Annotated in this window: 189 protein-coding genes, 4 tRNA genes and 2 riboswitches (1 of these 195 only partly in view); of the genes, 97 read left to right on the top strand and 96 right to left on the bottom strand. The window is 51.5% G+C overall.

Annotated features, from left to right (window positions below; all coding sequences use genetic code 11):
- Window positions 1-53: 53 nt before the first annotated feature.
- On the bottom strand, window positions 54-572 hold the full coding sequence (locus BUB30_RS12225; RefSeq protein WP_073134017.1) for a GNAT family N-acetyltransferase: 519 nt from the start codon (window positions 570-572) through the stop codon (window positions 54-56).
- 62 nt (window positions 573-634) lie between these two features.
- A complete protein-coding gene (locus tag BUB30_RS12220) occupies window positions 635-1,750 on the bottom strand; it encodes a serine hydrolase domain-containing protein (RefSeq protein WP_073134015.1) in 1,116 nt (371 codons plus the stop codon).
- Window positions 1,751-1,848: 98 nt separating this feature from the next.
- On the opposite strand from BUB30_RS12220, the gene hemB reads away from it, so the two are divergent.
- The 3 genes from hemB (at window position 1,849) to BUB30_RS12205 (ending at window position 6,043) form a co-directional block, all read left to right on the top strand.
- The gene (gene hemB, locus BUB30_RS12215; protein ID WP_073134013.1) at window positions 1,849-2,838 is read left to right on the top strand and encodes a porphobilinogen synthase; all 990 of its coding nucleotides are present in this window, start codon (window positions 1,849-1,851) and stop codon (window positions 2,836-2,838) included.
- A 13-nt stretch (window positions 2,839-2,851) separates the two neighbouring features.
- Complete coding sequence (locus BUB30_RS12210; RefSeq protein WP_178377084.1) at window positions 2,852-4,837, top strand: sensor histidine kinase; 1,986 nt, start codon at window positions 2,852-2,854, stop codon at window positions 4,835-4,837.
- Between the two features lie 66 nt (window positions 4,838-4,903).
- Window positions 4,904-6,043 (top strand): helix-turn-helix domain-containing protein, encoded by a 1,140-nt coding sequence (locus BUB30_RS12205; protein WP_143164877.1) that lies wholly within the window; start codon window positions 4,904-4,906, stop codon window positions 6,041-6,043.
- Between the two features lie 28 nt (window positions 6,044-6,071).
- On the opposite strand, the gene ruvB is transcribed toward BUB30_RS12205, so the two are convergent.
- Window positions 6,072-7,103, bottom strand: coding sequence for a Holliday junction branch migration DNA helicase RuvB (gene ruvB, locus BUB30_RS12200; protein ID WP_073134007.1), 1,032 nt, complete (start codon window positions 7,101-7,103; stop codon window positions 6,072-6,074).
- Between the two features lie 97 nt (window positions 7,104-7,200).
- Here ruvB and BUB30_RS12195 point away from each other — a divergent pair, with 97 nt between their 5' ends.
- The 3 genes from BUB30_RS12195 to BUB30_RS12185 all read left to right on the top strand — a co-directional run bounded on the left by BUB30_RS12195 (window position 7,201) and on the right by BUB30_RS12185 (window position 10,199).
- On the top strand, window positions 7,201-8,271 hold the full coding sequence (locus BUB30_RS12195) for an FAD:protein FMN transferase (protein ID WP_143164876.1): 1,071 nt from the start codon (window positions 7,201-7,203) through the stop codon (window positions 8,269-8,271).
- A gap of 9 nt (window positions 8,272-8,280) precedes the next feature.
- Window positions 8,281-9,048, top strand: a complete 768-nt coding sequence (locus BUB30_RS12190) for a ZIP family metal transporter (protein ID WP_073134003.1) — start codon at window positions 8,281-8,283, stop codon at window positions 9,046-9,048.
- A gap of 134 nt (window positions 9,049-9,182) precedes the next feature.
- The gene (locus BUB30_RS12185) at window positions 9,183-10,199 is read left to right on the top strand and encodes a radical SAM protein (RefSeq protein WP_084138043.1); all 1,017 of its coding nucleotides are present in this window, start codon (window positions 9,183-9,185) and stop codon (window positions 10,197-10,199) included.
- An 18-nt stretch (window positions 10,200-10,217) separates the two neighbouring features.
- Here the strand turns inward: BUB30_RS12185 and BUB30_RS12180 are convergent, their stop codons facing one another.
- From BUB30_RS12180 to BUB30_RS12170, 3 genes are read right to left on the bottom strand one after another with little or no spacing between them, the layout of a single operon-like run.
- Window positions 10,218-11,399: an amidohydrolase family protein gene (locus BUB30_RS12180; protein ID WP_073134001.1), complete on the bottom strand. Its 1,182-nt coding sequence runs from the start codon at window positions 11,397-11,399 to the stop codon at window positions 10,218-10,220.
- Between the two features lie 3 nt (window positions 11,400-11,402).
- Window positions 11,403-12,062, bottom strand: coding sequence for a class I SAM-dependent methyltransferase (locus BUB30_RS12175; protein ID WP_073133999.1), 660 nt, complete (start codon window positions 12,060-12,062; stop codon window positions 11,403-11,405).
- Window positions 12,062-13,564 carry a B12-binding domain-containing radical SAM protein gene (locus BUB30_RS12170; protein ID WP_073133997.1) on the bottom strand — a complete coding sequence of 501 codons (1,503 nt, stop codon included), beginning with the start codon at window positions 13,562-13,564 and terminating at the stop codon, window positions 12,062-12,064. Before BUB30_RS12170 ends, BUB30_RS12175 begins: the two co-directional genes overlap by 1 nt.
- A gap of 412 nt (window positions 13,565-13,976) precedes the next feature.
- On the opposite strand from BUB30_RS12170, the gene BUB30_RS12165 reads away from it, so the two are divergent.
- The 4 genes from BUB30_RS12165 to BUB30_RS12150 all read left to right on the top strand — a co-directional run bounded on the left by BUB30_RS12165 (window position 13,977) and on the right by BUB30_RS12150 (window position 19,814).
- Entirely contained in the window at window positions 13,977-15,083 is a 1,107-nt protein-coding gene (locus BUB30_RS12165; protein ID WP_143164875.1) for a glycosyltransferase family 4 protein, read from the top strand.
- Window positions 15,080-16,192, top strand: coding sequence for a glycosyltransferase (locus tag BUB30_RS12160; RefSeq protein ID WP_073133993.1), 1,113 nt, complete (start codon window positions 15,080-15,082; stop codon window positions 16,190-16,192). The genes BUB30_RS12165 and BUB30_RS12160 overlap by 4 nt, the downstream gene beginning before the upstream one ends.
- A gap of 4 nt (window positions 16,193-16,196) precedes the next feature.
- The gene (locus tag BUB30_RS12155; protein ID WP_073133991.1) at window positions 16,197-17,342 is read left to right on the top strand and encodes a glycosyltransferase; all 1,146 of its coding nucleotides are present in this window, start codon (window positions 16,197-16,199) and stop codon (window positions 17,340-17,342) included.
- Between the two features lie 360 nt (window positions 17,343-17,702).
- Window positions 17,703-19,814: a tail fiber domain-containing protein gene (locus BUB30_RS12150; RefSeq protein WP_178377083.1), complete on the top strand. Its 2,112-nt coding sequence runs from the start codon at window positions 17,703-17,705 to the stop codon at window positions 19,812-19,814.
- A 78-nt stretch (window positions 19,815-19,892) separates the two neighbouring features.
- Here BUB30_RS12150 and BUB30_RS12145 read toward each other — a convergent pair whose 3' ends face one another.
- From BUB30_RS12145 to BUB30_RS12120, 6 genes are read right to left on the bottom strand one after another with little or no spacing between them, the layout of a single operon-like run.
- Window positions 19,893-20,807, bottom strand: coding sequence for a flavin reductase family protein (locus BUB30_RS12145; protein WP_073133987.1), 915 nt, complete (start codon window positions 20,805-20,807; stop codon window positions 19,893-19,895).
- Window positions 20,804-21,487: a methyltransferase domain-containing protein gene (locus BUB30_RS12140; RefSeq protein ID WP_084138042.1), complete on the bottom strand. Its 684-nt coding sequence runs from the start codon at window positions 21,485-21,487 to the stop codon at window positions 20,804-20,806. Before BUB30_RS12140 ends, BUB30_RS12145 begins: the two co-directional genes overlap by 4 nt.
- A gap of 11 nt (window positions 21,488-21,498) precedes the next feature.
- The gene (locus BUB30_RS12135) at window positions 21,499-22,926 is read right to left on the bottom strand and encodes a B12-binding domain-containing radical SAM protein (RefSeq protein WP_073133983.1); all 1,428 of its coding nucleotides are present in this window, start codon (window positions 22,924-22,926) and stop codon (window positions 21,499-21,501) included.
- Window positions 22,927-22,962: 36 nt separating this feature from the next.
- Entirely contained in the window at window positions 22,963-23,760 is a 798-nt protein-coding gene (locus BUB30_RS12130) for a class I SAM-dependent DNA methyltransferase (protein ID WP_073133981.1), read from the bottom strand.
- 1 nt (window position 23,761) lies between these two features.
- Entirely contained in the window at window positions 23,762-25,234 is a 1,473-nt protein-coding gene (locus BUB30_RS12125) for a B12-binding domain-containing radical SAM protein (RefSeq protein WP_073133979.1), read from the bottom strand.
- 13 nt (window positions 25,235-25,247) lie between these two features.
- Complete coding sequence (locus tag BUB30_RS12120) at window positions 25,248-26,210, bottom strand: nucleotidyltransferase domain-containing protein (protein ID WP_143164874.1); 963 nt, start codon at window positions 26,208-26,210, stop codon at window positions 25,248-25,250.
- 387 nt (window positions 26,211-26,597) lie between these two features.
- On the opposite strand from BUB30_RS12120, the gene BUB30_RS12115 reads away from it, so the two are divergent.
- Together BUB30_RS12115 and acs are read left to right on the top strand one after the other, a co-directional pair.
- The gene (locus tag BUB30_RS12115; protein WP_073133976.1) at window positions 26,598-27,335 is read left to right on the top strand and encodes a class I SAM-dependent methyltransferase; all 738 of its coding nucleotides are present in this window, start codon (window positions 26,598-26,600) and stop codon (window positions 27,333-27,335) included.
- Window positions 27,336-27,654: 319 nt separating this feature from the next.
- A complete protein-coding gene (gene acs, locus BUB30_RS12110) occupies window positions 27,655-29,550 on the top strand; it encodes an acetate--CoA ligase (protein WP_073133974.1) in 1,896 nt (631 codons plus the stop codon).
- A 12-nt stretch (window positions 29,551-29,562) separates the two neighbouring features.
- Here the strand turns inward: acs and BUB30_RS12105 are convergent, their stop codons facing one another.
- Complete coding sequence (locus BUB30_RS12105; protein WP_073135115.1) at window positions 29,563-30,561, bottom strand: 2-hydroxyacid dehydrogenase; 999 nt, start codon at window positions 30,559-30,561, stop codon at window positions 29,563-29,565.
- Between the two features lie 346 nt (window positions 30,562-30,907).
- On the opposite strand from BUB30_RS12105, the gene BUB30_RS12100 reads away from it, so the two are divergent.
- On the top strand, window positions 30,908-32,938 hold the full coding sequence (locus BUB30_RS12100) for an OmpA family protein (RefSeq protein WP_178377082.1): 2,031 nt from the start codon (window positions 30,908-30,910) through the stop codon (window positions 32,936-32,938).
- Window positions 32,939-33,144: 206 nt separating this feature from the next.
- Complete coding sequence (locus BUB30_RS12095; protein ID WP_073133970.1) at window positions 33,145-35,028, top strand: DUF4139 domain-containing protein; 1,884 nt, start codon at window positions 33,145-33,147, stop codon at window positions 35,026-35,028.
- Here BUB30_RS12095 and rlmB read toward each other — a convergent pair whose 3' ends face one another.
- From rlmB to BUB30_RS12055, 9 genes are all read right to left on the bottom strand, one after another.
- Entirely contained in the window at window positions 35,029-35,766 is a 738-nt protein-coding gene (gene rlmB / locus BUB30_RS12090; protein WP_073133968.1) for a 23S rRNA (guanosine(2251)-2'-O)-methyltransferase RlmB, read from the bottom strand.
- A gap of 13 nt (window positions 35,767-35,779) precedes the next feature.
- On the bottom strand, window positions 35,780-36,022 hold the full coding sequence (locus tag BUB30_RS12085) for a 4a-hydroxytetrahydrobiopterin dehydratase (RefSeq protein WP_073133967.1): 243 nt from the start codon (window positions 36,020-36,022) through the stop codon (window positions 35,780-35,782).
- Between the two features lie 69 nt (window positions 36,023-36,091).
- On the bottom strand, window positions 36,092-36,397 hold the full coding sequence (locus tag BUB30_RS12080; protein ID WP_245804072.1) for a DUF493 family protein: 306 nt from the start codon (window positions 36,395-36,397) through the stop codon (window positions 36,092-36,094).
- Window positions 36,398-36,414: 17 nt separating this feature from the next.
- Window positions 36,415-38,523 carry a peptidylprolyl isomerase gene (locus BUB30_RS12075; RefSeq protein WP_073133963.1) on the bottom strand — a complete coding sequence of 703 codons (2,109 nt, stop codon included), beginning with the start codon at window positions 38,521-38,523 and terminating at the stop codon, window positions 36,415-36,417.
- A gap of 140 nt (window positions 38,524-38,663) precedes the next feature.
- On the bottom strand, window positions 38,664-39,938 hold the full coding sequence (locus tag BUB30_RS12070) for a hemolysin family protein (protein ID WP_073133961.1): 1,275 nt from the start codon (window positions 39,936-39,938) through the stop codon (window positions 38,664-38,666).
- Window positions 39,935-40,099 carry a hypothetical protein gene (locus BUB30_RS35135; RefSeq protein ID WP_178377081.1) on the bottom strand — a complete coding sequence of 55 codons (165 nt, stop codon included), beginning with the start codon at window positions 40,097-40,099 and terminating at the stop codon, window positions 39,935-39,937. The genes BUB30_RS12070 and BUB30_RS35135 overlap by 4 nt, the downstream gene beginning before the upstream one ends.
- Before the next feature lie 76 nt (window positions 40,100-40,175).
- A complete protein-coding gene (lptC, locus tag BUB30_RS12065) occupies window positions 40,176-40,697 on the bottom strand; it encodes an LPS export ABC transporter periplasmic protein LptC (RefSeq protein ID WP_073133959.1) in 522 nt (173 codons plus the stop codon).
- A gap of 127 nt (window positions 40,698-40,824) precedes the next feature.
- Window positions 40,825-42,096 carry a BamG family beta-barrel-assembly machinery protein gene (locus BUB30_RS12060; RefSeq protein WP_073133957.1) on the bottom strand — a complete coding sequence of 424 codons (1,272 nt, stop codon included), beginning with the start codon at window positions 42,094-42,096 and terminating at the stop codon, window positions 40,825-40,827.
- The gene (locus BUB30_RS12055; protein ID WP_073133956.1) at window positions 42,083-42,817 is read right to left on the bottom strand and encodes a type III pantothenate kinase; all 735 of its coding nucleotides are present in this window, start codon (window positions 42,815-42,817) and stop codon (window positions 42,083-42,085) included. Before BUB30_RS12055 ends, BUB30_RS12060 begins: the two co-directional genes overlap by 14 nt.
- Before the next feature lie 39 nt (window positions 42,818-42,856).
- Between BUB30_RS12055 and BUB30_RS12050 the strand changes: the two genes are divergently transcribed.
- Window positions 42,857-43,933: an anhydro-N-acetylmuramic acid kinase gene (locus tag BUB30_RS12050; protein ID WP_073133954.1), complete on the top strand. Its 1,077-nt coding sequence runs from the start codon at window positions 42,857-42,859 to the stop codon at window positions 43,931-43,933.
- Window positions 43,934-44,105: 172 nt separating this feature from the next.
- On the opposite strand, the gene BUB30_RS12045 is transcribed toward BUB30_RS12050, so the two are convergent.
- The 6 genes from BUB30_RS12045 to BUB30_RS12015 form a co-directional block, all read right to left on the bottom strand.
- Window positions 44,106-45,428: an aspartate kinase gene (locus BUB30_RS12045; protein WP_073133952.1), complete on the bottom strand. Its 1,323-nt coding sequence runs from the start codon at window positions 45,426-45,428 to the stop codon at window positions 44,106-44,108.
- Window positions 45,429-45,710: 282 nt separating this feature from the next.
- Entirely contained in the window at window positions 45,711-46,511 is an 801-nt protein-coding gene (locus BUB30_RS12040; protein ID WP_073133950.1) for a hypothetical protein, read from the bottom strand.
- Window positions 46,512-46,651: 140 nt separating this feature from the next.
- A complete protein-coding gene (locus BUB30_RS12035) occupies window positions 46,652-49,495 on the bottom strand; it encodes a M16 family metallopeptidase (protein WP_084138041.1) in 2,844 nt (947 codons plus the stop codon).
- Window positions 49,496-49,632: 137 nt separating this feature from the next.
- On the bottom strand, window positions 49,633-50,430 hold the full coding sequence (locus BUB30_RS12025) for an inositol monophosphatase family protein (RefSeq protein ID WP_073133946.1): 798 nt from the start codon (window positions 50,428-50,430) through the stop codon (window positions 49,633-49,635).
- 199 nt (window positions 50,431-50,629) lie between these two features.
- Entirely contained in the window at window positions 50,630-51,313 is a 684-nt protein-coding gene (gene rsmI, locus BUB30_RS12020; protein ID WP_073133944.1) for a 16S rRNA (cytidine(1402)-2'-O)-methyltransferase, read from the bottom strand.
- A gap of 8 nt (window positions 51,314-51,321) precedes the next feature.
- Window positions 51,322-52,491, bottom strand: coding sequence for a GWxTD domain-containing protein (locus BUB30_RS12015; RefSeq protein ID WP_073133942.1), 1,170 nt, complete (start codon window positions 52,489-52,491; stop codon window positions 51,322-51,324).
- A 169-nt stretch (window positions 52,492-52,660) separates the two neighbouring features.
- On the opposite strand from BUB30_RS12015, the gene BUB30_RS12010 reads away from it, so the two are divergent.
- The 10 genes from BUB30_RS12010 to BUB30_RS11965 all read left to right on the top strand — a co-directional run bounded on the left by BUB30_RS12010 (window position 52,661) and on the right by BUB30_RS11965 (window position 64,321).
- Window positions 52,661-53,437, top strand: coding sequence for a class I SAM-dependent methyltransferase (locus tag BUB30_RS12010; protein WP_073133940.1), 777 nt, complete (start codon window positions 52,661-52,663; stop codon window positions 53,435-53,437).
- Between the two features lie 278 nt (window positions 53,438-53,715).
- The gene (locus BUB30_RS12005; RefSeq protein ID WP_245804071.1) at window positions 53,716-54,231 is read left to right on the top strand and encodes an RNA polymerase sigma factor; all 516 of its coding nucleotides are present in this window, start codon (window positions 53,716-53,718) and stop codon (window positions 54,229-54,231) included.
- Entirely contained in the window at window positions 54,228-55,034 is an 807-nt protein-coding gene (locus BUB30_RS12000) for an anti-sigma factor (RefSeq protein WP_073133936.1), read from the top strand. Before BUB30_RS12005 ends, BUB30_RS12000 begins: the two co-directional genes overlap by 4 nt.
- A gap of 339 nt (window positions 55,035-55,373) precedes the next feature.
- Window positions 55,374-58,850, top strand: coding sequence for a tetratricopeptide repeat protein (locus tag BUB30_RS11995; protein ID WP_143164873.1), 3,477 nt, complete (start codon window positions 55,374-55,376; stop codon window positions 58,848-58,850).
- Window positions 58,851-59,045: 195 nt separating this feature from the next.
- The gene (locus tag BUB30_RS11990; protein ID WP_084138040.1) at window positions 59,046-59,591 is read left to right on the top strand and encodes a thermonuclease family protein; all 546 of its coding nucleotides are present in this window, start codon (window positions 59,046-59,048) and stop codon (window positions 59,589-59,591) included.
- A 201-nt stretch (window positions 59,592-59,792) separates the two neighbouring features.
- On the top strand, window positions 59,793-60,170 hold the full coding sequence (locus tag BUB30_RS11985; RefSeq protein WP_143164872.1) for a hypothetical protein: 378 nt from the start codon (window positions 59,793-59,795) through the stop codon (window positions 60,168-60,170).
- 68 nt (window positions 60,171-60,238) lie between these two features.
- Window positions 60,239-60,904, top strand: coding sequence for a deoxyribose-phosphate aldolase (gene deoC, locus BUB30_RS11980; protein WP_073133928.1), 666 nt, complete (start codon window positions 60,239-60,241; stop codon window positions 60,902-60,904).
- Complete coding sequence (locus BUB30_RS11975; RefSeq protein ID WP_073133926.1) at window positions 60,901-62,520, top strand: NADP-dependent glyceraldehyde-3-phosphate dehydrogenase; 1,620 nt, start codon at window positions 60,901-60,903, stop codon at window positions 62,518-62,520. Before deoC ends, BUB30_RS11975 begins: the two co-directional genes overlap by 4 nt.
- Window positions 62,521-62,622: 102 nt before the next feature.
- The gene (locus BUB30_RS11970) at window positions 62,623-62,892 is read left to right on the top strand and encodes an acylphosphatase (RefSeq protein WP_073133924.1); all 270 of its coding nucleotides are present in this window, start codon (window positions 62,623-62,625) and stop codon (window positions 62,890-62,892) included.
- Window positions 62,893-62,923: 31 nt separating this feature from the next.
- Window positions 62,924-64,321: an MBL fold metallo-hydrolase RNA specificity domain-containing protein gene (locus tag BUB30_RS11965; protein WP_073133922.1), complete on the top strand. Its 1,398-nt coding sequence runs from the start codon at window positions 62,924-62,926 to the stop codon at window positions 64,319-64,321.
- On the opposite strand, the gene BUB30_RS11960 is transcribed toward BUB30_RS11965, so the two are convergent.
- From BUB30_RS11960 to BUB30_RS11935, 6 genes are all read right to left on the bottom strand, one after another.
- Window positions 64,318-64,824 (bottom strand): hypothetical protein, encoded by a 507-nt coding sequence (locus BUB30_RS11960; RefSeq protein WP_073135113.1) that lies wholly within the window; start codon window positions 64,822-64,824, stop codon window positions 64,318-64,320. The two genes, BUB30_RS11965 and BUB30_RS11960, sit on opposite strands and share 4 nt — an antisense overlap.
- A gap of 112 nt (window positions 64,825-64,936) precedes the next feature.
- Window positions 64,937-65,824, bottom strand: a complete 888-nt coding sequence (gene lipA, locus BUB30_RS11955) for a lipoyl synthase (RefSeq protein ID WP_073133920.1) — start codon at window positions 65,822-65,824, stop codon at window positions 64,937-64,939.
- Window positions 65,825-65,890: 66 nt separating this feature from the next.
- On the bottom strand, window positions 65,891-66,265 hold the full coding sequence (gcvH, locus tag BUB30_RS11950) for a glycine cleavage system protein GcvH (protein ID WP_073133918.1): 375 nt from the start codon (window positions 66,263-66,265) through the stop codon (window positions 65,891-65,893).
- Between the two features lie 147 nt (window positions 66,266-66,412).
- Window positions 66,413-73,648 (bottom strand): T9SS outer membrane translocon Sov/SprA, encoded by a 7,236-nt coding sequence (gene sov, locus BUB30_RS11945; protein ID WP_245804070.1) that lies wholly within the window; start codon window positions 73,646-73,648, stop codon window positions 66,413-66,415.
- A 5-nt stretch (window positions 73,649-73,653) separates the two neighbouring features.
- Window positions 73,654-74,247 (bottom strand): Holliday junction branch migration protein RuvA, encoded by a 594-nt coding sequence (ruvA, locus tag BUB30_RS11940; protein WP_073133916.1) that lies wholly within the window; start codon window positions 74,245-74,247, stop codon window positions 73,654-73,656.
- 185 nt (window positions 74,248-74,432) lie between these two features.
- Window positions 74,433-76,712, bottom strand: a complete 2,280-nt coding sequence (locus BUB30_RS11935) for an NADP-dependent malic enzyme (RefSeq protein WP_073133914.1) — start codon at window positions 76,710-76,712, stop codon at window positions 74,433-74,435.
- A 279-nt stretch (window positions 76,713-76,991) separates the two neighbouring features.
- Between BUB30_RS11935 and BUB30_RS11930 the strand changes: the two genes are divergently transcribed.
- The gene (locus BUB30_RS11930) at window positions 76,992-78,674 is read left to right on the top strand and encodes a sensor histidine kinase (protein ID WP_073133912.1); all 1,683 of its coding nucleotides are present in this window, start codon (window positions 76,992-76,994) and stop codon (window positions 78,672-78,674) included.
- A 33-nt stretch (window positions 78,675-78,707) separates the two neighbouring features.
- On the opposite strand, the gene BUB30_RS11925 is transcribed toward BUB30_RS11930, so the two are convergent.
- The 9 genes from BUB30_RS11925 to BUB30_RS11885 all read right to left on the bottom strand — a co-directional run bounded on the left by BUB30_RS11925 (window position 78,708) and on the right by BUB30_RS11885 (window position 89,211).
- Window positions 78,708-80,246, bottom strand: a complete 1,539-nt coding sequence (locus tag BUB30_RS11925) for a lytic transglycosylase domain-containing protein (protein ID WP_245804069.1) — start codon at window positions 80,244-80,246, stop codon at window positions 78,708-78,710.
- Window positions 80,247-80,252: 6 nt separating this feature from the next.
- Window positions 80,253-81,677 carry an Asp-tRNA(Asn)/Glu-tRNA(Gln) amidotransferase subunit GatA gene (gene gatA, locus BUB30_RS11920; RefSeq protein WP_073135107.1) on the bottom strand — a complete coding sequence of 475 codons (1,425 nt, stop codon included), beginning with the start codon at window positions 81,675-81,677 and terminating at the stop codon, window positions 80,253-80,255.
- A 3-nt stretch (window positions 81,678-81,680) separates the two neighbouring features.
- A complete protein-coding gene (locus BUB30_RS11915) occupies window positions 81,681-81,893 on the bottom strand; it encodes a Sec-independent protein translocase subunit TatA/TatB (protein WP_073133910.1) in 213 nt (70 codons plus the stop codon).
- A 251-nt stretch (window positions 81,894-82,144) separates the two neighbouring features.
- On the bottom strand, window positions 82,145-83,329 hold the full coding sequence (locus BUB30_RS11910) for a murein hydrolase activator EnvC family protein (protein ID WP_073133908.1): 1,185 nt from the start codon (window positions 83,327-83,329) through the stop codon (window positions 82,145-82,147).
- Window positions 83,316-84,080 (bottom strand): lipoprotein insertase outer membrane protein LolB1, encoded by a 765-nt coding sequence (locus BUB30_RS11905; RefSeq protein WP_073133906.1) that lies wholly within the window; start codon window positions 84,078-84,080, stop codon window positions 83,316-83,318. Before BUB30_RS11905 ends, BUB30_RS11910 begins: the two co-directional genes overlap by 14 nt.
- The gene (locus tag BUB30_RS11900) at window positions 84,073-85,842 is read right to left on the bottom strand and encodes a tetratricopeptide repeat protein (RefSeq protein WP_143164871.1); all 1,770 of its coding nucleotides are present in this window, start codon (window positions 85,840-85,842) and stop codon (window positions 84,073-84,075) included. The genes BUB30_RS11905 and BUB30_RS11900 overlap by 8 nt, the downstream gene beginning before the upstream one ends.
- A 2-nt stretch (window positions 85,843-85,844) precedes the next feature.
- Window positions 85,845-86,849 (bottom strand): sugar phosphate nucleotidyltransferase, encoded by a 1,005-nt coding sequence (locus BUB30_RS11895; protein ID WP_073133903.1) that lies wholly within the window; start codon window positions 86,847-86,849, stop codon window positions 85,845-85,847.
- A gap of 46 nt (window positions 86,850-86,895) precedes the next feature.
- Entirely contained in the window at window positions 86,896-88,338 is a 1,443-nt protein-coding gene (locus BUB30_RS11890; RefSeq protein ID WP_073133901.1) for a lipopolysaccharide biosynthesis protein, read from the bottom strand.
- A gap of 93 nt (window positions 88,339-88,431) precedes the next feature.
- Window positions 88,432-89,211, bottom strand: coding sequence for an enoyl-CoA hydratase/isomerase family protein (locus BUB30_RS11885; RefSeq protein ID WP_073133899.1), 780 nt, complete (start codon window positions 89,209-89,211; stop codon window positions 88,432-88,434).
- Between the two features lie 65 nt (window positions 89,212-89,276).
- Here BUB30_RS11885 and BUB30_RS11880 point away from each other — a divergent pair, with 65 nt between their 5' ends.
- Window positions 89,277-90,608: a T9SS type A sorting domain-containing protein gene (locus BUB30_RS11880; protein ID WP_073133897.1), complete on the top strand. Its 1,332-nt coding sequence runs from the start codon at window positions 89,277-89,279 to the stop codon at window positions 90,606-90,608.
- A gap of 13 nt (window positions 90,609-90,621) precedes the next feature.
- On the opposite strand, the gene BUB30_RS11875 is transcribed toward BUB30_RS11880, so the two are convergent.
- Window positions 90,622-91,578: an NAD-dependent epimerase/dehydratase family protein gene (locus BUB30_RS11875; protein ID WP_073133895.1), complete on the bottom strand. Its 957-nt coding sequence runs from the start codon at window positions 91,576-91,578 to the stop codon at window positions 90,622-90,624.
- 89 nt (window positions 91,579-91,667) lie between these two features.
- On the opposite strand from BUB30_RS11875, the gene BUB30_RS11870 reads away from it, so the two are divergent.
- Together BUB30_RS11870 and kbl are read left to right on the top strand one after the other, a co-directional pair.
- Entirely contained in the window at window positions 91,668-92,048 is a 381-nt protein-coding gene (locus BUB30_RS11870) for a hypothetical protein (RefSeq protein WP_084138039.1), read from the top strand.
- Between the two features lie 14 nt (window positions 92,049-92,062).
- The gene (kbl, locus tag BUB30_RS11865; RefSeq protein ID WP_073133891.1) at window positions 92,063-93,259 is read left to right on the top strand and encodes a glycine C-acetyltransferase; all 1,197 of its coding nucleotides are present in this window, start codon (window positions 92,063-92,065) and stop codon (window positions 93,257-93,259) included.
- A 101-nt stretch (window positions 93,260-93,360) separates the two neighbouring features.
- On the opposite strand, the gene BUB30_RS11860 is transcribed toward kbl, so the two are convergent.
- The 4 genes from BUB30_RS11860 to folP form a co-directional block, all read right to left on the bottom strand.
- Window positions 93,361-93,813, bottom strand: a complete 453-nt coding sequence (locus tag BUB30_RS11860) for a hypothetical protein (RefSeq protein ID WP_073133889.1) — start codon at window positions 93,811-93,813, stop codon at window positions 93,361-93,363.
- Between the two features lie 85 nt (window positions 93,814-93,898).
- Complete coding sequence (locus BUB30_RS11855) at window positions 93,899-97,111, bottom strand: caspase family protein (RefSeq protein ID WP_073133887.1); 3,213 nt, start codon at window positions 97,109-97,111, stop codon at window positions 93,899-93,901.
- A 39-nt stretch (window positions 97,112-97,150) separates the two neighbouring features.
- Complete coding sequence (cdaA, locus tag BUB30_RS11850; protein WP_073133885.1) at window positions 97,151-98,017, bottom strand: diadenylate cyclase CdaA; 867 nt, start codon at window positions 98,015-98,017, stop codon at window positions 97,151-97,153.
- A 60-nt stretch (window positions 98,018-98,077) separates the two neighbouring features.
- A complete protein-coding gene (folP, locus tag BUB30_RS11845; protein WP_073133883.1) occupies window positions 98,078-98,953 on the bottom strand; it encodes a dihydropteroate synthase in 876 nt (291 codons plus the stop codon).
- Between the two features lie 59 nt (window positions 98,954-99,012).
- On the opposite strand from folP, the gene BUB30_RS11840 reads away from it, so the two are divergent.
- From BUB30_RS11840 to BUB30_RS11830, 3 genes are read left to right on the top strand one after another with little or no spacing between them, the layout of a single operon-like run.
- Window positions 99,013-99,552 carry a DUF1599 domain-containing protein gene (locus BUB30_RS11840; protein ID WP_073133881.1) on the top strand — a complete coding sequence of 180 codons (540 nt, stop codon included), beginning with the start codon at window positions 99,013-99,015 and terminating at the stop codon, window positions 99,550-99,552.
- Between the two features lie 3 nt (window positions 99,553-99,555).
- On the top strand, window positions 99,556-100,668 hold the full coding sequence (locus tag BUB30_RS11835; protein WP_073133879.1) for a BT_3928 family protein: 1,113 nt from the start codon (window positions 99,556-99,558) through the stop codon (window positions 100,666-100,668).
- 12 nt (window positions 100,669-100,680) lie between these two features.
- Entirely contained in the window at window positions 100,681-101,181 is a 501-nt protein-coding gene (locus BUB30_RS11830; RefSeq protein ID WP_073133877.1) for a shikimate kinase, read from the top strand.
- Here BUB30_RS11830 and BUB30_RS11825 read toward each other — a convergent pair.
- Together BUB30_RS11825 and BUB30_RS11820 are read right to left on the bottom strand one after the other, a co-directional pair.
- A complete protein-coding gene (locus tag BUB30_RS11825; RefSeq protein ID WP_073133875.1) occupies window positions 101,171-102,712 on the bottom strand; it encodes a PorV/PorQ family protein in 1,542 nt (513 codons plus the stop codon). The genes BUB30_RS11830 and BUB30_RS11825 overlap by 11 nt on opposite strands.
- 27 nt (window positions 102,713-102,739) lie before the next feature.
- Window positions 102,740-103,870: a hypothetical protein gene (locus tag BUB30_RS11820; RefSeq protein ID WP_073133873.1), complete on the bottom strand. Its 1,131-nt coding sequence runs from the start codon at window positions 103,868-103,870 to the stop codon at window positions 102,740-102,742.
- A 148-nt stretch (window positions 103,871-104,018) separates the two neighbouring features.
- On the opposite strand from BUB30_RS11820, the gene proS reads away from it, so the two are divergent.
- The 4 genes from proS (at window position 104,019) to lspA (ending at window position 107,771) form a co-directional block, all read left to right on the top strand.
- Window positions 104,019-105,497 (top strand): proline--tRNA ligase, encoded by a 1,479-nt coding sequence (gene proS / locus BUB30_RS11815; protein ID WP_073133870.1) that lies wholly within the window; start codon window positions 104,019-104,021, stop codon window positions 105,495-105,497.
- A gap of 98 nt (window positions 105,498-105,595) precedes the next feature.
- Window positions 105,596-106,063 (top strand): NfeD family protein, encoded by a 468-nt coding sequence (locus tag BUB30_RS11810; protein WP_073133868.1) that lies wholly within the window; start codon window positions 105,596-105,598, stop codon window positions 106,061-106,063.
- Between the two features lie 13 nt (window positions 106,064-106,076).
- On the top strand, window positions 106,077-107,072 hold the full coding sequence (floA, locus tag BUB30_RS11805; protein WP_073133866.1) for a flotillin-like protein FloA: 996 nt from the start codon (window positions 106,077-106,079) through the stop codon (window positions 107,070-107,072).
- 198 nt (window positions 107,073-107,270) lie between these two features.
- Complete coding sequence (lspA, locus tag BUB30_RS11800; protein ID WP_073135105.1) at window positions 107,271-107,771, top strand: signal peptidase II; 501 nt, start codon at window positions 107,271-107,273, stop codon at window positions 107,769-107,771.
- 18 nt (window positions 107,772-107,789) lie between these two features.
- Here lspA and BUB30_RS11795 read toward each other — a convergent pair whose 3' ends face one another.
- Complete coding sequence (locus BUB30_RS11795) at window positions 107,790-109,694, bottom strand: adenylate/guanylate cyclase domain-containing protein (protein ID WP_073135103.1); 1,905 nt, start codon at window positions 109,692-109,694, stop codon at window positions 107,790-107,792.
- A gap of 83 nt (window positions 109,695-109,777) precedes the next feature.
- Window positions 109,778-111,901: a WG repeat-containing protein gene (locus BUB30_RS11790; protein WP_073133864.1), complete on the bottom strand. Its 2,124-nt coding sequence runs from the start codon at window positions 111,899-111,901 to the stop codon at window positions 109,778-109,780.
- A 112-nt stretch (window positions 111,902-112,013) separates the two neighbouring features.
- On the opposite strand from BUB30_RS11790, the gene BUB30_RS11785 reads away from it, so the two are divergent.
- From BUB30_RS11785 to BUB30_RS11770, 4 genes are all read left to right on the top strand, one after another.
- A complete protein-coding gene (locus BUB30_RS11785) occupies window positions 112,014-113,390 on the top strand; it encodes an MBL fold metallo-hydrolase (protein ID WP_073133862.1) in 1,377 nt (458 codons plus the stop codon).
- 171 nt (window positions 113,391-113,561) lie between these two features.
- Window positions 113,562-116,996: a transglutaminase family protein gene (locus BUB30_RS11780; protein ID WP_073133860.1), complete on the top strand. Its 3,435-nt coding sequence runs from the start codon at window positions 113,562-113,564 to the stop codon at window positions 116,994-116,996.
- Window positions 116,997-117,009: 13 nt separating this feature from the next.
- On the top strand, window positions 117,010-119,571 hold the full coding sequence (locus tag BUB30_RS11775; RefSeq protein ID WP_073133858.1) for a circularly permuted type 2 ATP-grasp protein: 2,562 nt from the start codon (window positions 117,010-117,012) through the stop codon (window positions 119,569-119,571).
- A gap of 9 nt (window positions 119,572-119,580) precedes the next feature.
- Window positions 119,581-120,459, top strand: a complete 879-nt coding sequence (locus tag BUB30_RS11770) for a transglutaminase family protein (RefSeq protein ID WP_073133856.1) — start codon at window positions 119,581-119,583, stop codon at window positions 120,457-120,459.
- A gap of 88 nt (window positions 120,460-120,547) precedes the next feature.
- On the opposite strand, the gene BUB30_RS11765 is transcribed toward BUB30_RS11770, so the two are convergent.
- The gene (locus tag BUB30_RS11765; protein WP_073133854.1) at window positions 120,548-121,684 is read right to left on the bottom strand and encodes an ABC transporter substrate-binding protein; all 1,137 of its coding nucleotides are present in this window, start codon (window positions 121,682-121,684) and stop codon (window positions 120,548-120,550) included.
- A gap of 57 nt (window positions 121,685-121,741) precedes the next feature.
- A riboswitch (cobalamin riboswitch) is annotated at window positions 121,742-121,955 on the top strand.
- Window positions 121,956-122,049: 94 nt separating this feature from the next.
- Between BUB30_RS11765 and BUB30_RS11760 the strand changes: the two genes are divergently transcribed.
- The 4 genes from BUB30_RS11760 to BUB30_RS11750 are packed head-to-tail and all read left to right on the top strand — an operon-like array spanning window position 122,050 to window position 125,879.
- Window positions 122,050-123,918, top strand: a complete 1,869-nt coding sequence (locus tag BUB30_RS11760) for a TonB-dependent receptor domain-containing protein (protein WP_073133852.1) — start codon at window positions 122,050-122,052, stop codon at window positions 123,916-123,918.
- A gap of 59 nt (window positions 123,919-123,977) precedes the next feature.
- Complete coding sequence (locus tag BUB30_RS11755; protein ID WP_143164870.1) at window positions 123,978-125,021, top strand: YncE family protein; 1,044 nt, start codon at window positions 123,978-123,980, stop codon at window positions 125,019-125,021.
- A gap of 44 nt (window positions 125,022-125,065) precedes the next feature.
- The gene (locus BUB30_RS35130; protein ID WP_236849112.1) at window positions 125,066-125,194 is read left to right on the top strand and encodes a C1orf53 family protein; all 129 of its coding nucleotides are present in this window, start codon (window positions 125,066-125,068) and stop codon (window positions 125,192-125,194) included.
- Window positions 125,151-125,879 (top strand): Dph6-related ATP pyrophosphatase, encoded by a 729-nt coding sequence (locus tag BUB30_RS11750; RefSeq protein WP_073133848.1) that lies wholly within the window; start codon window positions 125,151-125,153, stop codon window positions 125,877-125,879. Before BUB30_RS35130 ends, BUB30_RS11750 begins: the two co-directional genes overlap by 44 nt.
- Here BUB30_RS11750 and meaB read toward each other — a convergent pair.
- The gene (meaB, locus tag BUB30_RS11745) at window positions 125,852-126,868 is read right to left on the bottom strand and encodes a methylmalonyl Co-A mutase-associated GTPase MeaB (protein WP_073133846.1); all 1,017 of its coding nucleotides are present in this window, start codon (window positions 126,866-126,868) and stop codon (window positions 125,852-125,854) included. The two genes, BUB30_RS11750 and meaB, sit on opposite strands and share 28 nt — an antisense overlap.
- Before the next feature lie 56 nt (window positions 126,869-126,924).
- On the opposite strand from meaB, the gene BUB30_RS11740 reads away from it, so the two are divergent.
- The 4 genes from BUB30_RS11740 to sucD all read left to right on the top strand — a co-directional run bounded on the left by BUB30_RS11740 (window position 126,925) and on the right by sucD (window position 131,337).
- On the top strand, window positions 126,925-128,223 hold the full coding sequence (locus BUB30_RS11740) for a CHASE2 domain-containing protein (RefSeq protein WP_073133844.1): 1,299 nt from the start codon (window positions 126,925-126,927) through the stop codon (window positions 128,221-128,223).
- Window positions 128,224-128,273: 50 nt separating this feature from the next.
- A complete protein-coding gene (locus tag BUB30_RS11735) occupies window positions 128,274-129,164 on the top strand; it encodes a COG3014 family protein (RefSeq protein WP_073133842.1) in 891 nt (296 codons plus the stop codon).
- Window positions 129,165-129,434: 270 nt separating this feature from the next.
- On the top strand, window positions 129,435-130,328 hold the full coding sequence (locus tag BUB30_RS11730) for a hypothetical protein (protein WP_073133840.1): 894 nt from the start codon (window positions 129,435-129,437) through the stop codon (window positions 130,326-130,328).
- Between the two features lie 124 nt (window positions 130,329-130,452).
- On the top strand, window positions 130,453-131,337 hold the full coding sequence (gene sucD, locus BUB30_RS11725; RefSeq protein WP_073133838.1) for a succinate--CoA ligase subunit alpha: 885 nt from the start codon (window positions 130,453-130,455) through the stop codon (window positions 131,335-131,337).
- 20 nt (window positions 131,338-131,357) lie between these two features.
- Here sucD and BUB30_RS11720 read toward each other — a convergent pair whose 3' ends face one another.
- Window positions 131,358-131,609, bottom strand: a complete 252-nt coding sequence (locus tag BUB30_RS11720; protein WP_073133836.1) for a hypothetical protein — start codon at window positions 131,607-131,609, stop codon at window positions 131,358-131,360.
- Between the two features lie 140 nt (window positions 131,610-131,749).
- Window positions 131,750-132,334 (bottom strand): CAP domain-containing protein, encoded by a 585-nt coding sequence (locus tag BUB30_RS11715; RefSeq protein WP_073133834.1) that lies wholly within the window; start codon window positions 132,332-132,334, stop codon window positions 131,750-131,752.
- A gap of 125 nt (window positions 132,335-132,459) precedes the next feature.
- Here BUB30_RS11715 and icd point away from each other — a divergent pair, with 125 nt between their 5' ends.
- From icd to BUB30_RS11695, 3 genes are all read left to right on the top strand, one after another.
- Window positions 132,460-133,686 carry an NADP-dependent isocitrate dehydrogenase gene (icd, locus tag BUB30_RS11710; protein ID WP_073133832.1) on the top strand — a complete coding sequence of 409 codons (1,227 nt, stop codon included), beginning with the start codon at window positions 132,460-132,462 and terminating at the stop codon, window positions 133,684-133,686.
- A 209-nt stretch (window positions 133,687-133,895) separates the two neighbouring features.
- A complete protein-coding gene (locus BUB30_RS11700) occupies window positions 133,896-136,181 on the top strand; it encodes a T9SS type B sorting domain-containing protein (protein ID WP_084138036.1) in 2,286 nt (761 codons plus the stop codon).
- Window positions 136,181-137,272 (top strand): PorP/SprF family type IX secretion system membrane protein, encoded by a 1,092-nt coding sequence (locus tag BUB30_RS11695; protein ID WP_073133827.1) that lies wholly within the window; start codon window positions 136,181-136,183, stop codon window positions 137,270-137,272. The genes BUB30_RS11700 and BUB30_RS11695 overlap by 1 nt, the downstream gene beginning before the upstream one ends.
- 2 nt (window positions 137,273-137,274) lie before the next feature.
- Here BUB30_RS11695 and ribH read toward each other — a convergent pair whose 3' ends face one another.
- The 3 genes from ribH to pdhA form a co-directional block, all read right to left on the bottom strand.
- Window positions 137,275-137,742, bottom strand: coding sequence for a 6,7-dimethyl-8-ribityllumazine synthase (gene ribH / locus BUB30_RS11690; protein WP_073133825.1), 468 nt, complete (start codon window positions 137,740-137,742; stop codon window positions 137,275-137,277).
- Between the two features lie 88 nt (window positions 137,743-137,830).
- Window positions 137,831-138,520 carry a tetratricopeptide repeat protein gene (locus BUB30_RS11685; RefSeq protein ID WP_073133823.1) on the bottom strand — a complete coding sequence of 230 codons (690 nt, stop codon included), beginning with the start codon at window positions 138,518-138,520 and terminating at the stop codon, window positions 137,831-137,833.
- Window positions 138,521-138,642: 122 nt separating this feature from the next.
- Complete coding sequence (gene pdhA, locus BUB30_RS11680; RefSeq protein ID WP_073133821.1) at window positions 138,643-139,686, bottom strand: pyruvate dehydrogenase (acetyl-transferring) E1 component subunit alpha; 1,044 nt, start codon at window positions 139,684-139,686, stop codon at window positions 138,643-138,645.
- A 75-nt stretch (window positions 139,687-139,761) separates the two neighbouring features.
- Here pdhA and recF point away from each other — a divergent pair, with 75 nt between their 5' ends.
- Entirely contained in the window at window positions 139,762-140,871 is a 1,110-nt protein-coding gene (gene recF, locus BUB30_RS11675; RefSeq protein ID WP_073133819.1) for a DNA replication/repair protein RecF, read from the top strand.
- A complete protein-coding gene (locus BUB30_RS11670) occupies window positions 140,858-141,154 on the top strand; it encodes a DciA family protein (protein ID WP_073133817.1) in 297 nt (98 codons plus the stop codon). The genes recF and BUB30_RS11670 overlap by 14 nt, the downstream gene beginning before the upstream one ends.
- A gap of 114 nt (window positions 141,155-141,268) precedes the next feature.
- On the opposite strand, the gene BUB30_RS11665 is transcribed toward BUB30_RS11670, so the two are convergent.
- Window positions 141,269-142,885: a carboxylesterase/lipase family protein gene (locus BUB30_RS11665; protein WP_073135101.1), complete on the bottom strand. Its 1,617-nt coding sequence runs from the start codon at window positions 142,883-142,885 to the stop codon at window positions 141,269-141,271.
- Window positions 142,886-142,991: 106 nt separating this feature from the next.
- On the opposite strand from BUB30_RS11665, the gene BUB30_RS11660 reads away from it, so the two are divergent.
- The gene (locus BUB30_RS11660) at window positions 142,992-143,684 is read left to right on the top strand and encodes an NUDIX hydrolase (protein WP_073133815.1); all 693 of its coding nucleotides are present in this window, start codon (window positions 142,992-142,994) and stop codon (window positions 143,682-143,684) included.
- A gap of 108 nt (window positions 143,685-143,792) precedes the next feature.
- Here the strand turns inward: BUB30_RS11660 and BUB30_RS11655 are convergent, their stop codons facing one another.
- Window positions 143,793-144,956, bottom strand: coding sequence for a hypothetical protein (locus BUB30_RS11655; protein WP_143164869.1), 1,164 nt, complete (start codon window positions 144,954-144,956; stop codon window positions 143,793-143,795).
- A 908-nt stretch (window positions 144,957-145,864) separates the two neighbouring features.
- On the opposite strand from BUB30_RS11655, the gene BUB30_RS35795 reads away from it, so the two are divergent.
- The 20 genes from BUB30_RS35795 to rpsJ all read left to right on the top strand — a co-directional run bounded on the left by BUB30_RS35795 (window position 145,865) and on the right by rpsJ (window position 167,844).
- Window positions 145,865-148,345 (top strand): PKD domain-containing protein, encoded by a 2,481-nt coding sequence (locus BUB30_RS35795; protein WP_143164868.1) that lies wholly within the window; start codon window positions 145,865-145,867, stop codon window positions 148,343-148,345.
- 18 nt (window positions 148,346-148,363) lie between these two features.
- Window positions 148,364-149,986, top strand: a complete 1,623-nt coding sequence (locus BUB30_RS11640; RefSeq protein WP_073133808.1) for a T9SS type A sorting domain-containing protein — start codon at window positions 148,364-148,366, stop codon at window positions 149,984-149,986.
- A 488-nt stretch (window positions 149,987-150,474) separates the two neighbouring features.
- Window positions 150,475-150,557, top strand: a tRNA-Tyr gene (locus BUB30_RS11635).
- A gap of 97 nt (window positions 150,558-150,654) precedes the next feature.
- Window positions 150,655-150,727 (top strand) — tRNA-Gly (locus BUB30_RS11630).
- A 129-nt stretch (window positions 150,728-150,856) separates the two neighbouring features.
- Window positions 150,857-150,928 (top strand) — tRNA-Thr (locus tag BUB30_RS11625).
- Window positions 150,929-151,137: 209 nt separating this feature from the next.
- Window positions 151,138-152,325: an elongation factor Tu gene (gene tuf, locus BUB30_RS11620; protein WP_073133806.1), complete on the top strand. Its 1,188-nt coding sequence runs from the start codon at window positions 151,138-151,140 to the stop codon at window positions 152,323-152,325.
- A 180-nt stretch (window positions 152,326-152,505) separates the two neighbouring features.
- A tRNA-Trp gene (locus tag BUB30_RS11615) sits at window positions 152,506-152,578 on the top strand.
- A gap of 21 nt (window positions 152,579-152,599) precedes the next feature.
- A complete protein-coding gene (gene secE, locus BUB30_RS11610) occupies window positions 152,600-152,791 on the top strand; it encodes a preprotein translocase subunit SecE (RefSeq protein WP_073135099.1) in 192 nt (63 codons plus the stop codon).
- 11 nt (window positions 152,792-152,802) lie between these two features.
- Window positions 152,803-153,360 carry a transcription termination/antitermination protein NusG gene (gene nusG / locus BUB30_RS11605; protein ID WP_073135097.1) on the top strand — a complete coding sequence of 186 codons (558 nt, stop codon included), beginning with the start codon at window positions 152,803-152,805 and terminating at the stop codon, window positions 153,358-153,360.
- A 6-nt stretch (window positions 153,361-153,366) separates the two neighbouring features.
- Window positions 153,367-153,810 (top strand): 50S ribosomal protein L11, encoded by a 444-nt coding sequence (rplK, locus tag BUB30_RS11600; RefSeq protein WP_073133804.1) that lies wholly within the window; start codon window positions 153,367-153,369, stop codon window positions 153,808-153,810.
- Window positions 153,811-153,818: 8 nt separating this feature from the next.
- Entirely contained in the window at window positions 153,819-154,523 is a 705-nt protein-coding gene (gene rplA, locus BUB30_RS11595) for a 50S ribosomal protein L1 (RefSeq protein ID WP_073133802.1), read from the top strand.
- 4 nt (window positions 154,524-154,527) lie between these two features.
- Complete coding sequence (gene rplJ, locus BUB30_RS11590) at window positions 154,528-155,061, top strand: 50S ribosomal protein L10 (RefSeq protein ID WP_073133800.1); 534 nt, start codon at window positions 154,528-154,530, stop codon at window positions 155,059-155,061.
- 35 nt (window positions 155,062-155,096) lie between these two features.
- Window positions 155,097-155,477, top strand: a complete 381-nt coding sequence (gene rplL, locus BUB30_RS11585) for a 50S ribosomal protein L7/L12 (RefSeq protein ID WP_073133798.1) — start codon at window positions 155,097-155,099, stop codon at window positions 155,475-155,477.
- Between the two features lie 172 nt (window positions 155,478-155,649).
- Window positions 155,650-159,522, top strand: a complete 3,873-nt coding sequence (gene rpoB, locus BUB30_RS11580; RefSeq protein ID WP_073133796.1) for a DNA-directed RNA polymerase subunit beta — start codon at window positions 155,650-155,652, stop codon at window positions 159,520-159,522.
- 87 nt (window positions 159,523-159,609) lie between these two features.
- A complete protein-coding gene (gene rpoC / locus BUB30_RS11575; protein WP_073133794.1) occupies window positions 159,610-163,926 on the top strand; it encodes a DNA-directed RNA polymerase subunit beta' in 4,317 nt (1,438 codons plus the stop codon).
- A 68-nt stretch (window positions 163,927-163,994) separates the two neighbouring features.
- The gene (locus BUB30_RS11570; RefSeq protein ID WP_073133792.1) at window positions 163,995-164,321 is read left to right on the top strand and encodes a DUF3467 domain-containing protein; all 327 of its coding nucleotides are present in this window, start codon (window positions 163,995-163,997) and stop codon (window positions 164,319-164,321) included.
- A gap of 144 nt (window positions 164,322-164,465) precedes the next feature.
- Window positions 164,466-164,885, top strand: coding sequence for a 30S ribosomal protein S12 (rpsL, locus tag BUB30_RS11565; RefSeq protein WP_073133791.1), 420 nt, complete (start codon window positions 164,466-164,468; stop codon window positions 164,883-164,885).
- Between the two features lie 12 nt (window positions 164,886-164,897).
- Window positions 164,898-165,365, top strand: coding sequence for a 30S ribosomal protein S7 (gene rpsG / locus BUB30_RS11560; RefSeq protein ID WP_073133789.1), 468 nt, complete (start codon window positions 164,898-164,900; stop codon window positions 165,363-165,365).
- 13 nt (window positions 165,366-165,378) lie between these two features.
- Window positions 165,379-167,496: an elongation factor G gene (gene fusA / locus BUB30_RS11555; protein WP_073133787.1), complete on the top strand. Its 2,118-nt coding sequence runs from the start codon at window positions 165,379-165,381 to the stop codon at window positions 167,494-167,496.
- A 42-nt stretch (window positions 167,497-167,538) separates the two neighbouring features.
- Window positions 167,539-167,844 (top strand): 30S ribosomal protein S10, encoded by a 306-nt coding sequence (rpsJ, locus tag BUB30_RS11550; RefSeq protein ID WP_025538266.1) that lies wholly within the window; start codon window positions 167,539-167,541, stop codon window positions 167,842-167,844.
- 52 nt (window positions 167,845-167,896) lie between these two features.
- On the opposite strand, the gene BUB30_RS11545 is transcribed toward rpsJ, so the two are convergent.
- The 6 genes from BUB30_RS11545 to BUB30_RS11520 all read right to left on the bottom strand — a co-directional run bounded on the left by BUB30_RS11545 (window position 167,897) and on the right by BUB30_RS11520 (window position 175,426).
- Window positions 167,897-168,511, bottom strand: a complete 615-nt coding sequence (locus BUB30_RS11545) for a nucleotidyltransferase family protein (RefSeq protein WP_073133785.1) — start codon at window positions 168,509-168,511, stop codon at window positions 167,897-167,899.
- 31 nt (window positions 168,512-168,542) lie between these two features.
- Window positions 168,543-170,663, bottom strand: coding sequence for an outer membrane protein assembly factor BamB family protein (locus BUB30_RS11540; protein WP_073133783.1), 2,121 nt, complete (start codon window positions 170,661-170,663; stop codon window positions 168,543-168,545).
- 331 nt (window positions 170,664-170,994) lie between these two features.
- Entirely contained in the window at window positions 170,995-172,191 is a 1,197-nt protein-coding gene (locus tag BUB30_RS11535; protein WP_073133781.1) for an XdhC family protein, read from the bottom strand.
- 76 nt (window positions 172,192-172,267) lie between these two features.
- Complete coding sequence (locus BUB30_RS11530) at window positions 172,268-172,699, bottom strand: c-type cytochrome (protein WP_073133780.1); 432 nt, start codon at window positions 172,697-172,699, stop codon at window positions 172,268-172,270.
- A gap of 71 nt (window positions 172,700-172,770) precedes the next feature.
- Window positions 172,771-174,930: a molybdopterin cofactor-binding domain-containing protein gene (locus BUB30_RS11525; protein ID WP_073133778.1), complete on the bottom strand. Its 2,160-nt coding sequence runs from the start codon at window positions 174,928-174,930 to the stop codon at window positions 172,771-172,773.
- A gap of 16 nt (window positions 174,931-174,946) precedes the next feature.
- The gene (locus tag BUB30_RS11520) at window positions 174,947-175,426 is read right to left on the bottom strand and encodes a (2Fe-2S)-binding protein (protein WP_073133776.1); all 480 of its coding nucleotides are present in this window, start codon (window positions 175,424-175,426) and stop codon (window positions 174,947-174,949) included.
- A gap of 321 nt (window positions 175,427-175,747) precedes the next feature.
- Between BUB30_RS11520 and BUB30_RS11515 the strand changes: the two genes are divergently transcribed.
- Window positions 175,748-176,182 carry a DUF2141 domain-containing protein gene (locus BUB30_RS11515; protein ID WP_084138034.1) on the top strand — a complete coding sequence of 145 codons (435 nt, stop codon included), beginning with the start codon at window positions 175,748-175,750 and terminating at the stop codon, window positions 176,180-176,182.
- On the opposite strand, the gene BUB30_RS11510 is transcribed toward BUB30_RS11515, so the two are convergent.
- The 5 genes from BUB30_RS11510 to BUB30_RS11490 are packed head-to-tail and all read right to left on the bottom strand — an operon-like array spanning window position 176,179 to window position 179,180.
- Complete coding sequence (locus BUB30_RS11510; protein ID WP_073133775.1) at window positions 176,179-176,664, bottom strand: DinB family protein; 486 nt, start codon at window positions 176,662-176,664, stop codon at window positions 176,179-176,181. The two genes, BUB30_RS11515 and BUB30_RS11510, sit on opposite strands and share 4 nt — an antisense overlap.
- A complete protein-coding gene (locus tag BUB30_RS11505) occupies window positions 176,661-177,164 on the bottom strand; it encodes a c-type cytochrome (protein ID WP_084138033.1) in 504 nt (167 codons plus the stop codon). The genes BUB30_RS11510 and BUB30_RS11505 overlap by 4 nt, the downstream gene beginning before the upstream one ends.
- Window positions 177,151-177,801: an SCO family protein gene (locus BUB30_RS11500; protein ID WP_073133773.1), complete on the bottom strand. Its 651-nt coding sequence runs from the start codon at window positions 177,799-177,801 to the stop codon at window positions 177,151-177,153. Before BUB30_RS11500 ends, BUB30_RS11505 begins: the two co-directional genes overlap by 14 nt.
- Entirely contained in the window at window positions 177,794-178,330 is a 537-nt protein-coding gene (locus tag BUB30_RS11495; RefSeq protein WP_073133771.1) for a CopD family protein, read from the bottom strand. Before BUB30_RS11495 ends, BUB30_RS11500 begins: the two co-directional genes overlap by 8 nt.
- Before the next feature lie 52 nt (window positions 178,331-178,382).
- A complete protein-coding gene (locus BUB30_RS11490) occupies window positions 178,383-179,180 on the bottom strand; it encodes an MOSC domain-containing protein (RefSeq protein WP_073133769.1) in 798 nt (265 codons plus the stop codon).
- A gap of 130 nt (window positions 179,181-179,310) precedes the next feature.
- Here BUB30_RS11490 and BUB30_RS11485 point away from each other — a divergent pair, with 130 nt between their 5' ends.
- The gene (locus tag BUB30_RS11485) at window positions 179,311-179,988 is read left to right on the top strand and encodes a Crp/Fnr family transcriptional regulator (RefSeq protein WP_073133767.1); all 678 of its coding nucleotides are present in this window, start codon (window positions 179,311-179,313) and stop codon (window positions 179,986-179,988) included.
- A 53-nt stretch (window positions 179,989-180,041) separates the two neighbouring features.
- Here BUB30_RS11485 and BUB30_RS11480 read toward each other — a convergent pair whose 3' ends face one another.
- The gene (locus BUB30_RS11480; RefSeq protein ID WP_178377079.1) at window positions 180,042-180,845 is read right to left on the bottom strand and encodes a DJ-1/PfpI family protein; all 804 of its coding nucleotides are present in this window, start codon (window positions 180,843-180,845) and stop codon (window positions 180,042-180,044) included.
- A 68-nt stretch (window positions 180,846-180,913) separates the two neighbouring features.
- Entirely contained in the window at window positions 180,914-182,140 is a 1,227-nt protein-coding gene (locus BUB30_RS11475; protein ID WP_084138031.1) for a GlxA family transcriptional regulator, read from the bottom strand.
- Window positions 182,141-182,294: 154 nt separating this feature from the next.
- On the opposite strand from BUB30_RS11475, the gene BUB30_RS11470 reads away from it, so the two are divergent.
- Window positions 182,295-183,554, top strand: a complete 1,260-nt coding sequence (locus BUB30_RS11470; RefSeq protein ID WP_143164867.1) for a hypothetical protein — start codon at window positions 182,295-182,297, stop codon at window positions 183,552-183,554.
- Between the two features lie 28 nt (window positions 183,555-183,582).
- Here BUB30_RS11470 and BUB30_RS11465 read toward each other — a convergent pair whose 3' ends face one another.
- From BUB30_RS11465 to BUB30_RS11430, 8 genes are all read right to left on the bottom strand, one after another.
- Entirely contained in the window at window positions 183,583-184,029 is a 447-nt protein-coding gene (locus tag BUB30_RS11465) for a DoxX family protein (protein WP_073133764.1), read from the bottom strand.
- Between the two features lie 61 nt (window positions 184,030-184,090).
- Window positions 184,091-184,681, bottom strand: a complete 591-nt coding sequence (locus BUB30_RS11460; protein WP_073133762.1) for a Crp/Fnr family transcriptional regulator — start codon at window positions 184,679-184,681, stop codon at window positions 184,091-184,093.
- Window positions 184,678-185,103 (bottom strand): DUF2147 domain-containing protein, encoded by a 426-nt coding sequence (locus tag BUB30_RS11455; protein WP_073133760.1) that lies wholly within the window; start codon window positions 185,101-185,103, stop codon window positions 184,678-184,680. The genes BUB30_RS11460 and BUB30_RS11455 overlap by 4 nt, the downstream gene beginning before the upstream one ends.
- Window positions 185,104-185,165: 62 nt before the next feature.
- Window positions 185,166-186,428 (bottom strand): M16 family metallopeptidase, encoded by a 1,263-nt coding sequence (locus tag BUB30_RS11450; RefSeq protein ID WP_084138030.1) that lies wholly within the window; start codon window positions 186,426-186,428, stop codon window positions 185,166-185,168.
- 5 nt (window positions 186,429-186,433) lie between these two features.
- Window positions 186,434-187,603, bottom strand: a complete 1,170-nt coding sequence (gene porV / locus BUB30_RS11445) for a type IX secretion system outer membrane channel protein PorV (protein WP_245804068.1) — start codon at window positions 187,601-187,603, stop codon at window positions 186,434-186,436.
- A 14-nt stretch (window positions 187,604-187,617) separates the two neighbouring features.
- The gene (gene porU / locus BUB30_RS11440; protein WP_073133755.1) at window positions 187,618-191,031 is read right to left on the bottom strand and encodes a type IX secretion system sortase PorU; all 3,414 of its coding nucleotides are present in this window, start codon (window positions 191,029-191,031) and stop codon (window positions 187,618-187,620) included.
- A 31-nt stretch (window positions 191,032-191,062) separates the two neighbouring features.
- Window positions 191,063-191,734 carry a CDP-diacylglycerol--serine O-phosphatidyltransferase gene (pssA, locus tag BUB30_RS11435; RefSeq protein ID WP_073133752.1) on the bottom strand — a complete coding sequence of 224 codons (672 nt, stop codon included), beginning with the start codon at window positions 191,732-191,734 and terminating at the stop codon, window positions 191,063-191,065.
- 7 nt (window positions 191,735-191,741) lie between these two features.
- Window positions 191,742-192,392, bottom strand: a complete 651-nt coding sequence (locus BUB30_RS11430) for an MBL fold metallo-hydrolase (RefSeq protein ID WP_073135083.1) — start codon at window positions 192,390-192,392, stop codon at window positions 191,742-191,744.
- Window positions 192,393-192,530: 138 nt separating this feature from the next.
- Here BUB30_RS11430 and BUB30_RS11425 point away from each other — a divergent pair, with 138 nt between their 5' ends.
- The 3 genes from BUB30_RS11425 (at window position 192,531) to BUB30_RS11415 (ending at window position 198,204) form a co-directional block, all read left to right on the top strand.
- The gene (locus BUB30_RS11425) at window positions 192,531-193,601 is read left to right on the top strand and encodes an NAD(P)/FAD-dependent oxidoreductase (RefSeq protein ID WP_073133749.1); all 1,071 of its coding nucleotides are present in this window, start codon (window positions 192,531-192,533) and stop codon (window positions 193,599-193,601) included.
- Window positions 193,602-193,604: 3 nt separating this feature from the next.
- Complete coding sequence (locus BUB30_RS11420) at window positions 193,605-197,213, top strand: PD40 domain-containing protein (RefSeq protein ID WP_073133746.1); 3,609 nt, start codon at window positions 193,605-193,607, stop codon at window positions 197,211-197,213.
- 112 nt (window positions 197,214-197,325) lie between these two features.
- A complete protein-coding gene (locus BUB30_RS11415; protein WP_073133744.1) occupies window positions 197,326-198,204 on the top strand; it encodes a YicC/YloC family endoribonuclease in 879 nt (292 codons plus the stop codon).
- A 46-nt stretch (window positions 198,205-198,250) separates the two neighbouring features.
- Here the strand turns inward: BUB30_RS11415 and BUB30_RS11410 are convergent, their stop codons facing one another.
- Window positions 198,251-199,411, bottom strand: a complete 1,161-nt coding sequence (locus tag BUB30_RS11410; protein ID WP_073133742.1) for a formimidoylglutamase — start codon at window positions 199,409-199,411, stop codon at window positions 198,251-198,253.
- Window positions 199,412-199,435: 24 nt separating this feature from the next.
- On the opposite strand from BUB30_RS11410, the gene BUB30_RS35125 reads away from it, so the two are divergent.
- Window positions 199,436-199,642 carry a hypothetical protein gene (locus BUB30_RS35125; RefSeq protein WP_178377078.1) on the top strand — a complete coding sequence of 69 codons (207 nt, stop codon included), beginning with the start codon at window positions 199,436-199,438 and terminating at the stop codon, window positions 199,640-199,642.
- Complete coding sequence (locus BUB30_RS11405) at window positions 199,632-201,347, top strand: MASE1 domain-containing protein (RefSeq protein WP_178377077.1); 1,716 nt, start codon at window positions 199,632-199,634, stop codon at window positions 201,345-201,347. The genes BUB30_RS35125 and BUB30_RS11405 overlap by 11 nt, the downstream gene beginning before the upstream one ends.
- Before the next feature lie 32 nt (window positions 201,348-201,379).
- Here BUB30_RS11405 and BUB30_RS11400 read toward each other — a convergent pair whose 3' ends face one another.
- The 4 genes from BUB30_RS11400 to BUB30_RS11385 all read right to left on the bottom strand — a co-directional run bounded on the left by BUB30_RS11400 (window position 201,380) and on the right by BUB30_RS11385 (window position 206,111).
- Complete coding sequence (locus BUB30_RS11400; RefSeq protein ID WP_073133737.1) at window positions 201,380-202,642, bottom strand: homoserine dehydrogenase; 1,263 nt, start codon at window positions 202,640-202,642, stop codon at window positions 201,380-201,382.
- Between the two features lie 20 nt (window positions 202,643-202,662).
- Window positions 202,663-203,715: a homoserine O-acetyltransferase family protein gene (locus BUB30_RS11395; RefSeq protein WP_073133735.1), complete on the bottom strand. Its 1,053-nt coding sequence runs from the start codon at window positions 203,713-203,715 to the stop codon at window positions 202,663-202,665.
- A gap of 76 nt (window positions 203,716-203,791) precedes the next feature.
- Complete coding sequence (locus BUB30_RS11390) at window positions 203,792-205,114, bottom strand: O-acetylhomoserine aminocarboxypropyltransferase/cysteine synthase family protein (protein WP_073133732.1); 1,323 nt, start codon at window positions 205,112-205,114, stop codon at window positions 203,792-203,794.
- Window positions 205,115-205,393: 279 nt separating this feature from the next.
- Window positions 205,394-205,496: riboswitch (SAM riboswitch) on the bottom strand.
- A 159-nt stretch (window positions 205,497-205,655) separates the two neighbouring features.
- Complete coding sequence (locus BUB30_RS11385) at window positions 205,656-206,111, bottom strand: DinB family protein (protein WP_073133730.1); 456 nt, start codon at window positions 206,109-206,111, stop codon at window positions 205,656-205,658.
- A gap of 181 nt (window positions 206,112-206,292) precedes the next feature.
- Between BUB30_RS11385 and BUB30_RS11380 the strand changes: the two genes are divergently transcribed.
- Together BUB30_RS11380 and BUB30_RS11375 are read left to right on the top strand one after the other, a co-directional pair.
- On the top strand, window positions 206,293-206,625 hold the full coding sequence (locus BUB30_RS11380) for a type II toxin-antitoxin system HigB family toxin (RefSeq protein WP_073133728.1): 333 nt from the start codon (window positions 206,293-206,295) through the stop codon (window positions 206,623-206,625).
- A gap of 1 nt (window position 206,626) precedes the next feature.
- Window positions 206,627-207,046: a helix-turn-helix domain-containing protein gene (locus BUB30_RS11375; RefSeq protein ID WP_073133725.1), complete on the top strand. Its 420-nt coding sequence runs from the start codon at window positions 206,627-206,629 to the stop codon at window positions 207,044-207,046.
- A gap of 16 nt (window positions 207,047-207,062) precedes the next feature.
- Here BUB30_RS11375 and fabG read toward each other — a convergent pair whose 3' ends face one another.
- Entirely contained in the window at window positions 207,063-207,809 is a 747-nt protein-coding gene (gene fabG, locus BUB30_RS11370) for a 3-oxoacyl-[acyl-carrier-protein] reductase (protein WP_073133723.1), read from the bottom strand.
- A gap of 183 nt (window positions 207,810-207,992) precedes the next feature.
- Here fabG and lpdA point away from each other — a divergent pair, with 183 nt between their 5' ends.
- Both lpdA and BUB30_RS11360 read left to right on the top strand, forming a co-directional pair.
- Window positions 207,993-209,384 (top strand): dihydrolipoyl dehydrogenase, encoded by a 1,392-nt coding sequence (gene lpdA, locus BUB30_RS11365; RefSeq protein ID WP_073133721.1) that lies wholly within the window; start codon window positions 207,993-207,995, stop codon window positions 209,382-209,384.
- A 98-nt stretch (window positions 209,385-209,482) separates the two neighbouring features.
- Complete coding sequence (locus BUB30_RS11360) at window positions 209,483-210,580, top strand: acyltransferase family protein (protein ID WP_073133718.1); 1,098 nt, start codon at window positions 209,483-209,485, stop codon at window positions 210,578-210,580.
- Window positions 210,581-210,703: 123 nt separating this feature from the next.
- On the opposite strand, the gene BUB30_RS11355 is transcribed toward BUB30_RS11360, so the two are convergent.
- The gene (locus BUB30_RS11355; protein ID WP_073135081.1) at window positions 210,704-213,670 is read right to left on the bottom strand and encodes a glycosyltransferase family 117 protein; all 2,967 of its coding nucleotides are present in this window, start codon (window positions 213,668-213,670) and stop codon (window positions 210,704-210,706) included.
- A 176-nt stretch (window positions 213,671-213,846) separates the two neighbouring features.
- Here BUB30_RS11355 and BUB30_RS11350 point away from each other — a divergent pair, with 176 nt between their 5' ends.
- Entirely contained in the window at window positions 213,847-214,962 is a 1,116-nt protein-coding gene (locus BUB30_RS11350) for a DegT/DnrJ/EryC1/StrS family aminotransferase (protein ID WP_073133716.1), read from the top strand.
- Window positions 214,963-214,985: 23 nt separating this feature from the next.
- Here BUB30_RS11350 and BUB30_RS11345 read toward each other — a convergent pair whose 3' ends face one another.
- The 4 genes from BUB30_RS11345 to BUB30_RS11325 all read right to left on the bottom strand — a co-directional run bounded on the left by BUB30_RS11345 (window position 214,986) and on the right by BUB30_RS11325 (window position 218,218).
- Window positions 214,986-215,540 (bottom strand): hypothetical protein, encoded by a 555-nt coding sequence (locus BUB30_RS11345; protein WP_221408693.1) that lies wholly within the window; start codon window positions 215,538-215,540, stop codon window positions 214,986-214,988.
- Window positions 215,541-215,547: 7 nt separating this feature from the next.
- Window positions 215,548-216,243: a hypothetical protein gene (locus BUB30_RS11335; RefSeq protein ID WP_073133709.1), complete on the bottom strand. Its 696-nt coding sequence runs from the start codon at window positions 216,241-216,243 to the stop codon at window positions 215,548-215,550.
- A gap of 40 nt (window positions 216,244-216,283) precedes the next feature.
- Window positions 216,284-217,228, bottom strand: a complete 945-nt coding sequence (locus BUB30_RS11330) for a UDP-3-O-(3-hydroxymyristoyl)glucosamine N-acyltransferase (RefSeq protein ID WP_073133707.1) — start codon at window positions 217,226-217,228, stop codon at window positions 216,284-216,286.
- A gap of 357 nt (window positions 217,229-217,585) precedes the next feature.
- Window positions 217,586-218,218, bottom strand: a complete 633-nt coding sequence (locus tag BUB30_RS11325; RefSeq protein WP_073133705.1) for a hypothetical protein — start codon at window positions 218,216-218,218, stop codon at window positions 217,586-217,588.
- Between the two features lie 36 nt (window positions 218,219-218,254).
- Here BUB30_RS11325 and BUB30_RS11320 point away from each other — a divergent pair, with 36 nt between their 5' ends.
- On the top strand, window positions 218,255-219,538 hold the full coding sequence (locus BUB30_RS11320; protein ID WP_245804067.1) for a tetratricopeptide repeat protein: 1,284 nt from the start codon (window positions 218,255-218,257) through the stop codon (window positions 219,536-219,538).
- An 88-nt stretch (window positions 219,539-219,626) separates the two neighbouring features.
- Entirely contained in the window at window positions 219,627-220,961 is a 1,335-nt protein-coding gene (locus BUB30_RS11315) for a hypothetical protein (RefSeq protein WP_073133703.1), read from the top strand.
- Here BUB30_RS11315 and BUB30_RS11310 read toward each other — a convergent pair.
- Window positions 220,910-221,989: a glycosyltransferase family 4 protein gene (locus BUB30_RS11310; protein WP_073133701.1), complete on the bottom strand. Its 1,080-nt coding sequence runs from the start codon at window positions 221,987-221,989 to the stop codon at window positions 220,910-220,912. The two genes, BUB30_RS11315 and BUB30_RS11310, sit on opposite strands and share 52 nt — an antisense overlap.
- Window positions 221,990-222,176: 187 nt before the next feature.
- On the opposite strand from BUB30_RS11310, the gene BUB30_RS11305 reads away from it, so the two are divergent.
- Genes BUB30_RS11305 through BUB30_RS11275 form a run of 7 tightly spaced genes read left to right on the top strand, consistent with a single transcriptional unit; the run spans window position 222,177 to window position 228,780 of the window.
- A complete protein-coding gene (locus tag BUB30_RS11305; protein WP_073133699.1) occupies window positions 222,177-223,016 on the top strand; it encodes an ABC transporter permease in 840 nt (279 codons plus the stop codon).
- Window positions 223,013-224,212, top strand: a complete 1,200-nt coding sequence (locus BUB30_RS11300) for an ABC transporter ATP-binding protein (protein ID WP_073133697.1) — start codon at window positions 223,013-223,015, stop codon at window positions 224,210-224,212. The genes BUB30_RS11305 and BUB30_RS11300 overlap by 4 nt, the downstream gene beginning before the upstream one ends.
- Before the next feature lie 18 nt (window positions 224,213-224,230).
- The gene (locus BUB30_RS11295) at window positions 224,231-225,085 is read left to right on the top strand and encodes an FkbM family methyltransferase (RefSeq protein ID WP_073133696.1); all 855 of its coding nucleotides are present in this window, start codon (window positions 224,231-224,233) and stop codon (window positions 225,083-225,085) included.
- A 4-nt stretch (window positions 225,086-225,089) separates the two neighbouring features.
- Window positions 225,090-225,998 (top strand): glycosyltransferase family 8 protein, encoded by a 909-nt coding sequence (locus tag BUB30_RS11290; protein ID WP_073133694.1) that lies wholly within the window; start codon window positions 225,090-225,092, stop codon window positions 225,996-225,998.
- 2 nt (window positions 225,999-226,000) lie between these two features.
- Window positions 226,001-226,987, top strand: coding sequence for a hypothetical protein (locus tag BUB30_RS11285; protein ID WP_073133692.1), 987 nt, complete (start codon window positions 226,001-226,003; stop codon window positions 226,985-226,987).
- A gap of 5 nt (window positions 226,988-226,992) precedes the next feature.
- On the top strand, window positions 226,993-227,874 hold the full coding sequence (locus tag BUB30_RS11280) for a hypothetical protein (RefSeq protein ID WP_143164864.1): 882 nt from the start codon (window positions 226,993-226,995) through the stop codon (window positions 227,872-227,874).
- Between the two features lie 3 nt (window positions 227,875-227,877).
- A complete protein-coding gene (locus tag BUB30_RS11275; RefSeq protein WP_073133688.1) occupies window positions 227,878-228,780 on the top strand; it encodes a glycosyltransferase family 2 protein in 903 nt (300 codons plus the stop codon).
- Window positions 228,781-228,787: 7 nt separating this feature from the next.
- On the opposite strand, the gene BUB30_RS11270 is transcribed toward BUB30_RS11275, so the two are convergent.
- Window positions 228,788-229,798, bottom strand: a complete 1,011-nt coding sequence (locus tag BUB30_RS11270) for a glycosyltransferase family 2 protein (RefSeq protein WP_073133687.1) — start codon at window positions 229,796-229,798, stop codon at window positions 228,788-228,790.
- Between the two features lie 3 nt (window positions 229,799-229,801).
- Window positions 229,802-230,428, bottom strand: coding sequence for a class I SAM-dependent methyltransferase (locus BUB30_RS11265; RefSeq protein WP_073133685.1), 627 nt, complete (start codon window positions 230,426-230,428; stop codon window positions 229,802-229,804).
- A gap of 77 nt (window positions 230,429-230,505) precedes the next feature.
- Here BUB30_RS11265 and BUB30_RS11260 point away from each other — a divergent pair, with 77 nt between their 5' ends.
- A protein-coding gene (locus BUB30_RS11260; RefSeq protein ID WP_143164863.1) for a glycosyltransferase family 4 protein crosses the window boundary here: on the top strand, window positions 230,506-230,686 show its start. Its footprint extends 926 nt past the window's final position; 181 of the gene's 1,107 nt are visible here — the first part of the coding sequence; it begins with the start codon at window positions 230,506-230,508; the stop codon falls past the right edge of the window.

Below are 230,686 nucleotides of genomic sequence, written 5' to 3'. Positions count from 1 at the left end.
AGCTCGACGGGATCCTCAATACAAAAAATGTTTAATGGGCTATCACGCTGTCGCTACAGCTTGATCTCCAGAAGCACGATGGGCAGGTTTCTGTTATGTGCTGGTAGTTTTGGAGTGTTAGGCGTGACGTAACTGCCGATAAATGTAAATCCAAAGCTTTTGTAGTAATCAATGAGGGAGGGATTGTTGTCCCACGTATCCATCCGGACGGTGGCCAGTCCTCTTTGCCGCGCATGATCCAACGTCCAGGCTAAAATTTTCCCAAACAACTTTTGACCTTTAAAGGCCGGGTTCACCACGATCCGGTGAAGATAAACGGACGTGCCGGTTTCCATTTCCCTCCAGATCACAGCGTCGGCATAGCAAACGCTGAAGACGATGGCGATCTGCGATTGGATCACGATCTTGTATTGATGCCCGTCGTTGATGTCTTTCACCAAAGCACCCTTGTCGTAGCCTCGCCAGACCGGCGCGCCTTTTTTCTCCTGGTAGGCAATGGAGTGATCGAACAGGGAATAGACGAATTCCAGGTCGGCCGGGACCGTGTTCTCAATTTGTAGTTCCGCAGTCATACTATGCGTATGTAACGGGAGGCTTTGAAAAAAGATGATCCCAATTCGTGTGAATTTTTTTTTCAATCGAGCCAATGGCGCTTCTTCAACGCATCCAACACAAACGATGTGGTGGCGTCCATCTCATACGCTTCGCGCGGGGCGTTGCAGAGGATGACGAAAAATATTTTTTTCTCCGGCACCGTCACATAGTTTGTCAGGAAACCGCCTTGACTTCCGGGGTGCCCGATCAAGGTAACGCTATCTTGTTGTGTGATAAACCACGGCCAGCCGACAAACGGCTGATCCGCACTTTTCCATTGGGGGTAGGTTTTGATCGTGCGGGCCTCGCGAATGGTTTCGGGCTTCAGAAATTTGGATTGCTGAAAGGCTTGTTCATAACGCATCAACTCTTCGGCCGAACTCCACACCCCGCCATTACCCGCGGCAGGGAACGTGGGCTCTTCGCCATAATCATCTTCGATCCATTGTCCATGGTGGAGCACGTAGCCGTGCGACACGCCTTGCTCCGGGTGTGGGCCATCCGTGATCGTGCTGGTGGTCATGCCGGCGGGATCGAAAATATTTTCCTTCACAAACGTCTGCCATTTTTGGCCGCTCACCTGCTCCACGATCATGGCCAGACCATTATAGGCTGGGTTGGAGTATTCGAATTGTGAACCCGGCGCAAACGACAGGGAATCGAGCTGGGTTTCGGGATACCAGTTCTCGGCGTCCTTCGCCGTGAGGTAGAACACGGTGTCGCTGTTCACGCGGCGGTTGTCGGCCAGACCCGACGTGTGGGTGAGCAGGTGTTTGATCTTCACCCGGCGGGCAATGTCCTTGTTTTTGAAGGTCGGAAAATATTTCAGGAGGCTGTCCTCCACAGACAATTTTCCCCGTTCCTGTAGGATTAGGATGGCGCTTGCCACGAAGGTTTTGGAGATGGAGCCGAGGTTGAACAGGGTTTTGGTGGTGATGGGCTCCCGGGTCTTCAGGTCAGCCAGGCCATAGCCCTTGGCGAACACGATGCTGTCGCCCTTCATCACCAGGATGGCGGCGCCGGGCTCCTGGGCTGGAAATTCAACACGGAAGTGATCGTCCAACGCGGGGGCGATGGGGGATTCTGTTTTTTGTTTTGGGGAACAGGAGAGCAGGGTTACCAGAAAAAAGGCAATCGTGAATGGAAACGATTTCATTATTTTTATCCGTTAAAGCATTTGGAGTGCCCATCAAGATCCATATTTTTTTGGTTTACCGGAAGCATTAACTTGGGGGGTTTTTAATAAAAGTATCTATGTCACAAGAGTTTACCTTTCACCGGCGGCCGAGGCGAAACCGGAAAAGTGAAGCCGTACGGAGCCTGGTAGAAGAAACACGCGTCACCACCGACGACCTCATCTTCCCCCTTTTCCTGCTGGACGGCAAAAATCAAAAGACCGAAGTGGCCTCCATGCCCGGCATTTTCAGGCGGTCTGTCGATTTAATGTTGAAAGAAATAGAGGAATGTTTGAAGATTGGTATACGGGCCTTCGACGTTTTCCCCGCCGTGGAAGACCAGTGGAAAGACAAGGAAGCCACCCGAAGTTATGACCCTGATTTCTTTTATCTGAAAGCCCTCCGCGAAATAAAAAAACAATTCCCCGAAGCATGCATCATGACCGATGTGGCCATGGACCCCTATAGCTCCGATGGTCACGATGGATTGGTGCGCGATGGCAAGATCCTGAACGACGAAACCCTCGACATCCTGGGCAAGATGGCCCTGGCCCAAGCCGACACCGGCATCGACATTTTGGGTCCCTCCGATATGATGGACGGACGCGTAGGCTACATCCGGAACCTGCTGGACAAAAACGGCTACACCGATGTGTCCATCATGAGCTACACGGCAAAGTATGCCAGTGGATTCTACAATCCGTTTCGCGATGCCCTGGACTCTGCGCCCAAGTTCGGCGATAAAAAAACATACCAGATGAACCCCGCCAACCGCCGCGAGGCCCTCATCGAAGCCCGGTTGGACGAAGATGAAGGCGCCGACTTTTTGATGGTGAAGCCGGCCTTGGCCTACCTCGATATTATCAGACTGTTAAGAGACAACACGGCTTTGCCCATCACCGCCTACAACGTGAGCGGTGAGTACAGCATGGTGAAGGCTGCCGCACAGAAGGGATGGTTGGATGGAGAACGGGTGATGAAGGAAACCCTGCTGAGCATCAAACGCGCCGGCGCCGATGTGATCCTGACCTATTTCGCAAAAGAATTTGCACAATCCCTGAAACACTAAAACCCGCATGCGCATGCTGCGACGTATACTCCTGGTTCTCGGTTTTCTGACAGCGACGCTCGCCGGAAGGTCACAAGCCTTGCTGTTGACCGAAGGAGGACACGTGCCCGTGAAAAGCAACATGCTCTACTGGCGCGACGAAACAGGTCAGCTCACCCTCGGGGATATCGAGACCAAGACCTTGCAACCCGTGGCCGGAAATGAATCGCCGGGATTCGGGTTCGATCGTGCCGTGTATTGGTTTAGGATGGACGTTGAGAATGTGTCGAAGGCAGAGAACTGGCTCGTCGAAATAAACTACTCGCCACTCGACCGTGTCGATCTCTTTTCACAAACCGATTCTGCCGGCGCGTGGACACAGCGCACCGCGGGCGATTTCTTTCCCGTAACCTCCTATCGTCACCCGGTCTTCCCGGTAAAGGTACCCGCACACGAAAAGCGCTCGTTCTACCTGCGCGTGCAGACCACGTCGTCGGTGCAGGTTCCCGTGGTGTTTTGGGACCAGGGAGCTTTCGTTGAAGCTTCGAACAACATCCAGATCGTGAACGGATTGTTCTACGGCGCCATGTTCATCATGACGCTCTACCAGTTGTTCTTGTTCCTTTCCATCCGCGACCGGATCACACTCTATTATGTGCTCACCTTGGTGGCCATGACCAACGTGGTGGCGTTCTTTCAGGGCTACAACTATCTTTATATCCATCCCCATCAACCGATCTTCAACGATTACTTCGCCATCCTCACGGGACCGGTGTTCATCCTGTTTTCCACACTGCTCACGCGCGCTTTTTTGAAGCTGCGTCATTTCAGTCGCTGGCTGGACGGCCTGTTGTTGGCCAACATGACGTTGGATGTGGGTGTGGCCGTGGCAATGCTCATTTTCTTCCGGGAGATCTCCTATAAGTATCATCACTATTTTATGCTGAGCCATTGCCTGTTGGCGTTGTCTTCGGCGGGCTATTGTTTGTCGAGAAATTATCGACCCGCGCGCTACTATCTCATCGCCTGGGTGTCGCCACTGTTGGCGGCGGCGTTGTTCACACTGAGCAACCTGGGCTATATTTCCGGTAACCTCAGCACCAACTATGGCGCCCTCATGATCGGCTGTGTGCTGCAAACCCTTTTCATTTCGTTCGCCTTGGGCGACCGTTGGAGCACGCTGGAGAAAGAAAACCACGATGCCAAAGAATTGGAGCTACGACGCGAGCAAAGCGAAAAAGAACGCCTCGAAGAAGAAGTGCGTCTGCGCACCGACGAGATCCACCAACAGAACCTGCAACTCGAAGAAGTGAACAATGTGAAGGACAAACTTTTCTCCGTGGTGTCGCACGACATCCGCGGGCCGTTAAGTTCGCTGCACCTTGCCCTCACGCTTGCCAAGTCAGGAACGCTGAGCAACGACGAGTTCCAAAAGATCACGACCGGTTTGGAAACCCGCCTGGCACAAACCACGGAGTTTATCGACAACCTTCTGCAATGGGCCAAACTGCAGATGAAGGGAGAGAAATACGAACCCGATCGCCTCAACCTCACCGACCTTGCCCAGGAGACGGTGCGCCTGCTGGAGTCTGAGTGTCGCGACAAAAAAATTACCCTGAAGAACACGTTGCAAGGCGAGCTGGATGCCTACGCGGATCTGAACATGATCCGTTCGGTGCTGCGCAACCTCCTGACAAACGCCATAAAATTCACCCGCGCCGAAGGCACCGTCACCCTCAGCGCCTACCGCGTCGACACCAAGATCATCATCTCCGTGGCCGACACCGGTGTGGGCATCCCCGCCCGCAACCGCGAGCGGCTGTTCACCATCGGCAGCATTACCACGCAGGGCACGCGACAGGAGAAGGGCACCGGCCTGGGTTTGTTGTTGTGTAAGGAGTTTATCGAGAAGCACGGTGGCAAGATCTGGTTCGAGAGCGAAGACGGTAAGGGCACCACCTTCTATTTTTCGCTGTCCCAATTCGTGGAAAATTATAATGCAGCAAAAGCACAACGCTGATTTCGCGTAAACTTTTTTCATCTTTGAAAGAATAGCCCGTATTTCGTATTGCCTATTTTCATCACCATGCCCTACCGCATCGACCTGTTTGCTGTTTTTATTTTTCTCGGTATCGTGCAAGGCATCTTCCTGTCGTTCTTCTTTCTGTCGAAAGAAAACCGGCAAATACAGGCCAACCTGTTTCATGGCATGTTGCTGCTGGCCATGGTGGGTTGCACGCTTGAGATCTTCCTGATGTATACGGGCTACATCGTGCACTGTCTTTTCCTGGTCGATTTCTCGGAGCCTCTGGGCATGGCCGTCGGGCCGTTGTTCTATTTGTTGTTGTTGAGCTACGTGAAGGGTGGCGTCTCCAAAAAACAATACGGGCACCTGGTCTTCCCCGTAGTCTATTTCTTTTTGGAATTGCCCTTCCTGCTCCAACCCGACGATGTAAAGTACAACGCCTACATCTGGGCCTATCACCCCGAGCTGCCCATGCGCGATGTGACGGCCGTGTATGACGCCCGCCTGTTTTGGGTGACCGACCACGCCACCGAAACGATCTTGATCAGCCTCGCGTTGTACGCCATCTTAAGCGTGATCGTTGTGACGCGGGCTTACCGCCAGAAGAAAGAATCGTTCTGGAAACCGGTGCACCCGGTGTTGAGAAATCTGCGGGAACCCATCGTGCAAATGATCACAGCGTCGGTGATCGTACTGGTCGTGAAGCTCACCAACGTGGCCGATACGGGCGATCATCTCTTTGCCGTCTATGTGTCCATCGTCATTTATTTTACCAGCTTTCGCGTGATCCGTCGTTCCGGATTTTTCAAACACGCATCACTCGCAGAAGCGCCCAAATACAAAAGCTCAACACTTTCGCCAGACGTACAAAATGCGCTTGTCGAAAAATTAAAACTGCTGATGGCCGAACAAAAACCTTTTTTGCAAGCCGACTTTTCCCTGCCCGAACTGGCCCACCAATTGGGATCGACCGTGCATGTTGTGTCGCAGGTCATCAATGAACGATTAGGGAAAAACTTCTTCGAGATGGCCGCCGAGTACCGGGTGGAGGAAGCCAAGCGTTTGCTGCGCGAACAACCTAACATTAAAGTGGAGGAGATCGCTGAGCAAGTTGGCTACAATTCAAAATCGTCTTTCAATACCGTGTTTAAGAAATACACCGGCACGACGCCCTCAAGATTCAGGGCAGAAAAATCATAACGTAAAATTTTATAAGGCAACCCCGCACTCAATCGAATAACCCGGGAGGTTTCGTAGCCGGAGGTGCAAGCTTCAAATGTTTGTACGCCCTGTCGGCAGCTTCACGCCCGCGTGATGTGCGTTTCAAATAGCCCTCCTGGATCAGGAATGGCTCGTATACTTCTTCGATGGTTTCAGCTTCTTCACCCACCGCAGTAGCGATGGTGGTAAGTCCCACCGGACCACCTTTGAATTTTTCGATGATGGTGAGCAAAATGCGATTGTCCATTTCGTCGAGGCCGTTCTCGTCCACGTCGAGTGCTTTCAAGGCCAGTTGTGCGATGGGCATGGTGATCATGCCGTCGCCTTTGATCTGGGCGAAGTCGCGTGTGCGGCGCAAGAGGTTGTTGGCGATGCGGGGTGTGCCCCGGCTGCGGCGCGCGATCTCGAAAGCGGCATCTTCGGCAAGCGGAGTTTGGAGGATGGTGGCCGAACGTTTCACGATCGATGTGAGCAGGGTCGCATCATAATATTCTAACCGGGCATTGATACCGAAACGCGCCCTTAGCGGCGACGTGAGCAACCCGGCCCGCGTGGTGGCGCCGATGAGTGTGAATGGATTCAGTCCGATCTGTACCGACCGTGCATTGGGCCCGGAGTCCAGCATGATGTCGATGCGAAAATCTTCCATCGCCGAATACAAATATTCTTCTACGATGGGGTTGAGGCGGTGGATCTCGTCGATGAACAAAACATCGTGAGGCTCCAGGTTGGTGAGCAACCCGGCCAGGTCGCTGGGCTTATCCAGCACGGGGCCGGAGGTGATCTTGATGCTGGATTCCAACTCGTTGGCGATGATGTGCGACAACGTGGTCTTGCCCAGCCCGGGAGGGCCGTGCAACAAAACGTGGTCCAGCGATTCGCCCCGTTGTTTGGCGGCCTGCACAAAGATCTTGATGTTGTCCACCACCTTTTGCTGACCGGCAAAATCATGGAAGGAAAGCGGACGCAGCGCCTTCTCGATCTCTTTTTCGGCAGCTCCCTGCCCCTCGTTGTCGCCTTTGAGATAATCTTCCCGCATGGCTGAAAGTTAAAGAGTTATACGCGACACCCCGTCAATGTTGGAATAATTTTGTTCAAAGTGGGGTTATAGGAGGAGGGAATATCTAAATACAACAATGTTGCATTTAGATATTTTTTATACCTTGCAGCACTATTTCCTGATGGAACACCGACTTCAAAGAATACTCCCGTCTTTCCTGCTGGTCATTCTCATCGCCGGAACGGCTTTCCAACGAAAGGCCCCCGTTCCGCTCCGCATGGAAGGTGCGACGATGGGCACCACCTACCACATCACCTATTTCGACAAAAAGAAAAGGGATTTCAAAAAGTCCGTCGACTCCTTGTTGGTGGTCGTCAATCAATCCATCAACACCTACGATCCCCGCGCCGAAGTTTCCCTGTTCAACAAAAGCGCAAAGGGCGTTGCTATCCGGTTGCCCTATTTGTATCCACCCATAAAAAAAGCGCATGAGGTGTACACCGCCTCCCGGGGCGCTTTCGATCTAACGGTCATGCCATTGGTCAACGCCTGGGGCTTTGGCCCAGCAAAACCGATGCGACCCGATTCGAGCAAAATTGATTCGTTGAGAACTTTTGTGGGCTTCCAAAAGATCCGCTACACGACCGACAGTGTTGTGAAATCCGACCCACGCGTTCAACTTGATTTTGGTGGCATTGGCCAGGGGTATGGGGCCGATGTGATCGCCGGCTTCCTGGAATCGAAAGGCATTACGGATATGCTGGTTGAGTTAGGAGGAGAGGGCATGGCGGTGGGCCATAACCTGGCGAGTGGCAAGCCGTGGCAAGTGGGCATCATCGATCCGCGCTCCACCATCGATCACCAATTTTTCAAAGCCTATGTAACCGTGAAAGATCGCTCGTTCACCACCGCGGGCAACTACTTCAACTATTACGAGATCGACGGCAGAAAATATTCCCACACCATCGACCCCAAAACCGGTTTCCCTGCCCAGCGCGCGCTGCTGAGTGCCTCCGTATTTGCAGCCGACTGCATGACGGCCGACGCCTGGGACACCGCCTTCATGGTGATGGGTCACGAAAAAGCCATTGAGCTTCTGAAGCAACACCCCGAACTGGACGCCATCCTGATCTATTCACTCCCCGACGGCAAGCTGGAAACTTATGCCACGCCAGGCCTGAAGACGTCTGTTATCATCGAACCCTAAACGCATTTCATGATCTTAAAACTACTCGTCCTTTTTTTAACGCCTTTGTTGTCGGGTCTCCTCATCTACCTGGTGCCCAAAAGCAAGGGTGTGAACTATAAATTGTTGCTGGTGTTTTCGGGCTCTTACCTGTTCTCCATTACGGTCATTCACATCTTACCCGAGTTATACAAGAAGAGCGAAGCCCTGGAGCTCATTGGCTTGTTTGTGCTGGCCGGATTTTTTTTACAACATCTTTTGGAATATTTCACATCAGGAGTAGAACACGGTCACATCCACACCCCATCCCATCACTCGCATACCGGCCATCACCACCATGAGCACGAGCGCAATGTGTCGGCCCTGGTGTTGCTGACGGCCTTGTGCATCCACGCGTTTTTAGAAGGCGGCATGCTGGCACAGCCGGTGAACATGGGTCCTTTGTATGATGTGAATGCCGTTTTGTTGGGCATCGCCCTGCACCGCGCACCCGCTGCATTTGCCTTGATGACCGTGCTGGCCTTCCAACTGCGTTCTAAAAACAAGGCCCTACCACACCTCATCGGATTTTCACTTGCCGCACCCGCAGGATTGATCCTCAGCACCTACCTCGCCCGCCACGAAATTCTCAGCGCCACCGGCCTCATGTATCTCTACGCCCTGGTAAGCGGAAATTTCCTGCACATCTCCACCACCATCGTCGTAGAAAGCAGCCCCGAACACCACTTCAACGCCCGGAAAATGGCCGTAGTGATTTTAGGTGCCCTCCTCGCCATCGGCGCCGAATTCTTAATGTAAGAAACGCGAAGCGCTTTGTGCCTCGCCCGCCGAAGTTTCAGCGAAGGCGGGCGGTGCAAACTGAATTGAGGTGTAAACGGAATTTTAACGCTAACGATTTTCCTTCCTGCTCTTCCGTTCTGTAACTTGAACCCGTGATCAAAGCCATCCTCTCACGCGTAACAGACACCCTCCACGAACTCCCCGTGCTGGTCCTCATGCCCCACAGCCGCTGCAATTGCCGCTGCGTGATGTGCGACATCTGGAAAGCCAACCAACAAAAAAAAGAAATCACTACAGAAGAATTCTCCAGACACGTTGAATCGTTTCGCCAGCTGGGCGTGAAGTACATCGCGCTGTCGGGTGGCGAAGCCCTCATGCACACCAACCTCTGGCGCCTCTGCGAAATGATGCGATCCGCCGGCATGCACATCAGCCTGCTCTCCACCGGTATGACGTTGGAGCAACATGCAGTGAATGTGGTGAAGCACGTGGACGAAGTGATTGTCTCCCTGGACGGCCCGCCGCAAATTCACAATACGATTCGCAATATTTCTTCGGCGTATGAGAAGCTCTCACAAGGCGTTGCCGCATTGCAGAAATTGAAACCGGATTTTCGGATCACCGGAAGATGCGTGTTGCAAAAACTCAACTATCGTTACTTTCCCGACATCGTCCGCACGGCACAAACCCTCCAGTTACAACAAATTTCGTTTCTGGCCGCCGATGTCTCCACCTCCGCCTTCAACCGCGAGTCGCCGTGGACGGACGAGAAAGTGGTGCAGATCGAATTGAATGAAGCGGAAGCCCAGGAGTTTGAGTCGCTGCTGAAAGCATCGTTCCGAGAATTCGAGTCTGCCTATCAGAGCAAGTTTATCGCCGAAAGTCCGGCGAAGATGTTGGAGTTGGTGCAGTACTACAAAGCGATGCTGGGCAACGCATCATTTCCCGCAAGAAGATGCAACGCCCCCTGGGTGTCGGCGGTGATTGAATCGGACGGTGAGGTGCGGCCCTGTTTTTTTCATGCCTCGTATGGCAATCTCTTCACGTCTACATTTGACGCGATCCTAAATTCAGAAACCGCGAAGGCCTTTCGGCGAAAGCTGGATGTGAAGACCGACCCCATTTGCCAGCGATGTGTTTGCTCTTTGCACCGGGGTGTTTTGTCGTGATCAATTTTTTTTCTGAGATCAAACCTCAACAAGTCTCCACAATGGATTCTGTTCAAGAATTTTGGCGCCTGCCTTTTTTTCAATGCGTTTCTTTAATTCAGCAACCGGCACGTCGGTGCGCTTGACCTGGCCATCGATCGAAAAGGTGTTTTTGCAAAATTTCTGTTCGGAGGAAACGGAAGCGTCAACGCTACGGAGAACGCCATTCAGGATTGTTGCTCCAATGTCGGCAGGTGTAATGCAGAAGAGATTGTCCACATAATTTTCTTTCAGGGCCGGTGCCACGAAGAGATTTGCCGGTTGACGTGGCGCTAATAGAGGTCGTGGCATTTTTAGAATGGAGGCACCGCTGTCGGTGACCATGGCATAAATTTCGTTCCTGGTCGCTTCCGGGGTTTGTGCGGCCACCAGCATTTCATGCAGCAAGGTGGGCGACCCGGTCATCGTGGAATCTGTTCCAAGACCGATGAGGGCGAAATCTTTTAATTTTTTTATCGCAGCCGTTTTGTCGAACATGAAAAGGTTGGATGCCGGGCACCATACGATGGAAGCGTTCCGCGCTTTGATCAGGGTCAAGTCTGCATCGTGCAACGCGATGCCATGCACGAGCACCGTATTGGATTTGAGTACACCCAATGCATCCAGTTTTTTTATTTCCTCGAATGCGTCGGCGTCGGTTCCTTCGGCGGCGTGAATAATGAAAGGTGTTGAGGCGTCTTTTGGAAAATCACTTGTTATGTTTTTGCCAAACGCCAGCGAATGGGCCCACGTCATTTTTTTTACAACGTTCACTGGAAAAAGATCCTTTTCAAAAGTCCTGTCCCAGGGATTGTGATGGGCCACCGTGGTCACGCCACTGATGAGATTTTTTATTCCGCCCCACAAAAGCCGGTCTTGCTTGTCAACCTTTTCAATTTCCCTGACGGGCGACTGATCAGGTTTATAAATACTCCGCGACCAATCCACATAGCTGGCATGGGGAGGAGACCCCAGCCGTGGGTAGAGATTCATCTCCAGGTGATCGTGTGCATTGATCAACCCGGGATATACAAAGTGCCCGGAGAACTCCAGCACGATTTCACCTTTCTCGGGTGCGATCTGATCACTCACGGCATCGATCATTCCTCGTGCGATCCGAATATCGCCGGCCAGCATTTGATCGTTGATGTTCCAGCGAACGTTTTTTAGCAGGATCTCCATACGTCAATCCTTTCTCATTTTCCGGACGCGCATGCCGAAAACGACCGGCGTATTTTCGTGGTGGGGTTCTTCCAGCACATCAACGGCCATCCCATGCCGGGCAAAGCAGGAAAAATAGGATTGAAAGAGATGCAGATGATGGCGGATCTCATAGACACGGCCTGAGGATTTGTCGTGAAAGGTGCGGCGGGCGTGTTGCAGCGTGAGGAAGGGATGGAAGTCGGTGATCAGCAAGACACCCTCGGGGTGCAAGGCGTTCAATAAATTGTCCAACGCAGCATCCAGGTTTTCGATGTGACCCAACACCAGGCCGCAAACGATCACGTCGAAATGCTGCTTTCTCAATTTTACGATAGTGAGGTCATCACAAAGAAACTCCCCCGATGGACATTGCAACTGCGCCAACGTCACCATGGCCGGGGAAAGATCAATGCCCTGAACAAAAGCCGCACCCTGTTGCTGAGCCGCCACGCAAAATTTTCCGTTGCCACATCCCGCATCCAGAAATTTTTTGTCGTGGAGACCGGTCATGAATTTTCCGATGAATCGGTCGGAGGCATTTTTTATCGGGTTGGATTCTTCCGCATACGACACGGCCCACCGGTTATATCCTTCCAACGGCGAGAGTACCGCGCTCTCTTTTTTTCCGGACCACCACGCCATTACATGCCCTGGATTTCGGGTTGACGATAACGAAGCCAATATTTCATAAGCGCTTTCAATTCGTAAGGATGACTAAAGATATTCATGCGATAGCGCAAAGACGAAAATGCGTGTATCATTTTTCGTTGCAGATCCGAAAGCTTGTAGTCGCTCACCGTCGGATAGTGGGCGTGCATCACCGTTTCGAAGTCGTGAATGTAACGGATCATTTCGGGCGTGAGCCATGGCGTGAGGAACTCACGGTGGAGGTCGAAGTTGAGCCACTGGGGTTGCATCCACTCTTCCAGCGTTTCGGGAAATGTGAAACCCCGCGCCGCCGACTCGGCATACAAGGCCGATCCTTCCGTGGGCACCGGCGTGTAGACGTAGATGACGATCTCGGTTTCCGGATTGATGGTCTTGATCTCCTTAATAAAAGCTACCTCATCGTAGATCTGCTGCCAAACTTCCTGTTCGGTAGGCGCGGGCAGCCCCAGCACAAACGAATATTCCGGGATGATGCCGAATTGACTAATCCGTTTTGCAAAGGCCTTGATCTTTTCGCCGGTTTGTTTGCCACCCTTGTCCATGTCGTGCAGCAATTTGTTGTTGCCGCTCTCAGCACCAAAGAAGATCATGGTGCATCCGGAGTCGGCAATGGTGGCCAGCGACTCGTCGGTGAAGTAGTCCATCGTGTCGATCCTTCCCTCGGCCCACCACTTCATGTTTTCGGGCTTGATGAGCTTGGCAAATTCAACCGACCTTTTTTCGGAAACAAAGAAGTTGTTGTCGTGAAACTGGAAGGCGTTGCCGCCATAGGTTTCCTTGAGATGTTTCAGATCGCGATAAACCGCCTGCGCCGACTTGCCTTTCCACCGTGCGTCAAAGATGGGCACCACGCCGCAGAAAGAGCAGGTGAACGGGCACCCGATGCTGGAGTGGTAGGCGATCGTGCGCGATCCCAGGAAAGTCTTGCCCAGGTATCCCTCTATCGAATAAAAATCATTCAACCGCTCATAGGGCAATGCGGGCAGCGAATCCTGATCATAGAGTGCCGCCTTCTTGGTTTTGAACACTTCGCCATCTTTTAAATAGACCAGGTTCTCGATGTGCTCCAGTGATTGCCCGGCAGCCAGCGCGGTCAGGGCTGCGGGAAAGGCTTTGTCGCCCGGTCCATTCACCACGACATCGACCATCCCAGACCGGATCACGGTGCGGTGATGGTTCGAAGCAAAATAGCCGCCCCAGATAATGCAGATCTCCGGAAATTGGTTTCGGATGGTCTTTGTGAAGGGAATGGCTTGCTTCAACTGCGGGCCGGGCATGACAGTAGAAGCAAAAAATCCGAATTCGCCCGTCGCCAGGTAGCCGAGGATCTTTTTCAACGGATCGCGTTCCCGGTTGCCATCCACCACGGCATAGTCCACCACACCTTCCACAGCGGCGGCAATAGCCAGGATGGCGTTAGGAATGATCCTAAGCGTCTGACCTGCGCGGGGATTGAAAAACAATACTTTCTTCATAGGCAAAAAAGTGAATGAAGATAAGGATTATAAACGCATTTATGTGCTGTCCGGACCTTCCTGAAAACGTCAGGACGGTTGATTGGACGAAAAGGTTGGCTGGCTGTGAAAACAAAATGTGTAGAAAAAACCAAAACAGGTCGTTTTTTTTCAAGAGATTTTCGCTCCGTTCACTTTGATGATAAGCGTTACTTTTTTTGTGACACTGGGGCCGAGATTTGAGGGCACTAAATTGTCTGTCGCCTGGACTTATGGGAATAAAAATCCCAACGTCCCGTATAACATTCGCGCCACCATGCGCTATTCTTTTTGTGGACGTAACACCCGAAGACAACAATGTGTTACTTTATTAGTGATGCGATTATTTTAAAATTATATTTACTTTCTCCCCAGACAGAACGAGCCATTCTTTGTGAAGATCATTCATATTTCATACAACATTCCCCGGCCAAATTTCAGCGATCCGGAAGCATGGCTCAAAAGAATAAGCTTTACGACCCATGTATTGCACCACATGGCCACGTATGCCTCAACGGTTGCTATTTACAATATCCAATACAAAGGGTTCGTAGAGAAAAACAACGTATCCTATTATTTTCCAAATTTTAGTCGGTGGGCGCTGCGTTTTCCATTTCGGTTCAATCGATTTGTAAAAAACCTGCAGCCAGATGTTGTTATTGTACATGGGCTTATATTTCCCTGGCAAGTGGTTATGCTTCGAATGCAGTTGGGACAAGCCGTAAAAATCTTAGCGCAACATCATGCTGAACGCCCGTTTTGGGATGTTCTCAGAATTTTTTTTCAACGCTGGGCGGATCGGCATATCGATGCCTATCTTTTTGCTTCACAAGACCTCGCGAGCGATTGGCTGGCAAAGCAACAGATACGCAACGCGTCCAAAGTAAAAGAAGTAATGACAGCATCCTCATCATTTTATCCCATGGACAAAAAAATCGCCCGACAAGTGACAAGGGCAACCGGAAAGCATGTTTTTCTATGGGTCGGGAATCTGAATGAAAACAAAGATCCCGAAACCATGGTCAGGGCCTTTACGCGGTTTGCCCATCGCCATGAAGGAGCGTCACTTTACATGATTTATCAGTCGGTTGAATTATTGCGACAGCTAAAAAAAATCCTTTCGGAGAGCTCCACAGGTCATCGTGTTTTTCTTGTCGGCAAGGTTGAAAACGATGAGCTTCTGCATTGGTACAACAGTGCTGATTTTATAGTTTCAAGCTCCCACTACGAAAGTGCCGGCATTGCCGTATGCGAGGCACTTTCGTGCGGATGTATTCCCATCCTTACAAACATTCCCTCTTTCCGCATGATGACCCAGCGTGGTGCGATGGGTGTGCTGTTTGAGCCGGGCGATGAAGATGGTCTGGTATCCGCATTGGCAAGAGGCGTGACGTTGAACAGGGCCGAGGAGGTTGAAAAAGTATTGCAGAGATTTAACGAGGCATTGTCCTGCGATGCTATTGCACGGAGAATAATGCAAATTATCCAGGAGGAAACATGACGGCCACAAAAGAAAATAAACCAAACGTTGCGATCATTATTCCTGGAGGTATCGGAACGGGTCGCAACAACATCGGCGTTCCCGTCCTTGAGCGGATCATAAAGTTGCTGGCAGTCGATTTTAATATCACAGTATTTCAGCTTTATAAGACCAACGACGATTACACCGCTTCAGGCTTTGAGCTCATTGATGTGTACTCACCCTATCCATGGTTGAAAAGCGTGAAGGCTATAGCGGCGTTATGGAAAGCTCATCGGCAAAAGAAATTTGTAGTCATCCATGGCTTTTGGATTTTGCCGGGAGGTTTTTTGGCGGTTGTCTTGGGAAAAATATTGAACGTCAAAAGTATTGTGAGCGTATTGGGTGGCGATGCCGTTGGTCTTCGGTCGATCAACTATGGGCAGCTTTTAAATCCTTTTTATAAATGGTTAAGCCAGTATACCATCCGTCACGCCAGTGAGGTTATGGCCTTGACACAGTATCTGGTAAACAATTTGCAGAAGGCGGGCATTGCGAGAAAAGCAATACGCATTGTGCCCTGGGGTATCGATACCTCGCTTTTCAATTTTCAGGAAAGGCCTCTTCAGCTTCCGGTTCAATTTCTTCACATTGCTAATCTGCATCCAGTCAAAGATCAACCTACCCTGTTGCGCGCATTTGCCCGCATAGTCAGTGAAACACCCGCGCACCTGACCATCATTGGCGAAGGTGCAAGAGAACAACAACTGAAAATGATGGCGAATGACCTTAATATTTCTGAGTACGTCACATTTCGAGGCCTGATCCCCTATGAACAACTCCCGGAACAATATAGAAAAGCCGATATACTCTTGCATACGTCCTTGTCGGAGGGACAAAGCGAAGTGGTCACGGAAGCCATGAGCAGCGGCCTGCTGGTATGCGGTACCGCGGTTGGTTTGCTGTTCGATCTGCCGGAATGTTGTGTTGCGGTCCCCGTCGGCGACCACCAGACGTTGGCGCAGGAAACGTTGAAGATCATCCGAAACCCGGAAAGATTGGCATACATTCGACAAGCGGCCCATCAATGGACGCTGATCCACTCCATTCAGTGGACAGCCGAGAATACCAAAAATCTTTACGTGTCATAATTTTATGAATGCTTCAAATCGAAAGCCGCGAATAGCATTATTAGGAACCGGCGTCCTGGGGGGCGGGTCGCTGGGGCAGGGCGTTCCCGTCGTTGCAAACTTGTTTAAGAGATTGTCACTCCAGTATGATATTGTGTATTACTCTTACGTTCCAATTGATACAACACAGATCCCTGCGGCGATAAAAGTCAGACAACCGGTACGTTGGCGCCTGCCTGGCCGGGTAAAATATTTTTGCCTTACACTGCGATGCGCATGGGATCATCTGTTTCGACCCTTTGATATCATATTCGCCGTTTCCGTATACCCAACAGGATGGTACGCCCTCCTGTTAAGAAGACTTATTCGCAAACCACTGGTTGTTCAACTCATTGCCTGTGAGGCAGCCGCCCTACCGGATATTGGACATGGAAATTTGATCATCCCCTGGCTGGCAGAGATCACGAGAAGAGTGTGCGCACAAACCGACGAACTAGTGACGATTTCCGATTTTCAAAAAGAAGTTGCTTTGCGTAGTTTGCCCACCACGAGAAAGATCAATACCCTGATTTTAGGAATAGACAGCAAGAAATTCCCCTATCATCAAAGAGAAATTTCGTTGCCGGTTCAATTCCTTCACATCGCCTATCTCAGCCCGATCAAGGATCAGGAGACCATGTTCAAGACGTTTTCCATCATTTCGAAAAGCGTTGCCTGCCGATTGACGGTGATTGGCGATGGCTACAATATCCCCCGTGTTCGGCAATTGCTCGAAACATTGAACATTGAGAACTTGGTCGACTTTGAAGGTGCCATAGCGCAGGAAAAAATACCTGCCTGTTTTCAAAAAGCTCACATTCTCCTGCATACTTCCCGTTTTGAGGGTAGTTGTGCCGTGGTGGAAGAGGCCATGACGAGCGGAGTGGTCGTTTGTGGCACGGCTGTAGGGATGTTGGCTGATGTCGGCGAGCGATTGGCCGTTGTAGCAGCTCCCGGCGACGCTGAGGGATTAGCAGAAAGGACCCTTCAGTTAATTGCAGATCCTCTTCGCTACAATATGCTGGGCAGAGAAGCCCGCCAATATGTGCTATCCTATAACGCCGATTGGGCGGCTGAAAATTATCGTCTGTTTATCGATTCAATGATATCTAAGGGAAATGTTGGGAAATAACTCAATGTCTGTATCCCTTCCAGAGCGAACAAGAGAAAAAATGTGTAAAATAACTGTTGAAGAAAGACAGGGCCAAAATAGAGACTGGTGATGGCCTGCAACAATTTAGTATTTGTTATTTTGATCTACGTCGAACAGCGTATATGTTATTTGTAGAATGATTTACCTCTAGGGTAAGGGCTATTGGTTCAATGATTTCTGCTTTTTCAAGGCGATTTCTTAACATAGAAATAGATTTGGAATCTCGTTCAGTCAGGAAAAGGATTGTATATTAGTTATGGAAAATCCGAAGGCCTCTCAGCGCTCACGAGAGTTTCGGAAACATCGTTTTGGAAATCGTTTAACTAAACCAATATGATTATGAAAAAAATTAAAATCCTTGCCCTGTTATTACTTTGTTATGTGGGCTTGAAGGCCCAAACCACAACACCCTACGGGACCTCTTCAGGTACTTTGGGAACGAACAATAGTTTCTTTGGATATTTCACGGGAAATGCTGCGTTAGGTACGAGTGCAAACAACTCCTTTTTCGGCGAGTCGACTGGGAGATCTTTAACAACGGGTGAGCGAAACACGGCGATAGGGTCGGAAGCTCTTTTTACCACCACCACGGCGTCGTTCAATTCTGCAGTTGGATACCAATCCCTTTACTTCAATACCAGCGGAACTGACAACTCAGGAATTGGCGCATACTCGTTGTATAAAAATACGACAGGGACAGATAATAGCGGCATTGGATATACGGCACTCTATAGTAATACAACTGGAATAAACAATACGGCCTTGGGGAGTTTTTCGCTTTTCTACAACGTTTCTGGTTCAGCCAATACGGCCGCGGGAACGAATTCTTTATTGAACAATTTGGGGTCCTACAATACGGCAATTGGATTTAAATCGCTGTTTTCAAATACGACTGGCTTTTCCAATAGTGCGATCGGATACCAGGCGCTAAATTTTAACACAACTGGCGCTTTTAATACAGCCAGTGGACAAGAAGCGCTCTACTCCAACACAACAGCGTCAGGGAATACTGCAAACGGATACAGAAGTTTATATGCTAACGCGACAGGAGCCAACAACACTGCTTTTGGAACTAGTTCCCTTCAAAACAACCTAGCTTCAAATAACACGGCGAATGGATTCAATTCACTATTTTCGAACACAGTAGGAGCGGGAAATACCGCAACGGGTTATCGAAGCCTTTATGGTAGCACGATTGGAGATTTCAACACAGCAAATGGTCAAGATGCGCTCTATTCGAATACCACGGGATCGTACAATCTCGCCATCGGCGGGAGTGCATTATTTTCTAATACGGGTGGAAGTTTTAACACTGCGGTAGGCTTTGAAGCGTTATATTCAGGAGCGAATATTGGTTGGAGTACAGCGATTGGATTTAAGGCGCTTCACTCTATATCCACTGGCGAGGGGAACACCGCAGTCGGATACACGTCTCAATATCTTACAAACATAGGTTACCACAATACATCTGTAGGCCATGCTGCGCTATACACGAATGCATTGGGTTATTATAATACAGCGATGGGTTATACCGCTTTATTTTCCAATTCTGCTGGTGTTCATAACACTGCTGTTGGGAACAATGCATTGTATAACAATACAATTGGCTCCTCCAATAGCGCGTTTGGCAGTTTGTCAGGACCGACATCTACCTCTGGACTTGACAATACTACGGCTTTGGGATATAATGCAATTCCTACGGCAAACAACACGGTTGCAGTAGGGAATACTGCCGTTGTCAAAATAAGCGGGCAGGTTTCGTGGTCTACTTTTTCGGATGGGCGTTTTAAAAAGGACATCAAGGAGGATGTGGCAGGCCTTGATTTTATTAATCATCTCAGACCCGTCAGCTATTCAATTGATTTCGAGTCGCTGAATCGTTTTCTCGGCGCTACAAAATTACCGGAACAAGGTCAGTCTGCTAAAAAGGAGAAAATAGTTAGACAGACTGGTTTTGTCGCCCAAGAAGTACAAGATGCAGTAGAAAAGTTAGGCGTCGTCTTTAATGGCGTGGATTTGCCTCAAAATGACAATGACCACTACAGCATTCGGTACTCTGATTTTGTAGTGCCTTTGGTAAGAGCCGTTCAGGAACTCACTCAAAAATTAGAAGACCAACAGCAGAAAATGGATATTTTGCTGAATAAAATTGCCACAACAGACTCTAAGGCGAATGATAGTGTATCGGTTGAGGCTGTTCTATTTCAAAATGTGCCGAATCCATTTTCAGTCGACACAGAGATCAAAATGAAATTGCCGGAATCTACGCTTCGCGCGGATGTAATGATATATGCGCTGGACGGAAAGGAATTAAAAGCAATCAATGTAAAGGAGCGGGGTGACGCAACTGTGAGAATTTCAGCTAACGAACTAGGAGCAGGTATGTATATATATGCCCTTTTATTGGACGGCAAAATTCTGGACACAAAAAGAATGATTCTAACTAAATGACCTTCGAAAGAGGACCGAGTTTTTATTCGGTCCTCTTATCTGTTTTGTTGCTAACGCAAGCCCTATTACTCTAATGTGCTACTGCGCGGCGTTATGACGAATCCTAAAGGATTGTAGGAAATGAATATGATAAAGATAAGACTCCGCCGCCCACAACAACTTGGCATTGGCTATTCGGCCGATAAGCATCGTATGCGTTCCGAGATTGTGATGTGCTATTAAATCGATTTCCTTATAAGATGCTGAGAACACCGGCACGGGGAAACCAAATCGTTCACTTTTAAGCACCTCGAACGCGAGGCTGTCCTGCGGGGGAGGACTGGCGCTGTGATTTCTTCCCAAAGCATAGATCACATCCAAATCTGCTCTTGCAGTGTCTCCGATGACAACCCGTTTTGATTGGATAATTTTATCAAGCGTAACATTCGTGGTGCGTAAGCCTAGCACGTATAGATCGGTCCCGGCAATGGAACACTGAAAATCCATTGGGAAAATATTATAATATGATGCTTCCTGAAAAGAAACCGCAATAACGCGCCGTGGATAGGAATACGCGGCCGCATAGAACTTGTCTTCTTGCGGAGTATTTTTATGTCTGAAGTATCGCCGCATGAACAACTGGAACAATGCATTCTTCTGATAGCAAGAGGCCTTCTCCGCTCTCACCACGAACAGAAAGCCATTTTCTGTTTCTATTTTTTTGATAACCGACGCAGTAATCTCTGCATGGATTTTTTGTCCCGTGGCTACGGAAATCATTAGGATATTCGTTTGGACTCTAATCGATTCAGCTGCAGTAAGCCAAACCGTGAGGCAAAAGGGTGCGTGGCAAACGATGCAATGCCGTTCGCTGATATCGAGTCGATCATCGTGCCAGGACAGGAAAACTTTTTCTTCCATCTTTCCGATGGCGATCCGGATGGGGGGAAAATTTTTTGCGACACGATCCCCAAAGAGAGCACGTTTCGCGATTGACTTCAAGAAGGACTTCATTTTTTCGCAAAGATTACCAAAACAAAATCCGATGGAGGGATCGCTGTAAACGAAAGCATATCAAAATAAGGCGAAGCGGCGTTTCTGAGTTTTTGCAGGCTGTGCACGAAAGTTTTGTGAAGCACTCCGTCGCGTTGATGGTGGATGGTTAAGGAGTTGGTCACTAACATGCGGAGCGCAGAAAAAACAGAATTCTTTTTAAGAATATGGCTCACGCGCGGATCCAGCAAGGCGGCTACAACATGAGATTGCTTGGAGGTGACCAGGGCAATCTTTTCAAAAAACTTCGACGTGTCTTCTATACAATTGAGGACTGCGAAGTTGGCGAGAACGCCATCGGCCTTCTCCTGGAAAGGAAGCGCCTGCTCCGACCATTCGCTGAATTCTGTTTGCCGATCAACAAAACGCACGAGCTCCGACGATGTAACCTTTTTCCGAGCTTCTTCTCTCATATTTGACGAGGGCTCCAAAAACAGGATTGTCGAATAGTATTCCTGAAGCCACGGAAGATCGAGTCCTGTGCCACCACCAAAATCAAGCACAACGCCGCGGGGCACGGTTTCTGTGAAAACCTGTGCAATTGTTTTGCGCGCCCTTGCATCGTGGTCGGTCAGAAAAGCATCGTATTGCCCGGCGATGGCATCATAAAACGACGTGATGGTCTCCATGGGTCTTGCCATTGGTTGAGCGTTTATTCCGTTGAGTTGCTGTAGTGAAGGGCTTTTGCCAACGACCGTTGCCGGTGCCAGATCATCCCCAGCTTCGCTGCCACCGATTTCACTTTGAGGAGCATGTTCTTAACATCCAGGGCGCGTTGCGATCCTTTTGCCCACTGAACTTCATTGATCACATGCCGCACCGCAAAATCATAATACCGTCTCGAATACGACCGCTTGAAATCAATCTCCCGGTCCGTACTGGTGGTCCAATCCAAAGAAGTAGTCTGATCCGCTTCCACCTCCTGGTAAAGCTCCGTACCCCGGATAGGATAAGCTACCGTGATCGTAAAATGATCAGGGTTGGATTCTTTGAGATGGTGAATAGTTTCCTCGATGTCGGCTTCCGTTTCGCCGGGATAGCCCAGCATGATGAAGGTGCCGGTTTCGATGCCGTAATTTTTGGTGAGCCGGATCATGTCGCGCACCTGGTTCACGTCCACGCGGCGGTCCATGAGGTCGATCACTTTTTGGGAGCCGCTTTCCGCGCCGATCCACACGCGGAAACATCCCGTTTCTTTTAGCAGCCGGACCACTTCATCGTTCATGCGATCGGCGCGCGTAATGCATTCGTAGGGAATGGTCACATTTCGTTTTCGCAGCTCGTCGCGAAAAGCAGTCAGCCATTTGTGACTGATCGTAAAAACATCATCCACAAACCATAGGCTGTCGGGCCGGTAGTCGCGCTGAAGGGCTTCCAGTTCGTCAGCAACTTTTTCGGGCGATCGCCTCCGGTAACTTAATCCATAAACCGCACGACTGCACCACTTGCACGTGTAGGGACAACCACGCATGGTGCTCACCGAGATCGCATTGGTGCCATGCCGTTCTTTCCAGGCGTTGAGGTACAGATGAAGGTCTATTTTGTGACGGGCCGGTATCAGTTCGTTGATGTCCTTGATCTTGTCGCGTTCCGGGTTTTCAACAAAGAGGTCGTCTTGAAGAAAGGCAATGCCTTTTATGTCATTCAGAAATGCTCCGGGACGATAGGCGTGTTGAGAGAGGTTTGTCACCAACTCCAACGTAGTTTCTTCGCCCTCGCCGATCACGATGACATCGGCCCCGGCGCGCAGGAAATTTTCAGCGCTATGTTTCACTTCCGGGCCACCGAGGATGACGCGGGTGGCAGGGAGATTTTTTTTAACAAAGCGAACGATCTCCAATATGTTCAGCTTTGTCATCAGGTTCACATAAAGCGCCAGCAGTGGCGGACTTGTGTGCAGCAAATGGTCCTGGAAATTTTTTTTGGAGGAGAAGGTCGTGTCGTAGACTTCGTTTTTTATTGCATGTTTGTCCAGGTAGGCCGCGATATAGAGGATTCCCAGCGGCGGGTAAGGACGCATGATGCGCTGTTCCTTCACATCGTCTTCTAAAAAATATCCATGCGCAAGCAATACATCCATGGCTGTTCAGTGCTTAGGCGGCAGGGAAAATAAAGTTCATAGAAGCCGGAGGTCGATGAGGAAGTGATCGGCCATGCCGCCCAGAAAGGAGAACCGGTCCAGCGCTTGCTCCATCCGGTTGAGTTGAAGCAGCAGTCTTTTTTTGCGCGAAAAGAAATTTTCAAAATAGGAGGGGGGGATGGCAAATCCTACGGGCTTTGTCGTCACGTGACGGAAAGCGTGCTTCGACCATTTCTTTATTTGGGTGGGGGTGTAATACCAGGTTTTCATCTGTGTGCCTTGCAGATCGGCCATCACTTCTTTGTCGGTCATCCGGCGAAAGGCTCGCAGGAAACGGAGTTTCATCAGGAAATAGTTGGTCTCCCAGAGACAAAATTTGGGCATGACCACGGCAACAAAACGACCGCCGGGCGAAAGGATGGACGGAATTTTGGCCAGCAATTTCTGCATGGCTTCCGGGTTAATGCAATTCAAACCGCCGAAGTTGGAGAACACCAGGTCGAATTTTTTGTCAAACAGCGTGTCGTCAAAACTATCCAGGTCGAGGTATTGGGAGCTGATCTTGTTTTGCATGGAATATTGCTGGGCCTTTTGCATGGTCACCTTCAGCATCTCTTCCGAAACATCGGTAGCCACAATGTTGAAGCCTTTTTCGCTAAACAATAAGGCGTCTTCCCCCGTACCGCAATTCAATTCCAGGATTTCCAGCCCGTTCAATTCGGGGGTGATCTTTTCCAGGTAGGACCATACCCTTTTCCGTTGCAATTGACCAATGGCGCTCCGCGTGAACTGGGAGTCGTAGGAGGTGGCGATATGATCGAAGGGGGCTGCCATGTTACCGCTGATTTGGGATGGTAGAGTCTTTTAAGATACGAAGTCTTTTGGACAAAAGTGTGACACGGGCGCCGAAATAAAACGTACCTAGGCCTTGCTTAAGGTCCTTATACGTAAGACGCAAAGGACTGCGCATAAGTTTCTTCAAACTGGCATAACCTTTTTGTTTTCGATACACGTAGTGCACGTACCTGTGTAACGCTTTATAATACGCATTGTTAAATGTGCTTTTAAAGAGCATGGCCAAATCATCGGAATCGGACCAATTTTGCTTTTCCAGGAGCTGTCCTTTCACGTTTTCATAAAATTTTGTGCCCGGCAGGGGGTACGAAATCGAAATTCCCACTTCCTCAGGCATCAATTCCAGCACCATCCGCAGGGTTGCCTGGATGTCGGTTTCCGTTTCGCCGGGGTAGCCGAATTGCAGAAAGAAGCCTACAGCGATGCCATGTGTCTTTAAGAGGCGGGTCGCGTCATAGATTTGTCCCACCGTAGTGCCCTTGTCCATGGCATCCAAAACGGATTGTGACCCGGATTCAGCCCCCACCCAAACCGTTCGGGCTCCCGAGGCGGCCAGGGCGTCGATCACCTCGTCTTCCAGCAAAAGGTCCACGCGGGACTGGATTTTATAGATAAAAGACAACTTTCGCTCTTTTACAATCCGGTTAAATTCCTGCACCCAACCCGGCCGTAGCCCGAAAATATCGTCGCTCATCCAGAAATGGTCCGGCCGGTGGTGTTCCAATAAGAAAGCGATCTCGTCGGCAACGTGCTGTGGCGACCGTGACGTATAGCGGTTTCCGTAGATCGGTTTGGCGCACCAGTTGCATTTGAATGGGCAGCCGCGGGTAGTGGCCAGGTTCAGCGAAAAATAGCCATGATGTTTTAACCACAGCGTGCGATAGGCTTCCATATCTACAAGGTCCCACGCCGGCATGGGCAGGGCATCCAGGTCGCGGAGCACGGTCCGGGGCGGCGTTAGGATGGTCGCCCCGTTTTTCTGGAAGGCCAGCCCTTGCACAGCCGACACGTCGCCGTCTTTTTCCAGGGTGCCGATGAGTTGCTTTAATGTTTCTTCGCCTTCACCCCGGATCACGTAGTCCACGTGATGCTGAAAATATTTTTCGTAGTGATCGGTGGCGTCGGAGCTGCAGATGATCACGGTGCAGCCGTGTTTGCGGCTTTCTTCGGCCATTACAAAGGCTGCCTCGCGCATCACGGTGAGACACATTTTGGTGAGATAGTTAAAACCATCGTCATAGATCACCACATATTGGGGGCGATGTTCGGTCAATGCCGGAACGATGACGTGTGGACCATCCTTTAGATTGTTATCCACCAACGCCACATCATGCCCTTGGGTCCGCATGACGGCCGCGGCCAGTATGGTGCCCAACGGCGGGTAGGGTTGTTTGAAGCGCCACTGTTTGGGGTCGCGCTTGTAGAAATACGAATGCGTAAACAGGATCTTCATACGCCACTGTCTTTTACTTGCCTGGTTCTTCTGCACAACTGCGCAACGGCGAAAGGCCGAACGCCTTAACCTTGTCAGCATACAGATCCAGGACCTTGCGCTGATAATTGCGGGGATGATTTTTGGAAGCGTGATCTTTCGTTTTGAACGCCACCTTGAAGTCGGCGTCAGAATAATCGCGCCGGTATAATTTTTCCCAGCGTTGCAAGGTCATCTTTTTAAAATGATGGTCGAGCCTGGAAAACGGTGCGAGGTTGAAAAATGCTTCGAGTATCTTTTTTAGGCCGCGTTGTTTCGAGGGCAATACGTCTTCGGTGGTGCGCGGCCGGAAGTTGGGGAAGAAATTGGTCAGCCAGGGATTGGCCTTCAGAAGATTTTGGTATTGCTCCGGGCCATACAAGGGCAACGCCGTGGCCAACTCGGTGGCGGTGAATAGATTTTTTTCTTCAATCTCCAAATGTTGCTCGTCAACAAAATAGTTCACACAAAAATATTTGTGCGAGTTGAAAAGAAAGATGCGTTTATACATCACCAGCAACGTCCGGGCAATCCATAAGCGGCCCGGGGCGGTGACGATAAAGAAGTCCAGGTCCGACTTCTCGTCCATATATCCTTTCGATAGCGAACCGGAGGCCATCACGCCCCGCACAAACGGGAAGCTTCCAATCAAGTGCGCTTTTTTACGCGCGAGTACCGTAAGCCGTTCGGCCTCGGCATTGCCTTTCGCCCGGCGTACAGTGTCGCTCTCGCCGGGCTGAATGCCAAAAAAATCCCCGAACTGCGAAATATAGCGATGGGCGGCGAGCACCCTCAATCGCGAATAGATATAGTCTTCGTGTTCCAGCGGCGCGCCGAGGAAGCGGTGGACTTCATCCGCCTTCAGGGGATAATGAAAGATGTCATAATAGAGCAAGGTGCGAAGGATGTGTTCATCCACTGCGTTAAACACCATGCGGTCCGGCAGAGCTACAGTCATACGACGCAAAGTTTTGAGTTTCTATCCTTTCTTCCGCAGGCGAAAACAGGGTGCAAACTGGGCAGTTGCTGTCCAAGCCACGGAATAAGAATGCAAAAAAACTGAAATGGGGTAAAACGTCAGGGGAGTTGACGGACGTTTAAAGGTAGTGAAATTTATGGGATGTGGTAATCATCGATAAAAAAAACGGTATTTTTTCGGAGAATACGTTGGGCTTCAATACGGCAATCCTAAAATCATTACCCTTCATCGTGTTCCTTGTTGTGTTACGAAATCTTTACAATGGTTAAATTGAGTGTTGATCTCCTAATTTATACTTGCCAGCAAAATGACGCTCCAGGACATTCTTATTGACCAGGCTGCTTTCGTGAAGAAGATAAAGTATACGTGCAAGACGATTCGTTCGTCTCCGAAGACTTTGAGACCTGTTATATTAAAGTAAGAGATCAGGAGAAAAGGATATTGCCAATCGAGGCCATTCGTAAACTTCCTGTAGTGCCCACGACGCATCCTCACTATAAAGAATGGCAAGTGCGGCAATTTTCGTCGCGAAAACTCGTAACCTATTTAAGTCAGAAAAATAGCTTGGTCGTCTTGGAAGTGGGTTGTGGTAACGGCTGGCTCTCTGCCATGCTCGCCAGAAATTTGGATGCCCTGGTAATCGGTGTCGATGTGCAACGCACTGAACTGAGGCAGGCCACACATGCTTTTGGTGAGCAGCAGAATTTATATTTTATGTATGTGAATATTTTCCGCGATGTATTTAGAAAGCAATCCATCGATGCGATCATTCTGGCGGCCTCAGTTCAGTATTTTGAAAATTTCAATGAACTGATTTCAAAATTATTATCTCTTCTAAAAGACACCGGAGAAATACATATCATGGACAGCCCGTTTTACGGATCACAAGACGATGTCTCACTCGCCAGGCAAAGAAGCGAACGTTATTTTGTTTTGACAGCGACGCCTGAAATGTGTGGCAAGTATTTTCATCATTCGTTCCAACAACTGGCGCATTACAACCATAAGGTGTTGTACAATCCCAAGTCCGTCATTTCTCGTCTCAAGAGAAAAGTGATCAAATTATCTCAAGGCGTATTCCCATGGATTTGCATTCGGAAATAGTGGATTTTTGGCGTTAGCCTTCCATGCACTTCCTCAACTTTTACTCCAGTATGTATTCAGATTTCATACGGCAACTGCGCCCAGACATATAACCATGTCTCCGTTAATCCCCGGTGTGTGATGTGTGCGGACCTCACAGCCGCACCCTGGAGTGAACCATACACAGGCTTAAGCGACATCCCTGGGAATTGCCTGACATTAAAAAGACATAAATTTTCCCAAATGTGCTCACCACACACGAAAACAATATTTGAATTTCCAGAAAAAGGATAGAATTTTATCACCCGTGTCTCCATAACATAAATCCGGACGCAACCCTATGAACACAACCCTTTCTTCCTTCGACGCCTACGCAGAACAGTACCAGAAAAGTATCGCAAACCCTGAAGATTTTTGGAGCAACATCGCCGCCGACTTCAAGTGGCGTAAAAAATGGGACAAGGTGCTGGAGTGGGACTTTCACAAGGCCGAAGTGAAGTGGTTCGTCGGCGGCAAGCTGAACATCACCGAAAACTGCATCGACCGTCACCTGCCCCAGCGTGCAAACCAAACGGCCATTATCTGGGAGCCCAACGACCCCAAAGACGAGGCCAAACACATTACCTATAAGGAGCTGCACGAACAAGTGAGCAAAGTCGGCAACATGCTTCGCGCGCAAGGTGTGAAGAAGGGCGACCGGGTGTGTATCTACATGCCGATGATCCCGGAGCTGGCCTACGCTGTGTTAGCCTGTGCCCGCATCGGCGCCGTACACTCCGTGGTCTTTGCCGGTTTTTCGGCAGGCTCCATTGCCGACCGCATCCAGGATTCCGGTTGCAGCATGGTGATCACCTCCGACGGTTCGTTCCGCGGGGAGAAAAAACTCGACCTCAAAAGCATCGTCGACGAAGCCCTGGAGAAATGCCCCACCGTGAAGAAGGCCATAGTCCTCCAAAAGCTGAAGATCAACGTCAAAATGAAAGCCGGCCGCGATTTGTGGTGGCACGAAGAAATTGCCAAAGCTTCGGCCGATTGCCCGCCCGAGGAAATGGACGCCGAAGACATGCTGTTCATTCTCTATACTTCCGGCTCTACCGGCAAACCCAAAGGCATGGTGCATACCTGCGGTGGGTATATGGTCTATATAAACTATACGTTCAAGACAGCCTTCCAATACCGCGACGGCCAGGTGTACTGGTGCACGGCCGACCTGGGATGGATCACCGGCCACTCCTATATTCTTTACGGCCCGCTATCGGCGGGTGGCACTACCGTGATCTTTGAGGGCATCCCTTCGTGGCCCGACATGGGCCGGTTCTGGCAGGCGATCGAACGGCATAAGGTGAATATTTTTTATACAGCGCCCACCGCGATCCGCTCGCTGGAGAAAGCGCCGCTGAGTTTTGTTGAAAAGTATGACCTGTCTTCCCTGGAAGTATTGGGCACCGTGGGTGAACCCATCAACGAAGAAGCCTGGCACTGGTACAACAAAAATATCGGTAAAGAAAAATGCCCCATCATCGACACGTGGTGGCAAACCGAAACCGGTGGCTTCATGATCTCGCCCATCGCCAACGTAACAAAACTGAAACCCGCCCATGCTACGCTGCCCCTACCCGGTGTGCAACCCGCTGTGATGGACGAAAATGGAAAAGAGCTGACCACAAATGGCGTCGAAGGACGTCTCACCATAAAATTCCCCTGGCCTTCCATGGCCCGCACCATCTATGGCGACCACAAGCGTTTTTTTGAAACCTATTTCTCGACCTTCCCCGGAAAATATTTTACCGGCGACGGCTGCAAACGCGATGAAGAAGGCTACTACAGAATAACGGGACGGGTAGACGATATCATCATCGTTTCCGGTCACAACATGGGCACCGCCGAAGTGGAAAGCGCCATCGACGAACATCACGAAGTATGCGAAACCGCGGTGGTGGGCTACCCTCATGACATCAAAGGTCAGGGCATCTATGCCTTCGTCATCCTCTATCATCCGCCCAAGGACGAGGATAAACTTCGCAGCGAGATCAAGGAAACCGTGTCCAAGATCATCGGCCCCATTGCCAAGCCGGACAAGATCCAGTTCGTGAGCGGGCTCCCCAAAACACGTTCCGGGAAGATCATGCGCCGCATTTTGCGGAAGGTGGCCGAAGGCGATACGTCAAATTTAGGCGACACCACAACCCTCCTGGACCCGGCGGTAGTAGACGAGATCAAAGCCGGTGCGTTGTAGGTTTTACTGCGGTTAAGAAATAAAGCGGACCGCGTTTGTCAAAGGCTTGCCTTCGGTGAACGCTTTCAGATTGCCCAGGGTGACTTGGGCAATTTGCGTTAAGGCCTCTTGTGTGAAAAATCCCTGGTGGGCGGTGATCAACACGTTGGGGAAGCTTATGAGGCGCATGATCACGTCGTCGGTCACGATGTGGTCGGAGAGATCGCGGAAGAAGAGCGATTCTTCTTGTTCATAGACGTCCACACCCAATGCGCCGAGGTGTCCCGACTTCAGGGCCAGGATAACGCTCTGGGTGTCGATGAGGCCGCCGCGGCTGGTGTTGATGAGCATGGCGCCGGGTTTCATGCGACCCAGGGTTTTGTCGTTGACCAGGTATTTGGTGTGTTCGTTCAGCGGGCAATGCAGGGAGAGCACATCGGCTTGGGGCAACACGTCATCGAGGGGCAGGTAGGTAACGCCCGCTTGTTTCAGGGCATCCTGCTCTACCACATCATAGGCCAGCACCCGGCATCCAAAGCCCAGCATGATCCTGCAGAACACCTGCCCGATGTTGCCCGTGCCGATGACGGCCACGGTCTTTCCAAAAAGATCGAAGCCCAGGAGGCCGGCGAGTGAGAAATTTTGTTCGCGGATTCGGTTATAGGCTTTGTGTGTTTTCCGGTTCAGTGTCAGCATCATGGCCACGGCGTGTTCGGCGACGGCATGGGGCGAGTAGGCGGGCACGCGCACCACGGGCAGGCCGCGTTTGGCGGCTGCGGCCAGGTCCACGTTGTTGAAACCGGCGCAGCGCAAGGCAATGATGATCACACCCAGGGCAGCAAGCTTTTCCAGCACGGCGGCATTCACCCGGTCGTTCACAAAAACGCAGACGGCCTGGGCACCGGCGGCCAGGTTCACGGTTTGCTCCGTGAGGGCAACTTCAAAGAAATCGATTTCGAAACCGAAGTCCTTATTGTGGCTTTCGAAGAATGTTTTGTCGTAGGACTGAGTGCTGAAGAAGGTGATTTTCATAGGGATAACATTGAGATAATGCGAACCCGGCGTTCCGGATTCCAAAATGAACAGCGTTTTGGCGATCCGCTGGATTTCCCGAATAAGATAGCGGTTTCCACCCGATTTCCGGGGGCTTCGTGTTGGTTTAGGATGATTATGCAAAATTCTTTGGGATGTATGATTTTCCCCGATTCTAAATAAAAGCGATTTCAACAGATGTTGCCGACGCGTTACTTTTGAAATCGGTAAACGCATTCCCCGTCGGGCTGATTTGATTGGTTTAGGTTGGACGTTATTTCTGGCTTCCACCCCGCGCGAAAAGACATCATCGATGTGAATGAAAAAAACCGCCCTCGTCGACCTTATGAAAAAAAATATATACGCTGTCTCCCTCTTCCTCCTGCTTGCCAGCCCGGCGTGGGCGCAATCGTCGTTCATTCCGAAGAACCTCGGACCCAACATCAACTCCACGTACGATGAGATCAATCCCGTGCTTTCGGCCGACGGGAAAACGCTTTACTTCTCCCGCGTCAATCACCCCTCCAACACCTTTGGCGCCACCGACAGCCAGGATATCTGGTTCTCGAAACTCCAGGCCGATGGTAGCTGGTCCGTTGCAGAACGCCTGCCGCGCTTCAACCTCGGTCATTACAACGCCGTGCTTTCCACCTCGGCCGATGGCAACACGCTTTTGATCAACGGCATCTATAGCGCCGACGGCATGACCTGGAAGAAGAACGGTCTCTCCACGGTGTCGAAGACGGCCGATGGATGGTCGATGCCCATGCCGCTGAAAGTATCCACGCGTGGCGCGAAAAGCCCCGCGTCGATGAGCGCCGATGGGAAGTCCATCGTGTTCAGCTTTGCAAAAGGCAAAACCAGCAAGCTCTATGTGAGTGAGCTGAATGAAAAAGGAAAGTGGACCAAACCCAAAAAGATCGACGCCCTTTCGTCTGACGCCGCCAGTGAAGAAACACCTTTCCTGTTGGCCGACAACAAGACCTTGTATTTTTCCAGCAACCGCGGCACCAACGGTAGCTATAACATCTATAAAACCACCCGTACGGGATCGGACTGGATCTCCTGGTCGGCACCCGTTGCCTTGAACGACACCATCAACACCTCCGGCTATGAGTCTTATTTCAAGACCAACGCCAACGGCAGCATGGGCTACTTTTCTTCCGGCAATCAATCGCTGGGCGGCGCCGACATCTTTAAGGTAAAAATCTATGAAGACAACCCTTTCATCATCGCCACCGGCAAGATCCAGAATCAAAAGAGCAACCGCACGCTGAAAGGCAAGACGGCAAAAATCCTGGTGAACGGCCAACCTGCCGACAGCGTTTGGATGCATGCTGATTCCGGGACCTACCGGTTGAAACTGCCGATGCGCAAACGTTATGAGGTATCGGTTGTGGTGCCCGACTACAAAGAAGTGAAAGATGTCATCGATGCTTCGGAAATAAAAGAATACACCGAACTGAACAAAGACCTGAAAGCCGAACCGCTGACGTACGTGGTGGTGAAGGGTAAACTGTTTATCAAAAACACCAACAACCTGCTTCCCGCCAAATCCAACGCCAAGATCGTGATCGATGGCGAGCAGGTGGACTCTGCGCGTGTGGACAAAGATGCCGGCACGTATGAAGTGAAGTTACCCCACGGCACACTCTACTATATGCAGGTGAGCGCCAAACATTTCGAATCTTTCCCCGAACCGCTCGACCTGAACGCTGTGGACGAATACCGGAGCATCACCCTCGACCTGCTGGCCGACGCCGAAAAAATGGCGATCGTTTCCGGCAAAGTGATCAACAAAAAAACTGGTCGCCCCTGGTCAGGCAATCCCGGTCTGCGGATCATGGTAGAAGGCATCGACAATTCTGCAGCCGCTATCGACTCCTTGCTGGGTACCTACGACTTGCGTGTGCCGTTGAAGGAAGCCTATGTACTCAGTGCCACCGCCCCGGGTTTTTATCCCATCGCCGAAACCATCGACGTCACAAACGAAACGAACGAAGTAACGCTGAGCCGCGATCTTTGGGTAGTGCCCATCGAAGTAGGTCAATCCGTACGGCTCAACACCATCTCGTTTGACCCCGACAAATCCGAACTAAAAGAAAAATCGTTCGCTGAACTCGACCGCCTTGCCGCCCTCCTGGAATCCGACAAAGCCATCCGCATCGAAGTGGGCGACCACAGCGATAAAGCCGGCAAAGGAAAACTCTCCTCCGCCCGCGCCAAAGCCGTCGCCGAATACCTGGTCCAAAAAGGAATCGCCAAAGAACGCATCGTGTCCAAAGGCTACGGAGGCTCCAAACCCCTAGCCTCCGCCAAAACCGAAGAAGGCAAAGCCAAAAATCAACGCGTAGAATTCACCATCCTCCGAAAATAACCTTTCGACAAGAGTCCACTTCCGATTTTTTTCAAATACACAAACCCCGGCAGGCACCGGGGTTTACTTTTTATATCTACGCCCAAATTAGCGACTACTCACTACTGGCTACTCACACTGACTCACGGCTTCCGGCTCTTTTTTACCCCTCTTTATGGAATCTGCCCGAACCCTGCATCTTACCCATACACTTTAATCCCACGGCCATGAAAAGAATCTACACCATCGCCTTACTCCTCGCTTCCCTGACCCGCGTAGTCGCCCAGGAAGCTGAACAAACTGTTTCCTCCAAAATAAACCAGGTCGCCGTCTTTCTCCAGGGCGCCCAGATCACCCGTCACGCGTCGGTGCCTTTGAAGGCCGGTGTTTCTATTCTGACATTGACAGGAATTGCTCCGGCCGTTCAGCAACAAAGTATCCAGGTGGATGGCCCGGCGTCGGTGAAGATCCTTTCGGTTTCTTTCCGGATCAACTACATGGAAGAACACAAGAAACCCGAAAAGATCAAGCTCCTCGACGCGGAGCGTAAGCGACTCACGACCCTGATCACCCAAGAGAAATCCATCCAGGAAGTTTATCTGGAGGAAGAAAATATTCTAAAAACAAATAAGTCCATTGGCGGCACAGAGAAAGGTGTGGAAGTAGCCGAGTTGAAGGCCGCCATGGACTATTTTCGTCAACGCTTGCTGGACATCAAACAGCAATTGATGCAATCGGAGCGAACCATCCGCTCGTACCAGGAAGAGCTTGCTAAGGTGGATGCACAATTAACAGAGCTTCGCGCCATTAAGGGGCAACCCAGTGGCGAGATCGTGGTGAAGGTATCGACGAAGGCGGCCACCACCGCGGAGTTGGATGTGAACTACCTGGTGAATGAGGCACGTTGGTTTCCTTCGTATGACATCCGTGCGAAGAACGTTAAAGCACCGGTGGGCATCACCTACAAAGCCAATGTGAGCCAGCAGTCGGGTGAGGATTGGGAAAATGTGACGCTCACTATTTCTTCGGCCAATCCGTCGGAACAAGGCGTGCGGCCGATCATCAAGCCCTGGATCGTGGGCTACAACAACGCCTTGTCGCGACGAACCGTTTCAGGCTCCATGATGACGGTCACCGCCGGCAATGAGGTGCACGGAAAGGTAATGGACGATGAGGGCCAGCCTATCCCGGGCGTGAACGTCGTTGTGAAAGGAACATCCGTAGGAACCGTAACGGATGTTAACGGCAACTACTCCGTGCCGCTCACGTCCGACGCGGAAGCGGTGGTGTTCTCTTTCATCGGCTATAACGCCATCGAAAAAAGATTGGACAAGGGAAGCGAGATCAACGTCCAGTTGGCTCCGGATGTGACAGCCCTGAATGAGGTCGTAACGGTGGGATATGCTACCAGTGGCGATGATGATTCGGATGACAAATCCAGAATTTACGGATCGTCCGCACAAAAAATGAAACGCGAGATCACGGCTACCGAAGTGATCCGGCAGACTAATGTAGAATTTAAATTGGATGAGCCGTTCTCCATAAAATCAGACGGCGCGGTGCGGGCAACGGACATGGTAGAGTACGAACTGCCGGCGATCTATGAATATTACTGCGTGCCCAAACTGGAGGAGGACGCATTTCTCACGGCCAAGATCATGGACTGGGATCAATATAATTTTCTCGAAGGCGAAGCCAGTCTTTTCTTTGAAGGCAAATACATCGGCAAAAGTATCCTCGACACGCGCAACACCGCCGACACGCTCGTGGTTTCGCTGGGCCGCGATAGCAACGTGCTGGTGAAACGTGAAAAGAAAAAGGAATATTCGTCGCGCCAATTCGTCGGCTCCAATCAGAAGGTTGCGCTGGCCTATGAAATATCCATCCGGAACAAAAAGGGATTGCCCATCAGCATCGTCGTGGAAGATCAGATTCCCATTTCAAACGACAAGGAGATCACCGTCGACAAGCTGGAGGACTCGCATGGCGAATACGATCACAACACCGGTACGCTCACCTGGAAAAAAGAGATCGCGTCGGGCAAAACGGAGCTCATCACCCTGAAGTATGCCGTGCGCTATCCCAAAGGAAACCGGATGTTGCTGGAGTGATCAGTTGCCGTGTTGACGGAGCACTTCATAGATGGCCACACCCGCGGCGACGGACACATTGAGTGAACCGATCTTTCCCTTCAAAGGAATGCGTGCCAACTCGTCGGCCTCTTTCAGGAAAGCATCGCTGATGCCGTCTTCTTCCGAGCCGAGGATGAGTGCGATGGGGCCGGTGAGGGTGAGGGAGTACAAGCTCTTCTCGGTTTTCTCCGTGCACGCTACGATGCGGATACCATTGTCGCGCAACAACTGGATGGTTTTCTTCATGTCCTTTTCGCGGCAGATCGGCAGGTGGTTCAACGCCCCTGCCGATGTTTTCATGGCATCGCTGGTGATGGGCGCGCTGCCTTTTTCACCGATGATGATGCCGGTCATGCCCGCGCATTCGGCGGTGCGCACGATGGCGCCAAAATTCCGTACGTCGGTGATGCGGTCGAGGATGAGGAAGAAAGGTTCGCGTCCTTCCTGATAAGCTTTATAGATGAGATCGTCTGCGGAAGAGTAGCTCACGGCAGACAGAATACAGATCACACCCTGGTGATTCTTGGTCGAAAGTCGTTTGAGCTTTTCGGGGGGCACAAAGAGGATGGGCACGTTGTTGTTGCGCGCCACGGCGATGAGCTCCTTCACCAGGTCGTTGGTGAGGCCCGATTGGATCATTACTTTGTCAATATCTTTTCCTGCCAGGATCGCCTCGATGACGGCCCGGGTGCCATAGATCATGTCTGTTTTTTCCATTGCGAAATGTTGCTCAGCGGTTAGTGGCCAGCCGGTCGATCTCCTTGGCCAGCTTGCGGTCTTTGTCCGTCACGATGTTGCCGGCATCATGGGTGGAGAGCGCAAAGCTAACGGTGTTGTAGGTGTTCGTCCAGGTGGGATGGTGATTCATTTTTTCGGCCGTTATGGCCACTTTTGTCATAAAGGCGAAGGCCTCCGTAAAATCGGCGAAGGTGAACGTCTTCTTCAGGGTGTTGTTGTCGGTGGTCCATTCCATAAGCCTTGCATTTTTTTTGTGATACGAAATAATTTTTTGAACCGCTCGCCCGTGATGTTGGCGACGCGATCAAAGCGCCACGATCCCTTCTATTTCCGCGGCCAGCTGGTACAGTTCGATCACGGCATCGCTGGAGGGCATCATGGCCTGTATGGTAACACTGGTGTAGTTACCTTGTTTTGACAATTTTTCGGTGGCCTCGTTGTTGGGGAATAATTTCTTCACTTGTTCTTCCTTGCCGGTGGGTACGATGAATTTGAACACGTAGATCTCGGGCCAGGCATAGTGCTGGTCAAGCTTTTCCCGAAACGAATCGACCCAGTTTTGGTCCATATGAAATGGCAACGCCCCCCAATGACTCGGGAGGCGTGGCATAAAGATTTTCGTAATACCTAAAAGAACCGGTAGCGCTTGTCTACGATATCGGCGCTTTCTTTGATGGCATCGGCGATGCCCGCGCTATTGCGATTCACTGCATTTTGTTCCAGTCCGGCTTTGAACGTGGCGTAGTCTCCAACGGCGGGAGCGATGGTCTTGTTTTGCAATTCCACGATCACCACACCGTTCTCACCGGCCATGGGCTTGGAACGTTTTCCGTTCTCCAGTCCGAAGGCAACACCCACTGCTTGCGGATCGAATCCGACAGTAGGCAACGAGTTGCTGTTCAATTTTAAATCGCTGCTCGAATACACGTTGGCGTCGGTGCCAAAAGAAGCGGCGATCTCTTCCAGCGTGCCCTTGGCGGCGCTGAGTTTATCGATAATAACTTTTCCTTTCAGTTCGTTGCGAACGGCAGGCGTGATCTCGGCCGTTACCGAGGCCAGGGGCTTGTAGCCCTTCTTGATCTCGTTGGTCATCACCACCACGACGTTCTCTTCCTGCAGGTCGAACACTTGCGAGATCTTGCCCACAGAAGCTTCTCTGAAAAGCCACTGCACGATCTGGCGGGCTTCACCCAATGTGCCAATGCGACGGTCGCCGGCGGCGATGTTCTTGGCTTCCTGCAGTACAAGTCCTTGTTCTTTTGCTCTTTTTTCGAAATCAGCGATGCTGCCCAGATCCGAAACGAATTTTTCGGCTGCGCGGAAGGCTTCGTTCAGCGTAGCATCGGTCGGCACGATCTCGCGCTCGATGATGGCCAGCTTATAGGCTTTGTTGGTTTTGACGTCGGTCACAGAAATGATATGATAGCCGAATTCGGTTTCTACCACATCGTTCAACACGCCGGTCTTGGTTGCGTTGAACACAGCCGTCTGGAAAGGTTTCACCATTTGTCCGCTGCTGAACCAGCCCAGGTCGCCACCGCGGCTTGCGGTTCCGTCCGTGCCAAATTCGGCGGCTTTTGCACCGAAGTTGGCGCCGGCTTTAATGTCTTTCAAAATAGCCAGTGCTTTGTCTTTGGCTTCTTTCTTTCCTGCTGCGTCAGGAGTGTTCCATTTGATGAGAATGTGTTTGGCACGAGCGCTGTAGGTCGTATCATTAAAGACCTTGGACACCTTCACTACTTTATACACCTGGCCATCCAGGAAGGGGCCGATCACTTTGCCTTGTATGAGGCTGTCGGGCGAAAGGAACGTGGGAAGGTTTCCTGCGTTGTATGTGGCGAAAGCATTTTTGCTGTCGGAGCTTTTTGCAGCGTAAACCGAATCTTCCGAAGAGGTTTTGAATTCGTTCACGTCGCGGGCCAGGTCTTCTTTTACCGTGAGGCTATCGGAAGCCGATGCTACCACCGGGATAGACACGTACTTGATGTCGCGGCTTTCTTCGGTCTTGAATTTTTCTACGTTCTTGTTGTAGTAGGCTTTCAACGCATCTTCGGTCACGTTCACAGCCGAGTCGCTCACGGCGAAATAAGGAACGTAAACATAGCGCACTTCGGCCACGTCGGTTTGCTGGTGATATTCGCGTTCGGCCTCGGCGGCGGTGACGTATGTGCTTTTGATCAACAGGTTTTCATATTTGATGCGCTCACGACCGGGGATGAGGTCGCGTTGGAACGTTTCCCAGCGTACGCGGGGTTCCGATCCCATAGGCATGGCTTTGATTTGGTTGAGATAGGTTGTCACCTTGTTCGGATCGAACTGCCCGGTGTTCGGGTCGGTAAACGCCATCTTCACGTTGGGGTCAACATTTTTTCCGGCTACCATATCCCATTGCTCGTCGGTAGTAACCTCGACGCCCACTTTGGCAAATTCGGCCTGAATGGCATGGCGGGCAATGAGCAGGTCCCAGGCTTGCTGGCGGATGCTGGGCATCTCGCGCTCGCCGGGATCACGGCCAAAATTGAGCGCGTAGTTTTGCTCGCGTTCGCGGATCACGGACTGATATTCGTCATAGGAGATTTCTTTTCCGGCGATCTCGCCCACGGAATTTTTTCCCCAGTTGAGGATAGAAGACTTACCGCTAAAAATGTCGTTCAGAGTAAAAGCCGCGATCGCAATAAACACGAAAATTACCACCCAGGTACCCATCTTATTGCGCAACGTTCCAATAAATGCCATAATGTAAATTTTAAAGAGCCGCAAATTTAACCCGTTATCTCTATTAGAAAAATAGCGCCGGAAAAAAGACCGGTTTGGAAGGCAAAAAGTTGACAGAATGGCCCTGAATAGCAGTATTTTAACCCCTCCCCGGGGGCTTTTCAGGCCGTTTCTTCAGCTTTTTCAAGGGTCACCTTCACGGTGCCGATGCGGTTGTCTAGAGTGGACTGAATGGTAAAAGTATAGGGCGGCATGGTGAAGGTCTGGCCGGCCTTCGGAAAGTCCTCCGCCAGGGCCAGGATGAGGCCGCCCAGGGTCTCATATTCTCCTTCGGGCAGCTTCCAGCCATAGGTTTCGTTGAGGTAGTCGATCTCCAGGCGGGCACTCACCAGGTAGGTATGATCGTCCTGCTGTTGCTCCACCAATGTGTCTTCGTCGTGCTCGTCTTCAATGTCACCAAAGATCTCTTCGATCACGTCCTCCATGCTCACGATGCCCGACGTGCCGCCAAATTCGTCGACCACTACGGCCAGGCTTTTGCGTTCGTTGATGAAGCGGATCATGAGTTCGTTGGCCAGTGAGGTTTCGGCCACGATGATGATGGGAGTAAGAATGTCGCGGATGTGTTGCGGCTTTTTGAAAAGCGACGACGAGTGACAATATCCCACGACGTCGTCGATCACCTGGTTGTAGATGATCACCTTCGAGTGGCCGCTCTCCACAAAAGCTTCGCGCAACGTGTCGATGCTTTCGTTTATTTCCGTGGCGGTGATCTCTGTGCGGGGGATCATGCACTCGCGTACTTTCACCGTCTTAAATTCAAGAGCATTGTAGAAGATCTTCTTGTCCACATGAAGCACTTCGGCATCAGGCTTGACGTTGTAAATTCTTTTCAGGTATTGATTCAGGTCCGTAAAGCCAAACACGGGTCGCTGGTCATTATAAGGCAGGTGCAGCACGCGGATGGTGATCCATCGCGAAAGCGAAACCAACGGGTACGTCAGCCAGAAGAGTAAAATAAAACAAAGACCAAACAGCGGGGCCAGTGCGAAGAGGATGCGCTCGGGGCTGAGCCGGAAGATGCGGTGCGATAAAATGTCGGACGTGAAGGTGAGCAAGGCGGTGGTGATCACCGTTTGCAACAACACTTGCAGGGTCATGTACTGTGGTCCGAATTGCGCGCCAAACGCTGGTGCCATCCACAGGGCCATGCCAAAGCTGAAGCCGGCCAGGGCCAGGGTGTTGCCCACCCGCGTAGTGCCCACAAACCATGTGGGACGTTTCATGAAATAGGCAATGATGTTGTAGGGGAGCCGTGGATATTTTCCCGCGGGAACACGGTCCATGTGCACGTGGCGGAAGGCAGTCTCCATACCCGAGAAGAAAAACGAAAACGCCAAGGCGATCATACTACCCGGGAAGAGGAGAGCATTCATGGTTGTTTCTTCTTCTTTCTCAAAATATACAGAAAATAGAAAACCGTGGTGAGCATTATGGCCCAGTAGCCTTTTCCCAGGCCCAAGGTCATGATTTGGTGGATGCCGATAATAAAGAAAGCTACCGCAAGCGAAAACAGGAGAACGTCGATCAATTTCATGCTCCTGCAAAAATAGCGATTTTTCAGACGGGTCGGGAAAACAATGGATTATGCGGGTTGCCGGCGCAGGCGAAGCCTATTCCTTCACCTCAAACTCGCCGGTTGGCGTGCGGATGGTATAATCGGAAAGATCTTGTTTGGCGTCCAGCCCAACGCCATAGATCACATCGCCTTGCTGGCGGATGGTGACAAATTTTTCGGTAAATATTTTCTTTTCGGCGGGTTTCCAAAACAGTTCTTCCGTGTTGAGCTGTTCGCTTTTCTGCAGATTTTTTACTTCCACCTTGCCACGTCCGCGCCACTGGTTTTCGGCCTTGAAAAAATAGGCATGGTTGGCGCGCAACGTCGACTCGAGGCTGCCGTCTTCTTTATAAAACTCCATGTAGATGCCCTTGGGAAATTCGCGATCGCCCGTTTGGAACTCGTAGAGCACGTCGGCGAGCATTTTTATTTTCACCTTGTCGTTTTCCGTGTAGTAGAGTTCTACTTTTTCGGCCTCGCTGATGGGGCCGGTATATTCCACGGGTTTCTTCACGTCCGTTTTGCTGCAGCTACACGCCAGCGCGGCCAGGGCGATAAAAAAAATGCAGCGCATCATGCGGGGCAGATCATTAGCGTGTCGCTATCCTGTTCGAAGCCTTTCGAAAACGAGGCGATGACGGCACTCAGGATGGTCAATGATGCTGAGCAGATGCGTATCATCGTTTTCGGAAGTTTTGTCATGCTTAATCGAACTTTCGTTTAATGAACCACTGGTCGTTGAAGGTGATGCCGAAATAGATCTTGAAATAGGTCTCTTCTAAAATGTTATCGGCCTTGTTGCCGCGTTGCCCGATTTTTCCACCGAAGTCAAGACTGGATCTTCCTGCAGGTAGTGAAAACCCAAAATTGATGCCAATATCCTTCACTTCCTTGCTGTTGGCCTGGAACGGATAACGTTCATAGCTCAACCCCATGCGGTAGGTGATACGCTTCAAATAGCTTTCGAGTGCCGAAGGATCGGGTGTGACCTCACCCCCAAGGGATGCACGCCAGGCTTGCGACAGGGTCGTGTTGTCCTGGATGAGGCTCGAATAGTTCGCCCAGTTCTGATAGCTGAACTCCGTGCCTACATACCAATGCAGATCGCGGCCATAGGAAAAGCCCACCGTTAACGTGGAGGGCAGATGGACATGGCCCGTCGACTCGGCTACTTTCGAGCGCAAGATCGTGTCGTTTGCAAGCGTGGTCAGGTAGACCTGTTCTTTATTTTTTGCTTTCAGATCCGCGCGAAAGGTGTAGACACTGCCTGCGCTGAAGCGACGGTCATGCTTCCGTCCCAACGAATCTTTGCTATAGGAAAAGCCCAATCCGAAGCTGAAGCCATTCACATTCATTTTTTGCTCCACATTGCCAATGTAAGGAAGCCCTGCCTGCTGACTGGATTGCACATTCGATACGGGACCGAACAAGTAGGAGGTTTTCAAGCCCACGGAAATTTCTTTGGTGAGTCGCACGCCATTGGACCAATACACCTGGGTGAGGCCACCGGTCCCGGTTTCAATCACCGTGGTGGTATCGACCGGTGCCCCGGTCTGATCGGGTATGGCTTTGGAGTACTTGAGACCATAGTTCACATTCGTATAGGGCATGAGGCCCGCGGACGTGGTCCACTTGTTGAGCTTTACGGGGAAGGCCATCACCAGGTAGTTCAGGTTTCCACCGGTACTTCTTTCGTTGGTGGTGTCGCCTTTGATGGTGCGGCGCTCGCCGAGGATGCCCACCTGGAATACGGTAAGTGAATTATAGACCAGCAATGCCGGGTTTTGGTTGTTGAGGTACCACACCTGCGGTTGGCTCACGCCCATGCCGCCGACACCCTGGTTTTGGATGAGCGCATTGCCATAGGGCTCTCCGATACCAAACCCTGTGAACGGCGAACGAGCGGCCTGTCCCCACACGTTTGCCGCGGAAATGACCACAGCAAACACCAAAAAACACTTTTTAACGACTGACATTATAAATCAAAATGCTGTTTAATCCGCTGAGTACCAATTCAGGGACCGCAAATATGGACCCTTTCAACTGGTTTTCAAAAAATAGGGCATCACCGCCGCACAAAATCACACGCAAACCCTCAAATTTCTCCCTGTACTGCGCAATTATGCCATTCAACTCGGCCACCACACCATTTTCCACCCCGCTTTGAATGCAGGTTTCGGTGCTGTTTCCGATGAGTGGCGGATGATCCACGGGAGCTATCAACGGCAATTTTGCCGTGAACGTATGTACGGCCTGAAACCGCATCCGCAGTCCCGGGGAAATGCCGCCACCGTGATACGCACCATCCTTATCCAGGAAATCGTAGGTGATGCATGTGCCTGCGTCGATCACCAGGCAGGGAGCGCCCGGATACAAATGCAGGGCGCCACATGCGCCGGCGATACGGTCCACACCCAACGTGGCCGGCGTGGCATACCGGTTTTGGATGGGCAATGGGAGCGAGGGGGTCAGAATAAATTTTTGAGCCACCTGCCGGGCCCATTCCGCCACCATCGCCGCGTCCCGGTTCACCGAACTGATGATGAAGCCCGATGCCGAAAAGTTTTGAAGAAAGGTTTTCAATTCTTCAGGCTCCGCAAACACATGGCGCGCGGTCAGCGTGTCACCGTTAAAAATTCCTACCTTGGCAGCAGAGTTACCGTAATCTACCACCACATTGCGCGGCTCAGTGTTCATTCTGTTTCTTATAAGCGATAGTGCTCATCGATCAAAAATATGGATTCACCGCAGAACTTTAAAGTTATTGGCCTGATGTCGGGCACTTCCCTCGACGGCCTAGACATAGCCTATTGTCATTTTAAGAAAAATGAGAAAGGATGGTCGTATGCGATCAAAAAAGCGACCACGGTAAAGTATCCGGCGACCTGGATCCAGCATTTATCGACCGCCCAGAACCTGACCGGTGAAGATCTCATTGCCCTGGATGCGGCCTACGGCCAGTGGCTGGGCAAGACGTGTGCCGCTTTCATGAAGCAACACAAAGTGCGACCCGACTTCATTGCCTCCCACGGCCACACCATCTTTCACCAGCCGCGAAAGGGATTCACCTACCAGCTGGGTAACGGCAATGCCTTGCACGCAGCGTGTGGTGTACCCGTGGTGTGCGACTTTCGGACCCTGGATGTCACGCTCGGTGGCGAGGGAGCTCCCCTGGTGCCGGCCGGCGACAAGTTTCTGTTCCAGGAATACGATGTATGCCTCAATCTGGGTGGCATCGCCAACCTCTCGGTGGACGTAGACAATGCCCGCAGAGCCTATGATGTTTGCTTTAATAACATGGGCTTGAACTATCTCGCCCTCAAGACCGGCAAAACGTTCGACAAAGACGGCGCCATGGCTTCCGACGGCAAGATCAACGCCCCGATGCTCAAAGCCCTGAACACGGTGAACAATGCCTTGAAAAAGAAACGCCCCTCGCTAGGCCGCGAGATCTTCGAACAGCGCATCCAACCCATCCTCGACATGCCGGGCATTCCCACAAAAGATAAGCTCCACACCTTTGCCTTCTCCAGCGCCCAGGAAATCGCCGAAGCCATCCGCACCTCCACCCGGAATGCGCGCGTGCTCTGCAGCGGAGGGGGCGCCTTCAACGCCTTCTTCATCTCCCAACTCCTCGACGCCTGCGCCGACGACGCCCAACTCGTCATCCCCGACGACGACATCATCAAATTCAAAGAAGCCCTCGTCTTCGCCTTCCTCGGCGTCCTCCGCACCCTCAACGAAGTGAACTGTCTCCAAAGCGTAACCGGCGCCAAACGCGACTCCTCCTCCGGAATAAAAATCGGATTTTAACAGCTGCCCAAACAATCATCCACCCACACCAAACCATATCCACCACGGTTGTTGGTGTCTCACCAACAACTTCAGTCGGTGTGCCCACCCAAAAAAAAGAAAAGCTCCCTTCCGGGAGCCTCTCTACGCTGTAAACTAGTATCGTTTATCGACCAGTGCGGTCGGGTGATTGCTATTTCAATCCAAACAACTTCTCATTAAGATCATTGAGAGCCTTCTCTTTATATTGCTTATCCACCAACACCGACACATTGTTCGTGCTGCCCCCACAAGAAACCATCCGCACGGGCACTTCCGAAAGTGCATCAAAGATCTTCTTCAACACACCTTTTTGCTCCGTGATCTTCTGACCGACGATACAAATGATGGTTTGATCCTTGTCTACTTCGATGTTCCCGAACTTTCTCAGTTCCGTTTCGATCGAAGGAAGTTGCGAATTGCTATCGATCGTCAACGACACCGCCACTTCCGAGGTCGTGATCATGTCGATGGAAGTTTTATGATTCTCAAACACCTCGAATACGCGGCGTAAAAATCCATACGCCATGAGCATACGCGACGAGCGGATGTTGATGGCGGTGATGCCGTCTTTGGCGGCGATGGCTTTGAACGAGCCCTCGGTGCCTTTGCTGGTGATGATGGTGCCGGGTGCTTTTTCGTCCATCGTATTTTTCAAACGCACGGGTACATTGTATTTCTGTGCGGGCACGATGGTGGAGGGGTGCAGGATCTTTGCGCCGAAGTAAGCAAGTTCCGAGGCTTCGTCGAAGGTGAGCTCCGAGATGGGCACGGTCTTCTTCACGATGCGCGGATCGTTGTTGTGCATGCCGTCGATGTCGGTCCAGATCTGGATCTCTTCGGCGCGGATGGCGGCTCCCACCAGCGAAGCGGTATAGTCGCTTCCGCCGCGCTTCAGGTTGTCGATCTCGTTACGGTTGTTGCGGCAGATATAGCCTTGCGTGATGATGATGTCGATGTTGTTGAGCGAATTGACCAGCGGCTTGAGGCGTTCCGAAATTTTTTCCAGTTCCGGCTCGTCGTTCTCGTCGATGGACATGAAATAGAGTGCGGGCAAAAGCCGGGCGCTGATCTTGCGTTCCTGCAGGTGCTGATAAAATAATTCGGTGGAGATCAATTCGCCCTGGGCCAGCAATTCGCGATAGCTCTTGTTGTCGAACTGTCCGGCGGCCAGGAGGCGGATAAAAATAAAGAAACGGCTCACCAGTTCCTGGCCGATGGCCTGGAAGGAGTCGCTGCCATAGAGTTCTTTGATGAAAGCCTGGTAGTGTTTTTCGAGGGCGGCGATCTCTTCTTCTGCCTTTGCCTTCTGGCCCAGGAGGAGATGATCTCCGATGGCCACCAACGTGTTGGTGGTGCCCGATAGCGCGGAGAGGACCACAATCTTTTTACCCGGAGTGCCTAACACAAGTTCGGCGATCTTCTTCATGCGTTCGGGCTTGCCGACAGATGTTCCTCCAAATTTTAGTACGACCATAGCTTCTTATATTTTTTAAAACGGGCAAATATAAGTATCACAAAAAATAAATAATACTGCGCGCTCGCTTTTATCGAGGTTCTTTTGCGCCGTCGCAGCAAACTAAAGTATGTTAGCACATGCGGAGGCCGGGCTTAGGAAGGCTCTTGCTCACATGGTGGTTCTTCGAATGCAACAGCGCTGGCTTCCAAGGGAGCGTGTTGGGTTTGGATGAGCGAGCTGGATGGCTTCGTCCAAGGAGTCGTGGCATCCCCGGCAGCCACCCGTTTTTTTTGGTGGATCCTAGTATTCGAACACCACCATCATCTTTGTCTCCACATCCTGGTTGGGATATGATTTGTAGATGACGGTTTGCACGAGCGGTAGGCCATCGTCGTTGTACGTATAGTCATACGTTGTCGGCACCGAGTTGGGGAGGTTGGTGTAGTAGGCGCTTTCGGTCTTTATCTTGTTGCTTTTCGACAAATTGGAGAACAGGATGTCGGTGTAGCCCAACAAGCTATAGGGATTGATGTGGCCGTCGAATTCATTCGTGACGACGCTGGAAAGGGCATGCGAATCGTTGATCGTTTTTTCATAGCGGATGTTGCCCTGGGGCGCGTGAAACACGTAGGTAAATGAGCGGCCGTTGCTATGCTGATAGAAAGCCTGGATGGTGTCGCCGGGCAAATATTGGATGGTCACTTCCGTGGTGATGTTCTCGCCGTTGCGCACCATTTTGGTGAGCTTATCGCCCGTGTAGCTATACTGCGTGATCTGTCGCTGCACACCGCTGATGATTTCGTCCATGGTCTTCAGCTTGTTGGACGCGTAGGTGAAACGGGTGACGGAAATCAAATTGAATTTTTGGGAAAGGATGTCGTAGGTGGAGTATTCCTTCACGGACAACCGGCCGTAGTCGTCGTAAGTGTATTCATTTTTGTCGCCTGGCCGGAAGCCATTCTTTCCAAGGAAATGCGTGGTAGCCGATGTCAGCTTGGGCCCCAGAACCGGCACGGGCGTTTCCGGGACGACGTCATCATCGTTGTTGCAACCGATAAACACAACGGCCATGAACAACACAGGCAAGAAATTGAATTTCATAACAGAGGGGGGTTGGGGGGTTATTCGGGACAACGTAATGATCAGCGCCCAGGTTGCCGCCCGGCGCAAAAATGGATGATAAAAAAGAAAGCCTTCCCGGTTTGACGGGAAGGCTTTCAGAGAGATCAGAATCGTATGATCTATTTCTCAGGGTAAAGCACTACCTGAACAAAGTTACTCATGTTGAGATATTTGTTGGCGGCATCTTTCACGTCCTTGGGGGTGAGGGCCGCGATGCGTTTTTCATAGCTCAACACTTCGCCGCCGGTGCTGCCGAGTTCTGCGCTTTGCAGCAGCTGGCGTGCCCAGAAGGTGTTGTCTTTGATGTTCACTTCGTATTGTTGTTTCCAGGTTTCCTTCACCTTGTTCAGGTCGGTTTCGGAGGGACCATTCGTTTTCATCTTTTCAATTTCGGCCATGGTAGCCTTGATCAGCTTGTCTACATTCTCCGGACCACAGGGAAGCGACACGCCTGCGGAATAATAGTTATAGGGGTACTTGTTCAGGTTGCCATACATGCCGCCACCGTAAATGCCGCTCAGGTCTTCGCGCAGCGTTTCGATGAGTTTGATGTTGAGCACTTCCGTCAGGGCCTCGAGTTTCAGGTGCTCTGCTTCCGAGTAGGGTGCTTCACCGTTCCAGAACATGCGGATGAAGCTCTTGGGCTCCGTGCCTTTCCGGATCTCTTTTTTCACCGTTCCCTTCACCGGGCGCAAGCCCACATCTTTGAAGGTTGACCTCTGTTGTGTCGACGGGAGGCTGGCGAGGTAGGTGGCCAGCAAAGGTTTGATCGCGGCCAGGTCGAATTTACCTACCAGCACGAAGGTGAAGCCGTTGGCGTTGCCAAAGCGTTCTTTGTAAATATCCAGCGCACGCTGCTCGTCGATCTTTGAAAAATTCTCGGGCTTGGGCAGCTTGGGTGCCCACGGCTGATTTTTATAGAGGATGGAGATCACCGAATCCTGGAAAGTAAACTGAGGATCCGATGCCATGTTTTGATACAAGGCTTGTTGCTTGGAGACAAACGACTTGAACAGGTCGTCGTCTTTGCGCGGTTGCGTGAAGTAGAGATACGTGAGCTGCAACATCGTTTCTACATCCACGGCGCTGCATTGTCCGTTGAGCGTTTCCGAAATGGTGCCGATGCGCGGCGATACCGTCGCCGTTTTTCCGGCCAGCACTTTGCGCAGGTCGAGCGGCGAAAATTGTCCAACACCCATTTGCCCTACCACCGTGGAGGCAAACTCGGCGTTGAAGCGGTCTTTGGAGGGATCGAACAAATACTGGCCGCCAAAGCGCGACGCGTTCATGATCACCTGGTCATTCTTGAAGTCGGTTGATTTCAGAATAACTTTCACGCCGTTGCTAAGGGTGAGTTCCGTGGTGCCCAACGCTTGATTTTGTTTTTCAGAAGTGATGGTGCCGGCAGCGGGAGCTTTGTCGAGCAACGCGGCGGCTATCGCTTTTTCCTCATAAGCGCCGGGATCTTTCTTGGAAGCTTCATCGGCCATGGCCAGCAACTCGGCGTTGGTCGGAATTTTGAAATCTACTTTTTCCGGGCTGCTCAACACCACCAGGCGATGGTCGGCCGGGGGCGGAATGGTCTTGGCGGCGAACGCGTTCACTTCATCGAGCGTGATGCCGTCGAGATAGGCTTTGAAATATTTGTATTCGTTCTCGATGCCGGGGATCGGTTCTTTTTCCAGGAAGTTTCGCACATATTCCGACACGATGTTGGATGATTCGGTTTTGTCGCGTTCGTTGTAGCTGCGTTCAATTCCTTTCATCATCATTTTCTTCAGGCGGTCCAGTTCGGTGGCCGTGAAGCCATAGCGACGGGCGCGTTCGTTTTCCTGGATCAGGGCATTCATGGCTACTTCAACACCGGTTTTTCCCACATAGGCAAACAACTGGTATCCCTCAAAGCCGCGTGCAAAACCGCCGATGTTGCTGGCGCCAAAAATGAAAGGCGGCTCGGCTTTTTGTGTCAGCTCCTGCAGGCGTTGACCCATCAGCGAGGTGAACAGTGAACGCACAAGGTAGTCGCGGTAGTCGCCCACCGTGGTTTCGTCTTTGGTCTTTTTGCTGGAATAGAAGATCTCGATCACGGGGTTGGTGGCCTCGGGGTCTGTCACCACCAGCCCTTCACTTTTCGTGCGTGCGGGAACATCCGCATAGCTGCGGGCTTTGGATGAGGCGGGTGCTTTTATTTTTTCAAAATGCAGTTTCACGAGACGTTCGGCTTCCGCAGGGTCGATGTCGCCCACCACGATCACGGCCATCAGGTCGGGGCGATACCAATCTTTGTAGAAGCGTTTGATGGCATCATATTTAAAATTTTTCAGAATGTCGTCTTTCCCGATGGGGAGACGGGTGGCATACTTGGATCCTTCAAACAATTTGGGATAGACCACGCGGAACATCCGGTCTTCGGCGCCTTTGCCCAGCCGTGATTCTTCCAGGACTACGCCGCGTTCTTTGTCGATCTCACCATTCTCGAAGGCGACCGTGGTGGCCCAGTCTTCAAGGATTTGGAACCCTTTTTCAATGTTCTCCTTTTTCTCGGTGGGGGTCGGCAGAATGTAAACGGTTTCGTCAAATCCTGTGTAGGCATTCAGGTCGGCACCAAACTCTACGCCGATGGATTGCAAAAACGAAACCAGGTCGTTCTTCTTGAAATTTTTGGAACCGTTGAAGGCCATGTGCTCCGTGAAGTGTGCCAATCCTTGTTGGTCGTCCTCTTCGAGGATGGAGCCGGCGTTAACGACCAGCCGAAGCTCTACTTTCTTTTCCGGTCTTGAATTTTTCTGAATGTAGTAGGTCAGGCCGTTGGCCAGTTTGCCCACTTTCAGCCGGGGGTCGACAGGGAGTTTGTCCGTGAGCTGGTCTTGCGCGGCGCCGGTAAGCGCCAGCAGCAGGAGCATGAAAAAAGCGCCGGGCCGTTTCCATGACGATATGATTGGGTTGATGGATGTCATCCTCATACAACGAAAGGTTAGTTGTTTTGTTTACAATGAAAGGAGTGAAGGTAGATCGATTTTTTCAGAACAGAAAGCACACCACGAAGACCTTTTCGTTGGCGACAAGACGGCTTACCCCCAGTGACGTTACATTGCTGGGCTCAGTACCATTTGTTCTTGATGAGCTTCAGCATTTCGCCGTGCATATTGCCGTTGGCGGCACACAGCTCGCCCCCAAACACGAAATTGTTACCGCCTTTGAAGTCGGTCACTTTTCCACCGGCCTGCTGCACGATGAGGGTACCCGCCGCCACATCCCAGGGGTTGAGGTTGTATTCAAAAAATCCCTCCAGACGACCGGCCGCTACATAGGCCAGGTCGATGGCCGCGCTGCCCAGCCGGCGAATGCCGTGGGTGTGCTCCAGGAATTCTTTGATGATGTCCAGGTATACTTCGCCTTTGTCAAAATGATAGTAGGGAAAACCCGTGGCGAGTAAACTTTCATTCAGGGTTGGGATGGTCGACACGCGGATGATCTGGTTGTTGCAATAGGCGTCGTCGTTCTCGATGGCGTGAAAACATTCTTTGCGCACCACGTGAAAGATGGCGCCCAACACCACTTTATCGCCGCGCGACAGCCCGATGCTGATGGCATAGATGGGCAAGCCGTGCAGAAAGTTCGTGGTTCCGTCCAGGGGGTCGATGATCCAGTTGTATTCTTTGGTCTTGGATTGTTCTACCGTGCCCTCTTCGGTGATGAAGCCGGCCTGCGGCAGGATGGCGTGCAACACTTTGACAAGCCGCCGCTCCGCCTCTTTGTCCACATACGACACAAGGTTGTTGAATCCGGTCTTTTGTTCGATGCGTGAACGGTCGAAGTTGGCTCCTTCCGTATAGATAAATTCTCCTACCTCGGCACAAACTTCTCTTACGCTCTTTTGGATTTCCTTTAGATTCATGTCGCTCGTCTTATTTTAAATTTTCAGAATAACGGGGCTCCATCGTTTTCCGGTATCCTTTTCTGCAGGTGAAGATAGCGAACCGGTCTGAAACACCACATGGCCCTCTCATATTAATTCTTGTGTAGATGCCCGGGCCAAATTATTTCTGTGGCGCGAATCGGAAGGTCACGCGCATCACCCCAATTTCAACCCCTGCTCACTCCGCATAACCGGCCACCACCATCACGATCTCTCCCTTCACTTCTTTCGACTGAAAATGAATTGCGATCTCCTCCAGTGTGCCGTTCACGGTTTCCTCAAACATCTTTGAAAGCTCGCGCGAAACCGATGCCCGGCGCTGGCTCCCGAAATATTCCTTGAAGTGCTCCAATGTTTTCACCAGCCGATAGGGCGACTCATAAAAGATCATCGTGCGTTCTTCTTTGGCGAGCGCGGTCAGCAGGGTTTGTCTTCCTTTTTTCACAGGCAAAAAGCCTTCGAACACAAAACGGTCGCAAGGCAACCCCGATTTCACCAGCGCCGGCACAAAAGCCGTGGCCCCCGGCAAACATTCCACTTTCAAACCGGCTTGCAGGCAGGCACGGATGATGAGAAAGCCCGGATCGGAGATCCCCGGTGTGCCCGCATCCGAAACCAGCGCCATCACCTCGCCCTTCTCCATGCGCTGGATAAAAAGATTCACCACTTTGTGTTCGTTAAAGTTGTGAAAGCTTTGCAAGGGCTTGCTGATGGCATAATGCTTCAACAGAAAACCCGACGTGCGCGTGTCTTCTGCCAGGATAAGGTCTACTGACTTAAGAATGTCCAGTGCGCGCAGTGTAATATCGGCCAGGTTGCCGATCGGGGTGGGCACAATATAGAGTGATGTCTTTTGCTCCATGCCTCGCGTTAGTTAAAGCGGGCGTTACGCCAGAGGTCGATCACGTCGTACCACGTCTCCTGAAATTTTTTGTCGCGGATCAGCACAAAATTGTCGGGGTCGAAGAGCGTGCTCGATTTCACGAAGGTGAATTCTATCTTTTTGAACATCGAATCCTTGTATTGCCACACTTCGCGATCGTTGAAGCGGAAGATCTCGTGCGGCAATCCGAAAATAATATAGATCATACCGCGATCGGTTTTCCAGCCTTCCTTGTAAGAAGTAAAGTATTGATTGGCCAACTCCACGCGGCGAAAATAGGTGCGCATAAAATGTTTTGCGCGCTCCGTGTCGCCGGTAATCCCCAGGATCACACGGTCGAAAGCCTTCTTGTCGCCCTTGGCAGCCTTTACGCGATCAAATTCCTGGCGCGTGCACACATAGATCAACGGATCGGCCAGACTCTGAATTCTCGCCAACCGGGGATAGTCGTCCTCTACACGAAAAGCGACACCCTCTGCGCTCAGCGTATCTTTCTGAACGAGGTATAATCCTTTTCGGGGAAAAGATATTTCCTGGCCATCGATCATGGCCATGGTGGTATCGACGTGCAGACCTCGCGATACGCGGGCCATTCCTTCGGAGAAGGCCGGCACGGCGGCGGGAAAATCGTCGCCGTAGTACGATACGATGCGGGCGCCTTCGTCACCGTGGAGCGTCACGGGTGTGTTCACTTTTACATAAGACGTCGTCACGGGTTTTGCGCTGGTCGTCAGGAATCCATTGGTGGGGTAGTTGGGTTCCAGGATGCGCCAGTAGATCCATGCGTGTTTCAGGTTGTTGTTGAGCACTTTCGCGGTTAAGATGAGGGGAGCGCTGGAGAGGGGTACCTTCAACTCGCCCTCGGCGGTGAATTTGTCCAGGGTTTTGGTGATGGCCTCACCATTGATGGGAGTGCCTTCTTTGTCGCCCAGCGAGGAGCGCGTGTCCCATTGCACGAGGAACTGGTCTGCGCGCAGGGTCGTGTCGCGAAGCGTGAGGCTATAAAAGGCCGTCCAGCCAGCGGCGTTGCGCGTCACCTTCACGTCGAAGGTGAAGGGTTCGGCCGGATTGTAGAGGAAGCTATAATTAATGTCCCGCAGGGTCTGGGCCCCGGCGCTCAGGGTGAGCAGTAAAAGGACGATGAATAGGTATCGCATATGTCACTTGAAAATTAAGAAGCTTTTGTAAAAGTACGAGCGTGAAGGTGAAGGAAGTAAGGCTTTTTGAGTGTTAAACGATAAAATCCGTTGCATACGCGGGGTCATGCTTTAAAATTGTGCCAAACCGGCGATCCGGCAAGCTCAAATCCTTATTTTTGCCGCCAATATGGCCAAAGTATATACAACGGAAATCACCAGCGAAGAGATCGTCTCCGACAATCCCATCCATCAACGTCTTTTCAAGGCCTATGTTGTGGCGCAGGACTATGTTGAGGGCGATGTGCTGGAAGTAGGTTGCGGCGAAGGCCGGGGCGTGGGCACGTTGATCGAAAAGGCCAGGACCTTCACGGCCGTAGACAAGATCAAACCCCTCATCGACCAACTGCAGCAGAAGCATCCTTCCGGAAAATTCATCAGCATGAACATCCCGCCGCTGAACGGCCTGCAGGATAACGCATACGACCGCATCTTTAGTTTCCAGGTGATCGAGCATATTGAAGACGATTTTCTTTTCCTGAAAGAAATACACCGCGTGCTCAAACCCGGGGGCACGGCGCTGGTGACCACCCCAAACCGGAAGATGTCGCTGTCGCGAAATCCCTGGCACATCCGCGAGTACTTGCCGCAGGAATTGAAAGCCCTGGCGGCGAAGATCTTTTCATCGGTGGAGATGAGAGGCATCACGGGGAATGACAAGGTGATGACGTATTATGCCGAGAACAAGAAATCCGTAGAGCGCATCACGTGGTTCGATATTTTTAATTTGCAATACAGGTTGCCGGCATCGCTCTTGCGCATTCCTTATGAGATCTTGAATCGCTGGAACCGGAATAAATTACAATCCACTGACAATACATTGGTGACAAACATTCATCACTCCGATTATGTTGTTGTGAATGATGCTTCGGAGGCTTTGGATCTTTTGTTGATCGTGCGGAAATAGTTTGAATTCCCCGCCTTCGCTAAAGCTTCGGCGGGCAAAGCCCGCCCGCTTTGGCTAAAGCTTCGGCGGGCAAAGCCGCTTTGGCTAAAGCTTCAGCGGGCGGGGCCGCGCTTCCTAAAGCAAAGAAAGTGCAGCAGTGCAAAGAGAACGTTAAGGGTTTGGCGGCGTAGACCGTCCATCCCAATCTTGCTTATTCGGTTCTATTTAATTTACTTTCCTAAAATACCCTCTTAAATACCATCAGTCCTGCGCGTCAACATATCGAAGAGTCAGAACTTGTGAGCCGGTTGCGGGGGAAGGACCGCCTGGCGCTGGAATATCTCTACGACCACTATTCCGGGGCGTTGTATGGTGCCATTCTCCGCATTGTCAGGAAAGAAGACATTGCGGATGAAGTGTTGCAAGACGTTTTTCTGAAGATCTGGGACAAATTCGAGAGTTACGACAGCACCAAGGGCAAGCTTTTCACCTGGATCCTGAACGTGGCCCGCAACCAGGCCATCGACAAAACGCGGTCACGCGAAATAAGTAAGGAAAAGAAAACCACCGGTATCGACAATGTCGTAAATAGGATTGATCGCTCAGAATACCTGGAGCAGGGCATCGACGACATTGGTGTAAAGGACATCCTGAAAAACCTTCCGGAAGAACAACGTTTCGTAGTGGAACACCTTTATTTTAAGGGCTATACGCAGTCAGAACTGGCTGATGAACATAATATTCCCCTGGGAACGATAAAAACACGCCTGCGTTTGGCGATGAAACAACTGAGAACAACATTGGGAGTCACGTGAACATACACGACTACATAGCGACCGGTATCCTGGAGGCCTACGCGCTGGGAGAACTTTCTGAACGGGAACGCGAAGAGGTGGAGAAAAACCTTGCGCAATATCCCGAGCTCCGGGAAGAACTCGCCCGCGTGGAAGAAACCCAGGAAAGACTTTTGATGGATGCGGCCGTGACGCCGAAAGCATCTATCAAGACGAACCTGTTTGCCCTGATCGACAAGGCCTCTTCAACAGAAGCCAAGGTCGTGGCGATGCCATCGTCCAGCATCCGCCTCTGGAAATATGCCGCGGCGGCCTCCGTCACGATTGCGTTGATCGCTTCCCTCCAGGCCTATTATTACTGGAACAAATGGCGCGCATCCGAAACCAGCCTCACCGAACTGACCGCCCAAAACCAGCGCATGGCGCAAGACTACAACCGGGTGAACCAGCACCTCGACAAAATGGAGAACGATTTGAAGAATGTGGTGAACAACCCCGCCTTCAAACGGGTGATGATGATGGGCACGCCCAACGCGCCACAGTCCATGGCCTATGTGTATTGGAACGAATCCTCCAAAGAAGTATACCTCAGCATCCAAAGCCTGAAACAATTGTCGAAAGACAATCAATATCAACTGTGGGCCATCATCGACGGCAAGCCGGTAGACGCCGGAGTGTTCGACGGCGACGTGGCCGGACTCCTCAAAATGAAAGACATCGCCTCCGGGGCGGCGGCTTTTGCCGTGACCATCGAACCCCGCGGCGGAAAGCCCACCCCAACCCTGGAAACCATGCAGGTGATGGGCAACGTGGTGAAGGTCTAGCCAAAAAATTTCCCCAAAAAAGTTTAAAATCCATAGATCCGGCCGGCCGGTCTGCTTCGTAAGTAGGCGACAGGCCATCCTGATCTATGAAAACCTTACTACCCATCCATTCCTATTACGAAAGGGCTCAGGACTTGCTTTTGATCCTTTTTTTGGATGCGACCGTCGCCTTTTTCATGCACTGATCTATAGGTTGGAAAGACCCTCTCCAATCCTTCCCCACCACGGGAAGGATTTTTCTTTTTTCAGGGCGCACCTTACATGAAGCCGTTTTTCCAGGGCCTTGAATCATGACGGGATTTAATAACTTTGTTTCGCGTCATTTTTTCCGAAACAAACATGAGAGAAAAACTTTTAGCCGTAGGCCTGCTGTTCCTGGTTTCCACCGCATGGGCACAAAAGGCAGACTCCCTGATGCAGGTGCAATGGGAAGCCGGGCAGAAAAAATTAAAGGCCGGCAACTTCGACGATGCCGCCCTGCAATTTACCCAATTGATCAACTCCGGTTTTGGCGACAAGCAAGTGTATGTGAAACGCGGCGTGGCCTACTACAGCTTGAAACAATACGACAAAGCCAAGGCCGACCTGGACGAAGCCCTGAAGGCCCGCATCAACTCCGCCGAACTTTTCGAATACCGCGGCAACGCCAAGTATCAACTCGACGACTACCAGGGCGCAGCCACCGACCTGGACAAGGCCGTGACCATGGGCGCCACCGGCTATGAAACGTTTGCCAACCTGGGCAACGCCAAGTTTCGCATGGAGAATTATCGCGAAGCCGTCACCTACTACGACAAGGCCATCGCCTCCGGCAAAGCCGATGCCACGCTGTACAACAACCGCGGCAAAGCAAAATTCAACCTCGGCGATTTCAAGGGAGCGCTTCCCGATTTCGATAAAGCACTGGAACTGAAATCCGGCTACGACAAGGCCATTGAAAACCGCGCCGAGACCCGCTACAAACTCCAGGACTGGAAGGGCAGCGTGGCCGACTTCGAGAAACTGATGGCCAGCGGCCGCGCCGATGTGGAGTTCTATCAAAAAGTGGGCACCGCCAAATTCATGTTGAAAGACGACAAAGGCACGGCCGAGGCGTTGGACAAGGTTGCTCAAAAAGGAGTGAAGGATAAGGATGTGTTCCGAATGCTGGGATTGAGCCACACCGCCCTGGGCAACTGCACCGAGGCCGCAAAAAGTTTGTCGGCCGCCGTGTCGATGGGCGTGAACGACAAGGACGTTTTTTATGCATTGGGTTCATGCCAATATAAAAACAAAGAATATGCTCCCGCCATTGAAAGCCTGAACAAAGCCATCACGGCGGGCGTGGCGTCGAAAGAAGCGTTCCTGTACAAAGGCAATGCAGAGTTCATCCAAAAAGACAATGAGAACGCCTTGAAGGATTTGGAGAAAGCAGTTACCCTCGGTGCATCCGATGTGGAAGCCTTCAAGAACCTCGGCGATCTGAAATTTTTGAAAAGCGATTTCGCGAATGCCATCAAATACTACGACAATGCGGTGAAAGCCGGCGCCACTGATGCCGTGTTGTTCAACAACCGGGGCAAAGCGAAAATGAACCTGAACGACCTGCCCGGCGCCGTAGCCGATTTCGACAAAGCGATCCAGGCCAACGCCAGCTATGGCAAGGCATTCCTCAACCGCGGCACAGCCAAATTTGCACTAAAGGATTATGCCGGCGCAGCGACCGACCTGGAAAAAGCAAAGACCACCGAAGGCGAATCGGCCGATGTGTTGAAGATGCTCGGCATCGCCAACTATTCCCTCGCCAAAAAAGACCTTGCCCAAACCTACCTCGACAAAGCCTTAGCGGCAGGTGTGAAAGACAGTAAAGTGTCGCTCTACGCCGGCTACCTGCGCTTTGATGCTGCAAACTACAAAGGTGCAACGGAAGCCCTGAACGCCGCCGAACTCGCTGGCGAAAAAGAGGATGATATTTATTTGAAACGGGGCAAGGCATTGTATCAACAAAAAGAATACACCACTGCCATAACCGACCTGGAAAAAGCAACCCTGAAGAATAAAGCCGATCTGCCTGCCTATGAAGCGCTGGCCCTTTCCTACATGGTCGTGCAAAAAGATAAAGAGGCATTGCCCGTGATGGAAAAAGCGATGACCATGGGCAGCAAGAATAAAGAGCTGTATTATCAAATGGGTAATCTCCGCTTCAAACAAAATAATTTCAAAGGCGCTATCGAGGCCTACGACCAGGCCATCACGCTGGGCGCCAGCGACGAAGTGGTCTTTAACAACCGGGGGAAGGCCAAATTGAATGCGAACATGCCCAAGGAATCCATCGCCGACTTCGATCGCGCGCTGGGCATCAAAAAAGATTATACACAAGCCTTGAAAAACCGCGCCGCTGCCCGCTATCAGTTGAAAGACTATGCCGGTGTTATCGGCGACCTCGCCGTTTTGGCTTCGCGTGGAGAAGCGGGTGCGGAAGAGTTTGCCGTGTTGGGGATATCGAAATATTACACAAAAGATTACCAGGGCGCCGTGCCCGACCTCACCAAGGCCATAGAAGGGGCAAGCAAGGAGAATTTTGTTTTTGCCGCCCGGGGTTATTCCTTGTTCGAATTGAAGGAGTATGAAAAGTCCGTGGCCGATTTCACAAAGGCGATAGAGAAGGGCATAACAGACAACGACCTGTACTTCAAACGCGGAGCTGCGCGCTACAACCTCAAGGACTACAAAGGCGCTTTCGCGGATCTGGACAAGGCGATCACCGGTGGAACAAAAGAAGCCACTGCCTACGACATGCGCGGCTATTGCCGCTACGACAGCAAGAATTTTGACGAAGCCATCAAAGACTATGATGAAGCCATCGTCAAGGACGCCACGTTGTCGTCGGCATTTTATCACCGCGGCGATGCGAAGTTTAGTGTGAACAATTTGCCTGGGGCAGTAGAAGATTATTCGAAAGCCGTTACGTTGGGATTGAAAGATCCCGTGCTGTTCAACAACCGTGGCAAGGCCTATTTCAAACTGGAAAATTATCCGTCGGCCATTGCCGACTTCACCACGGCCATTGATAAAAAGCCGGACTATGTGAAGGCCTTCGAAAACCGCGGGCTTGCCTACTACAACACGAAGAAATACGAAGAGGCTGTGAAAGATCTCCGCGAGGTAGAGAAGCTCACCGAGAAACCCGATCCGGAACTATACCGGCTGTTGGGAAATACCTTTTACAACCTGCAAAAATTTCCTCCCGCGCGGGAATATTATGACAAGCTGATCGCAGCCGGTGTGAAAGACAAGGAAGTGTTTTACAAACGCGGCCTGATGCAGTTGGAGGAAGATGAGTTCCAAGCTGCCATAAGTGACTTTAACGATGCACAAAAGGCAGGTGAAAATACCGTGCAGCTCTATCTCAACAAAGGTCGCGCCTACATCGGGCTGGAAGACACCAAGTCGGCCGTGACCGAGCTGAACAAGGCCATCGACCTGGACCCCAAGAATGCGGACGCGCACTTTAACCGGGGGTTAGTAAAGGAGGGACTGGAAGACTACGAAGGCGCCATGCTGGACTACAACAAGGCGATCCAGTTCAATCCCAGCGATGGCCTGGCTTACTACAATCGCGCCACCTGCAAGTCGCAACTGGACGACTATGGGGCAGGCATCTCCGACATGGACGAGGCCATCCGCATCGAGCCCAAGAATGCCATGTACTATAAACAGCGCGGCAATTTTTATTATCAGATGAAAGACAAGACCAAGGCGTGCTTCGACTGGCGCAAAGCCGTGGAATTTGGCGATGCGAAATCGCGATTCCAGATCGACCAATACTGTAAGTGATCTCATTCTGATAGCAAACGCATCCCGTATTGAAACAAAAGCAGCGCTGAAAACCGGCGCTGCTTTCGTTTTTAGGGCAAAAAACCACTCTTTAGCTTTTGGTAAAGAATTTGCATTATCCCTCGCGCGCACGGCTGGGGAGTTGTAAGAAAATCTTACACGCGACAGACCCCTCCGCGAACCGCGCCACACAACATGATTTTAAAGCACAATTTTGAACAACAAAAACGCAGCGAGGCCACGTACAGTAGAAGGCTGGTAGGAGCGACGATCGTGGCGTTTATGTTCTGGGGAGTCGCCCTGGCCGAAGAGGAAGTGAAAGGGAAAGTGGTGGAGGTGATCGACGGCAACACCCTGAGCATTGTTGGTGAAGACAACGAAACGCACAAAGTGATGCTGGCCGGCATCGACAGCCCCGAACTGGAACAGGAATATGGCGACAAAGCCAAATCCGCCCTGGAAAAGATCGTATTGAAGAAAACGGTTGTGGTAAAGTTTACCGGCCGTGATCGCCTGGGCAACTATTTTGCCGAAGTGCTGGTGAATGGAAAAGAGGATCCCCGCGTAGAACTGCTCAAGCAAGGCTATGCCTGGACCGCCGAAAGGAACCCGCTGCCCGACCTGGAGTCGTATCGCACCCTGGCGCAGCAAAAGGGCAAAGGCCTCTGGAAACAGGAAAATCCCACGCCCCCGTGGACTTTCCGCCGCCAGCAGACCATGCTACAGCCCAAGAGCAGTTAAAGTTTAGAAAGTAAAGTTTAGTTAAAGTTTAGAAGTTAGGTTAGTTAAGTTTTTAGGGTTTAGTTGAACTGCCCCTGAGCTGTCGGGGGCAGTTTCATTTCGACAACGCCTGGTTTAGGTTGGGCGACAATTCCAGCCGATTGAACCCGGCCAAAACAATTTTAATAGCGCCGGATAGTTAATATATTTGATCTTACGCTTATGCGAGCACTCCTTATTATATTGTTTTTCCTGATCGGCTTTGGCACCTACGCCCAAAAGCCCAAAAAGAAAAAGCGCGACAAGGACGCGACCGAGCAATCGACCGTCGATCCCAATTCGTTGAGTCCTTACCAGGGCGCCGAATCGACGTTCCGCGAGCCCAAGAAGAAAAAATCCAAATCCAAAGGGCCCACCTACGACAGTCAGCAAGACTACTACGACCGCATGATGGCGGTGGCCAAAGAACGCGGCAAAGCCGAACGCGAAATGGCCAAGCCCCAATACTCCAACCCCATGTATTTCGGACACAAACGTCCACCCAAGAAACACAAGGCGGGCAAGTTGAAGTATTGCAAGGAGTGCGGCATCCGCCACTAATTCCCGATCCCTTTTTTGCATCGTGACAGATAACGGTGTGCGTGTGCACTTTTCTGTATCTTGTACCGATGAATCTCGCCGGCTACATCGAGCATACCAACCTCAGTCCCACGCTGACCATCCGCGACATCGACCAACTGGTGGACGATGCCAAGCAGTATGGCTTTTTGGGAATATGCGTGCCGCCGTTTTGGGTGAAGCGCGCCAGTCGTGAGATCGGCACGGCCAAGATCACCCTCGTCACCGTGGCCGGATTTCCCTTTGGCTACACCATGACCGAGACCAAAGTCGACGACGTGCGCCGCGCAATCGATAACGGCGCCAACGAGATCGACGTCGTCTGGAACATCAGCGCCTTCAAGACCGGACTTCCCTGGACAAAGATCGAGATCGCCAAATGCAGCCACCTGGTCCACGCCAGTGAGCGGCTGTTGAAAGTGATTGTCGAGACGGCGTATCTTTCTGATGAAGAGCTGGAGCAGGCCTGTAAACTCTGTGCCGATGCAGGTGCCGACTACGTTAAGACCTCGACAGGATTTGCTCCGCGGGGAGCAACCATCGAGCAGATCGCGATCATGAAAAAAAGTTTGCCAGCACACGTTGGCATAAAAGCATCGGGCGGAATTAAAACACGCGAGCAGGCGTTGGCTATGATAGATGCCGGCGCGACCCGCATCGGCACATCGTCCGGCATCTCTATGTTGCAAACAACCAACCCAAATCAAATAAAATGAGCGAACGCTTAACAAATGTTTTCCCTTCGGAGGCCGACATTCCCGAAGCCTACCGGATCTCGCAACCCATCGATCAACGGGAGTACCTCATCAACGGTGAATTGAAAACGTGGCCGGGAAGTCTCAACCCCATCCTGAGCCCCGTCTATGTGAAACAAGGAAATGAAATTGTTCCCAAGAACATCGGTAGCACACCGCTGCTCACCTCGAAAGAAGCGCTCGAAGCATTAGACGGCGCCGTAAAAGCCTATGACCTCGGCCACGGGGTGTGGCCTACCCTGAGCGTTACCGCCCGCATCGAACACGTAGAGAAATTTCTCGCCGCCATGCGCCTGAAACGCGCCGAGGTGGTGAAGCTGCTCATGTGGGAGATCGGCAAGACCTTGAAAGATTCTGAAAAAGAATTTGATCGCACGTGCGACTACATTGTCGATACCATCAAGGTGTACAAAGAGATCGATCGCAATTCTGCCAAGCTCGTGGAAGATCAAGGCTTCATGGCGCAGATCCGCCGCGTGCCTTATGGTGTAGCATTGTGTATGGGTCCTTACAACTATCCGTTGAACGAAACGTTCTCCACGCTCATCCCGGCGCTTATCATGGGCAACACCGTGGTGTTCAAACCCGCGAAGTTTGGAGTGCTGTTGATCCGTCCGCTGCTGGAAGCATTCCGCACCAGCTTCCCTCCCGGGGTGATCAACATCATTTATGGAAGAGGTCGCGAAACCGTTGGAGCGCTCATGGAGACGGGCCTCATCGATGTGTTCGCCTTCATCGGAACAAACAAAGGCGCCAACGAATTGAAAAAGCTTCACCCTAAATCGCATCGTCTCAAAGCCGTGTTAGGATTGGATGCCAAGAATCCAGCCATCGTGCTTCCGGATGCCGACATCGACAACGCGGTGAGCGAATCCATTACCGGTTCGCTGTCGTTCAACGGCCAGCGTTGCACGGCATTGAAAGTATTGTTCGTGCACAAGAGCATCGCCGACACCTTCATCGCAAAATTCAACAAAGCCGTTGCAGCGCTCAAACCCGGCATGCCCTGGGACCCTGGCGTTTCACTCACGCCCCTTCCAGAGCCCGGCAAGGTAGACTACCTGCGGAACCTCGTGGAGGATGCAAAACAACACGGCGCAAAGATTGTGAATGATGGCGGCGGAGAATATTCGCATTCCTTCTATTACCCCGCCGTGGTCTATCCCGTCAATGACAAAATGAAACTGTACACCGAGGAACAATTCGGCCCCGTCATCCCCATCGTTCCTTTTGAGAACGACAGCGAGGTGATCGACTACGTGGTGAACTCCAACTTCGGTCAGCAGATCAGCATTTTTGGCAAAGACTCAAAACGCGTGGCCAGCCTGATGGATGCTTTTGTCAACCAGGTAGGGCGCATCAACCTCAACACACAAAGCCAACGCGGACCAGATACATTCCCCTTCAACGGTAGAAAAGATTCTGCCGAAGGAACCCTCTCCGTTTCAGACGCACTGCGCGTATTTTCCATCCGCACGATCGTGGCCACGAAGACGACCGATGAGAATAAGCAAATGATCAGCAACATCATCCGGAACCACGAGTCGGCGTTTTTGAGCACGGACTATATTTTCTAATAACAGATTTTTTGAATGGAATAAAAAAGGAACCTGGGTGCTGCGAGAAGCATCCAGGTTCTTTTGTATTTTAGACAAACGGTATTATAAACAGAACAGAAAATGAAACACCTCGCCATCCAGGTCACCGGCAAAGTGCAAGGCGTTTTCTACCGGGCTTCCACCGTCGAAAAAGCCAGGGCGCTGGGGTTGAAGGGATTTGTCCAAAATGAACCCGACGGAAGTGTATACATTGAAGCCGAAGGTGACGACAGTGCGCTTCAATCGCTGTTGGATTGGTGCCGCCAGGGACCACCCCATGCCCGCGTTTCCGATGTAACGTCTACGGAAGGACCGCTCCAGAACTTTCCGGATTTCAAGCAACGGCGGTAATGGGAAAATTATTTTCCTCTATCTTTCGTACATGGATGTAAAGGCACAATTCTTAGGCGCGGCCAAAAGCGTTACCGGCTCACGCCACCTCATCGACATTGGAGGAACCTACATTTTGTTGGACTGCGGATTGTTTCAAGGCTTGAAAGAATTGCGTCTGCGCAACTGGGATAAATTTCCGGTCGACCCGAAAAAGATCCATGCCGTCGTGATCAGCCATGCTCACATTGATCACACGGGCTACCTTCCAAAATTGGTGAAGGACGGCTACAACGGCCCCATCTATTGCACGCCGCCCACAGCCGACCTCATGCAAATCATGTTGCTGGATTCTGCCAAGCTGCAACATGAAGAAGCGCAATACGCCCGGAAGAAAGGCTACTCCAAACACGCCGAACCGAGCGGCCTCTATGACGAACACGATGCACGCAATGTGTTTCCGCTTTTCAAAACGTTCGACTATAAAACCAAATTCAGAGTCCACGACCGCGTAGAAATAGTATACCACGACGCCGGCCATTTATTGGGTTCGGCCATCACGGAAGTTTTTATCCAGGGCGACACGCAAACCAAAAAGATCGTCTTCTCCGGCGATCTCGGCCGCTACCAGCAGGCCATGCTTCACCCACCCGAAACCATCACTCAGGCTGACGTACTTTTTATCGAGTCCACCTATGGTACGAAGGACAATCCCTACAACGACCCGGAACATGAATTGACCCGCGTGGTGAACGACGCCTTCCGTCGCGGAGGTGTGCTGGTGATCCCGGCATTTGCCGTGGGCCGCACCCAAAGCCTGCTCTATTATTTCAGGAAGCTGATGAAGGAAGATAAAATTCCCGATGTACCCGTCTACATCGACAGCCCCATGGCGATTTCAACGACCTATCTATTTTATAAGTATCCAAATTACCACACCTTCGAATCTGCGCGGGAGGAACTGGCGCATGCTATGGAAACCAACATGCTGGTGTTTGTGAAATCGCCCGAACATTCCAAATCGCTAAACCACCTGAAGACCAACGCCATCATCATCGCCTCCAGCGGCATGATGACAGGAGGTCGCATCCTGCACCACATGTTCAACCGGTTAAGAAATCCGCAGGATACCTTTCTCATTGCCGGATACCAGGCTGAAGGAACGCGCGGCCGCAACCTGCAGGACCACGCGCCGTCTATACGCATTTTTGGCGAGGATGTGCCGGTCCATTGCAAAGTCGAACAAATTGCGTCGATGTCGGGTCACGCCGACCGTCGCGAACTGTTTCAATGGATGGGGGGCTTCACGGAAAAACCAAAGCTCACGTTTTGTGTGCACGGCGAAGGTGAGGCCCAGGAAAAATACGCCCAAGCCATTCGCGACACATTGCAATGGAATGTGATGGTGCCCAAACCCCTGGACCAGGTAACACTGTTTACAGGAATTTAAGCGACGCTCTTTTTGATGATCCCTTTCTGGGGGTCGATCTTCACTTCAAAGAATTTCGTGATGAATGCGCTGAGGCGCATGCCGGCCATTTGCGGCGTATAGTCATCGGGATAGAACACGGTGAGCTCCAGCACGGCGCGGGTGAAATTTTCGTGCTTGCAAAACTCTTTGATCCAGCGCTTGAACATGACGCTCCATTCTTCCTGGTATTTCCGCGAGTCGTCACGGCCATCGAAAAGGAACTCCAGTTGATTGTCGCTGTAATATTTGAAGCGGAACAGGCCGGCCAGGTTCAGGTAGAACTCGTGCAGGTGTTCGAATTGGGTGGCGTGATGTGACTGGATCTTTTTGGACGTATCGTCCGCCAGGCCCAGCGGGTTGCAACGCATCAGGTACTCCACCTTCACGAAGTCAACCAGGTAGTGCAGCAAAGTGGTTTCCAGGGAAAGTTGTGCCTCTTCCAGGATATAATTCTTGTCGCGTGGGAAGAATTTTCGAAGCACAGGGTTGCGATGGGGTTTCGCAAAAGTAAAAAGAAAAAGTGAAAACCGGGAGTGGCTTTCACAACGGACCATTCAAAAACACAAAGAAAAATCGTTAACGGGAACAATAGCCCTATGAAAGGGGCACGTTCACATGGCGCTCGGCGTGATATGAAGATCGCACCAGCGGACCGGACTCCACATAGCGGAGGCCGCGTTTCAGTCCCTCTTCCTTATACATGTCGAACGTTTCGGGGTGGATGAATTCGGCCACCTCGAGGTGCATTTTGGTGGGCTGCAGGTATTGGCCCAGGGTTAGGATGAGCAGGCCGTTTTCCACCAGGTCGTCCATGGCCTTGAACACTTCCTCTTTTGTTTCGCCCACGCCCAGCATAATGCCCGACTTGGTGCGCATGCCGGCTTCGCGGATGCGCTTGATCTGTTCGAGGCTGCGCTCGTATTTAGCTTGGGGACGCACCATGCGGTAGAGCCGCCCAACGGTTTCCATATTGTGCGACACCACTTCCTGGCCGCCTTCAATCATGCGGTACAGGGCATCCCAGTTTCCTTTTGTGTCGGGGATGAGCGTTTCAATGGTGGTTTCGGGGCTTATTTTCTTGGTTTCAACAACGGTTTGATACCAGATCTCGGCGCCGCGATCTTTCAATTCGTCGCGGTTCACGGATGTGATCACGGCGTGTTTCACCTGCATCAGCTTGATGGCCTCGGCCACGCGCTTGGGTTCGTCGGCGTCATATTCGGTGGGTCTTCCGGTGGCCACAGCGCAAAAGGTGCAGCTGCGGGTACACACGTTGCCCAGGATCATAAACGTAGCCGTGCCGGCCCCCCAGCATTCGCCCATGTTAGGGCAATTGCCGCTTTCGCAGATGGTGTGCAGTTTATAGTTGTCCACCAACTTGCGCACCCGGGCATAGTCCGGTCCTACCGGCAGTTTCACGCGCAGCCAATCCGGTTTGCGTTTGCGGGTTTGTTCTGGGGATATAACAGGCAGCTCGATCATGACAGAATGTTCACGTTTGAAGAAAGGACCGGTGAATACAGCGGTTTCACTGTATCCAAACGCGCCCTACTTGCCGATAAGTTCCTTGTATTGAGCAGCCGAAAGCAGATCGTTCGTGCTTCCGTTGATCTGGATTTTGATCATCCAGCCATCGCCATAGGGGTCTTCGTTCACTTTTTCGGGGCTGCCGTCCAAAATGGCATTCAGTTCCAGCACTTTGCCGCCAACGGGCATATACAGGTCGGAAACCGTCTTTACGGCCTCTACCGTTCCGAAAATTTCGTGTGCGGCAATTTCCTGGCCCACGGAAGTAATGTCGACATACACAATGTCACCCAACTCGCCTTGTGCGAAATCGGTGATGCCTACCGTGGCCGTGTTGCCTTCGATCTTAACCCATTCGTGGTCTTTGGTGTACTTCAGTGAATCCGGGATATTCATGTTCAGGGGAAATTTTTAAGTGGTTAAGGAGATTTTCAGTGGCCCAAAAATAGGTGAAAATCGGAAGATTGGGAAATGGATAAAGTAGGGAAAACAGGCCTGGGATGGACAATTAAAGCAGGAAAAACCGCCGGAAAGGGCCGAAATCTATTGCGCCAGGCTGAACCGCACCTGCACCCCGAACCGCGTGGTGGCCCGCCGGTAGGAGTTCGAAACCTTCGGGTCGTTGATGGTCCGCTCGAAGTAGGCCTGGATATTGAGTTTCTGGTTCACCACATAGCTGATGTTAGGCCGCAACTGGATGTTGACACTGCCGTTGGTGATCATATTCAACTCGTTCACCTTCCGTTGAATGGTCCGCTGATCCGACACGGTGGTGTTCAGGCGGAAGGTCACGTCGTTCTTCAACACGATGAGCCTGCCTTCGGATTTGAACGGCAGCTTCATGTTGTTTTTTGTAAAGCCGATTTCCAGCGAAATGTCCTTGCTCAGCATCTCGGTGATCTGCGCGTTGGAGATGGTGAGCGAGACGTCGCGTTTGGTTTTGTATTGGAAGTTGGCCGTCACCCGGCTTTTTGTTCGCACGTTCACGCCGATGAGTGGCGCAAATTGTTCGGAGAGCAAGACTTGGCTGATCACATACAGGGGAACATATTTTCCCTCGGCATTGGGCTGCCCGAAATAAGTTCGGTTGTAATCTTCGATCGGCCGGTCGATGGCCAGGTAGGCTTGGTTCCCTCCCGTATTCGCCAGGGAGTCCAACGAGTTGGAGTAATTCATCACCGAATACGTCGATTGATACGCATGAGAAATGGTGATGGATTGAAACGCATTTTTAAAAAACTCTATTTTATTAAGCCCTGTATAGTCGACGCGCCAGTTTGGCATCGGTATCTTGGGGAAAGGCGACAAGCTTACGGCCTTTGCATCTTTTCCTGAATACGCTGCCAGAAAAGCCGGGATCACCACGTCCTGCATGGTGGTGTCGTATTCGGTGTTCGCCGCGCCGCGCAAACTGAAGCGTTGCTGAATGGTGACCAGGTTCTCCTCAAACTTTTGGAACACGGCCGACGTGACTTCACCGTTGCTTCGATTGAACGCCGTGCGAATGGTGTTGAACGAAATGCGATAGGAACCGCTGCGACTCGGACTGAGATCGCTAAAACTATTGATGTTTCCCTCTTCGGAGGCGCGGAAAATGGATTGATACGAGTTGGTGGTCTCTTTCCTGAAATCGACCTGTACCTTCAGGTCGGGCGAAGGCTCTATGTTTGCCCGCAGGTTTATGGTCTGGTTTCGCTGTTGCGTGAAGGGCATGGTGAGGCTCGTGTTGGTGGTGAGCCAACCCTTGGATGCGGCTTTATAGCGGATGTTGGGATCCTGGCTACCAAAAATGAAACCCCACCCCGGTGCATCCCAGGTGTCGTCCATCCCGAATAATTTAGGATCGCGGACGAACCCAGGTAGGATCGTTCCTTCCGAAAGGGTGTACGTACCGTTGATAGAACGAAGCGACATGAGCAGGCGCAGGATTCCTTTTGCCAGGCCCGGCATGGATTTTTCTTTAACGCTGTCAGCCTTCGTCGGCTTTGGTGGGAGTTTTGGGTTGGTGGGCCGGGTGCTCACCTTTGGCGCTGCATTGAGTTCCTTGAGGAACTTCACTTTGTTATACAGCTTGATCATGTCTATTCGACCAGTATAGTTCTGTTCACGCAAATTCTGGATAGTGTTTTTAAAATTTAAGTCGTCAGGCAGTCCATTCACAATGGGAGGATTGCCCGGGGTGTCAGGCGTGTCGCGTGGCCCGGCGCGCCAGTTGTAGTTCACCTGGTAGCGATAGTCGGCCCCCAGCCAGTCCGTGGCGGGAATTTTGTCGAGGGGTACCGTATAGTTCAGGGTCATGCTCTGATCGAAAAGCTTGGCACGACCAAATTTTTTCAAATTCTTTTTTATTTCGGTCGACACCGAATCCCCTTCGCCATCGGGCTCGTCGATGATGGCGTTCATGCGGGAGTTATAGTCGAACGACAGGTTCTTGGAAAAATTCCAGTGTACGGCGTATGATCGGTTGAAGGTGAAGAACTTCACATAGTTCGGATCGGAAATAAAACCGGAGTTCCGGTACACATTCTTCTGGAACGACCGGTCAAGATCCGCCCGGATACTGATGCTGGACGGCATGAGACTGAAGTTGAAATCCTTGATCACCTTCAACCAGGGCGAACTCAACCCCTTCGAATCCTTGAACGGTTCGATGCCGGTAGCTTTTGGCGAAAAGGTGTAGGCGATCGAACCCTTATATTCTTTTTGCAGGGCTTGTTGGGTGGTGAAGTTTGACCGGTTTGCCTCACTGTAGGCATAGCTGAAGGCAAAGTTCTCGATGTCCCATAGCCGTACCGGTGCATCCGCCCGGGTCTTCACCTTTCGGACGTTGATAAAGTTCAAACTTCGTCGCGTTTCCTGGTCGCGAATGATCTTGAGATAGTCGTGCCGTTCCTGGTCGGTATTGAACGACTGCAAGGCTGCGCTCAATTTCATGTCCGGGTTGGCGGGGTCGTATTGCGGATTGATCGTCGTGTTCTGATAACTCATGAACATAGGGATCTTGATGCCGGTGTTGCCGGGCAGCAGTTTATCCACATTCACGTTGGCCGAGATGTCGTAGGCTGTGGTTTCGTCGCGCGTCCGCTCGAAGATCTTGGAACTCACGGGTCCAAAACCAAAAGTGGTGTGACGGAACGCACCGGTCACCGTGGCAAAGTCAGCCAGCTTGGCGCTGATGGTAGAGTTCACCGCCCAGCCTGGCGTTCGGTTAAAATCGGTCACGCGAAGTTCGTTCGCCCAGATACAGGCCGATATCGTTTTTTTGTCGGCCGTCTTTGGGTTGCGGATCCCGATCATCATCACCTGCACACTGCTCAGGTCGGGGCGTCCGAAGATCCGGATCAGATGGCGGTCCTCCACCAGTTTGGGGCCATCGCGCGGATACAACTCCGTTAACGGAAAAGCTTCGCGGTCTCGGGCGGCTTTCAGCGCATAAAGATCATCCAAGGCCATGTCGATAGTATTCTCATCGGGCCAGACCACTTCGGGATCGGTGGAGTTGGTGGGGCGCGTGATCTTCAACGGTATCGCTACTTCATAATAGTTTTGATCGAAGTCCGTACCCAACCGCAGGAACCCTTGCAGGTCACCGTCATTGGCATCGCTGTTGGCGTGGAAATACATTTTGATACGGCCATAGTTGAACAAATCCACCGCGCCCGTCTTATAGATCGCCCGTGAATCGCCATCATTGAGATTGTCGACACACACCTGCACCGACTGCTCGTTCAACTGGCGAGGCACCGCCGATGTGTTGTCGCGGTCGCGCACCACGCCAGGAGGGATCACATAACCGGATTTATTTTCGGAAGGCGCGGCGTTTTCTTCCAGGTTCACCACGTTCACAGTAAAGTTATTCGGATCGAGTTCGGGATCTTTCACCAGGTCGCTTTCGAGCAAATTGTCGGTGTATCTTCTCCAGCGGCTACCCACCATGCGGAAGTTTGCAAAACGCAACACCACTGGATCCTTGAACCCCGTGAGCAACATCCGCGCATACTTGATGGACTTAAAACCATCGATGGCACCGACCTTGTTCTCGAATTGCCGCACGGGAATACGGAACAAATACCACGTCACCTGCTCCGGCGAATTGGTGCCTTTGGTGTTGATCTTGTCTACGATATACCCTTTGTTGATGTCAAGTTGGCCGGGGCGCAGGTCGAGGTTGTATTCGTAATATTCTTCCAGTTCGCTCAGCGTATTATCGGCGTTGATATCTTCGTTGTCAGGGATCGTGCTGCCCGAAGGCGTAACGGCGTCGCTACCCGTGATCACGGGCGAGTTTCCATCCTGGCCGTTGATCTGTTTGTAGCGTTCCAGGATCTGCGCGTTGTTGGCATCCAGATCGGAACCTAAGAAATAGTGGAAGTTATCTGCTGACGGATCCTGGATGGATTTGTCCTTTGCTGCGCCACCCAGTTGATTGATGTAATTTTGAAAGAAGCTCACTTCCTTGTCGGTCGGCAAACCGTCCAATCCCACATCCTGGTTCACCCGTGTGCTAGGGTCGTTGTTGAAGGCGTTGGTCAGGTATTGCTGCGAAGTGACATAACCCCAATTATTTTTGGTGGCCTCCGTGTCGAGGTTTCCGGTGGGAGGAAGTCCGTTCTCAAACGCATGCTTGGAATCGCGGATCACGTCTTCGGAAATACTGCCGAGTTGGAAGGTTACTTTACCACCGGTCCGGTTGGGTTGTGGGGTGTCAGTAATACCATCGTCGATATAACCGTATTGTGTGTTGATGAACGGGTCGAGCAACCAGAATTCAACGTACTCAATATTCGCCTTGTCGAAATCAACTTCGGTTCGGATGGCGTTCGTAATGGCGCCCCAGTTCTTTTCGGGGCTGTTCAGAAAACCGTCCGACGTTTGTTGCGGATTGTAGTTGTAGGGTCCCCGTTCTTTTGGATAGTAGGCAACATCGAAGATCTGTTCATAAAAAATACCCTGCGTGAGCTGGCGCAACGGGAAAATTTCTTTCGGATCCACAGGGCGCACATAGTGGTTCTTCAAATCGTTGTCGGTGATGTTGTCCGGTTTGAAGCGACCCACGTTCCGATAAAGTTGATTGTCGACCGTGTACCAGGCAATTTTGGCGCGCAAGTATCCCGCGGAAAGATCGTTACCCAGGCCATTGGCGGGATCGAACCGGTAGTCCAGCGTTTTGGGAACGGAAGAAAGTTTCCAGCCGTTCGGGCTCATCAGCGAATAAGGCGTGGCCGTGTTCTCGAAGTCGTCGATGTAGGCCGTTCCCTCGCCGTTGATTTTGTTTGATGTGCCGGGAAGCAATTGGGCAAACTCGCCCGTCATGGTCACCGATGATTGCTCTTTGGTTTCCAAAAAAGGCAATGCATCCACCAGCTTGGTGAGCATGCGGCTTTTTTTATTGACGTTGAAATCAAGACCGTATTGCAAGTTGCGCGCAGGCTCGGTGCCGATCTGGTTACGGCTGATGAGCGGCCGTTCGTTGTAATACAACGCGGTGGCGCCCAGGTTCACATCTTCACTGAGGTGGTAGTCCAACCGTGTTCCCAGCAAGCTTCGGGTTTGAAAAGCAAACGGGTCCGACTGCTCATACTTCACTTCAATATTTTTGCCCGAGTTTAAAACCGATTCGTTCAGGATGGTCACCTTGCCAAAGGTGTAGTCCACAACGAAGTCGGTTCCTTCATTCAAAGGGATGCCGCCGGCATACAACTTCACCGACCCCTGCGACACACCAAAGCCTGGTATCAATATTTCCTTCGATGAACCGGCACTGTACATACCCTTCATGTAGAACTTGTTCTTTGTGGCAAACAATTCGGCATCGGCCTTGGTGGTGTGATAGAGCGTATCGTAAGCGTATTTCTGGATGAGATAACTCTGCTGGGGATCCCCGGCAAACGCCTGTCGCAAGGCGTCACTGAAAGGATGGAGGTAGGGATAGATGATAAGACCCGTTGTGGAATTTATGGTGATGCCTTCGATATAGTCGAAGTTCCCATCCTTTTGCGGGTCGTTCACGGGGTTGAGTTTATCCAAACCCATTACTTCCACCAACTGCCGCGTTCGTACTTTCGTCCCTTCCTGCAATTGTGGGTTGTCGATACCGGATTTGTCATCGCGGTAGATCACCCGGAGCTGGAAACCATCGCGTGTGAGTTGGGTCACGTTCAGGTTGTAGATGTTCTTCATCATCAGGTCCCAGGTGGGGATGATATTTTTGTTCGCATCGCGGATGGCGATCTTACGGGGACGCAGCAGTTTCAGAAAGATCACTTCGTTGTCTTTCAAGCTCGCATAGTCGTCGGAGAGCTCACCTACACGGTAAGCTCGGCCGTTATAGGTGTACTCATACGCGACGGCGAGCGCTTCGTCATTTTGAAGTTTGCGCGTCAACGTAACATAGCCCAACTGTTGGTGGAAGGTATATTCGGTGGTTGCAAGTTTGCGGGCGCCGGTGATTTTTTCGTAGTCGGTTCCATTTACGAGCGTACCACCATACAGACCCTCGAGGAGGGCATTGATTCCGTCGGCGTCGCGGTTTAGTCCCTTGACCGATGCGAAAAGGTCGTTGGAGGTGTTGCCGTTTGGTGCATTGGGATTTCGTCCGCCAATATTGCGGTTGTAAATGCGCGTAGGCTCGGCAAGGTCCATTAAACCAATTACGTTGCGCAAGGTCTGCGTGTCGTTGTTCCGGTTCAGGATGTACACTTCCACGCGTGTAATGTTCACCCCGGAAATGATCTGGGGTGGGTTGCCGATCCATTTTTGATAGTTGTCGCGGAAAAACTGGCCCAGGAAAAAGTGACGGTTCTCGTCGTAGTTGGAGGCGATGATCTCAAACGGTCGCCCTTGCCCGGCGTTGTTACCTCCTCCCAGGTTGATGGACGCGGTCTTCCCCCGTTGTGTGGTGGCGATGGAAGTGACGTCCAGTTTGCCGAACTGCATCTTGGCTTTGATACCGAAGAGGTTTTGCGCACCCTGGATCAGGGTGTTGTTCAGGGGCAGGCTCACGTTACCGATCTCTAGCTTTTGCAAAATGTCTTCCTTGAAACCAGTGTATTCCACCTTCATGTTGTTCTGGAAGTCGAAGGAGTTGTTGTTGTCGAAGTTGGCGGTCACGGCCAGTTTTTCGCCCACTTTGCCCACCACGCTCATGTTGATCTGCTGGTCGAACTCAAAGCCGCCGTTGCGCTGCTGGCGGATGGGGATGTTGGGGTTGTTGAGGCGTTGGAAGGCGGCCCCGAAATCCAGGGTCACAAATCCGCGGGGCACCAGTTCTACATAGCTCCCCCCAAAGATGCGGTCCAGTACCGGGCTGATAAAGATCTTGGGGATGAGGCTGCGGCCGCTCACAGCGCTCTCGCCGTCCTGGGCGCGGGCACGTCCTTTCCAGTAGCTTTTCAGGATCTGGCGGTCCTGGTACTGTTTGAACTCCTCGAAGCTCATGCTCGAGGTGGGGCGGTAGTTCAGGTCGCCGATCTTTTCATAGATGGTATAGTTCAGGGCCGTGTCGATGTCCACGTCCAGTTTCATCTGGTTGGGATCTTTCAGGTAGAGGGGCGAGGCCGTGGTGGTGTTGGAGAACGGATCGCCATAACGGTCGGTGGCCCGGTATGTAGGTCGCCGAGTGGGTTTGTAACTGTCACTCTGGGTAGTGTCGGAAGGGTTTTGGCGCGTAGGTCGGACTTGCCCCGATACCGTCTGGGGTACGAGCAAAATACTCAGCCATGCTACAAACAACTGGCCAAGCGTTAGAGCAACCTGATTCTTCCGTGTAGAGACAGTCAAACGTACTATGCGTTTTTTAGGGCCTGCTTAACTAAATCTTCTAAGGTAATGGTATTTCCCGATTTTTTCAGGACGGTATCAACACTTTTCTCAGCGGCTGCTTTGGGCAGGCCAAGCGTAAGCAAAGCAGATAACGCTTCCTTCCGCAGGGTATTGTGAGGGCTTACTGAAATAGACGGCTGAGTTTCGTCCCAACTCTCCTTCTTCAGCTTGTCCTTCAATTCGATGATGACCCGTTGTGCGGTCTTGCCCCCGATCCCCTTGATGGATTGCAGGGCGGCGGCATCCTCGCGCACAATGGCGGCCTTCAACTCCTGGCTGTTCATATACGACAACATCACAATGGCCGTGCTCGGGCCCACCCCGTTCACCGACACCAGTTGTTGAAAGAGCTTCTTTTCCGTCTCGCTGCTGAAGCCGAACAACACATGCGCGTCCTCGCGAATGCTGAGGTGCGTGTGCAGCATGATGTGCTCCTGCTCTTTGATTTCGGAAAACGTCTGCAGGGAAATGTGCAACAGATATCCCACGCCGTTAACGTCCACGATCACGTGGGTCGGGTCTCGCTGCACCAGCCTGCCTTTGAGGAAAGCGATCATTTTTTGTACGCTAATTTAGGATGAAAGAACGGTAGGATAAAACGAAAAAGCACAACGCCACAAAGAACCTACCGTGATCTTTGCGTTAAACTTTTTTCACCCGCCGAAGCTTTAGCGAAGGCGGGCTCGCCCGAATTCAGCGAACGCGAGACTCCGCCCCGAACCTTCAGGCGAGCGACTAAAAATTACAAATGCCCGTTCTGCTCATGAAGCTGTGCATCCACCACGGCAATCGCCGCCATGTTCACAATCTCGCGAATGGAACTACCCAGCTGCAGCACATGCACCGGTTTTTTCATCCCCAGCAAAATGGGTCCGATGGTTTCCGCCCCGCCAATCTCCATCAACAGCTTGTAGGCAATGTTGCCCGACGCCAGGTTGGGGAAGATGAGTGTGTTCGCCCCCTCTTTCGCCAACGCGCTGAACGGGAAAGTCTCTTGCTGCAACGTGGTGTTCAAGGCCACGTTCGCCTGGATGTCGCCCTCCACCACCAGGTCGGGGTTCTTCAACTTGGCCAGCCGCACGGCCTCCTTTGCTTTCTCGGGCACGTCACCCTTGGACGACCCGAAGTTGGAATACGACAGCATGGCCACACGAGGTTCGATGTCAAAGAACTTCACGCCGTGGGCCGTCAGTTCGATGATCTCGGCCAATTGTTGGGCGTCGGGCTCGACGTTCACCGTGGTGTCGGCAAAAAAGAACGTGCCGCGCTTGGCCAGAACAATGTACATGCCCGCCACGCGATTCACTCCCTCGGCCGTGCCGATGATCTGCAGGGAGGGGAGAATGGTCTTGGGATAATCTTTGGTAAGACCGCTCACCAGGGCATCCGCATCGCCGTGCTCCACCATCATGGCAGCAAAATAATTGCGTTCGCGCATCAGGCGTTCGCAATCCTGGTAGTTCATGCCCTTGCGCTGGCGTTTTTTGTAGAACTCCTGCGCATAGCGCTTTACCGTTTCTTCTTCCAGGCGCGGATAGAGAATGGGACAATCGTACAGGTCGAGTTTGTACTCTTCCATAAGCTTCATGATCCGCTCTTTATTTCCCAGCAAGATCGGGAACGCAATACCCTCATCCTTCAGGATTTGTGCCGCCTTCAGCACCTTATGATGATCGGCCTCTGTGAACACCACGCGTTTGGGCTGTTTCTTGGCGCGGTCGATCACGCGCGACATCAATTTCTGATCGATGCCAATGCGTTTTTGCAAGATCTCGTGATAGGCGCCCCAATCCGTGATGGGATTTTTTGCCACGCCCGAGTCCATCGCCGCCTTGGCGACCGCCGGCGACACCGTTGTGATGAGGCGTGTGTCGAGGGGTTTGGGTATGAGGTAGTCGCGACCGAAACGGATCTTATCGGCGCCATAGGCTTTTACCACGATGTCGGGCACCGGCTCTTTGGCCAGCTCGGCCAGGGCTTTTACAGCGGCCAGCTTCATCGCCTCGTTGATTTCGGTTGCCCGCACATCGAGGGCGCCGCGGAAAATATAGGGAAAGCCCAGCACGTTGTTCACCTGGTTGGGGTGATCGGAACGGCCCGTGGCCATGATGATGTCGTGACGCGTTTTCATCGCCAGGTCGTAGGCAATCTCCGGATCGGGGTTGGACAGGGCAAACACGATCGGATCTTTGGCCATCGCATTCAGATCGTCGGGCGTGATGGCGTCGGCCACAGACAGGCCCACGAAAACATCCGCGCCCTTCATGGCCTCTTGCAAACTGTCGATATTCTTGCTGGTGACAAATTGTTTCTTAATGTCGTCCAACCCGGTGCGCTTGCTGTTGAGCACACCTTTGCTGTCGCACATGATAATGTTCTCCGGGCGCGCGCCCAGCGCGATGTAGAGCTTGGTGCAGCTCACGGCCGCCGCACCGGCGCCGTTCACCACGATCGAAATGTCTTCTATTTTTTTGCCTACGATCTCCAGTGCATTGAGCAAGGCGGAACACGATATGATGGCCGTGCCATGCTGGTCGTCGTGCATGATGGGAATGTTCATCTTCGCCTTCAGCTCCGTCTCAATCTTGAAACACTCCGGCGCCTTAATGTCTTCCAGGTTGATGCCACCGAATGTAGGTTCCAGCGATTTGACGATCTTGATGAACGCATCGGGATCTTCTTCGTCGATCTCGATGTCGAACACATCGATGCCGGCGAATTTTTTGAAGAGCACACCCTTGCCTTCCATCACGGGCTTGGAGGCTTCGGGGCCGATGTTGCCCAGTCCCAACACGGCCGTGCCATTGGAGATAACGGCTACCAGGTTTCCTTTGGAAGTATACTTATAAACATCTTCTTTGTTCGCGGCAATCTCCAGGCAGGGCACAGCAACGCCAGGCGAATAGGCCAGGGCCAGGTCCAGTTGCGTACTCAACGATTTCGTGGGAACAACTTCAATCTTTCCCGGTTGTCCCTGCATGTGAAAATTCAGGGCATCCTGTTTTCTGATTTTGATGGACATGTATGAATGTTAGTTAGGTGGGCAAAGATAACAAGCCACGGCAAAAATTACAGGATTATATCGCGAAGAACCCTCGCCTTACCGGCCCGAAAACAGGTTGTCCATGGCGAAGGGAGCATCTTGCCCGGGTTGCGGTTCTTCGCATCGAAGGCAGAATAGTCTGTTTGTAAAATGCAAGTCCTGATGAAATAAAGTGAACAAAGTTTGAGCGGAATAACAAAGGTTTACCTTTTTCTTCTGAACTTCATAGACAATCGAGGTTTGGTTTAAATCTGTTCTATGACGGCAGTGTCGTGGCTCAAAGGAGCTGTATTGTACGGCGTGGTTTGTCTCGTGGCGGGGCTGATGCTTATTAATGTTTACCTGATCTATCGCAACAGCCAGGTCATCGAGTTCAACAAGCGGCAGCAGGAGGAAGCCGCACGGATCAAGGTGAGTGCAACGGATGTGATTCGTGGCCTGCACTTGCTCGACATGGCCGTGAGAAGTTATGCCATCGTGGAAAAACTCTCCTTCCTGGATGCGCGCGACACGGCCATCTACGATATCAACCAAGCCTTCAACCGACTGGAAACTGCCTTGCACGAGCAACACTACGACCTCAACGAGGTGTACGTCCAACGCGACTCGGTGAACCACTACATCGACATCACCGGCGTGATGACAAGATATTTGCAACGCGGGCAACACGATAAATTCGCGGCTCTGCTCGACCTCGATCCGGGATTCCCGGTGTGGTTGCATTTCATGGAATTCAAAAAGCGCGTCGAAAATTTTGAAGATAATATTTCCGCGCAGGCCAAGGTTCGCTATGAAAACGCATTGCAAAACAGCTACATCCTGCAAATTGTCCTGTTCCTGTTCACCACGCCTTTGCTGGCCTACACCGCGTTCCAAACCAATCGCAGTCTCGGCATCTCCGAGCAACTGCGAAAATCGGAAACACAACGCGCCCTTCTGCTCTCCGAACAAAATCTCGTGCTGGAGCGCACCGTCTACGAACGAACACGCGAGATCCTTGCACAGAACGAAGAGATCAGCGCGCAGAATGAAGAAATCGTGGCGCATAACGAGCAGTTGATCTTACAACAAAAAGAGATCGAACGCCAGCGCAATGTCCTGGCCGAGCAGCATGAAAGCGTGCAACTGGCCAAAAAGATCATCGAAGAAAAAAACGACCTCATTCAGCGCAAGAACCGCGAGCTCGTCATCGAGGTAACCCGACAAACGCAAGACCTCAAGGAGGCCAACCTGGAATTGATCGAACACAACAGCCGTCTGCAGCAATTTGCGTTCATCATCTCGCACAACCTGCGGGCGCCCATGGCGCGGCTCGTCGGTCTTTCGGATATCCTGACCTATGCAAAAGACGAAAAAGAAACGGCCGAAATGGTGCAACTCATGGTGCGCTCCACCCACGATCTCGACCAGGTCATCAAGGACCTTACCCTCATCCTGGGCATCCAAAAAATGAACACACAGGTTTTCACGGATGTGAATCTTGAAGCGGTGCTGGAGAAAGTGAGACAGCTGCTCGAAGAGGAGATCAAACAGACCGATGCATGGGTGGACATTCAACTGGCCGAAGAGAAAACGATCCACTCGCTACACCCCTACATCGAAAGCATTTTCTACAACCTGCTGAGCAACGCCATCAAATACCGCAACCCGCAAAAACAACCCATCATCCGGATCCAGTCAACCGTAGATCATAACAACATGGTCATCACCATTCGCGACAACGGCCTGGGCATCGACCTGGAGCGGTACAAAGACAAGATCTTCAATTTATATAAACGCTTCCACTACCACGTGGAAGGAAAAGGCATGGGATTGTACCTGGTCAAAACACAGGTCGCAGCGTTGGGGGGACGGATCGAGGTGGAAAGTGTAGTAGGAGAGGGGACGATCTTCCGCGTATCGTTGCAACGCGAACATCCTTCTAAAAACAACGCGTGGTGACCCGCTTCACGAGTCACCACGGTTGAAATCTGCTTACATGCCGATGATCAATTTCTGACCGGGCTTCAGCTGGCTGTTGTTGAGGTTGTTCAGGCTCTTGATCTTCTCGATGGTGAGGCCTTCAAATTTTTTAGAGATCTCCCAGAGCGTGTCGCCGGGTTGAACCGTATAGGTCTTTGAATCGGGAAGCGCTACGGGCGTTACCGCTGCTTTGGTGGTACGGGCCGATGCCACCGCCGTGGAGGCGTGCGACGGCTGGTGCAGCCAAATGTTCAATCGCTGACCTGCGCGAATATTGTTGTTGTGCAGATTGTTCCACTTTTTCAGATCGGCCAGGCGAACACCGTGGCGCATGGCAATCGATCCCAACACGTCGCCACTGCGCACTTTGTAGGTAATGCGGTCACGACCATAGGTTGAGCCTTCTGAAGTCTTGGCCAGCACCTCCAGGTCTTTCTTGCCCACTTTCGATGCAGAGTCGAGGATCGAGCGACGGTCGGCCAACAACTTTTCTTTTGCACCCGTGGGAACGTATAGGGTATACGTTCTGCTGGTTTCCGGAATGGCGTTGTGCTGGATGGAAGGATTGAGCTTTTGCATGTCTTCCAGGCAAGTACCCGTCAGGTTGGCAAAGGTCTCGAAGTGGAGGAATTTGGTCACCTGCACCGTGTCATACTTGGGCAGCATCTCTTCGCCTTCGTCGAAGAAGTTGTGCTCATCCAGGTAGTTCATAGCGTAGGTAATGGCTACGAATTGCGGAACGTACGAGCGCGTTTCGCGCGGGAGGTTGGGATAGATTTCCCAGAATGTGTGTTTGTATCCTGAACGGCGAATGGCGCGCTTCACATTGCCGGGACCGGTGTTATAGGCGGCCAGGGCCAGTTCCCAGTCATGGAACATGCTGTAGAGGTCGCGCAAGTAGCGGCAAGCTGCTTCCGTGGCTTTCTCCGGATCCATGCGGTCGTCGATGTACCAGTCGTTGTTCAATCCATAATGTCTGCCGGTGGCCGACATGAATTGCCAGAGGCCCACCGCACGCGCACGGGAGATGGCGCGGGGATTCAATCCCGATTCGATGATGGAAAGATATTTCAGCTCGTCGGGCAGGCCGTATTTGGCCAGGCATTTTTCGAAGATCGGGAAGTAAAGATTTTTCCGGCGCATCATCATACGGGTATACTCGCGGTCTTTCACCGTGAAGTAGTTGATGAAGGCGTGGATGCGTTCGTTGTACACCAGGGGCATCGTCTTTTGAATACACGCGAGGCGGTCAGCAAGCGTTGCCGGGTCGTCGTTGCCGGGAATGTGCTCCAGCACGCTGGGCAGGGCATAGTAAACGAAGTCGGCTGTGTCTTCCTTATACAGCATGTCCTCTTCTGCCACGGCCACTTCCAGGGAGTCGACCACCGACAAAGAGTCGAGTGCAGGCACCGGGACTTGGCTGAAAGCCGGGAAGGCGGTCAGCGATAAAAACAACGCAGCAAGGAAGTAAGCTTTTTTGCTGACAGGGGCCGATGCCTTGATCGTTTGATCAGCAGCGGAAAAAATGGTACAGCGAAGACCGTTTTTCATGAGGGGTCATGTCAAAAGTGTGTTTGAAAAATGCAACAACTTCGATTCCTCGAAATCGTCGGCGATCACTTGCAATCCGATGGGTAAGCCTTGTTTGTCCGTACCACACGGTATGGCAATGGCCGGCACACCCACCACGTTAGCCTGAACGGAAAAAAGATCCGCCAAGTACATTTCCAAAGGATTGTCCGTATGCTCCCCCAGCTTGAAGGCCGTGGTGGGCGTTATGGGCATCACGATGAAATCATAGTGCTTCAATATTTCTTTCGTCTTGTCGCGGATGAGGCGACGGACTTTCTGAGCCTTGGTGTAATAGGCGTCGTAGTAGCTGGCGCTCAATACGAACGTGCCCAGCAAAATGCGGCGCTGCACTTCTTTCCCGAACCCTTCCGAGCGACTCTTTTTGTAGAGCGAGCTCAAGTCGGTGGCCTGCTGGCTTCTGTAGCCGTAGCGCACGCCGTCGTAACGGGACAGGTTGGAGCTGGCTTCGGCGGTAGCCAAAATGTAGTAGGTTGGTAATACGAATTCCTGTAATGGGAAATCGATCACCTCCACACTGTGGCCGTCGGCCTCGATGGCGTCCAGCTTGGCCAAAATGCTCTCCTTTATTTCGGGTTGCAGGCCTTGAGAATCATCGATCTCACGGACGTAGGCAACCTTATATTTCTTGTTATCGGACCCCTGCAGGGCCTTGGAATAGCTCGGCACGGGCAATTGCGAGACGGTGCTGTCGGCCTCGTCGGGGCCTGCAATCACTTCCAGCACCAGGGCGACGTCTTCCACCGACTTTCCGAATATGCCAATACAATCAAAAGACGAGCCATAAGCGATCAACCCAAACCGGGAGATGCGCGAATAGGTAGGTTTCAACCCCACCAGTCCGCAAAACGCTGCGGGTTGACGCACCGAACCGCCCGTATCCGACCCCAGGGAAACCTGGCACATGTCGGCCTGAACGGCAACCGCCGAGCCGCCGGATGAACCTCCAGGGACACGGGTATTGTCGGCATCGTTCAGCACGGGGCCAAAAGCGGAGTTCTCGTTGGAAGAACCCATGGCAAACTCGTCGCAGTTTTGGCGGCCGATGATGATGGCGTCTTCGTCGAGAAGGCGCTGCACGGCCGTTCCATTAAATTGTGAGATGAAGCCATCCAGCACACGGCTGCTGGCTTGCAAAGGATGGTCTTTGTAGGCGAGAACATCTTTCAGGCCCACGACGAGCCCGGCAAGTTTTCCAGCCGTCCCAAGTTTTATTTTTTTATCGATTTCAGCAGCTCGCGCGAGCGCTTCATCTTCATACACGCTCAGAAAAGCATTGAGGTGCTTTTTATCCCTAATGTTGTTCAGATGAAATCGGACAATATCCTGACAGGAGCGTTTTCCGTGCTGCAGATCGTTTTGAATTTCCCGAAATGTAGCTTTCGTCTTCAACACTTACTTTCCGTCGTCAAGTTTTGCAGAATCGCCCGCGTCTTCAAGATCCTTCTTCACGTCTTTCACGGAATCTTTGAATTCACGAACACCTTTACCCAGTCCTTTCATGAATTCGGGAATTTTCTTTGCACCGAAAAACACGAGGATGAATAAACCGATGAGCAGAATCTCCTGGAAACCAACCCCACTTAAAAACAAAAATGTAGCTTTCATGGCCTTTTAATTTTAAACGTAAAGGCAAAAGTAGGGTAAAAAAGGATAGTATCAAATGAATGGCCCCGGGGATGTTGGCGGCTGGTTACCAGCGGTTAAAGGGCTCCCTTTTCAGGTTAAATACGGGGACCGTTTTCACCCCTTTTTAGCGATACGGTACATACCCGAACAAGCGTTCATCGTCGCTTGCTGCGACCCCGCAAAATGCGCGCCGGCTTAAAGTAATTTTTAAGTAAGAAAAGGGACGAGGCTCACATGTTTTTCAACCACGAGGAAGGATCCAGTGCCGTGGTGTTCTTGAAGATCTGAAAACGCAGTTCAGACACGCCTTCATTGTTGGAAAGCACTTTGCCGATCTCCTGGTTGGTAGTCACTTTTTGTCCGCTTCGAACGAACACTTCCTTCAAACCGGCATACACCGTGAGATACTCACCGTGTTTGATGATCACCGTGCTGCCAAGTCCCTGGATGAACGCCACGCGACGCACCTCGCCCTCAAAGATGCTCTTCACTTTTTCGTTCTCCTGCGTCTGAATGTTCACGCCATTGTTCTGCACCACCACACCTTTGAGCACGGAATGATTTTGTCGCCCAAAACGCTGCGACACAAAGCCCGAAGACACCGGCCACATGAATTTGTTTCGGTTCTCCTCAAACGAATTGGACAGCGTCACGGAAACCTCGGACTTTTTGGAGCGGGCCGCGCGTTCCATTTCTTCTTTGATGAGGTCTTCGATGAGTTTGTCGAGTTTGGCGACAGCCTTCTTCGTTTCCTCCAGGTCTTTGCGCAGTTTCTTTTCTTCCTTCTCCAGCGACTTCACCAGCGAATTTTGCTTTTGCTTTAACGAGATCAGGTTCGTGCCCTCCCGCTGTTCTTCATTGAGGAGTTTATTCTTCTCCTCGCGGCGCACGCGGATCTCGGCGACATGGCCCGAAAGTTCTTCCTGCACTTTTGTGATTTGTTCGGCCTGTAGCTGGCGGGTTTCGGCATATTGATCCATGTAGCGCAGGCGCATGACCAATTGATCGAATGATTTTGCAGAGAAAAGAAACGTCAGGCGCGTGGTGCTGTTGTTGGCTTTCTGGGCGGCGAACAGCATGGCGCTGTATTCTTTTTTGAGATCGTCGAGATCTTCTTCCAGCACCACGATGATGTCGTTGTTGTCGCTGATCTCGCTGTCGAGAAAGTTGACTTCGCCTTTGATGGAGCCGACCAGTTTTTCTTGTTCGCGGACGCGCTGGTTCAGGGCCGTGAGTTCGCCCAGGGAATTTTTCTTTTGAGCAGATGTTTCTTCGATGATCTTTTCAACCTCTTTGATCTTCTCCAGGTTCTGCTGTTTTTCCTTTTGCAGCTGGGCCTTTGATTTTTGGGCCATAGCAGAAAAAGAAAGAAAACCGAAGATCAGAAAGAGCCACGCACCTTTACCGGCGTTCATATCGCTTGGGTATGTTGAATGGAAACTTCAGCTCTCTGTCGCCCACCTCGGCCTTGTTGTACTCAAAGATGATGGTGGTGTTCAGCAGTCCGCCCAGCGTCTTGTAAAATAAATTGATCGTACCATTGTAAGGAAACAACGCGGGACCTACCGGCTGAAAATTGGAATAATTGATGATGAGCGAATTGTCGCTGTTGCCTTCTTTCATCTCCACTTTTTCCAGTTTTTTGCTGGCGCTGTTAATGAAGTTGTCCACGACAACGCCGTTCGTTGCAGCCTTTTGCTTCAATACGAAGTAGGAACTTTCCTGTTGTACCTGATCCGATTCAGTACGGGGCATGATGAGGTTGCCCAACATGGCGGCCTGGATCACCTTGTAGTTGATCTCGAAATTGTAACGTTTGGAAAGCTCGGCGTAGTCGAACACATAATATTCTTTGTCGACGTTGCTCACCACGGTGATGGAATCTTTGTTGATGAGGGCTTTGCCGCCTTGCACGCCGATCACGGAAAAGGTCATCCAGATCACGCTGTCTTTGCGCACGCGGATGTTGGCCTTCACTTCGCGTTCTTTCTTGGCATCTCTCAGGATCATGCGGGCCTTGCCGTGAAAATATTCAAAATCGACTTCCTGCACATCGAGAGTAGGCTTCGGGGCAGCGATGGGAAGGGTTGTGGGAGTAACCTTTTTACTGCAGGACATTATCAGCGCGGAGAAGCCGATGAGCAAGATCCAGAGGCGTTTATTCATAGATTTTCCGGTTCGCAATTTTTTTGTTTAACAATTCACTGTTGGCATTCAATCCGCGGGCCTTCTCCCATTGTTGCACCGCGCCGGTTACATCACCCAGTTGAAAAAGTATGTCGCCATAGTGCTCAAAATGCGTGGCATTGGCGTTGCCTGTCGAAATGGCCCGCTCAATAGCCTTGCGCGCCTCTTTGTATTTCTGACGGGTGTAGAGCACCCAGGCATATGTATCCAGAAACGTTGGATTGTCCGGATTATTCTTCATGAGCGACGACGCCATTTTTTCGGCCTTCTCCAGGTTCACCTTCCGCAGCGCCAGGAAATAGCTGTAATTGTTCAGCACGGCGTCGTTGTTGGGGTTGATGGTCAGCGCGTCGTCGTAAGCCTTGTCCGACTTGTCGTAGGCCTTCATGGCGTTGTAGGCATCGCCCAGCATGCTGTTGAGTTCGCCCTGCAGGTTGGTGTTTGAGTTCGTCAGCTTTTTGGCTTGCTCCAACGAGGCGACGGCCTCGGGATATTGACGCTTGCGCAGGTAGGCGTAGCCGTTAAAATAGTGCACCATGCCCTGGTTTGGGAACATGATGAGGGCTTCATCGCTGTGTTTGATCACGTTGTCCCATTGTTCCATTTGGGTTTCGAGGAACAGCAAGTTCTCCCACACCTCGAAGTTCACGTTGCCCAGCTCGATGGCCTGCGAATATTCGCGTTGCGCATCGCGCGGTTTGCCGGTGGACAGATAAAGATCACCTCCAAGGATGTGCACGTTCGGATCGGACGGGTTGCTTTTCCCCAGCTTCTCCAGCAGGGTGAGCGCAAACTTCTCTTTTTCGGGGTCGGAAATATTCTTGGTCTTGTTTTGATTCAGTTCCGTGTTGTAGGCGCCCAGCATGATGAGCTTACTGCCGAGTTCCACGGACGGGTCGTCAAACAAGGTGAGCAGTAGGGCGCGGGCCTTGTCTTCCTGGCGGCTGTCGCGATAGAGTCCGGCCAACAGCATTTTCACGTTGCCTGAGTCGGGGTTGGCGACCAGAAATTTTTCCAAATATTTGATGGCATCGGGCCGCATGCCCTTTTGCGACAACACGTCGGCAAACCCCATCACATACCGTTCCTCGTCGGGGAAGGCATTGATGAGCTTCTCGCCTTCGGCAATGCCCTCTTTGGTCTTTCCCTGCTCCAGGTAGATGCGCAGCTTTTGGATGGACGACACCTCGCTGATGCCCAGGGCGCTTTCAGCGCGGTTATAGGTCTTTACGGCGTCGTCGAATTTGTTGGCGTATTGATATACGGCGGCCAGCTCGTATAGGTATTCTTCCGATCCCTTCACCTCTTTGATCAGGTTTTCATAGGTCTCGGCGGCCTTCTCGAACTTGGTGAGGCTGCCGTAGATGTTGGCGGCCAGCAGGTAGAAGTATTTGTTCTTTTTTTCCAGCTTCAGGGCATTTTCCATGCTCAGCGAAGCTTTTAAAAGGTCTTCCTGTTTGTTGCTTTGCGAAAGCACTTCGGCCACTTTGTAATGCACCGTGGCATTGTCGGGTGTGATTTCCAGCGTGCGCTGGTAGTAGAGCAGGGCTTTGGCGTAGTCTTCCAGGATGAAGAATTTCTCGCCTTCTGTGAAATAGAACTCCGCTTCCCGGAGCCGGATGCCGGATGCCTCCACCTCCTCCACATTTTTCTTTTTGCGTTGGGCAACTGCCGTCCCTGGTGCTGTCCAGGACAACGCCGCTAATAAGGCCAAAACCGTATATACTCTTCTTCCTCTCAATTTCACGTTATTGCATTGAAGTCGCCAAGACTCAAGTCGAGCTTAGAACCTTCAAAAATAATGAAATTCCCCAACATGCTGTTCTCCAGCATGGCGCTTCGGATGGTCGATTCCCGCTGAATAATGGAGTTTTTGATCCGGCTGTCATAAATCCGGGTGTTTTCCCCTACCGAAACATGGGGCCCGATGACGGAATTCTCGATCACAGCACCCTCCCCGACAAAACAGGGGGCGATGATCACGGAATTCACCAAAGTGGCCTTTTCCGACACCAACGGCTGGTCTTTGATAAACTCCAGGTAGCGCTGGTTGGTCTGCACGGTCACGTTTTTGTTGCCACAGTCCAGCCATTCGGTCACTTCGCCCGTCATGAATTTTGCGCCCTTCTTGGCGTAGTTCTGAAGGGCCGAGGTGAACTGAAACTCGCCTTTGTCTTTAATATTATTGTCGATCAGGTACTGCATCTCGCGCGCCAGGGCCGCGCCGTCTCTGAAAAAATAGATGCCAATGATGGCCAGGTCCGAAACGAACGTGGTGGGCTTCTCCACCAACTCTACGATTTCTTTTTTGTCGTTCAGCTTCACCACGCCAAACTGCGAGGGATCGTCCACGCGCTGCACCCAGATGATGCCATCCTGGGTGGTGTCGAGCTTGAATTCGGCCTTGAAGAGCGTGTCGGCGAACGCCACAATGACCTTGCCGGTGAACAACTCCTTGGCAAACAACAACGCGTGCGAAATGCCAAAGGCCTCCTCCTGGTAATAGATCTTTCCTTCGGCGCCCACCTTTTTGGCAATGGCCTTCAAACTCTCCTCCACTTCCTTTCCAAACGACGGGTGAATGATGAAGCCGATGTAGTCGATTTTCTCGGGCGTAACTTTGGCGATGTCCTCCACCAGGCGATGCACGATGGGTTTGCCGGCAATGGGTAAAAGTGGCTTGGGAACGGTGAGAGTGTGCGGGCGCAAGCGCTTGCCCAGTCCAGCCATCGGTATGATTATGTTCATGAAGGGAGAGTTTGTTTTTTTTGGTCCGAGTAAAGCTAAAAAAAATTTACGTCGCAGGCTTTCGGAACGCCGTCTTTTCCAGCGCATAGATGCCCAGTAAATAAATTCCGATAATCAAACCATGAAACACGGTGGCCACCCAAATGTTTTCCAGGAAAATAGAATTAACGGCATACACCAACGCCGTAGTGAAAACGATGTAGGCCATGCTTTTTCCAACATTATAGGGGATGGGATAGAATTTTTGCCCTAACAAATAACACACTACGGTCATGGAAAAATAACAGATGAGCGATGCCAGGCTGCTGCCGAGATAGCCGAGCCTGGGGATCAGCAAATAATTGGCGGCGATGGTCACCACGGCTCCACCCACGGTGATGAACGTGCCGAAATAGGTTCTGTCGGTGAGTTTGAACCACACGGTCAGGTTATAATATACGCCCAGGAACAGGTAGCTCAGCAACAGGATAGGCACCACGTACAGCCCCTCCCAATAGGTAGACTTCCCCAGGAAATATTTCAAGATATCGAGATTGATACCTGCTCCCAGCAACAACACACAACACACAATAATGAAGTAGTGATTGACGCGTGCAAAAAGCTGTGGCGAATTTTTGTCGATCGCATTCGAAAAAAAGAACGGCTCGGCGGCATAACGGAAGGCCTGTACGGTGAGCCCCATGAGCATGGCGAGTTTGTAGGACGCACTGAAGATCCCCAACGCCCGGGCTGGACTCTGATCGGGATAGAAATCCGCAGGCAGCCACCAATCCAGGGTTTGTCTTGAAAACATTTCATTGGTCATGCCGGCCAGGCCCATGAGCATCACGGGGTAGCCATACGTGAGCATGGCCAGGGAAATGCTCCGGTTGAAACGCGGTTTCCAGGAAATCAATGACCTGGAGAAATAGATGAGGTAAAACGAATTGGCCAGCAGATTGGCCAGCACCACATAGCCCACGCCCATGGAGGGCTGGTAGGCTATTCTCAGAAAATAAAAGTTCAGCAACATGAGCAAGGCAATGTTGGTGATTTTGCCGATCGCGAATTTTACCGGTTTCCGTTGCAATCGCAGCCGCGCAAACGGAATGGCCACGGTGGCATCGATGAACATAATGGCCGCCAACCACATCACCAGGTCGCCATGACCGGGAATGCCCATGACGTCGGCCAGTGGCCCGGCCGTTAGGAACAAGGTTCCCGCCAGGACAAAACTGATGGAAACGATGACGGTTTGGGCCAGGTTGAAGACTTTCTGTTCGTCGGCGCCCTCCTTGGTGGAGAACCGGAAATAGGCCGTTTCCATACCAAATGTGAAGAGCACGTTGAGGGCGGCCACATATGCCAGGAGTTTCGACAGCACGCCGTATTGTTCTGGCGAAAACGTGGCGGTGTGGAGTGGCACCAAAAGAAAATTGAGAAAACGGGGGACGATGCTTCCCATTCCGTAGAGTACGGTTTCGCCTGCCAGTCGTTTTAGTTTACTCATGCGTAGTGCTGTAACCTGCAAACATCGCCAGGGGTGGAATGGGTTCTCATTTTGTAAGCAAGTTTTTTAGTTGCCAGGCCTGAAGGGGTCGCCTCACTGGCCTGTGAAGTTGGGTTTACGTTTTTCGAGGAAAGCTGTTGTGCCTTCCTTAAAGTCCTGCGTGGTCGTGCAAGCGGCGAAATTTTCGGCTTCGGCGCGATAGCCATCGGTTTCAAAGCCATAGCCGGCGTTCACGCTTTGGATGGCGCGGGCCACAGCCAGTGGAGATTTGGTCGATACCTTACCCAGAATATTATGGGCCAGGGCCATCATTTCCTCGCGTGTCGCCACTACGTGATTCACCAGCCCGAGGTCTTTGGCTTCCTGGGCGGTGATGGTGTCGCCGGTAACAATCAGCTCCAGGGCCTTGCCGCGGCCGACCAACTGGGCCAACCGTTGCGTGCCGCCATAGCCAGGGATAATTCCCAAACTGATTTCCGGTTGTCCAAATTTGGCATTTTCGGTAGCTATTCTTACATGGCATGCCATGGCTAATTCACAACCCCCGCCCAGGGCGAAACCGTTTACGGCCGCTATAACGGGTTTGGGGCAATCGGCAATCAGCTTGAATAATTGTTGGCCTTTTTCGGCCAAAACCAAAGCTTGTTGGGCATTCAGCGATGAAAGTTCGCGAATATCCGCCCCGGCAACGAAGGCCTTCTCGCCTTCCCCCGTAATTATTATACTACGTGTTTCTACGGATTGGTAAGCTTCTTGTATAATTTCGCGCAGCCCATCCAGAGTTTCGTTATCCAAAGCATTTAGAGCGGCAGGTCTTGACATCGTCACGGTTAAAACGTGAGGGTGGTCGAAGTGTGTGCGAATATTCTTCATGGGCTTCGTGTGACTAGTTTTTGACGAATGCAACTTATTGACCTTTTGAATAAGGTACAAAGAATATGAAGAAGAGTTTTTTTATCCTCATCCTCGCGGTAACGGCCAACGTGGCGCTCGCACAGACCTATGGCTCCATTGCCGATGGCAACTGGACCACCACTACGAATTGGAGCAGCGGTTCTGTGCCTCCATTAACCGGCGGCGGTGGAACGGTGGGCGTAAATACCAACCTCACCATTTCAGGCAACTATGCCGTTCCCAACGGAACGATCAACATTGCTGCAGGGAAGACACTGACCATCAACGGCAACTTTTCAAAGGGCGTTGGTGGCGGTGGTGGTAACGTTAATGTTTACGGTACGTTGCACATTACCGGCGATGTTACCCTCAATGCCCCTTTCACGGTCCAGCCCGGTGGCTCTGTCGTTGTGGACGGAAACGTCACGGTAATCAACTCCAGCTACCTCACCATTGGAACGAACGCCGCCGCACCGCCCTATGCCGACATGGTGATACGGAAGAACCTTGTCTCTCAAAGCAGTGGTGATATTACCGTGGAAAAAAACGGACGGTTCGCCCTCTTTGGAAATTTTACCGACGATACTTCCGGTGGCACAAAACTGACCATCAAGAGCGGTGGCCAGGTCTATATCGACAAGACCATCGCCCTGGTCGGTGGTGGTGATGACGTGAGCAATGCCAACGGCACAACCCCGATCGGCCTTTATATAAATGATCCTAACCCCACCGTGAACACTTCACAAGGCGCCACGTTGACTTCCAACCGGGGCAACAAAGCTACCATGCAAACCAACGACCCGCCGTTCTATGCCTGGGTAGCTGGCATCCCGAACAGTCCACTGCCCGTGAAGCTAGTGTATTTTAAAGCGCAAACCGGGGCGTCCCTGCAGCTTACCTGGGCCACGTCGTCGGAAAAGAATTTTCATTACTTCCAGGTGGAGCGCGCTTCGGAGGATCTGATCTTCACCACGGTCGGCCGGGTGGATGCCAAAGGATCGAGCACGTTGACGACCTATGCGTTCACAGACGAGAAGCCGCTCAACGGGAAAAACTATTATCGTCTGAAAATGATCGACCTGGATGAAGCGTTTGAATATTCCCCCGTGGTAACAGCCAACGGCAAATCCTCGTCGACTGTAAACGTCTATCCCAATCCTATCACCGACAAACAATTCACCATCGAGTTGAGCGACGTGATGGACACGCCGGCGCAGGTTACGATTTTGGACGGATCGGGAACGCAGATCTTGCGGGCAGAATTAGCATCCCATACAATGGCGTTCCAGTTGCCCCAGGACATTTCTGCGGGACTCTATTATCTCCGTATCTCCTCCGGCCACGGCCAGCAGATCATCAAGGTGGCGGTAAGATAAAGGCAGATCTTCTTTAGTAGGCCGCCAAAAATTCAGGAAGATGTTTCAGGATCTCGGCTGTCATTTCGGGTAAGCCGAAACGATGTTGCCAGCCCCAGTCGGCACGTGCACGCGAGTCGTCGATGGAGCGCGGCCATGAATCAGCGATGTTCTGGCGGAAGTCGGGTGTGTAGGAGATCTGGAAATCGGGGATGTGTTTTTTGATCTCTGCTGTAATTTCCTGAGGGCAGAAGCTCATGGCGGAGATGTTGTAGCTCGATCTTACTTTGATCTTTTCGGCCGGCGCTTCCATCAGGTCGATGGTGGCTTTTACGGCGTCGTCCATGTACATCATGGGCAGGTAGGTGTCGGACTTTAGGAAGCACTCGTATTTTTTTTCCGTGAGCGCCTGGAAAAAAATGTCCACCGCATAATCCGTGGTGCCGCCGCCGGGTTTGGTTTTGTAGCCAATGAGGCCGGGATAGCGGAGGCTGCGCACATCCACACCGTGTTTTTTGTGATACCAATCGCACCAACGTTCGCCGGCTTGTTTGCTGATGCCGTACACGGTCGTGGGATCCATGATGGTATCCTGCGGTGTGTTATTTTTTGGGGTCGTGGGTCCGAAGGCGGCGATGGAGGAGGGCCAGTAAACCTTTTCTATTTTATAGGCGACCGCGGCATCGAGCACCGTGATGAGGCCGTCCATGTTCAGGTGCCAGGCAAATGCCGGATTCTTTTCACCGGTTGCCGACAGCACAGCCGCGAGGTGATAGACCTGGGTGAATTTGTTTTTGCGGACGAAGTCAATAAAGGCGTCCTGTTTCAGTACGTCCAGTATTTCAAAATTCCCTTCGCCTAAGATGCCTTCCGGTTCTTTGATGTCGGTGGCGATCACATTTTCTTTTCCGTGGAGTTTCCACAGTCCTTGCGTCAATTCCGACCCCAGTTGGCCTCCGGCGCCGATAACAAGAATTTTTTGTTTACCCATGTCCTTCCTCTAAATCCGGGGCGAAATTACCAAAATTTACCATTTGGCTACCATGTGTTAGGGCTTGCATTTTAATTAACTTAGCGCCCGTGAATTTTGAAGCCTATTTAACATCGAAAAAAATAGATTCTGCCGCTTTCCAACGCGCGGAGCCAGTCTTGTGGGGACAATGGCAAATTCAGTTTGAGCAAATGCACCCCAACAGTTTCACGGTGCAGAAACTGAACCTGATCAACCCGATCCGACGGAAATACCAGTTAAAAGAGGAAGCGGTAAAAGCCGAGCCAAAACCTCCGGTCGTAAAAACACCCGTGGTCGACCAAGCTTCGGCAGAGAAACCCGCCGCCGGGTCCGCCTCATCAGCGCCGGACGCCACCATGCCGGATGTGCCGGAAACACCTCCAGCAACACCTCGCCCTAAACCTGCAGTGCCCAGGCCTGTATTCAAGCCCAAACCAAAATTAAGCTAACGACGCCTTTTATTATGTATAAGAAACTACAACCTGTTTTGCAGAAAGAACTCGCGTCCATACGCGAAGCCGGCCTTTTCAAAAAGGAAAGGATCATCACCACGCCACAAGGCGCCGACATCAAAACCGCCGACGGACGCGAGGTCATAAATTTTTGTGCCAACAACTACCTCGGACTTTCATCGCACCCCCGCGTGGTGGCCGCCGCCAAGCGCGCCATCGACACCCACGGATTTGGCATGTCGTCGGTGCGATTTATTTGCGGCACACAGGATATTCACAAGGAGTTGGAAGAAAAGATCTCCGCCTTCCTGGGCACGGAAGACACCATCCTCTACGCAGCGGCGTTCGATGCCAATGGTGGCGTGTTCGAGCCTTTGTTTGGTGCACAGGATGCGATCATCTCCGATGAGTTGAACCACGCCTCCATCATCGACGGCGTGAGACTGTGTAAAGCCATGCGCTACCGCTACAAGCACAACGACATGGCCGATCTGAAAAAGCAACTCGAAGATGCCCGCGGCGCCGGCGCCAACCAGATCATCATCGTCACCGACGGCGCATTCTCCATGGACGGCACCATCGCGCAAATGGACAAGATCTGTGCGTTGGCCGACCAATATGAAGCACTGGTGATGACAGACGAATGTCACTCCACCGGGTTCATTGGCAAGACCGGCCGCGGTGTGCCGGAGTACAGAGGTGTGATGGATAAGGTCGATATTATCACGGGTACATTGGGGAAGGCCTTGGGTGGAGCTTCCGGTGGGTTTACGTCCGGCAAGAAGGAGATCATCGAGTTGTTGCGTCAGCGGTCGCGGCCTTATCTTTTCTCCAACACGCTGGCACCTTCCATCACGGGAGCGTCGATCGAAGTGTTCAACATGCTTTCGGAGACCACGGCATTGCGCGACAAGCTGGAGGGCAACACAAAATATTTCCGCGATCAAATGACAAAGGCCGGTTTTGATATCAAGCCGGGCGAACATCCCATTGTTCCCATCATGCTCTATGAAGCGCCGCTGGCACAGCAGTTTGCCGACAAGCTATTGGAGAAAGGCATCTATGTGATAGGATTCTTTTTCCCGGTGGTGGCAAAAGGTCAGGCCCGGATTCGCGTGCAGATCTCGGCGGGGCATGAGCGTCATCATTTGGATAAAGCGATCAAGGCTTTTACTGAGGTTGGGAAGGAGCTTGGGGTGCTCAAATAACGCGGGCTTTCGAAGAATATCTAACCGCAGAGGCGCAAAGAAGGCGCAGAGAGAGTTCTCTGCGCCTTCTTGTTTTATGAGCGATGATGAATGTTGTCGGGTTATTTCAGGCCGAGCTCTTTTTTTCGTTTTTGCACGATGTCACCCATCTTGGAGGTGTCTTTGGACAGCAGGCCGAAGGCAGGGTCGATGTTGTGCGAGGGGAAGAAATAGATGCAGCCTTTCTTGCCCTTCAGTTTTAGACGGTAGAGGTTGAAGAAGGGCACGATGGTGAGCGATTTCACCTCGGGCCATGCGAAGCGGACATTGCGATCGCCTTCAATGACCACGATCTTATTTTTGCCGACCGCCACTCTTCTCATTTTCTCCGTGAGGATCAGAAAAGCAAAGAAGGCCAGGAGACCCACCGTGATAAAGATGAGGGCAAAGAAAAAAGTCTTCGCTGAAAAAGGGTGCCGGAAGAAGATCGTACCGGCTGCGAGCCATTGCAGGAAACTGAAGGCGAGGAAAAAGTATTTCGCGAAGTAAAATTTAACGGGGTTAGCTTCTACCATGTTAGTACAGTGTAGGAAAAAAGTAATTGAATATACGACTTATTTTTGTTCAGTGTTAATTTTTGCCCTCCTTTTTGGTTTCTGCCTATTCTTCGATCACCACGGGGAAGTCCTGTCCTCGTGAGAACGTGTATGGATACTGAGGGTTGCCTTTCATTTTCCGTGTCATCTCCGGCACCTGGTCGTCGATATATGACTTCAGCTCGTAGATGGTAACCTTGCCGTCTTTCGGCGCCCCGTCGGCTTCGCCCTGCAGGCCTTTGATGAGTACGTAGGTGAACAAGCCGTGGCCCAGCTCGCGGAATTCGGTGGCAAACTGTTCGCTGCCCGCCGAGGCCATCACGTGGATGCCGGCGCTGCGCGACAATTGGGCGATGGCCTTCTCTTCGCTGGCCCCGCGCGTGGCCAGCAATTCCACCGAGCCTCCCGACTGGCAAGCGTCCATCACGATGAGTTGCTTCAGCGCTTTGATCTGCTTCAGCTTGTCCTGCAGCACACTGGCGTCGATGGCCTCCTTGGTCAGCGAGCTGGCGTCATAGAGTCGCGGGCTCTCGGTGGGCACAAAATAAAAACGATTGTCGACCATGCTTCCGTGTCCGGCATAGTAAAAAATAAAAACATCCTCCTGGCTGACTTTACCCGAGAGGTCGTCGAGCGCGGCGAGAATCTTTGGGCGGGTGGCGTCGGTGTCATAGAGGGTGACGAGCTCCATGTTTTTGAAGAGCGCGCTTTTGTCGTCCATGACCTTGCTGAACGACTCGGCGTCGGTGCGCGCGTAGTTCAGGTTGAGCTTGCTGTTCTTGTACTGATTGATGCCCACGGCGAGAATGTAGCAAGTGCTGCTTTTGGTCGCATGGTCCGAAAAGAGCTCGATGCTTTGCGGATCGGACTCTACATTGTCTTTATTGCTGGCGGTGGCCGTGAAGGTGTTTTGTCCGCCGATGAGATTCACCTCGTGCTTGTAGGTGGTCGCTTGCCCGCGGGAGGCGGGAAACGTGAGTGCATCGCGATTGAGGGGGATGTTCTTGCCGTTGTGGAACAGCTTCAGATTTTCGACGCCGTTGCCGTTGTCGACAATGCGCACATACACCTCCGCCTTGCCGGGCTGGCCTGGGATGACGGCCACTTTCACCGTGGGTGGAGGCGAGCTTTTCAGCTTGCCCTGGATGCTCTTGGATTCTTCTTTTCCGCCGCGATTCTGGAAGATCTTCGGCAGCAGGTCGGGACGATAAAATTCATTGAAGAATTGATCGACAGCGTACGTCTTCATCCCGCTCACGAAGTGAATGTATTGCCGCGCGTCGCCGGTGCTGTTGAAATAACCTTCGGGATTTTTCACCATCCAGTCTTTCTCCCCGATGTGAATGTGCTCGAAGAATTCTTTGCCGGTGGCCATGTCCCAAAACTTGGTCACCCCATCGAGGCTGAGGCTGATCAGCATCCGGTTGTCCGGGCTAAAGGCCAGGGAGGTCACTTCGGCGTTATGTCCTTCGAACGTGCGGATCACCGCTCCCGTGGTGATGTCCCACACGCGGATCGTGCGGTCGGCCCCGGCTGAGTAAATCGTTTTGCCATCCATGCCGAAAAGCGCGGTGTGGACGGCACCTTTGTGACCCTTGAATTTTTTTGTCATCAGTCCCGTACCAATGTCCCAGAGACGGATGGAGCCGTCCCAACTCGCACTGAGCAATGTCTTTTGGTCGCTGCTGAGATGAATCACCGAAATCACGTCAGTGTGTCCGGTGAAGTTGCGCACCTCTTTTTTGGTGTCGAGCTCCCACATCTGCAGGGAATTGTCGAGGCGTGCGGAAAAGAGGTATAGATCGTTGGGATGAAAGACGATGCTGTAGGCGGAATAACGCTCCAGATCAAGATACGTGAGCAGTTTTCCGCTGGCCAGGTCGTGCACTTTCATGGAGGCATCCCAACTGGAAGACACCGCTTTTGTTTCGTCGCTACTGAAATGAATGTCGAAGATGGGTTCGCGATAGGTTTGGATGGACTTTAGCGAGTCGCCGGTTTCAACATCCCACAGCATGATCTTGCCGTCGCCGCCGCCGGTGAGTAGTCGTCGGCCGTCTCGGGAAAGGTCGTAGCACAGCACGGCCTTTTTATGACCGACGTATTCCATAACGGTTTTCCCCGTGGCAATGTCCCAGCGTTTCACTTTTGTGCCAAACTTGCCTTTGATGAGTGTCTTGCCGTCGCGCGAAATGAGCACCGAATTTTTGAAGCGAACGTAGCGGGCAATGTTCGACTCCCAATAAAAATTAGGATCGTAGTTAAGACCCCCGCGGTCGCGTTGGTTTAAAAAGCCTGTCAAGGGTTCTTCCTTTTTATTCTTTACAAAATCCCAGATCAACGTGGTGTTGTTATCGCACGGCACCAGCAATTTTTTCCCATCGCGCGAAAAAGTGATCTCGTGGAATTCGCCATCCTCGGCGGGAAGTGTGGCCACCACACGGCCGCTAGCTTCATCCCAAACCTGCACTTCCTTTTCCGTGGCGCGCGCCAAAATTTTCCCGTCCGCGCTCAGGGCAATGCCGGTGACATCTTCCACTTTCTCTTCGTAAGTCTTTATCAGTTTGTAGGTAGCCAGATCATATTTGCGCAAGGGGCCGTTTTCCGAGATTTGGTAGAGGATTTTGCTGTCCGGGCTAAATACCGTGCGCGTGCCACACCCGCCGCACGAGCCTTCTTCATAGGGAAATGTGTGGACATTTTTCCAGTCTGAGCTTTGGTATACGTTGGCTACCCGGTTGTCTTCTCCGAAGGCCACCCACCGTCCATCGGGGCTAATCGCAATATCCACACCGCTGCCCGATCCCTGGTCGGCGGAGGTTGGAATTTTAGCCAGCACTTTTCGAGATGCAAAATCGTAGACGGTGGCCGAGTCGGTGCGATCATAGCCGGCCACGACAAAGTATTTCATTTTCGGATCGATGGCGATGTCGGTGATGTACTCCTCGGTAGCCAACGAAAAAACTTCGCGGCCCGTGCTCACTTCCCACAGCCGGATACTTTTGTCGTTGCTGCCGGTGAGCAAATATTTTCCGTCATGCGAAAACTCGACGCTGGTCACGGTGGCCTCATGGCCCAGGAAGCTGCGCACTTCGCGGCCGGTACTCATCTCCCAGAGCTTGGCCGATTTGTCCTTGCTGGCGGTGGCGACGTAGTTGCTGTCGGCACTCACGGCCACGGCCACCACGGCCAGTTCATGGCCCTTTTGTATAATGGTTTCCAGGGATTGTGAAAATGCAATAAAGGGAAGGAAAAAAAGTGCGATGGTGAGCCTCATGCCGGAAATGTATTTGGCACGAAGTTAAACATAAACCGCTTATGCTTTTGCAGGCGACGATTCGGTGGGCTCGGGCTCTTCGTCCTTTACTTCTTCTTCCCAACGCGCCGGCTCATCGTTGTGCAGGTACTGCAACACGCGATGCTCGACCTGCTTTAATTTCAGTGAGCGGAGGTATTTGCCGTTGCGGGCCAGGATGAGCCGGCCCGACTCTTCTGAAATGGCCATCACCAGGGTGTCGGTGTTTTCCGACATGCCCACGGCGGCGCGGTGCCGCAACCCGAAGTGTGGAGGCAGGTTGTCATTCTCGCTGACGGGCAATACGCATCGGGCGGCTTTGATCCGTCCCTTGTGGATGATCACGGCACCGTCGTGCAACGGGCTGTGTTTATTAAAGATGGAAAGCAGCAATCGCTTGTTCACCGCCGAATCCAGCGCGTCGCCGGTTTGTACATAGAATTTGAGTTCTGTATCGCGCGAAAAAACAACCAGGGCGCCGGTCTTGGTTGCTTTGAGGGCCTTGGCGGCTTCCATTACCTCGTGGATGTCGAAGTCGTCGTGATATTGATGGCGCCAGTTGGCGATCGTCTTGAAAATGTTCTCCTTGAATTCTGTTCCCCGCCCGATCACGAGCAGGAATTTCCGGATCTCCGGCTGGAAGAGGATGATCATCGCCAATACGCCCACGCCCATGAACTGGCCGAGTATGGTGGCCAGCAACTCCATCTGCGCGGCGCGCACGATGAGGTAGACCAGGTAGAGGGCAAGGATCCCCAGGAAGATGTTCACGGCGATACTTCCGCGGATGAGCTTGTAGACCTGGTAGAGCAATATGCTCACCAACGCGATGTCGACAAAATCGACCCAGGTCACATCCAGAAATCCTATTTTAAAAAGTAAGACCATTCTTACAAAGGTAAACGACGATTGATCAAGTATGAAGAACGAGGGGATATATAAAATAGGTCAACCGTTGGGGGAGGCTAGGGTTGACGTTATCAATTTTATAGTCTCGACAGCTTCTTTCACATCGTGCACCCGCAAAAGCGCGGCGCCTTTGGTGAGGGCCAGCGCGTTGAGGGCGGTGGTGCCGTTCAAAGCTTGCTCCGGTGCAATGTTCAGCGTTTTCCAGATCATCGACTTACGAGATAACCCCACCAGCAGCGGTTTGTTCAACAGATGAAGATATTCCAGCTGGTGCAACAACTCAAAATTTTGCGTGGGCCCTTTGGCAAAACCAAACCCGGGGTCGACGATCACATCCTTAATACCGCGAAGCTGCAGTTGGTAAATTTTTTCGTGAAAATAATTCAACACTTCCTGTAACAGGTTTTCATATGACGCAAGTTTGGTCATCGTTTGCGGATCGCCCTTCATGTGCATCACCACATAGGGGACTTTTGCGGCCGCCACGCAGTCGAGCATGAGGGGATCCAGTGACCCGCCGGAAATGTCGTTGATCAGGACGGCCCCCTCGTTGACGGCGGCATGGGCCACGGCGCTGCGATAGGTATCGATGGACACGAAGGCTTCCGGGAAATTTTTCAGGATCACTTTTACCGCCAGCAGGGCCCGGCTCAATTCGGCTTCCTTCGAAACGTCGGGTGCACCCGGACGGGACGAGGCGGCGCCCACGTCGATGAGGGTGGCGCCTTCCTGGAGCATTTTTTCGGCCTGGCGCACGATGGCATCTTCGGTGGTGTAACGGCCACCGTCGAAAAAACTGTCGGGGGTCACGTTCAAAATGCCCATCACTTTGGGGGTGTGGAGGTCGATGAGCCGGCCGCGGAGGTTCAGTGTTTTGTTTGTGGAAAATAATCTATTTTCAGGCGCAGATTTCATGCGGGGCGTGCTGGAATTATGAGCCAAATTAAGAAGTTTGCCACCTAAAGTATATTGCCTTGATTGAAAAAACAGCCCAGGAGTACAAAGAAATAATCGCCCGTTGCAAGGCTTTGTTCGACAAAAAGACCCGCGATTATGGCACGGCGTGGCGAATCCTTCGTTTACCGTCCATTACAGACCAGATCTTCATCAAGGCCCAACGCATCCGCAGCATCCAGGAAAAAGGCGTGCAAAAAGTGGACGACCCCATCAGCGACGAGTTCGTGGCCATTATCAACTATTGCATCATGGCCCTCATCCAGATGCAGCTCGCCGATTCTTCCTCCCTGGAAATGACCGTGGAAGAACTGGAGCCGCTCTATGACGGGGCCGTGAACGAAACGTTCAACCTGCTTCAAAACAAGAACCACGACTACGGCGAAGCCTGGCGCGATATGCGCGTCACGTCCATTACCGACATCATCCTCATGAAATTGTTGCGGGTGAAACAGATCGAAGACAACCAAGGAAAAACTTTAGTGAGCGAAGGGGTGAAGGCCAACTACCAGGACATGATCAACTACGCCGTGTTCGCCATGATATTATCGAAAGCATAACATATGATACAAAAAATCGCAGATCAGGCCAGCCGGTATTTCGTGGGGGCGCTTTTCATTTTTTCGGGGCTCATCAAGCTCAACGATCCCATCGGCACCGAGATCAAGATGGAAGAATATTTTGAAGTGTTCGCCGAAGATTTCGGGTCCTTCTTTTTATGGCTGAAGCCGTATGCGTTGGAGATCGGGCTCTTCCTCATCGTACTGGAGTTGGCCCTGGGTGTGGCCGTACTCCTTTATTACCGGATGAACCTTACTACAAAAGTGTTATTGGGACTGATGATCTTTTTCACCTTCCTCACGTTCTATTCGGCCTTTTTCAACAAAGTGACCGACTGCGGTTGCTTCGGCGATGCCATCAAGCTGACGCCCTGGCAATCGTTCAGCAAAGACGTCATCCTCATGGTGCCTGTGTTGCACTTGTTCTGGTATCGCAAGCGCTACAAACCCGTGTTGTATAGCAAGGAGGGGCACGCCGTAATCGGTGCCGTGGTGGTGATCTGTTTTGCGCTGGGCATTTACGCCATACGCCATCTCCCTTTCATCGATTTCAGAGCCTACAAAATAGGCAACAACATTCCACAACAAATGCAACCGCCGGAGCAGCCCATCTTTGAGTATACCTTTAAACAAAAGAAAGACGGCGCGCTGATCAAGTCCGCCAAATACCTGTCGGATACGCTGATCTATAAATATGAAAGCGTCGAGCAATTGAACGCCGACAAGACCCGGCCCAAGATCACCGACTATTCGGTTTCGGATGCCGACGGCAACGACATGACCCAGGAGACCTTCCAAGGCGCCAAGCTGTTTTTTATTATCTACGACGCCAATAAAGCCTCCACCAAAAACATCGAGAAGATCCGCCAGCTCATCAAGGATCTCGACGGCAAGGTGGACATGATGGTGCTCACGGCCACAGGCGCGGAGCAATTCGAAGCCTTCCGCCACGAACATCAATTGGCCGTGCCCTACTATTTCGCCGATGCCACGGTATTGAAAACCATTGTCCGCGCAAATCCGGGGATCACCCTGTGGGTAGACGGCACCGTGAAGGGCATGTGGCATGACAACGACACACCTGACGCTGCCGAGGTGATGGCACTGCTTCATTAATCCCAGATCAGCATGAAGATCTACCTCATCGGCATGCCCGGTTCGGGCAAAACCACGTTGGGCAGGCAACTGGCCGAAGAGCTGCTGTTGTTGTTTGTTGATCTGGACAAGGAAATCGAACGACAGGAAGGCAAATCGATCTCACAGATCTTTGCCGAACAGGGGGAGGACTATTTTCGCCAGGTAGAGTCGCGGCTGCTCACGGAGTGGGCTTCGTCCACAAAGGGGTTTGTGATGGCTACGGGCGGAGGAGCGCCTTGTTTTTATAACGGTATGGATACCATCCTCAAAACCGGGTTCAGTATTTTTTTGGATGTGCCGGTTTCCGAATTGCTGGCCCGCCTGGATCGCAAAACAGACCGTCCGCTACTTCATGCCGCCGACGCCGCCGAGCGACGTGAGAAGATCACCACAATGAGTCACGTCCGTCAACCCATCTATGCGACGGCTAACGTCACGATCCATAACGCTGATCTGCCGGCGCTGCTAAAAGCGATACATCTTAAAAATTGACGCCGAGGGTGACCAGACCCGTAACAATTTTGGTTTGTAACTCAACGATGGGCCCCGAGCCGTCGCTTATGAAATAAGGCGCGTAGAGACTGTTGCCCTTGCTTTGTACCCAGGCAAAATCGACGTGGAACTTTTCGAGCTTGATCCCAACGCCCGCACTGATGGTCTTGATGCTGTTGTCATAGTCGCTACCGCGATACGGATTGGCTTGAACACCATAGCCCGCGCGCAACCGGAATATCTTGTAGCGTCCTTCGAGACCTCCCCGGTAGTTCACCACCGATTTGTAGGTATCGTTGATGCCGAGGTTGGAGTCGGTAAAATCGATATAGGAATTGTAGGAGGAAGTATATTTTGCTTTTGAGTAATTCCGCATTTCTATGTCGCCTGTAATTAAACCATACTTGGAAATAAGGGCTAGCCCGGCGCTGAACTTGTGAGGAGCGCTAAGACTGTATTCTGAGATAACCTGGTCGGTAAACGAGCTTTCGTTGCCGAGCTTCTTGTTACCGTCTTGTCCGTTATAATTGGGTTTGTTTGAATAATAGTAGAAATCCTTCCAACTGGAGTTCATCGTGGCGTCGGAGGTTTCCGAGAGTTGATAGAATGTTGGCGAGGTATACGATATCCCGATTTGCATAAAGTCCACCGGCCGTACCGTGGCGCCGAAGGTTGCGTTGACGCCGGTTCCGGTGATCTTGAGATTTTCGTTCATGTCCCAGCCATTCACAAACTCATCGTCGGTAAAGGATTCTGAAAATGTCTTGGTTGTTTTGTAGCGGAGAGAGCTCACGCCAATGCTTGCACCAAAGAATAAGATGTCCTTGTAGTTCCCGCCGTATGAAAAATTCCACTGATTAATGATGCCGTCGTTCTGCACCGTTTCGCTTTGGTGGGGAAGCTTCTTCACATCCGTGAAATATTCGTCGTCGGGATAGTTCGCATCCAATAGGTAAGCGGGGCCGATCAGGTAATTAAAATAAGCCAATCCGGTTGGGCTGTTGTAGCGGTTATGGTTCGTGCTGCCGTTGGGGTCGAACTGATCGGTGGTGTAACCGTTGGCATCGTCGATAAAGCTCTGCAGTTTCGATGTGTTGGGGTTGCCATTGTAGGAGAAAGGCGCATTGAAGTCGTTGACGCGTGTCATGGTAATGGCAAAAGCGCCGCCCTGAAAGCCACTGTTGCCATGGCTCGGGATGTGCAGAACGAGGCTGAATCCCGGGACCACAAATTTGGACTTGGATTGGTCTTGCGAAACGCCGAAGTAGTGCGATTGATTGTTGTAGCTGGTAAATCCGGGTGTCAGGGTCACCTCCGAACGGTTGAACATGCCTAGCCCGGCCGGGTTGGACGCGGCCGAACTGTAGTCGCCGCCCAGCGCGATCTGGCTTCCACCCATGGCCTGGATGCGGGCGCTTCCACCGGGCGTTGTCTGGCTAAAGGTGAGCGCCGATTCCACGTAGCCTTGCGACCATGCTATGGAAATGGTGAACAATAGAATTCCCGTGAGGGCTGATATTTTCCTCCACATCGTCGTGCTTCGTTAAATGAAAATGAATTAGTCCCTGCCGCGTGATCTGCCGTTTGAGCCACTGCTGTGGAACGATCCGCCACCGGCCGTACCACCGCCGCCGCCACCGAATGAAGAACGGGAACCGCCGCCAAAGGAATCCGAACGACCGCCACTGTTATAGTGCGATTGGCCTGACGAACCACCCCAATCCGAACGGGAAGGGCTGGAGTACGTCTGTTGCATTTGTTGTTGCTGCTGTTGTTGACGGTAGCTGCGGTTATAGTAGTCTTCCTGACTCTGAATTCTGCCTTGCGTGGTCACCCGGCCGTTGGTAGTTCCGCCGTTCGAAGTAGATGGCGACACATAGTTCGGGCGTGTGCGGCCGTTCGTGGCTACGGTCGTCATGGAACCCACCCGGCCGCTGTTGCTGGTGGCACGGGGACCATAGGCGACGGAGCGTCCTTCGCCGGTACTGCCACCGTTGTTGATGACCACCACATTGCTGGGATATCCATAGTAACCACCATAATATCCACCATAACCATAAGAAGGACCCCAGAAGGAGCTATACGGGCTGTAGCCGTAGCCGCCATAGTAAGGGTTGCCATACGACAGGCTCATGCCAAAGCCGCTACCCCAACCGTAGTTCCAGTTGCTGCCCATATAGTAGCTATACGAGCTCGACCAGCCGGATTGATAGTAAGGATTCATCCAGGGATTTCCCCATTGGTCGTAATAGCTGCCATAGTAAGGGCTGTTCCACGAATAGATGGAGGGGCCGAAGTAGGTGGAGCTGTACCAGGGGTTGTTATAGGCGTTGTTGAAGTTGTTGTTCCAGCTGTTCAGCTTGGTGGCGTTGGCGTATTTGTAGTCGCTGATGAAATAGTCCTGCTCGTCGGCTTTCGCGGTTTGGGCGTTCGACCGGGCGGCATATTCGGGGTTCACGTTGCGGGCTGAATAGCTGTCGGTAGGATTGAGGGTCTCCTCATCCTGGTATTTTTGGGTTTTCTTGGCGCTGGCGGTGTAGGCCTGCTCGTCCGCCTTGGTCGTCTGGGCCTTCAGCTTCGCTCGGTCCTTGGCATTGAAATACATATCGTCGTTTTCGATGCCTTGTGCGAACGCTGTTCCGGCCAGAAGCGCGGCTGACAGACTGAGCATGATGACCTTGGTTTTCATATCCCTTCGTTTTTTTAACTCTTGTCCACTAAATAAACGTAAATACATCCTAAAAGTGCTTATAAAGCTACAAAATTTCACCTGTATTTGTTGTCGTGAAATTATATTTGCGGTCTATCTGGAATTTCAACAATAATTATACCAAGCAATGGGCAAAGAAATACCTACCCGTAGTGAAGACTACTCTTCGTGGTACAACGAATTAGTAAAAAAAGCTGACCTGGCCGAGCACTCCGACGTGCGCGGTTGTATGGTCATCAAACCCTATGGGTATAGCATTTGGGAGAAGATGCAGCAGGCGCTGGACAAAATGTTCAAGGATACCGGCCACGTGAATGCCTATTTCCCGCTTTTTGTGCCCAAAAGCATGTTTGAGGCCGAAGAGAAGAATGCCGAAGGCTTTGCCAAGGAGTGTGCCATCGTGACACACTACCGCCTGAAGAGCGATCCGAAAAACCCCGGCAAGCTCATGGTCGATCCCGATGCGAAGCTGGAAGAAGAACTGGTGGTCCGTCCCACCAGCGAGGCCATCATCTGGAGCACTTACAAGAAGTGGATCCAATCCTACCGCGACCTGCCCATCCTGGTGAACCAATGGGCCAACGTGGTGCGGTGGGAGATGCGCACACGCCTCTTTTTGCGTACCGCCGAGTTCCTGTGGCAGGAAGGGCACACCGCCCACGCCACGTCGAAAGAGGCGGTGGACGAAACGGTGCAAATGCTGAACGTCTATGCCGAGTTTGCGGAGCGTTTTATGGCGATGCCCGTCATCAAAGGAAGAAAGTCGGAAGGTGAACGTTTTCCCGGCGCCGTCGACACCTATTGCATCGAAGCGATGATGCAGGATGGCAAGGCGCTGCAGGCAGGCACGTCGCACTTCCTGGGACAGAATTTTGCGAACGCCTTCGATGTGAAGTTTGCCACCAAGGAAGGCAAGCTGGACCACGTTTGGGGAACTTCGTGGGGTGTGAGCACACGCCTGATGGGTGCTCTCATCATGGCCCACTCCGACGACGACGGGTTGGTGCTGCCACCCAAGCTGGCGCCCATCCACGTAGTGATCGTGCCCATCTTCCGCAACGAGGAAGAGTTGAGCAAAATCACCGTGGAAGTAGATAAAATGGCCAAGACCCTGCGCGATGCCGGCTACACCGTGAAATTCGACAACCGCGACACACAGAAACCGGGCTTTAAGTTTGCCGAATGGGAATTGAAAGGCGTGCCTGTACGTCTCGCCATCGGTCCCCGCGACCTGGAAAACGGCACCGTGGAAGTGGCGCGCCGCGATACCAAAACAAAAGAAGTGATGAAACTCACGGACGTGGCCACGGCCATACCGAAGTTGCTGGACGATATTCAGGAAAACATCTACAAAAAGGCGCACGCTTTCCGCGAAAGCATGATCACCCGCGTTGACACCTACGACGAGTTCAAAAAGGTGCTCGACGAAAAAGCGGGTTTTGTGCTGGCCCACTGGGATGGAACCCCAGAAACGGAAGCCGCCATCAAGGAAGAATCAAAGGCCACCATACGCTGTATTCCCCTGGATGCGCCCGAAGAAGCCGGCAAATGCATTTATTCCGGCAAACCTTCATCGCGTCGCGTGTTGTTTGCGCGGGCATATTGAGCGATTTTGAACGTGTCTTCCCGTCTAGCGGTTAATTTTTGCCGCAAAGACGGGAAGACATTTTGTTTATTTGTATTTTTGAATTTCCCCCTGCCTCTATGATGTGGATAATTGTTATAGCGCTCCTCTTAATAGGCATTGCGCTCCTCATTGCAGAGCTGATCTTTATTCCCGGCACCACGGTCGTCGGCTTGTTGGGTTTGATCTTCTCGATTGTCGGCGTCGTTATCAGTTATCAGCATTTTGGAAGCACGGTTGGATTCTACGTCCTCATGGTCACCATTGCCTCCCTGGTCGTTGCCGTTTTCTACAGTTTTCGCACCGGCGCATGGACACGCTTCTCACTAAAATCATCCATCGACAGCCGGGTAAATGAGGGTATCATGTCAACGGTGCACATAGGCGATGAAGGCGTCACGCTCTCCACCCTCCGGCCCATGGGGAAAGCGCAATTTCACGACAAGACTTTCGAGGTAAAAACCTCCGGCAATTATATCAATCAAGGCGAAAAGGTAAAGATCGTTCAGATCGAGTCACACCAAATTACAGTGGAAACTATCAACTAATCAATACATACTCATGGAAGCTGCGTCATTATTGATCCTGGTCTTTGGCGGGATCATTCTCTTTTTTGTGTTTCTTTATTTTGTTCCGGTCAACCTCTGGATCACGGCCCTGTTTTCGGGTGTGAAGGTTGGGTTGTTCGAACTTATCTTTATGCGCATCCGCAAAGTGCCGCCGCGCATTGTGGTGGACTCGCTCATTACGGCGACGAAGGCCGGTTTGAAAATTTCTTCCAACGAATTGGAAACCCACTACCTCGCTGGAGGAAATGTGCCCAATGTGATCCGTGCCCTCATTTCGGCCGATAAGGCCAACATCAGCCTGAGCTTTAAACAAGCTACCGCCATCGACCTGGCCGGCCGCGACGTGTTTCAAGCCGTTCAGATCTCGGTAAATCCCAAAGTGATCACCACCCCGAAGGTTGCGGCTGTAGCTTCGGATGGTATTCAGCTCATTGCCGTGGCCCGCGTTACGGTGCGTGCCAGCATTGCCCAGTTGGTGGGCGGTGCCGGTGAGGATACTATTTTGGCTCGTGTAGGTGAAGGTATCGTGTCGTCTATTGGTTCGGCGAAGTCGCACAAGGACGTGCTGGAAAGCCCTGATAAAATTTCGAAACTCGTGCTATCGCGCGGGCTGGACGCAGGAACTGCTTTTGAAATTCTCTCTATTGATATTGCTGACGTGGATGTTGGAGCTAACATCGGCGCAAAACTTCAAATTGACCAGGCGTCGGCCGACTTGAAAGTGGCAGAGGCGCGTGCGGAAGAGCGTCGTGCGATGGCCGTGGCGTTGGATCAGGAAATGAAAGCGAAAGCGCAGGAGGCACGTGCGAAGGTGATCGAGGCGGAGGCTGAAATTCCCAAGGCTATTGCTGCAGCGTTTGTGAATGGGAACCTCGGTATCATGGATTATTATAAAATGCAGAATGTGCAGGCGGATACGGAGATGCGTCAGGCGATTTCCGGGTCCGGAAAGGGAACGACGGGTTCGCCGAAGAAAGAGCAGCCGTAAAGGATTGAGCCGTGTTGTTGGCGGAATGCCAACAATGGTAATGGGATATTAACCGGGCCGCTTGAAAGGAATTTCGACACCGGTTTAGAGATTGCCGCGTCCTTGGGGATGCGGCAATTTTTTTTGGGTGATGGGGTGTTATTTTTTTCGAGGTAAAGTCTTTAAATTGAAATGGGTTGGTCGTTAAATGCATGCATTATGAAAGCGAAACGAATTTTTAATATCCTGTTAATCTTGGTCGTGCTCGTGTCGAATGTGGGGTGTGATCAGGTGTCGAAGGCGATTGCCAGGAATTCGTTGGGCGACCATCAGACGGTGAGTCTGGTGAATGATCACCTCAAACTCTTGAAAGTGGAGAACAAGGGAGCGTTTTTAAGTCTGGGGAGTGCTTTGCCAGTTTTTCTGAGGATCATTTTGTTAAATATCCTTCCGCTGGTCGTGCTTGGCTTGACGGGTTTTTATGTGTTCACAAGAACGAACCTTTCGCGCATGACTACCATTGGCACTTGTTTCGTTATCGGCGGAGGGCTTGGTAATATTTACGACCGTATGATCTATGGGTCGGTAACGGACTTTTTGCACATTGACTTTGTGATTTTTCAGACCGGCGTTTTCAACCTGGCCGATGTTTCCATCATGGTTGGGGCCTTTGTGATCGTGCTCGACGTTGTTCGTCAGCGCAAAATTGAAGTGGGATAACGCGGCGTTCGCATTATTTCATTTCAAGGCTTCGAGGCGGGGATCGCCCGCCAGTCCTTTGAACACGGGGTATTGTAAAAACAAATTCACCGGCACGGCCCGCTTCTCCACGCACTGGCTGATGTAATAGAAAACTTTATCCATGTTGCCAATCGCAAACCAAACGGCCACGAAATCTGCATCGAGCACTACGTCGGGTTCTTCGCGTTGGCGTTGTTCCATTTTGTGAATGCATTCCATCGCTTTTTCTGTTTGGCCTAATTTTGCATACGCATACCCGAGGCCCATGACACCTTTCAAGGGATGGTTTGTCAAACGATAGACTTCCTCAAAGAGATGGCAAGCTTCTTCCCAATCGCCTCTCATGCCCGTGGCCCAGGCTTTCAATTCCAGGTTCTGGCGGATGTGCGTATTCAGGTCCAGCAATTTATTTGCCTGGCGAATGGCGTCGTCGTAGCGCTCGGCAAACACGTACATATTTCCCAGTGCATGGTTGATGGCCGGCGATAGCGGATCGATCTTCACGGCGTCCTCCAGCGCTTTGACGGCTTGGGCTTTCTCGCCCATCAGCACATGATAGTAGCCCAGCAAGGGATAGGTCGCTGCCGCGCTGGGGTTGAGGTGAAGGGCTTTTTGCAATGCCTCATAGGTTTCTTTCCATTTCCATTCATAGAAAAGATAAGCACCTGCTTCGGCGATATAGATCTCGGCAATGGAACTGTCGAGTTGTAACGCTTTGCCGGCGTATTCGTGCACCAGCGCGAAAGCTTTGTGAGGCGTTAGCTGTCCGCTGGCGCCAAGTTGGCTGTAGGCCGTGGCGATCATGGCATAGGCTTGGGCATAGCCCGGCTCCAGTTGGATCGCTTCTTCAAAGCGTTCGATCGACTTGCGCAGATCGGCTGGGGTGGTCTTGTTGTAGAAATGAAGTCCTTGCAAGTAGGCCGTGTAGGCGGCTATATTTTGGGTGGGTGCCTTCGATGCCTGGCTCTCCCGTTGTGCGCGGATAAGGTTTTCGCGCAGCTTGTTCGCAATGATGCCGCTGATCTCGTCCTGCACCTCGAAGATGTCCGTGAGGTCGCGGTCGTAAGTTTCACTCCAGAGATGATAGCCGTCGGCGGCGTTGATCAATTGGGCGGTGATGCGCACGCGGCTGCCGGCTTTGCGCACGCTGCCTTCCAGCACTTTGTCGACGTTGAGCTTCACGGCGATGTCGCGGATGTCGTCGTTCTTGCCCTTGAAGGCATAGGCCGAGGTGCGCGACGTCACTTGCAGGCCGTCCACTTTGGTGAGGGCGTTGAGAAGTTCTTCGGTGATGCCATCGCTGAAATATTCGTTCTCCGGGTCGGCACTCATGTTCACGAACGGCAACACGGCGAGGCGGTTGGAGGGCCGCTTGGTCTTGCCGCGGATCTCGTCGCGCGATGGGATCACCAGACCGCCGCTGGCGATCGCGAAGATACGCACGGGTAGTTTCACATTCTTCAATTCGAAATAACCCAGTTCGTGGGAGGTGATGTTCTCCTGGTTGCGGATCTCGTCGTGCACTTTTTCAGAGATGAAAACGCTTCCCGGGACGGCAAGCGATTCCACACGCGAGGCGAGGTTCACGCCGTCGCCATAGATGGCTCCATCTTCGACGGTGACATCGCCGGTGTGAATGCCGATGCGGAGGTCCACCACAGGCGCTTCGCGAAGTTGTTGCTGGATCGTCACGGCGCATTGCACGGCGTTGATGGCGCTGGAAAAAATGCTGAGGGAGCCGTCGCCGTAGTATTGGATGATCTTTCCGTGATGGAGGTTCACGGCGCTTTCGAGAACGCTCTTCAGCCGGTGGCGTTTCTGCCGCGCCAATTGTTCGTTCTCCTGCATCAGGGCGGTGTAGCCCGCCATGTCGGCAAACATGATGGCTACCAGTTGACGCATATCGATTTTGTTTCGCAGTGATCCATGTGACAAACTACGGAAACAAAACGGAAAAGGTCCGTTACGGTTTGATTTTTTGAAGATTATAAGGGCACCGCCCGCCATTCGGATTTTTTCCGGGCGATGAAGGAATTGTTGTAGGGATCATAGACGATGTAGTCGTACATCAGCGGCACCGTGCTGATCCCTTGAAGGGTAATCACCCCATACAACCCGTCGCGCTCCACGATGACATAATTGTTGTTGAGGTCCTGCAGCGAATGGTATTTCGGATTGATGATGACACGGCCGGTGTTGTCGGCGAGACCCATGAGCTTGTCCTGGCGGATCAGCAGGTTGCCGTGGGGCAGGATGGTAACGGACTCATACCGTGGCGGCAAAATGACAATTCCTTTTATGTCGATAAGCCCTTGCAAGCCTTTTTGTTTCACGAGCGAAAATCCTTTTTGAAAAGGCGTCACCTCTTCGTACACGGGTTGAATGATGATTTTATCTTCGCGGCTGATGAATCCCCATTTGCCGCGGATCTTCACCGCCGCCAGCTGTTCGCTAAAGGCCTGGATGCCGTCATAGCGATTGGCAACACGCAACCTTCCCTGGGGATCCACAAAACCATATTGGCCATTCTTCTTGATGCCGCGGAGCCCCTCAGATTCCGGATACACTTTTTCGACGGCGCCTTCGGGTTGCACCTGGCGGTTCACGATCACCCCATTTAAATCCACTTCCCACGAGGTGCCGGACGGCAACCGCTCAACAATGCGCTGCTCGTTGATCTCCATCGGATTTTCAGAAAAATAGATCACGTTGTTGTCAAACGATTTGAGGTAGGTATTCTTGCCGGCGGTTTCCACATAGCGATCGGCGGAAACCAGTTTGAGTTTGGTTTGTCGTGGCGTCACCAGCCACTCTTCATGTTGATTGATGATGCCGTACTGGCTGTGAAATTTCACCACCAGGTTTTGATGCAGTTGTTGAAGTATGGAATCATACGTGCAGGCGATCACCTCTTTGCCCGAGGGATCGAGCGCTCCCCAATAATTGCGGACTACGACGGGGAACAATTGTCCGTTGAAGGGATGAATGCGTTCGTACGGCTTGGTGTGAATGGGCTTCCCCAACGAATCCAGCACGATCCAATTGTCTTTGCCGTTCTGCCGGGTGTTTGAAATGTAGTAGGGATAATTGACAACCAGGTTGTCATACTTCGCCTCGATCAGAATTTTTCCATCCTGACCGATGACGCCATATTTTTTTTCTTTTGTGAACAAGGCTTTGCCACGCACAAATTTGCCCAGGGAAGAAAAGTTGGAGGCAAAGAAAGGCTTGAGCGAATAATCTTCCAGTTGGATGAGACCGGCGGTGCACACTTTCAGCAAATTCTTTCCCAAGGCTATGATGGAATCGGCCTGAACTTTTTGTTGCAATTTGTTCTGCCCATCGAGGAACAACCACTCGTCGGTTTGCCGCGCCTTCACCGTGCCATCGTCCTCGAGGCGGATCTCACGATACGTCGGCTCCAACTTCACTTGCCCTTCGCGGTCGATAAGACCCTGCTGCATGCCCTGGTAGATGACGGCGTAATTCTTTTTGAAAAGGGAGAGGCTGTCGATGGTGAAGCCCGTCACTTGTTTTCCGCTTTCGGTGAAGAGCGCAGTCTTGTTGTCGAAATTCTCCACCGCATAGCGCAGGCTGCCGATGGAGCGGATGGCATAATATTGTTGGGGAATAATGGTCTTGTTCTCCAGGTCGATCAGGCCATAGCGATATTGATTGCCCACCTTGGTAAACACCACGGCGCGGATCCCCGACAGGGCAATGCCATCGTATTCGAAAGGAATGATTTCTTTGCCAGAGGATGCCATCAGGCAACCGGAGACAATGCGCAGCGAGATGGGAGATTTTTTGCGGGCGTAGACTAACGAAGCATCGGCAGGGAAGAGGTCTTCAAATTCGGCTTTGGTCACCAGGTGGTTTTCTAGCGAGATAAGCCCCCATTTCCCATCGAGTTTGTAGCCGGTAACAGCGGTAAGCGTCGAGAAATTTCCATCGCTCCAGCCCAGGGCCTCATAGCGCGCAGGGATCAGGATTTTGCCCTGTTCGTTGCGGAGACCTACTTTTCCGTTCTCTTCGAAGACACTAAGCCCATTGGCGGCGGCGAAAAATGTTGTCAGCACCAGCCAAAAAAAACAATACACACCCTTCATCTGCCGGTAAAGTTAGGGCCAGAAAATGAAATCAGGGGAATTTTCGTGAACTTTGTGCCCTGATTTAGGGTAGATAAACTTACATCGCCCATTCAACTTTTTATCGCGAAACATGTACATCGAACAGCTCTACACCAATTGCCTGGCCGAAGCCGCCTACTACATCGAATCCAATGGAGAAGCCGCCATTATCGACCCCCTGCGGGAGACCGAACCCTATGTGGAGCTGGCCGAAAGGAGAGGTGCCAAGATCAAATATGTTTTCGAGACCCATTTTCACGCCGATTTTGTGTCGGGTCACATCGACCTGTCGCGCAAAGTAAAGGCCCCCATCATCTACGGCCCCGGCGCCGACACGGACTATGAAGTGTACAATGCCAAAGACGGCGAGGAATTTCTCCTGGGCGAGGTAAAAATCCGCGTACTGCACACGCCAGGGCACACCCCGGAGTCATCCTGCTATTTGCTTCTTGATAAAAACGGTAAGGAATATGCCCTCTTCAGCGGCGACACGCTATTTGTCGGCGATGTGGGCCGCCCCGATTTGCTGGACGGTGTGATGAGCCAGGAAGAGTTGGCCAGCCTCATGTATGATTCGCTTACGCGGAAAATAAAGACCTTACCCGACAGCGTCATGGTATATCCGGCGCACGGACCCGGTTCGGCATGTGGAAAGAATATCGGCAAGGAAACCTTTTCCACCATTGGCGAACAAAAGAAATTCAACTACGCGCTACAGGACATGTCCCGCGAGGCTTTCATTTCGAAAGTGACCGAGGGTATCTTGCCGCCCCCCCAATATTTCTTCGAAGACGCCCGCATCAACAAAAGCGGCTACGATCCCATCGAAGACGTGATTGCGGGCAACACCACACCCCTTTCACAGCAAGCCCTCGAGAAAGCCGTCGCCGCTGGTGCCATCTTGCTCGACACCCGCCCCGCCGACATTTTTGAAAAAGGATTTATCCCCGGTGCCATCAACATCGGTCTCAATGGCCAGTTTGCCGTGTGGGTGGGGACGCTCATAGACATTCGCAAAGACCTTGTGTTGATCACCGAACCCGGAAAAGAAAGCGAAACCGTGTTGCGCCTGGCCCGGGTAGGCTACGAAAAAGTAGCGGGCTATCTCGATGGTGGCATCACCACCTACAATGGCACGCTCGACAAAGTACATTCCATCACCGCCGACGCCGTGGAGCATGAAGTGCACCAGGGCGCCCAGGTCCTCGATGTACGCAAACACGGCGAATGGGATGTCAGCCACCTCAAAGGTGCAACCTTCCTGCCGCTCGGGGATTTCCCGGCGATCACAACGACGCTGGATAAACACAAACCTTACATCGTGCATTGCGGTGGAGGCTATCGTTCCATGACCGCCATCTCGCTGATGAAGACCTATGGCTTCACCGACCTGATCAATGTCTACGGTGGTTTTGGCGCCATGCAGCAAGCCGGCCTCAAGATCGTGACCGAAGCCATCGAGGCATAGCGCCGCCCTTCGTCTTTACCATCTTTGGTCTCACGTCGGTGGGCCCGCCGGAACGTATTGAACACAATCGTTTGAAAAGAAGATCGTTTGGAAAGGCCTAAACAATCGCCGTCCACACCATGCATCTGGTTTTAAAATGAAGTATTATTAACAATAATTCACTTCATTTTTATGTCCATCAAAGTTGCTATCCGGCACCAGACCTCCTATCAATACGATCGCCCGGTAAACCTCTCGCCGCACACGTTCCGTTTGCGTCCCGCAGCCCATTGCCGCACACCCATCCTATCGTATTCGCTGAAGGTGAAACCCGGCAATCATTTCATCAACTGGCAACAGGATCCGTTTGGTAATTTTCTCGCGCGTGTGGTGTTCCCTGAAAAGACCACTGCGCTGGAATTTGAAGTGGAGGTGATCGCCGAGATCATCGTGATCAATCCTTTTGATTTTTTTATTGAAAGTTATGCGGAGGAATTCCCCTTCGTGTATACCACACAGCTGAAGAAAGAATTGCTTCCTTATTTCGAAGTCGCAGAGACCGGCCCTGCTTTTTCGCAGTGGCTAAAAAAAGTGGACCCGACCGCGAGAAAGATGCGCACCATCGACGTGCTGGTCAGCCTGAACCAGGCGGTGCAGCAACATGTGAGCTACACCATCCGCTTCGAACCCGGTGTGCAGACGTGCGAACAAACGCTGATGTTGAAAAGTGGCTCGTGCCGCGACTCCGCGTGGCTGCTCGTGCAAGCCTTTCGCCAGTTGGGTCTGGCCGCTCGTTTTGTGTCGGGCTATCTCATTCAATTGAAGGCCGACACGAAAGCCTTGGATGGACCTTCCGGCACGGAACATGATTTTACAGACCTGCATGCCTGGGCCGAAGTTTACATTCCCGGCGCAGGTTGGATCGGGCTTGATCCAACGTCTGGTCTATTTGCCGGAGAAGGACACATTCCCCTGTGCTGTACGCCCGACCCTGTGAGTGCTGCGCCCGTGACGGGCATGACCGATGTTTGTGAAGTTACCTTCGCCTACAAAAACGAAGTCTTTCGCATACACGAAGATCCGCGTGTCACCCAACCCTACAGCGAGGAACAATGGGCCAACATCATGGCACTGGGCAATAAAGTGGAGGAGGACCTCCAACGCGGTGACGTGCGCCTGACGATGGGTGGCGAACCTACCTTTGTTTCTGTGGACGACATGGAAGCAAAAGAATGGAACACGGCCGCCGACGGTGCCCACAAAAGAGCGTTGGGCGCGCAACTGATCCGGCGCTTGAAGAACACTTTTGGAAAAGGCGGCCTGGTGCACTACGGTCAGGGAAAGTGGTATCCCGGCGAACCCCTGCCGCGCTGGCAATACACTGCGCTGTGGCGAAACGATGGCCTGCCCATCTGGAAGAATGATGCGTTGCTGGACCTGGAGGACAACGCTTCTTCATTTACGATCAAGGATGTGCAGAACCTGGCCGTTGAGATCACCCGCTTTCTGAATATCCCCGCCGAGCATGTTCATCCGGCTTTGGAAGATGCATTCTTTTTTCTTTGGGAAGAAAGTAAGGTGCCGGTGAACGTTGATCCGTATAAGGCTAACCTGGACGATCCGCTGGAGCGGAGAAAGCTGGCGGAGTTGCTGGTCAACGGCATGGCGACGCCGGCCGGATATGTTATTCCACTCGAATGGAATCATTGGAACAATCAGTGGCTTTCTTGCAAATGGGAATTCAGAAGCAATCACCTGGTGCTCATTCCGGGAAATTCACCCATTGGTCTGCGCTTGCCGCTCAAGTCGTTACTCTACACCAGTCCCAAGCGAACACAGCGTCCGGTGGAGCGCAGCACGTTCGAGAGTTTGCCGGCACTGGCAAATTTTCACCAGCACGTTCAACATCGTTACTTCTACGAAATAGAACCGGGCGTACTCCCGAAGGAATTTTTTGCTACCACGGTTTTGGATGAAGAAGAGCCGAAAGACCTGAAGGAGAAATTGGAGAAAAAAGAAGTGTCAAAAGAACCCGAGACCACTTTCGACGGCTATACGGTGAAGACGGCGTTGTGTATCGAACTGCGGGACGGAAAGATTTACTTCTTCATGCCCCCGCTGCAATATGCTGAACACTACATGGACCTGCTAGCGTCCATTGAGGCCGCAACAGAAAAGTTAAACCTCAAAGTGGTGATCGAAGGCTACGAATGTCCGCGCGACAACCGCTTGACGAAACTGGGACTTTCACCTGACCCCGGTGTGCTGGAGGTGAACATTCATCCTGCGAAGAACTGGAGAGAGCTGGTTAACCATTACGATATTCTTTTTGAGGAAGCGCGTCTCAGCCGCCTGAGCAGCGAGAAGTTCATGCTGGATGGAAAACATACCGGAACGGGCGGTGGCAATCACATTACCATTGGCGGCATCACGCCATCGGATAGCCCGTTGCTGCGACGGCCCGATCTGTTGAGAAGTCTCATCACGTATTGGCAACATCACCCCGGCTTATCTTATTTATTTTCCTCTCAATTTATTGGCCCTACCAGCCAGGCACCACGTGTCGACGAGGGACGGCAGGAAATGTTATACGAGTTGGAGATTGCCTTCAGCCAGATTCCCGAACAAGGCGACGTGCCGTTCTGGTTGGTCGATCGGATCTTCCGGAACTTGCTGATCGATATCACCGGCAACACACATCGCGCAGAATTCTGCATCGACAAACTTTATTCCCCCGACAGCTCCACCGGCCGTCTCGGCATCCTGGAGTTTCGCGCCTTCGACATGCCGCCCAACAAACAGATGTGCATCGTGCAGTTGTTGTTGTTGCGAAGCCTCGTGGCCTGGTTTTGGAAGACGCCCTACAAGCGCAAGCTCGTACGTTGGGGGACGGCATTGTACGACACGTTTATGTTGCCGCATTATGTGCAACAAGATCTGGCGGAAGTAACACGCGATCTGGCAGAAGCGGGCTATCCGTTCGACCTTGCGTGGTTGGATACGTTTTTTGAATTCCGTTTTCCTCTACACGGAAAAATTACCTTACTGGACATGGAGCTGCAGTTGCGCATGGGCATAGAGCCATGGCATGTATTGGGCGAAGAAGCTGTCAGCGGCGGCACAGCGCGATTTGTGGACTCTTCTGTGGAAAGGATCGAAGTCAAAGTAAAAAACTTCAACAAAGACCGCTACATGATCACTTGCAACGGCACACCCGTACCGTTGTCGGAGACACCTGTAAAGGGCGAGTTTGTTGCCGGCGTGCGCTACCGTGCCTGGAGCCCGCCATCGGCTTTGCACCCTACGCTGGGAAAAGATGTGCCTTTGGTGTTTGACATCGTGGACACCTGGAACAACCGGGCGATTGGAGGATGCACCTATCATGTGGCGCATCCCGGTGGAAGAAATTACGACACGTTTCCCATCAACGCATTTGAAGCCGAGGGGAGAAGGATCAGTCGTTTTTGGAGCGAGGGTCATACGCAAGGGCCGGTCACACCCCGCGAAACGTTCGTGGCGGGCGTCGGTCGATATTTGGAAAAGAACGAGATTCCAAGGAAATTTGACCCGCCTGCAATAAAAGTAAGCCCCGAGTATCCACATACACTAGATTTACGGCAATTCTGACGCCCTTCACCGAATGGAAAGCACCAACCCCAACACCCCGCTGCAAACCTGGACGCGAGGCTACTTTGCAAACCGCACACAGCTGGATGAGTGCTTCGGATTTGAGGGTGAAGTAAAAGAACATTGGAAAAGATTGCTCCACAACATCGAGCAACTCGATCTACAGGAATTGAAAAGCCGCCAGCAGGAATTGCTAAAACTCCTCAAAGAGAACGGCGTTACCTACAACGTCTATGGCGACACCGATGGCCTGAACCGTCCCTGGTTGCTCGACACCATGCCCCTGCTCATCCCGGCTGCGGAGTGGCGGATCACCGAGCGCGGCATGAAGCAACGCGCCTATGTGCTCAACAAAGTGTTGGAGGATTTATATGGCGAACGCAAGTTGTTGAAAGAACGGATCATTCCCCCCGAACTCATCTATGCGCACTCCGGTTTTCTCCGACCCTGCGATAAAATAAAATTACCCGGTGCCAACCAATTGATCCTTTATGCGGCCGATCTGTCGCGCGGCCCGGATGGAAAAGTGTGGGTGTTGAAAGACAGAACGCAAGCCCCTTCGGGCATGGGCTATGCGTTGGAGAATCGAAGTGCCTTGAACCGTGTGGTCCCGGAACTTTTCCGCAACCATCAAACGACCAAGCTGGGAGGCTTCTTCAACAATATGATGCAAGCCTTCCTCGACATTGCCCCGCAAGGCAAGGAGCAACCCCGCATCGTACTGCTCACACCAGGCCCGCGCAACGAGACCTATTTCGAACATGCCTTCCTGGCATCTTACATGGGCTTCACGTTGGCGCAAGGTGAAGACCTGGTGGTGAGAAATGGATTTGTCTGGATAAAAACGGTGGAGGGCTTGGAGAAAGTAGACATCATTCTCCGTCGTGTCGACGATAACTATTGCGATCCGCTGGAGCTCCGCGAGGACTCGCACCTGGGTATTCCCGGTCTGCTGGAAGCCATCCGCAAAGGCAATGTGTCGATAGCCAACCCGTTGGGAAGCAGCATCCTGGAGAACACGGGATTGATGGCCTTCATGCACAACGTGTTCAAATATTTTCTAAACGAAGATCCCGTTTTCAAAATGGTGGCCACCTGGTGGTGTGGGCAACCCAAGGAAATGGGCTTTGTGATCGACAACATCGACAAGCTCGTCATCAAAAAAATAGATCGCACAACCGGCTCGGGAACGGTCATTGGCAGCCAGCTTTCAAAACAACAAAAAGACGATTTGATCCGGCGCATGAAAGCCCAGCCGTATTTATATGTGGGCCAGGAGGAAGTTGGGTTTTCGACCTCACCGGTTTTTACAAAAGGCAAATTGGAACCGCGCTACACCGTGCTGCGCACCTTCCTGGTGGCGGCCAAAGGCGGCTATGACATCATGCCCGGAGGCCTCACCCGTTGTTCGCCCGAGAAGGGAAGTTTCCTGGTGTCGAACCAGGATGGTGGCATTGCCAAGGATACCTGGGTGGAAACTTCGGTGAAGAGCAACACGCCGTCGTTGTTGCATCATTCTGATCTGAAGCGGAAAGCTGTTTTACCCAGTCGCGCGGCAGAGAATCTTTTTTGGGTTGGACGCTATGCACAGCGGGTGGTTCGTACGTCGCGGTTCATTCGTATCGTTCTGCGCAACCTGGGTCAAAGCGGCAGCGCCAGCAATGGTCAGGAGTCCGAAGCGCAGAATGCGTTGCTGCATACCATCACGCACATCACCGGCACCTACCCCGGCTTCCTGGAAGAAGACGAGGCGGCCACGGTGGAGGACCGGCTCAACGATATCCACAAACTGATCTGTGATCAAAACCAGCACGGCAGCATCGTGTTTACGGTGAACAATTTGTTGAAAGCTATGTACGCCGTGCGCGATCGCTGGTCCATCGACAACTGGCGCATCATCGACGACATGGAAGATACCAAGCGCAAGCTGGCCGTGCTGGAGCCACAGGGCATACGGCACGTGTTCACTTTTCTGGATCAACTAAACGGTAGCCTGCTGTCATTTCTGGAAATGAACCGTCAGAGCATGTACCGCGGCGAAGGTTGGTTGATGTATCGCATCGGCCAGCTCATCGAGGAGATCTCGTTGGAGCTCACCCAATACCGGGCGTTGCTCACGTTCCAATATGAGGAGCACATCGAGTTCCAGATCCTGGAAGCACTGCTGGTGAGCAATCAGAATCTGTCGAACTACAGGTCGGTGTATCGCACCTATTTCGATATTGCGCCCGCCATAGACTTGTTGTTCCTGAATAAACAGAACCCCATCTCTATCCTGTCGCAGTTGGAGCAACTGCTGAAATTCGTGGAGCAGCTTCCACAAAAAGAGAAGGGCGCCCACGACAGCGAGATCTCCAACATCGTGTTCGAGTGTTATAGTCTGGTGCGACTCATCAACGTGGAAGCGCTGATGGCCGTGGACAAAGAATTGGAATTCAGATTAGAGTTGGATCGTGTGTGCGAAGTGCTCAGCTCGAAAATATCGTTGCTGTCGGTGAAGCTCACGGCCTGGTATTTCAGTCACTCCACCTATCAATATCAAGGTACAAAAGATAATTTTAAACTGGAAGTATAAAACTGGCGTATGCGATACAAAATAAAACACGTCACCGAATATACTTACCAGGACCCGGTCAGTCTCTGTCACAACCGCGTTTGCCTCACGCCATTGAATCTTCCTCAACATACCTGCATCTCTTCGCAAATAAAAATCCAGCCCCCGCCGGACGACCTCACGTATCGCAAAGATTTTTTTGGCAACACCGTCTTGTTCTTTTCTTCCTATACCGACCACGATCACCTGGAGATCGTCTCCGAAAGCGAAGTAAATCTCGAGGGCCGGCCCAACGCCGACCACGCGCTGGACTCGCCCGTGTTGTGGAAGGAGATGCAACAACGCCTCGCCTCCCAGGACGACGAATTGTTTGAGATCATTCAATACACGTTGCCATCGACGTACATTCCTTACAGCGAAGAGATAAAGAAATTTTCAGAAGATTGTTTTGCGGAAGATGCCACGCTGTGGTCGGCCTGCCACGCACTGATGCAGAAAATTTATAAGAACATCGAGTTCAAGCCCGGGTTCACCACCATCAACACACCGGTGGAATTTGTAGTGAAAGCAAAGAAAGGTGTATGCCAGGACTTCGCCCACCTGATGATCAGCTGCCTGCGCAACATGGGACTCGCTGCGCGCTATGTCAGTGGCTATATCGAGACGCTGCCGCCACCCGGCAAAGAAAAACTGGTGGGCTCTGATGCATCGCACGCCTGGGTGTCGGTTTATTTTCCTTCCATCGGTTGGGTGGAGTTTGATCCCACAAACAACTTGTTGCCAACCTACAATCACATCACCGTAGCCTTTGGCCGCGACTATCACGACGTGGCCCCCATAAAAGGTATTGTCTTCAGCTCAGGCAAACAAAATCTGACCGTAAAGGTAGACGTGACACGCCTGGATTAAGGACGCAAGCGAAATCACCTTTGTGCTGACTTTGCCTGCCCGCCGAAGCTTCAGCGAAGCAGGCGTCTCGGCGCCTCTAAGATTCATCCTATTCCAACGCCCGGTAAAAAAACAACGCATACCATGGCTGCAGCTCCGGATGCGCGATCTTCACCAGGTCCTGCAAAATGATGTCCGGCCGTAAATAGCCCAACTCCAGGTACTCACTCCCTCCCTTTGCGCCTTTTCGCGCATCATAGTTATAGACCTTCTTTTGAACAAAAGACTTGAACTTCGCATACCGCCGGTCGGCTGCCGCGATCTCGCGAAGCGAAGTGTAGCTGCCCAACCCAATCCAAAGATCAGCATCATACGCCTTTTCATACACCGACTCAAAGCTCAACTGAAGCCACCCGCTGGAGGGATCGTCCTTCCACAAATAGTTACACCCCGCGTCGTTTAAGATCGTGGAAGCATAATTTTTTCCTCCCGGAAGAAACCAGGCGTCGCTATACACCACACCACTCAACACGGTAGGCCGCGACTTCGCGCTGTCGGCCATGGCCTTTGTGTCGAGATAGCTTTTCTCGATCGATCGAAACACGGAGTCGGCAAGCTTCTCCTTATTAAAGAACAGCGCCATAAATTTGATCCACTCCGCGCGCCCCAGGGGATGTCGCTCCAGGTACTCCGCATTCAACACCACTGGTACACCCAGCTCTTCCATTTTTTTAAACTGACCGTAGTCCGAATTCATGCTGTAACCCATCACCATGTCGGGCTTCAAGACAGCCAGGCGTTCCAAATTCATGCCTTGATCAACACCCAGCTCCTGTATTTTTCCGGCGTCGATCCGCTGTCGCATTTTTTCAGAGCTGATGTAGTCGGTGGTGGGAAAGCCCGTCAGCTTGTCGCTTTCATTTAGATAGTCGAGCAACGGAATATGCGTCGTAGCGGTGCATACGATCGATTGCAAGGGGATGCGGATCACTTTCTCATCGTCGGCATGCGCCGGGATGTTCTCATCGCGGGGCACGAGCAAATATTTGTAGCCCGACGTGGCGCCTTGGAACGGCTGTGTAACCTCGACATGCTTCACATTACCTTCATAACGAACCGTGAAGCCTTCAGCATAAAGCAGCGCCGTGGCCGAAGACGTGCTGGCGGGAGGAGGTGGCGCTTCTGTTTTGCGGGTTGAACAAGCAGCCAGTAGAAGAAAAGGGAGGAAGATGAAAGTCGATCGCATGCCGCAAAGATAGGAGAGGAAAGGAGAGGTTCTTTGGTTTTACAGAATTGCATAGTATGTTTGTCTCGGATTCACGGTTCTCCTGCTGCACCAGCGTCAGGAGATTAAAAGGGAATACCGGTACGACCCAAGTCAATTCCGGAGCTGTCCCCGCAACTGTAATTCACATAGTTATCGCTGACTCTCTAGTAGCCACTGTTCGCCCGCCGGCGGATGGGAAGGCGTCAGCGATGTGAAAAGCCAGGAGACCTGCCATCAATCCTTACAAACTTTAATTTTTGACTTTCGGGTGAAAGGTCAGGAGTGTTCGAAAGCCCTTGCTTCCGGCTCTGTCTGGTTTTGCATCCGTCGCAATGAAACGCGCTATGCTTTTGCGATTGGGTATTTTTTTGGGATGTATCAGCCTCGGCTTCTTTGCGAAAGCCCAGAGCGACTCCGTTGTGCTGAAGTCCGTAACGGTCTACGGCCTCCCCGACGAAAAATACCTGGCCGGTGGTCAGTTCTATGCCCTCGACTCGGCCTTGCAATCACAGCAAGCATCGCGTCACCTGGGAGAAATACTGGCATTTCAATTCCCCGTCTATTTTAGAAACTATGGCAACGGCATGTTGTCGGGCATCAGCATGCGCGGCACATCGCCATCGCACGTGGCCGTGCGATGGAATGGTATCAACATCAACAGCTTCTCGCTTGGCCAGGCCGACTTCTCCATCTTGCCCACGATCGCCTTCGACGATGTGAAAGTGCATGCCGGTGGGGGAAGCGCACGCTTTGGAAGTGGAGCCTTCGGCGGCTCGGTGTTGCTGTCGTCCGCGGGAACGACAACGAATATTTTATCCGTCAGCCAGGAGGTGGGAAGCTTTGGTCGGTACTTCAGTTCGCTGAAAGGATCGTTCCGCGTTGGAAAATTTTCTTCCTCATCGTCGCTCTATCGCGTGCAGGCCAAGAACGACTTCCCCATTCCCGGGTATGGCGAGCGACAGCCCCATGCCGCCTATTGGCAACAAGGCTTCGTACAGCATGCGCAGTATTCTTTTTCCAACGCCCGTCGCGTCACCATCGATTATTGGTTCAACGATTCCCACAAAGAAATTCAGCCCACCATCGGCAACCACAACAGCACCGACGAGCAGGATGACCGCAATCATCGCCTCAGTGTTTTTTATGAACAGAATACGACCCAGGGGCTGTCGAAGGTCGGCGGTGGTTTTGTTGACGACAAGATCATTTTCAATGGCACCCTGAGTGAGATGGTACGTTGGATTGCTTCCGCCAGCCATCAATACACCTTTAAAAATCAATGGAACATCTCTGGCAGCGCGGAGTGGAATCACATCATCGGCAAGGTAAAAGAATATGGGCCCACGTCTCCCGAGGAAGATCGTGTGGATGTGGCCGCTGCCATTCAAAAGACATTTAAGAAAGTGTCGGCGTCATTCAATGTAAGACAGCCTTTCATTACGCACGTCACCGCCCCGTTGTTGCCCTACATCGGCGCCGATGTGGTGTTGTTCGAGAATGCTGCCCAGCAATGGCTGCTGAGTGTGAACGGCTCAAAAAATTTCCGCGCACCCACCTTCAACGACCGCTATTGGCAGGAAGCCGGCAGTCGCGACCTCCTGCCCGAAACCAGCTACGCCGCCGAGGCTGGACTGGGATGGCGCTATCACAACGTGAAGGTCAATGCCCGCGGATTTTATCAACACATCGATCAATGGATCCAATGGATCCCGATGGAGCAAGGCATCTACCGTCCCCGCAACGTGAAGCAAGTACGGACCGACGGCATCGAGGCTGGCATCGAAGACCAGGCCAACATCGGAAGGGTGATGCTCCACGCCAAGCTGTCCTATCAATTCACGCAGGCGATTACGCTGGAGACCGACGACACCGATGCGGCCTCCGTGGGCAAGCAACTGATCTATACGCCCCTCCACACCGGTTCGGGTACAGTGAGCGTCGTTTATAAAACCTGGTCGGCTAATGTGTATTTGCAGTACTCCGGCAAGCGCTACACGGAGTCATCCAATTCATCGGTGTATGCCCTCGATCCTTTTGTGTTGACCGATTTGTCGCTCAACAAATCGTGGACACAGAACCAACATGATTTCATACTCTCTTTCCAGGTAAAAAACCTGTTCGATAAAACCTATCAGCTCTATGCCGGCCGGGCCATGCCGGGCCGCAACTTTAACTTGAAAATTTCCTATCACTTAAATCGTAAGAAACAATGAACATGCAGTACAAAACGGATCCGTCCGAAACCCCCTCTTTTTTTAATGTGACGAAGAACATGCGACGAATTTTCGCCGTGCTGTTCGTGGCAGCGACACTATGGGCTTGTAACAATGATGACGATAAACCTCAGGGTAAATATGAGCACGGCGCTTTTGTGTTGAACGAAGGAAAGTTTTTGTCGGGCACCGGCACCATCACCTACTACAACGAACAAGCCGATACCCTGCAGCAAAATATCTTCAGAAATGCCGCCGGCCAATATGCAGGCGACGTGGTGCAGTCCATGATCTTCCATGACGATAAGGCCTACATCGTGGTAAATGGCGACAACAAGGTCGAGATCGCCAACGCCAATACCTTCGAACGACTGGGCTCGATCTCCGATGACCAGATCGTGCAACCACGCTACATGGAGGTGGTCGACAATAAGGGCTATCTCACGGTGCAGGGACCTTACGACGACAACTATAATCTCGTGGACTCCTATGTTTTGGTGATCGACCTGTCGAATAATACCGTGACAAAAAAGATCCCCACCGACGAAGGCATTGAGAACATCGTCTATGCAGGCAATAAATTGTTTGTAGGGGCCTCGGGCTACAGCAGCATCCATAATGTGGCCGTGATCGATCCCTCGAACAATACACTCATCGACAACATAGCACTCGACGGCGTTCCCGTGGGCATGGTGGTCGACAACAATAACAAACTCTGGGTGCTCGCCAACGACGATGCCAACGCCAAGCTCTATCGCATCAATCCATCGTCGTTCGAAAAAGAACAAACCATCAACCTCGGCACTTCGGTCGACACAGACCTCGCCATTACACCTGATAAAAGCGGCTTGATCTATAGCGCCTTCGGAAGCTTCTACAAGATTTCCACCACGGCCACGACAGCGCCATCGGCGCCTTTGTTCACGACCGAGGATGTCGTAACCCAATATGGCATGAACGTGGATCCGGATAACGGCGAAATATGGATTGGCGATGCGCTCAACTACAGCTCGGAAGGAAAAGTCTATATTTACACCAGCGAAGGCAAGCTCAAGAAGACATTCACGGCCGGCATCAGCCCTACCAATTTTGTTTTTAGATGAAAGAAGGAGAACATGAGGAGAAAGACGAACCTGTATTATACTACATGGAAAATGGCTTTGTCGTGTTCACGGAAGCCTATCACCTGAAACGAGGTTATTGCTGTAAAAACGGATGCCGTCATTGCCCTTATGGATTCAAAAAGAAAAGTAACGATAAGCTGGAGCGGAGGTAAAGACTCCGCTTTCGCTTTATATAAGATCCTCACGTCGGGCGAGTACCACGTGGTGGATCTTCATACCACCCTGAACGAGGAAACCCGGCGCGTGGGTCTTCATGGCGTGCACGAGGTCCTCATCGAACAACAAGCCGCCGGCCTGGGTTTGCCACTGACGAAATTGTATCTGCCGCCCAGCGAAGATCACGATGCCTATGAGAAACTGATGATCACCTACTACAAACAGTGTGCACGACGCGGCGTCGAGCAAGTTGTTTTTGGAGATATCTTTTTGGAGGACCTTCGCCTGTTTCGCGAGAACCTGTTGCAGAACACGCCGCTGAGTTCGGTTTATCCGCTCTGGAAAATAGATACGCAAAAGCTATTGAATGATTTTATCGCGATCGGTTTTAAGACCGTGATCTGTTCGGCCGACGCCGACAAGTTTTCACAAGACCAGGTTGGTCATACGATCGATACCGCCTTCGCTGAAAGCCTCCGGCCTGGGGTGGACCCGTGTGGTGAGAACGGTGAGTATCACACGCTGGTATACGACGGCCCGATTTTTAAGAAACCACTGCCGTTCAAAACGGGCGAGGTGGTGAAGAAGCAGTACAGCTTTCAAAAGAAAAACGCACAGGGGGAGAGCGAGCGGGTGGAAAAATCGTTCTGGTTTCAGGACTTGCTTCCGCGTATCGCCTGATGGTAGGCCTCCAATAATTTTTGCGCAGCATCCTGGGCCGACAGCTTCATGGCCTCTACGTCGCGTTCCAGTGTTTTGCGCAAGGCTTTGAGCGGCGCATGCCCTTGGAGATCGGCTTGCAAAGCATCTTTGAAATATTCGCGAAACCATTCTACATTTTGTTGCTGACGGAGGCTGTCGAGAAATCCCGATGTTTTTGTCTGGCGATGATGCTCTTCGACAATATGCCAGATGCCTTCAATGCCTTCGCCCGTCAATGCCGAGGTGGTGACCACACGCGGCGTCCAGCCCGACGGGCCGGGTGGAAACAAATGAAGTGCATGTTGATACTCGGCACGGGCTTCTTGTGCGCGCGAAAAATTGTCGCCCTCCGCTTTGGTGATGGCAACGGCGTCCGCCATTTCCATGATGCCTTTCTTGATGCCCTGCAACTCGTCGCCGGCGCCCGCCAGCATAAGCAACAGGAAAAAGTCGACCATGTTTTTTACCGACACTTCCGACTGCCCCACGCCTACAGTCTCGACAATGATCACCTCAAACCCCGCAGCCTCACACAAGAGCATTGCCTCCCGCGTTTTGTGTGCCACACCGCCAAGAGCATTGCCCGATGACGACGGACGAATAAAGCTGTTCGGATTTTTTGAGAGCTCTTCCATGCGGGTCTTGTCACCCAAAATGCTTCCTCGTGTCAACGGGCTGCTGGGATCGACCGTGAGGACGCCAACCTTCTTTCCTTGCTGAATGAGATACAAGCCCAAAACCTCGATAAAGGTGCTTTTTCCAACCCCCGGAACACCTGTAATACCCAGCCGGATCGCACCACCGGTCTTGGGGCTGATGGCCGAAAGCAGTCGGGCCGCCAGGGCCTGGTCGTCGGGAAGCGTGCTTTCAATGAGCGTGATGGCCTGGCCCAGCAGCACGCGGTCGCCACGAAAGATTCCCTCCGTGTATTCGGTGAGCGTGCGCTTTGATCGGGGTCGTGGCTTCAAGGGGCTATGGTAATGCAAGGTAAATTTCTAAATTTACTTCATACATCCTTACCATCATGAGAAAATTCTGGCTCGATTGCCTCATTGCAACGAACTTCGTCTTCCTCGCCATGTGGGCCATCGTGGGAATCACCAACCTGAGAATGTTCAACGCCTTCGACTCCATCGGAGTGGCTCTGAACGATGTAGAGTTGACCGACTATGTTTTTCAGAGGCTTCGCGAAACGCCAAAGACAGACACCAGTATTGTTGTGGTGAATATTGGAAATCTTTCACGCAGGGAAATTGCAGAGCAGATCCGGATCATCAGCAAATACAAACCGAAGATCATCGGCATTGATGCGTTCTTCGATTGCCGCGGAAATACCAGGGACACCATTAATTGCGCAGCCTTGCGCGATGTTATGGGAAACTATATGCTGGGCAGTGCTATCCAGGAAGCAGGAAATGTAATTTTGGTCACCAAGACAATTCGGAAAGACACGTTGCTTCCGCAAGGTGTCTTTGATTCCTTGCGCCGTTCTGATTTTTCGGCCAATGCCTACGGCGAAGGATTCGCCAACCTAGACACAGATGCGGCTTTTCAGGAAGATTCGAAAACTTGCCGGCAGGTTAATCCTCGGCAATACGACAAGGAAGGGAAACCGCAATATGCCTTTTCAGTTGCTATGGCGATGGCCTACGATTCGGTAAAGACAAAGGAATTTCTGAAAAGAGATAATTTCAAAGAGATCATAAATTATAGAGGAACAATCATGGACACCTACGAGCAAACACAATTCAGTTTGGGGTTTTATGCGCTGGATGTCAAGCAAATATTTGAGGAAAGTTTTGAGCCCCACACGGTCAAAGATAAAATTGTCATCATGGGATTTCTGGGCAACGAGTTTGGCGACCCCTCATGGGCCGATAGATTCTATACGCCCCTGAATAAAAAAATGGCTGGAAAAGCCAATCCCGACATGTTTGGTGTCGTGGTACACGCCAACGTTGTGTCCATGATCCTGAATGAAAATTATATCAACGAAATGGCTGACTGGCAAGAGGAACTTCTGGCCTTTATCATCTGCCTCCTCAACGTGGCATTATTTTCGCTAATCAATACGCGCTGGCCCACATGGTACGATGGTATCACAAAATTGTTGCAGTTAACTCAACTCTTGGCATACACTGTATTGATGGTATTTATCTTTCATTGGTTCTCGTTCAAATTGAATGTAACCCTCACCTTGGCGGCCGTGGCCCTCGTGGGCGATATTTATGAGATTTATATGAGCGTCATCAAAAATCTCATCCAAAAAATTATACACTTTCTCCCGTTTACCCGGCACAAGGAAGAAGTATTAACACCTTAAGAGTCCCCCAAAAAACGTATCTTTAACTATTCTCCTCAATACTCAAAATCATGAAAACGCAGAAATTGACCCTTCTTTTCGCTCTGGTCGCCTCCTTTGCCTCCGCACAGGACTATGCCTTCAAGGTGTTGGCAACCAAGGGCGCGAACGAAGTAAAGTCTGGTACGGACTGGGTACCCCTGAAAACGGGCGCCAGTCTCCGCGCCAATGATGAACTGAAGATCAGCGAGAATGCTTATGTCGGCCTCGTGCACAGCAAAGGCACACCGCTGGAGTTAAAGAAGGCGGGTAACTATCCGGTGAAGAAACTGGAGGACGAAATAAAACCTTCCACAGGTGTACTCAACAAATACACCGACTTCATACTCAGCAGCAATTCGGCCGAAAATAAAAAGGACCGTCTCAGCGCAACGGGAGCCGTAGACCGCGGTGAAAACTATGCCATCAAACTTCTGCTCCCCGAAAATCAATACTCGGGTATTTTCAACAACACCGCGATCATCACCTGGGATGGAAGTAAAGCATCGGGCCCCTATGTCGTAACCTTGAAGAACATGTTCGACGACGAACTGGTGAAATTCGACACCCCCGAAACCAGCTTTAAAATAGACTTGAACGACCCGCACTACGCAAAGGAAAATGCTATTCTTGTCGAAGTGTATTCCAAAGCGGACCCGAAACAAATATCAAAGCAACACCTTATTAAACGACTGGCACCGGCAGAGCAAGCCACGGTAAAAAAGAAGCTGGAAGCCGACATGAGCAGCGCCACCGAACAAACGGCGCTTAACAAATACCTGATGGCCGGTTTCTATGAAGAGAACAAGCTGCTTATCGATGCACTGTCGGCCTACAAGGAAGCCATCCAACTGGCTCCCGACGTGCCTACCTACCAGGACGGATTGGACGAATTCCTGCTGCGCAACAACATGAAAAAATAAAAAGACACTGGTTTTAAAAATAGGAAGGGCCGTCTCCAAAGGACGGCCTTTTCATTTCGCGATGAGGCCAATTATCGCAAGGAGTTTAAACGCTTATCATTTTGGCGCGAACCCTTTCGCGAGCCTTGCGTATTACTTCCGGATAAAGCCGTCGATTTGGGCATAAATGACCGCGCCAGGAGCGAACCAGAAGCTTTTTACCGGTATATGCTATTCGTTCGGATTGTATTAGTTTTGTTTTAAATAAACCCTTAACGCTCCATCTACATCATGAAATCCACGAAGTTGGCATTGGCAGTCCTGATGCTTGTCGGTCTCGGCCGGGTCCAGGCGCAAGAGTATGCTTTTAAAGTGCTTGTCAACAAAGGCAAGAATGAATTGAAATCCGGTTCCGCCTGGCAGCCGCTCAAAGTTGGCGCCAACCTAAAGCCTGCCGACGAGTTGAAGCTTTCAGAAAACGCATACATCGGTCTGGTAACACCGGCCGGGAGACCCTTTGAAGTAAAGAAACCTGCGGGCACCTACAAAGTGATCGACTTTGCCAAGCAGGTAAAGCCTGAAGCCAGCGTATTGAACAAGTACACCGATTTCGTCCTCAGCTCCGCCACATCACCTAAGAATAGCCTGGCCGCAACGGGTGCGGTAGACCGCGGGTTTGATCGCATCGAGATCAACTTGCCTGGTGCCGATCATGCCGACGTGTTCGGCAACAAAGTGATCATCAGTTGGAACGACGAGAAGAAAGTGAAGCCCTATATTGTCACGTTCAACACCATGTTTGGTGACGAACTGGTTACACGCGAAACTTCCGACACGTGGCTGGAAATAGATCTCTCCGATCCGGTGTTTGGCCCCGAAAACAACATCGTGGTGAACGTAACATCGAAAACAGACAAGAATCAGAAATCGAAGGACTATACCCTCAAGAAAGTTTCCAAGGCAAACCGGGATAAACTAAAAGCGACCTATGCAGAGCTCGCCGCCGCCACTTCAGAGCACACGGCTATCAATAAGCTCTACCAGGCTGGCTTCTTCGAACAAAACAACCTTCTCATCGACGCCGGCACGGCGCTGCAGGAAGCGGCCAAAATTGAGCCCGCCTACCAACAGGCCTACACCGACTTCCTGGTGCGGAACAACATCAAAAAGCTGGTTAAAAAGTAAACCGACCGCCTAAAAAATAACGAAAAGCTGCCCTCACCCGGCAGCTTTTCTTGTTTCCGGCGCGTTTGGTCAAAACGTTTATTATCCTATTTTTGTGCTTCTCAAAAGCAAACGACAAACTTCCATGAGTGTACTGGTAAATAAGAATTCCCGTGTCATCGTTCAGGGTTTCACAGGTTCCGAAGGCTCCTTTCATGCGGGCCAGATGATTGAATATGGAACAAACGTAGTAGGCGGTGTAACGCCTGCGAAAGGTGGGACCGAACACTTGGGAAGACCGGTATTCAACACCGTGAAAGAAGCCGTTGAGAAAACGGGCGCCGACGTGTCCATCATCTTCGTGCCCCCCGCTTTCGCTGCCGACGCCATCATGGAGGCCGTGGACGCAGGCATCAAAGTAGTTATCACCATCACCGAAGGCATACCCGTAAAGGATATGATGACGGCAAAAAAATATCTCCAAAGCAAAGGCGGCGTAACCCTCATCGGCCCCAACTGCCCCGGTGTGATCACCCCTGGCGAAGCTAAAGTAGGCATCATGCCCGGCTTTGTGTTCAAGAAGGGAAGGATCGGCATCGTGTCCAAGTCGGGAACCCTCACCTATGAGGCAGCCGACCAGATCGTGAAAGCCGGCCTGGGCATCTCCACCGCCATCGGTATCGGCGGCGACCCCATCATTGGAACTCCCACAAAAGATGCGGTAGAATTATTGATGAACGACCCCGAAACCGACGCCATCGTCATGATCGGTGAGATCGGTGGAAACTATGAGCCCGTAGCAGCCCGTTGGATCAAAGACTCGGGAAATAAGAAACCTGTCGTTGGATTTATCGCCGGTCAGACGGCCCCTCCAGGCCGCAGAATGGGTCACGCCGGTGCCATCATTGGCGGCGCCGACGATACGGCAGCGGCGAAGATGAAGATCATGCGCGAGTGTGGCATCACCGTGGTAGAATCACCCGCCGAGATTGGCGAAACCATGGTGAAAGTATTGGCCGGCAAAAAATAGTCGCCGGCCCCCATTTCCTATTAAAAAGTAGTTCTGAATTCGTTTTCCAGGTATTCGTTCAGGTTCTTCAACCCGCGCAGCATGCTGAGCTTTTCAGCTTTCTGGTCGGCGTTGTCGTTTTGGTAGATCACCTCCACGAACAGGTCCCGTAACATGTAGATGTAGATTTTGCGGCCATCTTTCACACGCGTTCCAAGGGCCACACCTTTTTTCTTGAGGTATTTCACTTGACTCTCTAAAGAAAGCTTGCTGAAAATGAACTTGAGGATCATAAAACAATTTGTTTGTTGTGTTATGTATCCAAATGCCAATTGCAAGCCAGGAGAAAAAAACCTCAAAATATCGCTGATTCGGGCCTTTAAGAGTGGTGGATAGTCCAGGAATGGGAAACTGAATTCAAAACAGTACTCTTTTATGGACAGGTTTCGGGGGCGGCGGAATCGTCTACCTCTCCAAACCATACCAGCCCGTATTCCTTGTAAATGCCCACCCCAATTGCCTTCCATTTTGTGTTTTCCCACTTGCCGCTGTTGATGAGCAGGGGATTGTGACCGGGACTTATTTTCCAGCCGTCAAGTCCTTCCTTGGCCGTGGCGCCAATAGAACTGTAATAGGCGATCTCAAAACCATTGCCCGCATAGCTGGCAATTTCCTGTGGCTTGGTCCACATGCAGGACGCCTTCTTGTGATCGTTGGTGTAACAACACGACGTCCATTTTCCATGCGACGACCAGCTGTGGGGGTTGCATTTGTTCTTGGGATCGAAGGTGTAGTGCTCGGAGAGATCGCGTGCGTGGATCTGGGCTACCTGGGAGAGTTTGGCAGAGAGCGGAATCGATTCCAGGTGGTTTTCCTGGCGATAGACCATGATCAGGTCATATAGCTTCTTCTCTTCTGGACTAAGGCAGACCGTGGCAACAGGATAGGGCCGCTCATGGAAGCCGCCCAGGCCAAACACCACCAGGCTGCTCGCCAAAAGAAGGGAAAACGATTTCATAGAGAAATTTACCAATAAACGCCAGGCCGAGTAAAAATATCTTCATTTCTGGTTGAGATTTTTTAATTTTCCGCGCCCAAAAAAATGGGCATCTCAAAACATTCACTTTTAACGCATTACAAACAATGAGCGATCAGAAAATTAGCATCAGCAACGGTAAGCTGAACGTGCCTGATAATCCTACGATTCCCTTTATTGAAGGCGATGGAACCGGCGTAGACATTTGGCCTGCATCTCAACTGGTATTCGACAAAGCGGTAGAAAAGGCCTATAGCGGAAAGCGTAAGATCAACTGGAAGGAAGTTCTGGCAGGCGAGAAAGCGTTTAACAAAACCGGCAACTGGATGCCCGAAGAAACGCTCACCGTTTTCAGAGAATATTTGGTAGGCATCAAAGGTCCCCTCACCACACCGGTAGGCGGCGGCATTCGCTCCCTCAATGTGGCCCTCCGCCAGGAACTCGACCTCTATGCGTGCGTGCGCCCCGTACGGTGGTTCAAAGGCGTGCCTTCACCCGTGAAGGAGCCCCAAAAGACCGACATGGTCATCTTCCGCGAAAACACCGAAGACATCTATGCCGGCATCGAATTCCAGGAAGGCTCCGACGAGAACAAGAAATTCATGCAGTTGTTGAAAGACAACTTCCCGAAAAGCTATAAGAAGATCCGCTTCCCCGAAAACTCGGGCATCGGTATCAAACCCGTTTCCAAAGACGGAACGGAACGCCTGGTGCGCTCGGCACTGAAGTACGCGCTGGAACACAAGCTGCCCAGCGTTACGCTCGTACACAAAGGCAACATCATGAAGTTCACCGAAGGTGGTTTCCGCGACTGGGGATATGCCCTGGCGAAAAGCGAATTTGGAGCCGTAGACCTCGATGGTGGTCCTTGGCAAGTGATCCAAAAAGGCGATCACAAACTGATCATCAAAGACGCCATCGCCGATGCATTCCTGCAACAAATCTTGTTGCGTCCCGATGAATATTCGGTAGTCGCTACGTTGAATCTGAACGGTGATTATATCTCCGACGCATTGGCAGCCATCGTAGGCGGTATCGGCATTGCTCCCGGTGGAAACGTAAACTACGTTACCGGCCACGCCATCTTCGAAGCTACCCACGGCACGGCACCCAAATATGCCGGCCAGGACAAAGTGAACCCCGGCTCGGTGATTCTCTCCGGCGTCATGATGCTCGAATACATGGGTTGGAAAGAAGCCGCTGACCTGATCCTGAAAGGATTGGAAGGCGCCATCAACGCAAAACGTGTGACCTACGATTTCCACCGCCTCATGGAAGGTGCAACCCTGCTGAAGTGCTCGGAGTTTGCCCAGGAAGTGGTAAATAAAATGTAAGAAACAAGCGGTTCAAAACCGTGTGTCTTCAAGAAAAGGCCACCCCAAAAAGGGTGGTCTTTTTTTGTTTGGTGCCGATCCCACAGCGATAGCATTTTTCATGACGCATAGCCCTGGGGATGTTTGGTGATGCGAAAAAATCCGCTCCGGTTTTTCTACTGAAATGTGGTTGCAGTTGTGTGAAATAATTTGCGGGAAACGAATCGATTATGAAGCCGTTCCTGCAGACCTGCCTACCCGTTTTTTTTATGGTTGTGGCGCCGAATGCGCCTATGTTTGGTCAGGGGTCGTCCTGTATGGGCATGACCAACGACATCACCGAGCCTTCGCCGTTATGCGTAACAACCGCACCGTCAACGATCATCCAATCCCTGGCCACAAGCGTCCATAAAAAACCAATCACTTACGATTGGGAGATGTCAACTTCATCGGTGACCAGCGGCTACACTTCACTGGGTGTTGGCTCGCCCCATCTTCCCGTTCCCACATCACCGGGGACTTACTATTTCAGAAGGATCGCTTCCCTATCGGGCATCCCTTCGCCTCCCCATACACCGCCCTCTTTTCGGCCGTGCACGAGCAATGCGGTCCAGGTCGTGATTGTATCGCCACCATCCCTTTCGGCCAGTTCGCCTGCCAGTGCAGATGTATGTTCGGGCGCAGGCACAAGTTTTTCGTTCACCGTGTGGGCAATCGGAGGAACGGAAAGTCAGTGGCAATACGACGAGGGGACGGGCTTTGTGGACATGGCTTCCGGAAGCTCGACTTACCACGGAACAAACGCGAATACGCTCACCATTTTAAACGCTGCAGGCCTGGGCAATAAAGATTTCAGATGCATCGTGACAAGCACATTGAACGGCGACTGCCAAAGTCAATCTACAGTCTTCTCCTTGCACGAAAAACCTCTTCCGGTCGTATCGCCCCTCACGCGAACGGCTTGTGAAAGCGTTAATGCCGCCGGCGGTGGTGCCATTGTCGATCTGAACACCTTCAACAGCGCACTAACGGTATCAGACCCCAGCAATCTTTTCGTTTCGTGGTTTACTTCGTCACCCCGGGCATCCATCAGCGATCCGGCAAACTTTCAGTTTTCGGGCACGGCCTTGTTGACGGCCAATGTGAGTAACACCACTACCTTTTGTGCGGCCGATGCTACCGTCACCCTCACGACCAAGCCTTTCCCCACAGCAACTGCCGTCAGACAATCGCCAGTCAATCTCTGCAGCGGAGCGTATATAGATGTCACCTTACAAGGTGCTGCTCAATACAACTGGACAGCTACTGCACCGGCAGAAATACAAGGGGCTGCATCCGGGCAGGGAGCCGTAATACATCAGGCGTTGACAAACAAGGGATCGCAACATAAAACGGTAACCTATACGATCGTGCCCAAACAAGATGGGTGCGCCGGTCCGCCAGTTGATGTCACAACAACCGTCGAGCCTGAAGTAAAACAATTTGCCGTCACCGGTGGTGGTGAAATATGCCTCGGCAATGGTGGTGTAACGATAGGGCTGGTGAACAGCCAAACCGGCATGGACTATGAACTCGAACAGGACGGACAGTCCACGGGGATCTCCCTGACATCTCCCGGTGGCGCCTTTGTCTATCCCAATCCCATCGCCAGCAACGGCACCTTCACGATTCATGCCACCGTCGACGGACGCTGTGAAACGGATATGGAGGGAAGCGCCATCGTAACCGTCCGCAATGTCCCACGGGGAACCGGCATCATATCGGGCGACGACGCCATTTGTCAAGGATCAACGCATACCTACGAAGCATCGGGTTGGACCGACGCCACAGAGTATCAATGGATCCTCCCCCCGTCGCTGCGAAGCGTGCGCGAAGAAGAGCAGGTTGCTGAAATTATCGGGGAGCAGATCGGAGACGCCGCAGCGGTGCAGCTGCAAGCCGTAGGCGTGAACAAATGTGGCGCGGGAACGACCGCCACAAAAACCGTCAGCGTCCGCAACAATCCCATCGTTACCATCGAAGGACCTCAGATCATCATCGCCGGACAACCGTTCAAGCTGGTCTACAACACCACGGTGCCACTAGCGCAATGGCAATGGAATTTTGGTGATGGAGGCGCATCCACCGGACAATATCCCGAACACACCTATGACAAACCCGGACCCTATGTTGTATCGCTGAACGCCATCGACGAAAACAATTGCTCCGGCACAGGTACGTTGCACCTTGCAGCCACAGCGGCCATCTCCTCCAGCAACATCAAGAACGTGATCACGGCCAACGGCGATGCTCAAAACGGATATCTGATCGTGGAGAACCTGGAGAAATTTCCAGATAATGAAGTCGTGCTCCTCAGCCGTTGGGGCACCGAAGTGTTCCGGAAAAAGGCCTACGCCAACGACTGGGATGCACGCGTCGATGGCTATTTTCTGCCGGCCGGCAACTACGTCTGCATCGTCAGGCTAGCGGAAGCAAACCATGTATTTTCAAGGGTAGTAACGGTGGTAAAAGACTGATGCGCCAGCTCGCGACCATCCTGTTTCTCACAACCGCCCTGGGTGTACATGCCCAGGACGTTCCGCTGTTCACACAAAAGCTCACCAATGCAATTTTGTATAACCCATCCGTTGCGGGCAATACGCTCGGATCCATCACGCTCTCGCGCCGGCAATATTGGACAGGCATACAAGGCTCGCCAAACTCCACCTTGCTCAGTGCACATCTTCCCGTGAATGGCTATCGCTTCGGCACGGGACTCGCGGTGTATCAAGATAATGTAGGCGTATCGCAAACCCTTTCTGCCAGCGGCGCCTTTGCCTATCACCTGATCTTGCCCAGTCACCAGTCGTTCTCCCTGGGTGTAGCCGCCGAATACTACAACTACCGCGTCGTGCCTTCGCGTGTAGACGTTCAGGCGACAGGGTGGAGCGATCCTATTTTAATGTCGAAGTACACCGGTGTGAACGGCGTTGATTTTTCAGCGGGTGCCAGCTACTATTCGCGTTATCTGCGCGGGGGCGCCTCTATCAATCGCATTAGTGGTTGGTTGGGATCGGAGCAAAAAAATCTCTTCCAGCCGTTCTTCACCGGCAATGTGCACGGCATACTCCCCCTTGCCGACAAGCGACACGTGTTGGAACCAATGCTCAGCTATCGGTCGCTGAATCCGGTGAGCTCGTTGTTGGAAGGAGGGTTGTACTACACGTACGACAAAACGCTAACGCTTGGGGCAAGCTATCGCACGGGAAAGGTGATTTCCGTGGCCACGTCATTCCAGGTGTACAAAAATCTGACGATTGGATACAGCAACGAACTCTTTGCCAGTCAACGCCAGGCTGGCTTGGGGACCAGTCACGAGGTCGCCATCCGTTTCGATTTTAACGATCGCACCGATCTGCTGGCCCGCAAAAATCCGCGTTATCTCAATACCACGCCGCTGCAGATCCGCCACAAACCTCGCGTAAACTATTTCGTCCCGAAAGTCGCGGTCAGGAAATACCATAACTACGTAAGGAAGACCCGCAGAATCTCCAATCAAGCCGTGTTCGAATGGCGCGCTAAAAAGACACCCCGGAAAAAGCGGATGACCATCAAGAAAAGAAAATGATTTTAGAAGTTGAGCATGCCGATCGCCGTGAGCGCGGCTTCCTCACCCTTGTTGCCATATTTGCCACCCGCGCGATCCAGCGCTTGTTGTTTATTCAAGGTGGTGAGCACGCCAAAGATGACGGGCTTACGGGTTTTTAAAGCCGCCTCGGTAACACCGTAAGCAACGCCCTGGCAGATGTAGTCGAAATGGGGCGTCTCGCCCTGAATAACGCAACCCAGGCAGATCACAGCATCGATATCTTTTTTCTCACCCATCCACAACGCACCCAACGAAAGCTCGAACGTGCCCGGCACATTTTTGCGGATGATGTGTCCTTTTTTTACACCGTTAGCGGTCAGTCCCGCCACGGCGCCTTCATAAAGGGCTTCCGTGATCTCTTCGTTCCATTCCGCGACGATGATGGCGAATTTCTTTTTGGAGAGCGACACCTCCGATTTTACTTTTCCAGATTTCAGCGGACCGGCCATAGGGGTGTAGTTTGTTTTTCCTGGAGGAAAATTGGGTGAAATAAAAAAGGGATAGAAGATCTATCCCTTGAAATTAAATGAAATATGCTTAAGAATTGTTTTCCAAACGCGCTTTGAACTTGCGGGCACTTTGATACTCCGCCGACTCCCAATATTGGGTGATCACTTTTTCGTAGGCTTCTTTTGCCTTGTCGTTCTGGTTCAGCTTTTCGTAGGCCAGGGCTTCCTTCATCAGGTAGGCTGGTGAAAAATATTTGTTCGGCTTGTAGTTGGCCGCCTTGTTGTAATATTTGGCAGCATGCTCATACTTCTGTTCTTCCATGTAGGTGTCGCCCACCAGGCTATAGGCCCGGGCCTGCACCAGAAGATCGTTGGAGCTGAAGTCTTCCAGGTAAAGACGGGCCAGCTCATATTTACCTTGCTTCAGGTAGCAAACACCGGCATAATAGTTGGCCAGTTTGCCTGCGTCGGTAATGCCGTACTTGTCGATGATCTGGAGGAAACCAAAGCTGTTTCCGTCGCCGTCCAATGCCTTGCCCAGGCTGTCGGCTTCGAAATAATAGACGGCCTGGAACATTTCTTTCTGGGCCTCTACGTTTTGGGTGCTCTTATAATAGTGGAAAACAAAATATCCACCAACGGCTAAAAGAATAGCGGCCGCGATGCCGACAACGATCTTGGGATTGCTTTCAATCCAGTTTTCGGCGCCAATTAGACGGTCCTTGATTGCCTCGGGATTTTCGAGAAGTTCGTGCTTGTGTTCTTCCTTTTTTGCCATTGTATTCAGGTTATTTCCGCCTCAACCCGGAATGGAACGGGTTCTGCGTGACATTATTACGTTTTGCCCCGACCAGTCGGGGGCGCAAAACTACACATTAGATGCTTCTAAAAAAAGGGGTCTTAATCCATCACAAAAGGATAGTCCGTTTGCACGTAAACGTCCGTCAAAGCCTCCGAAGGATCGGGGAATTTGGACTCTTCGGCAAATTTCACGCTCTCGTCCACCTGGCCCACAATCTTGGCATCAATAGCCTCCAGCTCTTTTTCGGTGGCAAATTTGCGGTCGAGGATGGTTTTGCGCACCATTTCGATGGGATCGCGCTGTTTGTATTGCTCCACCTCATCCTTGGTCCGGTATTTTTGGGGGTCGGACATGGAGTGGCCCTTATAGCGATAGGTTCTGAATTCGAGTAGGGTAGGGCCTTCGCCTTTGCGGGCGCGGTCGGCTGCACGGGCTACAGCCTTGTGCACATCTTCAGGGTGCATGCCATCCACCGGTTCGGAAGGCATATCGTAAGCCTCACCAAGTGTATACAGGTCGGTCACGTTCGAAGTGCGTTGCACGGAAGTTCCCATGGCATAACCATTGTTCTCGATCACAAAGATCACCGGCAGCTTCCAGAGCATGGCCAGGTTCAGGGTCTCGTGGAAAGCACCCTGACGCACGGCGCCATCGCCCATGGAGCAGATGCAGAGATTGCCTGTCTTGTTATATTTTTCGGCGAAGGCCAGTCCGGCTCCCAGCGGAACCTGGGCGCCCACGATGCCGTGGCCGCCGACAAAACCTACGTTTTTATCAAAAATGTGCATGGAACCACCTTTTCCTTTGGTGGTGCCGGTTTCTTTGCCATAGAGCTCGGCCATGATGGCCTTAGGGTCGGTGCCCAAAGCCAGCGGGTGGCCGTGGTCGCGATAGGCCGTGATCCACTTGTCGCCTTTGCGGAGGGCGGTAACGGAGCCGGCGGCGCAAGCCTCCTGACCGATGTAGAGGTGGCAAAAGCCTTTGATCTTCTGCATGCCGTACAATTGACCTGCTTTCTCCTCAAATTTGCGCATCAGCTGCATGCTTTCATACCAGTAGAGATAGGTCTCCTTGGAGAACTCCTGGTTATCACTCTTCGCCGCAACAGCGGCCTCATTCTTCGCTTTGGTTGTCGTAGGCATATCCCTATTTTTGAATCCGAGCTGCGAAATTAATTCCCAAACGAACATTAGCCAAACTTTCCGTGTAATTCTCTCATGCACCTTGAAAAACTTCATTTGCTCAATTTTAAGAACTATGCGGAAGCGAACCTCACCTTTTCACCCCGGATCAATGTCCTGGTAGGCAAAAACGGCAGCGGCAAGACCAATTTGCTGGACGCGATCTTCTACCTGGCCTTCACAAAAAGCGCGTTCTCCACCACGGATCAACACTGCATTCAGCACGAGCAGCCTTATTTTATGGTAAAAGGAGGCTTTCGCACGGGAAACTCCTCCAACGAGATCGTCAGCTCCGTCCAGCAAGGCGCCAAGAAAGTTTTCCGCGAAGGCGTGAATGAGTACGAAAAGCTGAGCGACCATATCGGCAAATACCCCGTCATTCTGGTGGCGCCCGACGACGTAGACCTGGTGAAAGAAGGCAGCGAGGCCCGCCGGAAATTTTTCGATGGCATCATCTCGCAACTGGACAAGCATTATCTCGAGGACCTGATCCAATACAACCACGCCCTAAAGCAACGGAACAGCTTCCTGAAAATGGCCTACGAAAAGGGCCTCACCGACTGGCTCACCCTCGATGCCTACGACCAGGTGCTCGTGAAGCGGGGCGTGCCCATCTTCGAAAAACGGCTGGCGTTCGTGAAAGAGTTTTTGCCCGTCTTCCGAAAATATTATCGCTTCATCGTGGAGGAAAACGAGGTGACTGATCTTGCCTACGTGTCGCCCCTGCAGGAAAAAGATTTTGCCGCGGGGTTGCAAGGCACCCGCCAAAAAGACCTCGCCCTCCAGCGGACCAGCTTTGGCATCCATCGTGACGACTATATTTTCACCCTCGAACAAGGCGACTTGAAACGGCTGGGCTCGCAAGGACAACAGAAATCGTTTGTGATCGCCCTCAAGCTGGCCCAGTTCGAGATCTTGAAAACGCACAAAGGCTTCAAGCCTATCCTGCTTTTGGACGATATTTTTGATAAATTGGACGACTTTCGCATCAGCCGCCTGCTGGCGCTCATGAAGGAAGACCTCGGCCAACTCTTCATCACCGACGCCCGTCCCGACCGCACCCAAGGCTTGCTGGACCAAATCCACGTGGAGGCTACTGTATTTACCATCGAGAAAGGAAACGTGAAGCTGTATGAACGACAATAAACACAACATCAAATCCGTAGGCGACGCCATCCGCGAGATGCTGAACTCCTATCGGCTCAACAATAAATTTGATGAAGCCAATGTGTTGGCGTCGTGGGAGCGGATGGTAGGAAAGCCGATTGCGAAGCGGACGAAAAAAATATATATTAAGAATAAAGTGTTGTTTGTGGAGTTTGATTCACCGACGATGCGTCATGATTTTTCCATGCATAAGACCCATGTGATGGAAATGTTTAAGAAGGAGTTTGGTGATGGTGTGGTGACGGAGATTATCGCGATGTAGATATGCTCACGCAATACATCGTTTAGACTAACGTATATAAATCATCAAAAAGGCGCGAAGAACAAATCTCCTCCATCCGGTCGGCTTTGTTCTTCGCGCGAAATGCAACAAGACCTACGGCGCTTGCTTAGCTACTTTCGCCGCTTGGCTATCAAGGAAAAGATATCGTGCGTCGTCGTATTTTACGCTCTTCGATTCTGTGTCGAGGATCATGACGGGCGGTGTGACATCGTTTGGTTGTGCGGCCGGCCACTCCGGCAGACTGCTCTCGTTCGGGTTGCCGGTCTTGATGAAGTTGGCGAAATAATTCAACATCGTCTCCGATACTTTGTAGTCATCGGCTGTCCACTGATATTCTTTCACCAGGGGCAGGTTGCCCATGCAGTATTCGATCTCGCAGGCATGGGGTGCACCAAGAGGTTCGAATTTCATTCCGCCTTGCTGTGTGCCGCCGGCGAGTCCCGGTGTCAATCCCTTATCCACCAGTGCCGGGCGCAACTTGCTGTAGAGATAGCGGTACACGGGTTGGCTACTGTTTTTGCGATGAAGATCAAACCACTTCCAGGTGCTGTAGGAAATAAACCTGTCGGATGCGAGATTGGTAGCGGCCCACTCGATTTCTTTGGCATTGCCATGCGGATATACTTTCAGTGCAGCCTCAAAATCGTTTGGATAAGCCTCCTTTACTTTCTTGATCAGATTTTCTTCCGAATAGGGCAGTCCCTGCATGAAAGCCATTCCCGGAATTTCCGACGAGTTCCATCCCAGCAGCAGCGGTACCTGTGCTTGCTCGTGTGCCTTGAAAACGTCGGCCATGTTTTTCGTGTAGAAGTAGCCGTCGATCACCGGGGGAAAGCCAAAACGTTTGGACTCCTGGTAGGCTTCAAACAGTTCGCGGGTACTGGCTTTGCGCAGTTGGGCCAGCGAAGTATAGCCGGCTTTTGTCGCAAACTCTAAGCCTTGTTTCTCTCCTTCGGCCAAAGTAACAGCCGCCAACGCGCTGATCCCCGAGCCACTCTCGCCGATAGCGCCCGCAATCAATCCTTTAGACAACGGCGACACCATCTGCGCGCTCACCGAAATAGATCCAGCCGATTCCCCTGCAATGGTCACCTTCTTCGGATCACCGCCGAACACAGCAATATTTTTATTCACCCACTTCAAAGCAAAGGCCTGATCGAGTAAACCAAAATTACCCGATGCCTTGTAAGGAGACTCCTTGCTCAATTCCGGGTGAGAGAAAAATCCAAACAGACCCAAGCGATAGTTCACCGTCACCACCACGATACCCTTCTGCGCCATGGCAGCGCCATCATATCGCGGCTCGGATCCATCGCCTGCCACAAAACCACCACCATAGAAATACACAAGCACGGGCAAGTCCGCGGCGTTTCGTTTGGCGGGCGACCACACATTCAAGTAGAGACAATCTTCACTGATCCCTTTTGAACGAGAATTCATGTCGCCAAAAACAATACCCTGCACGGGGCGTGGACCAAAGGCTTTGGTCTCTTTCACATTGGTCCAGTTGTCGAGAGGCTGTGGTGCCTTCCAGCGAAGATCGCCCACCGGGGGTTTGGCAAACGGAACTCCGAAATAGGTTTGCAGACTTGTTTTCGTGTCATACAGTCCTTCAATCGTACCGTTCTCAATTTTTACCTGCACCGGAAAACCAAAGTTGTTTTGTGCCCGAATCCCGTGGGTCGCCGAAACGGCCATGATCATCACCATGGCGAAGGCGGTTTGTGTAATCGTTTTCATTATTGTCTCATTTTGTAACAATAATAGGTAGCGTTTCTTTAAAATACCATCTATTTTTGGACAAACTTGAAAATTCATGGCGGAAAGGGCCTTTTTGCCACATTTGGCATACGATTCGGTTGTTTTCGGATTTTCCGGCGACGAGCTGAAGATCCTCATCATGGAATATCACAACACGGGCTTGTTTGCCCTGCCTGGTGGATTTGTGGGAAGCAACGAAGACCTGGATTTGGCGGTGCGCCGTGGACTGGCGGAGCGCACGGGGCTCTCCGACATTTACCTCGAACAGTTTCACGCCTTTGGTTCGATGGCCAGATACAAACCAGAAGTGATGGCGACGATCTTGCAGGCCAACGGTCACAATCCCGAACGGGATTTTCCATGGATGCTGGACCGCTTCATCACCATAGCTTATTACGCGCTCATCAATTATAAAGACGTCGTGCCAAAGCCCGATGCGCTTTCCGACTCCTGTCGATGGTATCCGGTAAAGGAGTTGCCGAAATTGATTTTAGACCACGAAGGCATTGTAGAAAAAGCGGTGCTCACATTGCGCGAAAACCTGGACCGAAAACTCGTGGGGGGTAATTTGCTGCCGCAGCGTTTTACGATGAAAGAACTGCAACATGTCTATGAAGCTATTCTGGATACTAAGTTAAGGCGCACGACATTTCAGCGCGCCATGCTGGCCACAGGCAGATTGAAACGACACGACAAGCAGTATTCGGGCAAGGCGCATAAGGCGCCTTATCTGTATAGTTTTACATAGACAGAAATTCTATTCCCAATCTTCCCTGAAAACGAGAAGGCCGGCTAATTGCCGGCCTTCCTTGTTGTGGATCTTGACGAATGGAAAATCCTATCGTGGTCGCGCGTATTACCGACCACCATTTACTTTTGATTTCAGGGCTTCTATTTCTTTCTGTTGTTCGATGACATAGAGAGTAAGCTCTTCTACCTTTTTAAGCAGTAGCAAATTCATTTCTCCCGTGTTGATGCCGTCTTTTTCGACCTGTGCGGCAGAAGGCATCTCAGGCAAATGCTTATTTTGTTGTATGTAGGCATTCAATTCAAAGAGACTCGGCATTTTGTAATTGCTCTCGAACACGTAATCGGGCCAGTTGGCACGCAGCTTTACAACAACTTCTTCCGCAACCATCTTGCCCGCCACAGCCAGTTTATAGCCTTTTGTATCGATGATGCCAATTCCCAAATTGCCGTCCTGGTCGAGTGCCATTTTATTTTGTGTGCCCAGGCCATCCTTTTTTGTCATAAAGATCAATCTTCCTCCGGTTGCGTTTGGAATGGTCGTATAGTTGGTTCGTTCGGACCAAATACCGGCAACCTGCCGGTGCTGATCGCTTTGCCCGCCGCTGTTGGTAAAATAAATGCCGCCGACCATCGAGCCATCGCCGTAGGAATTGACATTCCGTGCCAATTCAAAGATCGGCCGGGCGGTTGAAGGAGCGGCTAATGTCGACGTCGACACCGTCACCACTTTATCGAGTCCATCATATGACGGCGCAGCAGTTTGATTTGTATTTTCCATAATTCCCGCATCGACCGGTCCCAAGGCCACGTTGCCCCTTGAATTTATCACCATGCTCAGGTTGGTATCGGCGTCACCACCGGCCGTAAATCGCATTTCGCCTTTTGACAACAGCCCCAACCCATTCACATCCGAGCCAATCAGCATGGTGCTGCTTGGTTTATAGGTGAGCGTAGAGGGCGCAATTTCGCTGAATGAGGCGCTATGATGAACGAGGATACCGTAGGCACCACTGGGATTCTGGCCTATCTTAATGATTGCTCTACCGGTAGCGTTGCTATTGATGATTTTAATCCCGGCATGCGCTTTATCTCTTGAAATCGTGACATCATCGTAGTCTGTTGAGGTCGTAGTTCCGGTTATGGTGACGTTGCCGTAGAGGGTTGCAGGAGGACTCCAGTATTGTGCCTGCGTTGTGAACAACACAATAGTGAATGCGAGTGTTAGAGTGATTCTGTTCATTTTTGTATGGATTTGGTAATGGGTTTGCATGAAACGAAAAGCCAGGAGTAATACCGGATGGGAATGACTACCTAACCAAAATAGATTTATAGTGGAGGTTCAAACAACAATCAATTTATGGGTGAGGTTATGCATCAAAATCTATAAATCCCGGCCAACTGGGTTGTCCTAACATGTGCCGCGTTGGGAATCATTTGGATGGTTCCGTCGCGGACATCGAGCTTTGAAGTAGGAAACTGTATGCCAATACCGACCTTGCCCGTAGTGTAATTGTCGGACGTAAGATTCCATTGCGCGTTAGCATGAATGGAAAAAGTTGCGAAAGCCGCAAGAAGTAGAATCGATCTCATGAAATAGAAGTGTTTAGAATGAAGTAGTCTGATTGAACAAATGATTTGTGGGAAGAACTAGAGGCTTGTCGCTCATGGTTAGTCGGCAACCAAATCTTTGGGGCCATCGGTTTCAATATTTTTGACAAGCAAATTTACAAACACTATCGATCGGGTGCAGTAAAAATCCCTGAAAACAGTAATTTTTTTAATGTTGGGACGTCCTGAGATGTAATGAAATGTTTGAATTCAGATAAAATCACTAAAAATTCTTCTTTAACGGTATGGCTATAAGTCGCTGACAATAAAGTAGTGTATGAATAATTTAATCGAACGCGAAAAGTGTCGTTTCGTTCGTAATCTTTTTCCGCATAATGAAATAAATTTCATGTAATAAATACCCTTCTTGCGACTGTCAAATTCTTTTGAGTCTTGCCAAAGTAAACCAAGTTGTGGTAGGTCGTTGTAAATATGGTAGGAAATTGTTCTGACTATGCGTGGTGGGAGCAAATATCTTATGAAATGATCTCATGATTGAATGGCAATGTACTGATTAAGGACAGTACGGATAAATTCCGTTTGTATTGCGTTGAAATTAATGTCCATATTATGTATCAAAAATTACAATCGACAGGCGTGTTCATGAAGGGGGTGATCGTGACGACTCTCCTGTTCTTTGTCTTCTCGTTGGCGCAGGCTGATCCGCTTCAAGCCAATTTTTCGCACTCCATAGACTGGAGCAATCCTTTCAAAGTCAACTTCAGGGATCTTTCGACACCGTCGTTTGTAAACCTGTGGACCTGGGAATTTGGTGATGGTTCTGTGTCCACAGAAATGAACCCCAGTCACATCTATAGTTTCGTGGGAGAGTATACTGTGAAATTGACCGTTCAAAAAGATGGCCAAACCAGTACCTACAGCAAAACGATTACGGTGAACACCCAAGTTCGTGCCATCATAAGTGCATCCACCACGAGTGGTCCTCCTCCACTTACAGTTGATCTATCGTGTGCTGCATCTACGGGTCTGGTTACGGGCCACACTTGGTCCATTTCTCCGGGCAATGGATTCACCTATGTTTCCGGCGATGCAACTAGTATCAATCCGACAGTTCAGTTCAATGTTACCGGCCAATACACGGTTACGTTGGTAGTCACAGATGGAGGTACACCTTCGGTCGCAACGCAGACGATTACCGTTAAGTCACAGCCGATCGTGGATTTCACATGGACAGCTCCGGTTTATGTGAACACGGTTGTACAATTCCAGGACCAAACGGTTTTTTCCTGTCAAACAGGAATAGCGTGGCAATGGGTTTTTCCACTATCCTCCAGTGCATCGCAGAATCCCCAGTACACATTTACCACGACTGGTGATTTTGATGTCTCTTTAAGAGTTCTTGATGGTTGTAATAATGTGGTGACTAAAACAAAACGGATAACGGTCACGAATCAACCCGACGATCTTGTCTCTAGTTTCACATCTTCAAAAATTTCAATTAGGCGAGGGGAGACGGTGGATTTTTATGATACGTCGCAGCCCCGAGCACAAATAGTAGGGTGGGGTTGGAATTTTGAATTGCCTCCAGATTACGAAGGAGTGCCTCACTCCGATCTATTTTACACTTCTTATCGTGATAAGGTTTCTCACCAATTTAATACAACTGGTGTTTTCAAGGTGAGGCTGGAAGCTTCCAAGAATTTAAGCAACATAGGCCAAGTCTCCTATCAAATCGTTGAAGTGAAGGAATCTCCCGAGCTTGGTACGGAGTATTCAAAATTGCTATCGGCAATGGATCCGAGTGCACAGTTTATTACCGGAATGACTTTGAGCGGAGATGTTCACGCGGTGGCGATCGACAATAAAGCCGTTAATGTTTACAAAAGAGTTGGCGGTACCGAGATGTGGAAATTAACGGAGCAACTGAATCAGCCCAATAGTTATGCTGTGAAAGTAAAGAACAATGCCATGATGGTTTATGTCGGCCCGACTAATGGAGGATTCTTATATTATTTTGATGCCGTTGGAAATAGCGCCAACAACGCCGTCAGCATACAAGCGACAACTCAAAACAAGTATCAGCTTCTGGCAAATTCGGGAAGTATTCGTTTTGATTTCTATGGCAATCAAGTCGTTTATCTCAATGCGGCGACCGATGGCGTTTATTTATACTTAGTTTCAAAAGGGACAACCTGGTCCAGTAGCACAACAACAAAAGTCAAGCTTACGTCCGAGGTGGGCACGGACTTGGTTACGGGAAATGTTTTTATAGACGAACGTTACATTGTTGCGCATGCCAACGGGAAGGCCTATGTCATCAGCAAGGTACCGGGTGGTAACACCTGGGACTTTGCCAATAAAAAGACGATAATCGCACCGGGTGCGGGCGGTTTCTTCAGGGATATTGCCTATGCTAATAACACGATTATTGGGTGCTATATTCCCTTTATCAATTGTGCGAAGCGAGAATGGGCTGTGGCAGTCTTATACGAGGTAGGGCCGTCGGGGTGGCAAGATAACATGGCACCCACGGCTAGTTTGAAGTTAAACATAGACCCGGAGGTGGATGATAATACAACGATTTGTGAGGTCCAGTCGACCATCGCCCCCAACGCCTTATCCATTTCTGATAAGTATGCTGCGGTTAAAGTCGGAATAAGAAATGGTAGTAGCCCCCTTGCTTATAAAGTTTATGTATTTAAGAAATTTTACGATTTCTGGGTAGACAGTTATCAAACCTACAAGATTTACTACACCTCTTCGAATTTTTCCCCAATTGTTTCCAGTTCTTATCTGATGGACCACTATGCTCCCCAGAGCTCCCCGGCCAGAATTAATATTTACAATTTCGACACCTATTGCACTTTGAATCCCTATACGGCCACAAACTTTACTATAAACAACTCGCAACCCGATGTGGTAAAGGGCATAATAACGCTGGGCGGGGGTACATCTGCCATTTATGATACCGGCGCCAAAATAAATTATGTAGGCACTTCCATTACACTAAAATCCAATCTCACTGTGAAGTCAGGATCAACGGTCATTTTCACTGCAGTGCCCTCGTGTGATGATCTTTACTATCGTTAATAGCCTAAAATCATTTCAATGAAATTAAAAATAGAAATTCATTTCGTGCTGGTGTGTTGCCTTTTGTACAGCTTTAGTGCGACTGCCCAATCGAATCCATCCGAGGTTGTTCGCTCATCTGGTGGAAAATATATTGATCACGGCATGGCCATGACTCTTGATCGGGACGGGAACATGTACGTTACCGGGGGCTTTCAATCTGAAGCACAATTTGGCAGTATGCGATTGTCTTCCGCGGGAGATACCGACGCATTTATTGCAAAGTACAATGTGGCTGGAGAACCCGTGTGGGTCAACCAGGCCGGTGGTGATACGGTGTTAACTTCCAGCCTCACCGAATATGGAAGGGATATCTTGTTTTATGATGATTTCATTTATGTGACGGGAGTTTTTTTATCGAAAGCCCGATTTTCAAATATTGAAGTCGCGTCGCAGGGAATGGACGATATATTCCTTGCTAAATACTCCTTGAATGGACAACTGATGTGGCTTAAAACTGCAGGTGGGGCAAGCCAGGATATCCCATTTGCGCTGTCGGCCGATAGCTTAGGTGGCATTTATCTGACGGGATCGTTTCAAGGCAAGGCAAAATTTGGCAATGCCCTGCTGGAGTCCAAAAATTCTACCGAAATGTTCGTCGTTAAGTATGATACACGAGGCGAACTGCTTTGGGCGAAACAATCGAGAACAGATTGGGGAGGTTCTGGAAAGAAAATAGTCTGTGGTGGCCAGGGCTGTATTGTCGCTGGCGAGTTTAAGGGGGTGATGAAGCTGGATGACCTTGCATCGGCTTCCGTAGGGAACCGAATTTGTCTCATGAAATTTAATCTTGACGGAAGGGCCTCTTGGCTAAAGGAAACGAGTGAGGATGGTCACGCCACAGTCGAAGACGTTGCGATCTATAATGGAAACCTTTATTTGACTGGCTCCTTTGCAGGGGCAATGAAATACGAAACCACCGCATTGTATTCCAAGGGCCAATGGGATGCGTATCTATTAGCCTTGGACAAGAATGGGCACCTCCTGTGGTCAAGATCATTCGGCGGAGTGGCTAACGATATCGGGAAATCCATATCAATCGACAAAAGCAATACACTGTATTTGGCCGGGAACTTTCAGCAAATGATTGACATCAAAGACGGACCCAGCTTGGAGTGCAAAGGAGCTGATGACATTTTTCTGGCTCAACTTTCCAGTGACGGATCACTTCTCACAGCGCAAGGCATCGGCGGGGTTGCCCAGGACCAGGTCAACGATGTGGATATTACAAAAGACTATATATTTTTGACGGGATTTTTTAGAGAATCGATTACAATCCGGAATATCGAACAAAAGTCAAACGGCTATTCTGACGTTCTTTTGACCAAAATCAACAAAAATGATCCTGAAAATATGTCCGATTACGATGACCTCGTGAAGGTGTATCCCATTCCATCAAAGGGGGAGTTTACGGTTGAATCAGCAACAAAAATATCTTCCCTCGAACTGATGAATGAGCTTGGTCAGGCTGTTAGCAACGTCCAGATTCACTTTAAGACAGAAAATAGTGCCGATGTAAAACTTGTGAAGACCAAGGGCCTATATTTTATTACCGGGTATTCGAATGGAAAGAAATTTTCCCGAAAAATTATTGTCGAGTGATTTAGTCCCGAGTATCCAGCCGATTCTCGGGTTTATACTCTTCGCCATTTGACTAGGGGGGCCTTTCGCAGGAGGTTGGTCCACCTTGACGGGTAGGTGGATAATTCCCGGGCAATGTCCCTTGAAAACAGAAGCTTTTGCTCTGTGCCGGTAACATCGGGGCTGCGCTTTGATGTCACCTGTTCGAACTCAATAGTAGAGGCTTTTAACTGGTGGTCACCGGGAAAGGATCTTTTTCGCAGCCCAACTGGAAAGCCCGGCATGATGAATTCCGCAGATTTTTTTAACAATTTCTTCTTACCTCATTCATTTCCCTTCGAAATCAGCCTTGCAAACACGGATTTCGCATCCACCTAGCTAACATTCCACGAAATTCTCCACCAAAGTTTTGAAAAAGTAGAAAAGCGTCTAATTTTGCACTCTCTTTTTTGAAAAGCCCCCGTTAAAGGGCGTTTCAAACGTTCTTAAAAGTACTGAAATCAAGTTTTGGGGGAATACCAAAGCGGCCAACTGGGACAGACTGTAAATCTGTTGTCTTATGACTTCATAGGTTCGAATCCTATTTCCCCCACCTCGCCCGCCGAAGCCTTGGCGAAGGAGGGCCGCCCGCCGAAAAGTGCGGGACCACAGAAAGAAGGAAGTTCTTTCTAAAAAAAAATTATTGAATTGCGGGAGTAGCTCAGTTGGTAGAGCGATAGCCTTCCAAGCTATAGGTCGCGGGTTCGAGCCTCGTCTCCCGCTCATTTGACTCCGGTCAATGAGCACTCGGCAAAAAAAATCAGGAGAAAAACCCGATTTATTCAGCCAAAACGCAAATTGACCCACTAGGCTGTTGAAGTCTATAAAGAGGAGAACGGCAGGATTTTAAAAGCTGTTGTAGCTCAGTGGTAGAGCACTTCCTTGGTAAGGAAGAGGTCGTGAGTTCAATCCTCATCAACAGCTCATCCTTTAAAAAAGGATTCAAGACAGGAAGCATGTAAGACGTAGCGACTCTTATACCGTCTAAGGATCCGTGAAAAACGAAAAGCAAACCCTTTTCAAAGGCTTAAAATGTTCAGGGTGTTAGGTTCAGCAGCAGGCAGGACCGAAGAAATAGGTAAAAAACAATTTCAAACACTTATAATTTTAAACTTTAACAGGGATTTTCAAATATGGCAAAAGAAACATTTGATCGTTCGAAACCACACGTAAACGTTGGTACTATCGGTCACGTCGATCACGGTAAAACTACGCTTACAGCAGCAATCACAAAAGTTCTTGCATCCAAAGGACTTGCTTCAATGCGCGATTTCTCTTCTATCGATAACGCTCCTGAAGAAAAAGAAAGAGGTATCACCATCAACACGTCGCACGTAGAATACGCTACTGAAAAGCGTCACTATGCGCACGTTGACTGCCCTGGTCACGCCGACTATGTGAAAAACATGGTTACCGGTGCTGCCCAGATGGACGGCGCTATCCTCGTGGTAGCCGCTACTGACGGACCTATGCCCCAAACCCGCGAGCACATCCTTTTGGCTCGTCAGGTAGGTGTACCCGCCCTGGTAGTATTCATGAACAAAGTTGACTTGGTTGACGATGCAGAATTGCTTGACCTCGTTGAAATGGAAGTTCGCGAACTCATGTCCGCTTACAGCTTCCCTGGCGACACGATGCCTGTGATCAGAGGTTCCGCTCTCGGCGCCCTGAACGGCGAGCCGAAATGGGTTGAAAAAGTTGAAGAACTGATGAAGGCTGTGGATGATTATATCCCCCTGCCCGTTCGTTTGATCGACAAAGACTTCCTGATGCCTGTAGAAGATGTGTTCTCGATCACTGGTCGTGGAACGGTAGCTACTGGTAGAATTGAAAGAGGTGTTATCAACACTGGCGATGCCGTAGAAATCCTCGGTATGGGTGCTGAAAACCTTAAATCTACCATCACGGGTGTGGAAATGTTCCGTAAGATCCTTGACAGAGGTGAAGCCGGCGACAACGTAGGTCTCCTCCTCCGCGGTATTGAAAAAGAGCAAATCCGTCGTGGTATGGTTATTTGCAAGCCTGGATCGGTAAAGCCCCACGCTAAATTCAAAGCCGAAGTTTACGTTCTTTCGAAAGAAGAAGGTGGCCGTCACACGCCATTCTTTAACAAATACCGCCCTCAATTCTATTTCCGCACAACCGACGTAACAGGTGAGTGTAAGCTTCCTGCCGGCGTGGAAATGGTTATGCCTGGCGATAACATCTCCATCGAAGTTGAGCTGATCAACAAGATCGCTATGGAAAAAGGTCTTCGTTTCGCTATCCGCGAAGGTGGCCGTACCGTAGGATCGGGTCAGGTGACTGAAATCCTGGACTAACCTCCAGATAATCAAAGCATAAAGCGTTTCTGAAAATTTTCAGGAACGCTTTTGTTTTCTGGTCCTTTGTTTTACCTTTGCAGTCCTTTTGGGCTGAGGTACATGGGTGCGGCTCAGGAGTTTGAGCGGCTCCGGCTAAAGGAAGGTCAAAAAGGCCAGAATTCGGTATTTTTAAAATAAACGGGTGTAGCTCAATTGGTAGAGTAGTGGTCTCCAAAACCATTGGCTGGGAGTTCGAGTCTCTCCACCCGTGCAAAAAGTTAAAAAAATCAAAATGGAGAGGTTAAAGACCTATATCGCAGAGTCCTGGGATGAGATCAAGAACAAGGTTACTTGGTCAAAGTACAGTGAGTTGCAAGGCAGCGCCATGCTGGTGTTGGTAGCTTCCACCATTTTCGCTTTAGTCATATACGCTGTGGACGTGGTTTTCAAATCAGGTCTGAAGTGGTTTTACAGGGAATTTTAATGCAGAAGGTCATGGGCGAACTGAAATGGTATGTGCTCAGGGTCGTCAGCGGCCAGGAAAAGAAGGTAAAATCTTACCTGGAAACTGAGATTGAACGCTCAAAGCTCACGGATTTCATTCCGCAAGTTCTGATCCCTTCTGAAAAAGTATACGAAATGAGAAACGGTAAGAAACGGGTGAGAGAAAGAAATTTCTTCCCGGGCTACGTTCTCCTTTCCGCAGATCTCTCGAACGGGGAGGCTCACCACGCTGTCAATAGCATTCCGGGCGTGATTGGGTTTCTCGGTAACAACGGCACCGGGGCTTCCAAGGATCCTGTACCTCTTCGTCAATCAGAGGTAAATAGGATTCTCGGTAAAGTTGATGAGATTGACGAATTCGAGGAAAAACTCGAAACACCTTTTATTAAGGGCGAGTCCGTAAAAGTTATGGATGGACCTTTCAGTGGATTTACCGGCACGGTAGAGGAAATTTTTGAAGACAAAAAGAAACTCAATGTGATGGTAAAGATCTTCGGTCGGAACACACCGGTCGAATTAAGTTACATGCAGGTTGAAAAGCTAGATTAAGATAACATGGCAAAACAAATTATAGGTTATCTGAAATTACAGGTAAAAGGCGGACAGGCAAACCCTGCACCTCCGATTGGTCCTGCATTGGGTTCCAAAGGTCTGAACATCATGGACTTTTGTAAGCAATTCAATGCCCGTACGCAGGACAAACCCGGACAGGTGTTGCCCGTTTTGATCAGTATCTACAACGACAAGTCGTTCGATTTCGTAATCAAAACTCCTCCCGCCGCGATCCTGATTTTGGATGCAGCAAAAAAACAAAAAGGATCCGCAGAACCGAACCGCACCAAGGTGGGCTCGATCACCTGGGATCAGGTAAAGACGATTGCCGAAACAAAAATGCCCGACCTCAACGCATTCAAAGTTGAGTCTGCCATGAAAATGGTAGCTGGAACGGCAAGAAGCTTAGGTATAACAGTATCAGGAACTCCCCCTTGGGATAAATAATCACAGCGATGGCGAAAATTTCTAAAAACAGAAAAGCAGTCCTTGCGAAATACAATCCTGAGAAGGAGTATTCCCTTGAAGATGCTTCAAAGCTTGTAAAGGAGATCACCTTTGCAAAGTTCGATTCCTCCGTTGACGTTGACATCCGCCTGGGCGTAGACCCTAAAAAGTCTGACCAAATGGTGAGAGGTGTAGTAGCGTTGCCCCACGGAATCGGTAAAGACGTACGCGTGTTGGTTCTTTGCACCCCTGACAAAGTTCAGGAAGCAAAAGACGCCGGCGCCGAACACGTAGGCCTGGACGACTTCCTCCAAAAGATCGAAGGCGGCTGGACAGATATCGATGTGATCATCTGTACTCCTACGGTAATGGCAAAAGTTGGTAAGTTGGGTAAGATCCTCGGACCCCGCGGCCTCATGCCCAATCCTAAATCAGGAACTGTTACGCTCGAAGTTGGTAAAGCCGTGAAAGAAGTAAAAGCCGGTAAAATCGACTTCAAAATTGATAAACAAGGTATCATCCACTGCAGTGTTGGTAAAGCTTCCTTCTCGGCCGATAAGATCCGGGACAACGTCGCAGAAATGATCAATGTTATTGCCAAGCTGAAGCCCGCATCCGCAAAGGGAACTTACTTCCAAAGTATCACTTTGTCGACCACGATGAGCCCGGGTATTACCGTTGACACCAATTCCGTAGCTGGCGTTAAGCAATAAGAACATGACCAGAGAAGAAAAAGCACAGATTATAGACGAACTTTCGACAAAGTTTGCCGACAACGCGCACTTCTACATTACCGACGCTTCCGGTTTTACCGTGGAGCAGGTAAACAACTTCAGAAGGTTGTGCTTCAAGAGTGGTGTGGAATACAGAGTGTATAAAAACACCCTGATCCAGAAAGCCCTTGAAAGACAAGAAGGCGTGGATTACTCTCCTTTGTTTGCGACGTTGAAAGGTTTCTCCGGAGTTATCTTCTCCAAAGAAATCGGCAACACGCCCGCCAAGGTGATCACCGAGTTTCGCAAGAAGCTCGAAGGCAAACCCGTACTGAAAGGTGCATCTATCGAGTCCGCCCTGTTTATCGGGGACGAGAACTTAAAAACGCTGACCGAGCTGAAGTCCAAAAACGAGCTCATCGGCGAAGTTATTTCCTTGCTGCAATCGCCTGCCAAGAATGTTGTCTCTGCGCTGCTTAGCGGCAAGAACACCGTTGCCGGCTTGGTGAAAGCCCTGGAAGAACGCGGAACTAAATAATTATTGAACAAACGAATTAATTAAACTTTACTAAAATGGCCGACATTAAAGCACTCGGAGATCAACTTGTTGAACTCACTGTTAAAGAAGTAAACGAACTCGCTTCTTACCTGAAAGAAACCTATGGCATTGAACCTGCTGCTGCAGCCGTTGTAGCTGCTCCTGCCGGTGGTGCAGGTGGTGGTGCTGCCGCCGCTGAAGAAAAAACTAACTTCGACGTAGTTTTGAAAGCAGCTGGTGCAAATAAACTGCAAATCGTGAAATTGGTGAAAGAGCTTACCGGCCTTGGCTTGAAAGAAGCTAAAGACATGGTAGATGGCGCTCCCAAAACTATCAAAGAAGGCTTGCCTAAGGACGAAGCAGAAAACCTTAAGAAGCAACTCGTTGAGGCTGGTGCCGAAGTAGAGTTGAAGTAATCTTCTTGACGAAGGGTACCGTCTAACAAACTTCGGTTAGACCCCGTTTCCGGATCACTGGATCAGGACGGGGTCTATTCCTATTTGTACCTGAACAACTCGCTCAGCCTGAACGACTTGTTTTTTTCTATTGTTCTCCGTCCAGGATCTTAGAACTTAAACGTTAAACACCTTGACAAAGAAGACTATAAACGATAGAATCGATTTCTCTTCAAGCGAGAGAGTCCTTGACTATCCTGATTTTCTGGATCTTCAACTCCAGTCTTTCAAAGATTTCTTACAGATTGAAACGCCTGCCGAAAAGCGGCAGAACGAAGGCCTTTACAAGGTTTTTGCTGAGAACTTCCCCATTAGCGACTCGCGCGAGAACTTCGTACTCGAATTCGTAGACTATACTATCGATCCTCCCAAATACAATGTGGACGAGTGCATCGATCGAGGCCTGACGTTCTCCGTACCCCTGAAAGCAAAACTTCGTCTCACGTGTAACGACGAAGACAACGAAGACTTCGAAACCATCGAACAAGAAGTGTTCCTCGGCAATATCCCGTATATGACCGAGAAAGGCTCCTTTGTGATCAATGGTGCCGAACGCGTTATCGTATCGCAGCTTCACCGTTCCCCCGGCGTGTTCTTTGCCATGAGCAAGCACACCAACGGAACGAAATTATACTCTGCCCGGATCATCCCCTTCAAAGGATCATGGATAGAATTCGCGACAGACGTGAACGCCGTGATGTATGCCTACATCGACCGTAAAAAGAAATTCCCCGTAACCACACTGCTCCGCGCGATTGGTTATGGTTCCGATAAAGATATCCTCGACCTCTTCGGCCTGTCTGAAGAAGTGGAGGCTACTAAAAACACCCTCAAGAAGGTAGTAGACCGCAAACTGGCCGCCCGCGTTTTGAAGACCTGGACGGAAGACTTTGTGGACGAAGATACCGGCGAAGTAGTGTCGATCGATCGTAACGAAGTGTTGCTGGAACGCGACCACACCCTGTCGGCCGAAGACGTGGACGTGATCCTGGACAGCGGCGTGAAGTCGATCATCCTGCACCGCGACGATATCAACATCGCCGACTACCACATCATTTTCAACACCCTGGCCAAGGATACTTCCAACTCTGAAAAAGAAGCTGTGGAGTACATCTACCGCCAGTTGAGAAATACCGAAGCTCCCGATGAACAAACGGCCCGCGATATCATCCAAAGCCTGTTCTTCAGCGAGAAACGCTATGACCTGGGTGAAGTAGGACGCTACCGGATCAACAAGAAGCTCGGTCTCGACCTCAGCTTCGATCACCGCGTATTGACCAAAGACGATATTATCCTGATCGTAAAATACCTCATCGGCCTCATCAACTCGAAAGCTGTAGTGGACGACATTGACCACTTGAGCAACCGTCGTGTGAGAACCGTAGGGGAGCAGTTGTATTCGCAGTTTGGCGTTGGTCTGGCCCGTATGGCCCGTACCATCAAAGAAAGAATGAACGTTCGCGACAACGAAGAATTCAAGCCCGTTGATTTGATCAACGCGCGCACGTTGTCGTCGGTGATCAACTCGTTCTTTGGAACCAACCAGCTGTCGCAGTTCATGGATCAAACCAACCCGCTGGCCGAGATCACGCACAAGCGTAGAATGTCGGCACTCGGTCCCGGTGGTCTTTCCCGCGAACGCGCAGGCTTCGAAGTTCGTGACGTACACTACACGCACTACGGACGCCTCTGTACCATCGAAACCCCGGAAGGTCCGAACATCGGTTTGATCTCGTCTCTCTGCGTTCACGCGAAAGTGAACAAGATGGGCTTTATCGAAACGCCTTACCGCAAGGTGGAGAATGGCAAAGTGAAAGTAAAAGAGCCCGTGATCTTCCTCACGGCCGAAGAAGAAGATACGCACTACATCGCCCAGGCGAAAGTGCCCATCAAGCCTACCGGCGAATTCCTTGATGAAAAGATCAAGGCGCGTTTTGAAGGTGACTTCCCCGTAATCGAGCCGAAAGACTTGCGTTACATGGACATCGCTCCTAACCAGATCGTGTCGGTGGCTGCTTCGATGATCCCCTTCCTCGAGCACGACGATGCTAACCGCGCCCTGATGGGTTCGAACATGCAACGTCAGGCTGTGCCGCTGATCAGACCTGAAGCACCGATCGTAGGTACAGGTTTGGAAGGCCGCGTAGCCCTCGACTCGCGCGCATTGATCCTGGCAGAAGGACCTGGCGTTGTTGAGTTTGTAGATGCCAAGAAGATCACCATCAAATACGAAGTAACGGAAGAGCAACAACTCGCCAGCTTCGACGATGAATTCAAGACCTATAGCCTGATCAAGTTCAGAAGAACCAACCAGGATACGTGTATCAACCTGACGCCGCTCGTAAGAAAAGGCCAGAAGGTGGAGAAAGGTCAGCCGCTGTGCCAGGGTTATGCAACCCAGAACGGCGAGCTCGCCCTGGGGCGCAACCTGCTCGTGGCTTACATGCCTTGGCAAGGTTACAACTTCGAGGATGCGATCGTAATCTCCGAGCGTGTTGTACGCGACGACGTTTATACTTCGATCCACATCGAAGAATTCGAACTCGAAGTGCGCGACACCAAACGCGGTGAAGAAGAACTTACGTCGGAAATCCCGAACGTGAGCGAAGAAGCCGTGAAGCACCTCGACGAGAACGGTATCATCCGCATCGGTGCAGAAGTAAGAGAAGGCGATATCCTCATCGGTAAGATCACCCCCAAAGGTGAAACCGATCCTACGCCGGAAGAGAAACTGCTCCGCGCCATCTTCGGCGACAAAGCCGGCGATGTGAAAGATGCATCCCTCAAGGCACCCCCGTCATTGAAAGGCGTGGTGATTGAAACGAAACTCTTCTCGCGTCCGAAACGCGACAAAGATGTTCGCACCAAGTCGAAAAAAGAATTGGATGCCCTGAAGAACAAGTACAGCAAGCAATTGGCCGAACTCCGCGAGGAAATGATCAAGAAACTTGCCCACCTGTTGAATGGCAAAACCAGCAACGGTGTGAAGCATAAATTCGGTGATGAACTCATCAGCAAGGGTGTGAAGATCTCTGCCAAAGTGATCGACAACAACCTGTTCCCTGACAAGAATATCTACCGCGATGAAAGCAACTACAACGTTCCGGAAGAAGTGAACCTGATTGCCGACATCAGCCTGGAGAACTGGACCAGCGACGAGCACACCAACGACCTGGTGGCTCAGACGGTGAAGAACTACTTGCTGAAGCGTAACTCTTACGCCGGCGAATTCAAACGCGAACGTTTCACGCTGGAAGTAGGCGACGAACTCCCTACCGGCATCGTGCAACTGGCAAAAGTATATGTAGCGAAAAAGCGCAAGCTGAAAGTAGGGGATAAGATGGCCGGCCGCCACGGTAACAAAGGTGTTGTAGCGCGTATCGTACGCGAAGAAGACATGCCTTTCCTGTTGGACGGAACCCCGGTAGACATCTGCTTGAACCCGCTGGGTGTACCTTCACGGATGAACTTGGGTCAGATCTACGAAACGGTGTTGGCATGGGCCGGCCACAAGCTGGGCAAAAAATATGCAACCCCGATCTTCGACGGAGCCACCCTGGATCAGGTGCAAGCCGAATTGAAAGAAGCCGGCTTGCCGGAATACGGACGGACCTATTTGTACGACGGTCTCACCGGCGAGAAATTCGACCAACCCGTAACGGTAGGTATGGCCTACATGCTGAAACTCGGCCACTTGGTGGACGATAAGATGCACGCCCGTTCCATCGGACCCTATTCCCTCATCACACAGCAACCGCTCGGTGGTAAGGCACAATTCGGTGGTCAGCGCTTTGGTGAAATGGAGGTTTGGGCAATCGAGGCCTTCGGTGCTTCGCACATCCTCCAGGAAATCCTCACCATCAAGTCGGACGACGTGATTGGTCGCGCCAAGGCATACGAAGCGATTGTGAAAGGCGAAAACATGCGCAAACCCAATATTCCTGAGTCGTTCAACGTGTTGGTGCACGAGCTCAGAGGTCTGGCGCTTGAGATCACCATGGATTAAGTCGGAAGGATAACGCATCCGTCCTGTTAAAAATAAAATGTAAGGCCGCTCTGTAACAGGAGCGGCCCTCACTGAAAACCACAGCTTATGTCTTTCAGAAAAAATAAAAAGATCAACAGCGACTTCTCAAAGATCACCATCAGCTTGGCTTCTCCTGAATCGATTCTGGAAAGCTCGCATGGTGAAGTAACGCAACCCGAAACCATCAACTACAGAACCTACAAACCCGAAATGGGCGGTTTGTTCTGCGAGCGGATCTTCGGTCCCGTGAAGGATTGGGAGTGTCATTGCGGTAAGTATAAAAGAATTCGTTACAAGGGTATCATCTGCGATCGCTGCGGTGTTGAAGTAACCGAGAAGAAGGTACGTCGCGAGCGCATGGGCCACATCGAGCTGGTGGTGCCTGTAGCACACATCTGGTATTTCCGTTCCTTGCCCAACAAGATCGGCTACCTGCTGGGTCTTGCCACCAAGAAACTGGATCAGATCATCTACTACGAACGGTACGTGGTGATCCAACCCGGTATGAAAGAAGAAGATGGCGTGAAGAGACTCGACTTCCTCACCGAAGAAGAATACCTCGACATCATCGACAAACTTCCCCGCGAAAACCAATTGCTGGACGACAACGACCCGAAGAAATTCATCGCCAAAATGGGTGCTGATGCTTTGGAAATGTTGTTGAGTAGAACACAACTCGATACGCTTTCTTATGACCTGCGTCACCAGGCCGCTACCGATACGTCACAACAACGTAAGGCAGAAGCTTTGAAGCGTTTGAAGGTTGTAGAAGCTTTCCGTGATGCCCGCACACGCATCGAGAACAAACCCGAATGGATGGTGATCAAGATGGTTCCTGTAATTCCCCCGGAATTGCGTCCCCTTGTTCCCCTGGATGGCGGCCGTTTCGCTACATCGGATTTGAACGATCTGTATCGTCGCGTGATCATCCGCAACAACCGTCTCAAGAGACTTATCGATATCAAAGCTCCTGAAGTGATTCTCCGCAACGAGAAACGCATGCTCCAGGAAGCCGTAGACTCATTGTTCGACAACTCGCGTAAAGTGAACGCCGTGCGTTCCGATGGAAACCGCGCCCTCAAATCGTTGAGCGATATGCTCAAAGGTAAACAAGGCCGCTTCCGTCAAAACTTGCTCGGTAAGCGTGTCGACTACTCCGGTCGTTCGGTTATCGTGGTAGGTCCTGAATTGAAATTGCACGAATGCGGTCTGCCCAAAGATATGGCGGCCGAATTGTTCAAGCCGTTCATCATCCGCAAGCTCATCGAAAGAGGTATTGTGAAGACGGTGAAGTCGGCCAAGAAAATTGTTGACCGCAAGGATCCTGTGATCTGGGATATTTTGGAAAACGTATTGAAAGGACACCCCGTTCTTTTGAACCGCGCTCCTACGCTCCACAGATTGGGTATCCAGGCTTTCCAACCGAAACTGATCGAAGGAAAAGCTATCCAGTTGCACCCCCTCGTATGTACGGCCTTCAACGCCGACTTCGACGGTGACCAGATGGCGGTTCACGTTCCCCTGGGACAGGAGGCGATCCTGGAAGCGTCTATGCTGATGCTTTCTTCGCACAACATCCTGAACCCTGCGAACGGCGCCCCGATCACGGTACCTTCCCAAGACATGGTGTTGGGTCTCTACTACCTCACAAAAGGCAGAAAGAGCACGCCCGACAACCTGATCAAAGGCGAAGGCAAGTCCTACTATTCCGCAGAAGAAATCATCGTGGCATTCAACGAAGGCAAGCTGTCTAAGCACGCCAACGTGAAAGTGCGCGCGAAAGTAAGAGATAAGAAAACCGGCGAGCTGAGCACGAAGATGATCGAGACCGTTGCAGGTCGCGTGATCTTCAACCAGTATGTGCCGGAAGAAGTAGGCTTCGTAGACGAATTGCTCACGAAGAAGAAACTTCAAACCATCATCGCCGACGTGTTCAAGGCTGCGGGTCAATCCAAAGCTGCGAAGTTCCTCGATGATATTAAAGAACTCGGTTTCCAGATGGCCTACAAAGGCGGTCTTTCCATGGGCTTGAACGACGTGAAAGTTCCGGACGAAAAACCCAAACTGGTAGCCAACGCACAGGAAGAAGTAGACAGCGTGTGGAACAACTACATGATGGGTCTTATCACGGACAACGAGCGTTACAACCAGGTGATCGACATCTGGACCCGTACCAACACGTTGCTCACCAACACGCTGATGAAGCAGTTGGAAGAAGACCAGCAAGGGTTCAACTCCATCTACATGATGATGCACTCCGGTGCCCGCGGTTCGCGCGAACAGATCCGTCAGTTGGGCGGTATGCGCGGTCTGATGGCCAAGCCTCAGAAAAACCTCGCCGGCTCTGTGGGATCGATCATCGAAAACCCGATCCTCTCCAACTTCAAAGAAGGACTGGACGTGTTGGAGTACTTCATCTCCACCCACGGTGCGCGTAAAGGTCTTGCCGATACCGCTTTGAAAACGGCCGATGCCGGATACCTGACCCGTCGTTTGGTCGACGTAGCACAGGATCTTGTGATCACCGAAGAAGATTGCGGCACGTTGCGCGGTTTGAAAGTAACAGCACTGAAAGACAACGAAGATATCGTAGAGCCTTTGTCGGAAAGAATCGTAGGACGTACCACAGTACACTCCATCTACGATCCGCTGTCCGATGAAATGATCTGCGACGCTAACCAAGAGATCACCGACGAGCTGGCAAAAGTTATTGAAGATGCCGGCATCGAAGAAGTGGAGATCCGTTCTTTGCTCACGTGTGAGTCGAGAATTGGCGGATGCGCGAAATGCTATGGCCGTAACCTGGCTACTGGCAAGATGGTGCAGTCCGGCGAAGCGGTGGGGGTTATTGCAGCCCAATCCATCGGTGAGCCTGGTACACAGCTTACCCTCCGTACGTTCCACGTAGGGGGTACTGCATCCAACATCGCGGTAGAAGCCAACATCAAAGCGAAGTTCGCTGGTGTGCTTGAATTCGAAGGTATCCGCGTGATCGAAACCACCGACCGTGATGACAAACCTGTGAAGGTTGTGATGGGTCGTACCGGTGAGATCCGTATCCTGGATAAAGAAAAGAACAGAGTGCTCATCACCAACCACGTTCCTTACGGCGCCTTCCTGAAAGTGGAAGATGGCCAGAAGGTAGAGAAAGGCGACGAGTTCTGCTTCTGGGATCCTTACAACGCTGTGATCCTTTCCGAGTTCGACGGTACTATCGAGTACGAGTCGATCATCGAAGGTATCACCTACAAGGAAGAATCCGATGAACAAACCGGTCACCGCGAAAAGGTTATTACCGACACGCGTGATAAGACCAAGAACCCGGCTATCGTGGTGAAAGGTAAAACCGACACCAAAGGCTATAACATTCCTGTAGGCGCCCACTTAGCGGTGGATGCTGGCGAGAAGATCAAAGCCGGTCAGGTATTGGCCAAGATCCCTCGTACGATGGGTAAATCAAGGGATATTACAGGGGGTCTGCCCCGCGTAACGGAATTGTTCGAAGCGCGTAACCCTTCTAACCCGGCTGTCGTGAGCGAGATCGACGGCGTGGTGACATACGGTGGTATCAAACGCGGTAACCGCGAGATCTTCATCGAGTCGCGCGACGGTGTTCAGAAACGCTACCTGGTGCCGCTGTCCAAGCACATCCTGGTACAGGACAACGACTTTGTGAAAGCAGGTCAACCGTTGTCCGACGGTTCCATCACACCTTCCGATATCCTTTCGATCAAAGGCCCTACGGCGGTGCAAGAGTACCTGGTGAACGAGATCCAGGAAGTATACCGTCTGCAAGGTGTGAAGATCAACGACAAGCACATCGAGGCTATCGTAAGCCAGATGATGCAGAAAGTGGAGATCATCGATCCGGGAGATACGAGCTTCCTCACGAACGAATACGTAGACAAGCTGCAATTCCGTGAAGACAACGACACGGTGTTGGATAAAAAGGTGGTTATCGACGCAGGCGATTCTCCGAACCTGAAAGCCGGGCAGATCATTACGTCCCGCGAATTCAGAGACGAGAACTCCGTGCTCCGCAGAAAGGATCAGAAACTGGTTGAGGTTCGCGACGCGATGCCGGCCGTTTCCAGACCTACGCTGCAAGGTATCACCCAGGCCTCGTTGAAGACGGAAAGCTGGCTGTCGGCCGCATCCTTCCAGGAAACGACCAAGGTGCTTAGCGAAGCCGCCATCCGCGGAAAAACCGACTGGTTGATGGGCTTGAAGGAGAACGTGATCGTAGGTCACCTGATCCCTGCCGGTACCGGTCAGCGCAAGTACAATGACATCATCGTGACCCATAAGGACGAGTATGATGCCATGCAAGCCTCCGCATCGCGCGAAAAGAGCCGCGACCGCGAGAAAGAACTACAGGATTAATGTAGACATACCATAAATCGGGTTGATGCCGTAAAAAAGCATCAACCCTTTTTTTATCCCTCTTTATTATGTCCGACGACAAGAACAAACAGCAACAACAGGCCCAGATCAACATCGAGCTGACAGAGGAAATCGCCGAGGGCGTTTATTCCAATTTGGCCATGATCGCCCATTCCAACAGCGAATTTGTCATCGATTTTATCCGGTTGATGCCGGGAGTGGCCAAAGCGAAGGTAAAATCGCGTATTGTCATCACCCCGGAACACGCCAAACGCTTCCTTTTCGCCTTGAAAGACAATATTGAGAAGTACGAGGCGAGCTTTGGCTCCATCAAGCGAACCGACGATATGCCGAAGTTCCCGATGAATTTTGGGGGTACCGTTGGGGAGGCATAACAGAAAAATAACGCCAAAAGGCTTAAAATCAGGGTTTTTAAAGCGGGGAGGCTGCAAAATTCTTGGAAAAAGGTTTTGTATCCTTTGTTTCTTATGATACCTTTGCAGTCCTAATTTTTGAGAGGTTTATAAAGTAAAATATAAATGCCTACCATTCAGCAACTTGTAAGAAAGGGAAGAAAGAAATTGACGTTCAAGTCAAAGTCGCCTGCCCTGGATTCCTGCCCTCAGCGCAGGGGCGTTTGTACACGTGTGTACACAACAACGCCTAAAAAACCTAACTCTGCTATGCGCAAAGTAGCCCGCGTACGTCTCACCAATGGAAAAGAGGTGAACGCGTATATCCCTGGTGAAGGCCATAACCTGCAGGAACACTCCATCGTGCTGATCCGCGGTGGTCGGGTGAAAGACCTTCCCGGCGTTCGTTACCACATCATCCGTGGTGCGCTCGATACCGCCGGTGTGAATGGCCGTAAACAAAGCCGCTCGAAATACGGTGCCAAGAGACCTAAACCGGGAGCAGCAGCTGCAGCCCCTGCAAAAGGCGGTGCCAAGAAAAAATAATCTTTAGAAGCGATGAGAAAGTCAAAACCTAAGAAAAGATACCTGTTGCCCGATCCTAAATTCCAGGATACGCTGGTGACCAAGTTTGTGAACTACCTGATGGAACAGGGCAAAAAGAGCGTGGCCTACACCATTTTCTACGACGCCGTTGAGCAAGTAGAAAAGAAGACCAACGAAAGTGGTCTTGAAGTGTGGAAACGCGCTATGAGCAACCTGACTCCCGCCGTTGAAGTAAAGAGCCGCCGCGTTGGGGGTGCTACTTTCCAGGTGCCGGTAGAAATCAGACCTGAGCGTAAGATCAACCTCAGCATCAAATGGCTTATCGACTACGCCCGTCTGCGCGGCGAAAAGACCATGATGGACAAGTTGGCTGCCGAGATCATCGCAGCTTCCAAAGGTGAAGGCGCTGCCATCAAAAAGAAAGACGATACCCATCGCATGGCGGAAGCCAACAAGGCTTTTTCACATTTTAGATTTTAATTAACAGATATACATGGCTAGGGATTTAAGATTCACCAGAAACATTGGTATCGCTGCGCACATTGATGCTGGTAAAACCACCACCACTGAGCGTATCCTGTACTATTCCGGGGTGAACCACAAGATCGGTGAGGTGCACGATGGTGCCGCCACGATGGACTGGATGGCGCAAGAGCAAGAAAGAGGTATCACCATCACTTCTGCAGCCACAACCGTATACTGGAAATACAGAAGCAACGACTACCACGTAAACATCATCGATACCCCCGGGCACGTTGACTTTACGGTAGAAGTGAACCGCTCCCTTCGCGTATTGGATGGTCTCGTGTTCTTGTTCAGCGCCGTTGACGGTGTTGAGCCTCAATCCGAAACCAACTGGCGCCTGGCCGACAACTACAAAGTTGCCCGTATCGGTTTCGTAAACAAAATGGACCGTGCAGGTTCCGACTTCCTCGGCGTTTGCAAGCAAGTAAAGGAAAAGCTCGGCAGCAAAGCTGTAGCCCTCCAGTTGCCCATCGGTTCTGAAGAAAACTTCCGCGGTGTGGTTGACTTGGTGAACAACCGCGGTATCATCTGGAATGAAGAAGACAAAGGCATGACCTACAAGGTTGTTCCCATTCCTGACGACATGGTGGAAGAAGCTGCCGAATACCGCGAGAAATTGCTGGAATCCGTAGCGGAATACGATGAGAGCCTCATGGAGAAATTCTTCGAGGATCCCAACTCCATCACTGAAACAGAAATTTTGACTGCGTTGCGTAAAGCAACCATCGATATGGCCATCGTTCCCATGGTGTGCGGTTCTTCGTTCAAGAACAAAGGCGTACAAACCATGTTGGACTATGTGATGGAACTCCTTCCTTCACCGATGGACAAAGACACGATCGTAGGTATCAACCCCGATACCAACGAAGAAGTGGCTATCAAGCCCGACGAAAAAGGACCTTTCGTTGCCCTGGCATTTAAAATTGCAACCGATCCGTTCGTAGGCCGTCTGTGCTTTATCCGCGCATACTCCGGCGTATTGGAATCCGGTTCTTATATCTACAACACCCGCTCCGAAGCAAAAGAACGTATCTCCCGCGTATTCCAGATGCACGCCAACAAGCAGAACCAGATCGAAAGACTGTCTGCCGGTGACATCGGTGCCGTGGTAGGTTTCAAAGACATCAAGACCGGCGATACGCTTTGTGATGAAAAGAACAAGGTGGTGATGGAATCCATGGTGTTCCCTGAGCCTGTGATCGGTTACGCTATCGAGCCGAAGAAACAAGCCGACGTGGACAAACTGGGTATGGCCATTGCCAAGCTGGTGGAAGAAGATCCTACGTTGCGCGTAAATACAGATCAGGAAACGGGTCAGACCATCCTGAGAGGTATGGGCGAGTTGCACTTGGAAATTATCATCGACCGTCTGAAACGCGAATTCAAAGTAGAGATCAACCAGGGTGCTCCCCAGGTGGCCTACAAAGAAGCGCTTACCAAGTCGGTTGAGCATAAGGAAGTATACAAGAAGCAGACCGGTGGTCGCGGTAAGTTTGCCGATATTCTTTTTGAACTCGGACCCCGCGGCGAACTGCAGGAAGGCGACAAGGAAGGATTGGAGTTTGTGAACGACATCGTAGGTGGTGTTATTCCTCGCGAATTCATCCCCGCCATCCAGAAAGGCTTCGAGCAGTCGATGGTGAACGGTCCTTTGGCCGGCTACCAGATCGACAACATGAAAGTAAGATTGTTCCATGGCTCTTACCATGACGTTGACTCCGACTCATTGTCGTTCGAATTGGCGGCACGCATTGGCTTTAAAGAAGCCGCTAAGAAATGCGCTCCCCAGTTGCTGGAACCGATCATGAGTGTGGAAGTGCTCTCGCCGGACGAGTTCACAGGTTCTGTAACCGGTGACTTGAACCGCAGAAGAGGCGTTATGAAGGGCATGGATACCCGCTCGGGTGCCCAGGTGATCAAGGCCGATGTGCCGCTGGCCGAACTGTTCGGTTATGTAACGGACTTGAGAACCATTACTTCAGGACGTGCTTCAGCTTCTTTGACGTTCTCTCACTATGCCCCGGTTCCGAAGAACTTGGCTGAGAAAGTAATTGAAGATGTAAAAGGCGCAGCCTTAGCAAAATAATTTAACGTAAAGGATTTAGACGATTTCCTTAACCACTATAGTATGAACCAGAAAATCAGAATAAAATTGAAGTCCTACGACCACAACCTGGTCGACAAGTCTTCCGAGAAGATTGTTAGGGCTGTAAAAGCTACAGGTGCTGTAGTGAGTGGACCCATTCCGTTGCCCACTGAAAAAGAGAAGTTCACCGTGCTTCGCTCGCCCCACGTAAACAAAAAGGCGCGTGAGCAATTCCAACTCTGCACGTACAAGCGTCTGGTTGATATCTATTCCAACAGTGCGAAGACTGTTGATGCCCTGATGAAGCTTGAGCTTCCCAGCGGTGTTGATGTAGAGATCAAAGTATAGTTATATCCCACTGTGTGGGTTGAAAGCCATTCCTTTTGAAGGGATGGCTTTTTTATTTTTGATTGAGATAATTTTGATAGTCCTCCATCGTGTCGAGGTCCAATTCTCCTTTGGGAAAATCCACGGTGGATACTTGTTCAGGAAAAAGCTGAAACATTTTTTTTGCTCCTTGGTCATCCCCAAGGGCATTGAGGGAGGGGAAGAGTGATTTTTTAAATAACGCAGGCACGCCCGGCGATCCGGCGTAATGAGAGGCGACAATAGGTTTTTCTGACTTCCCAATGAGGTTTAACAGATGCTGGGTGGTCAATGCCGGTTGGTCGCAAACCATGAAGAGCACAGCGGTCACGTTAGGGTGGTGGGCTTCTACGTGCCGAAGCCCTGCTTTTAACGAGCTCCCCATACCCGTTTCCCATTGCTCGTTCACGACAATACTCACGGGCATCGACTGAATACTTTCGCGATGTTGTTTCGCGTAAGCACCCAATACCACCGTGACCGCGGCTGGCCCGGCACGTAAGGCAACCGTAATGGCATGGAGAAGCACAGTGGTATCATGCAACCGGAGTAACTGTTTGGATTGACCCATGCGTGAAGAAGAACCCGCGGCCAATATAACAATGGCAACATGAGAGTTGTCCGCCGCTTGGTTCTCCTCTTTAGTCATGGTAGCAGTTTACTTTCATTATTATTTTAGATCACTTAGGAAGCGCGAACGCCACAAAACTGTCGCCGGATTTTGTTCCCATCTTTCCACCCCCACAAGCGATCACTACGTATTGTTTTCCATCGACTTCGTATACCGATGGCGTTGCATATCCGCCGGAAGGCAATTTGTATTCCCAAAGAATTTTGCCGGTAGCCTTGTCGAACGCGCGAAACATTTCATCGCGGCTGGCAGCAACAAAAACGAGACCGCCGGCGGTAGTGGCCGTGCCGCCATAATTTTCGGTTCCCGTCGGGGGCACACCTTTTTCTTTTAGCTCTTTAAACTCGCCGAGGGGTACCTGCCATTTTATTTCCCCGGCGTTCAGGTCGATGGCACTGAGCGTTCCCCAAGGAGGCTCCACAGCCGGGTAGCCTTCGGGTGTGATGAAACGATTGTAGCCTGTGTTCGAGTAGAGAATGTCGGGATGACGTTCGAAGATGCCTTTCTTTTCATCTTCGGTGCGTTCCTCCAAGTTCAGGACATAGCGGGCAATGGCGTCGCGTTCTTTTTCAGTGAGGTGTGTGAAGGCTGGCATCACCCCTTTTCCTTTCAGGATAAATTGTTTGAGCGACTCTTTGTTAAACTTTTCATTGGCCTTGAGGAGGGAAGGAAATACGTGCCCATCGCCGGCGCGTTCTATGCCGTGGCAGGTGGCACAATGCGTGCGATAGAGGGAGATGCCGATCCATGCGTTTTCCTTCATGCGCACGTCCACCATCTGCAGGATCCAGGGCATTTCGTTTGCGTTCACATAAAGCAGGCCTGTTTCAGGATCGTAGGAACCACCACCCCATTCAGCGCCCCCGTCAAACCCGGGGAAGATAACGGTGCCCTCTTTGCTGGGAGGAATAAAATTTTTGCCGGTGCGCAGGCCTTTGAATTTTTCTTTTACCCAGCTTTCGATCTCCGGTGTCATCTTGTTGATCATGTCCTCTGTGAAGGCCTGGCGTGCGAACGGTGCGGGCTTCGTAGGGATGGGTTGCGTGGGCCAGGCTTCCTCGCCTTCGAGATCGGAGGGAGGGAAGGGTGTTTCCACTACCGGGAACAAGGGCTCGCCGCTGTCGCGATCCAGCAGGTAAACAAAGCCGCTTTTGGTGAGTTGGGCCACGGCGTCTTTCTTCTTGCCCTCGTGCGTGACGGTGACCAGCATGGGAGGTGCGGGCAGATCGCGATCCCACATGTCGTGGTGGATCACCTGGTAGTGCCACTTGCGTTCGCCGGTCTCTGCGTTCAGGGCCAGCACACAGTTGGCGTAGAGATTTTGTCCTTTGCGATTTCCGCCATAAAAATCAAAGGAAGGTGAACCGGTGCCGGCATAGACCAGTCCGCGTTGATGGTCCACGGTCATGCCCGACCAGGCATTCACGCCGCCAATGGTTTTGTAGGCATCCTTGGGCCATGTTTCATAGCCGGGTTCTCCGGGTTGAGGGATGGTGTGAAAGACCCACGCCAGCTTTCCTGTCTTCACATCAAAAGCGCGGAGATAGCCCGGCGCGGCGATGGGACCTTCGTGGACCCGCGAGCCCATAATGATCAGATTTTTATAGATCACGCCCGGGGTATTGGACAACACCATGAGCGTGGCAGCCCGTTCACCCAGCCCTTCTTTCAAACTAACTTTTCCGCCGGTGCCAAAGCTTTCAATTTTCTTCCCGGTCTTTGCGTTGATGGCATACAAGTTTTCGCCAAAGGAATAGAGGATGCGCTTGTCTTCGCCTTCCTCCCAGTAGGTCACCCCCCGATTCACGCCAAGGCCTGCATTCTCTTCACCGGGATCGAATCGCCACAATTCTTTACCGGTAGCCGCGTTCACAGCAAAGGCTTTCAATTGGGCTGACGTGGCGTAGAACACGCCGTCCACGATAATCGGATTGCATTGGAGTTGGGTCCGGTTGTTCACCGTGTCCGCATCATAGGTGCGATAGGTCCAGGCCACCTGGAGGTTGGATACATTTTCTTTGTTGATGGTTTGCAATGCGGAATATTGGATGCCATCCGCTGTGCCGCCTTTGATGCGCCAAGAGGTATAAGCGGAGGCTGTCGGTTCTTCCTTTTTCGTGGTGCAACTCGCCACGAAAACGAGCAGCACTAAGGACAGGATATATTTCATACGGTTGGTTTGGTCTGGTGGTATAGTAAATATGGAAAGTTATGCCCCGAAAATGAATAGCCAAGTATGCCTGGACCTACTATGCGGTTAAGAAATACTTATGATTCTACTTCTTAGGAAGAGTCCCCGCAAAACTTTTTCTCACTTACTTTTTACATGTTTTAAGGCCGCCTTTACAAAACCTTTGCCGATGGTTGTATACAGCGTTTCTTCTTTCGTAAAAGCGTGGTTGCAGGGAAGATAGGATTTCCGGGAGAGGAATCAAAAGCCTGAAGGGAGGATCCGTCTGACGATGGGTTGTGTGGCAGCTACGCGGAGGCCAGGGCCGCGACTACGGGCGGGTGGCTGTTTTTTTTGCGTCGTCGGGAGTATTGAGGTAGACTTGTTTGAAGACCTGGTCACTGGCCGCATCGCGGTGATGAATGGGACCTTGGCGATACTTTAAGAACCCACCGGAACGATTGGTGAACTTGCCTTGAATTTCGGCGACGATGGAAACAGCAATCTCATCCGGAGCTTCCGCGCCGATGTCGAGGCCTATGGGAGAATGGATGCGATGAAAGTCTTCCGGCGTCAAGGTCAGTCCCTCTTTTTCAAATTCTACCAGCATCTTATCAAAACGTTTTCGCGGACCGAGGATGCCGATGTAGGGCGTTTCGGTGCGAAGCAATTTCCGGAGCACGTCGCGATCGTAGGTATAGTTATGCGACATGAGCACACACGCCGTGTAGGGCGTGATCACAAAATCGCGATCGACAAAATCACGTTGACAGAGCGACAGCTTGTCGGCATTGGGAAAGAACAACGGCGCGATATGCGCGACACACTCGTCTGTTACCGTCACCTCCCAACCCAGCGATTTGGCAAGTTGCGTCACCGGCCGTGCATCGAAACCACCTCCAAAGAGGATCAGTGACGTAGAAGGCTGGATAAGCTCCGTAAATACTTCCACGGCCTTTCCCTGCACATCGAAGGTCATGGCCTGTGATTTCTTTGATTCAAAAAGCTTCTGAAGGTGCGGGGTGACGACAGCTTCCAGGGCGCCATCGAAAAAATTATGCAGCTTACGCCCATCATCCGAAAGCAAAAGTTTTTTCCCGACAAGGGTAGCATCCTCTGCAGCGAAGATCGTAGCCAACGTCACGGGTACCTGCAGCGCTACAATCTGTTCATAAAACCCTACGGGATTTTTCTCATCCGCCGGATCGACCGGCTCGATCAACACATCAATGATGCCATTGCATCCTAAACCAATACCCAGATTTTGATTGCTCTCCTCACTGGTATCATACGTCACCGTCAAAGGAATTCTATCCGTCATCACCTGCCGTGCCTTCCGCAACGCATCCCCCTCCAAACACCCGCCACTGATCGACCCAACCCAACGCCCATCATCCGTAATGAGCATACGCGCCCCCGGACTCCGGTACGACGACCCGCGCACCTTCACCACAGTAGCCAACGCAGCCCTCCGCTCCACGAAGTCTACTTTCTTACACGCATCCAATATGGCCCTAAACTCTTTCATTTATATTAACTTATATTGTGCGCCCCCACCGCCCTTGTTGGTGTTCTTCACCAACAAGACCAGCTTCCACTCACTTTCAATACGGCGTATACTCCGCCGACTTCGTCCCCAACCCCGCCGCAATCTCACTCGGCTGAACCGCCACATGCTTATTCCCCCAGGAATTCCGCACATAATTGATCACGTCCGAAGCCTGCTCATCCGTCAACTCAAATCCCACCATTTCACTATCATAGTCCTTACCGTTCACCTTGATCGGTCCACGCATCCCCTTCAAAACAATCTTGATCAGCCGGTCGCGATTTGCCAGAAAGTTCGATTTGGCCAAAGGAGGATAAACCCCTTCCATGCCTTCGCCTTGCTCCATGTGACAATTCATACATTGTGCTGTATAAATTTCTTTTCCACGCGCAATGCTGGCCTTCAAATCAAACGATGGTTTCATCCGGAAAGAAAAAAAGGACGCGATGACCAAGCCAAACGAGAAAACTAAAACGACGTTCTTCATCAATTATAAAAGTTTTGTGGATCCTCTATCAAAATAACGGCCACACTTTTGATGGGCCGTTAGGTTTGCAATTATACTTCTTCCAGGTTGAACGGCAACTTCCGGATGCGTTTGCCGGTCAAATCGAATATGGCATTGGTCAATGCGGCTGACAATGGCGGCAATCCAGGCTCGCCAACGCCCCCTGCCTTTTCTTCGTTGTCGACCACATGCACTTCAATTTCCGGGGTGTCGGTGATGCGGGGCATTTTGTAGGTATTGAAATTTTGCTCTACGGCCTTGCCATCATTGAAGTGCGTGGCATGCACGGTGGCGGCGCCAATGGCCATCACGATGCTGCCTTCTACCTGTGCGCGAATGATGTCGGGATTCACATACCATCCACAGTCCATCACGGCCCAAACTTTGTCTACCTTCACTTTGCCATCGGCTTTCTTGGAGACTTTCACCACTTCGCCCACGATGCTCGAAAAACATTCAGTGATGGACACGCCATAGCCTTCGTTCTTTTTCCTGTTTTTCCATCCCGACACTTCTTCCAACCGGTTGATGAGCGTTTGATAGCGCTCTTCGCCCAGGTGTTGACGTCGAAAATCGAGTGGATCCTTTCCGGCTTGAACGGCCAGCTCGTCCATAAAACTTTCAAAGGCAAATCCATTGGTCGACGCATATACGGAGCGCCACCACATCACGGGGATGGGCACATCCAAGGGCAGGTCGGAGAAGCTGTAGTGCGGGATACTTTCAAAATAAGGTTCCAAAAATCCTTCGGTGGTGCTGCCGTTGTAAGAATCCTTTTGTGCGCCAGGCCACTGATGGTCCATGTTCTGGCCGGCAAGCTTGGCCTTATAGGCCGAAATGCGTCCGTCCTTGAGACCGCCACTGCACTGATACACCATGCCCGGGCGGAACGGTCCTTGAGTCGTGTCGTCCTCGCGCGTCCACACCACTTGCACGGGTGCGTTCACAGCTTTAGAGATGACGGCCGCTTCATGGGGATAGTCCATAAAGGCCTTTCTTCCAAAGCCACCACCGAGGAACGTCATGTTCACAATGATCTTTTCTTTTGGCAGGTCCATCAACGGGCTCAAAAGATCCTGCACCCAATCGGGGCCTTGAATGGGTCCCCATATTTCCAGCTTGTCGCCTTGGTAATGGGCCGTGCAATTCACGGGCTCCATGCAGCTGTGCGACTCGTAGGGAGTTTCGTAAGTGGCTTCAAGCTTTTTATCCGCTTTCTCCAACGCGGCGGCGAAGTTGCCCTTTGTACGGAACGACAATCCGTCTTTTGTTTTCAGGTCGTCGTTCATGCGGGCGTAGAGTTGTTCTGTGCTGAAGTGTTCAAAGCCCGAGTCGTCCCATTCCACCTTCAGTACTTTTCTGCCTTGCATGGCCGACCAGATGGAGTCTGCCACCACAGCCACGCCTTCGCGGAAGGTGTTGAAGACGCTCATCTTCACCGGGATCACGTGCTTCACGCCGGGCACCTTTTTGGTCTCGGTGTCGTCAAACCCTTTCAGCTTTCCCTGGAAGCGCGGGTTGCGTTCCACCACGGCATAGAGCATGCCGGGAAGTTTTTTGTCCATACCGAACGTAGCCGTACCGTTAACTTTGAGCGGCGTATCCTGGCGCGGAATAGGTTTGCGAAGGACTTTATAGTCTTTCGGATCTTTCAAGGGCACTGATGTGGGCGGCGTGAGCTTGGAGGCATCGGCCACCAACTCGCCGTAATTGAATTTCTTTCCCGAGGGTTTGTGAATGACATGACCATTTTCGGCATAGCACTCCGATGCCGGGACGTTCCATTTTTTGGCGGCGGCCTCGATCAGCATTTCGCGGGCGGTGGCGCTGAGGTGCAACAACTTCTTATAGGTGCCGCGCACCGTGGAGCTTCCACCGGTGATCTGGCTGCCGTATTTGGCATTGTTTCCTTGAGCGAAGACAATCCGTACATCATTGAGATCTACTTCCAATTCCTCGGCAATGATCTGTGGCACCGACTGGAATGAACCTTGGCCCATTTCTGCGCGGTGGTTGGTGATGGTCACTTTACCATTGGTGTCGATCGAGATCCAGGCGTTGAGGTCGATGCCGAGATTATCGGCGGTTTCGGATTTCATGACCTCGGCCGCTTTGGCGCCGGTCGGAAAATAAAAGCCGATCGTAAGGGCTGCGCCGGTAAGGCTCGACAGCTTGATGAAATTTCTGCGGGTTAGATTTTTTGTTTCCATGGTGTGGTGGATTTATTTATTTCGCAGAAGCTTTTTGATTCATGATCTGGGAGGCCGTTTTGATGGCCTTGCGAATCCGTGGATAGGTGCCGCAACGGCAGATGTGGCCTTGCATGGCCGTGTCGATATCCTTATCGGTAGGGTTAGGGGTCTTTTTCAGCAGGGCGGTGGCCGCCATGATCTGTCCCGACTGGCAATAGCCGCATTGGGGCACCTGCTCTTTGATCCAGGCCTGCTGCACTGGGTGGGTGTTGTCGGCGGAGAGTCCTTCGATGGTGGTGAGATCTTTGCCGGCCGCAACGGACACGGGAATGGAACAGGAGCGCACAGGCTGGCCTCCCATGTGCACAGTGCAGGCGCCGCATTGCGCGATGCCACAGCCGTACTTGGTGCCGGTAAGCCCTGCAAGGTCGCGTATGGCCCACAGCAGGGGCATCTTCGGATCGGCCTCTACGGTGTAGGTCTTGCTGTTGATTTTCAAGGTGTAGGATGCCATAATAAGGTTGGGTTGGAGAAAGAAAGTTACAAAGAACATTGCATAAGTGCTTATCCAGAGGGCATAGACAAAGACAAGAAATTCCGCCAGATGAGGGATTTTGAATATCAGAGGTTTTTTGTGTCCTACGGATGGCCCAAACAGCATGATAAAAAACAAGGTTTTGGATGGACGAATGCGGATTAGCACAGTAATTGCAAAAGAATACCCGCCCTTCCGGGAAGGTTTTTCCCCAGGCGGGCAATGGGAAACGACAATTCGGTAACGGTAATTTGAACGGCTTCCGGAAAGCAGACAGTTTAGAAGAAAAATTAAAGACGCATGAAAAACAAATTGTACTCCATCCTGCTGCTGGCCGCCCTGGCGATCGGCAGCCACAACACTTTGGCACAAGGCTCAAACCTGCAGGTGGTGGTAAAGAATATCAAAAACGCTAAAGGTGACATCCGGGTGGGATTATTCAACAGCGAAGAGAACTTCCTCAAAACCCCCATGGATGGTAAGATCGTTTCGGCCGCGGAGGGGTCGGTTACCGTGGTGTTTTCAAACGTAATGCCCGGCGACTATGCCATCAGCGTGGTGCACGACGCCAACAAGAATGGAAAGCTGGATTACACGAGTTTGGGTATTCCCAAGGAGGGCGTAGCCTTTGGCAACAATGCCCTGGGTTCATTCGGCCCGCCGGCCTTCGATAAAGCCAAAGTGAACCTGAACGGCCAGGACCTCACCTGCACCCTGGAAATGAAATATTATTAGAAGCGGATCAAATCCGTATCCACCGGCGTATAGCCCAGGTGGCGGCTCATGGAAAGCACCTGGCCTTTGTGGTGAAATTCATGGGTGGCCACGTGCGTGAAGATGGCCAGGGCGGTGGTGACAATCTCTTTCTGACGGCTTTGGATAGGGATGGTCAGTGTGTCATTCCAACGCCCGTCGAATGCCGTGAAGAACCCGTCCATCAATTTGTCCACCTGCCGGTAGAGCGGCGGAACGTCCAGCATGGTGACTACGTCGTCGGCTTTAAAGAAGGCCTGCTTTTCCTGCAGCGCGTTGTGCCCAATCCAATATTGGTAGACATTGGCGACATGCACCAGCAAATGCCGGATGCTGCCATGACCAAAGCTCGGGATCTGGTGCAGAAAATCTTCGTTTGATAAATCCTCACAGTAGTTGAACAACACGGCCCGTGCGCTGACGGCGAGTGCGTATTGATGGCGAAGGGTGTCGGTGGTATTCATTGGGAAGCGGTGTCACACGAAGTTAACACTTTCGACACGTGTTGTACTTCGACGATGCCTTCCCGGCGATTCCAGGTGTTGTAAAGATACGTAGCGATCTCGGCGATCTCGATGTCGGTGAGGGCTGGGATGGGTTGCATCAGTTTGTCAAAGCTGATGCCGTTCACGATCAGGGGCCCGCTTTTTCCATTGCGGATGAGGCAGATGACGGCGTCTTTGTTTTTATCTACGTAATCCGAAGTGGCCACGGGAGGATAGAGGCGGGCGAGTCCGGCGCCATTTTTTTGATGGCAGTTGCTGCAGTATCGCAAGTAGAGTTCTTCGCCGTGGACGTAGTATTGTTGGAATTTTGGCGAGCCTTCGGGAAGCGTTTTTGAGGTGTCGGTTTTTGAGGGCGTGCAGGAGAGGAGGAGTGCTGTTTGCACCGCAAAGGCGCAAAGACGCAAAGCGTTTTTCTTTGCGCCTTTGCGTCTCTGCGGTTCGACCTTATTTTGTGCCATATTCCTTTTCCAGGCGCGCAATGTCGGCCATCAAACGGTTTACATCGTCTTCTTTTGTTCCGTCATATTTTCCGCGGATGCGACGTTCTTTGTCGATCAGCAGGAAGGCGCCATTGTGGATGAAGCCGTCCACTTCGCCTTTGTCTTCCATGGCGGTGGCGAAGTAGCTGGTCTGCGCGATCTTGTAAATGTCTTCCTGTTTACCGGTAACGAAATGCCAGATGTCACTTTTCACACCCAGGCGATCGGCGTAGTCGTGCAGCAATCCGACTGTGTCGTATTTCGGATCGATGGTGTGGGACAGCAATCGTACCTGCGGATCATGTTGAATGGAATCGTACACGCGCAGCATCTGCGTTTTCATGATGGGGCAAATGGTGCGGCACGAGGTAAAGAAAAAATCGGCTACATAGATCTTGTCTTTGAAGGTGTCGTTGGTCACGGTGGCGCTGTCCTGATCCACAAATTTGAAATTGGCGATGGTGTGGTAGACGGTGTCCTTGCCTTCCACTTCACGTTCGCCAAAAATGGGGAGCGGTGGTTGCTCCTTTTTTGCACACGAAGCCAACAACACAAAGCCTGTCAGCAGGGCAAAGCCGGCCGCCAGCCACGGCGATGAAAAAGTTCTGTTATTCATTTTTTCTATATTTTTTATAAAGTCGTATCCCCAAAGTAATGGCGATGATCACCGCCAACAGTCCAGCCAATCCCCACACCATACTCAGCGCGCTTTTCAGCACGATGATAAAGACGATGGCGATGAGAAACAACGTGGACACTTCATTCCAAAAACGCAGCTGTTGTGATGTGTATTTTACAACGCCGCGCTGCAATTGCTTGAACAAATAGTGCAATGAAAAATGGTAGCCGTAGAGCAAAACAACCAGGGTGAGCTTCACGTGCATATAACCCTGTTGCAAAAAGGAAGGCTGGTTGATCAGCAACGATGTCCCCATGATCAGCGTGACAATCGCCGACGGCCACGTAATGGCGAACCAAAGGCGTGAGGCCATCATGTTCAATTGCTTCAAAAGAATGGTGCGCTCCGGTTCGGGTTTGGTGTGGCTTTCAATGATGTAAACAAACAGTCGGGGCATATAGAACAATCCGGCAAACCACGTAACAATAAAGATGATGTGAACGGCTTTGAGATACAGGAATGTCATTGGGCAAAAGTCACCAGTAGGCGCACGGCGATCAATAGTTTGTTGGTTTTTTTTATTGGAGGGTAATGGCCTCACCAACGGTAACGATGGCAGGGTCTACGGTAAGCACGTTTTGGCCAAACAGGATCTTGTTCTCACTGCGGCGGTAGGTGGCCAGCGTGCGTGTGGGCTCCTGACCTTTTTCGGCGGTGTCCTGGTCGATGGTCGGCAGCGCGCAACGGGCACAGGGCTTCGCTCCGATAAAGCGGGTGGTGCCCACGGTAAAGTCGCGCCAGGTGTCCTCTTCATAGGGTTCGCCGCCCGTAAAAACAAGGTTGGGGCGGAACCGGTTCATGGGCAGGGGCACCTGCATTCGCTGGTTTAGGTCGTCCAGTGAGCGCTGCCCGATGATGAGCAGGGGATAGGCATCGGCCAGGCTTACGTGGTTGCCCTCCGGGCTATACTTGGGGTCTACCTGCCGGGGATTCTCTTCCGGGAAATATACCAGCCGGCACGGCATGCCCATGTGCTGAGAAAACCAGGCACTGGCTTCTGTGTTCACTTCAAAGGCCGTCACCGTGTCATCCCAAATCGTCACGGTAAGCGGATGGGGATCGAAGGTGGGGACCAGGCGCAACGGTAACGTGTGTTCCTTGAACCGAACCGTGAGGTGCGTGTCGTCGATCGACGTCTTGAAGAGGGCCATGATCGGGTGTACGCGTTGCGTGAGAAATACCCCCGCCTCGTCTACGAGCATCCAGCGACGGTCGTATTGCAGACCCTTTTTCATAACGCGTGCCTGTGTCAGTGAGATACCCCCTAACGATTTGATGGGGTAGATCCAGATTTCGCTCAGCGTCAGACGGCTCATGAACTTTTCCGTTTATTTTTGTGCTAACTTAAATAACTTATCGGTGAATTATTGCCTAGCACACCGATAATTGAGCTATTTACGTGAATGCTGCAGAAAGGTTGATCTCAACACAACAGAAGACGTCCCCATGACAAACTCGTCCGCGCTTTGGTATTTTGAAAGCACCAATCTATACAACATTCTATGCCCCCATAAGGTGAAGCGGATGGCCGACAACCATGAATTCGTCACCTATAAGCGCTCGCAATTCATTTACATGCCCGACGATTCGGCCACGCACATCTACATGATCGTAAAGGGTCGCGTAAAGATCGGCCACTACCTGGACTCGGGAGAAGAGGTGATCAGCGCCATCCTGACCAACGGCGAGATCTTTGGCGAGCTGGCCCTGGCCGGAGAGGACAAACGCAAGGACTTTGCGCAGGCGTCGGACGAGACGGTGATCTGCCCCCTCACTATCAACGACCTTCAGGCGCTCATGTACGAGAATCGCGAACTCAGCTTTAAGATCCTGAAGCTCATCGGCCTCCGCATCATGAAATTAGAGCGCAAACTCGAACTGCTGGTCTTCAAAGATGCCCGCACGCGCATCGTGGAATTTCTGAAAGATACCGCCGCCTGGAAGGGCAAAAAAGTCGGGTACGAAACGCTCATCCCAACCCAACTGACCCACAAGGATATTGCCTGCTTAACGGGCACGTCGCGCCAAACGGTGACGACGATCTTGAATGATCTCAAGGAAAGCAACCTGATCAACTTTGATAGAAAACGGATTTTAATCCGCGATCTGGAAAGTTTGAAATAAGCGATAGCAATAGTTCACGCAAGGCCTTGCGTGAACTTTGCTGAAGTGGATTGTTATTTTTTCGCGTCGGAAAGCACCAACCCTTCTTTCGGTATCCATTTGTCGTACTCCATGTACTGCGCCGCCGCTTTCGCCGCCGCCTCACCTTTCAGTTTGGCGACCAAATGAAGGGCGCCATCAATGCCGGCGGATATGCCTGCCGTTGTGATCAAATTGCCGTTGTCAACAAAACGAACATCCGACAACACTTTCGCCTTTGGAAAAGACTTCTGGAGTCCTTCAATGCTGAGATGGAACGTGGTGGCCGTTTTATTATCCAAAAGCCCGGCCTTGCCAAAGGCAAATGCACCCGTGCATACAGAGAAGAAATAAGAGGTCGCTTTCTCGCGCGACTTGATCCAGGCAACCACCGGCTCATCAAATCCTTGTGATGCATTGCCACCAAACGTTGCCAGTATATCAGCAGGCGGCGCATCCTGTATGCTGTAGTCGGGGATGATCTTTAAGATGCCTTGTGAAACGATGGGGTCTTTTGTTTTCGAAACAGTGAACACATGAAAGCCTGCATAGGAAAACACTTCCATGGGTCCGGCAAAGTCGAGCACCTCCACGCCATCTTGCAAATAGAAACAAACCGTCATCGGCTTTTGAGACACCTCTGCCTTGCGGTCGGCAAAGGTTTGCTGAACCAGGGCCATGCCACAGTGCGAGCAAGTGCCGGGTTTGTCAAACACGAGCTTGTCGCAGTCGCTGTTGCAAAGCGGGCAGAAATAGGCCATGTCTTTGGGGTTGGTTTTGGTTTGGGCACCGGCGCTAAGCGCAAGGCAAGCAAAAAGGAACAAGAGGAGTGTTTTCATAGCGGTCATTTGAATGTATCAAAAATAGTCAGGACACCTGCCCAGAAAAAGGACAACCCGGCGCAGGATCAGGACATCACATCGGAAGGCAGCAGCCCGGCGTGCTTTCTTAAAAGCGAACGCAATTGGTTTGTGCTCTGAAGGCCACACGAACGAGCAACGGTTTCCACCTTCTCGTTTTCGCGGAGCAGGTGAAGGGCATGCTCCACCCGCAGCTTTTCAACGTATTGCCCGATGGTGATGCCCGTCGTGTCCTTGAACAGGCGTGTGAGGTTGCGGCCACTCGTATGGATGCGCTCGGCCAGTTGGTCGGCCGTGTGTTTTTTATCGAGGTTATGCGAAAGCCATTCCTGTATTTTATGCACGCGATCCTCCAGGTGGTTCCGGTATTGCAAGAAGATGCTGAGCTGCGGATCCTCCACGCCCCGGCGCATATAGATCACCACTTCTCGCGCCACCCGTGCGGCGAAATTCGAGCCGTATAACTCCTCCAACATAAAAAGCGCCATGTCGATGCCGGAGGTAACGCCCGCGCTGGAGTAAATACCCTCCTGGAAAACAAACAGGCGGTTAGTGAGTACTTCGGCGTTGGCGTAGCGGTCTTTGAGCAGTTGTTGAAACTTCCAGTGTGTGGTGGTTTGCCGGTGGTCCAGCAACCCCGCCTCGGCCACCAGGAACGCGCCGGTGCACACGGAGCAGACCTTCACGCCTTTGGCATGCTGATGCACCAGCCAGGCCAGGAACGGCTGGATCGAATCGTAGAAGGCCGTGTCGGTGAGGTAATGCGATTCCAACCCCGGAACGAAGATGAGATCACCTTCCTGGAGTTCCAGCCCTTCAAAACTCTCCAGGTGGGCAAAGGCCAGACCGCTGGAACTCGTTTCTTCAGACACACGGGCATAGGTGGAGGTGAAAGCCAGCCGTATCGGCACGCCAAAATCCGACGCCTCATAAAAAATGTGGGCGGGCCCGCTCATGTCCAGCAAATGAACACGCGGCGGGATAACAAAAACCGCCGTGACAGGAGGTGTTTGTGAAAAGTCGAATTTCACCGGGGTGCGCATGGAATTCTTAAACGTAAAACCAAGCTGTTGGATTTGGCTGGACCAATATAGGGCATTCCGACGGGTGACCGGCGAGGGCCTGAAATATTTGGCGTGCTTCGACCAAGCCCGGCGATCGACTGGAAATGCATATTTTACCTTTAAAAGTGATCCGTGGCCTTCTGTCGCCTGACGGCCTTCGAAAATGGTAGGATTAGGTTGGACGGCCATGGGCTGGGATGAGGCGATCATGCGTATTCCACGAAAGAAGGGCCGCCGCGACGTGCACTAAAATATTTGACGGCAATAGACTGTCGATCTGGACTTTTAAACCGGAAGCGGATACCTTGCAGGTTGTAGTCAGACAGGACGAGGAGCGATCACCAAAAAACAGGAAATGAAATTCATGTATACACCCATTTGCACGCAGGTCTTTTTACGCATGAACAGCATTCGTGGATGGCGCGCCGTTCTTCTATTTTTTGTGACGAGTGTTTTCCTGTTTGCCTGCAAAGGCGACGAAGAAAAGAAAACCGCCCTACCCCTGCTCACCGTGATCGTGGATGAATCCTATACCGTTGATGGTGATAATTGGATATTCGTGACCGACCTGACGGGCGACGTGTTGGACACGAAGTCGTATGCCACCGGCCAGACCGTTTCCTTCAGCTCGACAAACGAAGCCGACAAGATCAATGTCACGATCTTTCAAGGGCATGACTCCGGGAATCTGAAAGAGCTTTCGTTTCATACCTACACAAACCTCGACCGGGGCGACAGTCTGAAGTTGAGCCTGACGGTAACAACTCCACCCACCTCTTCAGCCGGTGAGGCCACCATCGAGCTATCGAATTATTTCGACGCCGACAACATCCCGGCTTCTTTGTTATTCTCCAACACTTACGGATGGAGCAGTTCCGCCACCGGCGGAGTGGCGGATGTGGTAGTGACCCTTCCACAAAGCCCGGCCGATGTACTGGTGTCCGGTTATCGCTCCGGAGGGCCGGTGTACGGTTGGGTGAACGCCCTGGCGACAGATGACATTGCTGAAGAGGACTATTCGACATTCAGTACCTTCCCTAAACAATTAAAATTGGATTATCCCGGTGTCACCAGCGGCTACATCGTCGGCTACTACGCCGGCAATACGACGCCTTATTACTTTAGCAACAGTACCCAATTGGATCAAACCACCTTCAAATCCAACACGCCAACCCTGGGATATCTGGATGGATTCGATCACTACCAAACCTATGTGTTCAATCAAAACGATAACGGCTCGGTCAGCTATTACAAGACCGGAAGTGTGAACACATCGATCGCCATCCCCGCCTTCACATTCTCCCTGACGAGCCCGGAGATCAAAACCTTCTCGTTCAATTTTTCAGAAGAATACACCTACTATGACGCACAGTGGCAATATCAGGAGGGCACGAACTGGGTACACTGGAATATCGAATCGGAACCAGGCCAAATCTCGGGCGTCACTTCCATCCCCACGGAAATACGGTCGCTCTACCCGCAGCTGGATTTTAGCAAGCTGGAATATTTCGGCTGCACGTTCACCAAATTCCTGGACGGAAGAAAGTACCGCGACGCCGTGCCACTGAAGACGATTCAAACGCCAGTAAATTCGGAGGTGTATAATTTTAACCCCACGCTGTAAGTTGTCGCGTTGCGTCCAACATTATTCCTTAACGAGGGGTTTTAATCAGTCCATCTAAGGAAAATGCGCCACTCCCGGTCAGCAGCAAGGCGAGGCACATGCCAATCACCAACAAATGGTATTCATATCCCTCACCGGCCTGGTTTTGAAACCAGTTCATGAAGAATCCATTTTTGTAATTTGTGGTGACAATGGCGCCCGTCATGATACAGATCAGCAGCAGGGCCCAAAGCTTGCTGGCAAAGCCGGCAATGAGCCCGACCGCGCCAAAGAATTCGATCACGATCACCAGGAATGAAATAAGTGCGGGAAGTTTCAAGGTCTCCGCAAAGAAATTCATGGTGGCGTTGTAGCCATAGCCACCAAAAAGCCCCAAAAGTTTTTGTGCGCCGTGGGGAAACATAATGGCGCCAACCGTGATGCGAAGGATAAACCCGGTCCAGTCGTTTTGCGTGTTAAAAAGTAATTCTTTCATAACTGTTGTTTTTTTTGATGACAAAACAACAGGCGCCTGCCCCGGAACGGAATAAACTAGTTTAAGAAATCAGGGATTTCATTCTGCGGTTTCGCAGCATGCTGAGAAATTCCGGCGTGATGCCCAGGTAGGAGGCGATCTCTTTTTGGGGAATGCGCAATTCCAGGCCGGGATATTTTTTTGTAAACTGGTTGTACTTTTCTTCGGCGCCGACAAAAAGATTTTGCGTGAGGCGGTGTTGCAACAAGATGTAGGCGTTCTGGAACAGGATGCGGGAAAATTTTTCAAACTGTGGAACGCGATCATAAAGCGCGTCGTGGTTGGCTTTGCTGAGTTGGAGCGTTTCCGTGTCTTCCAAGGCTTGGATGCTGTAGAATGCGGGACTTTGCTGCGCGAAACTCTCCAGGTCCATGGTCCACCAATTTTCGATGGCGAACTTCACGATGTGCTCCACGCCTTCGGCGTCGGTGTAAAAGATCTTCGCACAACCTTTCACGACGAAGGTCTCGAACAAACAGGTGTCGCCGGGACGGAGGATGAAGGACTTCTTTTTGAAGGTGCGGGGTTCCAGGTAGGAGGTGAATCGTTCAATTTCCTCGCGGTCGAGGCGAATGTGTTGGGTAACGTTCTGGATGATCAGATCGAAATTCATGGCACTCTTTTGTAGAGAACGGTCGAGTTTTTTGGATCGGCGCCTTCCGTGGCCAACCCGACGGTGTTGTCGTCGATGAATTCGACTTTAAAATCCTGGGAGGTGGTTTGGCCGTAGAGGGAGAAAAGATCGGCGGCGAGTTTCCTTTCGGTGAGTTTGAATTCGTACTTGGAAACGCGCTGAATTCCAGAGACCCAAACATCACTGGAGTCGGCAAACATTTTGACGAGCTTGTTGTTGTTCAGCTTTACAATTCTTCCCGTAAGGGCATCGTCGTGCTTTTCGATTTTGATCCGTATGCCTTCAAATTTGGTGCGGCCTTTGAGTTCCCAGGTTCCCACAAAGGCATCGTCGGGTACTTCTTCCGTGCAGCCGGTAAACAGGCACATCAAAAATAAAAACGGAACGAGCGTGGATTTCATAGCCTTTTTGGATTCTCTTTCAAGGTAGCGCGGCCGCTTAAACAATCCAAAGAAAATGTGTTCTAGCCTACGGCCACTTCAATGAAGCTGTCTTCCTTGAAATAGGTGGCGGCGGTGTGCAGCAGGTCGTCGGCCGTGATGGCGTCGATGCGGCGGATCATGTTTTGATAGTGCCCCGCGGGCAGGTTGTAGAGCAGGATGGTCTTGATCTTATCGGCGTGTGCAAAGGAAGTGGTGATCTCCGATTGCAGGCTGCCGGTGAAGTGATTGCGGGCGGTCTCCAATTCTTCGGCGTCGATGGGCTCGGTGCGCAGGCGCTTCAACTCCTTGCCGATCTCCTCGAACGTGAGGGTCATGTTTTCGCGGTTCACATCCGCGCCGATCATCAGGTAGCTGTCGTGCTTCAACGCGTGCAGGCTCGATGAGATGCCATAGGAGAGGCCCTTCTCTTCACGAATGTTCTTCATGAGACGCGAACCGAAATAACCACCCAGGATGTGATTCAGAAACACCGTGTCCACATAGTCGGCATGCGCGCGATCGATGAAGCGCTTGCCCATGCGGATGGTGGACTGCACACTGCCTTCTTTCTCCACCACCTGGCGATAGGACCGCGCCTCCGTGAAGACAGTGGACTCCTTTTTTTGCAATGCGTGGAAGGCAAACGGTGCAAACACGTTGGTGATGAGCCGCTGGTTCGCGTCCGTCACTTTTCCGGAAACCAGGATGGTGCACGTTTTGAAAAAGCTGTTGAAATGCGCGGCTACCTGTTGTTGTTGCAGCGGATTTACCTCGGCTTCTTCCAGCTCTTTTCCATAGGGGTGTGTTTCTCCAAAAATATTCTTGCGGATCAGCAACGAAGCCTGGAAGCTGGTCTTCTCGCGATTCACTTTCAGGTTCTGCAGGTAAATAGACTTGAGTTGTTCCAGTTCCTTTTCGGGGAAAATGGATTCTGTTAGCAGCTCCAGCAACAGGCGGAGTCCGGCTTCCAGATTTTTGTTGAGCGAGTATAAGGATACGGAAACGAAATCCAGTGCGGAATGAACCTCCAGGTGGGCACCCAGGCTATCGAATCGCTGTGCGATCTCGTAGCTGCCTTTGTGCTGGGTTCCTTTGTTCAGGAGTTGTGAAGAAAAATAAGAAGCACCCCAGACTTTCTCCACCCAGCGGCCTGCCGGAAAAATGAGCTCAACCTTGCTAACGTCCTGGCTACCGCCCAGCACGAAATAAATCTCGGCGCCCGAGGCGGTCGTGACCTTTTCGGGATGCAGTAATTCAAAATCAGTAGTACGGTTAAAGGGCGGGGCGAGGGTGCGGTCGAGCATCAGGACTAGTCGGTAACGGTTTCGTCTTTGTCGGCCGTGGTCTCTTTGATCAGGAAGTGCAGCGTGAAGCGCAACGTTTCGGCCAGCGGGCTTTCGCGTTTGTTCACCGGCACCAGGTAGGCCACGTCCACGCCGAACTTATTCTTGCGGAAGCCGAGACCGATGGTCATGTATTTCCGGTTGCCCTTGTTTTTGGCTTCGTTGAAGTAGCCCAGGCGCGCGGCAAAGATGTCGTTGTACCAATATTCCACACCCACCGAAGTCATGATCTCCTGGAACTCTTCTTTGGCACCGCCGGGGGCGTCGCTAAACGATCCGAACATGCCGCTGAGCAGGCCCACAGAGTCGCGGCCCGAATTGGGGCTGGGCACCATCAGCTTGCTGAAGTCTAATACAAACGTAAGCGAATTGTATGCATCGAGATCGGTCTTGTAGGCCGTTCCCAAACGCAGGGTGGTGGGCAGAAAGTTTTTGTTCTCGTTGTCGGTGTACGACAGCTTTGCGCCGATGTTGGTGATGGTTGCTCCTAACGACAAAGTGGAGTTAGGATGGCGTTTTAAGGGTGTCGTGTAATACGCGCCGATGTCGGCAGCCACGCTGCGGCCGGGTTTGGCGTCGATGCCGGCAAAAGCGCCAGTGAGGTTCGAATAAATGTATCGACCCGTGATACCCATGCTGAATTTTTCAGAGAGCAATCGGGAATACGTACCATCAATGGCGAACTCGCGTGGGTTGAAATCGCCCAGCGGGTTGTTGTTGGCGTCGCGGAAACTGATGTCGCCGAGGTTGAAATATTTTATCGATGCGGAGATAGCCTGCTCGCGGGTGATCTTATAGAAACCCGACAGATATGAGATCGACATGTCGTTCACAATCTTTCCCAGCCAGGGTGTGTAGGAGATCGTTCCACCGTATTTTTTGTCGATGTGCACCAGCTTGCCGGCATTCCAATACGACGCGTTGGCGTCGGCCGAAGTCGCTACGCCGGCATCGCCCAGGGCGGCATGACGCGCATCCGGGGAGATGGTGAGGAAGGGAACAGCTGTGGTGATGGCATTTTGGGCGCCAATCAGGTCGCCGGGGGATACTGTGCCTTGGGAAAATGAGTGCTGAACTCCGATCAATACAAAGCTCAAAAGGAGGAATACGCGATAATGCATCAAGTTTTTTTTCAAAGGTCCAAAGATAATTAATTCACCACAATAAGTTTTGTAACGCGCTCACTTTTAGAGCCATTGGTTACTGAACGAACAGCCAAACGGGCTAAGTATACCCCCGCAACAAGTTTTTTGCCGTCCACGTCCCCTGCGTTGATTTCCATCAAATCGACCTGATAGGGGCTTGAAGGTATGGAAAAGTTGTATGCCATCATTTGTTGGCCGGTAATATTGTAAATATACAATTGGGCCTCCAGGTCGTCCCCAGAGCGGTTGTGGGTGAAAAAGATGTGACTTTCTCCCTGGAATGGGTTGGGCGCATTGCTCAGGGATTCGATAATCAGTGATTTTCCATCCGTCACTATGAATGAAATAACCGATTGGGCCGGATTGTTATAGGTATCCCAAACTTTTACCGTGATCGTGTGTTTCCCGGGCGTCAGGCCATTAATCGGGAAATTCACCCATCCCCGGGTAAAATCGTCCGTGTCGGCCTCGTAATAGTCGCTCAGGGCGTAGACCTGCACGTCATCGTCCAGCACGCCGGTCAGGGTGTTGCCGATGCCATAGGTGGAGGTGTTGATGCCGCTGGCGTCGTGGAGCCTCACCAGCAGGCTCGTATTGGGAAGCACCATGCCACCGTTCACAAAGGTGGTGTCGCCCATAAAAAGCCGTATTTCCGGGGGCGTGTTGTCGGGCGCAAAGCTTTTTTCGCTTCCGCCGACCGGTGTCGACAAGGCTCCGGCGGCGTCCTCCATGTGGCTGGAATCGGAGGCATAGAAACTGAGTTTCCCGGCACCCACTTCATAAGCGATATTTTTGGGCACCACAAACTTCATCGAGAACAATCCATCCTTCACGGTGGCTTTGCCACGGAAAAGTACGTTGCTCCATTCTTTGAAATGAAAGGGAGGATTGTTTTTTCCGATGGTCACCGACTCGCTTTGCTTGTCATACAAGGTGGCGTGTAGCGTTCCGTTGAAAGCGGGGATCAACACGCCGTTCCCATCCTGCACTTCTCCCGAAATGGTCACGACCGAAAGGGCTTTCAAGGTGTCGGCGCCCGAGGCGACTTCGGGTTTGGCGGCGGCAACGATGTTGGGTGTCATGGCCAGCGTCATGCCGGGATCGGCCAACAACGAAAAATTGCGATTGAATACGCCGCTGGTGCTCTGGTTTTTTGTCTTGCGGAACACTTCACCCAGCGTGGGGATCTGGCCCGATTCTTTTTGAAGCAGGTTTGCGTAGAAGGATTTGTTCAGCTCAAAGTTGGTGTCCGATTTCACGGGCCGCGAGGTGGTGACCAGTCCCACGGTGCCACCGTTGGAACGAAGCACGCTCAACTCGGCACTCGAAATATCCTGGGGATCGTCCTGCCGCCCAAATTCACAAGTGGCGGTAATAAGGAAAGGGTAGAGCTTGTTTTCCAGCGTGAGGATGTCGATGTCGGTAAACACTTTTTCATCCGCCCAAAGCTTCTCGCTGCCATGACCCGTGTAGTTGATGATGAGCGTCCCCCGGTTGAAGTCACGCAAAATGGCTTCGTTCACTTCCGGGATAGCCTCACCGTTGGGCTTCACGGTTTTGGTATAGGTGCCCAGAAAAATTTTGTGCGTATCGAATTGAGGATTTCCCGTTTCGATGGTAGTGCTCATCACGTCGGCTTGCGATTGGTGTATGGACGTGAACCCGTCGGAGAGGCTTCCATCGTCGGCCACGAACACAATGTCCTTGCGCCAGCGGCCCTGGCTTTTCCTGTTGGTGTCGTAGTCAATGATCTTCGTCACCACGTGGGAAGCTTCGTCCAGTGTCTTGGCGGGGATGCGGCCTACGCCGATGTCGAGGGTTTCGGCATGCGCCGGATCTTCGCCCCAACCCCCTTCGCCCGGTTCCAGCAAGGCGTAGAAGTCGTCGGAGGAATAGGTCTCCAGCGGCGACAGCGAATTGCGCGCCTCATAGGTGGGCACAAAATTCGTGTTGTTCGAGAGCCGGTCTTTGTAATCATAGGAACCTTTCCCCACAAAGACCACGGCCTTGAGTTGGGTTGGTCCCGACTCGTATTTGCGCCGGATAAAATCGCGGATGGCGCTCACATCCTGACGGCCGGATGAGAACTCGTTAAAGATCTGTTCGGGGGTTACCACCAAGGTAGACCATTGATTGTGCTGTCCCCGGTGTGCCGCCAGCCGCTGGGCCTCGCTCATAAAATCGGGATGCGTGATCACGATGTAATTCACAGGCGAAGCCGTGCCCACATTTTGATTCGCGACTTTGCCCACCAGCGCTGGAGCGGGAGCATTGGCATTGAAGACAATGTAGTCATGCAATACATCACTCGCAGCCGAAAATTGTGCGTTTCCATCCTGCACAGTGAAAGCTTGTTGCTGCACATTCAACGGATCGGTAATGTCCCACACCCGATGATCTGTGGTGGCCGCGGCCACGCGATATTGCGACACCGGTTGACCGAGGCTAGTAGGAGAAACAAAAAAAGTCTGGTCGCCATACACCGCCAGTTCGCGGGTGAAGTTCAATAGGAAGAAGTCAAGAAATCCAACCGAACGAGTCCCCCCGCCCTTGGCGTACTGATAGGTGAGGGTTTGCGTAGTCTGCCCGACGGCCCCGGCGGTGGAAGCATTCAAGGTCAATGTGTCGAGGCGTACGGCCCCTTTCACAGCGTACGTCGAATTGGTGATGGCGGAGACATTTTGTTCACCTGCCGGTGTACCGTTCAGTGAGATCTTAAACGTCGACCCATTGCCATCATAACATTGCGCCATCACGTCCGACACTATCTTGACGTTGGAGTTTTCAACCACGCCGGCAATATCCGATTTGAAACTATACGATGTGGTGAGATCGAATCGTTCGCCAAACCATTGACGGCCGGATTCCAATTCGTTGTAATCTTCCAGCTCGTGATAAACAAAATCGTCATACTGCTGAACCACCGGAAAATTTCCAGCCACGCTTTCCACGGTCTGGATACGCGCCGGGCGACTGCCACTGGCCACGGTGATAAAATAAAAATTCTTTTTGCTATAAAGATTGCTTTGGTAAGCGAACACCTGGCGTTGTGCGTCGTAGTGTACGGCGTCCGGTCCTTCGGCGTAAAAAAGAATGTAGTCGTTTTTGTCGAACACGCCATCGCCCTCTCCTTCGATGTAGATGGCGTTTTCCTGCAGCGCATTAAAGCGGGGCGCATCGTTTTCCTGGGGAAGCATGCCACCGGGGTTCCCATAGATGGCGATTTGCCGCGGGTCGACGGTAGCGGGATCGAATCCCATTTTTTTGAAATCGTCGTAAGACACTTTGTACACACCGCGTTTTTCAACGCCCAGCTTAAACCAGGAATTGGATGCCAGCGTCTCCTGGGCGTGCCCCGCCGATACGGCGGATACCAGGGCAGTGACGAGAATCCATCGTATGGTGAACTGGCAATGCAAGGGAAAAGATTTAAGCTTGAAAATTAGCGCCTTATTTTGAAAACACCCGGACCCCTAACGATAGGGTAATGTACAAAAGTATGATCACGGGCAATGCCGCCCATTGAAAGAAGGCCAGCAGTAATACGGCCAGCAACAGGAAGGTAAACCGGACTTTATTTTCGGCCCAATTGAAATTTTTGAACTTCAAGGCAAAGAGGTCGATCCGGGACACCAGCAAGACCGAAAAAAGCACGGCAATCACTGCCAACAGGGTCGTGTTCCCCATCACGTTAACGCCCAGGCCTTGCAAAAAAGGCAATGCCGTCAGGAAGATGGCGTTGGCGGGTGTGGGCAGGCCCTTGAAGGCATCCGATTGGGTGGTGTCGAGGTTGAATATGGCCAGGCGAAGGGCGGAACAAACGGCGATGAGCAGGGCCACGTAGGGCAAGAATGGGGTGGTCGATCCCTGCAGGGCTTGGTAGACGAACAGCGCAGGCAGGGCCCCAAAGCTCACCATATCGGCCATGGAATCCAGCTCTTTCCCGATGGGTGAAGAAACCTTGAGCCATCGTGCGGCAAAGCCGTCAAAGAAATCGAACAAACAGGCTGCCCACACAAAATAGGCGGTGGGAACGGCGGCATTTTCCCACAAGAAGATGATGCCCAGCATGCCGCACACCAGATTGCAGCAGGTTAAAAAATTGGGAAGGTATTTAATCATGAACCAATCAGGTTGAAATCACGGCGCAAAACGGATTTGTTTTCTTTTCAAAACCAATGTTTGTCTCCGGACCGTGGCCGGGAAAAACAATGACGTCGTCCGGCAAGGTAAAAAGTTTTTGATGGATGCTCCGGATCAGCGTGTCAAAATCTCCACCCGGCAGATCGGTGCGGCCAATGCTGTTCTGGAATAAGACGTCGCCACTCATTACGATTTTTTCTTTTTCGTTATAAAAGGCCACATGTCCTGGCGCATGCCCGGGGACGAACAGTACTTTAAAACTTTGTTGTCCGAACGCAATATCCTGCCCTTCTTCCAGAAACGCATCGGGGGTGGCTTCGTGGTATTGGGCGAAACCATAGTTGGGGGCGTAGGCCTTCACCGCGCGCAACACGGGCTCGTCCTTGGCGTGGATGTAGAGGCGGACGCCATATTTTTCTTTTACGAACGCGTTGCCCAGCACGTGGTCGATGTGGCAATGGGTGTTGAGCAGCATTTTCACCGTGAGGCCTTCTGCCGAAATAAAATCGGCCAGCTCTTGCCGTTCAAAAGGCTCATAGCATCCCGGGTCAATGATCACGCATTCGCCCGAGTCGTCATATAACACGTAGGTGTTTTCCTGAAAAGGGTTAAAAACGAACGACTCGATCTGAAGCATGTCCCCGAATTTTTCTTCAAAGTAAACTGAAATTTCCGATGGCCTGTCGCCTGCCACCATTTTTGTAGCCGGGCTTCACAGCAATTTCACATTCTCCCAAAAAATGCTGGGGACTTTATCGTAGTTTGGCGCCCCGGAATGATAGCGCGACAGGTAGATTATATTATCGTAGGCCAGGGTCTGGCCGGTTCGGCCGTGGCCGTGCAGTTGCTCCGGCAGGGAAAGCGCATCCTGGTGATCGACCAGCCGTCGCGAAACAACTCCTCGCGCATCGCCGCGGGATTGTTCAATCCCATCACCGGCCGCAAAATGGTAAAGACCTGGATGGCCGACACATTATTTCCCTACCTGTTTTCGTTCTACCGGGCAGTGGAAGAAAAAACCGCCCAAAAATTCTTTTATCCCCTGCCGCTCTACCGGCCTTTCCTTTCTGTCGAGGAACAAAACGAATGGATGGGCAAAAGCGCGTCGCCGGCCTATGCACCCTATATTGAAAAAATAACCACGGCGAGCACCTTTCCCGCGGTGGCAGACCCGTTTGGCGGACTGCTGCTGAAACAATGCGGATACCTGGACACCGAGACCTATCTCGAGGCGGTAAGGCAATGGATCGCCCAGGAAGGCGAGTTTCTACAGGAAGATTTGGACGAGCAGGCACTGACCCTGTCGGCAGACGGTGTCCGCTACAGACAATACGAGGCCTCCAGGATCATCTTTTGCACCGGTGTGCACGCGTCGGAAACGTTTCGGTGGCTGCCGGTGAAGCCCTTGAAAGGCGAAATGATCCGGATCCGTGCCGCCTTTCAACCGGACGTGATCCTGAACCGCGGCGTTTTTATGGTCCCGGCCGGCGCGCCTGGCGAGTGGCGCGTGGGGGCCACGTATAATTTCCAGGACGCGTCGCCGGACGTCACGCCCCAGGCCTGTGCGGAGCTGGTGGAAAGATTGAACGAACTGATCCGTTTTCCGGCGGAGGTGATCGGGCAGATTGCCGGCGTGCGACCGACCACCCCAGACCGGCGCCCTTTGTTGGGAAGGCATCCCCAATGGGAATTGGCCTTTGTTTTCAATGGCATGGGCACGAAAGGGGTGAGCCTCACCCCCTATTTTTCGGAGGTTTTGATCCGGGCCGTGTTAAATATTCCGGCCATAAACAAAGAGGTGGATATTGAACGTTATAATGTACTATATTGGACTTCCCCTAAATGAATTATGAATTTGCGAAGCGGACTACTACTCATCCTAACTCTGATCGTTTTATGTTCCCCCCAGGTAAAAGCCCAGCAATCGCGGGAGGTATTTGGGAAGAATAGAATTCAGTACCGTCAGTTCGACTGGGTATATCTCAGCGGCGAGAATTTCGACGTTTACTATTACGATGCCCGTAAAGGTGTGGCCACGGAAGCGTTGGAATACCTCGAAGGAGAATTCGATCGCATCACGGACCTGATCGGCTATCCGCCGTATTTCAAAACAAAAGTTTTCCTCTATAACTCCCTCAGCGACCTGCGCCAAAGTAACGTAGGCCTGAACCACAATGTGTTCAACGTCGGCGGTGAAACGGAATTTATAAAGCCGTATGTTGAAGTGGCCCACATGGGAACGGCCCAGGAATTTAAAGACGAATTGCTTTTCCAGATTTCCGACATCATGATCCACGAGATGATGTTCGGCGGCAACCTGAAGGACATGTTCCAAAGCTCGATCCTCATGAACCTGCCCGACTGGTTTGTGAACGGCGCCTCGCTCTACGTGGCCCGCGGCTGGAGCATGGACATGGACGATTACATCCGTCAACTAATGAAAACACGCCGCGCGAAAAGAGCCACGAAGCTTTCCGGCAACGAGGCGGGGTTAGTGGGGCAGTCTATCTGGAATTTTATCGCAGAGAAATACGGGAAGAGCAGTGTGGCCAATATCCTCAACTACACGCGGGTTACCCGCAACGAAGAGAAAAGTATTCTGATCACGCTCGGCATAAGCTTCAAACAACTGCTGATGGAGTGGCAGAAGTTCTACTCCGACATGGAAACCACGGTGAGTAAATCCTACATCGATCCGGAAGCGTCCACCTCCTTCACACAGCAACACAACAAGACCACAGAATTCACCACGGTAAAGATCAGTCCCGATGGCCGCAACATCGCCTATGCCGAAAACGACCGGGGCCGTTATATTGTGAAAGTGAGATCGCTGGAAACGGGACGGGAGAAAACCATCATCTCCGGTGGCAGCAAAGTGATCAAACAACGGGTGGACTACAGCCTGCCACTCATCGCCTGGTCGGACGCCACCACACTCGGTGTGATCGGCGTGAAGAGCGGGCAATACGTTTTCTGGCTCTATGATTTTAACACGCGCACGAAATTGCCACGGCAATTGGAACGCTTCAGCAACATCCGCAGTTTCAGTTTCTCCGGCAACGGAAGGCTAATCATCCTCAGCGCCGACTTTGAAGGCAAGAGCGACCTGTTCCTGTTGAGTTCCAAGCGCGACCGCGTACGCCGCCTCACCAACGACTTGTACGATGACCTCGACCCCACGTTCATTCCCAACACCAACCGGATCGTGTTCTCGTCAAACCGCACCACCGACACGCTGCGGGCCAATGCAAAGCCCCAGTTTGAAAAACTCACCAACAATTACAACCTGTTTGTCTATGACCTGGACAGCACCAAGTTCCTGTTGACGCGCCTCACCAACACGCTCAGCAAAGACCATTCTCCCCAGGCCTTGGACGAGAACAATTTTTATTACCTCAGCGATCAGCGGGGTATCATCAACCTCTTCAAATACAACCGTCCCACGGGCATCTACTCGCAGATCACCAACTTCAATGCGAGCATCAAAGACATCGACCTCAACTTCGCCAATCAAACGATGGCCATGGTGATGACAGAAGACAACAAGGAGAATATTTATGTCGACCGCAGTTTTAATCTCAACCGGCAGGTATTCACGCCCGCTACACGGCGCAAGGATTTGCAGCAGGCGCGCGTGATCCGCGAGCGGCGCAAGCAGGAGGAGAATAAGAACATGAGCATCAAGGACCTGCTCAACTCGCGTTTGCGCCAGGCCCAACCACAAAAGGATACGGCCACAAACGTTCAGCCACCGGCGCACCATGATTCCACTATCGTGCAAGCCGGCCCGCCGGCCGCCATCGACAGCACCCGCCTGGGTACTCCCGCAAACCGCGCCGATGCCATCAACTCCGACAACTATGCGTTTGAAGACGAAAAGAAGCCCGCAACGGCACCTGTAACCACTCCACCAGTGGTGCGGACAGAACCTACGCCAGCGCGGACCGAAACTACTCCCGCTGAGCGCGCCGAAAACAGGCAACCACCCGCCCAGCAACCCAAGCCCGGCGAGGTGAACACCGACAATTATGTTTTTGGTGACGAAGAAAAGAAGCCGACTCCTGCGCAATCCACGCCGCAGGTGCCGGTGACAGACACCACCAAGGTTGCAAAGACACAACAGACGCCAAAGAAACCCGGTGAAGTAAACACCGACAACTATACCTTCGAGGATGAAGCGGTGAAGAACCAACCGAGCGAGTCGTTCCTGACCCGCTACATGAAGGCGCGCGAGAAGAGCCGTATCACCGGACCGTTCCCTTATGAATCGAAATTCAGTTCCAACAGCCTCGTCACGTCCATGCTCGTAGACCCGATGCGGGGCCTGGGTATCTCCATCGAGACGCAGATGAACGACATGCTGGAGAACTACCGCTTCTTTGGCGGGTTGATGACCAGCGTCGACTTGAAGAACGGCGATTTCTTTGCTGAATTCCAATACCTCAAATCGCTCATCGACTTTGGCGTGCGCGTCGACCGCAAGGGCATACGTTGGTCGGCCGAGCCGGCGGAAGATGGCTTGCAAGGCGAACTGTATCATTACTCACTGAACCGGATAGAATTGAGCGCTTCGCTTCCGATCTCCGACCGCATTCGCTTCACGTTAAAACCTTTCGGCGCACTGGCGCGATCGGTTGATTTGGGTGAGGCTGACTATCCCACCGCGCCGCCTACGAAGACGCCCGTGAATAACTATTATGCCGGTCTCAAAGCGGAACTTGTATACGACAACTCCGTGTCTACCGGTCTCAACCTCATCGAAGGTACCCGGGCAAAGATCTCGTTCCAAAACTACCAGGGCCTGAACAACGCCGACCTCGGATTTAGCCAGGCTTCGATCGACGTGCGTCACTATCAAAAGATCTACAAGGAGATTGTCTTCGCGGTGCGTGGATATGCCGGCACCTTCTTTGGCAACTCGCCTAAGAAATATTTGCTGGGTGGTATGGACAACTGGCTGTTCAACAAGACCCGCAAAAACGGCAAGACCAGCGATGGCCAACCCAATCCACTGGGCTTCCCCGGCGAAAACCAGGATATCTTGTTTGTGGAATACGCGACCTCCCTGCGCGGCTTCGACTACGCGACCTTGTTTGGTAACAGCGTGATGATGGCCAATGCAGAATTCAGGGTGCCCCTGGTGAAAGCCCTGTCGAATGGTCCCATCTCCTCGAACCTGCTGCGCAACCTGCAATTCATTGCCTTCTACGACATCGGCACGAGCTGGTCGGGCAAGCCGCCGTTCAACTCCACCAACAGCGTGAGCTACGAAGAGATCGCCGATGGACCCTTCAAGGTGCAGATCAAAAACTACCTGAACCCGTGGCTCTATAGCTACGGTCTCGGTGTCCGCACGGTGTTGTTCGGTTATTACATCAAGGGCGACCTAGCATGGCCCGTAGAAAATTACCAGGTATCCAAACCGAGAGTGTTTGTTACCCTGGGCTTTGACTTCTAACGGTCATCAATTTTGTCATTCGCCATCGCATAAACATACATCGCCGTGGTTGGCGAGGTATGTTTATGTACTTTGCGCAGTCTTGACATCCACGAAATAGAATTTTTATTGCATGATTAAATCCATGACAGGCTTCGGCCAATGCACCGCCGACGACGGCCTGGTTCAGATTGCTTCCGAGGTGAAAAGCCTTAACTCCAAGTTTCTTGACCTCAGCTTAAGGCTACCCAAACTTTTCTCCGACAAAGAGATCGAAGTGCGCAACCTGATCAGCGAAAAACTGGAACGCGGCAAGGTCTCCATCAACGTGGAGTATCAACGCTATGGCGAAGTCGAAACCAAGCAGTCTTACAACGAGGCGCTGTTCACCGCCTACTATGCCGAATTGAAAAAACTGGCCGACCGCGTCGTGGCCCCTTACGAAGGTCTTTTCGAACTTGCCCTCGCCTCGCCTGATGTTGTGCAAAGCAAAGCCAAAGACAGCGCCGATGAAGAAGAATGGAAGAAGGTAAGGGAATGCATCATCGCCTCCATCGAACGGTGTGAAGATTTCCGGAAAGCCGAAGGCAAGGTGCTGGAGAAAGTGCTCACCGACTGCTGTCTGGAGATCAGCAAGCAATTGAAAGCCGTCAACGAACTCGACCCCAAACGCGTGGAGCGCATTCGCGAGCGGTTAAAAGGAAATGTAGTTTCCTTTTTTGGCGAGGAAGGCTACGACACCAACCGGTTGGAGCAAGAAATCATTTTCTATATCGAAAAGCTCGATATCAACGAAGAGAAGGTTCGCCTGCAAGCCCATCTCGACTACTTTATCCAAGTGGCCCGGGAAGCCCAGAACAATGGCAAGAAATTAGGGTTCATCTCCCAGGAGATCGGTCGTGAAATCAATACCATCGGCTCGAAGGCCAGCGACGCTGCCATTCAAAAGCACGTTGTCGTGATGAAAGAAGAACTCGAAAAAATAAAGGAACAGCTGAACAACGTTGTGTAGCGTTGGTTGCAATCTGGAAAATTGAAAATTCACTCCAGAATGAAGATCAGATCAGCTTTGCCAGCATACTGATATAGCGATCGGGCACTTCACCTTTCACCGCCGTTTGATAGTCGTTGTAGCTGCACGGCACAATGCTGTTGCGCGCGTAGCGCTCGCGACCGTTGGGATAGGGCACTTCAAGCCACCATTTTTCGCTTACCTTACTTTTGTAGAACGTGAGCACCTCCGGTTCGGAAGGCATGGACACGGAATATTTCATGAAGTCGTTGCTTCTGAAGTTCTGCTCGTTCTTGCGATGATAGTAGCCTTCCACAAAATACCAGATCATGGTAGCCACCACGGCGGCGGTCTTCTGGTGCGCATCGTCGAAAGCGGGATTGTATTCGTAGAAACCTATCGAGCTTAGCTTTTCATTCAGACCGGCATACCAGCAGATCTGGCAAGCCTCTTCGCCTGTCAGCCCGAACGGTTGGGCCTGGGCATTTCCGGGGGCATCGGACGAGCGGATCGCGGTGACGTCAAAGGATACGATGTCGGCGTTGCGAATGGTGGGCTCCATCTCCTGCATGTTGGTGCGCATTTGCCCGATGCGAAACGCCTCAAAGTAAAGCTTCTCCAGTACCGACACCGACAACGGATCGATCAGGTAGCTTTGATAGGCCAGGTGCGTATAGCTGAATAGGAAGTTGGGTTCGTGCAACAAGATCTTATGAATGTGTTGCCGGCTTGCACCGGCTTCCTTTTTTTCGTCCAGGTCGAGAAAGGCATCCACGTTCAACAGGCTCACCAGTTTGTCCATGGTCTCGTAGGCCGCATATTGACCATAGTCCAGGTCGTGCGAACCGCCGATGACAATCGGAAGTACGTTCTCTTCCAACAGCATGCGACACACTTCGCTGATGCGTGTATAGGTCTCGTCCAGGTCGTGCCCCACGTTAAGGTTGCCGAGATCGAGAATGCGGTAGGTTCCCGTACCACGTTTCAGGTGATAGAGCTTCTTACGGATCGCATCGGCACCAGCAGCCGACCCAGCATTTTGCAGCGAGCCACGTCCTTCTTTCACCCCAAACAGGGCAATGTGAGCGCCCCGGTAGTCGGGCATCTTCTCGCCGAACACATGAATGTTTCTATAAAAGCTGGAGGGGGAGGTGATGTCTTCGTAGAGTGATTCGTCTACCGGAGAAAATAAGATGGTCAGATCCATAAAAGAGGCTAAAAAATTTTCTGTGTGAAAGATAGAATTTTCACTGCATACTTTTCGAAAGGTCTGCCCGAACGACAACAAGGCCCTTTTATTGAGCCTAGCTTTACGGTTAGACCCCCAAAAAAAGCAGCTCGGCTTCAAAAATGGAACCTCGTTCCGGGACGAATGGCTAATCCGGCTCTTTTGTTATTATATTTGGTTGATAATGAGTTAATTGATTTTGAACGTTAAACTGCCACTTAAATACAAGCTTGACCTCAAGATCATTGGGGTGGCCCTCTTGTATTATCTTTTTGCCAGAGTGGGCTATTTTTTTGCGTTCGAGGGGTCTACGGCCTTGCCCACATGGCCGCCTTCGGGTATAGGATTTGCCTTGATCATCCTTTTGGGCCGGTCTTCCTGGCCCGGCATCACCATCGGATCGCTGGTGGCCAACGTCATGGCCTACTGGAACAACCCTCACCTTCCCGCCCAGGAAATCATCACCATCAGCAGCCTCATCGCCTTAGGCAACACGCTGGAAGCCGTGACCGGCACGTACCTGGTGAAGAAATGGATCAGAGACGACTTCCCGTTTCGGAGTGCGAAGAATGCCTTCCGTTTCCTGTTCGTTACCATGATCATGTGCTGGATTGGGGCGGGCATTAGCACGTGGGGATTGTACATCAACGATGTGGTGTCGTCAGACAACCTGTTGCGCACGGGCATTTCGTCGTGGGTTGGAAACGTGGTGGGTATCCTGTTGTTCACGCCGTTCATCCTGGCTTGCTCGAGGAAGATCCATGTTCGTCTCACGACAGGGAAAGCCATCGAGGTTGGTATTTTTATCTTGTTGCTTGGCGGCATCATTGCCTTGCTGGAGGTCGACTATATGGTCGCCACCTTGGAGCGCGCGCTGCCGTTCCTGGTGTTGCCATTCCTTTTATGGTTGGCATTCCGTTTCGAACTGATCGTGGCCATCGCCGGTGTGCTGATCACGGCACTGTTGTCCATCTACATGACCATCGGAGGCGTTGGCCCTTTTGTGCTTTCGGACTCTTACAATTCCATGTTGCTGTTGCAGATCTTTATCGGGGTCATCAGTATTAGCACCATCATTCTTTCCGCTACCGTGAGGGAACGGTACCAAGCTCAAAATAAACTCCTGGAATTTAACGAGAACCTGGAAGCGATGGTGCAGGAACGCACCCGCGCCCTCAACGAGGAAATCGTGACGCGCAAAAACGCCGAAGAAAAAATACAACGTACCAACACCGAGCTGAGCAAGCGCAACACCGAACTCGACAATTTTGTCTACAGTGTTTCGCACGACCTTCGCGCACCCATCGCATCTGTGCTGGGGTTGATCAACCTGGCGAAAAAGGATACAGACGGGATCATGAAAGACATGTACCTGGACATGATCCACAAAAGCGCCATGCAGCAGGATCATTTCATCAAGGAAATCTTGGATCAGTCGCGGAATTCGCGTTTGGAGGTAAAGCGGGAAGAAATACACTTCGAGCCGCTCATCGACGAAACGTTCAATCAGTTGAAGTTCGCCACCAGCACGGGCCAATCGGTGCAAAAGGTGATCCGGATCAACCAGGAGGCCCCGTTCTTTTCGGATCGCTGGCGTTTGAAAGTGATCCTCAACAACATCATCTCCAATTCCATTCGCTATCGCAATGGCAAAGATCCCGTCATCAAGGTAAACGTGGAGATCCGGGAGCACCTGGCCACGCTGGCCATCGAAGACAACGGCAAGGGTATTGAAAAAGACCACCTGCCGAATATCTACAAAATGTTCTATCGCGCCACCGACGACGGCGCCGGCTCAGGCCTGGGCCTCTACATCGTGAAGGAAGCCATCGACAAACTGAACGGTCACATCGACATCGAGTCGGAAGTGGGCCGGGGCACAACCGTGAAGCTGGCCATCCCCGAACTTATCTGATCCTTCTTTTATGGAATGCTTTTTGGCTCGCTTTAGGATGAGGCCAGGCTGAACGATTTCGTCGTTTCTTTTTGCGGCGTAAGGGTAGCATTGGGTGCGAGAATGACGCCCACACCATCCCATCCCGACCATTCCTGCAATTTTTCCAGGCTCACTTTGCCCACCATGTATTGTTTGCCATGCGAGGCATAGCCCGACTGGAATTGCTCGAAGTCGCTCATGGAGATCGATGTTCCTTCGTCAAAGCTCACAAAGGCCTCGACGGTGAGACGGTTCGTGAATTTGAGATCGTGTGGCTGGTGAAGTTTTTTGTATTCGTATTGATAATCGTAGGTGAGTGCCGAAATATCCGACAAAACCGCCGAACCTGTGGGGTAGCTTCCCGCACCCTTGCCGACAAAAAGTTGTTGTTCGGCAAAAGCGCTTTGTACCTGCACGGCGTTGTATTCGTTGCGAACGGCGTATAGGGGATGTGTGGATTCGATGAACTGGGGAGCGACAAAGCCAAATACTTTATTTTCCACTTTGAAGGCGCGGGCGATCAGTTTGATGCCGTAGCCGTTGTCGCGGGCAAATTTCAAGTCAAGATCGGAAATGCGGTCGATCCCGATGTTGATGACCTCTTCGGGTTTCACAAACACACCGAACGTGTGGGCAATGGCTACCACGAGTTTGAACTTGGGGTCGAAGCCTTTCACGTCGAGACTGGGATCGGACTCGGCAAAACCAAGCTCCTGTGCTTTCTGCAGGGCGTCGCTATAGCTTTTGCGTTCTTCGAAAACTTTGGTGAGGATGTAGTTGGTCGAGCCGTTGAAGATGCCTTCGATGCCCGTGAGCAAATCGTTGTCGTAATACTCTTCCAGGTTCCGGATGATGGGGATGGCGCCGCATACGGCCCCCTCGTACAACACCGGCTTGCCCGTTTGTTGCTGAAGCTGGTAGATCTCTTCCAAATGTTCCGCCAGCATTTTCTTGTTGGCCGTGACCACGGCTTTGCCGTTTTGCAAAGCGGTTTTCACGATTTCAAAAGCGGCCTTGGCATCGTCGATCAACTCCACGACCACATCGATATCCGGGTCGTTGAGGATGTCTTCTTTGCTGAACGTGAACAGGTCTTCCGACAGAGGACGTGTTTTGTTTTTATGTTTTACGCAAATGCGTTTGATCTCTGCTTTAATGCCGGGCGTTTCGTCCAATACGTGATACAATCCCTGGCCCACGCAGCCAAAACCGAAGAGGCCCAGCTTGAGGTGACGATGTTTGGTGTGTGAGGTGTTGTTTTTTTCTGCTGACATATCGTTCGTTTAATTTACTGTTATCGGATCTTTACTTCCACGGGGACGAGGTCTTCGAGGAAGAATTTTTTTATGTGGCTGCTCAATTGTTCAAACTCAACCAGAAAACCGTCGTGGCCATAGAGCGAGGTCATCACCTCCAGGCGGGCATTCGGAATGTTTTCGGTAAGGAATTTTTGCTCGCTGAGGGGAAACAAAATATCGGAATCAATGCCTACCACCAGCGTTCTTGCTTTGATGGATTTCAACGCGGCTACGACGCTGCCACGGTTGCGCCCCAGGTTCTGGCTGTCCATCATCTTGGAAAGGCTGTAGTAGGTGAACGCGTTGAAACGGTTCGCCAGCTTCTGGCCCTGATAACGTTGGTAAGTGGCCGCTCTGAAGTCGTCTATCTTCTCGTCGCTTTTCTCGGCTTGGGTCTGGCCATAGGTGTCGTAGTAGCGATACGAGATCATGCCGATGGCGCGGGCAGCTTTTAAGCCTTCGGTGCCGGCACGTTGATCGTTCTCTTTCCACGTAGCATCAGCTTCGATGGCCATGCGCTGTGCTTCATTGAAGGCGATGCCCCACGGCGAATGCACGGCGTTTGTGGCGATGGGAATGATGTGTTGAAAAACATCGGGTTGTTGCACGGCCCATTCCAACACCTGCTGTCCGCCGAGCGAGCCCCCGATGAGCGTGTGCACCTGCTCGATGCCCAGGGATTGGCGGAGCAAATCAAAAGCCTGCACGACGTCGCGGTTGGTCAGCGCGGGGAAGGTATGGAAATAGGGTTTACCCGTTTCAGGATTCAGCGACAGATGGCCGGTGGAACCATAGCATCCCCCCAACACATTGGCACAAATAATAAAATATTGACGTGGATCGAAGAATCTCCCTTCATTGAAAAGCCCACTCCACCAGTCGGTGAAATCGGCGCTGCCCGTCAGGGCATGACAAACCCAGACCACATTGCTGCGGTCGGCATTGAGCTTGCCGAGCGTGGAGTATTTGAGCTGAAAGCCCGGCAGGGTGGCGCCCGATTCCAGTTCAAATTTTTTCTGATAATGAAAGGTTTGATCGTTCTTTTCCATAAACTCTTGTCAACCCTGCCCGCTCACCCGGATGGCAACCGGTGTGAGCGGGAGAGACTTTTTATACTTACTTTAACTAGGATACTAATTCGCCTTCAAAAACTTTTTCAAATGCCTGCTGGAGATCCGACTTGATGTCATCGATGTGCTCGATGCCGGCCGATATGCGCAGCAGGTTGGGCACTACACCCGATGCGAGTTGTTCTTCGTCGCTCAGTTGTTGGTGCGTGGTAGCCGAAGGTTGAATGATCAGCGTTTTTGCATCACCGACATTGGCGAGATGGCTCACCAGTTTAAGGTGATCAACAAATTTCGTGGTGTGCTGCTTGGTTCCTTTCAGGGTAAAAGAGAACACACCGCCGAAGCCGTTGCGCAGATATTTTTTTGCCAGCTTGTGATAGGGGCTGCTTTCGAGGCCGGGATAGTTCACGCTTTCTACCAGGTCGTGTTTCTCCAGCCACTTCGCCAGTGCCAGTGCATTGTCGACAGAACGTTGAACACGCAGCGACAATGTTTCGAGTCCTTGCAACAACAGGAACGAATTGAACGGTGCCAGCGACGGGCCGAAATCGCGCAACCCTTCCACGCGGGCGCGGATGATGAACGCGATGTTGGGCAGCCCCAGCGGGTTGCCTTCACCAAATACGTCCCAGAACTTCAAGCCGTGGTATCCTTCCGATGGCTCGGTGAACTGCGGGAATTTTCCATTGGCCCAGTTGTAATTTCCACCGTCGATGATCACACCGCCGATAGACGTGCCGTGGCCGCCGATCCATTTTGTAGCAGACTCCACCACGACGTTGGCGCCGTGTTCGATGGGGCGGAAGAGATAGCCGGCCGCACCGAATGTATTGTCAACGATCAGGGGCAGGTCATGCTTTTTCGCCAATGCGGCGATGGCTTCAAAATCGGGAATGTTAAAGCCCGGGTTGCCGATGGTTTCCAGGTAGATGGCTTTCGTCTTTTTGTCGATGTGTTTTTCGAAAGCTTCGGGCTTGTCGCCTTCCGCAAAACGCACATCGATGCCGAGGCGTTTGAAGGCTACCTTGAATTGGTTGTAGGTGCCACCATATAAAAATGTAGTGGATACAAAGTTGTCGCCCGCTTGCAGAATGTTGTTCAATGCCAGGAATTGCGAGGCTTGTCCCGATCCCGTGGCCAACGCTGCCACGCCCCCTTCGAGTGCGGCGATGCGTTTCTCGAACACATCGGTGGTGGGGTTCATGATGCGCGTGTAGATGTTACCGAATTCTTTCAGGGCAAACAGGTTCGCGCCATGCTCGGAATCTCTGAACGTATAAGAAGTGGTTTGATAAATGGGTACGGCACGGGAGCGGGTGGTGGGGTCGATTTCCTGGCCGGCGTGCAGTTGAAGGGTTTCAAAATGTAAATTTGACATGATTATAATATTTAGAGGGTCTAAGAATGAATCAATAGAATAAAAAGAGAGGGAGTTAGCCTAACCAGAACTGCCTGTCACTTGGCAGGGTCGTACGCTACTGTGTTGCGGGAAGATCGCGGATCACTCATCAGCAACAGCACGCACAACAACAGCACATGCAAATGTCGCCGTTAATGTAGCTGTCAATAGAATGATAGAGGTTTTCGAAATAAGCACGCAAGCGTTGTACGCTTGATCCCGAGATGATGGTGTGAATGATTTTCTTCATTTTTTAACCGTTTATATTTTCCGCCTTGGCGGATCAGGATTTAGCACCTTTCTTTTTTAGGAGGTTGCTAGCGTTTCTTAGAGCCTGTCTCTCCACGCTTCTTTATAAAGCGATTAAGCTGAAATGCGCTTATTCGACTTTGATACCACAAACGTAGAGCCTGAAAGCTAGGTTTCCAAACTGCACGATAACTTTTTTTGTTGTGGCGATGCTGACAAATGTTAGGCCGGTCCCTGAAAATACGGCGTTCTGGGTGAGTTAAAACGTTTGTTATAGCTCCGCTCTCCGGATGAGCATGATCTGCCCGGTGTGGTACAAATCATGGTGCACGATGCCGTGGAGGAGGATATAAAATGAGTAGGGGGCCGACGCATTGGGTACGGTTTCGTGCAATTTGTGCTCGGGAAAGGACTTGAGGGCTTCCATAAGCTGGGTGTGACTTTCCTCCAATGCGTTGAGGGTGGCAACCCAGTCGGTAGCGGCCGGGAAGTTGGCTTCGTCTGAGACTTTAAAATCGGCGTCGCCTTGAAGACGCTTGACAACGAACATTCTCCACGAAGTCATGTGCGCCACCAGCTCGATGATGCTGTGCGTTCCGGGGATTCTCTTCTGTGCCAGCTCCGGCGTGAGGTTTTCCAGGGATTCTCTTACGGAAGGGCCGTGCCACGCGTTCTTTTTAAAAGAGCGTTGGAGGAGGAGGGCGAGGTTGGGTAGCTCGTTTTGCATTGGTGGTGACGATCTGTTTAAAGCAAAGACGTAAGCGAAGCGCAAAGGTTTTGATGGATGAAAATTCTTTTCGATTCACTTTTATGACGATGTCATAAGTTGTAAAATTAATGAGCGAAAAAAAATTTGGAGAAAAAGTTTACAAAACGTGAACTTTTGGTAACTTTAAACGTTGGTTGAGATGAAGGTTCATTTGATCAGGAAAGAGACCATCCGGAAATTTGTGGAAGAAAATGCCAGGAGCCGGTCTTCCTTTGAGCTGTGGCTAACGGCCATCAAATTTGCAGACTGGGCGATCCCCCCTGATATAAAGAAAACATTTGGGGCGGCCGATGTATTAGGCAAAGGTTGTAGCCGGGTGGTTTTTGATATTGCAGGGAATGCCTATCGGATGATTTGTAAATATGCTTTTGGGGAAACCCAGGTTCATTTGTTTATCTGCTGGATAGGAACGCATGCGGAATATTCCGCCTTATGTAGTAAGGGAGATCAATACACTGTAAAACAGTATTAACATGGCACTCAAATATAAAGTGGTAAAATCAAAACGGCAGTACTACGAATACGCCGACATTCTCGAAGGTCTCGTTTCGAGTCCCAAAAGCAAGGCGTTCAAAGATGAAATTGAATTGCTGACCCTTTTGATCGAGAAGTGGGATGAAAAACACAACACTCTTCTCGATGCTGATCCGATCGCATTGCTTCATGGTTTACTCGAGCAACATGATTTGAAGGCAAAAGATCTTGTGGAGATCCTCGGTGTGAGCAAGGGTTTGATCTCCGATATTCTGAACTACAAAAAAGGACTTTCCAAGGAGATCATCCGTAAGTTGGCCGATCACTTTAAAATTTCGCAGGAGGCTTTTAACAGGCCTTATAAATTGAAAGTGCAAAAAACGCCGAGTACAACGACGGTTGGGTTACGATACTCTTGAAGAAGATCGACTCGACTTACGTCAGCATCCCACCATCCACTTGCAGCACCTGTCCGGATATATAAGACGACATATCCGATCCCAAGAACACGCACGCATCGGCAACGTCTTCGGGGCGGCCGCCGCGTTTCAGCGGGATGGCATCGCGCCAGGTTTGGACGGTTTTTTCGTCCAGCTTGCCGGTCATTTCGGTTTCGATGAAACCGGGAGCCACCGCATTGGAACGGATGCCTCGTGAGCCCAGCTCCAGCGCCACCGACTTGGTGAAGCCGATGATGCCTGCCTTGGAGGCGGCATAGTTGGCCTGGCCGGCGTTGCCTTTGATGCCGACGACAGAGGTCATATTAATAATGGAGCCCTTTTTTTGCTTCATCATTTGCTTGGTGGCGGCTTTCACGGTGTTGAAGCAGGACTTGAGGTTTACGGCAATGACTTTGTCCCACATTTCTTCACTCATGCGGAGCAGCAGGGTGTCTTGGGTGATGCCGGCGTTGTTGATGAGCACGTCCAGCGAGCCGAAGTCGGCAATGACGTCGTTGACCAGTTTTTCGGCCTGGGCGTAGTCGGAGGCGTCGGACCGATAGCCTTTCGCTTTTACACCTTTGCTGGTGAGCTCAGCTTCCAGGGCCTGGCCTTGCTCTACGCTCGAAAGGTAGGTGAAGGCCACATTGGCGCCCTGTTCGGCATATTGTAAGGCAATAGATCGTCCAATTCCCTTGGAGGCCCCGGTTACGAGGGCGGTTTTTCCTTGTAGCAGTTTCATAAAAGTCTTGTGGCCCGCGGGGGGACGAGGGTTTAGTTTCTCAGTTTGCGCCTAAAAATAGCCAATTCTCTTAAAATTCATTATACCGGACCCGCCGGGCCGGGATTTCTATTAAAAATTGTAAACTTTTTGAAAGCGCGATCTCCGGTTTATCTTTGGCAGCGAATTTTAAAATACAATACTATGTCAAAATATGATCTGATCGTGATCGGCAGTGGCCCAGGCGGTTACGTTGCGGCTATCCGGGCCTCTCAGCTGGGCCTCAAAGTGGGCGTGGTGGAGAAGGCGGAACTGGGCGGCATATGCCTTAACTGGGGCTGTATCCCCACCAAAGCGTTGCTGAAAAGCGCCAATGTTTTTGAATACATCAAGCATGCAAAGGATTATGGAATAGAGGTGAAAGACTCCAGTGCCGACATCACCGGCATGGTGAAGCGCAGTCGCGAGGTGGCGGCCGGCATGAGCAAGGGTGTGCAGTTCCTTTTTAAGAAAAATAAGATCGATCAATTGCTGGGCTTCGGGAAACTGAAGAAAGGCGGCAAAGTGGAAGTGACGGACGCCGAGGGCAAGAAGACCGAATACGAGGCCAAGAACATCATCGTGGCCACGGGCGGCCGCTCGCGTGAATTGCCCAATCTGAAAATCGACGGCAAGAAAATTATCGGCTATCGCGAGGCCATGATCCTCGATAAACTGCCTAAGAAATTGTTAGTGGTGGGCAGCGGTGCCATTGGTGTGGAGTTCGCTTACTTCTATAACACCCTCGGCTCGGAAGTCACGATCGTGGAGTTCCTTCCCCGCGTTGTGCCGGTAGAGGACGAAGAAGTGTCGAAGGCTTTGGACAAATCGTTCAAAAAGGCCGGCATGAAGATCTATGTGAACTCCGAAGTAACCAAGGTAGATACCTCGGGTGCCGGTTGTGTGGCTACCGTGAAGACCCCGGATGGTGAGATCAAGATCGAAGCCGACATCGTGCTTTCTGCTGTTGGCGTGTCCACCAACCTGGAGGGTATTGGCCTGGAAGAAGTGGGTGTGAAAACCGACAAAGGTCGTGTGCTGGTGGATGATTTCTACAAGACCAACGTGCCGGGCGTTTATGCCATCGGTGATATTGTGAAAGGCCCTGCCTTAGCGCACGTGGCTTCTGCTGAAGGCATTATTTGCGTGGAGAAAATTGCCGGTCAGAATCCTGAGCCGTTGAATTATAACAACCTTCCGGGATGTACCTATTGCTCGCCAGAGATCGCGTCTGTGGGGCTGACGGAAGAAGCTGCCAAGAAGGCTGGCTATGAAATCAAAGTAGGTAAGTTTCCCTTCACGGCCTCCGGTAAAGCGAAGGCTGCCGGCGCTCCCGACGGCTTTGTGAAACTGATCTTCGATGCCAAATACGGCGAATGGCTGGGCGCGCACTTCATCGGTGCCAACGTAACAGAAATGATTGCCGAAGTGGTCGTGGCCCGCAAGCTGGAGACCACCGGTCACGAGATCATCAAGTCTGTTCACCCGCACCCGACCATGAGCGAGGCGATCATGGAAGCTGCTGCGGCGGCCTATGGAGAGGTGATCCACTTGTAGGCCATTTGGAAAACATCCTGAACTATACCAACAGCCCGGCGGACCTACTGCCGGGCTGTGTTTTTTCAGGAGCATTGACGCGATACATCTAAATTCCCATGCGGAAATATCCAAGTATCAATGGGCTCCGTGCGATCAGTATTTTGCTGGTCGTGATGGGACACCTGAATCTGACCAGTAATATTTTCCAGTTTTGGAAGGAAGACAACCGGGTGCTGAACCTGGTAAAATATTTTTTGCTGAACCACCACTTCGGTGTAAACGTCTTTTTCGTCGTTTCAGGGTTTCTCATCACCAGCTTGCTACTCGATGAGGAGCAACGGACGGGAACCATCTCTTTTAAGAAATTCTATATCCGGAGATCCTTACGAATATTTCCGGCTTATTACTTTGTTCTGCTGGTATATTTTATCCTTCAGCTGGCCGGGTATTTTCATTTCAACGCGTTGTCCTGGATAACCTCGCTGACCTTCACAAAACAATTTTATTACGACGATTGGTATACCAGTCACTTCTGGTCACTGAGTGTGGAGGAGACCTTTTATTTGTTTTGGCCGCTGGTTTTTATGGTTGGCGATGCCTTCAGAAAAAGAATCGCTCTTCTCTTGATTGTTCTGGTGCCGCTCATCCGGATCGGGTTTCATTTTTATCCCGTGGCGTGGCATAGCGAGTTGACGGTTTTTACCCGGATTGACGGCATTGCCCTGGGGTGCTTGCTGGCTTTGTATAAGGAAGAAATCGTAGCGAGGTTCAGCGCGTATTGGACGGCCATTTTTGTTTTTGCAACGGTCGCCATCCTGGCGTTGCCCGACATGCCCTTTCTTTTGTCGAAGGTGGGATTGGATTTCGTTCTGATTCCCCTGGGCCTGACGTATGGGACCTTAGCGAATGTTCTCATCGCCCTCATCCTGCTGTATTCTGTCTTTGGTCCCCGGGGGCTTTGGTTTAGGTTGCTCAACAGCCGGGTCATGGATTACATCGGCGTGTTGTCGTATAGTATTTACTTATGGCAGCAATTTTTTATGTGGGCATTGGATGGTCCCGAGGATTGGATCCACAGGTTCCCCCAGAATACCGTGTTGATTTTCTTAGCTGCGATGGGATCGTATCACCTCATCGAGAAACCGTTCCTTCGGATGAAAGCAAAGTTTTCGTCGGAGGTGACGCCGGCCGAAAAGGTTGCCCCGGAGGCATAAGCCCACGGATAGACTTGCGCGGCGATGGCCAAGGGTTCGCCGAAGAGCACGGTGAAGCTGGTGCTAAAAAAAATGAGAGGCTGCCTTTTCGGGCAGCCTCTCATTTTTTTAGTAGGGTAGCGGTTAGAATCCACCGCCACGACTCTGGAAGACGCCGGCGTGTTTTTCGTAGGCTTCTTCGATTTTCTTGGCCAGGTCTGCTTCTCCATATTTGTAGAGCACTTGTTGCAATTCGCCCAGGATGACGATGTTCACCTGCAGTTCGCGGCCGAAGTCGCGCTTGGTGATATAGTACGTAGCCAACTCGTCGGCGCGTTTGCTCATCACGTTGGCGATCTCCAGGGCTTTCTCCTTCTCACCCACTTCGAACAACATGCCGAGGGTTTGTGCATTCGTGTAGTCGTAGGGGATAGACGCATCGGGCATTTTGGCCAGGGCAAACAACAATACTTCGCGGGCCTTGGCGGTGTCGCCCTGCAGCAAGAGGAATTGTGCCAGGGAGTTGAAGCTGCTCCGGTGGTTGAGCACAAAGTTGCGATAGTCCTGGTTGTAGTACACCTTGGGATTATCCAGGTTGCGGAACTGGAATTTCTTCAGCATGTTTTCGGTGCTGACCTTGGTGTTCACCAACTCCTGTTGATTGAACGGACGCGGGTTGTACACCGGAAGAATGCGATAGGCGTTGCCTTCCTGTACCACGTAGCGGCTGAGGTCCACGTTGAATTGTGCCAGTGATGTGTTGTTCACATACAGAGGGCGTTCCCAGTTGGCCGTGGCCAGCACGTCGAGCATGGCGAGATCCTTTTTCTCCAGTCCGCCGCCGCGCACTTTGAAATGCATTTCGGGAACGATGAGGCTGTCCATGCCTTCGGGAATGATGCCGAGGGCCTTCACCTTTTCAACGTCCACTTTCAGCACAATCTCTTTGGAGGGGAGCATGTTGCGTGAACCACTGTAGTTGGGGTGCAGCAAGCTCCTGTTGTTGGTCTTCACCAGGTCAAGGAATTTGTGCAGGTCCATTTGCTTGATGCCGGTCTCGTAGTAGGGCAGGTAGTCGTTCAGGCCGTTCTGGCTGTAGTTCTCGGCCGTGAGCGTATACGGGAAAGCATCTGACGTATATACCTTGCGCATGCTTTGCTCGATATACCAGTCGGTGTTGTAGTAGCTCAACACGATCACACGCATGTCGGTGCGCACGCCTTCTACTTCCTGTGAGTACCACAGGGGGAACGTGTCGTTGTCGCCGCCGGTGAACAGGATGGCGTTCTTGGAACACGACTGCAAATAGTTGATGGCAGAGTCGACGGAGAAGTAGCGGTTCGAGCGGTTGTGGTCATCCCAGCCGGCAGCGCCCATCAGGATCGGTGCTGTGAGACCCAGGGCCGTGGCAACGATGGCCGAAGTTTTCAGGTTCTTGGTGAAGCTGGCAAAGGTTTCGGCCATGGCGATCACGGCAAATCCTATCCAGAAGCAAAACGCATAATACGATCCCGCATAAATGTAGTCACGTTCGCGTGGTTCGGTAGGTGGCGAGTTGAGGTAGATCACAAGGGCCACTCCCGTGAGGATGAAGAGTAGCGTGACCACCACAAAATTGCGCGTGTTGTGCACGGACTGATAGAACATGCCCACCAGGCCGAGCAGGAAAGGGATCATGAAGAAGTTGTTGCGGCCCCGGTTTTCGGCCAGTGCGGGCGGCAGCTTCTCGAACCAATTCAGCGGGCTGATCCAATCAGCATTCTGGATATCGCTTTCGCGGCCTGCAAAATTGAAGAAGAAGTAGCGCACGTACATCCAGCCGATCTGGTGCTGGAACATGAATTTGAGGTTGTCGCCAAAGGTAGGTTTCTGGCCTTCGGCGAGGCCGAGGTTGTCGCGATAGATTTGTGCATGGTCGGGGTCGCTGCTCCAGATGCGGGGCAGGATCGTTTCCGTGCCGGGCTCATACACATATTCGAATTTGTGGTCTTTGATCTCGTAGCTGGTCTTGCCTTTTTTATAGATGGCATCGCCTTGTTTCATGTCGATGGGCTGCGAGGTGAAATAGGGTCCGTACAGCAAGGGACGGCTGCCATATTGTTCGCGCTTCAGGTAGCTGACGTAGGTCATCACATCGGAGGGATCATCTTCATCGATCGGAGGATCGTAGGAGGAGCGAACGAGCACGAGGGCATACGATGCATAGCCGATAAGGATAAAGGCTGTGGCGTTTGCGAACGTGTTGAGCAACACCTTCTGGTGTTTTTGGGAGTAGTAGATGGTGTACACCAGGGCGACCAGCAGGATCAGGCTGAATACGATCACCCCCGAGTCGAAGGGGAGGCCGAGGCTGTTCACAAAATAGATCTCGAAATAGCTGGCCAGTGTGGGCAGACCGGGAATGATCAGGTCGTTTACGAAGAAGATGATGAGCAAGCTCACGATCATGGCGCCGATGACGCCCCAAACGGTGGGCTGGTATTTTTTGAAATAATAGATCAGCGCAAGAGCCGGGATGGTCACCAGGTTGAGCAAGTGGACGCCGATGGAAAGACCGACCATATAGAAAATGAGCAGCAACCAACGGTTGGCTTTGGATTCGTCTTCGATCACGTCCCACTTCAACATAGCCCACACCACAAATGCGGTGAAGAACGATGACATGGCATACACTTCCGCTTCGACGGCCGAGAACCAGGCGGAGTCGCTAAAGGTATAGGCCAGCGAGCCCACCAGGCCGGCGCCCATGAGCACCCAGAGCTTGGGGTCGGTGATCTCTTCTTCGCGGGTGAGGCGCATGATCTTGCGGCCGAAGAGCACGATGGACCAGAACAGGAACATCACGCAAAAGGCGCTGGCCAGCACGCTGCTGAAGTTGATCCAGTAGGCCACTTTGGTTACATCGCCAAGGGCCAGGAAGGAGAACAGACGGCCGATCAAGAGAAAGAGGGGAGCTCCGGGAGGGTGCGGAACCTCGAGCTTAAAGGACACGGCGATGAACTCGCCGCAATCCCAATAGCTGGCGGTTTCTTCCATGGTGAGCCAATAGGTGACTAAGGCTACCACAAATACGACCCAACCAAAGATGTTATTTGTTTTCTGAAAGTTCATGTAGAATATGGGATTGAGATATGTGTAAAAAGGTGATTTTTTGGACCGGCGGGGCATTAGCCTCCACAACAATTTATCGGTTTTGACATTCTTGAAATAAAAGCCCGAAAATAAGGGAAATTTTGCTTTTCAGCAGGGTGCATTTATTTTGTCGACTACTTTCGTCTATTTGCTGCATGACCCCGGAACCCATCCCCTTTTTATCGTTTTCGCCGCAGCACAATGCCATTCGCCAGGAGGCCCTGGAGGCCCTGGCAAGGGTTTATGATAAGAACTGGTTTATCCTGGGTGACGCCCTGAAGGCATTTGAAGATGCCTACGCGGCGTTTTGCGGCACATCCCGGTGCGTGGGCGTGGGCAATGGCTATGACGCTCTGGTGGTTGCACTGAAAATCTGCGGCATCGGAAAAGGAGACGAAATCATCGTGCCGGCCAACACCTACGTGGCCACCTGGCACGCCGCCGCACAGACCGGCGCTATTTTACGACCGGTAGAACCCAACCCTGTCACCTTCAACATCGATCCACAACAGATCGAACAGCACATTACTTCCAAAACCAAGGCGATCCTTCCGGTCCACCTCTACGGCCAGGCCTGCAATATGACAGCGATCATGGCGCTGGCCCGCAAATACAATCTTATGGTCGTGGAGGACAATGCCCAGGCTCACGGCGCCACATGGGCTGGCCAGCGCACCGGCAGCTTTGGTCATGCCAACGCGACCAGTTTTTATCCCACAAAAAATCTGGGTGCCCTGGGTGATGGTGGCGCGGTGACGACTTCCGATGAAACCAAAGCAGCGTTGGCGCGGCAATTCCGGAATTACGGTTTTGAATCAAAGCATGTTTGCGCAGAGAAGGGTATCAACTCGCGGCTCGACGAATTGCAGGCGGCGGTGTTGAGCGTGAAGTTGAAATACCTGACACAATGGAATGAAGAGCGGCGGGGCCTGGCGGAGTCATATCTGGAGAAATTGAGAGGAGTAGGTGATCTTATGCTTCCGGCAACCTCTGCGGAAGCAAACCATGTTTACCATTTGTTTGTGATCCGGACGGCGCGCCGCGACAAATTGAAGGAAGCACTTGCAAAAGAAGGCATAGAGACCATGGTTCATTACCCGATTCCACCACACTTGCAGCAGGCGTATGCCGAATATGGATTTAAGAAGGGAGATTTCCCATTAACGGAACGTGTAGCCGATACGGTGCTGAGCCTGCCGTTGTGGCCCGGGATGAGAGACGAGCAAGTGGCCAGGACGAGTGAAGTGATCCGTAATTTTTTCGTTAATTAAATGCCGGTTAACGTTAGCGGCATCTAGTCCTTCCAATTCTTTCGTGTGGCATCCACCGTTCGCATGAGCAACGCCAGGGCATTTTCTTTTTTTTGATTTTTGTGACTCACCTTCAATGCATCCATTAGCTCATGGTACACCTTCGCTTTGTCATCATCCATCATGGTCTCTTCTCCCAGAAAAGTGGCCAGTAGAACAAGTTTTTGACAACAAGGCTCATCTTTCTGACAGCAACGGTATCTGTCCAGAAATTCATGAGGATATTTTTTTAAGTAGACTAACGTATAAGATCCAATGATCTCCGCCACGGAACCGTCGGCTTGCATGGCGATTTTTTCAAACACGGGAAAGAAATAGTCTCTGGTTCCTTTGTGCGTTGAAAGAATGCTATCCATGCAGGCAAAAGTGATTTCGTTGTCGTCGGCACTAATGCTATCCATCAGAAACAGGGAGCCAATTCTTCGCATATCCTCCGTTGTAGTGGACAAGGAAGCGTATTTTGATTTTGAAGGGCTCGCTGACTGTGCCAGGGAACAACCGACTTCGAACGCACAGAGAATAAAAATGAAAATTTTCATTTGAGATTTAAATTCTAACGTCGGGTGCAACTTCATTCTCAAAAGGCTTCATGTCTTTCAGTTTTAATACTTGGGTCCATGTCAAGTCGTGGGTTTCCTTTGTGAGGTTATCGATTACTTTTTTATGGACAAAGTCGAACGTGCTGTCGTAGTGAAACGCTTGGTCGGGCGCGGTAGAATCGTAGGTGCTTAAAGTCGCCGAGTGTAATGTCCAGTCCAGGTCATCTTTTTGAAAGACATAATGGATCACCCAGCGCTCTCTCAGACCGCCATACATGGAAACGGTGATGCTTTTGTTTTTTGGATCAATGGATAAAGGCTCGGTCATTTCGATGGGGTCAAAATTTCCACCAAAACCCGATGGCAAGATCAATTCATGGGTTTGCTGATCGACTTTAAGCTCCTTCTTGTCCGATACCAGAACAACGAGCAAGCGCGGAACCTCATTCCGAACGGTGTCGATGGCGTGCATTGCCAGTTCCTTGTTGGTTACCCCAAGGATAAGAACATAGTCCGGTCTTGCATCACCGTTCAGATCTCCACTTGCGGATTCTAAAATGTGCCACCGGGCGGGAATAAAGTCATTCACCATTTTGCCTGAGCCTTGAATTTGTGGGATATCTATATGGAAGGGCGTTCCGGTTTGCGAAAAGGAAGAAACGTTGGATAGGAAGAGGATGATAGTGACGATGAATAAACGCATAAGATTTCGTGGTACCTAACCGGTTTTCTGTTTCGTTGTATTACGGTAAATCCTTAATCTTCTTCTGCATCGCCAAAAACTCTGTCAACGGTCGCGCCGGTGACCCCGTCCACGTCTGGCCAGGAGGAACATCTTTTGTCACGACAGCACCCACCCCAATCGTTGCACCATCACCGATCTTCAGTTGTTGGAGAATAGAAGCCGACGGTGCCACCCAGGCGGCAGCCCCGACGGTGACGCTGCCACCCAGCATGGCGTGTGCAATGACAAATGCATTCTCGCCAATATTTACATTATGAGCCACGTGCACGAGGTTGTCGATCTTCGCGCCGTTCCCAATGATGGTGTTGCCCAATGCGCCGCGGTCGATGCAGGTGTTGGCGCCGATCTCGACGTCGTGACCGATGCGGACGCCGCCGATGTGGGGGAATTTTTCGACGTTGTTGTTCTCATCGCGCGAATAGCCAAAGCCGTCGCTGCCGATGACCACGCCGGCGTGCAGGATGCAGCGGTCGCCGAGCGTCACGTTGTCGTAGATGAAAGCGTGGCCGTGGATGACGGTGTGGTCGCCGATGACCGCTTCGCCAACATAGGTGAACGGACCGATGTGACACGATTTCCCGATGACGGCCTTGGGATGGACACTGGCCGAGGGGTGGATGCCGGGTGCGGGACGTTTCACCAGCAGGGCATTGACCACTTTCGAAAAAATGCGTTTTGGTTCGTCGACCAGGACGAATACTTTGGCCGGCTTGGGTTCCGGCAGATTATTCCAGGTGGCTTCGTCGCAGACGATGAGCGGCGCGGCGGTGTTCACGATCATGTCCGTTGCCTTGGGGTGACCGGGTTTGATCCAGGCGATGCTTTCGGCATCGGCTTCGGGTGCGGGCAAGGCGCGGGTGATGTTTACGGGCAGCTCGCCCTGCTCGACGGTGAGCGGTTCGCCCTTGAGGGCTTCCAGGATGTGGTGAAGATCGTAGGGCATGCGTGCGTGCCGGTGTGGTGAACGGCTTTGCGAAAATATGAATTTTTTGTGCGGGGTGATTTCATGGCAAATTTTTCAAGGCAGTAGGGGCGGCTAAGATGTTTGAATTTGCCGGGATTGGGGGCGGGATGATTGAAGTGAGGTGGGGATGGAGAGTGATTTGTTGGTGGGACACCAACAAATGGGTGATCGGGGGGTGGAACATGGAGGAGAAAGGGGTTGGGTAGGGCTTGGAAGGGAAGCCCGAACGTATAGTTAGTTGAGAGCGAGTTATATGTTCGGTACGGGCGGGGTCCGGCCGGAGTACGAAGGCCGGCAAAACTTTTTTATCTTGCGGCATCTCCCCGGGCAGGGCGTCTACTTGTATACGACGCTGTAGAACAACAGCCACCCAAAGAACAGCAACACGTAGGAGCAAAGCACGATGATCCACACGTATTTTTTGCTTTTGCGGGCAAAACTGTGGATGCCTTCCACCAACATGAACCAATAGACGATCTCGAAGACGTTGAGCGCCTTCAGCGGGTATGCCCAGCGTTTGTCGATGGCATAATAGTCGAACAGGGAGAGCAGCGAGAGCGGGTAGAACGCGCTGACCTCGGCGTAGGAGGGGTCTGTTTCTACGAACATGAACCAGCCGATCTTGATCAATTCGGGGATGAGGAAGATGTATTCGGCGCCGATGACCACACCCCAGCACTGGGTGTAGGTGACCCGGTAGCCGAACATGAAGCAGCCCACCCAGATGACGAACGCGATGACGGTGAACTTCCAGAGATAGACGACGGGTATAGCGAAGAAGCGCAGGCCATTGACGATCCGCAGGATGGTGCCCTCGGGGCGGTCTTGCAGAAATTCGAACGCTGCGGTTTCGTTTTCGATAAAAGAGATCTTGATATAAAGCAGCGCCAGGGTGAGCAGGCAAAGCAGCAAAAACAGTAATCTTTTGCTGGCACCAAAGAATGATTTAGTTTCGTGTTCCTGAGACATGGGTTTCTGCGTGGACAGGGGTTTAAGTGTAAGTTTATGACGAACGTTTCTTCCATCCAACAAAAAAAACGATCAGGTTTTGACCCCGTGCGTGGCGGGAGGCGTTTTGGGCGCCTGTTGCTGTCGCGGTGGCTTTGGTTTGGAATGCTCTTGCCGCTATGGGTCGCACAAACGGACGCCCGGGCACAAATGGTCGCAAAAAAAGACACCACGATCATTCTCATTTCCGACCTGAACGTGCAATTGGAATGCTCGCAGGCCCTGAACGACCTCTATAACTTCAAATTTTCTGCGGCCGAGGCCCAATTTCAATACCTGAAAGCCAAATATGCCTGGCATCCACTGCCGTATTTTCTAATGGGCCTCATCGAATGGTGGAAGATCATGCCCAACACCAAGGATCAGTCGCACGACGACACGTTTCTGGCCTATATGGATAGCACCATTTCGGTGGGCGAAAACCTGTATGAAAATTATCCGGCCTACAAGACGGAGGCTTCTTTTTTCCTGGCGGCGGCCTATGGCTTTAAGGGGAGACTGTATGCCGACGAGGAGCGCAAGGCCTGGCGCAAGGCGGCAGTCGTTGGCAAAAACGCCATCAACTATCTGGAGGAGAGCAAAGAGAAAGAAGGCCTGAACCCCGAGTTGTTGTTTGGCGACGCCCTCTATAACTATTTTTCGGTGTGGGTGCCAGAGAATTACCCGGTACTGAAACCCGTGCTGTGGTTTTTTAAGAAAGGCGACAAGGCATTGGGGCTGAAGCAATTGAAAGAGGTGTCCTACAACGCCTTCTACACCCGCACGGAGGCCATGGTGTGGTTGATGCGGATTTTGAACAGCTACGAAAACGACCAGCCCCGGGCGTTCCAGATCAGCGAATATTTATTTCAGACCTACCCACGGAACCCCTACTTCCATCGCTACTATGCGCGTATGCTTTATTATCAAGGGCGGTTTGCCGAGGCGGACCCCGTGTGCAAGAGCATCCTGAACAAGATCGACAGCGGGCAGGTGGGCTATGAAGCTACCAGTGGCCGTTATGCGGCTTTTTTTCTGGGCCAGATCAACGAAGCCCGCCGCAAGCTGGACGAAGCCAAAAAATACTACGAGCTGTGCATGCGCTATGCCGAGCGGATCGAGGCCACCGAGTCGGGCTACTATTTATACTCGATGATCGCCCTGGGCGAGATCGCCGAGAAACAAGGAGACAAAGCCGGCGCTCGGAAGTGGTTCAAGGCCGTGGAAAAGAAAGCCGGTCGAAAAGACGAAGCCTATAAAACGGCGCGACTCCGATTGAAGAAAATGGAGAAGGGCGATTGACGAATAGACATGGGCGGATGCCTATGTCATGGTTGCTTTATCGTGGTTAAACGGTGACCTTTGGTCGAACGAGTCAAAACGGAAGATTTTGGATTATCGCGATTTTATTGTTTTCCCTATTGTTGCAGGCGTCATCTACATAGTCGCCTACGTCATCCGTCCGTCCGTTACAGATGAAGTAACACGCCGTTATTTTTTTCCGGCACTCACCGTGAAGATCGTCGGGGCACTGATCGTTGGACTCGTGTATCAATTCTACTATGGCGGTGGCGACACCTTTAACTATCACACCTACGGAAGCCGTTACATCTGGGAGGCTTTTTGGGATTCGCCGGAGTCGGGGCTAAAGCTTATTCTCAGCGACGGCTATGATGACCGGGGGGTGTATCGGTATGCTTCGAAAATTGCATTCTTTCGCGATCCGCCCTCCTACAGCATTGTGAAAATTGCTGCGATCTTTGACCTGTTCACATTTTCTTGCTATTCGGCTACGGCGGCGTTGTTTGCCGTGTTTTGCTTTGTGGGCATGTGGCAGTTTTTCCAGACCTTCTATCAACAATATCCACACCTGCACAAGGGGCTTGCCATCGCGGCATTTTTTATTCCTTCGGTTTTTTTTTGGGGCTCGGGGCTGTTGAAGGACACCATCACACTCGGGTGCCTGGGCATGGCTACGTTTCAGATCTTCCAGATCTTTATTGTTAAGCAGCCCACATTCTGGCGCGTAACCATGCTTCTGTTGAGCTCGTATGGATTGTATTCGATCAAGATCTACATTTTGCTAACCTTCCTGCCGGCCGCCATTGTTTGGGTGTTTTTATTCAACCTTGGGGCGCTGCGGTCGCAAGCGATCAAAACGATTATTTTTCCGTTTGTGATCTGCGCCGCAGGAGGCTTGGCCTATTTTGCAACCCTGAAGGCAAGCGAAGACAACCCAAAATACGCCATCAACAGTCTGGCCAGGACGGCCCAGGAGACCGCCTACGACATTCGTTTTCAGACGGGCAGGGATGCAGGGTCGGGCTATACGCTCGGAGAGCTGGATGGCACGTTGGGTTCGATGATCGCCCTTGCGCCACAGGCCATCAACGTATCGATATTCCGTCCTTATTTGTGGGAGGCAAAGAATCCGTTCATGCTCCTTTCCGCCTTTGAAAGTCTTGCGTTGCTGCTCACGACGTTGTATATCCTGGTGAAGCGAAATCTTAAGGTCTTCTCGGCCGCGCTGTATCCCAATACTTTCTTTGCCCTTGTTTTCTCCCTCACCTTTGCCTTTGCCGTCGGAGTGTCTACGTACAATTTCGGAACGCTGGTGCGCTATAAAATTCCATTAATGCCCTTCTTTGTGGTGAGCCTGGTGCTGATGCTCGACTATTCAAACAGGGATAGAAATGTCGACGTGTTGGAGCCAACAGAATATTGATCGATAACTTTTTTGCGTCCCTGTATGCCCATTTGTTTTCGAAGCAGCGGCGCATCGATAAGTTTCTCCAAATACATTTCCCATTCCTCGGGTGTGCCCGCCAGGAAGCCCACGGAGGGATCGACCATCGTTGAGTTTATGCCCACCGGTGAGGTGACGGTGGGAATGCCAAGGGCCATGTATTGCAACGCTTTGAATCCGCATTTCCCCTTGGCCCAGATGTCGTCGGTCAACGGCATGATCCCGATATCCATACGCAAGAGATCCTGAATTTCGGTTTCCTTTTTCCAGGGCAGGAAGGTGAGGTGCTGCAGGGCGAGTTGGGGCGCTTTGTTGGCGATCACTAAAAATTCGACACGGCCGGGATATTTCTTCTCAATGCGCTGCAGGGCCGGCACAAGCGGATCGAGATATTTCAGGGTCGAATGCGTGCCGGTCCATCCGATCACCGTAGGCCCGTTGGTGGTGTGGGGCGCATAGTGTGCAGGATTGTGGAGGCGCTCGGTGTCGATGGTGGTGGGATTGACCACGACATGCTTATTGAACTGCCTGGCAAAGCTGGCCAGGTAGTCGTTGCCACAGCTGACCCGATAGCTCCATCGGCATATAGCGCTCACTTTGCCGTGCCACTTCACGATGGAAACGATCTTGTTTTCGTCGGATGTATTCGGGAGCCAGATCGCGTCATCGAAATCGTAGATAATTTTCTTTCGGAGCACTTTGGCCAGCAGCCATTCAAAAACCGGTGGGCCTAAGGGTGTGCACTCGCGATGAATAAAGATGAAGTGATAACGTGGCGCCCGAAAGATGACGAAGGTCCTGCGCAAGAAACCTTTCACTAACCCGGCAAATTTTTGAAAGCCATGGCCGGGTTTGTAGAGAATTCTCCACGCGGCGATATCCCAGAAGGACTGTGTTTCGATCGTGATGGATTTGTCGCGGAGCGCGTCAAAATACTGCTCGAACCGAAAGCGTTGTGATGGCGATTCTCCTAACGGATAGGGGAACAGGAAAAGGATTGTCGTCATAGCCGCTAAAGGTATAAAATGGCCACCGTAGGTCTTATTTTTGGAATATATTTTCCAAATATCACTACCTTTGAGGTTGGTGACAAAGCCTTAGCGTTCAAATTCGAAGGATTGAAGGTTTTTTGTGGTCGGGAATTTTGAGCCCGATTATTGAACGTTTAAAGAAGGCCAGGAAGCGCCTATTTTAATGCAGGCACAGCAGAAAGAGAACATCATCTCGTCCGACCGTTCGGTCATTTTAAATTTAAGTGAGCTTTGGTCTTACCGTGAACTTTTTTACTTCTTCACCTGGCGTGAAGTGAAGGTGAAATACAAGCAGACTGCGCTCGGCGTGATCTGGGTGGTGCTTCAGCCTTTGATCATGGTGGCGATCTTTTCCTTCTTTTTCGGGCACGCGCTGAAGAACGATAACTTCCTCGGATTGCCCTATCCTGTTTTTGTTTTTTCCGGGCTGTTGCTTTGGAATTTTTTTTCCAGCAGCGTAAACACGGCGGGCAACTCCATGCTCACCAATGCCCCGATCATAAAAAAAATATATTTCCCGCGCATTATCATTCCGGTGAGTGCCTTATTGGTTTCGGGTGTCGATTTTATCGTGGCCTTTGTTGCCTTCGTGGTCACCCTTATCTATTACCAGGTACATGTAGATGTACTGGCGTTGATCGTCTTCTGGCCACTGGCGCTGGTATTTGTTCTCTTGGGAACGCTCGGCATCAGCTGCGGGCTTGCCGCCCTGAATGTGAAGTATCGCGATTTTCGCTATATCATTCCCTTTGGTTTACAAATCGCCTTGTTTGTAAGCCCCGTGATCTATCCCGCGTCCAACACCAGTAACCCTTGGGTGAACTATGTACTGGCGCTCAATCCCATGTATGCGGCCATCAATTTTTTCAGAGTGCCGCTAACGGGTACGAGCGAGATGAATTTTTTTCTGGTGATGATCAGCTCCGTTTCGGCCATCGTTTTCCTGTTGCTGGGCATCTATTATTTTAAAAAGACGGAAGCTTTTTTTGCAGACATTGCATGAAACCTATTCTTGAAATTGAGCATGTGTCGAAACGTTTCCGGTTACATCATCAGGGTGCCAGCTACCTGAGCTTTCGCGATCGCATTACGAACCTATTCAAAAGCACCGATGTGACGGAGGACTTTTGGGCGGTGTACGACATTTCATTCCAGGTGCAGCCCGGCGAATCGATCGGTATCATTGGGCGAAATGGTGCTGGTAAATCTACCTTGCTAAAAATATTATCGCGCATCACACCCCCCACATCGGGCCGCATCATCAGCCGTGGACGCATCGCCAGTTTGCTGGAAGTGGGCACGGGGTTTCACCAGGAGCTTAATGGCCGCGAGAACATCTACATGAACGGATCTATCCTGGGGATGAAGAAAGCCGAGATAGACAAACACTTCGACGAGATCGTGGACTTTTCGGGGACAGAAAATTTTTTAGATACGCCTCTGAAACACTATTCAAGTGGTATGCAATTGCGTCTCGCCTTTGCCGTAGCCGCTCACCTCGAACCCGAGATATTGATCATCGATGAAGTGCTGGCGGTGGGCGATGCGGAATTCCAACGCAAGTGTCTCAAGAAAATGGAAGACGTAAGCAGAGGCGGTCGCACCATTCTTTTTGTCAGTCACAACCTGGTGGCTGTCGGCAATCTCTGTACACGGGGCGTGTTGCTGAAGAGCGGGCGTGTGGTGGCCGAAGGCGATGTTAAGGACGTCATACGGGCGTACCAGATGGATTTTGAGATGAACCAGAACACCCTGTGGCAACGCACCACGACCAGTCGGGCGCCGCTTTGGTTCGAGACCATAAAGATACAGCTCAACGGAGACCAACCTGCCTTGAGCTTGACCATTGACCTGGCCCTTCGTTCTGAACGAAAACACAGTAAAGGATTTTTGGCGTTCGACATCATCAATTCACTTGGTGTGACGGTGATGCAGGCCATCCCGCGCATCGACCCCTTTATTGAATATCAACCCGGTCTGCAAAATTTAGAAATTTCCATAGACCTCCCGCCCCTGGTGCCCGACACCTATTCGCTTTCACCCTGGCTGGGAGCTCACAACAACGAAACGTTCGACATGGTGAACAACGCGGTCATGTTTGAGATAAACGAATCGCCCACAAAAGGGAGAACATTTCCTCACACATACGACCACGGCTCCATTGTGCCGCCGTCGTCTGTTCTGAAGTATACCAAATAAGGCATACCCCACGAATCCGTGAAAGAAAGAAAACAATATCTGCTCTACATCCTTCGTCAATATTCGTTTGGGGAATTGATCTTGCTGGCCACGGCGTTGGCCACGGATTTTGTCTGGCACAAACTCCCGGTGTACCTCTTGCGCACCCGGCGCTCGTTTAGCCGCTACCGGTCGTTGGGTATCGCCACACGCCGGGAGAAAGAACACACGGTCCTCTCCTTCGAAGGTCAACAAATCTATCTCCGCCGTGACTCCTCTGACTTCATGGTATTCGATCAGATCATGCTCGAGGAGGAATTCAAACCTTTTGTACAGTTGATCGCTGAGGAAGGCATTGTTATTCGGAACATCATTGACTGTGGCGCGAACATTGGTCTCACGTTGCTTTATTTCTCGCGCAAATTTCCAGGCTGTAGCGTATTGGCCCTGGAACCCGAACCGGAAAATTTCCGGCAACTGTCGCGCAACATCAAGGCCAACGACCTGGATCGCGTGCGCCCCGTGCAAGTCGGGGTGTGGTCGAAGAAAGCGTTGCTCGAGCATGATGTGTCGTTCTGCCATGCTAAAGACTGGGCCTTTTCGGTGCGCGAGTCGAGCCAGGGGGCCGGTAGCATCGCCGTTGACACGCTGGACAACATTATGAGCGAACATGATTTTCCTGACGTGGACTATATCAAGATGGATGTGGAGGGCTCGGAGTTTGAATTGTTTCGCAACCTGGGCTCGTGGGGTAAGGCGCTTTCCAAGGCCAAGGTCATCTCCATCGAAGTGCATGAAAAGAAAGGTCCGATGACCGAGATCGAGGACCTTCTGATCGCGGCGGGTTTCAAAGTAAAACGGTTCGGCGAACTTTTAGTAGGGACACGAACGTAGCTTCATGAAAACCCTGCACCTGGCCGCTGCATTCGATCAACATTACCGCGCACCTTTCTATGCATGGTTCTATTCCGTTTTGGATCATCATGCAAACACATCCGTTCACTTTCACCTCATCGCCACAGGTATCCCGGAAACGGAAAAACAGGATATCGCCGATATCGCCCGCAAGCATCGGGTGTTTTTTTATAACATCGACGAGGCATTTACTGCACGATTTGTGCTTGGTAGCAAATGGACTCCTGCTGTATACTATCGGTTATTTTTTCCTTTCCTCGTGCCACCCGCGGTGGAGCGGCTCTTGTACCTCGACGTCGATACCATTGTGCTGGCCGACCTCACGGATTTCTATTCGCTGGACCTTGGGGGAAAACCGTTGGGCGCGGTATATGACAACTATGTGATAACGCAGCCCTTGCTGGGGATAAACGAACCCGGAAATTATTTTAATTCCGGCGTGATGCTCATGGATCTGAATCAATGGCGGCAAACCAAAATTTCGGAGCAGGTCATCGATTATCTGTTAAAATACCCGGAAACGATTCGCTTTGTCGATCAGTGCGGGCTCAATGCCATTTTGGTGAATGCGTGGAAGAAGCTGGACGAGCGCTACAACTACTTGTATTCGTATGTACCCCAGGAACGGAGCTTCGGGGAATTAAAAGAGTTGCTCCGCGACAAATACGTTGTTCACTTCACCTTGGATCGACCTTGGGAGATGCTCTGCAGAAACCGGTTGAGATTTTTGTATTTTGAATATCGGAAAAAATGGAACGGCCGGACTTCGAAATACACCGATTTTGCCTGGAGTAAAGTGCCGGCCTGGCTGAGGATAAGAGCGATTGAATTTTACTTTGACACCCCTTGGATAAGAATGATCTGGCGTGCCCTCAAACCTAAAAGATCCTGAACATGAACCTGGTCATGCAGTCGTTTGGTAGGGAGAATGAATACAGGCGTGCCATCCTGACGATCTATAGTTTTTATGCGCACTATGGCTGGCCGTCGACGGCGCGTGTAATTTTATTCACCGATAAGGAAGCATACTTCAAGCCTTACCTGGAGTCCTTCCCGATAGATTATATTTTTTTGTCGCCGGAGAAGATCAGGAACATGCGTGGCGAGATCGACTTTCTTCATCGCATGAAGATCGCCCTGATCGACGAGGCCATGCAACTTTCGGACGACAACATTGTATACGTAGATTCGGATACTTTTTTTATTGCCGATCCACGGTCGATAGAAACGCGGATCACTCCCGGCACCGCGTTTATGCACTTGAAGGAATATGATTTCGAGAGCCTGAAAGACAAAGCACTGCCCGCGGGAAAAACATTTCGGGCCTTCTATCAACTGCTTCGCTCAAACCAGTTCGATCTTGCTGATAAAAAAGGAGTCACGATCCCTACAACGGCGATTTCCTGGAATGCCGGCGTTATGGCCTTTCACCGCTCGCATCACGCCTTGCTGAACGATGTCTATTTGCTGACCGATCAATTTTATCCGCTCACAAGCAATCACGCCAGCGAGCAGTATGCTTTTTCGATCGTGCTTCAGCAACGTCTCAACGTGCTGGCCTGCGACGACGTGGTGTATCATTATTGGTATCGGATTGAAAAACAAATAGCCGACCTTTGGACCGCCCAGCACATCAACGATGCGTGGCGTTCGAAACCACTGTCGGAGCGGTTAACGGAAATCAAACATATGACCACGGTATTTCCCAGGCTCTTTCAAGACCATATTCTGATGCTCCAGGACCGGGCCATCCAGGCCTTTAATGTGGACGATTTTAAAACAGCACGAAAGTGGGCGCTGCGCGCGTGGTTGCGGAAACCCTGGGATATTCATTTCTTGCGGGATGTGTTGTATCACGTCAGACGCAGTGTGAAAAGATAAATACGATGATGGAAGCCATTAAAGTCGGTTTTTGTGTGGCCTATGACTGGTACTTGCTCGAGTATGCCCTTCCGTTGATCTATGCCGATGCAACCGTCATCGGTCTGTCGATCGATCAGGATCGCATCAGTTGGAGTGGCAATTCCTATCCGTTCGATGAAGCCGGATTCAAGGCGTTGATCACAAAGCTTGATCCTGAAAAGAAGATAAGAGTGTTCGAAGAGAACTATCATTTGCCCGACCTCACCCCCATGCAAAACGAGGTGCGCCAACGCAACCTCATGGCCAAACACCTCGGTGAAGGTGGATGGTTTGTCCAACTGGATTGCGATGAATACTTCCTGAATTTTTCGGGATTTGTGCGCTACCTGAGAAGCTTACCATTTCAACTCACCAGGCGCGCCAACATCTGTTGTCCCTGGATCATTTTGTATAAGCAAACCGACGAAGGGTTTTTATATGTCGATCCCCTGGAAGCCGCCAGAACGGAGTTCATGCAAATCGCCACGCGCGAGCCGGGATACGAATACGGGAGAAGGAACGGCAACTTCAACCTATATGTCAACTTCAGCATCTTGCATCAATCGTGGGCGCGCAGCCGCGCAGAAATTCAGGAGAAGATAAACAACTGGGGGCACAGCGATCATTTTGATAAGGAAAAATATTTTTCTTTCTGGGACAAACTGAATGCGTCGAATTTCAATGAGGCAAGAGACATACATCCTATCAAGCCTCGGGAATGGCCCAGACTGAAGTATGTAAAAGGAAGATCTATTCCGGAATTGCTGAAAAACTTTCCCCTTGCTGCCATGCCCGCATACTCCCGGTCGAAATTGTTTTTCAAGAATTCACGGTTCTTTTCAAAGGTTCGAAGCTTATTTAAATAAAAAATGACAACCAAGCCTGCCCTCTCTGTGATCGTTCCGACCTACCAAGGGGCTGCCAACATACTGACTACGCTTAACTCACTCGAGCGCCAACGCCTGCGCGATTTCGAAGTCATTGTTGTGATCGATGGCAGCACGGACAACACGCAGGAGGTGATTGAAAAAGCCACGTTCACATTTCCCCTTCACCTTTGCGTCCAGCCAAACAAAGGTAGGGCCGGAGCGCGGAATGCCGGTGTAAAAGCGGCCCGGGCAGACATCTTGGTTTTCTTCGACGACGACTTGATCATCGAAGACGATGTGCTAACCCAATATCAAGCCCTGGCCAACGAACATCATCCCATTGTTGTCGGCGGCCTTTATGCTGTGCCACCGGCTGGTCCGGATGAGTTTTCTGACTACGCAAAATACCTTGACACCAAATGGGTCTCCGGCATCACCCAGGCCTCGCGGAGTGTGTTGAAGGATCCTTATCTGACTGCAGCGAACTGCATGATAAACCTGGACGTATTCAAACAACTCGGAGGCTTCGATGAACGTCTGCGTGACGCTGAAGATTTTGACCTGGCCGTAAGAGCATTTGAAAAGCATATCCCGATCTTGCTCGATAAGAACATCCTGGCAGGCCATCACCTCCAACCCGACTTCAGGACCTATGCCCGGCGACTCGTAGAATATCAGAAAGCGCAAAGCACGCTCAGGGTTGTCAACCCCGCGGCTGCGCGCTACACCGCGGCCCGTGCACAAAGAAGCCGGGCGAAGAAAATTTTCTACTGGCTATTGGCCGGCCAAGCCTGGATCAGCCTCGTCGATAAAAACGCTCTTCGGTTTCTGCCCCGCAAAATGAGGTTTCGGATTTACGATTTGTTGCTGACGGCCTACGCCGTTACGCGCAGCACAAAATGAGTACTCCTCACGCCTTCACGCGCATGACCTCCAGCGCAGGTTTGTAAATTAGTTTTGAGGTGCGTGTATTCATTCCGCGAGGCTGCGAGGGAATATCACGCAAAAGGTAAGGAAAGAGAACGCGGTAGGCATGCAATACTTTTTTCAACTGCAGGCGCGTGGTGGAAGAGTAAAAGGGCGTCGTCAGCAAAATAGTAAGACAATTCAGGTAGCTGATGAAAATATAGCCGAGGTAGGATAGCCAGCCTTTTTTATACCACACCAGCGACAGCGATAGACGCGATTGAATATACATCAGCTCGCGGGGCGCGCTTTTGCCACCCAGGTGAATGATGGAGGCTTCCGGGAAATAATAGACGGCGTAGCGTGTGGCGATGCGTTCACGGATCCACTCGGTGTCTTCACAGTACATAAAAAAGTCGGTGTCGAAAAAACCGGTATCACGGGCCACATCGGCGCGCAAGAACATGAATGCTCCCGATACATCGCCCACCCGCTGCGAACGGGTGAAGTCGAAGTTTTGATGCTTGTCGCGGCCAAGGCGCCGAACGATGGCGTGAGCGATTGGATTCTCGATCGTGAAAAAAGTCCACAGACTATTGTGGAGGTAGGGCCATATGGAGGGCTGTAGTGTTTTGTCGTCGTTCAACAACCGGCACCCCAGCAAACCAATATTCTGTGCTTGGGCAAACGGAGAAGTCATGAACGTGAAACATTGTTCAAGCGCTCCGGGCAACGCGATGGTGTCGGAATTCAGCAGCAGAAAAAATTGACCCCGGGCCACGGCCATACCTTCGTTGTTTGCCCGGCCAAAACCAAGATTTTCGCCGGCTTTGATCAGCACGAGGTCCCGAAAAAGTTCGGCAAAGGTGTCGGCTGGCCGGTCTGTCGAATGATTATCAACGAGGATGACTTCAAACGAGACGCGGGTCGGATCTAATGTTTGGTAAATGGATTCGATGCAGGCCCGGGTGAGGTCGAACGTGTTGAAATTGACAATCACAATGGAAAGATCCATGTGTTACCGGGGTTTGGCTTGAATGCCGTACTGCAGGAATTGTGACTCGGCCCAGTAGCCGAAGGTGGCGATATTGAACAGGTAGAACTTCTTTGAATCGGTCGGTCGAATGCCTTGCTGGGTGGCGATGTCGTAGCCGCACTCCTGGAACATGCGCTCGATGCTTTTCTTCGTGAAGAAACGCAGGTGGGTCTTGTCGAAAATGCCAGCCTCCTCATACTTCCAATCGCGCGACAGCAGCATCTGCATGAAGTCGTGAAAGTATAAAATGTTGGGGATGGAGGTGACAATAACGCCCCCGGGGTTGAGCAAGTCCTTACAATAACGCAGTGCGCTCCAGGGGTCGACCAGGTGCTCCAGGACATCATTGAACGAAATGACATCGAACTTTCTGTCGATCTTCAGCGAAGCATCGAAGTAGCCGTTGATGACCTTGTCCAGTTTTTTTTGGGCTTCCAGGGATGGTTCGTATACAGGTTCTACGCCCCACACCTCGCAGCGAAAGGTTTCCTTTACCAGTGCGGCAAAGTATCCTTCACCACACCCCACGTCCAGCAGCGACGTGATACCGGGAGGTATGAAGGCAAGCATCTCCGAGCGATTCAATTTATAGTATTGCGCGTTGGGCATATCCCGGTTTTTCGTCAAAAATAAATATAAATGCGATAAACCTTTTTTAGTAACATTGATCTTTTATTTGTACCGTGTTGAGGAGGAAGATCGTCTATATCGTCTCGGATGTCGAGAAATCACTTGCTTTTGAGTGGATGGCCGCCCATTTTAACAGCCGTGCCGAGCTGTTCTTTCTCCTGATCGGCAAGCGACAAACAGCACTCATTTCCTTTTTGGAGCAGACCGGCGTGCGCTACCAGGTGGTGGCCGACGAAG

Source organism: Chryseolinea serpens, from assembly GCF_900129725.1.
Lineage (GTDB): Bacteria > Bacteroidota > Bacteroidia > Cytophagales > Cyclobacteriaceae > Chryseolinea > Chryseolinea serpens.
This window is presented reverse-complemented; position numbering and strand designations above follow the sequence as displayed.

Excerpts from the sequence above, each read along its gene's own strand:
- BUB30_RS12225 (WP_073134017.1), bottom strand. The coding sequence starts at position 572 with ATGACTGCGGAACTACAAATTGAGAACACGGTCCCGGCCGACCTGGAA.
- BUB30_RS12220 (WP_073134015.1), bottom strand. The coding sequence starts at position 1,750 with ATGAAATCGTTTCCATTCACGATTGCCTTTTTTCTGGTAACCCTGCTC.
- hemB (WP_073134013.1), top strand. The coding sequence starts at position 1,849 with ATGTCACAAGAGTTTACCTTTCACCGGCGGCCGAGGCGAAACCGGAAA.
- BUB30_RS12210 (WP_178377084.1), top strand. The coding sequence starts at position 2,852 with ATGCTGCGACGTATACTCCTGGTTCTCGGTTTTCTGACAGCGACGCTC.
- BUB30_RS12205 (WP_143164877.1), top strand. The coding sequence starts at position 4,904 with ATGCCCTACCGCATCGACCTGTTTGCTGTTTTTATTTTTCTCGGTATC.
- ruvB (WP_073134007.1), bottom strand. The coding sequence starts at position 7,103 with ATGCGGGAAGATTATCTCAAAGGCGACAACGAGGGGCAGGGAGCTGCC.
- BUB30_RS12195 (WP_143164876.1), top strand. The coding sequence starts at position 7,201 with ATGTTGCATTTAGATATTTTTTATACCTTGCAGCACTATTTCCTGATG.
- BUB30_RS12190 (WP_073134003.1), top strand. The coding sequence starts at position 8,281 with ATGATCTTAAAACTACTCGTCCTTTTTTTAACGCCTTTGTTGTCGGGT.
- BUB30_RS12180 (WP_073134001.1), bottom strand. The coding sequence starts at position 11,399 with ATGGAGATCCTGCTAAAAAACGTTCGCTGGAACATCAACGATCAAATG.
- BUB30_RS12175 (WP_073133999.1), bottom strand. The coding sequence starts at position 12,062 with ATGGCGTGGTGGTCCGGAAAAAAAGAGAGCGCGGTACTCTCGCCGTTG.
- BUB30_RS12170 (WP_073133997.1), bottom strand. The coding sequence starts at position 13,564 with ATGAAGAAAGTATTGTTTTTCAATCCCCGCGCAGGTCAGACGCTTAGG.
- BUB30_RS12160 (WP_073133993.1), top strand. The coding sequence starts at position 15,080 with ATGACGGCCACAAAAGAAAATAAACCAAACGTTGCGATCATTATTCCT.
- BUB30_RS12155 (WP_073133991.1), top strand. The coding sequence starts at position 16,197 with ATGAATGCTTCAAATCGAAAGCCGCGAATAGCATTATTAGGAACCGGC.
- BUB30_RS12150 (WP_178377083.1), top strand. The coding sequence starts at position 17,703 with ATGAAAAAAATTAAAATCCTTGCCCTGTTATTACTTTGTTATGTGGGC.
- BUB30_RS12145 (WP_073133987.1), bottom strand. The coding sequence starts at position 20,807 with ATGAAGTCCTTCTTGAAGTCAATCGCGAAACGTGCTCTCTTTGGGGAT.
- BUB30_RS12140 (WP_084138042.1), bottom strand. The coding sequence starts at position 21,487 with ATGGCAAGACCCATGGAGACCATCACGTCGTTTTATGATGCCATCGCC.
- BUB30_RS12135 (WP_073133983.1), bottom strand. The coding sequence starts at position 22,926 with ATGGATGTATTGCTTGCGCATGGATATTTTTTAGAAGACGATGTGAAG.
- BUB30_RS12130 (WP_073133981.1), bottom strand. The coding sequence starts at position 23,760 with ATGGCAGCCCCCTTCGATCATATCGCCACCTCCTACGACTCCCAGTTC.
- BUB30_RS12125 (WP_073133979.1), bottom strand. The coding sequence starts at position 25,234 with ATGAAGATCCTGTTTACGCATTCGTATTTCTACAAGCGCGACCCCAAA.
- BUB30_RS12120 (WP_143164874.1), bottom strand. The coding sequence starts at position 26,210 with ATGACTGTAGCTCTGCCGGACCGCATGGTGTTTAACGCAGTGGATGAA.
- acs (WP_073133974.1), top strand. The coding sequence starts at position 27,655 with ATGAACACAACCCTTTCTTCCTTCGACGCCTACGCAGAACAGTACCAG.
- BUB30_RS12105 (WP_073135115.1), bottom strand. The coding sequence starts at position 30,561 with ATGAAAATCACCTTCTTCAGCACTCAGTCCTACGACAAAACATTCTTC.
- BUB30_RS12100 (WP_178377082.1), top strand. The coding sequence starts at position 30,908 with ATGAAAAAAAATATATACGCTGTCTCCCTCTTCCTCCTGCTTGCCAGC.
- BUB30_RS12095 (WP_073133970.1), top strand. The coding sequence starts at position 33,145 with ATGAAAAGAATCTACACCATCGCCTTACTCCTCGCTTCCCTGACCCGC.
- rlmB (WP_073133968.1), bottom strand. The coding sequence starts at position 35,766 with ATGGAAAAAACAGACATGATCTATGGCACCCGGGCCGTCATCGAGGCG.
- BUB30_RS12085 (WP_073133967.1), bottom strand. The coding sequence starts at position 36,022 with ATGGAATGGACCACCGACAACAACACCCTGAAGAAGACGTTCACCTTC.
- BUB30_RS12080 (WP_245804072.1), bottom strand. The coding sequence starts at position 36,397 with ATGCCACGCCTCCCGAGTCATTGGGGGGCGTTGCCATTTCATATGGAC.
- BUB30_RS12075 (WP_073133963.1), bottom strand. The coding sequence starts at position 38,523 with ATGGCATTTATTGGAACGTTGCGCAATAAGATGGGTACCTGGGTGGTA.
- BUB30_RS12070 (WP_073133961.1), bottom strand. The coding sequence starts at position 39,938 with ATGAATGCTCTCCTCTTCCCGGGTAGTATGATCGCCTTGGCGTTTTCG.
- BUB30_RS35135 (WP_178377081.1), bottom strand. The coding sequence starts at position 40,099 with ATGAAATTGATCGACGTTCTCCTGTTTTCGCTTGCGGTAGCTTTCTTT.
- lptC (WP_073133959.1), bottom strand. The coding sequence starts at position 40,697 with ATGATGCGCTGCATTTTTTTTATCGCCCTGGCCGCGCTGGCGTGTAGC.
- BUB30_RS12060 (WP_073133957.1), bottom strand. The coding sequence starts at position 42,096 with ATGTCAGTCGTTAAAAAGTGTTTTTTGGTGTTTGCTGTGGTCATTTCC.
- BUB30_RS12055 (WP_073133956.1), bottom strand. The coding sequence starts at position 42,817 with ATGAACACTGAGCCGCGCAATGTGGTGGTAGATTACGGTAACTCTGCT.
- BUB30_RS12050 (WP_073133954.1), top strand. The coding sequence starts at position 42,857 with ATGGATTCACCGCAGAACTTTAAAGTTATTGGCCTGATGTCGGGCACT.
- BUB30_RS12045 (WP_073133952.1), bottom strand. The coding sequence starts at position 45,428 with ATGGTCGTACTAAAATTTGGAGGAACATCTGTCGGCAAGCCCGAACGC.
- BUB30_RS12040 (WP_073133950.1), bottom strand. The coding sequence starts at position 46,511 with ATGAAATTCAATTTCTTGCCTGTGTTGTTCATGGCCGTTGTGTTTATC.
- BUB30_RS12035 (WP_084138041.1), bottom strand. The coding sequence starts at position 49,495 with ATGAGGATGACATCCATCAACCCAATCATATCGTCATGGAAACGGCCC.
- BUB30_RS12025 (WP_073133946.1), bottom strand. The coding sequence starts at position 50,430 with ATGAATCTAAAGGAAATCCAAAAGAGCGTAAGAGAAGTTTGTGCCGAG.
- rsmI (WP_073133944.1), bottom strand. The coding sequence starts at position 51,313 with ATGGAGCAAAAGACATCACTCTATATTGTGCCCACCCCGATCGGCAAC.
- BUB30_RS12015 (WP_073133942.1), bottom strand. The coding sequence starts at position 52,491 with ATGCGATACCTATTCATCGTCCTTTTACTGCTCACCCTGAGCGCCGGG.
- BUB30_RS12010 (WP_073133940.1), top strand. The coding sequence starts at position 52,661 with ATGGCCAAAGTATATACAACGGAAATCACCAGCGAAGAGATCGTCTCC.
- BUB30_RS11995 (WP_143164873.1), top strand. The coding sequence starts at position 55,374 with ATGAGAGAAAAACTTTTAGCCGTAGGCCTGCTGTTCCTGGTTTCCACC.
- BUB30_RS11990 (WP_084138040.1), top strand. The coding sequence starts at position 59,046 with ATGATTTTAAAGCACAATTTTGAACAACAAAAACGCAGCGAGGCCACG.
- BUB30_RS11985 (WP_143164872.1), top strand. The coding sequence starts at position 59,793 with ATGCGAGCACTCCTTATTATATTGTTTTTCCTGATCGGCTTTGGCACC.
- deoC (WP_073133928.1), top strand. The coding sequence starts at position 60,239 with ATGAATCTCGCCGGCTACATCGAGCATACCAACCTCAGTCCCACGCTG.
- BUB30_RS11975 (WP_073133926.1), top strand. The coding sequence starts at position 60,901 with ATGAGCGAACGCTTAACAAATGTTTTCCCTTCGGAGGCCGACATTCCC.
- BUB30_RS11970 (WP_073133924.1), top strand. The coding sequence starts at position 62,623 with ATGAAACACCTCGCCATCCAGGTCACCGGCAAAGTGCAAGGCGTTTTC.
- BUB30_RS11965 (WP_073133922.1), top strand. The coding sequence starts at position 62,924 with ATGGATGTAAAGGCACAATTCTTAGGCGCGGCCAAAAGCGTTACCGGC.
- lipA (WP_073133920.1), bottom strand. The coding sequence starts at position 65,824 with ATGATCGAGCTGCCTGTTATATCCCCAGAACAAACCCGCAAACGCAAA.
- gcvH (WP_073133918.1), bottom strand. The coding sequence starts at position 66,265 with ATGAATATCCCGGATTCACTGAAGTACACCAAAGACCACGAATGGGTT.
- ruvA (WP_073133916.1), bottom strand. The coding sequence starts at position 74,247 with ATGATCGCTTTCCTCAAAGGCAGGCTGGTGCAGCGAGACCCGACCCAC.
- BUB30_RS11935 (WP_073133914.1), bottom strand. The coding sequence starts at position 76,712 with ATGTCCATCAAAATCAGAAAACAGGATGCCCTGAATTTTCACATGCAG.
- BUB30_RS11930 (WP_073133912.1), top strand. The coding sequence starts at position 76,992 with ATGACGGCAGTGTCGTGGCTCAAAGGAGCTGTATTGTACGGCGTGGTT.
- BUB30_RS11925 (WP_245804069.1), bottom strand. The coding sequence starts at position 80,246 with ATGAAAAACGGTCTTCGCTGTACCATTTTTTCCGCTGCTGATCAAACG.
- BUB30_RS11915 (WP_073133910.1), bottom strand. The coding sequence starts at position 81,893 with ATGAAAGCTACATTTTTGTTTTTAAGTGGGGTTGGTTTCCAGGAGATT.
- BUB30_RS11910 (WP_073133908.1), bottom strand. The coding sequence starts at position 83,329 with ATGAACGCCGGTAAAGGTGCGTGGCTCTTTCTGATCTTCGGTTTTCTT.
- BUB30_RS11905 (WP_073133906.1), bottom strand. The coding sequence starts at position 84,080 with ATGAATAAACGCCTCTGGATCTTGCTCATCGGCTTCTCCGCGCTGATA.
- BUB30_RS11895 (WP_073133903.1), bottom strand. The coding sequence starts at position 86,849 with ATGAACATAATCATACCGATGGCTGGACTGGGCAAGCGCTTGCGCCCG.
- BUB30_RS11890 (WP_073133901.1), bottom strand. The coding sequence starts at position 88,338 with ATGAGTAAACTAAAACGACTGGCAGGCGAAACCGTACTCTACGGAATG.
- BUB30_RS11885 (WP_073133899.1), bottom strand. The coding sequence starts at position 89,211 with ATGAAGAATATTCGCACACACTTCGACCACCCTCACGTTTTAACCGTG.
- BUB30_RS11880 (WP_073133897.1), top strand. The coding sequence starts at position 89,277 with ATGAAGAAGAGTTTTTTTATCCTCATCCTCGCGGTAACGGCCAACGTG.
- BUB30_RS11875 (WP_073133895.1), bottom strand. The coding sequence starts at position 91,578 with ATGGGTAAACAAAAAATTCTTGTTATCGGCGCCGGAGGCCAACTGGGG.
- kbl (WP_073133891.1), top strand. The coding sequence starts at position 92,063 with ATGTATAAGAAACTACAACCTGTTTTGCAGAAAGAACTCGCGTCCATA.
- BUB30_RS11860 (WP_073133889.1), bottom strand. The coding sequence starts at position 93,813 with ATGGTAGAAGCTAACCCCGTTAAATTTTACTTCGCGAAATACTTTTTC.
- BUB30_RS11855 (WP_073133887.1), bottom strand. The coding sequence starts at position 97,111 with ATGAGGCTCACCATCGCACTTTTTTTCCTTCCCTTTATTGCATTTTCA.
- cdaA (WP_073133885.1), bottom strand. The coding sequence starts at position 98,017 with ATGGTCTTACTTTTTAAAATAGGATTTCTGGATGTGACCTGGGTCGAT.
- folP (WP_073133883.1), bottom strand. The coding sequence starts at position 98,953 with ATGAAATCTGCGCCTGAAAATAGATTATTTTCCACAAACAAAACACTG.
- BUB30_RS11835 (WP_073133879.1), top strand. The coding sequence starts at position 99,556 with ATGATACAAAAAATCGCAGATCAGGCCAGCCGGTATTTCGTGGGGGCG.
- BUB30_RS11830 (WP_073133877.1), top strand. The coding sequence starts at position 100,681 with ATGAAGATCTACCTCATCGGCATGCCCGGTTCGGGCAAAACCACGTTG.
- BUB30_RS11825 (WP_073133875.1), bottom strand. The coding sequence starts at position 102,712 with ATGTGGAGGAAAATATCAGCCCTCACGGGAATTCTATTGTTCACCATT.
- BUB30_RS11820 (WP_073133873.1), bottom strand. The coding sequence starts at position 103,870 with ATGAAAACCAAGGTCATCATGCTCAGTCTGTCAGCCGCGCTTCTGGCC.
- proS (WP_073133870.1), top strand. The coding sequence starts at position 104,019 with ATGGGCAAAGAAATACCTACCCGTAGTGAAGACTACTCTTCGTGGTAC.
- BUB30_RS11810 (WP_073133868.1), top strand. The coding sequence starts at position 105,596 with ATGATGTGGATAATTGTTATAGCGCTCCTCTTAATAGGCATTGCGCTC.
- floA (WP_073133866.1), top strand. The coding sequence starts at position 106,077 with ATGGAAGCTGCGTCATTATTGATCCTGGTCTTTGGCGGGATCATTCTC.
- lspA (WP_073135105.1), top strand. The coding sequence starts at position 107,271 with ATGAAAGCGAAACGAATTTTTAATATCCTGTTAATCTTGGTCGTGCTC.
- BUB30_RS11795 (WP_073135103.1), bottom strand. The coding sequence starts at position 109,694 with ATGCGTCAACTGGTAGCCATCATGTTTGCCGACATGGCGGGCTACACC.
- BUB30_RS11790 (WP_073133864.1), bottom strand. The coding sequence starts at position 111,901 with ATGAAGGGTGTGTATTGTTTTTTTTGGCTGGTGCTGACAACATTTTTC.
- BUB30_RS11785 (WP_073133862.1), top strand. The coding sequence starts at position 112,014 with ATGTACATCGAACAGCTCTACACCAATTGCCTGGCCGAAGCCGCCTAC.
- BUB30_RS11780 (WP_073133860.1), top strand. The coding sequence starts at position 113,562 with ATGTCCATCAAAGTTGCTATCCGGCACCAGACCTCCTATCAATACGAT.
- BUB30_RS11775 (WP_073133858.1), top strand. The coding sequence starts at position 117,010 with ATGGAAAGCACCAACCCCAACACCCCGCTGCAAACCTGGACGCGAGGC.
- BUB30_RS11770 (WP_073133856.1), top strand. The coding sequence starts at position 119,581 with ATGCGATACAAAATAAAACACGTCACCGAATATACTTACCAGGACCCG.
- BUB30_RS11765 (WP_073133854.1), bottom strand. The coding sequence starts at position 121,684 with ATGCGATCGACTTTCATCTTCCTCCCTTTTCTTCTACTGGCTGCTTGT.
- BUB30_RS11760 (WP_073133852.1), top strand. The coding sequence starts at position 122,050 with ATGCTTTTGCGATTGGGTATTTTTTTGGGATGTATCAGCCTCGGCTTC.
- BUB30_RS11755 (WP_143164870.1), top strand. The coding sequence starts at position 123,978 with ATGCGACGAATTTTCGCCGTGCTGTTCGTGGCAGCGACACTATGGGCT.
- BUB30_RS35130 (WP_236849112.1), top strand. The coding sequence starts at position 125,066 with ATGGAAAATGGCTTTGTCGTGTTCACGGAAGCCTATCACCTGAAACGA.
- BUB30_RS11750 (WP_073133848.1), top strand. The coding sequence starts at position 125,151 with ATGGATTCAAAAAGAAAAGTAACGATAAGCTGGAGCGGAGGTAAAGAC.
- BUB30_RS11740 (WP_073133844.1), top strand. The coding sequence starts at position 126,925 with ATGAGAAAATTCTGGCTCGATTGCCTCATTGCAACGAACTTCGTCTTC.
- BUB30_RS11735 (WP_073133842.1), top strand. The coding sequence starts at position 128,274 with ATGAAAACGCAGAAATTGACCCTTCTTTTCGCTCTGGTCGCCTCCTTT.
- BUB30_RS11730 (WP_073133840.1), top strand. The coding sequence starts at position 129,435 with ATGAAATCCACGAAGTTGGCATTGGCAGTCCTGATGCTTGTCGGTCTC.
- sucD (WP_073133838.1), top strand. The coding sequence starts at position 130,453 with ATGAGTGTACTGGTAAATAAGAATTCCCGTGTCATCGTTCAGGGTTTC.
- BUB30_RS11720 (WP_073133836.1), bottom strand. The coding sequence starts at position 131,609 with ATGATCCTCAAGTTCATTTTCAGCAAGCTTTCTTTAGAGAGTCAAGTG.
- BUB30_RS11715 (WP_073133834.1), bottom strand. The coding sequence starts at position 132,334 with ATGAAATCGTTTTCCCTTCTTTTGGCGAGCAGCCTGGTGGTGTTTGGC.
- icd (WP_073133832.1), top strand. The coding sequence starts at position 132,460 with ATGAGCGATCAGAAAATTAGCATCAGCAACGGTAAGCTGAACGTGCCT.
- BUB30_RS11700 (WP_084138036.1), top strand. The coding sequence starts at position 133,896 with ATGAAGCCGTTCCTGCAGACCTGCCTACCCGTTTTTTTTATGGTTGTG.
- BUB30_RS11695 (WP_073133827.1), top strand. The coding sequence starts at position 136,181 with ATGCGCCAGCTCGCGACCATCCTGTTTCTCACAACCGCCCTGGGTGTA.
- ribH (WP_073133825.1), bottom strand. The coding sequence starts at position 137,742 with ATGGCCGGTCCGCTGAAATCTGGAAAAGTAAAATCGGAGGTGTCGCTC.
- BUB30_RS11685 (WP_073133823.1), bottom strand. The coding sequence starts at position 138,520 with ATGGCAAAAAAGGAAGAACACAAGCACGAACTTCTCGAAAATCCCGAG.
- pdhA (WP_073133821.1), bottom strand. The coding sequence starts at position 139,686 with ATGCCTACGACAACCAAAGCGAAGAATGAGGCCGCTGTTGCGGCGAAG.
- recF (WP_073133819.1), top strand. The coding sequence starts at position 139,762 with ATGCACCTTGAAAAACTTCATTTGCTCAATTTTAAGAACTATGCGGAA.
- BUB30_RS11670 (WP_073133817.1), top strand. The coding sequence starts at position 140,858 with ATGAACGACAATAAACACAACATCAAATCCGTAGGCGACGCCATCCGC.
- BUB30_RS11665 (WP_073135101.1), bottom strand. The coding sequence starts at position 142,885 with ATGGTGATGATCATGGCCGTTTCGGCGACCCACGGGATTCGGGCACAA.
- BUB30_RS11660 (WP_073133815.1), top strand. The coding sequence starts at position 142,992 with ATGGCGGAAAGGGCCTTTTTGCCACATTTGGCATACGATTCGGTTGTT.
- BUB30_RS11655 (WP_143164869.1), bottom strand. The coding sequence starts at position 144,956 with ATGCAAACCCATTACCAAATCCATACAAAAATGAACAGAATCACTCTA.
- BUB30_RS35795 (WP_143164868.1), top strand. The coding sequence starts at position 145,865 with ATGTATCAAAAATTACAATCGACAGGCGTGTTCATGAAGGGGGTGATC.
- BUB30_RS11640 (WP_073133808.1), top strand. The coding sequence starts at position 148,364 with ATGAAATTAAAAATAGAAATTCATTTCGTGCTGGTGTGTTGCCTTTTG.
- tuf (WP_073133806.1), top strand. The coding sequence starts at position 151,138 with ATGGCAAAAGAAACATTTGATCGTTCGAAACCACACGTAAACGTTGGT.
- secE (WP_073135099.1), top strand. The coding sequence starts at position 152,600 with ATGGAGAGGTTAAAGACCTATATCGCAGAGTCCTGGGATGAGATCAAG.
- nusG (WP_073135097.1), top strand. The coding sequence starts at position 152,803 with ATGGGCGAACTGAAATGGTATGTGCTCAGGGTCGTCAGCGGCCAGGAA.
- rplK (WP_073133804.1), top strand. The coding sequence starts at position 153,367 with ATGGCAAAACAAATTATAGGTTATCTGAAATTACAGGTAAAAGGCGGA.
- rplA (WP_073133802.1), top strand. The coding sequence starts at position 153,819 with ATGGCGAAAATTTCTAAAAACAGAAAAGCAGTCCTTGCGAAATACAAT.
- rplJ (WP_073133800.1), top strand. The coding sequence starts at position 154,528 with ATGACCAGAGAAGAAAAAGCACAGATTATAGACGAACTTTCGACAAAG.
- rplL (WP_073133798.1), top strand. The coding sequence starts at position 155,097 with ATGGCCGACATTAAAGCACTCGGAGATCAACTTGTTGAACTCACTGTT.
- rpoC (WP_073133794.1), top strand. The coding sequence starts at position 159,610 with ATGTCTTTCAGAAAAAATAAAAAGATCAACAGCGACTTCTCAAAGATC.
- BUB30_RS11570 (WP_073133792.1), top strand. The coding sequence starts at position 163,995 with ATGTCCGACGACAAGAACAAACAGCAACAACAGGCCCAGATCAACATC.
- rpsL (WP_073133791.1), top strand. The coding sequence starts at position 164,466 with ATGCCTACCATTCAGCAACTTGTAAGAAAGGGAAGAAAGAAATTGACG.
- rpsG (WP_073133789.1), top strand. The coding sequence starts at position 164,898 with ATGAGAAAGTCAAAACCTAAGAAAAGATACCTGTTGCCCGATCCTAAA.
- fusA (WP_073133787.1), top strand. The coding sequence starts at position 165,379 with ATGGCTAGGGATTTAAGATTCACCAGAAACATTGGTATCGCTGCGCAC.
- rpsJ (WP_025538266.1), top strand. The coding sequence starts at position 167,539 with ATGAACCAGAAAATCAGAATAAAATTGAAGTCCTACGACCACAACCTG.
- BUB30_RS11545 (WP_073133785.1), bottom strand. The coding sequence starts at position 168,511 with ATGACTAAAGAGGAGAACCAAGCGGCGGACAACTCTCATGTTGCCATT.
- BUB30_RS11540 (WP_073133783.1), bottom strand. The coding sequence starts at position 170,663 with ATGAAATATATCCTGTCCTTAGTGCTGCTCGTTTTCGTGGCGAGTTGC.
- BUB30_RS11535 (WP_073133781.1), bottom strand. The coding sequence starts at position 172,191 with ATGAAAGAGTTTAGGGCCATATTGGATGCGTGTAAGAAAGTAGACTTC.
- BUB30_RS11530 (WP_073133780.1), bottom strand. The coding sequence starts at position 172,699 with ATGAAGAACGTCGTTTTAGTTTTCTCGTTTGGCTTGGTCATCGCGTCC.
- BUB30_RS11525 (WP_073133778.1), bottom strand. The coding sequence starts at position 174,930 with ATGGAAACAAAAAATCTAACCCGCAGAAATTTCATCAAGCTGTCGAGC.
- BUB30_RS11520 (WP_073133776.1), bottom strand. The coding sequence starts at position 175,426 with ATGGCATCCTACACCTTGAAAATCAACAGCAAGACCTACACCGTAGAG.
- BUB30_RS11515 (WP_084138034.1), top strand. The coding sequence starts at position 175,748 with ATGAAAAACAAATTGTACTCCATCCTGCTGCTGGCCGCCCTGGCGATC.
- BUB30_RS11510 (WP_073133775.1), bottom strand. The coding sequence starts at position 176,664 with ATGAATACCACCGACACCCTTCGCCATCAATACGCACTCGCCGTCAGC.
- BUB30_RS11505 (WP_084138033.1), bottom strand. The coding sequence starts at position 177,164 with ATGGCACAAAATAAGGTCGAACCGCAGAGACGCAAAGGCGCAAAGAAA.
- BUB30_RS11500 (WP_073133773.1), bottom strand. The coding sequence starts at position 177,801 with ATGAATAACAGAACTTTTTCATCGCCGTGGCTGGCGGCCGGCTTTGCC.
- BUB30_RS11495 (WP_073133771.1), bottom strand. The coding sequence starts at position 178,330 with ATGACATTCCTGTATCTCAAAGCCGTTCACATCATCTTTATTGTTACG.
- BUB30_RS11490 (WP_073133769.1), bottom strand. The coding sequence starts at position 179,180 with ATGAGCCGTCTGACGCTGAGCGAAATCTGGATCTACCCCATCAAATCG.
- BUB30_RS11485 (WP_073133767.1), top strand. The coding sequence starts at position 179,311 with ATGACAAACTCGTCCGCGCTTTGGTATTTTGAAAGCACCAATCTATAC.
- BUB30_RS11480 (WP_178377079.1), bottom strand. The coding sequence starts at position 180,845 with ATGAAAACACTCCTCTTGTTCCTTTTTGCTTGCCTTGCGCTTAGCGCC.
- BUB30_RS11475 (WP_084138031.1), bottom strand. The coding sequence starts at position 182,140 with ATGATCGCCTCATCCCAGCCCATGGCCGTCCAACCTAATCCTACCATT.
- BUB30_RS11470 (WP_143164867.1), top strand. The coding sequence starts at position 182,295 with ATGTATACACCCATTTGCACGCAGGTCTTTTTACGCATGAACAGCATT.
- BUB30_RS11465 (WP_073133764.1), bottom strand. The coding sequence starts at position 184,029 with ATGAAAGAATTACTTTTTAACACGCAAAACGACTGGACCGGGTTTATC.
- BUB30_RS11460 (WP_073133762.1), bottom strand. The coding sequence starts at position 184,681 with ATGAATTTCGATCTGATCATCCAGAACGTTACCCAACACATTCGCCTC.
- BUB30_RS11455 (WP_073133760.1), bottom strand. The coding sequence starts at position 185,103 with ATGAAATCCACGCTCGTTCCGTTTTTATTTTTGATGTGCCTGTTTACC.
- BUB30_RS11450 (WP_084138030.1), bottom strand. The coding sequence starts at position 186,428 with ATGCTCGACCGCACCCTCGCCCCGCCCTTTAACCGTACTACTGATTTT.
- pssA (WP_073133752.1), bottom strand. The coding sequence starts at position 191,734 with ATGATTAAATACCTTCCCAATTTTTTAACCTGCTGCAATCTGGTGTGC.
- BUB30_RS11430 (WP_073135083.1), bottom strand. The coding sequence starts at position 192,392 with ATGCTTCAGATCGAGTCGTTCGTTTTTAACCCTTTTCAGGAAAACACC.
- BUB30_RS11425 (WP_073133749.1), top strand. The coding sequence starts at position 192,531 with ATGATAGCGCGACAGGTAGATTATATTATCGTAGGCCAGGGTCTGGCC.
- BUB30_RS11420 (WP_073133746.1), top strand. The coding sequence starts at position 193,605 with ATGAATTTGCGAAGCGGACTACTACTCATCCTAACTCTGATCGTTTTA.
- BUB30_RS11415 (WP_073133744.1), top strand. The coding sequence starts at position 197,326 with ATGATTAAATCCATGACAGGCTTCGGCCAATGCACCGCCGACGACGGC.
- BUB30_RS11410 (WP_073133742.1), bottom strand. The coding sequence starts at position 199,411 with ATGGATCTGACCATCTTATTTTCTCCGGTAGACGAATCACTCTACGAA.
- BUB30_RS11400 (WP_073133737.1), bottom strand. The coding sequence starts at position 202,642 with ATGTCAGCAGAAAAAAACAACACCTCACACACCAAACATCGTCACCTC.
- BUB30_RS11395 (WP_073133735.1), bottom strand. The coding sequence starts at position 203,715 with ATGGAAAAGAACGATCAAACCTTTCATTATCAGAAAAAATTTGAACTG.
- BUB30_RS11390 (WP_073133732.1), bottom strand. The coding sequence starts at position 205,114 with ATGTCAAATTTACATTTTGAAACCCTTCAACTGCACGCCGGCCAGGAA.
- BUB30_RS11385 (WP_073133730.1), bottom strand. The coding sequence starts at position 206,111 with ATGCAAAACGAGCTACCCAACCTCGCCCTCCTCCTCCAACGCTCTTTT.
- BUB30_RS11380 (WP_073133728.1), top strand. The coding sequence starts at position 206,293 with ATGAAGGTTCATTTGATCAGGAAAGAGACCATCCGGAAATTTGTGGAA.
- BUB30_RS11375 (WP_073133725.1), top strand. The coding sequence starts at position 206,627 with ATGGCACTCAAATATAAAGTGGTAAAATCAAAACGGCAGTACTACGAA.
- fabG (WP_073133723.1), bottom strand. The coding sequence starts at position 207,809 with ATGAAACTGCTACAAGGAAAAACCGCCCTCGTAACCGGGGCCTCCAAG.
- lpdA (WP_073133721.1), top strand. The coding sequence starts at position 207,993 with ATGTCAAAATATGATCTGATCGTGATCGGCAGTGGCCCAGGCGGTTAC.
- BUB30_RS11360 (WP_073133718.1), top strand. The coding sequence starts at position 209,483 with ATGCGGAAATATCCAAGTATCAATGGGCTCCGTGCGATCAGTATTTTG.
- BUB30_RS11355 (WP_073135081.1), bottom strand. The coding sequence starts at position 213,670 with ATGAACTTTCAGAAAACAAATAACATCTTTGGTTGGGTCGTATTTGTG.
- BUB30_RS11350 (WP_073133716.1), top strand. The coding sequence starts at position 213,847 with ATGACCCCGGAACCCATCCCCTTTTTATCGTTTTCGCCGCAGCACAAT.
- BUB30_RS11345 (WP_221408693.1), bottom strand. The coding sequence starts at position 215,540 with ATGAAAATTTTCATTTTTATTCTCTGTGCGTTCGAAGTCGGTTGTTCC.
- BUB30_RS11335 (WP_073133709.1), bottom strand. The coding sequence starts at position 216,243 with ATGCGTTTATTCATCGTCACTATCATCCTCTTCCTATCCAACGTTTCT.
- BUB30_RS11330 (WP_073133707.1), bottom strand. The coding sequence starts at position 217,228 with ATGCCCTACGATCTTCACCACATCCTGGAAGCCCTCAAGGGCGAACCG.
- BUB30_RS11325 (WP_073133705.1), bottom strand. The coding sequence starts at position 218,218 with ATGTCTCAGGAACACGAAACTAAATCATTCTTTGGTGCCAGCAAAAGA.
- BUB30_RS11320 (WP_245804067.1), top strand. The coding sequence starts at position 218,255 with ATGACGAACGTTTCTTCCATCCAACAAAAAAAACGATCAGGTTTTGAC.
- BUB30_RS11310 (WP_073133701.1), bottom strand. The coding sequence starts at position 221,989 with ATGACGACAATCCTTTTCCTGTTCCCCTATCCGTTAGGAGAATCGCCA.
- BUB30_RS11305 (WP_073133699.1), top strand. The coding sequence starts at position 222,177 with ATGCAGGCACAGCAGAAAGAGAACATCATCTCGTCCGACCGTTCGGTC.
- BUB30_RS11300 (WP_073133697.1), top strand. The coding sequence starts at position 223,013 with ATGAAACCTATTCTTGAAATTGAGCATGTGTCGAAACGTTTCCGGTTA.
- BUB30_RS11290 (WP_073133694.1), top strand. The coding sequence starts at position 225,090 with ATGAAAACCCTGCACCTGGCCGCTGCATTCGATCAACATTACCGCGCA.
- BUB30_RS11285 (WP_073133692.1), top strand. The coding sequence starts at position 226,001 with ATGAACCTGGTCATGCAGTCGTTTGGTAGGGAGAATGAATACAGGCGT.
- BUB30_RS11280 (WP_143164864.1), top strand. The coding sequence starts at position 226,993 with ATGATGGAAGCCATTAAAGTCGGTTTTTGTGTGGCCTATGACTGGTAC.
- BUB30_RS11275 (WP_073133688.1), top strand. The coding sequence starts at position 227,878 with ATGACAACCAAGCCTGCCCTCTCTGTGATCGTTCCGACCTACCAAGGG.
- BUB30_RS11270 (WP_073133687.1), bottom strand. The coding sequence starts at position 229,798 with ATGGATCTTTCCATTGTGATTGTCAATTTCAACACGTTCGACCTCACC.
- BUB30_RS11265 (WP_073133685.1), bottom strand. The coding sequence starts at position 230,428 with ATGCCCAACGCGCAATACTATAAATTGAATCGCTCGGAGATGCTTGCC.